Genomic DNA, 227627 nt, shown 5'->3' with positions numbered 1-227627 from the left:
CGGCTGGAACGTGCGGGGCTGGTCAAGGCGACACCCGGCCGGGCCACCATCGTGGCGCCGCTGGATCCCGCTTCGACCGTCAGCGCCCAGCAGGTGGTGGCGGCCATGCACGAGCTCGCCGTCCGCCTCGCGGTGCCCCTCCTTGGCCGGGAGCAGCTGGCCGCCCTGACCGAGGCGAACGGCCGCTTCGCCCACGCCCTGGAGCACGACGACGCAGATCTCGCCCTGGCTGGCGACGACGCCTTTCACGCAGTGTTTGTCCGTGCGTGCGGGAATGACATGGTGCCGGCCGTCCTGGACCAGGCCCTGCCGCTGCTGCGGCGCGTTGAACGCCGGCGCTTCAGCTCGCACGCGGCGCGCCATTCGGTCACGGCCCACGCCGAGATCATCCGGCTGGCCGGCCTGGGCGACGCCGACGGCGCGGCCCTGGCCACGCGCAACAACTGGCTCTCGCTGGGGGCCGGGGAGCAGGGCTGAGCGCAGGTCCTGGCCGCGCCTGGCGGCACCCGCCGCTGGTGCGGCCCGGACAAAGCCGGCCGGACTTCCTGCCGGCAACCGTCAAGGTCGAATAGGCGGGCCAGATCCGCGCCCACCAGGACCAAGCGAAATATTGTGCGGGCACAACCCTAGGGGCCCGGCGGAACCGCAGTAGAGTCGCGGACGACCAGTTCGGTGGCCAGCTCCACGTGCAGGGAATCCAGGGTCTCCCCCTTGGCCAGCCTCAATACCGAGCGCAGCGCCGCCCGCCCCATTTCCTTCAGCGGCTGCGCCACCGAGGTCAGCCGGGGCAGGGTCTGCTCCGCCAGGGCCGTGCCATCAAAGCCCACCAGGCTGATGTCCTCGGGGACCCGCACATTTTGGCGCCGGGCTTCATCCAGGACCCCCAGGGCAATGTCATCACTGCCGGCAAAGATGGCGGTCGGCGGTTCCGGCAGGGCGAGAAGGTTCGCGGCGCCCGAGGCGCCAAAAGCCTGGTTGAACCCCCCGGCCAGGGCGTACCCGGGCCTGGCCGGAATCCCGTGGCCCATCAGGGCCGCCAGATAGCCGTGCAGCCGGGCCACGCTGCACTCGGCGGCCTCCGGCCCGCCCAGATAGGCTATGCGCTCATGCCCCAGCGCAATGAGGTGCTCCGTGGCCGCCTTCCCGCCGGCCCAGTTGGTGGCGCCGACGCTGACAAAGCCGCTGTGGGGCGGGTTGAGCGGATCAATCACCACCACGGGGATGCTGCGGCGCTTGAAGGAATCAAGCTGCTTTCCGGTCACCTCCGACGTGACCAGGACCAGCCCCTTGCGCCCGGATTCCACCATGCGCTGGGCCCACTCTTCATGGTTTGCATTGTGCAGCTTCCGTGGGGTGACGCTGCTCAGCACAATTTCAACCCCCTCGGCGGAGGCGTAGTCGAGGATGCCCGTGAGCACTTCAAGGGAGTACTGGGTGTTGATGCCGTCGAACACCAACTCCACCATGGCCGGCCCCGCGGACCGTGAACGCCGCTGCACGGGCGATTCGTAGCCGAGACGCTCCAGCGCCTCCTGGACGCGGGCGCGGGTGCCGGCGGCGACGTCGTCCCTGCCATTGATCACCTTGGACACCGTGGGCGCCGAAACACCCGCCAGCGCCGCCACGGTGGCCAGCACCGGCTTGGACCGCTGTGATTTCTCGCTCATCACTACCCCTGGATTTCGAAAAGTTTCTTCCCCTGAAGTGTGCATTCTTCCAGTTACTCACGTCAAATTCGCCATTATTTTTCTTGACATGTGATGCGTGACACCGCTACCTTCTACTCAATCGCAGAATTAATTGCGAAATATTTCGAAACCACGATGACGACCTTTTCAATGGAGACAAGATGGAACAAAATTTCGCTTCCCGCCGGTCCTTCCTATCCCTTGCGGTGGTGGCCCCCCTGGCTGCCTGGGGCCTGAGTGCCTGCGGCACCTCGGGGCCCGGAGGGGCGGCCGGCAGCGGCGCCACCATGTGGTCGCTCACCGGCCAGCCGAACGAAGGCATCCGCAAGAACACCATTGACGCCTTCAACAAGGCCAACCCGGACGAAACAATCAAACTGACGTTCTTCCAGAACGATGCCTACAAGACCAAGATCAAGACCGCGATCGGCGCCGGGCAGGCACCCACCATCATCTATGGCTGGGGCGGCGGCACGCTGAAATCGTACGCGGAAGCGGGACAGGTGGAGGACCTCACCAGCTGGTTTGAGGCCAACCCGGACGTAAAGGCGCGGCTTTTCCCATCCGCCTTCGGCGCCGCCACGGTTGACGGCAAGATCTACGCCATCCCCACGCAGACCGTCGCGCCCATCATCTTCTTCTACAACAAGGAACTCTTCGCCAAGGCCAATGTCCAGCCGCCGAAGACCTGGGCCGACCTCATGACCCTGGTCAAGACCTTCAACGGGATGGGGATCGCCCCGATCTCCCTGGGCGGCCAGTCCCGCTGGACGTCCATGATGTGGCTCGAGTTCATGTTCGACCGCGTGGGCGGCCCCGAAGTCTTCAACGACATCTTCGCCGGCAAGGCCAACGCCTGGTCCAACCCCGCCGCACTTGAGGCCCTGACCAAGATCCAGGAGCTGGTCTCCGCCAACGGCTTCATCAAGGGCTTCTCCTCCATCACCGCAGACAGCAACGCCGACCAGGCCCTTCTCTACACCGGCAAGGCCGCCATGATGCTCCATGGCGCCTGGACCTACGGGGGCATGAAGAACGACGGCGGCGGGTTTGTCCAGGCGGGAAAGCTCGGTTGGGTGGACTTCCCCACCGTGGAAGGCGGCAAAGGCGACCCCAAGGACACGGTGGGAAACCCTGCCAACTACCAGTCGATCTCCGCCAAGGCCAGCGCCGCCGAGAAGGAAACGGCCAAGAAGTTCTTCAAGGACGGGTTGTTCACCCCGGCCGAGATTGCCGCCTACATCAGCAACGGCGGCGTCCCGATTGTCACCGGGATCGAGGGCAAGCTGGCGGCCACCGACGACAAGGACTTCCTGACGTACGTCTACACGCAAAGCAAGGACGCCCCCCATTTCCAGCAGTCCTGGGACCAGGCCCTGAGCCCCACTGCCGCCGAGGCGCTGCTGAACAACATCGACCAGCTGTTCGTCAAGTCGATCACGCCGGAACAATTCGCCAGCAACATGAACGCGACACTGGGCAAATGAGCGTCCGGCCCATGGCTGCAGTGGCAACCACCCCGCCGGCGCGCCGCGGCGCCACCAAGGCCGGCCGCACCCCGCAGGCGGGCAAAGGGAAGACCGGGGCCCTGGCCTGGCTGGTCATTCCGGCGCTGGTCTTCTTCGTGGGCTTCGCCGTGCTCCCGCTCATCGGCGTGCTGGTGCTCAGCTTCACCAACTGGGACGGGATCGGCGCCATCTCGCCGGCAGGACTGGCCAACTGGTTCAGCATCTTCTCCGACCCGCTCATGTACAACGCCCTCTGGCTGACGTTCGTCATCATGGTGGTGTCCTGGCTGGTCCAAACCCCCATCAGCCTGCTGCTGGGCACCTTCACGGCGGGAAGCCAGAAATACCGGGCCGTGCTCGCCGTGCTGTACTTTCTGCCGCTCCTGCTCTCCTCCGCGGCGATCGCCATTGCCTACAAGGCGCTCCTGGACCCGAACTTCGGACTGGCTGAAGGCCTGCGCCTGCCGTTCCTGGCCCAGGACTGGCTGGGGCGGCCCGAGCTGGCCCTGGGCGTGGTGATCTTCGTGATTGCCTGGCAGTTCGTCCCGTTCCACACGCTCATTTACCAGGGGGGTGTCCGGCAAATCCCCAAATCCCTCTACGAAGCAGCCGAAATTGATGGCGCCGGGAGGGTCAAGCAGTTCTTTTTCATCACGGTCCCCCAACTGAAATACACCATCATCACCTCCTCCACCCTCATGGTGGTGGGTTCGCTCACGTACTTTGACCTGGTCTTCGTCCTCACCGGCGGCGGGCCCGGCAACTCCACGCGCATCCTGGCCCTGGACATGTACCTGAAGGGCTTCAAGGCCAACCTCATGGGTCCGGCGAGCGCCGTCGCCGTCATCCTGGTGGCGATCGGCCTGGCCCTGGCCTTGCTGTTGCAGCGGATCGGCGGCGAGGACAACTCCGGCAGCCAATTGGAAGGACTGTAACATGGCCAGTGTCTTGTCCAAGGCGGCCACGGCTGCACCGGCCCGCACCAGGCGGACGCCCCGCCGGGCCGGCTTGCGCCTTCGCCGGTTCAACGTCCCCGCGGGAGTGGCCGGCTGGCTGTGGCTGGCCGTCATCATCATCCCCATCTACTACGTCGTCATCACGAGCCTGAAAACCCAGGCAGGCTATTTCGGCCAGAACCCGCTGGCCGTGCCGACCTCGCCCACCCTGGAAAACTACAAGATGGTGCTGGCAGCGGACTTCGCCAGGTACTTTGTCAACAGCGCGCTCATCACCGTCGGCACCGTGGTCCCGTCCCTGGCGTTCTCCTTCATGGCCTCCTTTGCCATCGTCCGGGGGAGCGGCCGGTTCCTCAAAAGCGTCAATGCGCTGTTCCTGATGGGCCTTGCGATCCCGTTGCAGGCGGTGATCATCCCCATCTACCTGATGATCATCAAGATGCACCTTTACGACAGCCTGCTGGCGATCATCCTGCCGTCCATCGCCTTCGCCATCCCGCTCAGTGTGCTGATCATGGCCAACTTCATCCGCGACGTACCCAATGAACTTTTCGAATCCATGCGGCTGGACGGCTGCAGCGAATGGCAGACGCTGTGGCGCCTGGCCCTCCCCCTGACCAAGCCGGCCATCGTCACGGTGGCCATCTACAACGGCCTGGGTGTGTGGAACGGCTTCCTGCTCCCGCTGATCCTGACCCAAAGCCCGGAACTGCGCGTCCTGCCACTGGCGTTGTGGACATTCCAAGGTGAATACAGCGTCAACATCCCCGCCGTGCTGGCCTCCGTGGTGCTCACCACCCTGCCCATCCTGGTGCTCTACATTGTGGGCCGGCGCCAGCTGCTCTCCGGCCTGACCGCCGGCTTCAGCAAATAGCCGCCCCACCAGGCACCCCAACCCGAAGGAACCATTCCCATGGAAAAGCACTCTCCGCCCGCGCTGCGGGTGGGCATGGTGGGCTACGCCTTTATGGGCGCCGCCCACTCCCACGCCTGGCGCACGGCACACCGCTTTTTTGACCTGCCCATGACCCCGGAACTGGCGGCCGTCGCCGGCCGGAACAGGGACGCCGTCGAACACGCCGCGGAACGCATGGGCTGGGCGTCCGTTGAAACGGATTGGCGGGCGCTCATTGCACGCGACGACATCGACCTCATCGACATCTGCACCCCCGGCAACACGCACGCGGAAATCGCCATCGCCGCCCTCGAGGCAGGCAAGCACGTATTGTGCGAAAAGCCGCTGGCCAACAGCGTCGCTGAGGCGGAGGAGATGGCCGCCGTCGCGGACGCGGCGGCCCGGAACGGCGTGTTTGCCATGTGCGGCTATTCATACCGGCGCACGCCGGCGGTGGCCCAGATGAAGCGCATGGTCGACGACGGCCGGATCGGCACCGTCCGCCAGGTGCGCGCCCAGTACCTGCAGGACTGGCTGGCCGATCCCCACGCGCCCCTGACCTGGCGCCTGGAGAAGGACAAGTCCGGCTCCGGCGCCCTCGGCGACATCGGTGCACACAGCATAGATGCGGCCCGGTTCGTCACGGGCCTGAACATCACCGGCGTCTCGGCGCTCTTGGAAACGTTTACCAAAGAGCGGCCCGTGGGCGGCGAATTTGTGGGCCTCGGCGGCCACGGCGACGTCACCGCGGACACGCCCCGCGGCCCGGTCACCGTCGACGACGCCGCACTTTTCACGGCCAGGTTCGACGGCGGCGCGATCGGCGTGTTTGAAGCGACCCGCACCGCCCTGGGAAGGAAAAACGCCATGCGGCTGGAGGTCAACGGCACCCTCGGGTCCGTTGCGTTCGACTTTGAGGACATGAACTTCCTGCAGTTTTACGACGGCACCGATGCCGCAGACGCCCGCGGCTTCCACCGGATCATGGTCACCGAACCCGTCCACCCCTATGCGGGCAACTGGTGGCCCACGGGCCACGGACTCGGCTACGAACACGGCTTCACCCACCAGGTGGCAGACCTCGTGACAGCACTGGGCACGGGGACCACGCCCACGCCGTCGTTCTCCGACGCCCTCCAGGTCCAGCGCGTGCTGGCGGCCGTGGAGGAAAGTGCCGCGAACAACAGCACGTGGACAGCCACCCGACAGCACGCCATCACCGTGGAGGACGCACAATGACCCGGCCCATCACCTTGTTCACCGGCCAGTGGGCCGACCTCCCCTTTGAGGAAGTGGCCAGGCTGGCCGGCCAATGGGGCTACGACGGCCTCGAAATTGCCTGCTGGGGCGACCACCTGGACCCGTGGCGTGCCGTGGAGGACGATTCCTACCTGCGGGACAAACTGGACATCCTGGCCCGCAACAACCTGGCCGTCCATGCCATCTCCAACCATCTCAACGGCCAAGCCGTGTGCGACGATCCCATCGACGAGCGCCACGAGGGCATTGTGTCCGCCCGGGTGTGGGGCGACGGCAGCCCCGAAGGCGTGCGCCGGCGCGCCGCGGAGGAGCTGAAGATGACCGCACGGGCCGCGGCCCGGCTTGGCGCCGGGACCGTCACCGGCTTCACCGGCTCGGCCATCTGGAAATGCGTGGCCATGTTCCCGCCCGCCTCCGAAGCCATGATCGAGCGCGGCTACCAGGACTTCGCGGACCGGTGGAACCCCATCATCGACGTCTTTGACGAGGTGGGCGTGAAGTTTGCCCTGGAGGTCCACCCCTCGGAAATCGCCTACGACTACTGGACCGCCCAGCGCACCCTGGAGGCCATCGGCCACCGGGAAGGCTTCGGCCTGAACTTCGACCCGTCCCATTTCATCTGGCAGGACCTTGACCCTGCCGCGTTCCTGTACGACTTTGCCGACCGGATCTACCACGTCCATGTCAAGGAATCCGTCCGGCAGCTGGACGGGCGCAACGGCCGGCTCGGCTCCCACCTGCCGTGGGGCGATCCGCGCCGCGGCTGGGACTTCGTCACGGCCGGCCACGGGGACGTGCCCTGGGAGCGGATCTTCCGCATGCTCAACCACATCAACTACACCGGCCCCACCAGTATCGAATGGGAGGACGCCGGCATGGACCGGCTGGTGGGCGGCCCGCAGGGCCTGGCCCTGGTCCGCTCCCTGGCCGGGATCATCCCGCCGGCAGCAGCATTCGACGCCGCATTCGCCACCCGCTGACACCAAGCAAAGGACATCCACCCATGACAAGCACCAAAACCTCACTCGTGGTGCGCGGCGGCTGGGACGGCCACCAGCCGGTTGAGGCCACCGAACTTTTCATTCCGCACCTGGAAGCCAACGGGTACACGGTCCGGGTGGCGGAGGGCCCGGCCGTCTATGCCGACTCCGACTACATGAAAACCGTGGACCTCATCGTCCAGTGCAACACCATGAGCACCATTGAAAAGGAAGAATTTGAGGGCCTGCGTGCGGCCGTCGAGGCGGGCACCGGCCTGGCCGGCTGGCATGGCGGCATTGCCGATTCCTACCGCAACAACTCCGACTACCTGCACCTGATCGGCGGCCAGTTCGCCTGCCACCCGGGCAGGCACCCCGACGAGCGGACAGGGGAACAGCCGGACAACTACGTGCCGTACCGCGTGGACATGCTCCCGGCGGCGGCAGGCCATCCCATCACCGAAGGGATCGGCAGCTTTGAGCTCGTCACCGAGCAGTACTGGGTGCTTGCGGACAGCTACATCGACGTCCTCGCCACCACCACCCAAAAGGTGCGCGAGTGGGACCCGTGGCACCGCGAAGTCACCTCCCCCGCCATCTGGACGCGCGAATGGGGGCAGGGGCGCATCTTCGTCGCCACCCCCGGACACCAGGTGGACATCCTGGAAAACCCGAACGTCAAGACCATCATCGAAAGAGGCATGCTGTGGGCCAGCCGCTAAACACCCCCCTGAACATCGGAATCGTCGGCTGCGGCAACATCATTGTCCAGTACCTGGACACGCTCCCCTCGCTGGACGCCCTCCGGCTGGTGGCCGTGGCCGACCTTGACCCCGCACGGGCGCAGGCAGTGGCGGACGGGCTGCCCGGCGTGCGCGCCCTGGGTGTGCAGGAGCTGATTGCCGACCCCGGGGTGGAGCTGGTCCTGAACCTCACCATCCCCGCCGCCCACGCCGAGGTGGCGCTGGCCGCGATTGCCGCGGGCAAGCAAGTGTACGGGGAGAAGCCGCTGGCAGCCACCACGGAGGAGGCCCGGGCAGTACTGGCGGCCGCGGCCGCCGCCGGCGTCACGGTTGGCAGCGCCCCGGACACGGTGTTGGGCACCGGAACGCAAACCGCGCGCCGGGCCATCGACGACGGCCTGATCGGCAGGCCGATTTCCGCCACGGCCACCATGGTCACCCCAGGCCACGAGCGCTGGCACCCGAATCCCGACTTTTACTACGTTCCCGGCGGCGGCCCGCTGCTGGACATGGGCCCGTACTATGTTTCCGCCCTGGTCACGCTGCTGGGCCCGGTGAAATCGGTGATTGGTGCCGCCAGCCACACCCGAAACTCCCGCGTCATCGGCTCCGGCCCACGCGCCGGCGAGAGCGTCCCGGTCTCCACGGACACCCACGTCACAGGTGTCCTGGTCCATGAGTCCGGCGTGCTGTCCACGCTCGTCATGAGCTTTGACGCCGTCGCCACGCAGGCGGCGAACATTGAGGTCCACGGCGAAACGGGCTCGCTGGTGGTCCCCGATCCGAACCAATTTTCCGGCGCCGTCAAAATTCGCACCCTGGGATCCGAGGACTGGAAGGTCCTCCCCATCTCCGCCGGCTATGCGCAGTCCGCCCGCGGCATCGGCCTGCAGGACCTGGCCCTGACGCCCGACGGCGGGCAGCCGCGGGCCAGCGGCACGCTCGCCTTCCACGCCTTGGACATCATGGAGTCTGTGCTGCGCTCCGCCCGCTCGGGACGGGCCGTGGACGTTGGCAGCCGCTGCGGGCGTCCGGACCCCGTCCCGCTCACGCAACCGGCCGCCGCCGTCGGGTAGCGCACCCTGCGCCGCGTAGCCGGGGAGGAATCCCGGTCCCCGGCTACGCGGCGGAGGGGTCGGCCAAAAGTGGGGCGAAGGCAAGTTCGGCCGCGCCCACCATCATGAGGTCGGCCCCGAGGGCCGCCGGGCGGATGGCCACCTGCGCGGCGGGCTCCTCCAGTGCCTGCGCGGCAACGCCCGCCGCCAGTTCGCCCGGCGCCGCTGCATCAAGCGCGGCGAGGAAGCCGTCAAGGACAATGGCCTCCGGATTGAAAACATTGACCACGGTGCGCAGGGCAATCGCCAGAAAGCCGAGCTGCCTGCGCACCTCGGCGGCAACCAGGGGGTCCGTGCTGGCGCCCAGGGCGCCGGCCAGCTCGCCGGGCTCACCGGCGTCGAGCCCCAAGAGGTCCAGCAGCGGCGCGCGGCGCACCTCGGTCTGCAGGCACCCGAGGGCGCCGCAGTGGCACCTGGCCCCGTTGCTGCGCACCAGGGTGTGGCCAAACTCCCCCGCGAATCCGGACGCGCCGGCCAGCAGCCGGCCTTCGCTGATGATGCCGCCGCCAATGCCGCTGGCCCCGCCATTGAGGTAGACCGCGTTCCGGGAGCCGGCCGCGGCACCGAAGACCAGTTCCGCTTCGGCGGCCAGTGAAGCGTCGTTCGAAACGGCAGTGGGGTAGCCGCACGCGTCCGCGAGCAGTTCCGCCACGGGCTCGCCGTGCCAGCCCAGGTGGGGTGCGTGGCGGACCATGCCGTCGGCCGCGGTGACAAGGCCCGGGACGGCGACGCCGATCCCCACCACCCTGTAATCGGAGTCAAGCTCCCCGCGCATGCCCGCAATGACGGCCGCGGCAATGTTGACGGCCTCGGCGGCGGTGGGAATGCGTCCGGTGTTGTAGCGGATCTTCTTGATGACCCGTCCGCCCAGGCCCACCAGGCCGATCGTGACGGCGTCAACCTCCGGGTTCACCGCCAGCGCGGCCACGCCGGGGTTGGGCCGGACCTCGGGGCTGGGCCGGCCCACCTGCGTCCCGCCCGCCGGCGCGGACTCGAACACCAGCCCGTCGGCCACCAGCTGGCCTATCAGCACACCCACGGTGGAGCGGTTCAGCCCCGTCAGCCTGGTCAGCTGCGCGCGGCTGAGCATGCCGTGCTGGTGCACCAGCGTCAGCAGCCGCGACAGGCTGGTGGTCCGTTGATCCCCGGCGGGCGCGGCGATGCCCTCGGGCTCAATTGTCATGCCCCTATTTTGTCGCATGATCCGAGCTCACCCGGCAAAGACCGCCCGGTCCAGGAAACCGTTACGGAATTTCCCGGTCGGGTCCAGCCGTGCAGCGAGCACCTGAAAGTCCCCAAAACGGGGGTAGAGCGGTGCCAGCTCGGCAGCACGGGCATTGAAGGCCTTCCCCCAGTGCGGCCGGGCGGCAAACGGCGCCAGCGTTTCCTCCACCACGGCAACGGCCTTGTCCACGGCGGACTGGTCCTTGATCCATGTGAAGTGCAGGGCCACACTGTCGCGTTGGTAGGAGGCGCTCAGCCAGAGGTCGTCGGCGGCAACGGAGCGGATCTCCGTCACCTGGAGCACGGGGGAAATCTCCCCGGCCCGGGCGCGCAGGGCGTTGATGGCCGCCGGGGCGTCTTCCCGGGCCACCAGCCACTCGGACTGGATCTCGGCGCCGCTGCTGGGCAGGTAGTCCGCGCGAAAATGGGCCAGGCGGTCTTGCCACGTTCCGGCGGCCCCCAGCTGGGCGGTGCAGTTCACGGCCGCCATGCCGGGGACCGGATGGATGTTCGCCGTGGCTGCCTTGCCGCCGAGGAGCTGCGCGGGGAACTCCGTGGTGCGCCCGTCCCCCAGCCGCTGCTTGAACCACAGCTGGCCGACCTTCTCGCCGTGCCAGTCCGTGAACAGGCTCACCGAGTATGCCCGGCCGGTGACGGCGTCGTAGTCGGCAAGCACCTGGTCCCAGGCCACGTCAAGGTATACGTGTTGGGCAACCTCGAACGCCGGCTCGATCCCCACGGTCACTTCCGTGACAATGCCCAGCGCCCCGAGACCCACCACGTACCCGGCAAAGTCCGCCGTTTCCAGGCGGCCCACCGTGCGGACGTCCCCTGCGGCGTCGATGAAGCGAAGGCCGGCGACGGCGGACGCCAGGTTTCCGTTGCCGTCACCGGAGCCGTGGGTTCCCGTGGCGATGGCGCCGGCGACTGAAATGTGGGGCAGCGAGGCGAGGTTGTGGAGTGCAAAGCCGTGCCTGGCCAGTTCACTGGCCAGGATGCCGTACCGTGTCCCGCCGCTGACGGTTGCGGTCATCGCTGCAGCGTCGATGGTGATGTTGGGTGCCAGAGCGTCCAGGCACACCAGCTCCTCCGCATCGGCAAGGGCATTGAAGGAGTGGCGGGTTCCCAATGCACGCACGGACCCGGCCCCGGCCACCAGCGTCCGTAATTCGTCCTCACAACGCGGATGGTGCACCGCGGCGGCCCCGTACCGGTAGTTTCCCGCCCAATTCATTTCGGTGCTCTTCTGTCCCACGGGCATGTCAGTTTCCTTTGAAGTCCCATCATTTGCTGTTGAAGACAACATAACAGCCGCTAGGTATAAAAACCAGGGATCATTGGTCGCACATCTCCACATTTCGCAAACAAAAAATGGTTGACAAGGTCAAAGAATGACATAAGTATGGTTACACAACTTATTATTTCGTGAACCCCACCACACCTGGAGGCAACCATGGCCCTTGAACCGACACGCGACGACAAATTTTCCTTCGGCCTGTGGACCGTGGGCTGGGAGGCCCAGGACCAGTTCGGTTCTGCAACACGGCCCCGGCTGGACACCGTGGAGGCTGTCAACCGGCTCAACGACCTGGGGGCCTACGGCCTGACATTCCACGACAACGACCTGTTCCCGTTTGACGCCACCGCCGCCGAACGCCGGCACGAGATCGACCGCCTCAAGAATGCACTGGATTCCACCGGCATGATCGTGCCGATGGTGACCACCAACCTCTTCAGCCACCCGGTTTTCAAGGACGGCGGCTTCACCTCGAATGACCGCGGCGTGCGCCGCTTTGCCCTGCGCAAGGTGATGGACAACCTGGACCTTGCCGCCGAACTCGGTGCGGGCACCTTCGTCATGTGGGGCGGGCGCGAAGGCAGCGAATACGATGCAGCCAAGGACATCCGCGGCGCCCTGGAACGCTACCGCGAGGCCGTGAACCTGCTCGGCGACTACGTCACCGACAAGGGCTACAACATCCGCTTCGCCATCGAGCCCAAGCCGAACGAACCCCGCGGCGACATCCTCCTGCCCACGCTCGGCCATGCCCTGGCCTTCATTGAGACGCTCGAGCGCCCTGAACTTGTGGGCATCAACCCCGAGACCGGCCACGAGCAGATGGCCGGACTGAACTTCACCCACGGAATTGCCCAGGCCCTATACCAGGGCAAGCTGTTCCACATTGACCTGAACGGCCAGCGCAGCATCAAGTTCGACCAGGACCTGGTGTTCGGCCACGGCGACCTGCAAAACGCCTTTTCCCTCGTGGACCTGTTGGAAAACGGGGGCCCCGGCGGCGGACCTTCCTACACCGGCCCGCGCCACTTCGACTACAAGCCGTCCCGCACCGAAGACATCAACGGCGTCTGGGACTCGGCTGCCGCCAACATGCGCACCTACCTGCTGCTCAAGGAGCGCGCCGCCGCCTTCCGCGCCGACCCCGAGGTCCAGGCCGCCCTGGCCGCATCCCGCGTGGCTGAAATCAATGAACCCACCCTGGAACCGGGCGAAACGTGGGAGGCCCTGCGTGGGGACAGGTCCGCTTGTGAGGACTTTGATGCCGATGCCTACTTTGGCGGCAAGGGCTTCGGCTTCGTCAAGCTCCAGCAGCTGTTCATCGAGCACCTGCTCGGGGCACGGTAGCCATGGCGCTCGTTGCCGGGGTCGACTCCTCGACCCAAAGCTGCAAGGTCCTCATCGTCGACTCCGGCACCGGACGCACCATCCGTACAGGCCGCGCGCCCCATCCGCACGGAACGGAAGTCCATCCGTCCTTCTGGTGGGATGCCTTGCTTTCCGCCATCTCCGACGCCGGCGGGCTGGCTGATGTTTCCGCCATCTCCATCGCGGGGCAGCAGCACGGGATGGTCCTGCTGGATGCCGACGGCGTTGTCATCCGCGACGCACTGCTGTGGAACGACACCCGCTCCGCCGGGTCGGCCGACGCACTCGTGGCCGAACTGGGCGCGGCCGGGCTGGCCGACCGCAGCGGCTCCGTGCCCTTGGCGTCGTTCACCATCACCAAGCTCCGGTGGGTCCGGGACAATGAACCCGCCAACGCCGCGCGGGTGGCCGCCGTGGCCCTCCCCCACGACTGGTTGTCATGGCGGCTGCGTGGATATGGACCTACCGGGGAAAGCCCGCTCGGCCCTGATTTGGAACAGCTGGCCACTGACCGCTCTGATGCCAGCGGCACCGGCTACTGGTCGCCGCGCGGGGAAGCATACGACCTGGACTTGTTTGCAGCCGCCTTCGGCCGGCAGGCCCGCGAAGCCGGCTCGCCCGGTCTTGGCGCCGGGGCCGGCGGCCCGGCCGGCAGGCACGTGATCCTGCCCAGGGTGGCAGCGCCGTCGGACATCATTGGCACTGTCCACGCAGGCCAGGCGGGTGGCCGGAAAGTGGTCGTTGGCGCCGGTGCCGGCGACAATGCAGCCGGTGCACTGGGACTCGGCGCCACGGACGGGGACATGGTCATTTCCCTGGGCACCAGCGGGACCGTGTTTGCCTCAACTCCGGCAGCCGCCAACGATCCTTCGGGGACGGTGGCCGGCTTCGCCGACGCCGGCGGCCGGTTCCTGCCCATCGCCGTGACCCTGAATGCAGCCCGTGTCCTCAGCTCCGTGGCCGGCCTGCTGGGCACCACCCTGGACGGGTTGGCGGAGCTTGCCCTGGCCGCTCAGCCCGGCAGCGGCGGCGTCGTGCTGGTGCCGTATTTTGAGGGCGAGCGCACGCCGAACCTGCCCCTTGCCACGGCGAGCTTCCACGGACTGTCCATTGCCTCGACCACGCGGGAAAACATTGCCCGTGCCGCCATCGAGGGGATGCTGTGCGGGCTGGCGGACGGGCTCGACGCCGTTGCCGGGACCGGCGCGGCGGTGCAACGGCTGCTGCTCATTGGTGGTGCGGCACAAAGCGCGGCGGTGCAAGCGGTGGCGGGGCAGGTTTTCAGCACCCCCGTCACGGTGCCGGAACCCGGCGAATACGTGGCGCGCGGGGCGGCCGTCCAGGCGGCCTGGGCGTTGTCCGGAACGCGTCCCGGGTGGGATCTTGGAACGTTTGCGGCGCCCGTTACGGACCACAGGCCGGAGATTCGCGAGCAGTACGGCCGCGTTGCGGTTCGGTGCCGTTGACGCTGCAGCCTGCCGGGCACTCACGGCCGAAGCGGCCCTTCGGGAGGGGCCCTACGCCCCGTCCTGCTTGAGCATCTGCTCCACCGCTTCACACGCGCCGAGTCCGTGGGCCGGGGTTTCGGGCGCCTGGCAGGCCACGCGCCGCAGCAGGGTGCGGAACAGCTTGCGCTCGTCATCCTCCAGCGCCGCCAGGACCACGTCCTCCACCTGTCCCATGCTGCGCTGCAGTTCGGCAAGCACTTCCGCGCCCCGGGCGGTGGCCACCACGAGGCGGGCGCGGCGGTCGGCGGGGTTGAGCCGGCGCTCCACCAGCCCGGCCTTCACGAAGTCGTCAATCAGGTAGGTCATGACGGTGCGGTCGATCCCCAGGTGTTGGGCCAACGCCAGCTGGTTGGGCAGTTCGCCGCCCACCACGGCTACCAGGACCTGGTAGCCGCGGGCACCGTGCGGGAATCCGCCCATGACGGCGGCGGAGGAATTTTGGTAGTTGCGCACCAGCACGCCCAGCGTCCAGCCAAAGTCCTCCCGGGCACCTGGCGTCACTTCATGAAGGGCGGAACTGTTACTCATACCACCCATCATAAGGCACTACTGCGCTTTACAAAAGATCATATGAGAGTAAGATCGTCTGTATTACAACGTATATGGACGGAGCACAATGACCACCCAGCCACAGACCATCGGCATCCTCGGCGCCGGAAAGGTGGGCACCGGCGTCGCACGCCAGGCCCTGCTGGCCGGCTACCAGGTGTTGATCGCAGGCTCCGGCGACCCCAAGGAAATAGAACTGATCATCTCGGTAATGGCCCCCGGCGCCGTCGCAGTCTCCGCCGCCCAACTCATGGAACAGGCCGATCTCGTGGTGCTCGCCGTGCCGCTGCACAAGTTCCGCACCCTGGACCCGGCAGGGCTGGCGGGCAAGCATGTCATCGACACCATGAACTACTGGCGCGACACGAACGGTGATATGCCGGAGCTGGCGGATGCGCCGTCGAGCTCGGAAATGGTGCTCTCCCACCTCCCCGCAGCCCGCCTGGCCAAGGCCCTGAACCACATCGGCTACCACGAGCTGGAGCTGGATGCCCGCCCGGCCGGTGCACCCGACCGGCGCGCGCTGGCCGTCGCCACGGATGACGACGGCACCCGGGCCCTGGTGCTCGACTTCATCGAGCGGCTGGGCTTTGACGCCGTGGACGCCGGCCCGCTGGCCAACGGCACCGCATTGGAAACCGACACCCCGATCTTCACCGGCTCCTATGACCGGGCCGACCTGGAAGCCCAGTTGGCCGCGCACCTGGCGGGCGCCCCGGAGTTCGCCCCGGTGGGCTGAGGACCCTAGACCTTCGCCACCACGGCACTGACGGGCGTTTGGTTCGCGAACAGGTCCAGGACCGGGCAGCGGTCCGCGACCACGCGGGCCAGCTCCTCGTAGCGTTCCTGCGTTTCAGGGCCGGAGATGTTCACCTTGAGGCGGATGGCGGTGAATCCGGGACGCACGGATTCGTCAATGCCGAACAGTCCGCGGACGTCCAGGTCACCCTCGGCGTCGATCGTGAGTTCGTCAATCGCCAGGCCCAGCTGGTGGGCGTACAGCCTGTACACCACCACCTGGCAGGAAATGAGCGCGCCCAGCGCGTACTCCACGGGGCTGGCGGCTGCATCGTCCCCGGCCAGGCCGGCCGGTTCGTCGACGGTGAACTGGTGATTTCCGGCGCTGATCCGGGTGGCCACCGAACCCACTGCCACGCCCGCCGCCTTGTAGGTCAGCTTGGCATTACCGGCATCCTTCGCGATCCGCCCGGTCCAAAATTCACCGGCTTCGGAAAGCCTGCCGGCGCGGATCGAGTCAAGGTCGGTTGCGATGGTGGTTTCCGGCATGGAGTTCCCTTCGGAATGGCGGCGCGGCGCGCGTCGTGGACAGTGGCGCCCGGCCGTTCCCGCATGGCCGGGCCTTGTTGGGCTCAAGTCTGGCTGCCGCCTCCCGGCCGCCCCAAGGCTTTTGTCATCTCCCGCAACAATGACCGGGCGGGCCGGCGGCAGCGCCCGGTCCCGCACGCCGTTGCGGGCGCCCGTTCCTTATGCGCCGAATTCGCCTGCCGGTTTTGCGCATATGGCCATTCGGCTTCGCTTATGCGCCGAACCCGGACCGGGTTTGGCGCAGCTTGTCCACTGGCGCCAAACCCGCGGCCGGTTGTGCGCATAACAAAAGCGGCCCCAGCTTATGCGCCAAACCCGCCGCGGGTCTGGCGCATAATTGTTGCCGATGCCGGCGCAGGGCCGGGCCGTGCGCACGGTTGCCGGCGCTGCGGCCGCCCAAGAAAAGCAGCGCCGAGGTGGCCGTACGAACCGCCCGCGCCCGTCCCTTATGCGCCGAATTCGCCTGCCGGTTTTGCGCATATGGCCATCCGGCTTCCCTTATGCGCCGAACCCGGACCGGGTTTGGCGCAGCTTGTCCACTGGCGCCAAACCCGCGGCCGGTTGTGCGCATAACAAAAGCGGCCCCGGCTTATTCGCCAAACCCGCCGCGGGTCTTGCGCATAATTGTTGCCGACGCTGGCACATGGCCGGCCCCGGCCGTACGCGGAAATCATCGCACCCCATTCAAAATAGGATTGACCCATGACAGCAACACTCGTGGCCAAGGACCTTTCCGGCGGCCACGCCCACCGCACCCTGTTCAGCAACCTCAGTTTCACCGTCGCCCCGGGGGACGTCGTCGGCGTCGTCGGAGCCAACGGGGCCGGCAAGTCAACGCTCCTGCGGCTGCTGGCCGGCGCGGACAAGCCCCAGGCCGGCACCGTCAGCACGGCACCGCAGGACGCATTCATTGGCTGGCTTCCGCAGGAACACGAGCGCATTGCGGGGGAAACCGTTGCCGGCTACATCGGCCGCCGCACGGGCGCCACCGCAGCCACCGTGGAGATGGAAGGATCGGCCGAGGCTCTGGGCTCGGGCAGCGCCGCCGACGACCGCTACGCCACAGCCCTGGACCACTGGCTGGCCTGCGGCGCCGCCGACCTCGATGAACGCATCCCCGCCACGCTTGCCGAGCTGGGTCTGGACGTGGGACCGGATGCCCTGATGACGGGCCTGTCCGGCGGGCAGGCGGCCCGCGTGGCCCTGGCCGCGCTCCTGCTGAGCCGCTTCGACGTCGTGCTTCTGGACGAACCCACCAACGACCTCGACCTCGCCGGCCTCGCGCGCCTGGAGGAGTTCGTGAAAGGGCTCCGGGGCGGCGTGGTGCTGGTGTCCCACGACCGCGAGTTCCTTTCCCGCTGCGTCACCACGGTGGTGGAGCTGGACCTGGCCCAAAACAAGGTGGCCGTGTACGACGGCGGCTACGACGCGTTCCTTGAGGAGCGCGCCATCGCCCGGCGCCATGCCCGCGAGGCATACGACGAGTTTGCGGACAAGAAGGCGGACCTGGTGTCGCGCGCGCGGACGCAGCGGGAGTGGAGCTCCCAGGGCGTGCGCAACGCCATGAAGAAAAGCCCCGACAATGACAAGATCCGCCGCCGGGCCAGCATGGAATCGTCCGAGAAGCAGGCGCAGAAGGTGCGGCAGATGGAGTCGCGCATTGCCCGGCTGGACGAGGTGGAGGAACCGCGCAAGGAGTGGGCCCTGCAGTTCAGCATCGGAGCGGCGCCGCGATCCAGCTCGGTGGTGGCCACCCTGAACGCCGCGACCGTCCGCCAGGGCCCGTTCACACTGGGCCCGGTGTCGGCGCAGGTCACCGCCGGGGAACGCATCGGCATCACCGGCCCCAACGGCGCCGGGAAGTCCACACTGCTGCGGCTCCTGCTCGGCCGCACCGCCCCGGACGACGGCGGCGCCTCCCTGGGTGCCAGCGTCGCCATCGGTGAAATCGACCAGGCCCGCAGCCAGTTCCCCGAGTCCGAGCCGCTGGGGCCGGCGTTTGAAGCGCTGGTGCCTGAGCTGAACCAGGGCGAGGTGCGCACCCTGCTGGCCAAGTTCGGCCTGAAGGCGGACCAGGTGACCAGCAATGTGGGCGCCCTCTCCCCCGGCGAGCGGACCCGCGCGTCGCTGGCCCTGCTGCAGGCGCGCGGGGTGAACGTGCTGGTGCTGGACGAGCCGACAAACCACCTTGACCTGCCCGCGATCGAGCAGCTGGAGGAAGCCCTGGACAGCTATGACGGCACGCTCCTGCTCGTCTCGCACGACCGCCGGCTGCTGGAAAACGTCCGGCTGGATGCCCGCTGGGACGTCAACAACGGGACCGTCACCCAGCTCTGACCGTGGGCCATTGACATGCGGCGGATTCGGGCGCATTCTAAAAACATAAGTTCTGTTTTTAGATGGAGGAGTCATGGCAACGCATTCAATCCCCGCCCCCTCAACCGGATGGACCTCCCACGCATTGCAGCGTGCCAAGGCCGAGCCGGCCTACGGGGCCTTCCTGATGCTGTGGATCGGCTTCATTGCCATCCCGCTGATCATGGGCCTGGACAAGTTCTTCAACGTCCTGACCAACTGGGAAAGCTACCTGGCCCCGTGGATCGAGAACCTGTCCCCGTTCACCGCCCACGGCACCATGATGGTCATTGGGGTCATCGAGATCATCGCGGCCATCGCCGTCTTCCTGCGGCCCCGGTACGCGGCCTTTGTGGTCAGCATCTGGCTTGCCGGCATCATCGTCAACCTGCTCACCTACTCCGGTTTCTACGACGTCGCGCTGCGCGACTTCGGCCTGCTGGTGGCGGCGCTTGCCCTGGCCGTCCTGGCCCGGACCTATACCAAGCCCGGCATTCGGCACGGCGGCATGAAGTAGGCGCCATGTTGTAAGCCGGCGGCTGCCCCCGCCGCGCCACCCGGCGCCGCGGGGGCTGCCGCTGCTTTCAGGGGCCGCTGCTTTCAGGGGCCGCCGCTTCCAGGGAGGCGCCGGTTCCAGGGGCGCGCCGCCCTATTGCCTGACAGGCCACGGCGCGCAATGATGGGAAGTGGGCAGCAGGTGCCTGCCTACAATTTTCGGCCGGAGGCGTTCCCATGCTCCCCTTGAATGTCATTGATCTGGACACGCTTGTCACTGCCCTGGAAAACCAGTTCATGGACTACGACACATTTTTTTGGCTTGACCCCGCCACGGGCCGGATCGCACTGTGGGGCGAGGAGACCGCCGATGAGGCCGAGGCCGAGGGCTGGGACGTGGATGACCGCGGCGGCATCCGGATCGACACCGTCGATTCCTCCGAAGGCTTCCGGGACATGGAGGACTTCATTGCCCGCGTGAAGGAGCCGCAGTGCCGCGCCCGCCTGCAGCGGGCCATCGCCCACAGCAGCCCGTTCCGGCACTTCAAGGACGCCCTCTACAGCTTCCCGAAGCAGCAGACCGCCTGGTATGAATTCCATGACTGGATCATGAAGCAGCGTGCCATCCGGTGGCTGGCCTCCGTGGGCGTGGTGGACACCGGGGAGGCGGACGCCGCCATCGCCCGCCTTCGCGAAGCGACCTGAACCGGCGCCTCTACAGCAAAACGCGTAAGGGCACACCGGCCGGTGTGCCCTTACGCGTTTTGCCTGCCCCGTCCAGGGCTTGAAGCAGCCTAGGCTTCGACGATGATGACCGTGCAGACCGGCTTGCGTCGCAGCGAGCGGTCCGACCAGCGCAGCAGCGCCTCGGAGATCGCCTTTTCGGCGGCCGGGCCCGTCTTGTCCCCGCGCAGCCCGGCAATGGTCTTCTCGACAATTCCGGTGGCCTTGGCCAGTTCCTTTTCGGTGGGGTTGAAGCCCACCGGGAAGTACTCCGGGTCCTCTTCGATGCTGCCCGTGTCCGGGTTGACGATCAGCAGGACGGTAATGGCGCCGTCCTCGGCCAGCCGGAGGCGGTCCTGCAGGGACTCCTCCGTGGCGGCACCGGGGATCATGTTCTCCACGTAGACGTAGGCGGCCGGCACGCTGCCGCTGACCCGTGCCACGCCGTCCTTGAGGTCGATCGTGGTGCCGTCCTCCACAATCAGGGCGCGATTGGGGTCAACGCCGGTGCGCACGGCCAGCTCGGCGTTGGCCTTCAGGTGGCGGTATTCGCCGTGCACCGGCATGACGTTGCGCGGGCGCACCAGGTTGTAGCAGTACACGAGTTCGCCGGCGCTGGCGTGGCCGGAGACGTGCACCTTGGCGTTGCCCTTGTGGATGACGTTGGCGCCCTGCTTGGTCAGGTCGTTGATCAGGCGGTAGATCGAGGACTCGTTGCCGGGCACCAGCGAGCTGGCCAGCAGGACGGTGTCGCCCTCGGTCAGGTTGATCTGGTGGTCGCCGTTGGCCATGCGGGCCAGCGCGGCCATGGGCTCGCCCTGCGAACCGGTGCAGATGAGCACGGCCTTGGTGGGCGGCATCTTCTCAAGTTCCTTGGCGTCGACGAGCATGCCGCGCGGGATCTTCAGGTAGCCGAGTTCGCGCGCCGTGGTCATGTTGCGGACCATGGAGCGGCCCACGAAGGCGATCTTGCGGTTGTACTTGTGCGCGGAGTCGATGATCTGCTGGATGCGGTGGACGTGGCTGGCGAAGCTGGAGACCACCACGCGGCGCGGGGCCGTGCGCATGACGTTGTCGATGGCCGGGGCCAGGTCCGCCTCGGCGGCCAGGAAGCCCGGGACCTCGGCGTTGGTGGAGTCGGGCATGAACAGGTCCACGCCCTCCTCGCCCAGGCGGGCGAAGCCGGCCAGGTCGGTGATGCGCTTGTCCAGCGGGAACTGGTCCATCTTGAAGTCGCCGGTTTCCAGCACCAGGCCGGCGGGCGTGCGGATCGCGACGGCCAGGCCGTCCGGGATGGAGTGGTTCACGGCCAGGAATTCAATGTCGAAGGGACCGTAGGTGCGGCGGTCGCCTTCCTTGACCTGGACCAGCTTGGCCTTGATCCGGTGCTCTTCCAGCTTGGTCTTCAGGAACGCCAGCGTCAGCTTGGCGGAGATGACGGGGATGTCCCCGCGCTGCTTGAGCAGGTACGGCACGCCGCCAATGTGGTCTTCGTGGCCGTGCGTGAGCACCAGGCCCACCACGTCCTGCCAGCGGCCCTTGAGGTAGGAGAAATCGGGCAGGATGACGTCCACGCCCGGGTGGTTTTCTTCGGGAAAGAGCACGCCGCAGTCAACGATCAGCAGCTTGCCCCCGTATTCGAAGACGGTCATGTTGCGGCCGATCTCCCCCAGTCCGCCAAGGGCGACGATGCGCATGGCACCGTTGGCGAGGGCGGGCGGGGTCTGGCGGGCGGTTCTTCTCATGGGTTCCGTTCTCTGTCATGCGGGTCAACGGCAGACCGCACCGGTCGGTGCCGATGTGCTGCCTCTAAAGGTGCGACGGCGTGCGGCCTGGGCCTGCGCGGAGTCGCGAAAAAGTCTGGGGGACCGTGGTCCAGCCTTGATTTTACCACCGCGGCCGCAGATGGACGGGCCCGCGAGTCGGGCGCCGCCGCTAGGACCCGCTGCGGTAGCGGTTTTCGGGGCGGCCGGCGCCGTAGCGCGGTGTCAGGGTGGCCCGGCCGACGTCGACCAGGTGTTCGAGGTAGCGGCGGACGCCGACGCGGGACATGCCCACCCGCCCGGCCAGTTCGGCGGCGGAGACGTCGGTGCCGGCGGCCTGCAGCGCCAGGTGGACCCGCTGCAGCGTGGCCTCCGAGAGGCCCTTGGGCGGCGGCGCGTACCGCCCGGGCGTGCCGGCGATGAGGGCGTCGACGCTGCGCTGGTCCAGCAATTTGCCCCGGGAGGTCCGCCGCACGGTGTCGAACTGCCGGGCCACCTCGTCCAGGCGCTCAAACAGGGCAGACGCCATGAACGGCTTGACCAGGTAGTGGCGCACGCCCCGGGCCCGCGCCTGCCGCACGCTTTCCACGTCCCGCGCCGCCGTGACGGCAATGATTTCAAGGCTGCCGCGGAACGGCCCCAGCCGGTCCAGCACCGCCAGGCCGGGGAAGTCCGGCAGGTAAAAGTCAAGAAGCACGACGTCGGGCTTCAGTTCCGCAATGAGGCCCACCGCCTGCGCGCCCGAGTGGGCCTCCCCGACCACCGTGAAGCCCGCGTGCGCGGTGACAAATGCCCGGTTGATGAGTGCCACGCCGGGGTCGTCCTCCACGATGACCACCCGCAACTGGGCGCTCACGGGGTTCCTCCCGCGGAGGCCCCGGCCAGCCCGGCCGGTGCAATGTCCCCGCAGCCGGCGGGCAGGGTGACGGTGAACCTGGCGCCGCACGCTTCCCCTTTCGGCCCCGGGGTGCCGGCGGCCGGCAGGCCCCCGCCAATTTCCACGGTGCCGCCGTGCCGCGTGGCAATGCGCTTCACCAGCGTCAGGCCGATGCCGCGGCCGGTGGACACCGGGCCCGGCCGTGCGGCCTTGGACGTGTAGCCCGGGGTGAAGACCCGTTCCCGCAACGCCTGCGGGATGCCCTCACCGGAGTCGGCCACCGAGATGACAAACGTTCCGGCGCCGTTGGCGGCGGTGCGTTCATTGACGGAGATGGAGATCCGCCCGCCAGCCCCCGTGGCTTCGGCGGCATTGTCGAGCAGGTTGCCGATGATCGTGATCAGGTCCGCGCGCAGGATTTCCGCCGACGGCCGCGACGCGAGCACCGGCAGGGTGGAGTCCGGCTCGATGGTGGTGGTGATGCCGCGTTCCTCCGCACGGGCCTGCTTCATCAGGAGCAGGGCCGCGACTTCCAGTTCCTGGATGCCCGTGCGCCCCGTCACCCCGGACAGTGTTCCGCCGCTGCGTTCGTGCGCGATGAAGGAGACGGCCTGTTCCACGCGTCCGAGTTCAAGCAGGCCGGAGATCACGTGCAGCTTGTTGGCAAAACCGTGGGCCTGGGCGCGCAGCCCGTCGGCCACGCCCTGCACGCCGTCGAGGTCGCGAAGGAGGGTGTGCAGTTCCGTGTTGTCCCGCAGGATGAGGATGGAGCCGATGGCGCGGCCGCTGATCCGGGCGATGTCGCGGCGCACCAGCAGCACCCGTTCCCCGGCGAGCACCAGGGACTGTTCCGCATCGCCGGAATCCAGGAGCCGCACCAGGTCCGCGTCGAGTGAGTCCAGGGCATGCGTTCCCACCAGCTCCCGGCCGTTGGGCAGGGACAGCAGGCGCACGGCGGCATCGTTGATGAGCGCGATGCGGCCGCGGTCGTCCACGGCGACAACGCCTTCGCGCACGCCGTGCAGGATGGCCTCCCTTTCTTCGAGCAGGCCGGCAATCTGTTCAGGTTCCAGGCCAAAGATGCGCTTCCGGATCACCAGCGTCACCCACGCGGCCCCAATGACGCCGAGCACCGCGGCAATCCCGATGGTGAGGAACAGCCAGCCGGAATTTGCCAGGTACTGGGCACGCAGGTCCGATTCCAGCACGCCCACCGAAACCGCGCCGATGACGGCGTGTCGGGCGTCGAAGATGGGCACCTTGACACGCCAGGACCGCCCCAGCGTGCCGGTCTGCGTGCCCACATACACATCGCCCGAAAGCACCCCGCCGGGGTCGGTGGAGACGTGTCCGCCAATTTTCCCGGGGTCGGGGTGCGAGTAGCGGATGCCGTCCTTGTTCATCACCACGGCGTAGGCAATCCCGGAGGATTTGCTGACCAGTTCGGCAACGGGCTGGATGGTTGCGCTGGGATCGGCGTCGTCGAACGCATCAATGACCACCGGCATGGTCGACACCGACTGGGCGACGCCGATCATCCGGTCGCGGTAGTTGTCCCTGAGCTGGTGTTCCTGCAAAAAACTGGCGACGGCGCCGGTCCCGACCACGGTGACGAGCACAATCACGACCTGCAGCATCAGGAGCTGGGCCCGCAGGGTCATCCGTCGTCGCATGCCCTTATTTTGCCAGAGGCGCCCGGGCGCGCGTTCAGGCGCGCGCCGGTTCATCGTCCCCGTCCTCCTCCGCGCTTTGGGCATGCCCGACGGCGGCCCCGGACCAGGCTCCCCCGGCCAGCATGATGCCGGTCGCCACAAAGACGTCGGCTGCCCCGGTGGCGGCCGAGAGCGCGCCCAGCAGGGAGGGCAGGACCGTCTGGCCCAGCCGGTTGCTGGCCAGGCGCAGCGACATCGCCAGCCCGCGCGTGCCCGGCGTTGCCAGTTCGGCAATCCAGGACATGGTGATGGGCTGGCAGGTGCCGATGGCGAACCCGTACACGGCCGCGAGCGCCAGCAGCACGGCGATGTGCAGCGGCAGCGCAAACAGGAGCAGCGCAGCAGCGGAGACCCCGATGGTCCACACCATGAGCCGGCGCCGACCCAGCAGCCGGACCATGGGACCCAGGAACAGCCGGGAGAACATGGAGAACATGGACCTGGCCACCAGCATGGCGCTGACCACGACGGCGGCGATCCCGCGCTGGTGCCCCAGGGCCGGCAGGTAGGCCAGGAACAGGTCCACCGAGGCCAGCACCAGGCTGCCCGCCACGAGGGCCCGGACCAGGCCCGGCGTGCGGAGCAGGCCTGCGGCGGCGGGAAGCATGCGCACCCGCTCCCCCGCGGCGGCAGCGTGCCGCACCGAACCGGGGACGAGGAAGGAGATGCCCAGCAGAACGGCGCCCAATGCCCCGCACACCACGAAGATGACGGCCACAGGTGGTGTCTCGGGCGTGCCGCCCGGCAGCGCCAGCAGGAGCGGGCCGATGGTTTGGCCCAGCGCCGAGGCAAAGGTGAAGTGCCCGAACTTGGAGTCGTACTGCCCCCGGCTGGTGGTGTTGGCGACAATGGCCTGTTCGCCGATCACCGAGAGCAGGTGGCCGATGCCCAGGAACATGGTGGCCAGCAGCAGCACGCCCACCGAGCCGCCGCCGAAGATCGCCAGGAGTGCCGCCATGACCAGGGCGGCCGCACCGGCGAGCAGGGAGGCGCGTTCGCCGGTGCGGTCGATGACGTGGCCTGCCGGCAGGGCAAGGATCAGCGCCGGCACGGCAAACGCGGCAACCACCACGCCCAAAAGGGCCTGGGAGCCGCCCACGTCCAACACTGCGTAGGACACGGTCGGACGCATGGCGAAGGTGATGGCCTGGAGGACCACGGCGTGCGCCAGCAAATACATGGCTGCGTGCGGGCGTCCCGTCGCCTTCCCCATCGTCATTCCCCTCACGCCCGGCAGCTCACGAGGCGACCGTCATCAGTTCCTGCGCCTCGGCCGAGGGAACGCTGGCGCCGGCGTAGAGGAGCGCGTCGGCGGCGTCGAACACGAGCCGCACCTCGCCGTCGAGGTTGCCGGCGGGCGAGATCACCTGGACCACGTTGGTGCCCAGCTTCAGGCCGTACTCGTAGCGGGAGCCCACATAGGAACGGGTGAGCACCGTGGTGTCGAGCACGTTCGAGCCGCCGGCGGTGTCCGTGGCCGTCGTGACGGCCAGGCGTTCGGGCCGGATGGCCACCGTCACGGGTTCGCCCGGGTTCAGGGCCAGGGTGCTGGCCACCTTGACAACATGTCCGGTGTTTTCCAGGCGGACGTGGGCGATCCCGCCGCGCGTTTCCTCCAGTGTTCCGGTGAAGAAGTTGCAGCTGCCCACGAAGGCGGCGACGGCGGCGGTGGCCGGTTTTTCGTAAATCTCCGCCGGCGTGCCGATCTGGGTCATGTTGCCCTCAAACATGACCGCGATCCGGTCGCTGAGGGACAGCGCCTCGTCCTGGTCGTGCGTGACGTAGACGGTGGTGATGCCCAGCTCCACCTGCAGGCGCTTGAGCCACGCCCGGGACTGTTCGCGCAGCTTGGCGTCCAGGTTGGACAGCGGCTCGTCCAGCAGCAGGACCGACGGCGAGTAGACGAGTGCGCGGGCCAGCGCCACGCGCTGCTGCTGGCCGCCGGAGAGCTGGTGGGGGTAGCGGTCCTTGAGGTGGGCCAGGCCCACCGTGTCCAGCGCCTCGTGGATGCGGGCCGCCTTTTCCTCCCTGGAGGCCTTGCGGATGGCCAGCGGCATCACCAGGTTGGCCTCCACCGTCATGTGCGGCCAGAGGGCGTAGGACTGGAAGACCATTCCGAGGTTGCGTTCCTCGGTGGGCACGTGGAGCCTGGCGGCCGAGTCGACAAACGGCACGCCGCCGACGGTGATGGCGCCGGAGGTGGGCGACTCGAGCCCGGCAACGCAGTTGAGGGTGGTGGACTTCCCGCAGCCGCTGGGGCCCAGGAGCGTGAAGAACTCACCCTCCCTGATGGTGAAATTGATGTCGTTCAGGACGGTGACGTCGCCAAACCTTTTGTGCAGACCTGAGACGTGTACTTCAGGCATCGGTGTGTCCCTTCATGAACAGGTTCGCCACGGCGACGAACACGGCGGTGATGGCAATTTGGATGGTGGCCAGAGCGGCAACGGAGCCGGTGTTGCCCTGGACCCAGAGGTCGAGCATGGTGGTGCCGATGACGCCGGTGTTGGCGGAGGACAGGAACAGCGCGGCGGAGTATTCCTTCATCATGGTCACGAACACCAGGATCAGCGCCCCCACGAAGGCGGGCCGCAGCAGGGTGCGCAGGATGCGGAAGAACGCGCCGAACCAGTCCGCGCCCGAGGTGCGGGCCGCGTCGTCGAGCTCGCGGCCGATCTGCATGATGGCCGGGGCGATGGACCCGAAGGCCGTGGGCAGCGCACGCAGGCCGAAGGCGATGATGACGGCCATCAGCGTCCCCTGGATCCAGCCCCCGCCGGGCGTGAGGGCAAAGGCCCAGAAGAAGCCGATGCCGACGATGATGCCCGGCATGGCCTGGGGGGCGAGCGCCAGGTATTCAACACTGCGGGCAAACCTGAACGGCGAGCGCCGGGCAACCAGGACCCCCAGCAGTGCCAGGACGCTGACCAGCACCGCGCCCACGGCCGCCACGGTGACGCTGTTGGTGATGGACTGGACGTAGACCGGGAAGGTGAAGACGCGCCGGTAGTTCGACAGCGTCAACGTGTCCAGGGGGTTTTGCAGCGGGGTGAAGATCATGGTGAAGGACCGGAAGACCAGGCCCAGGATGGGCAGCAGGGCGCCAAAGATGATGTAGATGACGATGGCAACGGCGGCAATCCAGCGGACCCAGCCCAGGTCAAGGAGGCGCGGGCGGGTGGCCTTGCCGCGGACGGAAATGAACCGCTGGGCGTTCTTGAGCACCTTCGCCTGGATGGCCACGGTGCCGATGGTCACGGCCAGGATCAGCGTCGAGGCCGCCCCCAGGATGCCATAGTCCGGCTGGATGGACTGCAGCCCGTTGGTGTACAGGAAGGTCGAGAACACCTCGATGCGCACCGGCGTGCCGTAAAGCAGGGGCACGCTGAGCGTTTCCAGCGACATGCTGAAGATGAGGATGGAGCTGTAGACGATGGGCGGGCGCAGCATGGGCACCACCACCTGGAAAAGGATGCGGACCGGGCCGGCCCCGCAGACGCGGGCGGCGCTCTCCAGCGAGGCATCGGACTGCCGCAGCGCGTTGGCGCAGAAAACGTAGGCGATGGGGGCCAGCCCCACGGCCTCGGTGACGGCCATGCCGCCCAGCGAATACAGGTTCCACGGCACAAATCCGAGGAGCTCGCGCAGCTGGACGCTGATGAAGCCGGCCGGGCCGTACAGGGTGATCCAGCCGAACCCGAGGATGAGCGAGGAGATGAAGAAGGGCCACTGCATCGACAGGCCCAGGATCCGCCCGAACGGCAGGCGGGTGCGGACCACCAGCACCGCCATCGGAATGGCGATCACCAGCGTCAGCACCGTGGTTCCGATGGCGAAGATGGCGGTGTTGACGACCACTTGGCCGAAGCCGGCGTCCGTGAACAGCTTGACGTAGTTGCCGGCTGTCAGGATCCCGCCGGCCTCGTACAGCGGGCGGTCGCGGAAGGACTGGCAGAAAATCGGGACGATCGGGGCGACCACAAAGATGGCCAAGAGGATGAAGATGCCGTACTGCACGATCTGCCCCCGGCCGACGCCGAAGACCCGGGGGTACTTCGGCGCCGGCAGGGCGGACCGGCCGGCCGGCGCGTGGACTGCACGTTCCGTGCGGGTGGTGGTCATTGCTAAGCCTGCCTGCTGACTGTCGATAAGGGAACGGATGCTATGCGCCGAGCCGGGCATTCCACTTGGACACAAAGGCCGTGACGTCGGCATCCGGGACCACCTTGTAGGGCACGCGGATGATCCCGTCCTTGCCGGCCAGCTTCTCCACCTCCTGGTAGGTGTGGAGGCCTTCGGTGAGCTTCACGTTTTCCCGGTAGGAGCTCAGTCCGCCCTCGGCGACGGCGTTCTGGCCGGTCTCGGAGAGCACGAAGTCAAGGAACAGCTTTGCCGTGGCCGGGTGCGGCGCCTTGGGGGTGATGCCGATGCCGCGGCCCAGGACCACGGTGCCGTCCTTGGGCAGGACAAACTTGATGAGGCCGCCGCTGGCCTTCTCGGCCGGGTAGCCCACGGCGGAGCTGATGAAGAACCCGGCCAGGTACTCCCCGGACAGGATCTTTTCCTTCTGCGTGCCGGAGGAGGTTTCCGGGCGGGCCAGCGGCAAGACCTTGTCAAGGCCGGGCCACGCAGCGGGGTTTCCCTCGGTGAAGGCGTGGGAGACGGTGAAGCCCCAGGCCCCCTTGACGTCGCGGGTGGTGATTTTGTTCTTGTATTTTCCGGAGTCCGCGCCGGCCATCGCGGCCAGGTCGGCGATGCCCGTCGGGGCTTCCTTCATGAGCGCGGAGTTGTAGGCGATGCCCACGGGGTCCAGGGACATGGCCCAGACGTTGGGCATGAGCTGGGCGAACTCCGGCAGCTGCTTCGTTTCCGGTGAATCGTAGGCCAGGAGGGTGCCCGGCTTGGATGCGTAGTCCGCCCAGGCCTGCACCGCGTTGGAGACCAGCATGTCCGCCGGGGCCTTGCCGGTGGCCGACTCGCTGAGCTGGCGCTGGAACACCTCGTCGCTGTCCAGGTTGGCCGCGGACACCTTGGTCCAGGGGTACCGGGCGCTGAAGTCGCGCAGGATCGGCGCCCAGTTTTCCTGGTCGGTGTTGGAGTAGATGGTGAGCGCGCCGCCCTCGGCCTTTGACGCGTCAATGAGCTTGGAGTAGTCGGCCGGGTAGTAGCTGGGCGTCCCGGAACCGGCCGCCGCCGGCTTGTCCCCTCCGCTGCCGCCGCAGCCCGCCAGCGTTGCCGCCAGGGTGGCCGCACCCAGGGCGCCCAGGCCCATGACGCCGCGCCGGCTCAGTGAAGCGGAAGAAAAAGATGATGTGCCAAACATGGTTCACTCCCTTGTGATGTGGAACACGGATTGTTCTCTTGTTCATGTTCCGGGGAGCTGCCGGGCACATCAATCTTTTGGTCGTATTGGTACAAAGCGGCCGGCGCCTGGCCTAGGCCCGGCGCCGCCCGCTGCGGCGCAGGAGCAGCAGCACCACGAAGAACCCGACCACCAGGGCCCCCAGAAGGGCCAGGGCGGGCGCCGTCGCGGGAGACGAGACGGCCCCGGCCGGCGTGACGGCGGAGACCCCCGAGTAGAGGTCCGCGGTTCCGTTGGCCACCTTGCCGTTGCCGCTGGCCAGCTGGGCCGCGCCGTCGGACAGCGCCTTGCTGCCGGCAAGCAGTCCGGAGCCGGGCTGGCCGGGCGTTCCGGCCACGCCCTGCTCAAGCTGCCCGGTGCCGTCGGAGAGCTTCGCAGAGCCGTCCTGCAGGTGTTTCGTGGCATAAAGCAGGCCGGGGTGTTCGGGGTCGCCGGGGACGCCGTTCATGCCCGTCACCAGCTTTGAGGTGCCGTCGGAGAGCTTTTGCGATCCGGTGGACAGTGCCGCGGTGCCGGCAGCCAGGGCCTTGGCGCCGTTCAGCAGGCCGGGATTGGCCGGATCGCCCGCGGCCCCGAAAATGCCTGCGGCCAGTTTTTGCGTTCCGTCGTGGAGTGCGGTGGAGCCGTCGGCGAGCTGCTGCGTGCCGGCGGCCAGCTTCGTGGCACCGGCGGCAAGCTGCCGGGTGCCGCCCACCAGGCTTGGCCTGGAAGGATCGTTCGGGTTGCCGTTCAGGCCGTCGGCAATCTGCTGGGTGCCGGCGGCCAGCTGCCCGGATCCGGCCGCCAGTTGCTGCGTGCCGAGGACCACGCCGGGGTTGGCGGGGTCCGTGCTGTTCAGCTTCTGGTCCAGCACGCCAAAGCCGGCGGCGAGGGCATGCCCTCCGGCGTTCAGCTGCCGGGTCCCGTCCGACAACTGCTGGCTGCCATCCGCGAGCTGCTGGAGCTGGGCCAGCATCAGGCCGACGGGAACCAGCGGGTTGGCCTTGGCGTAGGCCAGCAGCTGGTGGGTGCCGTCGTTGACCTTGCCGGCGCCGTCGGCCACCTTCGTGGTCCCTGCGGCCAGCTGGTTGGCCCCGTCCGCCAGGTTCTGCGGATCCGTCCCCGAGGACGACGGCGTGAGCGCCGCCGAAAGCTGTGCGGCCCCTGCCGCCAGGCCCTGTGCGCCGGCAGCAACCTGGTGCGCGCCGGCATTGGCTGCCGTTGCGCCGGCACCGAGCTTCGCCGCTCCGGCCGCCGCCGTGGCCAGGCCTGCATCCAATTGGTGGGCTCCGGCGTTGACCTGGCCGGCACCGTCGGCCAGCGCGGACGCGCCGTTGTCCAGGGCCGTGGCGCCGGGGGCCAGCTGCGACTCAATGCCGCCTGCGAGCTGGGCGGCGCCCGCATTCAGGGCTGCCCCGCCATTCGCCACCTGGTTGGCGCCGTCCGACACGGCGAAGACGCCCGGGGCAAGTTTGCCGTGCACGTCCGTGGAGGTCTTGGCCGCGCCCTGGGCCAGCGCCTGCGCACCCGCGTTGGCGGCCTTCATGCCGGGCGCCAGCTTGTCCTTGACGCCGTCGTGAAGCTCGGTTGCCCCCGCGGACAGCTTGGCGGCCCCGGCGGAGGTGAGCTTGGTGCCGTCCTGCAGCTGCGAGGCCCCGTTGGCGATCTTCGTGGTGACCAGCGCAAAGAAGACGATGAGCGCCAGCACCACGAGGATCAGGACAACGTGGGCGAAGTAGTGGTGCTTGACGGATTTTGGCACCAGGGCGCCGGGAGTGCTTGAAGACATGGGCGGTTCCTCACGGATGGACGGTTGTGTGATGTGCATAACACTTAAAGCTACTGACGAGTAACTTACCGTACCGGCAACCGCCCGCGTCAACCTGTCTGTGAAAATCAGCCAAAAAAGAAGCCGTTGGCGGCCGCCCCCAACGCGTCAGCCAACGGCACTTTGGCGGCTGTGTCAGCTGCCCGCGGCACCCATGGGGAAGATCTGGACCACCGACGGGCGCGGGGCGCGCACCTGGCCCGGGGCCGGCGTCGCACCGGCCGGGACGTAGTCGGGGAAGAGGGAGGCCTGCGCCGTGTACGTCCCCTCCTCGCCCGGGTGCTGGACGGCCACGAAGGCCATGGATTCGTCGTCGTGGATGACGGGCCCGCAGGTTTCGGCGTTGCGCGGCATGGAGGCAAATTGCTGCACGTTGCCGCGGTTCCGGCCCTCCAGGCCCACCTTGAACAGGCCGTCGTTGTAGCCGATGGCCGACGGCGCCCCGTCGGTGGAGATCCACAGGTTCCCCTGGGTGTCGAAGGCCAGGTTGTCCGGGCAGGAGATGGGGCTGACCCGGGCGGCCGGGAAGCCGCTGAAATAGGTCCCGGTGTTGGTGGCCGGGTCGCCGCAGAGCATCAGCAGCGTCCAGTTGAACGTGGTGGCGGTGGTGTCGCCGCGGTTCTCGGTGATTTCGACGATGTGGCCGTCACGGTTTCCGGTGCGCGGGTTGGCCTCGTCCGCCGCGGCCTGGCCGGGAAGCCCGCGCTTGCTGTTGTTGGTGCAGGCGACGTACACCTTTCCGGTGCGCAGGTTCGGCTGGACGTCCTCGCAGCGGTCCATCTTGGTGGCGCCGGCAAGGTCGGCGGCCAGGCGGGTGTACGCGAGGACCTCCTCGACCCCCATGCCCGCGACGGCGCTCCTGCCGTTGACCACCAGCGGCAGCCACGTGCCGGAGCCGTCGAAGGCGCTGTCGGCGGGGACCGTGCCGGAGCCGTCGATTTCACCGGCTGAATTGCCGGCGAACTGTGCCACGTAGAGGTCGCCCTCGGCCAGCAGGGTCATGTTGTGGGCCTTGTTGTTCTTCTTGTACTTGTTCTTCGAGACGAACTTGTACAGGTAGTCGAAGCGTTCGTCGTCGCCCGAGTACGCCACCACCTTGCCGTTCCCGGCGACGATGACGTTGGCACCCTCGTGCTTGAAGCGGCCCAGGCTGGTGTGCTTTTGGGGGACCGAGTTGGGGTCTTCCGGATCGATTTCCACGATGTAGCCGAAGCGGTTGGGCTCGTTGCGGAAGTCTTCACCGCGGGCGTCAAAGCGGGGGTCGTCCAGCTCCCAGCCCATGGCCGTGGCCTTGTCGGCCAGGCCATAGCGGCGGTCCTGCGCGGAGGTGCCGCCGGCACGGAAGAAGCCGTTGAAGTTCTCCTCGCCGGAAAGGATGGTGCCCCACGGGGTGGTGCCGCCGGAGCAGTTGCCGAGCGTGCCGCGCACAAACCGGCCGGCGGGGTCGGCCGCGGTCTTGACGAGGCCGGAGCCGGCGAGCGGGCCGGTCAGTTCAAAGGTGGTTTCGGCGGTGATGCGGCGGTTGGGCCGGCCGCCGCGGACGTACGTCCAGGGTTGGCCCCTGTGGGCGCGTTCGAGTTCCACCACACTCATGCCCACGGCGTTGCGGAAGATCGCGCGGCGCTGCGCTTCCTCCGCCGCGGAGGCGGGGGCGGCCGGGAACATGATCTGCGGGTTCACGTATTCGTGGTTGCAGACCAGCAGGCCCTTTTTGCCGTTGGGCCGGCGCAGGATCTCGGTGTAGTCGTTGTTGTAGCCGAACTGGCCGGCCTGTGACTCCGGCACCTGCCCGGCGAAGTCAAAGTCCGGCGCGCCGGAAAACAGCGGGTCGCCCCAGCGGATGACCGGCGCCCAGCTGTAGCCGTCCGGGACGTTGAAGGCGTCCACGGCCGCGTCGACCGGCTTGATCGGCGCAAAGGCGAGCTTGCCGCCCTGGTGGGTGCCGGCGTCGTACGTGCCCTGCCGGCCCCGCGCTGCGGGTGGGCCCTGGAGCACGACGGCGGCACTTAGTGCCCCCGCCAGGCCCAGTCCCAGCGCGGAACGTCGGGAGAACTCGGCCGAGGCGATGTCGCGGAAGTGGCTGTTGGCGGAGGTGTTGCAGACGGCCTTGGCGCAGGCGTTGTCGCATTTCAGGTTGCAGGTGACGGCGCTGCGCTTGCCACGGGTGTGGCCGAGCATGGGCAGGAGCTTCTTCAGGTCATTCATGGCGTGCCTTCTTCCGGATGCGGGTGCGGTGCCTGCAACGGTGCCAAGGCGAAGGTAAGTGCCGGTGCCCCCACGCTGAACGGAACATTAACGGGCCGCGAAGCCTGCATGGGGAACGCCCGGCGCCGGGCTGGAACAATGGGTTAGCACAGCTTACGAATACTGCTTAAGAGAAGTCACTTTTCATAATCGATCACGGACGGCAAAATGGGGTGGCAGTTGTTTACATCACGTGACGGCATGGCCGGGGCCACATTCCACCAGCCCGATGCCGCCGTCCACTAAGGAGACCCACGCATGGCCACACCCGCAAACCCGCAGTCAGTATGGCGGCGCAAACCCATTGCCCAGATGGAAACCGAAAGTGCCAAGAGTGGATTGCTCAAGTCCCTGGGGCTGTGGCAGCTGACGGCGATCGGCGTCGGCGGCATCATCGGCGTCGGCATCTTCTCACTCGCAGGGCTGGTGGCCCACGGCGACCCGAACAACCCCGGCGTGGGGCCGGCCGTGCTGATCTCCTTCCTCATTGCCGGCCTGGCCTCCGCCGCCGCAGCCCTGTCCTACGCGGAATTCGCCGGCATGATCCCGCGGGCCGGGTCTGCCTACACCTACGGTTACGTGGCACTCGGGGAGTTGACCGGCTGGTTCATCGGCTGGGACCTGCTGCTGGAGTACATTGCCATCGTTGCCGTCGTCGCCATTGGCATCTCCGGCTACATCAATGCCTTCCTCGGCGGCTTCGGCATGCACCTGCCGCATCTCATTTCCGCCACTGCGGAGGACGGCGGCATGATCAACCTGCCGGCCATCCTGGTCTGCCTGCTGGTCACCTGGATCCTCAGCCGTGGCACGAAGGCACTGGGGCGCTTCGAGCTGGCGGCCGTGGCCATCAAGATTGTGCTGATCCTGTTCATCGTCGGCCTGGGCATGTTCTACGTCAACGCCCACAACTACAACCCGTTCATGCCCAGCGGCTTCGGGCCCGTGGTCACCGGCGCGGCCACGGTGTTCTTCGCCGTGTTCGGCTACGACGCCATGAGCACGGCTGCAGAGGAGGCCGTGGACGGCAAAAAGCACATGCCCAAGGCCATCATCCTGTCCCTGGTGATTGCCATGCTGCTCTACGTTGCCGCCACCCTGGTGCTGACCGGCATGCAGAACTACAAGGACATCGACCCCACGGCCGGGTTTGCCTCCGCCTTCACCGGCGTGGGGCTGCCCGTGATTGCCAGCATCATCTCCGTGTTTGCCGTGCTGTCCATCCTGACCGTGATGCTGACGTTCCTGCTCGGGGTCAGCCGCGTCTGGTTCTCCATGAGCCGCGACGGCCTGCTGCCCAAGTGGTTCTCCAAGGTGGACAACCGCGGCACGCCCAAGCGCGTGACGTGGATTGCCGGGCTGGGTTCGGCCTTCCTGGCCGGCATCTTCCCCATCCGCCTGGTGGCCGACCTGACCAACATCGGCATCCTGGCCGCATTTGTGGTGGTTTGCATTTCGGTGATCGTGTTCCGCTACACCAAGCCGGACGCGCCCCGCACCTTCCGGCTGCCGTTCATGCCCGTGGTCCCGGCGGTGGGCGTGTTGTTCTCGCTGTTCCTGATCTGGCAGCTGTCCTGGGAAACCAAGCTGCGCTTTGTGGTGTGGCTGGCGGTGGGCCTGGTCATCTACTTCACCTACAGCCGCAAGCACTCGCTGATGAACCCGGGCAGCCCGCGGCACGCCGAACTTGACGCCGTCCCGAGTGGGGAGGCTGCGGCCAAGTAACCGGCGGAACGCGCCAAAGCCAGGACAGCCTGCCTGCCTGCCTGCCTGGTCAGGGCAGCAGGACGGGTCGGGCGCCACGGGCACCAGGTGTTGCAGGCAGCCGGGCAACGCCGCCACGGTCAGTGGACGTGCTTGTGGTGCCCCCCGTAAATGGCGATGATGCTCATGATTACCGTGACGACAATCATGCCAAGGCCTATGTATCCGAGTGTCAATGTGTCCATGACCCATCAAATCCTTAGTCCACGCCGGCCATCCAGCCGGCTGGCGGACGGTTCCCTGGATTGTCCCGCTGATGCCCGCCTACCTCCATCATGCACCCGCCGGGCCAATGTCTCGAGCGCTGGGACGGAACGGGGAGGCCCCGGTGGCATGATGGGATTCATGAACCAGCCCTCCGGCGTGGCCGACGCGAACCCGGCGCCTCCCCCTCCCCCGCACGGCCTGCGCGCGCTGTTCAGCATCAAGGAGGCCCCGAGCCGCTGGTCGGTGGCGGTGCGGGCGGCGATCTGCGCCGGGGCGCCCCTGGTGGCCGGCTGGCTGACCGGGCTGACGGCCTTCGGCCTGATGGCCAGCCTCGGGGCATTCACCTCCCTCTACGGCAGCGGCCGGCCCTACTTGAACCGAGCCCGGTACCTGGCGCTGGTGGCACTGTCCTTCGCGGCTGCCGTGGCATTGGGCCTGACGGTGGAAACCATTCCGTGGCTCGTGATCCCGACCGTGGTGGTGATCGCCATGGTGTCCACCTACATCTGCAGCGCCCTGCGTGTGGGCGGCCCCGGGGCCTACATGTTCACCCTGACATGCGCTGCCGGGACCGCGCTGCCCGCCGCCGGGATGGCCCCGTGGCAGGCCGGCCTGTTGGTCCTCTCCGGGGGCGCCTTCGCCTGGGTGGTGCACATGGTGCCGGCGCTGTTCCTGCCGCGCGGACCTGAAAAACGCGCCGTTGCCGCCGCCGGCCGGGCCGTCGCCGCCTACGCGCGGGCTGCGGGCACGCCACGCCAGCGCGGCGCCCGGCACCGTGCCGCCCTGGCGTTGAGCGCGGCCTGGGCTGCGCTGGTGACCTACCAGCCAACACACATGTGGCAGGGGGCCACCCTGAACCGGCTGCAACGGATCAACCAGCAGCTCCACCGGCTGTTCGCCAAGACCGTGCGGGACACTGCGGGCGGGGAAGCGCCAGGGCCGGAGGTGGCCGACCAGGCGGTGCGCCTGGGCTTCGCCGCCGCCAAGGCCCCCACCGCACACTGGCACGGCGGTTCGATCGCCCTGGGCGCCCCCGGCCCCTGGGAGGCCCTGCGCGACGGCCTGCGGCGCGGATCCGTTTCGCAGCTGGTGGTCCTGCGCGTGGGCGTGGCCGCGCTGGTGGCGGGTGTCGCGGCCGGACTGCTGGACCTTGAACGCGCCTACTGGGCCGTGGCCGCCTCCGTGTTGATCCTGCACGCCGGCATGGACTGGACGCGCACCCTCCAGCGCGGCGCCGAACGGCTCCTGGGCACCTGGGCCGGGCTCCTGCTGGCCGGCCTGGTGCTGCTGGTGCGCCCCCAGGGCCCCTGGCTGGCCCTGGTGGTCATGGCCGTACAGTTCACCATCGAGTCAACCGTGATGCGCAATTACGCGCTGGCAGCCGTGTTCATCACCACCGCCGCCATCACCATCGCCTCCGGCGGGCGGCAGGTCGCTGACATTCCGGGGCTGCTGCTGGCCCGCGGCGTGGACACGACCATCGGCTGCGTCATCGCCTTGCTGGTGTTCGTCGCCCTGACCCCGCGCGCCACGCTGACCCGGATCCCGGCGGCCATGGCCGCCATATTGGCTGCCGCCGGACCGGTGGTCGACTTCCTGGCCGCCGACCAGGCCGCGAGCCGGCCCGCACACCATGCCCGCCGCAAGCTGCAGGCCGCAGTCTTTGCCATGGACGAGAGCTATGCCACGGCCGTGGGCGGATCCGCGGTCCAGCGCCGTGCGGCCGAACGCTGCTGGGCCGCCGTGTCCGCCGCGCAGGGCCTGGCCTATTCCCTCCTGGCAGCCTGCTGGATGCTCGAACAGCACGACGGCGGCGCCGCCGGGGAGCTTGCCGCCGAACTTTCCGCCGAGCTCGGGCCGGGCACCGGCGGCGCCGAAACCATCCGCGGGGCGTTCACCACGCTGGCAACGGCCATCCACACCGGCAAGGCACCCGGCCCGCTGCGCGAGCTGCCGCGGTTCCTGCGTAAGGAAACAACCGCCCTGGCCGAGTCCCTGCCGCTGTCCCCCGCTGAAGGTGCCGCGGCATCCGGCCAAGCCGCGGGCTGACAGGACAGGCACGGCCAGAGCGCCCAGCCGGACCGGCGGCCGGGCCCGCCGGGCCGCCGTCGAGGTTCCGCCTGTCAGTTGCCGAAGGCCGCCGGGGCCACCTCGCCGGGACGGGCCTGCTCCTCATGCCCGGGCCGCTTGGACGGGACGGCGACAATGATGGAGGCAATGGCCACCACCACCATGAACACGTTGAACAGCAGGCCCACCGCGCCGCCGAAGCGCAGTGCCACGTTGTCCTGGCGTCCAATGAACAGCCCCCAGGACTCGATCAGCTTGGGGTCCACGGCCTGGGCGGCCACGTACAGGGCCGCGGAGATGGCCACGCCGATGGCACTGCCCAGCGAGGAGGCCATCTTGTAGATGCCGGACGCCGCCCCCACCTGCGCGTCCGGGACATTGGAAAGCGCGGCGTCCGTGGACGGCGTGGCATAAAACCCCAGCCCGATCCCGAACAGGGTGAACCCGATGATGGTCAGCACAATGTACTGCCCGATCAGCAGGAATGTCATGGAGCACATCAGGATCCCCACGCCGGTGATGATGCTGCCCCACAGCATGGGCTTCTTGGGGCCAAAGCGCTGCAACAGCTTCTCCCCGACCCGGATGGTGGCCAGGATGGCGATCAGGTACCCCAGGGTCAGCAGCCCGGACTGCAGCGAGGACATGCCGGCCGCCACCTGGACCAGGCCCAGGGAAACGATGAGCGTGCCCGCCGCGCCGTTGAGCAGGAAGTTGGACAAGGTGGCGCCGGTGAAGGTGCCGTTCTTGAACAGTTTCAGGTCCACAAACGCCGTGGACCGGCTCATCTCGATCTGCAGGAATGCCAGGGCGAACACCACGAAGACGGCCACCAGGGTGATCCCGACCCAGCTGAGCCAGCCGATGTTGGGGCCCTGGGAGATGTAGATGTTGATGGCCACCAGCATGATGACGAAGCACACCAGCCCACCCCAGTCGAAACGCCGGGCCGGCGCCCCCGGCTGCACGGCGGCCCGGGACTCCGGCGTGCCGCGGACCAGCAGCAGGGCCACGATGGATAGCACAATCGAGATCCAGAAGATGGCGCGCCAGCCGAGGAAGGACGACGCCATGAGCCCGCCGAAGAGCGAGCAGAAGCCGGATCCGCCCCAGGACCCGATGGACCAGAAGGACAGCGCCCGCTGCAGGTCCTTGCCCTGGTAGTAACTCTTGACCAGCGCCATGGTGGAGGGCATGATGCACGCGGCGGACAGGCCCTGGACAATGCGGCCGCCCAGCAGCAGGCCGGAGGTGAGTACCCCGGCATTGGCGGGTGTGAGGGCGATCATGAGCGAGCCGATGATGCTCAGCACGATGCCGGCATTCATGATCTTCACCCGGCCGATGCGGTCGGCCAGCCCACCGGCGACGACGATGAAGATGCCGGAGAACAAGGACGTGATGGACACGGCCAGGTTGCCCACAGTCCGCTCAATGCCCAGCCCGCCCTGGATCCCCGGGATGACGTTAAGCAGCGTCTGGGCGAACAGCCAGAAGTTGATGACGGCCAGGACAATGCCCAACAGCCACTTGTCGGTGGGTTTCCAGTCCGTGTGGACGGCGGCCGACGGCGATGCAGCGGTCATGGCATTCACTCCCCCTTGGCGAGGAAGGCAAGCGCCGCCACGGCCTGGGCCTTGGTGGCCGCCCCGATCGTGGGGTCGATGGCGGGGGCAAAGTACGGTGAGTGGTTTGCCGGGATGTCCTGCGCCACCGTCCCTTTTGCCACGGCCGCACGGTAGGTGTCCGAGGGCACGGACCCCACAGTCCAGTACACATAGGGCACCCCGAAGGCGTCCGGCAGCCGGCTGAAGTCCTCCGACGCCGTCGCCGGGGCCGTGTGGTAGACCGTGCCTTCCTTGAAACTGGCGTTGAAGGCGTCCGTCACCTTGGCGTTCGCGCCGGCGTCGTTGGTGGTCAGCGGGTACTGGTCGTAGTACTCAAACTCGGGTTCCTTCGGCGAACCGGACGCAGCGCATTCGCCGCGCACAATCCGCTCGATCGAGGCGATGATGCGGCCGCGCAGCGCGGTGTCGTAGGTGCGGATGTTCAGCAGCAGCACGGCGCGGTCGGCGATGATGTTGGACTTGGTCCCGGCGTTGGAGGCGCCCACCGTGACCACGGCAAACTGGCCGGGCATGGTCTCGCGCGAAACGATGGTCTGCAGCTTCAGCACGATCGAGGCGGCGAGCACCACGGGGTCCACGGAGTTGTGCGGCATGGAGCCGTGCGCGCCGCGGCCGTGGACGGTGATCTTGACCGAGTCCCCGGCGGAAAGGATGGGCCCGGCCGTGGTGCCGATGGTCCCGGCCTCGGTCGCCATCACGTGCTGGGCCAGCGCGACGTCGGGCCGGGGCACCTTGGCGACCAGTCCGTCGTCGATCATGGCACGGGCGCCGGCGGCGACTTCCTCGGCCGGCTGGAACAGTGCAATGTACGTCCCGGACCAGGCGTCGCGCCGGTCCGCGAGCAGCTTGGCGGCGCCCAGGAGGGCGGTGATGTGCATGTCGTGGCCGCAGGCGTGCATGACGCCCACGGAGGTGCCGTCGCTGTCGGTGGCAATGGCCGTGGAGGCGTAGTCCAGGCCGGTGGCCTCCGTGACGGGCAGGGCGTCGATGTCGGCGCGGGCCAGCACGGACGTGCCCGGTCCGTTCTCCATGACGCCGACGACGCCGGTGCCCCCGATGCGCTGGACCGCGTACCCCCAGCCGGTGAGCTTTTCCTCAATGACCTTGGCCGTGGCAAATTCCTGCAGGCTCAGTTCGGGCTGGCGGTGGAAATCCTTGTACATGTCCCGGAGCCAGGGGAGTTCCTTCTCCAGCGCTGCGAGTACTTCATTGACGTCCGGCATGCTTCCACCTCACTGCTTGGCCGGCACCTTGCGGCACTCCGGCGACGACGTTTCTTGGGCGTTCACCCCATAGTGCGAGCTCAAAACGGCGGAACCTGTCCCCGATTGCTACGTTATTGCGTGCCGTGGACCGTGTCCAGCGTGGGGCGGGACCGGCGCGGCCCGGCCGAATTGGCGGTTCCGGTGGTACAGGGAACCGCCTGCGAAGGGTGTCGCGGCCGCCGCGCCGGCGACGGGCGGCGCTCAGCCCTCCGCTTCCCCGACCGTGACGTTGACCTCGTGCGAGACGGCCGTGCCGTGTTCCACCGTCCGTGACACCGTGCAGTATTTGTCATGCGAGAGCTCAACGAGCCGGTCCACCATGCCTGCGGCCTTTCGCCCTTCCTCGGTGTCGGGAAAGGCCACATTGAAGGACAGGTGCAGCCCGTCGACACGGTTGGCACCGTCCTCGACCACCTTGTGGCCGCTCGCCCCGACCCGGAACGCCGTGGGCTCGGCGCTGCGTGCCGTCACCGTGTCGACGTCGATCGACGAGCAGCCCGCGATGGCGGCCAGCAGCAGTTCGACGGGGCTGAGCAGCCCTTCGCCGTGCCCAAACTCAATTTCCGCGCCCGCGGCGTTGCGCGCCACATAGCGCGCGGTGTTGGTACGGACCAGCTCGACGGATCGGAGGGTGGGGTCGTCTTTTTCACTCATGTGCCCATCATGCCACCAGCGGCGGGGCGGCCGTACCGGCAACGGGCCGGGCATGCGGCAGAATGTTTTCCATGGACGTTAAGGCTTCCGCCCCGACCGGCGGATCGTTGCGGCGCAGCATCTCGCTGGGGCAGCTCATCTTTTTCGGGCTCGTTTTCATCGGGCCCGCCGCTGCGGTGGGGATCTTCGGCACCCTGGATGCGAAGTCCTCGGGAGCGGTGGCCACCGTCTATGTGGTCGCCACCCTCGTCATGGCCTTCACGGCCGCCAGCTACATGCGCATGTCGCGGGAAGTGCCGCGGGCCGGTTCGGTCTTTGCCTACGCGGGGACGGGCATCGGCCCGCGGGCCGGATACGTCTCCGGCTGGATGATCCTGCTCGACTACCTGCTCATCCCCTCCGTGGCCTACATGTTTACCGGGATCGCCCTGAACTCACTGTTTCCGGCCGTGCCCATCTGGGCTTTTGTGGCCGTGGCGGTTGTCGCCACCACGGCGCTCAACCTGGCCGGGGTGACCGTCGCATCCAAGGTGGTCACCGCCGTCGTGCTCCTGGAGGTGGCGGTGCTTCTGGTGGTGCTGGCCTGCGGCACCTGGGTCCTGTCGGTGCACGGGCCCACGCGCCCCTGGCTGAGCCCGTTCACCGGGGTGGGCGGCTTCTCGGTCACCGCCGTGATGGCTGCCGTGTCCGTTGCCGTCCTTTCCTTCCTGGGCTTCGATGCGCTGGCCACCTTCGCCGAGGAGGCCAAGGGCAGTGTCCGGCTGGTGGGCAGGGCCACCATGCTGTGCCTGGTCATCGCCGGCGTCCTGTTCGTCGCACAAAGCTACGTCGGCGCGCTGCTCTCCCCCACCACGCCTGCGCAGCTGGCCGCCCATCCGGGGCTCGAGGGTGCCGCCTACTACACCGCCGTCGGGAACAGCATCGGCCCCTGGCTGCATTGGCTGCTGGCCCTGTCCAAGGCCGCCGGCGCCGCCTTCGCCGCCATGGTGGGCCAGGGGGCCGGCAGCCGCATCATCATGGACATGGCCCGTGAACGCCGTGTTCCGCGCGCGCTGGCGAAAGTATCCGTGCGCACAGGGGTGCCCGTGCGCAGCATCCTGGTCACCGCCGCCGGGAACATTGTGGTGGCCCTGTGGGCGGCCACCCGCGGCGACGGCCTGGACATCCTCAGCTCGGCTGTGAACGTCGGGGCCCTGACGGCGTTCATCCTGCTCCATGTGTCGGTGATCGGCTACTTCCTCGTCAAGAAACTGGCCCCCGGGAACTGGTTCCTCCACGGCGCCGTCCCCGCCGTCGGGGCGGTCCTGCTGGTCCTGGTCCTGGCCTCCGCCACCCCCCTGGCCCTGGAGGTGGGCCTGGGCTGGTTTGTGCTGGGGCTGGTGGTGGCAGCCATCATGTACCGGCGGCGGGCGGCCTCCGGGCGCGCAGCGTCCGGGCAGGCGGAGTCCGGGCAGGCACCACCCGGGGCGGACGTCCCCTCCTGACAGGCTGTGCCGGACGGCCCGGGCGGGCACGGCCGGCCGGAAGCCTTGCGGTCCGCGCCCGCATGGGCAAAGGTGGTTTCCATGGCTACCCTCCCAAGTGGCGGCGGCGCCCAGGCCCTGCTGTCCGCGTGCCGAAACGCCTCGACCGACCCGGATGCACGGGCCCGTGCCAGCACGGACCGGTCCGGTTACGTGCCCGGCAGCGTTCCTGACGGCGTCGTCTACGCGGAAACGGTGGACGACGTCGTCGAGGCACTGCGGCTGGCCACCCGCTTCCGCGTGCCCATTGTGCCGCGCGGGGCAGGCACCGGCCTGGCCGGCGGGTCCTCGGCCACGGCGGGGAGCGTTGTGCTCGATGTCAGCCGGATGAACCGGATCCTCTCGATTGACCCGGAAGAGCAGCAGGCCGTGGTCCAGCCGGGCGTGCTCAATGCCGAGGTGAACGCCGCCACGGCCCGGTTCGGGCTTTTCTATGCCCCCGACCCGGCCAGCACGGCCATCTGCTCCATCGGCGGCAACGTGGCCACGAACGCCGGCGGGATGTGGTGCGCCAAGTACGGGGTGACCCGCGAGTCCGTGCTCTCACTGCAGGTGGTGCTGGCGGACGGGCGGATCCTGAAAACCGGCCGGAACACCATCAAGGGGGTTAGCGGCTACGACCTGAACGCTCTGCTCATCGGCTCGGAGGGGACCCTCGGCGTGGTGGTTGAGGCCACCCTGCGGCTGCTCGCCAAGCCGCTGCACACCGCCACCGTGGCGGCTTACTTCGCGGACGCCCAGGCCGCCGCCCGGGCCGCCTCCGCCATCATCGCGGCCCGGATCCAGCCGGCCATCCTGGAGTTCATCGACGGCGGCACCCTCGCCGCCGTCGATGCGATGATGGGCACTGACCACAGCAGCCGGGGCAACGCCTTTTTGCTCGCCCAGGTCGACGGCCACGGCGCCCTGCTCGAACAGCAGGTGCTGGTCGAGGCGGTCACCCCGTTCGCGACGTCCGTGGAACAGACCGACGACGACGTCCGGGCCGCCGATCTGGTCGCCGCCCGGCGCAACGCCATCCCCGCCCTGCAGCAGCTGGGCCGGGTCTCGATCGGGGACATCGGAGTCCCCCGCAAACGCCTGGCCGAGGCGGTTGCGGGACTGGCCGGCATCGCGGAGCGGACCGGAGTGAAGATCTTCGTGATTGCCCACGCCGCGGACGGCAACCTGCACCCCATGGTGGTGGTGGGCCCCGACGAATCCATCACCGAGGGCCCGGCCAAGGCCGCCCTGGGCGAGATGTTCCACCTGGCCAGGCGGCTCGGCGGCACCCTGACCGGCGAACACGGCATCGGCCTGCTCAAACAGGACTGGCTGGAGGAGGAAGTCGGCAGCCTCTCCCTGGAACTGCAGCACAAGATCAAGGCCGCCTTTGACCCGCTGGGCATCCTGAACCCCGGCAAGGGCATATAGGGGTCCGGGCTTCCAGGCACCCTGGCGGGGTGTCCGCCGTCGTACGCCGTTGAAGGTTTGTCAGCCCCTGCACCTACGATTGATCATGGAAGGCTGCAAGGACTATGGAGCGGTGCCATGGACTATTTTTCGATCAACTCCCTGCGTGAGACGCACGCGGGATGGTCGCTGCTGCGCGCCCAAAACGCCCCCCTGGCGCTCACGTTCTTCATGGCCGCCTTCACCGGCCCCAACCAGCGCAACCTGGGCCGGCAGGATCTGGTCGACGTCCTGGACGACGTCCTGTTCAGCCTGCGGGACCCGCTGGGAGCGGACCGCTTCCCACGTTCCGCCGCCGAGTACCTCGACGACTGGGCGGAACCGGAAAAGGCCTGGCTGCGCAAGTTCTACACGGACAACCGCGACGAGCCCGTCTATGACCTCACGCCCGCCACCGAGGATGTGATCCGGTGGGTTGAAGCGTTGCGGGGACGGGATTTTGTGCCGACACAGTCGCGCCTCTCCAGCATCTTCAACCTGCTCAAGGCCCTGGTCCACGGTTCCGAAACGGACCCCGCCGCGCGGCTGGCGGAACTCCAGCGCCAGCGCGATGACATCGACGCCCAGATGGAGCGGATCCGTTCCGGCGAGATCCCCGTCATGAGCGGTCCCGAGGCGGTGGACCACTTCCACCAGCTCACCACCCAGGCCAAGGACCTCCTGGCCGATTTCCGTGAAGTGGAGGCGAACTTCCGCAAACTGGACCGGAGCCTGCGCGAGCAAATTTCCCTGTGGGAAGGCAGCCAGGGCGATCTTCTGGAGTCCATCTTTTCCTCGCAGCAGGACATCAGCGGTTCCCTGCAGGGCCGCACCTTCCAGGGATTCTGGGACTACCTGATGTCCCCGGGCCTGCGCACCGAACTCCACGAACTCCTGGAACGGGCCACCGGCATCAAGGCCCTCGCCCAACAGGACGGCCTGCACTCGATCGTGTCCATGCAGAACGACTGGCTGCCCGCCGTCGAACAAACCCAGGCCACCGTCCGCCAGCTTTCCGCCCAAATCCGCCGCCTGCTGGATGACAAGGTCTTCCTGGAAAACAAGCGCATCATGGCCTTGATCCGCAACATCGAGTCCAACGCCGTCACGGTCCGGGCCAATCCGCCTTCGGGGCCCTTTGCGGAGCTGTCCGGCCACGACGTCCCCGTCGTGCTCCCCTTCGAGCGTCCCCTCTACGAACCGAGCCGGCAGGTGGCCATCCGGGACGGCGTCGACGTTGCCGAGGACCTGGACGTGGACGCCAACGCGCTCTTCACCCAATTCCATGTGGACCCGCACCGCCTGGAGTCCAACATCGACCAGGTGCTGGCCGGCGCAGAACAGGCCACGCTGGCGGACGTCACTGATGCCTTCCCCCTCAGCCAGGGCCTGGCCGAACTGGTCAGCTACTTCCAACTGGCCACCGAATCCACGTGGGCCACCATCGACTCCGACCGCTCCCAAACCTTGTCCTGGACCCTGCCGGACGGCAGCCTGCGCGAGGCCACCGTCGACCAAATCATCTTTGTGAGGCCATCATGACCACAGTTCCCGCCGACGCCGGCATGGATTCCGCAGACGCACCGGACACCGGCACGACGCCTGACGGCCTGCCCCTGGCCGTCACCCGGCTGTTCAAGGGCGTGGTCTACCGCGACGCCGACGAAAAACTGTGGCAGCGGCTCATGGAACTCTCCGCCCAGGCCCGGGACTACGTGGCCGTGCTGGGCCTGGAACTGGTCCTCGACGACACCGAGGGCTACGCCTTCCTGCGCTCCAGCCCCGACGCCGACCCCGAGCTGCCCCGCCTCATCCCCCGCCGCCAGCTGACCTTCAACGTCAGCCTGCTGCTGGCCCTGCTGCGTGCCCGGCTGGCCGAATTTGACGCGCAAAACAGCGAAACGCGGCTCATCATGACGGCCGAACAGATCGGGGACATGGTCTCCGTCTTCCTGCCCGAATCCAGCAACGAGGCCCGCATCCAGGACCAGCTGGCCGGCAACATCAAAAAAGTCACCGAGCTGGGCTTCCTGCGCAAACTCCGCGGGCAGGATGCCACCTACGAGGTGGCGCGCATCCTCAAGGCCTTTGTGGACGCCCAGTGGCTGGAAGAATTCGACGCCCGCCTTGCCGATTACCGTTCCGCCCTGACCGGGGCCCAGCCTGAAAGGGCCACCGCATGAGCACCCAAGCAGGGCTTTTCAGCCTCGACGACCTGACCGAGGACGACGCCGGAACCCGCCCGGGCTTCCGGCTGCACCGTTTGGAGCTGCTGAACTGGGGCACCTTTAACAAGAGCGTGCGCACCTTCCGGCTCGACGGAGAGAACAGCCTGCTCACCGGCGACATCGGCTCGGGCAAGTCCACCGTTGTGGACGCCATCACCACGCTGTTGCTCCCGGCCAACAAGATTGAATACAACAAGGCCGCCGGGGCGCAAAAGAAGGAACGCAGCCTCATGTCCTATGTGCGCGGCTTCCACAAAAGCGCCCGCAGCGGCATTGGCGACACCTCCCGCCCGGTTGCCCTCCGCGGCCCGGGCAGCTTCTCCGTGGTGCTGGGCGTGTTCCACAACGCGGCACTCGAGAAAACCGTCACGCTGGCCATCACACTGTGGGCCACGCAGGAAGCCGGCCAGCCCACGCGCTTCTATTCCATCGCCGAGGGCGAACAGTCCATCAAGAGCGGCTTCTCCGACTTTGGCACCGACATGGCCAAGCTCAAGCGGCGGCTGCGCAACGACGGCGTGGCGGTCTTCGATGTCTTCGAAAAGTATGCCGCGGCGTTCAAGCGCCACTTCGGCATCGGCTCGGCCCAGGCCATGGACCTGTTCCACCGCACGGTGTCCATGAAGCAGGTGGAAAACATCACCCACTTTGTGCGCACCAACATGCTCGAAGAGGACGATGTTGACACCCGCATCAAGAACCTGCTGCACCACTTTGACGACCTGAAGAAGGCCCACGACGCCGTGCTGCGGGCCAAGGACCAGATCCGAATGCTGGAGCCCGTCCGCGACAACGCCGCCCGGCACCAGGCCCTGACCGCGGACTACAAGCACGCCCACGTGCAGCGGGAGCAGCTTTCGCCCTGGTTCACCACCAAAAAGCTGGAGCTCAGCGAGGCGCACCTGCAGGAGCTGGAACGGGCCGCCGTCAGGGTGGCGGCGGAACAAAACGCGCTGACCGCAGAGGTGGGCGGGCTCACCCGGGAGCTGGCGGATCTTCGCGACGACATCCGCAACAGCGGCGGCGGCCGGATCGCCGCCATCGACGGCGAACTTGCCCGGCTGGCCATCGAGTCCGGTGCCCAGCGCGAACGCTACAAGTCCTACTCCGAGGCGGCGACGGTCCTGGGGCTGTTTGAGCCGGAAGACCAGGTGGTCTTTGATGCGAACGCGGCGGCCCTGCCCGGGGTGGAAAAGCATCTGGGAGAGGCCAACACTCAGCTGCAGGGGCAGCGCACCGCACTGGACCGGCTCCGCTCCGAGGCCTCGGAGCAGGCGGGGGACCACAAATCCGAACTGAAAAGCCTGCTGAACAGGCAAAACCTGCTGCCCGGCTGGCTGGTCGCACTGCGCCAAAAACTGTGCGCCGGCACGGGCATTGCCGAATCCGAGCTGCCGTTTGCCGGCGAACTGCTGCGCGTGCGCGAATCCGAGGCGGCCTGGGAAGGCGCAGCGGAGCGCACCCTGCACGGCTTCGCGCTGTCCCTGCTGGTCACCGACGTACACTACCCGGCCGTGAGTGACTGGGTGGACAGCCACAACCTGCGGGCCCGGCTGGTCTACCTGAAGGTGGGCGCGAACCCCACGCCCCGCCACGCCGCCGCGGACACGCTGGCCGGAAAGATCGGCATCAAGCCCGGCACCTCCTTCCGGGAGTTCCTGCTCGACGAACTGGGCCGCCGCTTTGACCACCAGTGCTGCGAAACCATGGCAGACTTCCGCCGCTACCCAAAGGCCCTGACCATCAACGGCCAGCTCAAGGGCGGCGGCCGCCACGAAAAGGACGACCGCAAGGAGCTCACCGACCGCTCCAGCTACGTCCTGGGCTGGGACAACCACGACAAAATTGCCCGCCTCCGTTCGGCCCTCGAGGAGGCCGAGGGCCGTCTGCGCACCGCCACGGACGGGCTGGGCCGCATCGACTCCCAACTGGGCAACCTGGGACGCCAGCAGCGGCTCATCGGCACCGTGACCGCCGTCGCCAGTTTTGCCAGCCTCGACTGGCACGCCACGGCACGGACCATGGCGGACCTGGCCCAGGAAAAGACCGCGCTGGAATCCTCCAGCGACATCCTGCGCGAGCTCACCGAACGCGAAACCGCCACCAACACGCGCCTGGCCAAGGCCAACGACAAACTCAGCGCCCTGGAGAGGCGCATCGGCTCCCACGAGGCCGAGAGCAAGGCCCTGGCCGAACAGATCGCGGACTGCCGGGACTTGCTGGCGCAGGCACCCCTGACGGACGACGCCGGCCTGCTGGCCGGGTTGGGCACACTGGCCCGGGCGGCACTCGAGTCGGAGGAGTTGACGTACAAGAACACCGCCAAGATTGAAAGCAAGGTCCGGGAGAAACTGCAGGCCGCCCTCGACGCCCTGCAACTGCGGGCGGGCCGCGCGGCAGAGACAACCATCAGGTTCATGACCGACTTCCGCAACAAATACCCCGCCGAGAGCACCGAACTGGACGCGACATTGGAAGCCGCCGGGGAGTTCAACACCATCCTGCAGCAGCTGGTCGACAACGATCTCCCGCGCTTCGCCGCAAAGTTCAAGGAGTCGCTGACCCAAAACACGATCCACGAGATTGTGGCGTTCAACGCGTTCCTGGATTCCCGGCGCCAGGACATCGTCTCGCGCATCGGCGAAATCAACGAGTCCCTGGCCCGGATTGAATACAACCCGGGAAGGCACATCCAGCTGGAACCGCAGGCCACGTCCGACGCCGAGGTGCGCGAGTTCGGCAGCGAACTGCGGGCGTGTTCGGAAGGCACCATCGGCGCTGCGGAACAGTATTCGGAGCAAAAGTTCCTGCAGGTGGAGGCCCTCGTGGAGCGCTTCCGCGGGCGGCCGGGCCTGACGAACCTCGACGAACGCTGGACCGCCAAGGTCACCGACGTGCGCAACTGGTTCACGTTCTCGGCGTCGGAAAAGTGGACGGAGACGGGCGAGGAACACGAGCATTTCACCGATTCCGGGGGCAAGTCCGGCGGGCAGAAGGAAAAGCTGGCGTACACCATCCTGGCCGCCGCCCTGGCGTTCCAGTTCGGCATCGCGGCCGGCCCGGCCAACCAGCGTTCCTTCCGTTTTGTGGTGATCGACGAGGCATTTGGCCGCGGTTCCGACGAGTCCGCCAAGTACGGGCTGGAACTGTTCAAGCGGCTCAAGCTCCAGCTCCTGATTGTCACGCCGCTGCAAAAGATCCATGTCATTGAACCGTTTGTGGCCAATGTGGGCTTCGTGGCCAACGAGTCCGGCGATGACTCCCAGCTGCGCAACATGACCATCCATGAATACCGGGCCGAACGGGACAGGCGTGGCAGCTAAGCCGCCGGCCTGGACGTCACCGGCGGAACTGCATGCGGCAGCGCTGCGGTCCTGGAACAGCGGTGAGCTGCTCCGTGAGGCGGCGGCGCCGTCGGGCCTCCACCCGCGGCGGCGGGCCATCAGGCACCCGAACGCCACGCAGCTGCGCACCCATTACACGGAGGCCGCAGCCTGGGCGTCCGGGTGGGAGCCGGCACCCCGGGGCTGCACGCTGGAGCACGTTTCCGTCGGTGCCAGCACCATCGGGGCAAACGTGCTGCCGGCGGCCGCAGTGTTTGCCAGCGCGGCCGGTGAGATCGAGTTTCTGGGCCGGGGCCGCGAGGCGGCACGCCACGCGGAGCTTGCCCGCCGTTTGGCGGAGCTCGACGCCCGGCTGGCGGCATGGGCGCTGCGCCGGCCCCTGGAACTGCTCAAGCAGGGCGATGACGCGCTCACTGCCGCGCGCGTGGCCCTCTGGCTGGCCGCCAACCCGAGACCGGGGATCTACCTGCGGCAGTTGTCGCTTCCGGGCGTGCACACCAAGTTCGTGGAGACGCACCGCCGGCTCATCGACGAGCTGCTGTCCACACTGGAGCCGGGGCGGGTCCTTGGCGGGAAGAATTACGCCCGGCGGCACGGTTTCCTGGCAGCGCCGGACCGGGTCCGTGTGCGGTTCCTGGATCCCGCCCACGCGCCGGTGTCCGGCATGGCGGACGTCGAGGTCACGGCCGCCTGCTTCGCTGCGCTGGACCTGGACGTGGACCGGATCATCGCCACCGAGAACCTGGTCAACTTCCTGGCCCTGCCGGATGCGCCGCGGACATTGGCTGTCTTTGGCGGCGGCTACGGCTTCGAAGGGCTGGGCGACGCCGCCTGGCTGCGCGGCACCGAGGTGCTCTATTGGGGCGACATCGACACCCACGGCTTCCATATCCTGGACCAGTTGCGCGCCCGCCACCCGCACGTGCGCAGCATCCTGATGGATGAGGAAACGCTGATGGCCCACCGCGCCTTTTGGGGCCGCGAGGACACGCCGACACATGCGGCCCTGACGCGCCTGACCGCTGAAGAGTCTGCACTGTACGCGGCCCTGCAGGCCGGCACGTTCGCGCCGCTGTTGCGCCTGGAACAGGAACTGCTGCGTTGGGACCATGTGCTGGAGCGCCTGCCCTAGGCCGTTGGGCCGGGGTGCCCGGTTCCGGCAGTTACCCGGGGTCCCCGGCCGCCGCGGCAATGGCCTGGCGAAGTGCGGCAAACCTGGCACTTTCCTTCCCGATGCTGGCCACCTCCCGGGGCACATACCCGGCAGCCTCAAAGTCACCGTCCAGTGCCGCACAGGCCTGCCGGAAGCGCCCAATCGCGGCGTAGAACGCCTGCCGCCGGGGTGACCGTTCCGCCGCGGACTGTTCCGTGGACCCGCAAAAATAAGAGATGTACTGCTTGGCCTGCATGGGTACGGGCACGTCCTCGCACAGTTCCCGCAGCTCCCCCGCGGCTTCCTCGAGTTCCTCACGGCGTGCTTCCGGGTCAAGTCCAGTCATGCTTCCATCATGCACCAGCTACGGCCCCACGTTCGCCGATGCCGGCTGCACCGGTTCCCGCGCCGGTTCCTGCGCAGCTTGCTGAGCCGCTTCCCGCGCGGCGGCGGCATTCGCGCGGGCGCGTCCCCGGGCCGCCCCCAGCACCAGGTACACCACCGCTCCGGTCAACACGCCCCAAAACGGTGCCACGACGCCAAAGGGCGCAATGCCCGAAGCGGTGACGATCAGGGTGGCAAAGGCGGCCTCGACCGCGGCCGGTCCCTTGCGCTCCGTCTTGAGCATGTCCAGCATGGACGACTGCAGGGCCCCCAACAGGGCCACCCCTGCCATGGCCGTGATGAGCTCACGGGGAACCGCCGCAAACAGGTCAAGGATGGTGGAACTGAACAAGCCAAAGCCGATGAAGAACACGCCGCCGGCGGCCCCGGCAACATAACGTTTCGCGGGATCCTCGTGGGCCTCGCGGCCACAACAGATTCCAGCCGTAATCGCCGCCAGGTTGATCGCATGGGAACCGAACGGCGCAAAAAGCACACTGGCCACGGAACTTCCGCCGAGCAGCAGCCTGTCATTGGGCTCGTAGCCACTGGTCCGCATCATGACCAGGCCCGGCCCGTTCTGGCCGGCCATGGTCACAATGAGCAGGGGAATGGAAATGCCCATGACGGCCTGGATTGAAAACGTGGGAAGAGTGAACACCGGCTGGGTCAGTGCAAGCGTCAGCTCGGGGCTGTGTGCCTGCCCCACCGCCACGGACAAGAAAACGCCCGCTCCCAGCGCCACCGGCACTGCGTACTTCGGGCACAGGCGGCGGGCCACAAAATAAGCGGCCACGAGTCCGCCGGCAACCACCGGGGAGGCCAGCACGGCACCGGTGGCATTGAGCACGAAGGGCAGCAGCACCCCGGCCAGGACCGCGGCCAGGATCGGCCGGGGAACCGCGGCCAGCAGACGGCCAAACAATCCGGTCAGGCTGAGCACCAGTCCCAGCAGGCCGGCCACAATGTAGGCGCCAACGGCATCGGAAAAGCTGTAGTTTCCCAGCACCGTCAGCAGCAGCGCCGAGCCGGGAACCGACCAGGCCACCACGACGGGCTGCCGGGTGAACAGGCTGAGCACCAGGCCCACGATCCCGCTGCCCACCGAGACTGCCCAGACCCATGAAGCGGTCTGTGGCTGGCTCAGGCCGGCCCTTTGGGCGGCCTGCAGGATGACCAGCATCGGACCGGCATAGGAAACCGCCACCGCGATGAGTCCGGCACAGACGGCACTGAGCGAAAGATCGCCCAGCAGCCCGGGGGCCCTGCCTCGGACGGCGGCTCCCGCCTTTTTGCGTTCCGGCACGATGTGGCCGCCTTTCCGATGGTGGGAAACCGGTCGCAGCTGCGCCCCGGGCGGCGCGTGGCCGGACAGAAGTTGCGGGGCACGGACCGTGTCCGGCCCAACGTTACGGTGCCGGGGAAACACAGACAAATACCAAAAAAGTCATGATTCATACCTGAAACACACTATTGAGGAACCCCTGGCCAAGCCTAGGCATATGTCTAGTGTGAGGTGCCCCACATGATGTCAAGGTGGACTCCATGGTCTTTCCACCCATCGGGTGGACCAGGGCGTCAGCGCCACTACGAAGGATGGAGCACACCATGACTGAAACTTTAGACACCGTCTCGGCCCTGCTGGACGACGCACTCGTCGACAGCCCGGAGACCGGCAAATTCCGCGCCAACCGAAGCATCTTCACCGACGAGGAAATCTTCGAGCTTGAGATGAAGCACATTTGGGAAGGCAACTGGGTGTACCTGGCCCACGAATCCCAGATCCCCAACGTCGGTGACTACCTCACCACCAACATCGGCCGTCAGCCGATTGTCATTTCGCGCAACAAGGAGGGCGTGCTCAACGCCATCATCAATGCCTGCAGCCACCGCGGGGCGATGCTTTGCCGCCGGAAGACCGACAACCGCACCACCTTCACGTGCCCGTTCCATGGCTGGACCTTCAACAACTCCGGCAAGCTGCTCAAGGTCAAGGACTCCCGCGGCGCCGGCTACCCCGAGGGGTTCAACAAGGAAGGCTCGCACGACCTGACCAAGGTGGCGCGCTTCGAATCCTACCGCGGCTTCCTCTTTGGTTCACTGCGCGAGGACGTCAAGCCCCTGGAAGAACACCTGGGCGAATCCACCAAGATCATCGACATGATCGTGGACCAGTCCCCGGAGGGCCTTGAAGTCCTGCGTGGTTCCTCCACCTACACCTACGACGGCAACTGGAAGCTCCAGGCTGAAAACGGCGCCGACGGCTACCACGTCTCCGCCACCCACTGGAACTACGCGGCCACGCAGGCGCGCCGCGCGTCCGGCGAGTCCAGCAACGAGACCAAGACCATGGACGCCGGCGGCTGGGACAAGCAGGAAGGCGGCTACTACTCCTTCGAGAACGGCCACCTGCTGCTGTGGACCCAATGGCTGGATCCTGCCAACCGCCCCCTGGCCGAGAAGCGCGACGAACTGGTTGCAGCCCACGGCGAGGCGAAGGCCGACTGGATGATCGGCATCTCCCGCAACCTCTGCCTCTACCCGAACGTGTACCTGATGGACCAGTTCTCCTCGCAGATCCGCCAGTTCCGCCCGGTCGCCGTGGACAAGACCGAGGTCACCATCTACTGCATCGCCCCCAAGGGCGAGTCCGACGAAGCCCGCGCCAACCGCATTCGCCAGTATGAGGACTTCTTCAATGCCTCCGGCATGGCCACCCCGGACGACCTGGAGGAATTCCGCTCCTGCCAGAAGACCTACATGGCCACCGCCGCCAAGTGGAACGACCTCTCCCGCGGCCAGGCCCACCAGATCACCGGCGCTGACGAGAACGCCAGGAAGATCGGCCTCGAGCCAATCTCCAGCGGGGCGCGCACCGAGGACGAGGGCCTGTACCCGATCCAGCACGGCTACTGGCTCAAGACCATGCGCAACGCCGTTGCCACCGAACAAGCCGCCGCAGCGAACTAGACGTAAGGAAGCACACCATGACCGCCATAGCCACCACCGAGTTCCAGGCCAGCACCGGAACGGTGACACTTCAGGACGTCAAGCAGTTCCTCTACCAGGAGTCCCGTTTCCTGGACGACCGCGACTTCGACCGATGGATCGACTGCTACCACCCCGAGGCCACTTTCTGGATGCCCGCCTGGGCCGACGACGATGCGCTCACCGAGGACCCCCAGCGGGAGATCTCGCTGATCTACTACGCCAACCGCGGCGGCCTGGAAGACCGCGTTTTCCGCATCAAGACCGACCGCTCCTCGGCCACCAGCCTGCCCGAGCCCCGCACCGGGCACAACGTGACCAACGTGGAAATCGTTGCCAGTGACGGCGACAGGGTCGATGTACGTTTCAACTGGTTCACCCTGTACTACCGCTACCAGAATGTCGACACCTACTTTGGCACCTCGTTCTACACCATCGACTATTCCGGCACCCAGCCGGTGATCATGGCCAAGAAGGTTGTGTTGAAGAACGACTTCATCCACCACGTCGTGGACATTTACCACATCTAACCAGTCCCCGTCCCGTGAAGGGGCCCGGACTGGTTGCGGGGGCGGCGACGCCCCCGCAACATTTCCAGGTACCAACGGCCGTACCACCTGCACTATTTTGAAAAGAGCCCCCCTCATGACCTATCAGGTTGCCCTCGCCTTCGAGGACGGCATTACCCGGTTCATTAAAGTTGGACCGCGCGAAACCGTTGCCGACGCCTCCTACAAGGCCCGCATCAATATTCCGCTGGACTGCCGCGACGGCGCCTGCGGCACCTGCAAGTCCTTCTGCGAGTCCGGAAAATTCGACGGCGGGGACTACATCGACGAAGCCCTCACCGAAGACGAGGCCGAAGCCGGCTACTGCCTGCCGTGCCAGATGGTCCCCGAGTCCGACCTCGTGCTGCAGATCCCCACCACGTCCGACGTCGCGAAGACCGCCGCAACCACCTACTCCTCGACGTTGACCGAGATCCGCCGCATCTCCGAAACCACCTACGCCTTCAGCCTTCACGTCGAAAACCGGGGGGACCTGAATTTCCTGCCCGGCCAGTACGTGAACATTGAGGTTCCGGGCTCGGGCGGGCAGACCCGCTCCTACTCCTTCAGCTCCGGCCCGGAAGTGGAGACGGTCTCCTTCCTGATCCGCATCACCGACGGCGGATTGATGTCCACCTACATGCGCGACGTGGCCCAGGTCGGGGACGCCATCAATTTCACCGGCCCGATGGGCAGCTTCTTCCTTCGCGAGCCCAAGCGCACCTCCCTGCTGCTGGCCGGCGGCACCGGCCTGGCCCCGCTGCTGGCCATCCTGGAGAAACTTTCCGGCATGTCGAACCCGCACCCGGTCCACCTCATCTACGGGGTCAACACCGACACCGACCTGGTCGAAATCGACGTCCTCGAGGACTACCGGGCGCGCATCGAAGGCTTCACCTTCGATACCGTCGTCGGCGACCCGGCCAGCAGCGCGGAAAAGAAGGGCTACGTCACCAACCACTTCCAGCCGCACCACCTGGCCGACGGGGACGTGGACATCTACCTCTGTGGCCCGACGCCCATGGTCGAGGGTGTCCGCCGCCATCTGGAGGGGGAGGGCATCAAGCCGCAGAACTTCTACTTCGAGAAGTTCGCCCTGGCGGTTGTCCCCGACGCCGCCCCCGCACCGCAGGCGCCGGCTGCCGCAGCTCCGGCAGCGGAAGCAGCAGAGCCGCCGTCCACCCTGCCCGCCTATGAAATCGGCGAGGAGCACGCAACATTCCAGGCGCAATTCGACGCCCGCATGGCCTTGGAACTGGCCATCGTTGAACTGACCATGGGCAAGCTGACGCCCGAGCAACTGGTCGAGTTCAAGGTCCTGGCCCAATTGGCCGGCAAGACCCTGGACGGCGAGAAGTTCGTGAACGCCGAGGAATTCACCGTCACCAACGAGGCATTCCACCAGTTCCTGTTCAGCTGCGTCGGCAACGAACACCTGTTGCAGGCCTACAACCGCCTCGAGGTCCCCGCCACCATGGCCAAGGTCCTGCGCCAGGAGCACTGGATTGACGGGGCCGTGGACGCCGACCACCTTCAGATCGTTGCCGCGTTTGAAAACAACGACCTGGCCGGCGCCCGCAAGGCGATCATGGCCCACAACGAGCACGCCAAGGCAACCATGGCCGCAGCCTCCAAGGCGGGTGCCAAGTGAGCGCCAACGCGAACGCCGACGGCGCGAACGCCACTGCGGCCGCCGGCCTGCCCACGTCCTTCCACGCGGACCGGTTCTCCGGCAAGGTCGTGATGGTCACCGGTGCCGCCCAAGGCATTGGCTGGGCCGTGGCCCGCCGCATTGCCGCCGAGGGCGGGGAACTGGTGCTGGTTGACCGGTCCCCGCAGGTCCACACGGTGGCCGAGGGCCTGCGCAGCCACGGCGTGCACGCGCTGAGCGTGACCGCCGACCTGGAGGCCTTCGAGGGTGCGATGTCCGCGGTCGTCGCCGCACTCACCGAACACGACCGGATCGATGTGCTCGTCAACAACGTCGGCGGAACCATCTGGGCCAAGCCGTTCGAGCACTACTCCCCTGAGGAAATTCACCGGGAAATCCAGCGCTCGCTTTTCCCGACCCTGTGGATGTGCCGTGCGGTGTTCCCTGAAATGATCAAGGCCGGCGGCGGCACCATCGTCAATGTCTCCTCCGTGGCGACGCGCGGGGTCAACCGCGTCCCCTATGGCGCGGCCAAGGGCGGGGTCAAGGCCATCACCTCGGCCCTCGCAATGGAGGGCGCTGCCCATTCCATCCGTGTGGTGGCGACGGCACCCGGCGGCACCGAGGCACCCGAACGTGTCGTCAAGCGGGGCCCGGCCCCCGAAGGCGAACAGGAAAAGGCCTGGTACCAGCAAATCGTGGACCAGACCGTCGACTCCTCGTTGATGAAACGCTATGGCAACCTTGACGAACAGGCCGGTCCCATCGCGTTCCTGGCCTCCGATGAGGCGTCCTACATCACCGGAAGCGTCCTTCCGGTGGCCGGAGGGGACCTGGGCTAGCAGGTACTTCCCTTCCCCACGCATGGGGCGGCCTGTGGCCGCCCCATGCGGCATTTTCAGCACCCAGCCATTCCACGGCCCGCCGTCCGGAGCCAACTTTCCGGGCTACGGCCTCCACACCGCAGGCACCCGCCTGTGGAGCTTGTTCGTGCCCAGACACCCGCACAATGCCGTGCGCCCGGGCCCATGAGTCAACGGAGCAAATCGTGAAATCACCGGACCAACGTGCCGCCAGGAAACAACAAAGCACCATCCTCTGGGTGGTGGCCATAGCAGCCCTCGCCCTCGTGTTCGACGGATATGACCTCGTGGTCTACGGAACTGTGGTTTCCACGCTGCTGGGCGATCCAACCCAGCTCGGCGAGATCGGTCCGGCCACCGCCGGCGTCCTGGGCAGTTGGGCGCTTCTGGGCGTCATGGTCGGCGCGTTGGCCACGGGCGCCATTGGGGACTACCTCGGGCGCCGCAAGATCATGATCACCGGCATCACCTGGTTCTCCCTGGGCATGGGCCTGACCGCACTCGCCCCCAACGTCATGGCGTTTGGCGCCCTGCGTTTCGCCACCGGGCTGGGGGTCGGCGCACTGGTCGCGACCGCTGGCGCGATCGTGGCCGAGTTCGCCCCCCAGGGCAGGCGCAACTACTACAACGCCATCGTCTACTCCGGCGTCCCGGTGGGCGGGGTGCTGGCGTCGCTGCTGGCCATTGTCCTGTTGGACGCCGTCGGCTGGCGCGGGCTCTTTCTCATCGGCGCCACACCCATTCTCTTCCTGCTGCCCATGGCCCTGGCCAAGCTGCCGGAATCCCCCGAGTGGCTGATGGCCCGCGGCCGCACCGAGGACGCCCGGCGCGTCTCGATCCGCGCAGGTGTCCCGGTCCCCGTCCCGGAGGCCGCCGCCGCCACTGCCAAGGCACCGGTTTCCGCATCCTCCGGTGCCAAGATCGGCTTCCGCGCCCTGGCGACCCGGAAATATGCGCTGCCCACCATCCTGCTGGGCCTGATGAGCTTCGCCGGACTGATGCTGACCTATGGCCTGAACACCTGGCTCCCGCAGATCATGTCCCAGTTCGGCTACGGCAAGTCCTACTCGCTCGCTTTCCTGCTGGTGCTTAATGCCGGTGCCGTCTTCGGCGGGTTGGTTGCCTCCCTGGGCGCCGACCGAATCGGTGCGAAGCGCGTGGTGGCCACGACCTTCTTCCTTGCCGCGGTGGCCATGGCACTGCTGACCATGCAGCTTCCCCTCGGCATCCTGCTCGGGCTGGTTGCGGTGGCAGGCGTGGGCACCATCGGCACACAGGTGCTGATCTACGGTTTCGTCTCCAACTATTACAACAGCGCCGCACGTGGCGCCGGGGTTGCCTGGTGTGCAGGGTTTGGGCGGCTGGGCGGCATCTTCGGCCCACTCATTGGCGGGTTGCTGATGGCGGCGGGCGTCCAAAACCACATCGCCTTCTACGTCTTCGCCGCAGTTGCTATCGTTGGTGCATTGGTGACAGCCTTTGTCCCATTGCACCACTCCGAGACCAAGCTGCCGGCCGCCCCTGCGGCCGTGGCCGCCGCGTCCAGATGACCACAGGCCGGGTGAAATACCGGCGGTGGGGCTGCCCGGACAACGTTGGCCGGGCAGCCCCGGCCACACCTAGTGAAAGGCTGGAAACGGCGCCTCCATGCACCAACAACGATCGCAGGCGTTCCTGGCACGGCTGTTGCACCTGGCCGAGTCCGGCGCCGCCCAGTTGGTGGTGGTCAGGGGTCCGGCCGGCTGCGGCAAAAGCACGCTGGTCCGGCGTTTCCTGGACACCAACAAGCATCTGGCCACCTGGAACTCCGCCGGTGCCCGCTGGGAAAGCGGCATCCCGGGTTCCGCCCTTCAGGAGCTGCTCCCCCCGGCCCCGGAAGCGCCCGACGTCGCGCTGGGTGACAGGCTGCTCGCCTTCCTCCAGGAGGCCGGCAAACACACCGGCATCCTGGTGGTCGAGAACCTGCAGTGGACGGATGGCCAGTCGCTGGCCGCGCTGCTCTTTGCCTGGCGGCGGCTCCGGGCCGAAAAGCTGCTTCTGGTCCTCACCCTCCGCGAGGAGGAAGCCGCCTTCATGCCGCATGGCGCACGCGAGTTGCTCGAAGCCGCACACGGCACCACGCTCGAGCTGGAGCCTCCCACCCCGGCCGGTCTCCAGGAGATTGCCGCTTCGCGCCTTGGGGCCGAACTCTCGGCGGCCGCGGCCGACCAACTGTTGGCCTACACCGCCGGCAACATCGAGACCGCACTGGAGCTGATCCGCGAAAATCCCGGGCACACCTGGAACCAGCTCAACCAACGCTTTCCCGCGCCCCGGGCAGTGGCCGCCGAGGTGGCCGGGCTGCTTGAAACCCTCTCGGTCCCGGCCCGCACCTTCATCGAGGCGGCAGCCGTCCTCGGCCGGCAGCCGCGCCTGGACATGGTCGTCGCGCTGTCCGCCGCCGGGGATCCCCTGCCGCTGATAGAGGAATGCGTGTCAACGAAACTGGTGGAGGTGGCCGGCAGCGGCGGAAACCTCTCCGTGCGTTTCAGCGGGCACATCCACCAGATGGCCGTCTATCATTTGATCCCGCTCTCGCGGCGCCTCGCACTGCATGCCGCCGCTGCTGCCCTGGGCGAGTTTGCGGGCGATCCCCTGGCCCACCGGGCCGATGCCACGCTGCTCTCCGACCCGGGCCTGGCCCACCAGCTCGAAAGCCGCGCCCAGGAGCAGTCTGCCCGCGGGGAATGGTCCTCGGCTGCGGCCTCCCTGCACCGCGCGGCACAACTTGCCACGGATGCCTCCCAACGCGGGCCCCTCCTGCTCAGGGCCGTCGATGCCACGGTGGCCGCCGGTGAGCTGCCCCGCGCCCTCTCCTTTGCCGGGGAACTGGCCGCCATGGCCAGCAGCCCCACCCGGGACCTGCTGTCCGGCTACATCGCCATTCTCCAGGGCAGGTCGCTGACCGCCGACCGCTGGCTCACCAGGGCCTGGGCCGGGGCCGAGCAGACCGGGGACACCGAGCTCATGGCCACCGTTGCCCAGCGCCGCGTCCTGCACTCGCTGGGCCGGCTGGAAGGGGACGCGCTGGTCGAATGGGCCGAGCGGACGGCAGAACTCAGCGCCCCTGAAAGCACGCTGTCCGTGGAGGCCTCAGCCATCCAGGGACTGGGCCTGGGCATGCTGGGCCGAAGGCGTGCCGGCGAGGACATCCTGACGCGCATGCTTTCCGCCCTGCCGTCGGGCGCCCAGCGCCAACGCGCCGAAATGGCCATGGGCTGGCTGCACGTGGCCGGGGACCAAATTGAGACTGCCCGCCACGAACTGGCCAATTCCAGCTCCACGGACTTCAGCGAGGGTTCCCACCGCATCGCCCTGTGGGCCCGTGCCTGGCTGGCCAGGGCCCACTATGCCGCCGGGGACTGGGACCAGGCGCTGGAAACCCTGCGCACCGGTGTCGCCCTCCAGGAAAAGTCGGGCATCGAACTGATGCGTCCGCTGCTCCACCTCACCGCGGTGCAGATCCACTCGATGCGCGGGGAACCGCTCGAAGTCGAGGGCCACCTTGCGAAGGCCTGGGCGCGGACCGGCAGCTACGAGGTCATGCAGGTGCCCTACCGCATGGCCCGGGCTGCGGCCGCCCGCGCCCGGGCGGACTATGACGAGGTCATCCTGGCGCTGGAACCGTTGCTGGCAATGGACCGCTCGCACGGCATCGACGAACCTGGGTTCTGGCCGTGGCACGACGTCTACGCCGACGCGCTGGTGCGCAAGGAGCGCCTGGACGAGGCGGGGGAATTCCTGGCTCCGCTGCTGGCGCAGGCCCGGAAGCGCAGGCACCGCTCCAGCATCGCCCGCCTGCTGGTGGTGCGCGCCCAGCTGTTGGCGGCACGCGGCGACCTGGAAGGGACGCACGATTGTTTTGAGGAAGCGCTCACCTCGTTGCAGGGCCTGACCCTGCCGGTGGTGCGGGCCAACGTTGAATACTCGTACGGGCAGTCGCTGCGCCGTGCGGGAAAGCGCGGAGACGCTGTCGGGCCGCTGACGCGTGCGCTGGCCGGCTACACCCAGTTGGGCGCCACCATCTACATCGAGCGGTGCAACCGCGAGTTGCAGGCCACCGGCATCAGTGTTCCGCGCCGGGACACTGCCGACTGGTCCACCCTGACCGCCCAGGAAAAAGCTGTCGCGGCGCTGGTGTGTGCCGGGGCGAGCAACAGGAAGGCCGCCGAGGAATTGTTTATCGGGACAAAGACCGTCCAGTACCACCTGACGCGGATCTACGCGAAGCTGGGCGTGGCCTCACGCACCGAGCTCGCGGCCCGCTACCGCGACTCCGACAAGTAGGCCAAGGCCGCCACGACGGTGCGCAATGTCAGTGCCGGTGGGTGCCTAGCGGCTGGAAGGACTGTGCACCGGCAAACCAGCTTTCACCCCGGCGCTCCCCGAGCTGTTCACCGAGGCGGTGGAACACACCCGCGTGAAAGATCAGCGGGGCGGCATCGCAGACTGTCAGCGAGCGGACTTCGCCGACCACAATGACGTGGTCGCCGCCGTCGTAGTTGTTCCAGGCCCGGCATTCCAGCGTGGCGGCATTGCCTGCCAGCACCGGGACCCCGCCGCGAAGGTCCCATTCCGGCCGGCCGTGCGTGGGCCGGCCGGCAAAGTGCCGGGCCACCTCCAACTGCCCCTCCGAGAGGATGTTGATGGCGAAGGACGATCCGTCCAGGTGCCGGGCTGTCCGGGAACTGCGCGTCAACGTGATCTGGGCCAGCGGCGGATCCATCGAGACGGCTGCGAAGGCGGTCACCATGGCGCCGTAGGGCTTGCCGTCGGTGCCTTGGGTGGTGACCACTGTGACGCCGGTGGCGAACCGGCCGAAGGCGCTGCGCAATTGGCGGGCATCCATGGTGGCCCGCACGGCTTCCTGGGTCATGGCTGGTCCTCTTTCACGTCGATGCACCCCTGGGGTGCGTGGGCCTGGTTCTTGGGCCTTCCCGGCGGCGTGGGCCGTGGGACTGCCGGGGAATGGGAACGGCGGGGCTCCCGGACATTTCGCCGGGAACCCCGCCGTCGCGACAGGCCGAAGGCTACTTGGCTTCGGGGTCGAGCACGAAGTCGTAGGTGACCTGCTTGCCGTTGCCGGACTCGGCCGGCTGGATGTCAAGCAGGAGTTCCGGCTTCACCGCGGTGGCGATGTCGTCGTCATTGTGCGCGTCGCCCGGGAAGTAAAGCTGTGCGGTCAGCAGTTCGTGGCCGGGGGCCGAGACCTTGAGGTGCAGGTGGGCCGGGCGCCATGCGTGCCAGCCGGCAGCGGCAATGAGCTGTCCGCAGGCACCGTCGGTCGGGATCTGGTACGGGGCCGGCTGCATGGTGTCGATCTGGAATTTGCCCTCCGCGTCGGCAATGAACGTGCCGCGCAGGTTCCACTCCGGGATGTTCGGGGCGAACTGGGAGTAGAAGCCCTCTTCGTCGGCGTGCCACAGCTCAATTTTGGCGTTCTTCAGCGCGGAACCGTCGGTGGAACGGACCTGGCCCTGGAACAGCAGCGGCGTGCCCTTCTCATCGTCGCGCATGGAGATCTTGGCCGGGGAGTCCTGCGACGGGGAGCCGGGGACGTAGTACGGACCCTCGATGGAGCCCTTGTTGCCTTCGCGGTGGCTGGTCGCAACGTCCTCAACGGAGTGTTCGAGCCAGACGTCCAGGAACAGCGGCCATTCGCCGTCGTCGCCGACCTTGATCAGCCAGGCCTTCAGGGCGTTGAACTCGTCATAGCTCACGCGCTCTTCGAGCACGATGTCGTTGGCGGCCTTGATGAGCTTGCTGGCCAGCAGGTTGACGCGCTCGACGTCGGCGGCGATCGCGCCGGTCTTGCCGGACTGGCGGAAGCGGTCGGTGGCCGCGTTCCCTGAAGCTGCGGCGCTTGCCGTGGTCTCGGTGGTCATGGTTACTCCTTCGTAATCTCCTGCTGGAGGGGTTTTGGTGTGCTGGGACTAAATCACATGGTGCCGTGATGGTTGTCACAGCGGCTTTCCATGCATTCAATCTATGCCTCTTATTGAGCCGTGTGAAATACTTTTTTCCGCCTGATTCAGATGTTTTACATATCAGTCGGCGGGGATGGCAAGCCCGTCCGCCCGATTAGCGGATCGAATTCGGGTGCTTGGCGAGCGGGGTGACCTTGATGCGCATGTAGGGGTACATGGGGAAGCCGCTGAGGATCTGGTGCAGCTCGTCATTGGACTCGACGTCGAACAGGGAATGGTTTGCGTATTCCCCCACGATTCGCCAGATGCCTGCCATCTTTCCGCTGCGCTGCAATTGTCCCGAGTACTCCTTCTCACGGACCTGGAAGTCCGCAATTTGCGCCTCGGTCAGGTGGGCCGGGAACGATACGTCCATGCGGGCGAGGAATTTCATGCTGTTCTCCTGGATAGGGCGTGGTTGGAGGTTAGTTTTGGCGGTAGCGCGCGAGCTTGTCTTCGTCGATGCCGGCACCGACACCCGGCACGTTGCGCACGGAGATCCGTCCGCCGCTGATCCGGATGGGTTCGGCGATCAGGTCGTCCGACATGTCCAGGAAGTTGGACAGTTCCCCGGCGCTGCGGGTGGTGGCCTCGTGGGCGGCGCCGAAGGTGACGGTGGCCAGCGATCCGATTTGGGTGTCGATCTGGTTGCCCATGGTGACATCCACACCCAGTCCGGCGCACAGGCCCAGGATTTGCCCGGCCTCGGTGAATCCGCTGCGGGCGGTCTTGATGCAGATCGCGTTCGATCCCCCGGCGAGCAGTTCGCGTGAGACGTCCCCGGCCGTGGGAACCGACTCGTCGCCGACGATCGGGATCGGCGACTTCTCCACGAGCCTGCGGCGGCTCATGGCCTCCTTGGCGTCGCACGGCTCCTCAAGCTTGGTCAGGCCCAGGCCCTCGGTACGGCGCAGCACCTCAAGCGCCTCGTTGGCGGTCCAGCCGCGGTTGGCGTCCAGGTAGATCTCCACGTCGTCGCCCAGCCCGGCGCGCAGCACATGGCAGGCCTCGATGTCCAGGGCCAGCGGACGGCGCCCCACCTTCAGCTTGAAGGTGGTGATGCCGTAATCCTCGCCAAAGCGCAGCGCCTCCTCGAGCAGTTCCTCCGCAGGGCGGAAACCGAGCATGTGCGAGACGCGCATGGAATCGGCATAGCCGCCGAGCAGCTTGTGGACGGGGGTGCCCAGGGCCTTGCCCAGCAGGTCCCACAGCGCAATGTCAATGGCACCCTTGGCAACCTGGTTGTGGATGGTCCGGTCCAGCACCTCGTGCACCTTGCCGCGGTCCAGCGGGTCAAGTCCGATCAGTTGCGGGGAGAAGACCTTGTCGATGATGGACATGATCGAGTCCTGGGTTTCCCCGTAGGTGTAGGGGCGCGGCGGGGCGTCCGCCTCGCCGATGAGGCCGTCGTCGGAGTGGATGCGCACCAGCACGTGTTCGGCATCGGTGACCTCCCCGCTGGCAAATTTCAGCGGGTGGGCATAGGGGATTGAATAGGGGATCGCTTCGATGCGTTGGATCTTCACGACGGGTTTCCTTCCGTGGGGGCGGGGGTCTCAAAAAGGTCCAGGAACTTGTTCAGCAGGGCTGTCTCGCTGCCCGTCTTCCACGCCACGGCCAGGTCGACGGCGGGCGCGTGCCGCAATTGGCGGAAAACGATGCCCTGGAGGGCAAACATGCGCCGGGCAGTGGGGACCAGGGCCACGCCCATGCCGGCGGCGACGAAGGAGAGCAGGGTGGAGGTCTCGCGGGTTTCCTGCACGACCTGGGGGCTGAAGCCGGCCTGGCGGCAGGCTTCGGTGGAGATGGCGTTGACCGCGGACGTCAGCGGATAGGCAATGAACGCCTCCCCGGCCAGGTCCGCGAGGTCCAGCAGCCCGCGGGAGGCCAGTTCATGGTCTTCGGGCAGTGCCACGACCAATTCGTCCTTCTCCAGGAATTTCAGGCTCAACTGGTTTGACCGGATCGGCGGGCGCAGCACGGCCACGTCCACGCGCTGCTCCTCCAGGGCGATTTCCATTTCCGGGGTAAGCATTTCCCCATGGACGCTCAGGCGCAGGCCGGGCATGTACTGGCGCGCCGACTGCACAATCAGGGGCATCAGCCGGTAGGTCGCCGTGCCGGAAACCCCGACCCGCAGGACGCCGCTGGCGCCCTCCCCCACGAGCTTGACGTCCTGTTCGAGCTTGTCGATCTCCGCCAGCAGCAGGCGGGCGCGGGCCAGCAGCAGCTTTCCGGCCTCGGTGAGGTCCACCTTGCGCGTGGTGCGCACCAGCAGCTGGGTGCCCAGCTGCTCCTCCAGCTGCTTGATTTGTTGCGACAGCGGAGGCTGCGCCATGTGCAGGCGCTGTGCGGCGCGGCCGAAGTGCCGTGCCTCGGCCACGGCAATGAAGTAACGCATCTGACGCACTTCCACGTCGTCCACCCTCCGGTCGTGGGCACCGTTGTGCTCCACTGCCAGATTAGGACGCAAAGATTACTTATGAGAAATACATATATCGGCTCGATTCAGAGCTTTGAACTATCAGTGCGTGCCGGCAGAGCCCCGGGGACGGGAGCGGCGGCCGACTCCTCGATGTAGCGCTTGGGGTTGATCATGACGGCGCCGGTCATCATGACGACCAGGCACAGGCCCAGCGTGGCGAACGACCACGTCCAGGACCCCGTGGCGTCGTGGATGGTGCCGAAGAACAGCGGCGCTATGCCTGCCCCCGCGTACCCCACGCCCTGGCTGAAGCCGGAAAGCACGGAGGAGCCGTGCGTGGTCCGCGAGCGCAGGTTCACCATCAGCAGTGCCGTGGCGAAGGTGCCCTGGCCCAGGCCGGCAGAGGTGACCCACAGCCAGGTCCCGGCAGTGGGCGCCAGGTAGAGGCCCAGGTGCCCGATGGTCCAGAACATGGCAAAGAGTGAAATGGCGATGATCGGGTTCTTCATGCGCGGCACCCACAAGGGAACCAGCAGGCTGACGGGCAGGCCCAAAATCGCGAAATAGGCCAGGGCCGAGCCTGCCGCTGCCGGGTCCAGGCCCTCGCCGGCCAGGTAGGGCGGCAGCCAGGTGAAGTAGACGTAGGTTTGTGCCGAATTGCCGGCCAGGAAAATGGCCAGCCCCCACGCCACCCGCGAGCGCCACGGCACCAGCTTCGGTACGGCGGCCTTCACGGCCGCACCGGGGCCGGTGGAGGCAGTGCCGGGTGCCCGGCCGGCGTCGTCCGCGGCGCTGCGGCGAACCTGTCGGTCACGCAGGGCCTGCGCGGCCCACGGGAGCAGCACCAGGAAGCTGACCGAGGCCCACAGGCCGATGGAGACGCGCCAGTTGGTGAGTCCGGCCACCGGGACGGCCAGCTGCGGGCTGGCCGCCGTGCCCACCGCCAGCAACGTCACGTAGCCGGCCGTCACCACGCCCACGCGGTCCGGGAAGTACTTTTTCACCAGCGGCGGCAGCACCACATTGCCGATCCCGTAACCGGCCATGACCACGGCGCTCCAGCCGAGGAACGGCCACACCTGCCCCGTGGCCGCGCGAACCAGCTGCCCCACCACGGCCAGCACGACGGCGGCCACCAGCACCCTTTCGAGGCCAAAGCGGCGGATCAGCACCGGCGTCAGCAGCCCGAACACGGCGAAGATGAGGGGCGGGAGCATGGCCAGCAGGCCGATCGTGCCGGCGTCGAAGCCCAGTGCGGAGCGCAGCTCCCCCAGCAGGGGCGGCACCACCGAGACGGCCGCACGCAGGCTCACGGCCATGACCATGATGCCCAGCAGCGCCCCGATGCGGCCGGTCCACGGCTTCTTCACAAGATAATTGCTCACGTGACAAGAGTAGTCACTGCCGCGACACCACCCGGGCAGGTTTTGTTGACCGGCCCCGGGAGCGGACATACATTGGGAATTGGCCGCCACCCTTGCGGTCCACCCGCCCCCGGCCGCCCCCGGCCACCCACGGCAAGGACGCCCATGGACGCAGCACAGCAGCCCGCACCGCCCACCACCCGGGAGGCCTGCCTGGCCGCCGACGCCGCCGACCCGCTGCGCCGCTTCCGCGACGACTTCCTGCTGCCGGGCGGCGTCATCTACCTGGACGGCAACTCGCTCGGGGCCCGGCCGAAGGCCTCCCTGGACGTGGCCGCCCGCGTGCTCGAGCAGGAGTGGGGCACGGGTCTGATCCGCAGCTGGAACACCGCCGGCTGGTTCGGGCTGCCGGGCCGGCTCGGCGACAAGCTGGCTGCGCTGGTCGGCGCCGGCCCCGGTGAGGTGGTGGTCACGGACACCACTTCACTGAACCTGTTCAAGTCGCTGGCCGCGGCGCTGCGCATCCAACAGGCTGCGGACCCCGCCCGGAAGGTGATCGTGACCGAACGTGACAACTTCCCCACGGACATCTACATGGCCGAGGGAATCGCGGACTTCCTGGACCAGGGACATTCGGTGCGCCTCATCGATGCGGACCTGCCGCTGGAGGACGCGCTGGGAGCCGACGTGGCCGTCGTCGCCCTTTCCCATGTCAACTACCGCACGGGGGCCATGTGGGACATGGCGTCCACCACCTCCCTGGTGCACGACGCCGGCGCCCTGGTGGTCTGGGACCTCGCCCACGCGGCCGGTGCCGTGCCGGTGGACCTGCGTGGCGCCGGGGCGGACTTCGCGGTGGGCTGCACGTACAAGTACCTCAACGGCGGGCCCGGCTCACCCGCGTTCATCTGGGTCAACGCCCGCCACCAGGACCGGTTCTGGCAGCCCCTCTCCGGCTGGTGGGGGCACGCGCGGCCGTTCGCCATGGAGGATGCCTACGAGCCGGTGTCGGGGATCGGCCGGTTCCTGTGCGGGACACAGCCGGTGGTGTCGATGGCGCTGGTGGAATGCGGGCTGGACATCAGCCTCGCGGCGGACATCGGCGCGGTGCGGGAGAAGTCCCTGGCGCTGGCGGAGCTGTTCATCGCCCTGGTGGACGCCCGGCGCGGGGACCATCCGCTGGAGCTGGTCACGCCGCGGGACCCGGGACTCCGCGGCAGCCACGTCAGCTACGCCCATCCCGAGGGCTATGCCGTCATGCAGGCCCTCATTGCCCGCGGCGTCATTGGCGACTACCGCGAACCCCACGTGCTCCGCTTCGGCATCACCCCGCTGTATCTGGGCCGGGCCGACATCTGGGACGCCGTGGAGGCACTGTTCGACATCCTCGACAACCGGCTCTGGGACGCGCCGCAGTTCCGGGAGCGGCTGGCTGTCACGTAGCGGCGGTCCCGCCGAGATCGGGGACAAGCCGCGAGAAAGGCGTCAACCAACACCGTTCTCGCGGCTTGTCCCCTTCCTCGGCGAAAGCGGTAGGGACGGCCCGTTATCCACAATTGCCGATCCCGGCCTTGAAGCCGTGACGGGCCCGCGGAAGACTCTGCCCATGGGAGACGAGAAACTGCTGGAGCGGATCGGGCGCGCGTGGCCGGCGGGCGCGCCGGTGGCAACCACGGCCCAGCTTGCCGCCGCCGGCGTCGGCGACCGGGTGCTCGCCGCCGCGTTGAAACATGGCTGCGTGTACCGCCTGCGCCGGGGCGCCTACGTGCAGGCAGCCCTGTGGCACGAACAAAAGCCCTGGGACCGGGACAAGCTGCGGCTGTATGCGCACATTCTGACCGCACGCGGCAGGCCGCGGTATTCCTACTTCAGCGCGGCCCGCCTGCACGGCCTGTTCATCTGGAATTGCGGGCCCAAGGTGCATGTGACGGCATTCTCCGCCGCCTCGGGAACGGGCACCGCGAGGGACGTCGTCCCGCACCACGACGAGCTGCCGGCCGGAGACACCTGTACCATCCGCCTGCGCAACGGCATGGAGGTGGTGGCCACCACGCTTGAACGCACTGTTGTCGATTGCGCCCGCATGGGCAGGATCGCCGAAGCCGTCGTCATCGGCGACCACGCACTGCGGCGCGGCGCCCGGCTCGAGGCCATGTGGGCCATGCTTGCGGCAGGCACCGGGCGCCGCGGCGTGCGCCGGGCCGCAAAGGTCCTGCGGGCACTCGACCGGCGGAGCGAGTCGCCCGGGGAGAGCCGGACCCGCCTGATCATTGCGGCAATGGACATCCCGCAGCCGGAACTGCAACTGGAACTGCGCGTTGACGGGCACCTGTACCGGCCGGACTTTGCCTGGCGGGAACAAAAAGTCATCGTGGAGTTTGACGGCGATGTCAAGTATTTCGACTTCGGACCCACCCGGGAGGTCCAGCTGGAGGAGCGGAAGCGGGAGAAGAGGCTCATGGAGGCGGGCTGGCGGTTCGTCCGACTGGAGTGGCGGGACCTGTCACGGCCGGCGGACGTCCGGCGGCGGATCCTCGCCGCGCTCGGCTCGATGCAACCCGCCGCCGCAGCCTAAGTGCCGAGATCGGGGACAGGCCGCGAGAAAGGCGTCAGCCAACACCGTTCTCGCGGCTTGTCCCCTTCCTCGGCGAAAGCGCGGCCCGGCCTGCAGGATCGTGCAGAATTCTGCCACCGGCGTTCTAGGATGGAGGCAATATCTGCGAAAGGAGCCGCACGGCATGGATGCAGCACAGCTTGGCGCCGCCCTGCGTGCCCGGCGCCGCGAACTGGCGCTGACCCAGATTGAGACGGCGGACCTCGCCGACATTTCCACGCGCGTGCTCAGCGACCTGGAAAACGGCCGGGAAACCGTGCGGCTGGACATCCTTTCCGCCGTGGCCAACGCCCTGGGCCTGGCCGTGACGCTTGAGGTGCAGGCCCCGTGAAGAACCCCGAGGACGCCAAGAAGATCCACCACGCGGTGGTCTACAAGCAGGGGCGCCCCGCCGCGACCCTGGTCCGCCACGCGCGTGCCGGCGTTGTTTTCTCCTACCTGCCCGCCTACCTGAACTCCGGCGGCCCGGCCATCGCCTCCACCCTGCCACTGCTGGACATGCCGGTGACGCTGGCCCACGGCAGCGTGCCGGCGTTTTTTGCCGGGCTGCTGCCGGAAGGCGAGCGCCTGGCGAAACTGCGGTGGGCCGTGAAGACCACCATCACCGACGAATTCTCGCTCCTGCTGGCGGCCGGCCAGAATCCCGTGGGCGACGTGCGGATCCTGCCCGCTGGCGCCCCCCTCGAGGACGTGCCGCCGCTGCTGGCCGTCACCAAGACGATGGACACCGTGCACTTTTCCAGCTATGCCGCCATCCCCGGCCCCGTGGACCCGTCCGCGCTGCCCGGCCTGCAGGACAAGGCCACAGCCTCCTACGTCCACGACAAGGACACCTCCCGGGCCTACATCCTCAAGTTCAACGACGGCAGCCACGCCCGCCAGGTCGAAACCGAATACCTGATGCTCAACAAGGCGAAGGCGCTGTCCATCCCGGTGGCCGCATCCCGCCTGGTGTACGACGCCGAGCGCCAGGCCGCCCTGCTCGTCTCCCGTTTTGACCGGTCCCCGGCCGGGCCCCTCGCCACCGAGGACGGCGCGCAGCTGCTGGGCCTGCCGCCCTCTCGCAAGTACAGCGTCCCGGCCGAGGCGGTGGCGGCTGCCGTGGCGGCCATGTGTTCGGCCCACGTGCTCGCCGCCCGCAACGTGTTCCTGCAGTTCCTGTTCGGCTGGCTGACCGGCAACGGCAACCTGCACGCCAAGAACATTTCGGTGGTCCGGCACCCGGACGGGGAATGGTTTGTGGCTCCCGCCTATGACCTGCAGTGCACGCTGGCCGCGGAGATTGAACAGGGCTTCGCCGCCGGCGTGCCCGGCGGCATCCTCACCGAGCTGACCGACGGCGACCCCTCCCGCGACCCCGGCATGGCGCTTCCGGTGGGAGGCAGCGCCGGCAGCCGGACCGGGCTGGGACGCAACGACTGGCTGCGCTTTGCCCGCACCCTGCACCTGCCCGAGCGGCTCGCGGCCAAAAGCATTGACAAGGCCCTGGCCGCGTCCGCGCTGACCGCGGCGGAGCTGCCGTTTGGGCCGGACGTCAGCGCCGCCGTCGTCCGCGTCCTGGGCATCCGCCGCGCGGCCATGCGGCCGTAACACAATCCACACGCCCGACCAGTTTTTTTACTGACGGAATGACGGTAAAATAGGGGCATGCCACGAATAGCCGCCCCCACCAACGCGGCGCAGCGCGAGCAGACGCAGCGCAAGATCCTCGACGCCTTTGGCGAGCTGCTGTTCAGCCACGGGCTGCCCGGTCTCACCATGACGGATGTCGCCCGCACCGCCGGCGTCGGCCGCACCGCCGTATACAACTACTATGCCGACCTTGAACAGCTCCTGGTGGCGTACGCGCTGGATGAAACCGGCCGCTTTGTCACGGAGCTGAAGGCCGACCTGGACAGCCTCGGCAACCCGGTGGACAAGCTTGCACTGTATGTCCGTTCCCAGATGGAGGACCTCAGCCGCCGCCACCTGCCGCCGGGGCCCGCCATGCGTTCGGTGCTGTCCGGGGAGTCGTTTGCCAAGCTGGCCGTCCACGTGGGCGAACTGAACCAGCTGCTTGCGGACATCCTGCGCGAGGGCATGGACCAGCACTTCCTGCCCGAAGCGGACGTCGACGGGCTGGTGCAGCTGATCCACGGCTCCCTGACGGCCAGTGCCTCCCGGCGCAATCCCGACACCCCGGACGAGGACCGTGCGGCCGCGGCCATCCGGTTCATCCAGGCCGGGGTCGGCGCCGTGTTTGACGACGACGGGCGCCCCGCCACCATCGCGTAGCAGCCCGGCGGCGTCAGCCTTTCGCGGCGGGCGTTGCCGGCTTGGCGGTGGGCGCCGCAGGCGTGGGGCCCAGCCGCGGGCAGGAGAGCGGCCCCGGGGTCTGGTCCACCTTCCTGGCATCGATCAGGCCGTCATAGCTGCTGGTCACAATGAAGTCGACGGTGGCGTCCTTGCGGCTGTCCTGCACGTACTCGGCACCCTTGACATTGCGCTGGAGGTTGAAGGCGGCGGCCCGCCCGGCAGCGCCGGAGACCACCACCACGGGCGCGTCGTACGGGGTGCTGCCGTTGGCAACCGCCTTGACCTTGTAGCCGCGTTTCTTCAGCTCAGCCGCAACCTGGCCGGCCAGGCCTTCCTCGCTTCCGCCGTTGTACACGTTGACGGTGACGGTTTTGTTCGCCGGGTAGTCAAAGGGCCCGGCCGGGCAGCTGTCGGCCGTGGCCACCGGCCTGGGCGTGCCGAAGTGGAGCACCAGCTCGCCGCGCTGGATCATCCCCGCCACCACCACGCCGGCCACCACCAGGGCGAGCAGCAGCACCAGGGTCACGCCGTGGGTTATGCGCCGCCGGACGGTCCGGGCGGAGTATTCGGCCGTCTCCGGCTCGGGAAAGGCCTCCGCGAGCCCTGCAGCGTCAATGACGTGGTGGCCGTGCCAAAACTGCACGTCCTTGGACCGTTTGCGGGCCAGGCGTTCCTCATACGCTGCATCCTTGGCCTGGCGCTTCGCTTCCCGCGCGGCCCGGCGCGCCTGGCGTGCGGTGAGCTGGACGTCGTCGTCCGGGGCACCGTCAGTCATCGATCACCAGCACCCGGGCGTGCAGGATGGTGCGCTGGTGCAGCGCGGTGCGCACGGCCCGGTGCAGCCCGTCCTCCAGGTAGAGGGTGCCGCGCCACTGCACCACATGCGGGAAAAGGTCGCCAAAAAACGTTGAGTCCTCCGCCAGCAGCGCCTCCAGGTCCAGCTGTGCCTTGGTGGTCACCAGATCCGCCAGCCGCACCTGCCGCGGGGGCACCGACGCCCAGTCCTTGGGCGTTACATGGCCGTGGTCGGGATAGGGGCGTTTGTCGCCAACTGCTTTGAAGATCACCACACCAGACTATGGAGTGGGGCTCCCCATGGGAACTTCACCCGGTCCGAGCCGCGGGTGTGTTGCCAAATGGTTACAGTCAGGTTCGGCCCCCGGGGGCGAAGGCTGCAATCATGGTTCCATGACGAGAGAAACCCCGCCGCTGGCCCTTTTGCTGGACGTGGACGGCCCCATTGCCAGCCCCGTGACCCGCACCGTGTCCGCCGAAATCATCGCGAGCCTGATCGCCCTGGTCCGCGAGGGCATCCCGGTGGTGTTCAACACCGGGCGTTCGGACGCCTTCATCGCCGAGCAGGTCATGGGCCCCATGATCGAGGCCGGCATGCCCGCCCGTTCCGTGGTGCACGCCATTTGTGAAAAGGGCGCCACCTGGTTCAGTTTCACGGCCAACGGCCCCGGCACCGTCCATCTGGACCGAGAGCTGGCCATGCCGGCAGCCTTCGCAGACGATGTCCGCACGCTCGTGGCCACAAAGTATGCCGAGTTCATGTTCTTCGACGAAACCAAGCGGGCCATGGTGTCCGTGGAGCAGCAGGTCACGGTGGACAGCGCCGGCTACCTGGCCCAGCAGGACCGTTTCGACGCCGACGCCCTGGAGCTGCTGGCCCGCCACGACCTCGGCGCCGTCCGCCTGGACCACCGCGCCCCGGCCTCCTCCGGGCGCGTGGACTACCGCGTGGACCCGACCATCATCTCCACCGACATCGAATCGGTCCGGCTCGGCAAGGACCTCGGCGCCAGCCGGGCCGTGGAACTGCTGGCCGGGCAGGGCATCGTCCCCGAGGCGTGGCGGACCATGGGGGACTCGAGGACCGACTACGCCATGGCCGACTGGCTGCACCACCAGGACCACGAGGTCAAGCACGTGGACGTGCGCCCGGCCGACGGCGTTCCCGCCAAGCCCTACCCCATCCTCACCTCGGTGGACCTGGGCCTGGACCGGAACTTCATCCACGACGACGCCGGCGCCGCCTTCCTCAAGGCCTGGCTCGACGCCGTCACGGCCTAGCGGGCGAGCGCTGCCTCCACCGCGGCCACCAGCTCGGGTGAGTCGGGCGCAACCGCGGAGGCAAAGCGGGCCACGAGCGCGCCGTCGTGGTTGAGCAGGAACTTCTCAAAGTTCCACCTGACGGGCTCGGCACCGCCATCCGTGAGGGCGGCAAAAAGCGGGTGGGCATCCGGGCCGTTGACGTCCGCCTTGGCGGCCAGCGGGAAGGTCACACCGAAGTTCTTGCGGCAAAATTCGGCAATCTCGCCGTCGGTGCCCGGTTCCTGTCCGCCAAACTGGTTGCAGGGCACGCCCAGGATGACCAGCCCGCGGTCCTGGTACTTTTCATGAAGCGCTTCGAGGGCGTCGTACTGCGGGGTGAATCCGCACTGCGAGGCGACGTTGACCACCAGGACGGCCGTGCCGCCCAGGGCGGCGAGGCTGCTGGCGGTGCCGTCGTTGAGGGTCAGGGGAATGGTCTGCAAGGTTTCTGTAGTCACGTTTTGATTCTATGGCCCGGCGGTTCAGTTGTTGCGCCCGCGCGCAGCCACGGCCCACGTCCCCGCCGGCGCGCCGTCCCGGACCACCACCAGCTCGTCGGCGAGGTTGACCGCGGCGCACACGTGGTTGGGCACGGCCTGCAGGATGTCCCCGCGGCGGGGCATCGGGACGCCGTCGGGAATGGCGACGGTGGCATGGTGCTCGGAGAGGGCCGTGATCCGGGCGCCGGGCATCCCGAGGATCCGCCCGCCGCCGGTGGCCCAGGCTGGCTGGTCGGCCCCGAGGACCTTGCTGCCGGCGTCGAGGATCACGCTGCGCCCGGTGCTGCTGACCACGGTTGCGACGGCGGTCAGGGCCACGTCGTCCCATCCGCAGCTGCCCAGTTCCACCTGTTGGGCGTCGTTGAAGGCGTACACGCCGGGGCGCAGTTCCGTGAGCACGCCGGCGTCCGCGTCCGCAGCGGTGGGGGTTGACCCGCCACTGACGGTGCCTGCCGGGATGCCGGCGGCCACCAGGGAGGCCGCCGCCGTGGCGAGTGCCGCCGCCTCCTGGCCGGCTGCCGGCCCGCGTTTCCCCGGCCCATAGCCGTGGCCGGGGAAGGTGAAGACGCCCGCCACGGCGAGCCCGTGGTCCAGGGCCGCCTGCGCCACGGTGCCGGCGTCGTCCGGGCGGCAGCCGCTGCGGTGGTGGCCGCTGTCCACTTCCACCACCACCTGCACGCCGCAGCCGGCGACGGCCTGCCCCAGCTCGCGGGCAGCTTCCACGGAGTCGACGCCGATCCGCAGGGCGGCACGGGCGGCCAGCGACTTGATGCGCGCCGCCCGTGCCGGGGTGACCCACAAGGGGTAGGCCAGGAACAGGTCCGTGCAGCCGGCAGCGGCGAACACCTCGGCCTCGCCCAGCGTGGCGACGGTGAGCCCGACGGCGCCCAGCTCCAGCTGGCGCCGGGCAATTTCGGGCACCTTGTGGGTCTTGGCATGCGGCCTGAGGGACAGGCCGGCCGCCGCGGCCCGCCCGGCCATGGCCGCGAGGTTGCGGTCCATGACCTCCGCATCGACGCACAGGAACGGCGTGGAGGGAAATTCGGGGGCGGCAAAGTTCGTCTGGTCCATGGCACCATGATGCCATCCGCGCCGGTGCGGCCGGTTCCAGGGCGGAAGAAATGATCCACCGCGGGTGCGGACGCTGTTTAAGGCGGCGACGTCACGGCCATGGAAAAGCAAAAAAGTGGTCCCGCTCCATGCCTGGGGCACGGTGCGGGACCACTTTTCATTCTGTGCGGAGGATGGGGGATTTGAACCCCCGAGGGCGTTAACCCAACACGCGTTCCAGGCGTGCGCCATAGGCCGCTAGGCGAATCCTCCAGCTGCCGTGGCGAACACGGCAGGTTCAAGAGTACCTGACGAAGTGCCGAAGTCACGAATCGGGGCCTGCCGGTGCGGGCGGAGGGCAAGAAAGAGGGGTAGTGGGGCCCCGTTCAAGCTCCACTACCCCCATTTCCCATGCGGTCCATCGGAAGGCAGACCCTCTTGCTGGGGACTGGCGCCGTGGCGCCTGTCCCTGCACTCCGCCGCGGTGCTCCCTCCGCGGGTGGCGTGCATTCGCAACTTTACAACATTGTCACGCAGCTGTGACATATTGCGGCAAATATTTCGCGAGTTGAAACATGGGCGGTTTGGCGCGGCCGCGGACGAACCCGGAAAGGCCCGCAGCCGCGGCCGGGCGGCCCGCCAGGGTGCCTTGACCGGCGTCGTGTCCCACTACCGCAGGCCGTGCCGGACTGCCAGGGCGGCGGCAACAAAAGCGGCAATGGCAAAGAGGAAGGTCAGGATCCACAGCAGCGCCTGCTGGTCGCCGTGGTGGCGCACCTTCTGGGTGCTTTGCGTCGAGAAGGCCTCGACGCGCAACATGGCGGATATGCCGCAGATAAAGGCGAGCGCCATGAATATCCATTGAAAAATTCCGTAGATCATTTTGACCGTCATCTCCTCATGGCCTCGGGCGGCAGGGGCAGGTCGGCCCGGGACCTTTTTCGCAGCTGTTAAAGAAGGAGCGTCCCTCTCGCGAACGTACCACCCCGCCCTGAAAATTGGTATGGCACGGGCGCCGGTCCCTGCCCCGGCACGGATTCGCCCGTCCCGCGTCCGTCGGGTAAGCTGATTCCCGGCCCCTCATGTGGCGTCACCCTGTGAACTCCCCCAGGACCGGAAGGTAGCAAGGGTAAGCGGGCTCTGGCGGGTGCATGGGGGGTCTTTATTTTTTCCCTGGACTTATCCCCAACCTCGCCCGATTCCGCCGGGGCGACGGGCGGTTTGTCAGGCAGATTGGATAGGGTTTTATCTGTGAGCGCACCAACAGCCCTTTACCGCCGGTACCGTCCCGATTCCTTTGCGGACGTGATCGGCCAGGAGCATGTGACCGCCCCGCTCATGGCCGCCCTGGAAAAGAACCGGGTCAACCACGCCTACCTGTTTTCCGGCCCCCGCGGCTGCGGAAAGACCACGTCCGCCCGCATCCTGGCCCGCTGCCTGAACTGTGCGCAGGGCCCCACCTCCCACCCGTGCGGCGAGTGCGACAGCTGCATCGAACTGGCGCGCGGCGGTGCCGGTTCCCTGGACGTCATCGAGATTGACGCGGCCAGCCACGGCGGTGTCGACGACGCCAGGGACCTGCGCGAACGCGCCACCTTCGCCCCGATCCGCGACCGCTACAAGATCTTCATCATTGACGAGGCCCACATGGTGACCTCGGCCGGCTTCAACGCCCTGCTGAAGATCGTTGAGGAGCCGCCGGAGCACATCAAGTTCATCTTCGCCACCACGGAGCCGGACAAGGTCATCGGCACCATCCGCTCGCGCACACACCACTACCCGTTCCGGCTCGTCCCGCCGGAGCCCCTCATGGCGTATCTGGCACGGTTGTGCGAACAAGAGGGTGTGCCGGTGGCCCCCGGGGTCCTGTCGTTGGTGATCCGCGCGGGCGGCGGTTCGGTGCGCGATTCGCTCTCGGTGCTGGACCAGCTCATGGCCGGTGCCGGGGCGGCGGGCCTGGACTATGAGCTTGCCGTCGACCTGCTCGGCTATACGCATGCTTCCCTGCTGGACGACGTCGTGGAGGCCCTCGCCGCCGCCGACGCCGCCACCGTGTTCAAGTCCGTGGACCGCGTCATCCAGACCGGGCATGACCCCCGCCGCTTTGTGGAGGACCTGCTGGAGCGCTTCCGCGACCTCATCATTGTCCAGGCCATGCCCGAAAGTGCGCACGCCATTTTGCGTGGCACCCCCGACGAGCTGATCGCCCGCATGCAGACGCAGGCCGCGCAGCTCGGCGCCTCCGAACTTTCGCGCGCCGCCGACGTCACCAACAGCGCCTTTAACGAGATGACGGGCGCCACCTCGCCCCGGCTGCACCTGGAACTGCTCGGCGCACGCCTGCTGCTGCCCGGCGCCGACGCCTCCGCCCGCGGCATGGCGGCCCGGCTGGATGCGATGGAACGGCGCCTCAACTATGGCGGGGCCCCGGCCGGCGCGGACTCCGGGCCGGGCCTGCAGCCCGCCGCCACTGCCCCCAGTACGATGCCGACCCCCATGGACGCTCCCCCCGTCGCCCCGGGCGGCGGGCTGGCTGCCGTGCGCGCCCAGCTCGCCAAGGCCAAGGCCGACGCCGGCGCGCAGGTTGCCAGCCGCCATCCGGAAAGGGTGCAGCATGCCCCGGTGCCGGCTGGGGAAGGACCGTCGGGGGTACCGGCCGGTCCTTCCGGCGCGCCCGAGGAACGGCAGGACCGCCCGGATCCGGCACCCCACCGGCAGCCCACCTGGGGCGACCTCGATGTTGCGCCCGCTCCAGAGCCGCAAGCTCCACAGCCCGACGCCGGGCCATGGCACACGACTGCCCCCTCCTCCCGGCAGGCGGACGCAGGGCACCGCGCGACTCCGCGGCAGCAGGCATCGGCGCCAGCGGCCGCCACGCAGGAAACGGCAGTCGGTGAACCGGCAGCACCGCCCGTGCAGCAGGCCTCCGCACCCACAGGTCCGGGCCCGGGTCCGGCCTCCGGCGGCACCGGCATCGAAGTCATTCGGCGCGCGTGGCCGGAAATCCTGGCCAACCTCAGCAACATCCGCAAGGCGTCGTGGGCCATGGTGAACCAAAATGTGGTGCCCCGTGCCTTTGATGGCGAAACCCTGCGGGTGGCCCTGCCCACCACGGCACTGATCCAGACATTCGGCAACAGCGGCCACGCCGAGAACCTCCGCCAGGCCATCCACACCACCCTGGGCATCAGCTGCCGGCTCGATCCCATCACGGGCGACGCCCCGAACCCGGGATCGAGCGCTGAGCCAAACCCAAAAGAACCGGCTGACCCGGGGCCCCCCGGCAGCGCCGGCCGCCCTCCCCTGGGCCAGGCCCCTGCCACCGCGGCAGCCCCTCACGCTGCGGCCGCCACGGCCGCAGCCGGCAACACGCCGCCTTACGGCGCTGCACCGGCCATGCCTGCCCCCGCCGGCCCGTCGGCCGGCGGCACCAGCCCGTCCCCTGCCGCACATCAGCGCCCCACGGCGCCCGTCCCTGCCCGGCAGCCGGACCTGGCGCCTCAGCCGGCCCGTGCCCAGGCCGTTGCACCCTCTGCCGCCTCTCCCGCCGCGGAAGCCGCACCCACGCCGCACCCAGCTCCAGCGGCAGCGCCGGCGCCCGCTGCGCCGGCGCCCGCCCCCTCCGCACCGGAGACCCGGAATGGGCAGCCGGCAGGCGGGGCCCGCCCCGGTGTTCGCGTGTCGGAGTGGGACGGGCCCATCCCCGAGGAGCCGTCGTGGGACGACGAGCCCCCGTTCGACGACTGGTCGGAACCCGTTCCGCCGCAGTTCCGGGAATCGGCGCCACCGCCTGGCGGACCGCATCCGGCCCGGGCGCAACAACCGCCGGCCGCACCGGGGCAAGCCCTCCCCGCCCCGGCACCTTCCTCTGAGCCGGCCAGGGAACAGCAACCGTCCGCCGCGGCCGTCGCCGCCCAGGCAGGCAGCGCAAACAGCGCAACCGGGCCTGCCCCGGCAGCTGCACCGGAACGCTACCGGCCCAAGGTTTCCCCCATTTCCGCATGGACCACGGGCTGGGACATGCCCTCCGACCAACCGTCGGAGGCACCCGCATCAGCGCCGGAAGAACCTGCGGTGCCCCGGCGCAGCCAGCTGCTGGCAGCCCATGCAGGGCAGTCCGCCGGCCGGAACAACCAGCAGGACGCCCCCCAGGACTGGGGCGTCTCCCTGGGCGGCCCGTCGCGAAACACCGTGGCCGATCCCGGCTGGGGCGCCCCTGCCGAGGCGCCCGACTGGGCCACGCCCGCACCGTCCCCCGCCGGTACTGCCGCCCCCGGTGCGAATTCCGCCCAGCCGGGGGCCGGCAGCTGGGACCTTGGCAGCACTGATGCCGCCCCGGCGGGCACCACACAGGCACCACCCGGCGCACCCGCGGCCGCCCCACGACCGGGCACGCCCGCAGCCGCCCCTCGAAACGGCGGTGCACCCGCGGCGCCAACGCGCGACGGCGGGCAGGACGTGTCGGGGGGAACGCCGGCGTCCGAGGCACGGCAGGCCCCGGCAGCCGGCGAAAAGCTGAGCATGTACCAGCGCCTCTCCAACAGCGCCGAGGCCCAGGCCGGACGGAGCCGCGTCCAGGCACGGCCGGCGGACGCCCCGTATGTTGAGGACGTGCCGAGCGAGGACGACGTCACCATCGAGGAATCGGGCGTGGCCGGCCAGGCCGCCGTGGAGCGTATCCTTGGCGGGCAGCTGGTGGAGGAACGCCCCCTCCACGGCAGCAGCTACTGACCGGCCGGCACTTCCACCCACCCGTTTTGGATCCAGGAGAATTGAGTAAAAGTGTACGAGGGAGCAGTCCAGGAGCTCATCGACGAACTGGGGCGCCTGCCCGGAATCGGCCCGAAGTCTGCCCAGCGGCTGGCCTTCCACATCCTGGAGGCGGACACCGAGGACATGCAGCGGCTGGTGCGGTCCATCATTACGGTGAAGGAACGGGTCAAGTTCTGCACGATCTGCGGCAACGTCACCGAGCAGGAAACCTGCAACATCTGCCGGGACGAGCGGCGTGACCCCACCGTCATCTGCGTCGTGGAGGAATCCAAGGACGTGCTGGCCGTGGAACGCACGCGCGCGTTCCGGGGCCGGTACCACGTGCTCGGCGGCTCCATCAACCCGATTGCCGGGATCGGCCCGGACCAGCTGCGCATCCGCGAACTGCTCACCCGGCTCAACGACAGCAAGATCGAGGAGATCATCATCGCCACCGACCCCAACCTGGAGGGCGAGGCGACGGCCACCTACCTCTCGCGCATGCTCAAGACCATTGGCATCACCGTGACCCGGCTGGCCTCGGGCCTGCCCGTCGGCGGCGATTTGGAGTACGCCGACGAGGTCACCCTGGGCCGCGCCTTTGAAGGCCGCCGGAACGCCCTGACGTAGTCGGCCCTATCGGCCTGCAAGCCCGGCCAGCCGCTCCTTCGTCGGCGTCCCGGGCGTGGGCACGTACAGCACAAAGTGCAGCTCCGGCGCGTCGGAGGGCACCAGCCGGTGCTGTTCAAACACCAGACTGCCCACGGCCGGGTGCAGGAACACGCGCTGCCGCGAGGCGAACCCCTGGACTCCGCGCCCGCCCCAAATGCCGGCGAACTCCGGGCTGGCCGCGGAGAGCCTGTCCACGAGTGCCGTGTGCTCCGGCGAACCGATGCGGGAGCCGGCCTCGGCCCGGAACTCGGTCACGAAATGCCGTGATGTCACCTCCCAGTCCGGCAACATCTGTCGCAGCTGCGGGTCGGTAAAAACGAGCCACAGCAGGTTCCGTTCGGAGGGGTCCACCTGGACGATCCGTGAGTACAACAGCGCGTACGCGGCGTTCCAGCCGGCAATTCCCCAATCCGGGGCGACCGCGAACGCCGGAAAATCCAGGGCATCCAACAGGGCCTGCAAATGGGGCGGGATGTCATCAATGGCCCGGGACCCGGACGCGTGCACGGGTGCGTGTCCGCCCAGCGCCAGCACGTAGTCCAGTTCGGCCACGCTCAGCCGCAACACCCGGCCCACTGATGCGAGCACCTGGCGCGAGGCGTTGATGTCGCGCCCCTGTTCAAGCCACGTGTACCAGGTGACGCTGACGGCGGCGAAGGCGGCCACCTCCTCGCGGCGCAGTCCCATCGTCCGGCTCCGCCCAATGGGAGGCAGGCCGAGGTCCGCCCGAAGCAGCCCGGCGCGGCGGCCGCGGAGAAACTGGCCCAGCTCCCGGCGTCGTTCTTCATTCATTGCTCCTAATCTAGCACCGCCACTACTAGTATTGGCGCCGTCTTCTGCGCGGGCGGGAATGCTGGTTGACTGTCACCATGCCTCCTTTACGCTCACGCACAGTCACCCACGGCCGCAACATGGCCGGCGCCCGCGCCCTCATGATGGCCTCCGGCGTCGCCAAGTCGGACATCGGCAAGCCGATCATCGCCGTCGCCAACTCCTTCACCGAGTTTGTCCCCGGACACACGCACCTTGCCCCCGTGGGCCGGATCGTCTCCGACGCCATCCACGCAGCCGGCGCCATCGCCCGCGAATTCAACACGATCGCCGTGGATGACGGCATCGCCATGGGCCACGGCGGCATGCTCTACTCGCTGCCCTCCCGCGACCTGATCGCCGACTCGGTCGAGTACATGGTCAACGCCCACTGCGCCGACGCGCTCGTGTGCATCTCCAACTGTGACAAGATCACCCCCGGCATGCTCATGGCCGCCATGCGCCTGAACATCCCCGTCGTGTTTGTCTCCGGTGGCCCCATGGAGGCCGGCCGCGTCACCCTGACCGACGGCTCCGTCCGCTCCCTGGACCTGGTGAACGCGATCTCCGACGCCGTGGACGAGGCCATCTCCGACGCCGACATCAACCTCATCGAGGAGAATGCCTGCCCCACCTGCGGTTCCTGTTCGGGCATGTTCACGGCCAACTCGATGAACTGCCTGACGGAAGCCATCGGCCTGTCGCTGCCCGGCAACGGCTCCGTGCTGGCCACCCACACCGCCCGGAAGGCGCTGTACGAGCGCGCCGGGGCAACCGCCGTCGAACTGGCCCGCCGCTACTACGAGGACGACGACGACTCCGTCCTGCCGCGCAACATCGCCACCCCGGCGGCGTTCGACAACGCCATGGCGCTGGACATCGCCATGGGCGGCTCCACCAACACGATCCTGCACCTGCTCGCCGCGGCACAGGAAGCCGGGGTGGACTACGACCTGGCCGACATGGACGCCCGCTCCCGCCAGGTGCCCTGCCTGGCCAAGGTGGCCCCGAACGTGGCCGGCAACAAGACCTACTACATGGAGGACGTGCACCGCGCCGGCGGCATCCCCGCGCTGCTGGGCGAGCTGAACCGCGGCGGGCTGCTGCACCAGGACGTCCATTCCGTGCACGCCGGCAGCCTGAGCGCCTGGTTGGACGACTGGGACATCCGCGGCGGCAAGGCCACCGGGGAAGCCCGGGCGCTGTGGAATGCGGCCCCCGGGGGCGTGCGGTCCTCGACGGCATTCTCGCAGTCGAACGAGTGGACCTCGCTGGACACCGACGCGGCCGGCGGCTGCATCCACGACGTGGCCCACGCCTACTCGAAGGACGGCGGGCTCGCGGTGCTGCGCGGCAACGTGGCCATGGACGGCGCGGTGGTCAAGACGGCCGGCGTCGACGAATCGATCTGGACCTTTGAGGGCCCGGCCGTGGTCTGCGAATCACAGGAAGACGCCGTGACGAAGATCCTGGACAAGACCGTCAAGGAGGGCGACGTCGTCGTCATCCGCTATGAGGGCCCCAAGGGCGGACCGGGCATGCAGGAAATGCTCTACCCGACCTCGTTCCTGAAGGGCCGCAGGCTCGGCAAGGCCTGCGCCCTCATTACCGACGGCCGCTTCTCGGGCGGCACGTCGGGCCTGTCGATCGGCCACATCTCCCCCGAGGCGGCCGCCGGTGGCACCATCGCCCTGGTCGAGGACGGAGACCTGATCCGCATCGACATCCCCAACCGCTCCCTGGAGCTGGTAGTGGAGCAGTCCGTGCTGGATGCCCGCCGCGAACGGCTCGAGGCGACCACGGGGTACCGGCCCGCCAACCGCCAGCGCGTCGTGTCCGCCGCGCTGCGCGCCTACGCGTCAATGGCCACGAGCGCGGACAAGGGTGCAGTGCGCCAGGTACCGGAGAACACGGTGCTAATGAAGGCCCCGCAGACCGCGGCCGCCGTCGGCTAGCCACCCCGGCCGGACTTCCGGGCAGGGTGCAAAAATGCGCCCGTCCCCCACGAATGCGCCCCGTCCACAGGGCGCATTTTCGGGAGGCGGGCGCATTTTTCGATGCGTGGCCGCGGTCCGGTGTCCGTCATGTGGACGCCCCAATTCCAGATCAGCAGCGCGCTGGGTCTAAACTGGGTGCAACTGCCCAACGCGCCACCTTTGCCGCACAGGCCGCGCGCGTGGCGCTGTTCGGGGGCGAACGGCAGCGAATGAATTCCCGTAAATAGATGAGTGTGCACCCATGAGCTTGATCGTCCAAAAGTACGGTGGATCGTCCGTGTCCGATGCCGCGGGCATCCTCCGTGTTGCCCGCCGCGTGGTGGCGACCCAGAACGACGGCCACGAGGTGGTGGTGGTGGTGTCCGCCATGGGCGACACCACCGACGAACTGCTGGACCTCGCCGGGGAAGTGGCCGAACACCCGCCGGCGCGCGAACTGGACATGCTCATGACCGCCGGCGAGCGTATTTCCATGGCGCTGCTGGCCATGGGCATCAGCGCCCAGGGCGGGGTGGCCCAGTCCTTCACGGGCAGTCAGGCCGGCATGATCACCGACGGGATCCACGGCAAGGCCCGGATCATCGACGTGGACCCGCACCGCGTGCGCACCGCCCTGGACAAGGGCAAGGTGGCCATTGTCGCCGGCTTCCAGGGCATGAGCCGCACCACCCACGAGATCACCACGATGGGCCGCGGCGGCTCCGACACCACCGCCGTTGCCCTGGCCGCAGCCCTGAATGCGGACGTCTGCGAAATTTACACCGACGTGGACGGCGTGTACACGGCCGATCCGCGGGTTGTCTCCACGGCACAGAAGATCAGCAAGATCTCCAGTGAGGAAATGCTGGAAATGGCGGCCTCCGGCGCCAAGATCCTGCACCTGCGCTGCGTGGAATACGCCCGCCGCTTTGGCCTGCCCATCCATGTGCGGTCGTCCTTTAGCGACCATGAAGGAACCTGGGTGCTGCCCAGCCCCGACGACAAAATCAAGTTCACAGAAGGAGTTGCCTTGGAGCAGCCCATCATCTCCGGCGTGGCGCACGACCGGTCCGAAGCCAAGGTCACCGTGGTAGGCGTGCCGGACATTCCCGGCAAGGCAGCCATGATCTTCGGCATCATTGCCGGCGCGCGCACCAACATCGACATGATCGTGCAGAACATCTCCACGCAGGGCTCGGGCAAGACGGACATCTCCTTCACCCTGCCCATGGTGGAGGGCGAGGAAGCGCTGGCGGCCCTGCGCGGCCGGCAGTCCGACGTCGGCTTTGAGGACCTGATCTACGACGACAAGATCGGCAAGCTCTCCCTGATCGGCGCCGGCATGCGCTCCAACCCGGGCGTGTCCTACAGCTTCTTCAAGGCGCTGTCCGACGCCGGGGTGAACATCGACTTGATCTCCACCTCCGAGATCCGCATCTCCGTGGTGACGCGCGCGGACCTGCTGGACACGGCCGTGCGCGCCGTCCACCAGGCCTTCGGGCTCGACGGCGAGGACGAGGCCACCGTCTACGGCGGCACCGGCCGCTAGGCTGACGCCCGGGACGGGCAGCACACCGGGGGGGCCGGCCGCATGGTGGCGGCCGGCACCCCTGGTGCATTTCATCCCGCCCCGTCAGGCGGTTTCTTCGTCCTTTTCAACGGCGTAGTGCTGCCCGTCGGATCCGGTCCGCTGTTCAAAGTGGGCAAGCTGTTGTTCGCTTGCTTCCTCAAAGGCATCATGGCGGTGCACCACGGGGGCGTCCGAGTCACCTTGGTCGGCGGGGCCAAAGACCTTCTGGAACTTTTCCGTGGCGTGCATGAATTTGATGACGAACTTCTCGTCGCGAGCCATCATCAACACCCCCTCTCCGGCTGGACGCGTGTGATAGCTATCCCATAATCCTAAACGACCCGGACCCAAAAAGATAATAAAAATATGCCCTAATTGAGGGCCGAAAATGCCGCGGCCCCGGCTATCGCAGGGAACGGTCGCCCGGGTCCTTGGGCACCAGGTAGCTTGTCCCGTCGGCGCGCGTGACGGTGGTCCACTGCGCCGTTGCTTCCTGCTGGCGGGCCAGCAGTTCCTTGTTTTCAGCTGTCATTTCATGGTCCAGGGGGCTGCTGTGGGCCGGGCCGAAGATGAGGCGCAGGCGGCCGGTGAAGCGCATGAACCGTTGGACCCGGGAGTTGTCTGCCATGGTGGGGTAATCCTTCACTGTGGAGGCGGCGATGGCATCCATAGTACCCTTTTACTTAGTGCACTAAGTAATTTCCGCCCACCCATTCAAGGAGACTTCCGTGTCCGCCCAGGAAAACGACCTGCTGCTTGAACGCCAACTCTGCTTTGGCCTCAGCGTCGCCTCACGCAGCGTCATTGCAGCCTACAAGCCGGTGCTCGCCAAACTGTCGCTGACCCACCCGCAGTACCTGGTCATGCTGGCGCTCTGGGAGCAGGCCCCGCGCCAGGTCAAGGACATCGGCGCCGCCCTGCTGCTGGAGCCGGCCACGCTGTCGCCCCTCCTGAAGCGGCTCGAGGCTCTGGGCTATGTGAGCCGGCACCGCTCGGCCGAGGACCACCGCGCCCTGGCCGTGGACCTGACCCCGGCCGGTGCCGCCCTGCGCGGGAAGGCATTGTCCGTGCCCGGGACCATGATGGCGCGCCTGGGCCTGGACCGGGAGTCCGCCATGGCCCTGCACCACAGCATGATGGCACTGATCGAGGCCGCCACCCGCGTCGACGCCATGGCGGATAATTAGACCATGACCCCACCCGCGCCGGAGCTCCTTGACCGGGACACGTGGCAGGCTAGGGAGGCCGCCCACCACGAGCGTGTGGACCGCTACGCCGTTCCCTATCTGGCGCGCCGTTCCGCCGGCCGGAAGCACCCCGTGGAGGATTTCCTCTTCACCTACTACACGCAAAAGCCCGGCCAGCTGCGCCGCTGGCACCCCGGCGCCGGCGTGGTTCTCCGCGGCCAGGGGGCCGCCGAGCGCCTGGACTGGAGGTTCTACCGCCCCCACCCGGGTGCCGGCGTCGGGCTTGACGCCGGGCAGTTTCTGGCACAGCGCAGGAAGGCCGTGGACTTTGCCCGGGTCATCCTGGGCCGCACGGCCGCCCGGCCCGCGCAGTTCGGCTGCTTCGGGCTGCATGAATGGGCCATGGTGTACAGGCAGGAAGCGAACCAGGTCCGGCACGAGTACCTGGACCTGCGGCTCGGGCCGGCCGGCACGGACGCCGTGGTGGAGGAAAGCAGGATCCGCTGCACGCACTTCGACGCCTACCGTTTTTACACGCCGCAGGCCGCAGGGCTCAACGAGCTGCGGCCCACGCGGGAGAACCAGCGGGACCTGGAACAGCCCGGCTGCCTGCACGCCAACATGGACCTTTACAAGTGGGCGTACAAGCTCTCACCCGCGCTGCCCAGCGAACTGGTCATGGACTGCTTTGAGCTGTCGTGGCGGATCCGGGCCATGGACATGCAGGCCTCCCCGTACGACCTCGCCGAGTGGGGCTATCCGCCCATTCCCATCGAGACGGCGGCCGGCAAGGCGGACTACGTGGCTCGGCAACGCGCGTTCAGCGCCGAGGCGGAAGTGCTGCGGGCCCGGCTCAGCGAGGCCCTGGACCGCCTCGACGCAGCCCCCTGACAAACGCTCGGTTGCAATCGGGGCGCTTTCCCGCAACGCCCGGTTGCAACCGGGGCACTATTTAGCAACGCTTTCGCCGCTCGCGCGGGAGGGTTTGCAATAAGCGCCCCGATCGCGCGGAAGGGTCAGGAAAAACACCCCCGATCGCGCGGGAGGGTTGTTCAGGCGAGGGCGGCGGCGAGCCGGGGTGCCAAACGCGCGGCCATGATGGCATAGCCGGCCGTGTCCGGGTGCAGGGTGTCGGGCAGGCGCTCGAAGGCCTCCTGCGCCGTGAGCACGGAGGCGCCGTCGATGCAATGCAGGCGTGAATCGCCCCGGCGGCGCAGCTGGGCGACGACATTGGCGGTGGCCGCCCGGTAGTCGGCGAGCGTCCAGCCGACGGCGTTGGGCTTGTCCTCGCGCGGCAGGGACAATACGGGGCTGATGACCACCATCGGCACGTGCGGGTGTGCCCGGCGGACCGTGGCGATGAAGCCGTGCACGGCGCCGGCGTACGTCCGTTCGGAGAACGTGGCCGCGTTGTAGCTGTTGATGCCAACGCACAAGGAGATGATGTCGGCAGGTGTTTGGGCGATGGTGTCCGCCGCGGCGGGGTCCAGCTGGCACTCCCCGGCCAACCCCAGGTTGGTCAGCTGCCACCCGTTGCGTGCGGCCACGAGGGCCGGCCAGGTCTGGGTGGGTCCGTCGGCCTGCTGGCAGTGCGTGATGGAGCTGCCGTAGGTGATCCACCGCGGCCCCTCCTCGAGGGCGGGGGTGACGGTCCCGCCGTCGAACGTCGCCTGCTGCAGCGTGAAATCGCCAAAGTGCGGGAGCCACAGAACAACGGTTGAATGTGGCGGCACATCCGCCAGGTCGACCTCGTGGAGGTGCGGTCCCGCCGCCGGGAGACGATGCATGCGCCGGCCGTTGACCACGACGTCGTAAGGAGCACAGCCTTCAGCCCCGTGGCCGGCAACCGTGAGCGTGCCGCCATTCGTGCGCCAGCCGGCACGGACGCCGGCGGGCATGGCGGCCCGGTTGGCCAGGCCGTCGGTGGACGGCGGCAGGTAGCCGGAGGGGTCCAGGCGGAGGAAATGCCGGGCACCGTCGTCGTCCGTGTCCATCCGGAACAAGCCGGTCCACTGCGCTGGAACTGAAACCATGGGAGCAGTCCTATCGATGGTGGGGACGGGGCCGCCCCGCCGTGCGGCGGCGCGGCCCCGTCCCCGGCCTGCCTTACGGGGTGACGTGGAAGGCCCCGTACGAGACCTGACTGCCGTCCTTGTCGAGCAGGACCAGGGTGTCCTGGCCGTTCTTGGTGCCGTCCGGCACCGTGAACGTGATGGTCCCGTGGGCGTCGGCCAGGAACCAGCCAAAGCGCTGCCCGTGCTGGTTCAGGTAGAGGTAGCTCCACTGGTGGGCGGCGGCGCCGTGCACCGTGACGGTGTCGCCGACGCTGTATTTGCCGCCCTGCAGGCCCAGGTCGACCGGCGGCCGGCCATTGAGGTTGGCCCGGTCGACGGCGGGGCTGGACGCCGGCTTGGGCGGGAGCACCGGCAGGACCAACGCCGCTGCGGCGAGCCCGACGGCGGCCGTCCTGGCCCCGTTGTGCCCGGTGGCGGCAACGGAAGTGGCTGCCACCTGCCCCGCCGCCAGTTCCGCCGCGGTCACGGTCCGGGTGGACGTGAAGGTTGCGGATTCCCCGGGTGCCAGGCTGGCCACCGGGGAGGCGGTGCCGGCCGCGGCCACGTCCGTGAGCGGCACGTTGCCGGCGTTGGTGACGGTGGCGGTGGTGGTGACCGTGTCGCCGGGGTTGGCGAATCCGTTGCCGTCGACGTCGTTCCAGGCCATGGACGCCGTGCCGGTGAGTCGCGGGTTGCGCACCATCAGGTCAACTTCGTCGCCCGTGATGGTGTAGTCCTGTGTTGCCGCGCCGGTTCCCGTGACCTGCCAGGTGGTGGCCGGGACAAAGAAGCCCTGTGCCGCCTCGCCCGCAGTGACCACGTGCTTGGGCGTGGTGCAGTTGTAGCTGCCCCAGACGGGCAGGGACAGGTAGCGGCAGTTGCCGGGTCCCGGCGGCAGGAAGGGCGCAAAGTTGCCGGACTGCGGCACCACGGCCTCGGTGATGTTGCCCGTGCTGGCCACGGCGAAGGAATAGGGCACGGCGTCCCCGGCAACGTAGGGGTCGGCCGCCAGGTCGCGTCCGGCGTCGTTGCGGGCGCCGGTGATCGCCGCGCCCACAATGGTCTCGGTGGCGCCGCCCGTGATGGTCACGGGAACCGAGGCGCTGAGCACGTGGCCCAGCACGGTGGCCTGGGCGGTGATGCTGGTGCTGCCTGCCTTGGCGTAGGACGGGATGGTCACGGGAACCGTGACAACCGCCTGGCCGCCGGCCTGGATGGTGGGGACCTGTACGGAGCCGAACTGCCAGCCGGGCAGGGGCGCGAACGTCGCCGTGGCTCCGTCGATGGCCTTGGCCGAGGTGTTGGTGACGGTGAGGGAGGCCGCCACCGTGGCGCCGTTGTTCCCGGTGACCGGTGCGGCCGCCAGGCCGGCGTCGCAGAAGGCATCCACCCAGCCGGCATTGAACTTGCCGAAGGTGATGGTGTTGGAGTCCCCCTCATACAGGATCCCAAAGCTGCCGTCGGAGAGGGCCGTGATGGTGGAGTAGCTCATGGCGCCGGCCTTGAACTGCTTGCCGGCGCTCCACGTCGTGCCGTCGTCGCAGGAGTAGCGGACGGTGCCGTTGGTGCGGCTGGTGCTGCTGTTGGAGTTGGAGAACAGCAGCACCTTGGCCTTCCGGGTGCCCTCGGCGGCGTCCGGGAACATCCGGGTCAGGCCGGCGTTGTTGGTGGGGTCCACCAGGGCCGAGTCATAGTGGACGGCGCCGTAGCTGGCGCCGCCGTCGGTGGAAATGGCGATCTTGCGGCCGCCGCCGCGGGAGCTGTCGCGCGAGTTGAGCATGACGCGCCCGTCGGAGAGTTCCACCACCTTGTTCTCGTCCATGCCGGTGCCGACGAAGGCCCCGCGCTGCCAGGTCTTGCCGTGGTCGTCCGAATAGACGCTGTAGGCCTGGATTTGGGTGCTGCCGTCGGCCTGCCTGACCTTTCCGGCATACTGCTGGATCAGGCGGCCCTTGAATTGGCCGTACTTGAGCTGGATGCCTTCCCCGGAGGAGGCGAACATGCCGGCCACACCGCCCACGTTGTCCACGCCGTTGACCGTGGCGCCTGCCGGCTTGGCCACCGAGGTGACCAGCGGGCCGGCGAACCCGGAATACGCGGATCCGGCCGGGTAGCCGGCCGGGACGGGCAGCGAGGGCATGTTGGCCGGGTCCGTGGACCAGCTCAGGCCGCCGTCGGTGGAAACGGAGACCTCGGTGCTGATGACCTGGCGGTCGGCGTCGTCGTTTCCGAAGGTGCTGCCGGCAAAGCCCTGGTCCTTGGAGTAGACGTGGAAGTTGAAGACCGTGCCGGTCTCCTTGTCCACCACGTAGCTGGGGTCGCTGAAGCCGTAGCGGAGCACCCCCGGGGCGGCGACCTGGCCGCGGGCTATGTAGCTCGGCGCACCCCAGGTCTTGCCGCCGTCGGTGCTGCGCCGCTGCACAATCGAGTTGGGCGACGGCGAGTCCCCGCCGTCGGGGCGGCCGTCGTAGGCCGCCAGCAGCACGCCCTTGCCCAGGTCGGCGAGGGCAACGATGCGGTAGTACTTGCCCAGCACGGGGTCAATGGCGTTGTCGCCGTTGCTGGCAAGCACCTGCTCCGCGTAATTCGGGGTCGGCACGGGGACGGGAGCCGCGGGAACGGCGGCCATGGCGGGCGACACCATGGTGGCGAGCAGGCCTGCACCCAGGACGCCGGCGGCGGTGGTCCGTGGCCAGCCCTTCCATCGGCGCAATTTATCGGTGGACTTCATGTGATCCTTTCAAGCGGCCCCCATCGGCCGCACAGAGATGGATGTGGCACATCCCGCACGGTTGCCCGGCCCTCCAACCTGGGAGGTGGGATGTGGTACCAAGGTACTATGTGATGCATCACATTGACAGCGTCCCGCCCAAACCGCCCAAATGTTTCTCCTCCCGCCCGTCCCCCTCCCGGCAGCGACGGGCGAATGCGAGGCACGCCACACCCATTCCTGGAGTTTGGAATCACTCGGTAGAATGAAAGGGCAAGCTCGCGGAGCGTTTCATCTTTCAGGCCCCTGGCCTGGCCAAGGACGGCGTAAGACGGCAATCCGTGGCCACCCCCCTTTAAAACAGGAGTCCAGCGGATGCCCCGGATCGTTGTCGATGTCATGCTCAAGCCCGAAATCCTTGACCCGCAGGGAAAGGCCATTGTTGGCGCACTTCCCCGCCTGGGTTTCACCGCATTTTCCGGCGTCCGGCAGGGCAAACGCTTTGAACTGACAGTTGACGGCGAGGTGACGGACGAGATCCTCGCGCAGGCCCGGGAGGCGGCGGAAACCATGCTTTCCAACCCGGTGATCGAAGACGTGGTCAACGTCGAGGTTGTGGCGGACCGGGCATGACCGAGACCCCCCTGATCGGCTCATACCAGGGCGCCCCCGCCGATTCCCGCCTGGCCGGCGCCCGGATCGGCGTCGTCACCTTCCCCGGCACCCTCGATGACCGCGACGCCATCCGCGCCGTGCGCGTCTCCGGCGCCACCGCCGTCGAACTGTGGCACGGCGACACCAACCTGGACGGCGTGGACGCCGTCATCATCCCCGGCGGCTTCTCCTACGGCGACTACCTGCGCGCCGGCGCCATCTCGCGCTTCGCGCCGCTCATGACCGAGATCGTCAAGGCAGCAAACTCCGATGCCAGGCTGCCCGTGCTGGGCATCTGCAACGGCTTCCAGATCCTCACCGAGGCACACCTGCTCCCCGGTTCCATGATCAAGAACGACCACCTGAAGTTCCTGTGCCGCGACCAGGTCCTGCGCGTGGAAAACAACACCAGCGCCTGGACCAACGCGTACCAGCCCGGTGCGGAGATCACCGTTCCGCTGAAAAACCAGGACGGCCAGTACATCGCGGACGAGAAGACCCTTGACGCCCTGGAGGCAGAGGGCCGCGTCGCCTTCCGCTATGTGGGCGCCAACCCCAACGGCTCCCGCCGCAACATCGCCGGCATCGCCAACGCCGCCGGCAACGTGGTGGGGCTCATGCCGCACCCCGAACACGCCGTGGAGGCCGGCTACGGCCCCGGCCACACCGGCACGGACGGCCGGGGCTTCTTCACCTCTGTCCTGAACACGCTTCTGGGAGGCAAATAAATGTCCGAGATCTCAAGCGCCCCGGTCGCCGGGGAAACGAAGAAGTTCAACATCGACACGGTGGAAAACGCCGCCGCGACCCCCGACGTCGAGCTGCCCTGGGCCGAGCTGGGCCTGAAGCAAAACGAGTACGACGACGTCGTGAAGGTTTTGGGGCGCCGCCCCACCGGCGCGGAGCTCGCCATGTACTCGGTCATGTGGAGCGAGCACTGCTCCTACAAGTCCTCCAAGAACCACCTGCGCCAGTTTGGCGACAAGGTCACGGAGGAAATGAAGAAGGACATGATGGTGGGCATCGGCGAAAACGCCGGCGTGACCAACCTGGGGGACGGCTGGGCCGTCACGTTCAAGATCGAAAGCCACAACTCGCCGTCGTTCGTGGAGCCCTACCAGGGTGCCGCAACGGGCATCGGCGGCATTGTCCGCGACATCATCTCCATGGGTGCGCGCCCGGTGGCCGTCATGGACCCGCTGCGCTTTGGCGCCATCGACCACCCGGACACGGCCCGCGTCATGCACGGGGCGGTGGCCGGCATTGGCGGCTACGGCAACTCGCTGGGGCTGCCGAACATCGGCGGCGAGATGGTCTTTGACCCGATCTACCAGGGCAACCCGCTGGTCAACGCGCTGGCCGTGGGCGTCATGCGCCACGAGGACATCCGCCTGGCCAACGCGTCCGGCCTGGGCAACAAGGTGGTCCTGTTCGGTGCCCGCACGGGCGGCGACGGCATTGGCGGCGCCTCGGTGCTGGCCAGCGAGTCGTTCGATTCCACCAAGCCGTCCAAGCGCCCCGCCGTCCAGGTGGGCGACCCCTTCGCCGAAAAGGTGCTCATCGAGTGCTGCCTGGAGCTGTTCAAGGGCTCCCTCGTGGAGGGCATCCAGGACCTGGGCGCCGCGGGCATCTCCTGCGCCACCAGCGAGCTGGCCTCCAACGGCGACGGCGGCATGGAAGTTGAGCTGACGTCCGTGCTGCTGCGCGACCCGACCCTGACCCCGGGCGAGATCCTGATGTCCGAGTCGCAGGAACGCATGATGGCCGTGGTCTCCCCCGCGAACGTCGCCGCGTTTGAGGCCGTCATGGACAAGTGGGCCGTGGAGTACTCCTGGCTCGGCGAGGTCACCGGCACCGGCCGCCTGATCATCAAGTGGGAGGGCGAGGTCATTGTCGACGTCGATCCCCGCACCGTGGCACACGACGGCCCGGTCTACGACCGCCCGTACGCCCGCCCCACGTGGCAGGACGCGCTGCAGGCGGACACCTTCACCGGCTCCGTGCAGGACGCCGGCCGCCCCTCCACGCCGGAGGAGCTGAAGGCCGCCGTGCTGGAACTCATCGCCTCCCCCAACATGTGCTCAAAGGACTGGATCACCAACCAGTACGACCGCTACGTGGGCGGCAACACGGCCATGGCGTTCCCCGACGACGCCGGCGTGGTCCGCGTCGACGAGGAAACCGGCCTCGGCGTGGCCCTGGCCACCGACGCCAACGGCCGCTACACGTACCTTGACCCGTACCACGGCGCGCAGCTGGCACTGGCCGAGGCCTACCGCAACGTGGCCACCTCCGGCGCCATCCCCATGGCCGTCTCCGACTGCCTGAACTTCGGCTCCCCCGAGGACCCGGACGTCATGTGGCAGCTGGCCGAGGCCATCCGCGGGCTCTCCGACGCCTGCATGGAGCTGGGCATCCCGGTCACCGGCGGCAACGTCTCCCTGTACAACCAGACCGGGGCCACCCCGATCCATCCCTCCCCCGTGGTGGCCGTCCTGGGCAAGTTCGACGACGTCGCCCGCCGCACGCCGTCGGGCTGGGCCGAGGACGGGCAGGCCATCTACCTGCTGGGCACCACGGCCGCCGAGCTGGACGGCTCCGAGTGGGCCAACCTGCGCGGCCACCTGGGCGGCGCCGCCCCGAAGGTGGACCTCAAGCGTGAGCGCGAGCTGGGCGAGATCCTGATCAACGCCTCGCGCGACGGCATGGTCGACGCCGCCCACGACCTCTCCGAGGGCGGCCTGGCAGCCGCGCTGGTGGAGTCCTCGCTGCGGAACAACACCGGCGCCCGCGTGGCCCTGGACGAGGTGGCCGCCCGCGACGGCGTGGACATCTTCACGCTGCTGTTCTCCGAGACGCAGGGCCGGGCCATCGTGTCCGTCCCGCGCAGCGAAGAGGTCCGCTTCAACGACATGTGCACGGCCCGCCGCTTCCCGGTGTCCCGGATCGGCGTGGTGGACGCCGCCGGCGGCGCCCTGGACGTGCAGGGGCTGTTCACCGCCCCGCTCGACGAGCTCCGCGAGGCACACGAGGGGACGCTGCCGAAGCACTTCGGCTGACCCCCGCCGCTGTCCAACTGGGTCGCAGTTGTTGCCATCAATCAACTTATTTCGGTTGATGATATGGCAACAACTGCGACCCAGTTGCTTAAGTGAGGGAACGGGCGGCCTGCAGGTATGATTTCGTGACGTTCCGCTGGGTCAGCTTCGTGACCGGGGCGCCCAGCTTGAACAGCAGGCCCGAGGGCCGGCTGAACGCCAGGAGGCGGAAGTACACGCCGCCGTCGGAGGCCTTCATGGCCACAAACGCCTCCTCGCCCAGGGCCGGGTGTCCCGGAAGCGTGCCGTAGCCGAAGCCTGCCAGCTCCACCTCGGTGCCGTCGCTGCGCAGGGCACCGGTCGGTTCCAGTGCCCAGACCACCTGGCACGGGACCGGCATCCGGAGGTCGCCGACGCCGAAGCCGCTCACCACCCGCGCCCCCACCACGGCGCGCGGGGGCGCTGCCACCCGGAGGCCGGCGCGGCGCTGGATCTGCCATGTCAGGATGCCCTCCGCCAGCGCCTTGAAGGCGGCGTCCCCGGAGCCGACGCGGATCTGCCGGTCCACGTGGCCAAAGCCGTCCGGCCACCGCCCCTGCCCTGAGGGCAGTTCCGCGTTCAGGCGGGTCCGTCCAAGTTCGGGGTAATTCAAGCCGCCACGGCTAGTCTTTGGCAACACGGGCACTCCACTCCAGGGCTGATTGTTGTTTTCGCGGCAGTCCGGCCACCACCAGGTCGTAGGAATCCTCGAGCATGTCCAGCACCATCCCCGACTCCACCACGGAACAATCCACGGTGTTCCAGTGCCGTTTGTTGAGGTGGTAGCCGGGGATGATGCCCGGGTTGGCCGCACGCAGCTGTGCGGCCAGGAGGGGATCGCACTTGAGGCTGATGGACAGGACCTCCTGGCCCAGGTCGCCCAGCGCAAACACCTTTCCCACCCGGCGGTCACCGCCGCTGCTGGGCGCCCTGACCTTGAAGACCGATGTTTCCGGGCCAAAGGGGAAGTCTTCGTAGATGCCGGGGAACTTCAGGGCCGCGGCCCGCAAGGCATCGGCTGAGATGCTCACGGGCCCACCGGCGCTGCTTTTTTCACGGCGTAGCTCAGCTGGGCAAACTGCCCGAACATGTCGGCGCCCCGCAGTTCCAGGCGGTCCGGACCCAGGTTGCGTGGCAGCATCGGGGCCCCGCCGGCCAGCAGGGCGGGTGCCAGGGTGACCACCAGCCCGTCGAGGGCGCCGATGTCCAGGAACTGGCCGGCCAGCTCGCCGCCGCCCACCACCCAGACGTCCTGCTCCCCCGCCGCCGCCACAATGTCCGGCAGGGCATCCGCGACGGGGCCGCGGACAAGGCGGACGTCGGCGCCGTCGGGCACGGGCAGCGCGCGCGTGGTGAAAACGTACGTGGGCCTCGTCCCGTAAAGCTGCTGCCATCGCGCGGGATTTTCCAACAGCTTCTCCTCGCGCAGCACCCATTCGTAGGTGGTGGAGCCCTCCACCAGGACACCCATGCCGTCCATGAAGGCGGCAATGTCCGGTGCGCCGGCGTCGTCCACGGCAAACAGCCAGGCAAGCGAGTTGTCCGGGTCGGCCAAAAAGCCGTTGAGCGTGCTGGCGGTGTAGTAGACGGTCCTGGTCATGTTTCCAAGGCTACCCGTCCGGCACGGCGCGGGGCACTACGCGGGGCACGGCCGGCCCGGGCACCGGCCCTAGCTGACGCCCAGGTAGTCCTCGAGCAGCACCACCTTCAGCCCGGCCGCCTTCTGCGCCTTCACAAAGGCCGCCAGGTCCGTCGGAAATTCGGGCCGGAAGTGCATGAGCACAATGTCGCCCGGGCGCAGCACATGGCCCACCTGGTACTGCATTGAGCCTGCGTTGGCCCGCGCCTGCCAGTCGATGATGGCCTTCATGCCGCATTCGGCCGCGGCCCGGCGCACGGCCTTGGTGTACGGTCCGCCCGGCGGCCGGAAGAAGACCGGCCGGCGGCCAAAGTACTTCTCCTCGTAGTCTGCCATGCCGCAGATCTCGGCCTTGACCTGCGCGTACGGGAGCTTGACGAACCCCAGGTTGTGGGTCAGGGTGTGGTCTTCGATCCGGAACCCGGCATCAAGGTAGGCCTGGTAAAACTGCGAGTGCCCGGCAATGAACACGTGCGCCAGGAAAAGAGATGCCTTGAGGTGGTCCCGCTCCAGCAGCGCCAGGTCCGATTTCCGCTTCACCTGGCCGTCGTCAATGGTCAGGAACACCACTTTTTGTTGGGTGGGGATCCTGGTGATGACCGGGACCATGCCGTTTTCAATGGGCGGCAGCTTGTAGTCGGGCACCAGCCCGTCCACGGCGCCGGGCCGCGCCGTCCGGAGCCCCTCCGGCCGGCCGCTTGGCGGGGACGACGCCGGGGCGCCCGTTGCGCCGGAGGTGCCGGCCGGCGTCGTGCGTTGGCCCAGGAAGCGCACCGCCCCGAGGGCCAGGACGGCGAGCACCACCACCACGGCGGCGGCCAAGGCAATCCGGCGGGCGGTGTTCGGTGCGGCGCGGAGGTGGTGGGGCATGTCGGCTTTCGCAGCTTCCTACAGGCCCAGGGCCCGGGCCTCGATCATGGGGCAGGTGTCCATGACCACCTCCAGCCCGGCGTCCTCCGCACGGCGCGCCGCGGCTTCGTCGATGACGCCCAACTGCAGCCAAACGGCCTTGGCGCCCACGGCGATGGCCTGGTCCACCACGGCCCCCACCTTGGTGGAGTTCACGAAACAATCGACGACGTCGATGGCCCCCGGGATGTCCGCGAGCAGCTTGTAGCCCTTGGCCCCGTGGACGTCGTCGCCCTTCAGGCTCACCGGGATGATCTCCTGGCCCAGGTGCTGCTGGAGGAAAAGCGATACGCCCACCGCGGCCCGGAGCGGGTTGTTTGACAGTCCCACCACGGCCCAGCGGGCCGGCGTTGTCAGCAGGCGGTGGATCGTTGCGGGGTCGTTGACATGTGCCATGGAACCAACCCTACGGCCCTGCCGGGCCTACCGCATCCAGGCCCGCCGCCGACGCGGGCGCGAAACGGGCCGCAATGATTTTGGCAGGCGGCCCCCGCCTTGGCAGAATGGTTCCGACCATCCCGAGCGGCCGAGAGATCTGGCTCAGCGACGCCGCAGCAACCCTCCAAGGCCCACCCTCCACCGGGTGGGCGGCGGAACGGTGCTACCGCCAGAAACGATGGAAAGGACTCCACCCGTGGCTTTAAACACCGACCACATCCGCACCACCCATGCCGGCTCCCTGCCCCGCACCCCCGCCCTCCTGGCGGCCAACGCCGAGCGCGGGGCCAGCGGCGACACCGCCGGCTACCGGGACCTCCTCACCGAATCGGTGGTGGACATCGTGGCGCGCCAGCAGGCTGCCGGCATTGACATCCCCAACGACGGCGAATACGGCCACACCATGTCGAACGCGGTCGATTACGGTGCCTGGTGGAATTACTCCTTCGGGCGCCTCGGCGGCCTGGAAGCGACCAACGTGGACCGCTGGGCCGACGCCGAGGTGCACCGGTCCTCGCCCGGCAACGTGGTGCTGACCTCCTTTCCGGACCGCCGCGACCGGCAGAGGTTCAACGAGGCCTACAGCGACCCGGCCTCCGGCATCCTGGCCCACCGCAAGGCCACCACGCAGCCCAAGATCGTGGGGCCGCTGACATACACCGGCCAGGCCCAGGTTGCCTCGGACGTGGCCAACCTGGGACGGGGCCTGGCTGCGGCCGGCCTGTCCGAGGGCTTCATGGCAGCCCTGTCCCCTGGTTCCTGCGCCCGGCTGGCCAACGACTACTACGCCAGCGACGAGGAACTGCTCTATGCCTGTGCCGACGCCATGCGGGAGGAGTACAAGGCCATCATCGACGCCGGGCTGACCGTCCAGCTCGACGACCCGTCACTGGCCGAAAGCTGGGACCAGGTGAACCCGGAACCGGCCCTGGCGGACTACAAGAAGTTCATCCAACTGCGGGTCGAGGCCACCAACCACGCCTTGCGCGGGCTGCCGCAGGAGAAGATCCGGCTGCATGTGTGCTGGGGTTCCTGGCACGGGCCGCACACCACCGACATCCCCTTCGCGGACATCCTGGACGAGGTGCTGGCCATCAACGCCGGCGCCTATTCCTTCGAGGCCGCCAACGTGCGCCACGAGCATGAATGGAAGATCTGGCAGGACAAGAAGCTGCCGGAGGGCAAGTCGATCATCCCCGGCGTCGTCTCCCATGCCACGAACGTGGTGGAGCATCCGGAGCTGGTGGCGGACCGCATTGAGCGCTTCGCCTCCGTGGTGGGCCGGGAGGCGGTCATCGCCTCCACCGACTGCGGGCTGGGCGGACGCGTCCACCCGCAGATCGCGGCGGCGAAGCTGCAGGCCCTCGGGCAGGGTGCGGAAATCGCCTCGCGACGCCTCTGGCGGTAAACGCAGAGCTGGGTCGCAATAGTTACAGCACGTCAACTGGAACCAGTTGATAAAACCGCAACTACTGCGACCCAGTTGCGGGGCTGCGGCAGCGCCAGGGCTCCGGGGGGCTAGGCGACGCTGAACGACTCGTCGGCGCCGGGGCGGTCATTGTCCCCGGTGTCGGTTTCGCGTTCTTCCTCTTCCTCATCGTCAAGGTCGTCGAAGTCCACGTAATCGTCGCTGGTCAGTTCCTCCGTGTACAGGGACCAAAACTCGTTGAGGCCCGCGGCCGGCGGGTCCAGCACCTTCAACTGCGATTCGAAGGACTTGCGGACTTCCGAAAACTCCTCGTCGTCCTCGGGGCCGGGGACGTCGCGGTCAATGGCCCCCCAGGCGGTCACGATTTTCACAAAGGTGTCCAGGCTGGAGGCGATGAGGGACTCGTCATCCTCGCAGACAAAGTGCACGGAGCCCTTCTTCCGGTCGACCACCACAAACTGGAAGTCGCCGTCGTTGCACACCACGGCACGGCCGCCGGCGTCGTTGCTGTAGGGGGGCTTCAGCCATGTGCCGTCCATCGGCATGTCTTCCAACGCCGACGGATGCAGCGGCTCAAGCGCGGCCCAAATCCTGGAATCGTTCATGGTCTCCTCCTGCCCTTAATGCTGACACTAACCACGTGGACCCGTGCCGTCAATGGCATATTTTCATCCGGCCGGGACCACCGCTGAATTCCCTTCAAAGCGCCGGTTTCGCAGCACGGGCAGGAATTCGCGCACTTCCTCGATGCGCTTGTGCGTCACGTCCGCCGTGGCGACGCCTTCGGCCTCGTCGGCCAGGAAGTCCTGCGGTATGCCCATGGGGTCCAGCACGGCCGAGTGCCCGATGCAGTGGTCGCTGGACGTGCCGGCCGCGGCGATCCACACCGTGTTTTCGATGGCACGGGCCTTCAGCAGCGTCTCCCAGTGCTCCACCTTGTGGTCGCCCTTGAACCAGGCCGCGGCCACGCACACCAGGTCCGCACCGGCCACCGCCAGCGCCCGGGCCAGTTCCGGAAAACGGAGGTCGTAGCAGGTCATGATGCCCACCTGGAAGCCGCCGATCTGCACCAGCGTCACCCCTTTGTCGCCGGGCTTGATCCGGCGCGACTCCTGGTAGGAAAACGCGTCGTAGAGGTGCAGCTTGCGGTAGGTGCCCAGGATGGCGCCGTCCTCGTCCACGGCCACCAGCGTGTTGTACGGGCGGGCCTCGCCGCTGGATTCATACCCGCCGGCAACCACGGCAATGCCCACCTCCGCCGCGATGCGCGAGACGCCCTGGACGAAGGTGCTCCACGTCGCGTCCACGGCCGCCGCGAAATCCCCGGCCACGCGGCCCACGGAGAACATGGATTCCTCGGGGAAGACAACCAGGCGCCCGCCGTCGGCCCGCGCTTCGGTGGCCAGGCGGCGCATCACCGCCAGGTTGCCGGCCACCTCGCCGCCCGGGTTGAACTGTCCAACGCTGACCTTCATCGCAACTTCCTTACCGTGGGTTGACTTACCTCCAGCGTAGTCTTCCCGGCCCCCAAAAAAGGGGGGACGACGGCGGAACTTAAGTTCCGCCGTCGTCCCCCCTGGGGCGTCGCCGCCCTACGGCGCGGCCCCGGTGTCAGCCGGCGATGAGGTCGTGGCGCACGATGGTCTGGTCGCGGTCAGGGCCCACGCCGATGGCGGAGATCCGGGTCCCGGACATGGCCTCCAGCGCCAGGATGTAGTTGCGGGCGTTTTCCGGCAGGTCCTCCATGGTGCGGGCGCCGCAGATGTCCTCGGTCCAGCCCGGGAAGTACTCGAAGATCGGCTTGGCGTGGTGGAAGTCGGTCTGCGTCATCGGCATTTCGTCGTGCCGGACCCCGTCGACGTCGTAGGCCACGCACACCGGGATCTGCTCGATGCCGGTGAGCACGTCCAGCTTGGTGAGGAAGTAGTCCGTGAAGCCGTTGACGCGGGAGGCGTGGCGGGCCAGCATGGCGTCGTACCAGCCGCAGCGGCGCGGGCGGCCGGTGTTGACACCGAATTCGCCGCCGGTCTTCTGCAGGTAGATGCCCATCTCGTCAAAGAGCTCCGTGGGAAACGGGCCGGCGCCGACACGCGTGGTGTAGGCCTTGATGATGCCCACGGCGCGGGTGATGCGGGTGGGGCCGATCCCGGAGCCCACGGAGGCGCCGCCGGCGGTCGGGTTGGAGGAGGTCACGAATGGGTAGGTGCCGTGGTCGACGTCCAGGAACGTGGCCTGCCCGCCTTCCATGAGCACCACTTCGCCGCGGTCCAGCGCCTCGTTGAGGACGTAGGTGGAGTCGATGACCATGGGGCGCAGGCGCTCGGCGAAGGCGAGAAAGTACTCCACCGTCTCGTCGATGTCCACGGCGCGGCGGTTGTACACCTTGACCAGCAGCTGGTTCTTTTGCTTCAGCGATCCTTCCACCTTCTGGCGCAGGATGGATTCGTCAAAGACGTCCTGGATGCGGATGCCCAGGCGGGCCACCTTGTCCATGTAGGCCGGGCCGATCCCGCGGCCGGTGGTGCCGATGGCGCGCTTGCCCAGGAAGCGTTCGGTGACCTTGTCCAGCACCTGGTGGTACGGGGCCACCAGGTGGGCGTTGGCGGAGATGCGCAGCTTGGAGGTGTCCGCCCCGCGCGCCTGCAGGCCCTCGATCTCCTCGAACAGGGCCTCCAGGTTCACCACGCAGCCGTTGCCGATGACCGGTGTGGCGTTGGGGCTCAAAATGCCCGCGGGAAGGAGCTTGAGCTCATACTTCTCACCGCCCACCACCACGGTGTGCCCGGCATTGTTGCCGCCATTGGGCTTCACCACATAGTCGACCCGGCCGCCCAAAAGGTCCGTGGCCTTGCCCTTGCCCTCGTCGCCCCACTGGGCTCCGACGATCACGATTGCTGGCATGGGATCCTCCCCCTTGCTCATAAGTTGAGCCGGCCGCTGCATGGCTCGGCGGTTGTTCCGCCGTACACCGTCCGGACACGAAAATGCCCCTTGTCAACGCACCGGCCGTCTCCAACAGGGATTGGCGCCTGGCTGCGCTCAAAGGGGGTCTTGCGTCCCAAGTTTACCGGACGGGCGCGGCGGCCGCACATTAAGGCGCCGGATGCACGACGCCGGCACCCGCCTTCCCCGTTCGGCCCGCCCCTGCGGGGCAACGGTTTCGGGGCCTGGCGTCCTGGCGGAGATCCGGACCGAGGTGGGCGGGCAGGCGTCGGCCGTGTTCCTTTTCGCCGGACCGGCGGGATCCTTCTTCGTCGCCGCGGCGGTCACGGCGGCCCCGGACGGTGCGGGCCCCCGATGAGCAGCGTGGCCAGGTACCGGTGCGGGTGCCGGCTTCGGAACGCCGCGCCCAGGACCTGCCGGAGCGCCTCCGCCTCCGGGCCCGGCGCGGACAGCGCCGCCTGCGCCCGGGTCTGCAGCAGGGCCAGCCGGCCCGCTTCGTGGCGGACGGCGTGATACTCCTCAAGCGATTCCAGGGGCGAGCCGCCACCGAGCACCGCAGCCAGCCGGGAGGCGAGGTCCACGGCGTCGAGCATCCCCGTGTTCAATGCGGAACCGCCGGCGGAAAACACGTGGGCCGCGTCCCCGGCGAGGAACACCCGGCCGGTCCGGTAGCGTTCGGCCAGGCGGCTGTTGGCCACCGTGGACCGCAGCCACTGGCCGCCGCTGATCGGCAGTGCCCCGCCCAGCACACGGCGGATGCTGTCCTTCAGCTCCTGCAGTGGCATTTGCGCCTCCGCCGCCTGGCTGCCCCGGGGCTCGTGCGTGGCGATGACGTACAGGTCCTTGGGCGCGCCGCGGTCCAGCGCCGACACCGGGGCGATCGTGAGGGAACCGGCCGCCGTGTGGTTGGCCTGGAAGAGCGCCAGCCGCCGGCCGCCGGGAAGTTCCACGGCGTTCCTGCGCCGGCGCAGTGCGCCGGGCGGGATCGTGACGCGGCCGATCCGCACCAGTTGGCTGCCCGTGGTTCCCGGGAAGCCGACGCCGAGATGGTGGCGGACGAAGCTGTGCGCGCCGTCGCACCCCACCAGGAATCCGGCGTCAAGGGAGCAGGCCCCGCCGTCGAAGGCGACGTCCACGGCCACCCGCCGGCCGTCGTCGTGAAATCCGGTGACGGCGTGCCCGCGGCGGATGTCCACGCCCGCGGCCCGGGCCCGTTCCTCCAGCAGCGCCTCCAGCCGGCGCTGCGGGATGGGCAGGATCCGCAGGGCGTTGGGCCGCAGCGGGTTCAGCCGCAGCGGCAGCGCCCCGAAGGAGTAGCGGGGCACGGGGATGGCGTGCACGCCCTGCTGGCCGCGCAACAGCCCCCGCTTCGCCAGCAGGGGCACGATCCCGCCGACCAGGCCGTTGCCCTTGGGCATGGCATCGGGCTCAAGGGCACGCTCCAGGACCGTCACGGCCACCCCGGCGGCGGCCAGTTCACAGGCGAGCATCAGTCCGACGGGCCCCGCCCCGGCAATGGCCACCTGGGTCCGGTACGGCTCCATCCGGTCCCTCCTCCCCGACGGGTTTTTGCATCAGCCTGCCGCGAGCGCCTGCGCGTGCCCCGCCGGGTCCCGGCCAAGCTTGAACGCGACGGCATCGCCGTGGAGGCAGCCAAGTGCCTTGCCGCCCACCATCAGCGACACGGCGCCAAACACTGTGCCGACCGTGACGCCGGCATGGGCAACGTCCGCGGCGAGGGCGTCAATGGCGGCGGCCGGTGACGGCACAAGTTGTTCCATCCCTGAATCATGCCCGACGCAGCCCCCGCCGTCGAGGGGGCCGCGGGGCGGGGCAGCCTGGCCGGAACTGGCGGTGCAGCCAAAGTGGCCTGGCGTCCCTGAACGCCACACGAGCTGCACCGCCGACATTCCCGGCCCACGGGAACGGTGCCAGGGTCAGCCGGCCACCTTGAACACGCCGCGGGCGCCGCGCTCGGCGTCGACCATGTAGTGCGAGACGAACGGATAGCTGCCGGCCTGCGGGAAGGTGAGGTCCACGAACCCGCCCTGTGCGGGGGCCAGCGCCAGGGCCTGCGAGCCCGCCGTCGGGTCGGAGCCGTCCAGCAGGTAGCGGCCCTCGCTCCACACCGTGCTGAACTGCCCGCCCACCACGTGGAAGGACGTGGCCCGGTTCGGCCCGGCGTCGAGCACCCAGATGCGCACCTTTTCGCCCACCTTGGCCGTCAGCGGGCGGAAGCCGTACTGGTTGGCGTAGCCGTTGAACACCACTGCGTCCGGCTTGTCCGCCTGGATTTTCGCCAGGTCTGCGACGCCGTCCTGCGGGCCCAGGTACAGCTCGGACTGGATGAGCACGTATTCCTTGTCCACCGGCGGCAGCTTCGGCGGGTCGATGATGACCGCGCCGAACATGCCGTTGGCGATGTGCTCGCTCATGGGCATGGTGCTGCAGTGGTACATCCAGATGCCTGCGCGCGTGGCCGTGAACGTGTATGTCAGCGACTCGCCCGGGTTGACGGTGCGCATGGGCTGGTCGGGGGCCAGGGAGCCGGCGTGGAAGTCGATCGAGTGGCCCATCGTGGCGTCGTTGGTGAGCGTGACGTTGAATTTGTCGCCGACCTTCCCCCGCAGCGTGGGCCCCGGCGCCGTGCCGTTGTACGTCCACAGCGTCTGCTTCACCCCGGCGGCCACCTCCGTCAGCTGGTCGGTGACCTTCAGCGCCACGTTGTGCACGGTGCCGGCAGGCAGCGGCGGGATCACGGCATTGTGTGCCTTGAAGCCGGCCGCAGGCTGCTTCATGAAGTCCAGCAGCGACGCCGCACCGGGAGACGCTGCACCGGGAGCCGTGCCGGATGTCCCGCCGGACGCCCCGTGGTCCATGCCCGGCATGGCCGTGGCCGCCGGAGCCGCGCCCGTGGCGACGATTCTGAACACCATGCCCTGCTGCCGGTGCCCCACAATGCTGCACCAGCCGTCCAGGTTGGCAGCAATCACGCCTGCGTCCACGGTGGCCTTCTCCCCGGGATACAGCCGCCCGGATTCCGCACCGCCCGCCGTGACGAGGTCGTGCACCATGCTGTCCACGTTCGTGACGTGGATGACCAGCCTGTTGCCCGCCGGCACGTCCACCGTGGACGGGTGGAAGCGCATGTCCTTCATGGTCATTTCCACCGTGGTGGTCTGGCCCGTGGCGTGGACGGCGGCCTGCGTGCCCGCCTGGCTGGGCCCGGGCAGGGACGATGGGTCGGCCACGATTCCGGCCACCACCACCAGTACGACGACGGCCAGCCCGGCGGCTGCCATCCCCCACCGGCGGCCGGGGGCCGGGTTCCAGGCGGCGCGCGGGGAAGGGGCGCCGGCACCGGCGGCCGGGGCGGCCGGCCGGGCACCCGGCGTCGAACTTTCCAAAGGTTTCGCCAGCAGCGCCACGCCCAGCAGCGGCAGGAACCAGGCCAGGCCCGCCAGGACCAGGAAGGTGGTGCCCACCCGGACCAGGCTGGGCACGGGCAGCAGGGACGCCACCAGCGCCACGTTGACCAGGACCACGCGGAACACGGCCGCCTTGTCCAGGATGGCGGTGCGCTGCCTGACCCGCGCCGGGCCGCCGCCCAAAACCACCGGGAGCAGGTAGCTCAGGGCCGCCCCGAGCACCTGGGCGGCAAAGCCCGCCGCCAGCACGGGCGCCACGGATTCGATGCCCTGGTGCAGCGCCGTCCAGGACCCCGCGGTTGCCGTCAGCCCGGCCAGCCGGGTGAGCGAGACCGCCAGCCACACGATCGCGGCGATGGCGGACAGCGGGGCGAAGTTGACCGGCGGCTTGCCGCGCACGGCCTTCGCCAGCGGAATGCACACGTAGACCACCCCGCCCAGGTAGGCCAGCAGGCCCACGGTGCACAGGAACATGACGCCGGCGGCGGCCCCGGCGGCCGTCAGGAGCACCCCGGCCAGCAGCGGGAAGGCGCCGTGGCGGGCCACCTGGTCGGCGCCGTCGGCCACGCGGGTGCGCAGCATGGTGGGCAGCAGCGTCATCAGCGTGCCCATGACGGTGAGGCCCACAAAGCCGAGCACGTTCACGGAGAGGTGGACCAGCAGCAGCCGTGTGTGGGCCTCGCCGGCAACGTTCGCGGCCAGCGCGGCACCCACGCCTGCGCCGACGGGCAGCAGCAGGCAGGCGGCAACGTAATACCAGACGGTGGCGCCGAAGCGGGACGGCAGGGCCCGGCGGGCGCGCAGGCCCAGCACCACGGCGTGCGCGGCCACCACGGCGCCGACCAGGATGCTGCCCAGCAGCGTCAGCAGCCAGATGTCCGCCACCATGGACACCACTACGGCCAGCACCGCCACGTTGAGCAGCACCAGCCGCGCGGCCATGCCGCGGGAGTCCGGGGTGGGCCCGCGCAGCAAGGCCTGGGCGAAGTGCCAGCTCCACACGAGGATCGAGTTGGTGACGGCGCCCAGGAACAGCAGGTGCACCATGAGCCAGCCTGAATCCGGGACGTTGCGGTGGATGAGGACCACCACCACCAGCGCCACCAGCCAAAACACGGCAGGGGCGTTGGCGCGCAGGTGCCAGCCGGCCCGGTTCATGCCGCCGGGACCTTGCGTGGCTGCGGGTTTCCCCGGCGGTGTCAGGAAGATGTTCACGCAACAGCTTTCGGAGGGTGGGTGGCCTGCCAGACCGCCATGACGGCGAAAAGCAGGAGGGAGATGACATTGAGCACGCCGCCGGCGACCCACGCGCCGTGGATGCCGGCGGCGTCGCCCAGGCCCAGCCGCAACAGCAGCGATGCCTGCAGCAGCACCGCCGGGACCCAGAACAGCTCGGTGTACGGCAGCGGCTTGCGCAACACGGCCGGCAGGATCACGGACGCGTGGGCCATGATCATGGAAATGGTGAAGCCGAGGAACACCGCGTGGAGCACCGCGTCATAGGCGGCGCCGTCCAGCGTCCGGTCATGGAGCGCCAGCACGACGCCGGCAATCGCCAACCAGCCGTAGCCCGCCAGCAGGCACGCGGCAATGTAGCGCGGCAGGCCCTGGCCGCGGATGGTCTTGCGGGCGGCGTCATAGCCCGCCAGCCAGGCCACGATGGCCAGCAGCGAGAGCCCGAAGAGCGGGTAACCTGCGGCGGGCCACAACAGCGCGGCCACCGTGGAGATGGTCATGGCGAACGCCAGCAGCGTCAGGATGGGTTCGGCCCACGGACTGGTGATGCCGATCCTGGCCAGTTCCAGCCGTTCCCCGGCAATGGTCAGCACCACGAAGCTGATCAAAAACGGCAGCAGGACTGCGACGTCGGGCACGCGCACCCACAGCGCCGCCGCACCGACGGCCGCCACCCCGCCAAGGACCTGGATCAGCACCACGTTGTCGCGCTGGCGCCGCCACAGCGGGACATACACCAGCAGCATGGCGATGGTGCCGGCCAACAGCACCAGCTTGCCCACGGGCAGGGGCAGCGGGGAGATCATGAACAACCCGGACAGGCCCAGCAGCGCCGGGGAGAGGTAACCGGCGGCCCGGCCCAGCGCCACGGAGCGTTCCAGGGCAATCACGGTGCCCACAAAGCCCAGGACCAGCAGCATGCCGTGGATTTCCGGGAACCTGTCCAGCTTCAGCGGCGCGTCGGCGCCCATCAGCTGCAGGCCGGCGTTCAACCCCACCAGCAAGGCCGCCCCGGCGGGCAGCAGGAAGAGCATCCTGAAGCCGGGCCGGCGCAGAAACGCCCGGGTCCGGCGTTCCCGGCCGGCCTTCGACTTTCGGGGTTTCGGCGGCCGGCTTCCCGGCGGCACAGCGGCGGGCACCGCGGCTCCGGTCTCCTGCGGGGCGCCCGGCCGGCGTCCGGCACTCACGTGGCGGCAGCCAACGGCAGGCGCAGGGTGCAGATCCCCGGGGCGGCAAAGGGGACCAGCTCAACCCCGTCCTCCGGGACGCCGCTGCCTTCCAACAGGCCCTTGACCAGCCCCAGGTGCACGGCACAGACCACGGCCGGGTTTTCCCGGGCCGCCGCCACGATGGGGCAGGTGGTCAGGGTGAAGTCGGTGGCGTCGGCATTGCCCTGGATGCCAAAGCCGGCGTCCCGCAGCGATGCCGCAACGTTCAGGCGCGTCCTGCGCCGCCGGGCGGGACCGGGCACTGTGCGGCAGGTGCTGGCCGCGCCCGTTCCTGCAGTTCCGGCAGATCCTGCAGTTCCGGCCCCGGCGCGGCCGGACAGGACATGGGCCCACTGCCTGCCGGCAAGGTCTCCGGCGGCGGCTGGGTCGTCGCTCGTGGAGGCAATGTGGCGGGCCAGCGCTGCGGCCAGGGCGGCGTAGCCGGCAGGCCGCTGCTCGGGCACGGCGGGGGCATAAAGGGAGGCGGGCCGCCCGCGGCCGGAACGGTGCGCCGTCGTCCTGGTGGCAAAGCCGGCGGCCACCAGGGCGTCCAGGTGCTCACGGGCCGTGTTGGGGTGCTGGCCGGTTTCGGCGGCCAGGGCGTCCACGGTGAGCGGGACGGCGGAGGAGCGGAGACGTTCGAGCACCGCTGCGCGCGCCTTGGAAATGGGGGCGACGGGCTCCGTGCCGCCCGGTTTGGGCCCGCGCAGCGGTGGTCCCGAAATATTATTTTCCACGGAATTTATTGTAGTAATATAAGCTCAGAATCGCCATTCCATCCACCGTCAAAAGGAAAAATGCCGTGAACAACCTGGTCCTTGCTTCCTCTTCCGCCGAGGCCGCCGCATTGGAAGAAGTCAACAACCGTCTGGCGGAAGCCGGTGGAACGCTGGGCACGCTGGGCAAAAACCTGCTGTCCGCCGCATCGAACGCGGGCGGTGAACTGGCCGGCGGGGACCAGGCAAAGCTGGTGGAATTCACCGAAACGGAACTGCAGCCGCTGGCCGCAGCCTTTGCACAGGCGCTCTCCGGCGCCACCGGCAAGGACGCCGTGGTGGCCACGCTGGCCGCCGGGCACAGTGCGCGGCTGGCCGAGGCCGCCAAGGCCCTGGAGGAACAGGATGCGCCGGCCCGGATCATCCACGCCGGTGCGCGCCTCCAGGAAGCCGGCGCGGCGTTCCTGGACCAGGCCACCGCGCTGGTGGTTCCGGCCCTGGCCCAAAACCCGGCATTCACCCTGTCCGGCATCCTCCCCGAGCGCGCCTCCGCACCTGCGGCCGCGGCACCGGCCACGGGCGGCTGCGCCTGCGGCGGCCATGACGAGCCCGGCCTGTCCGAGCTGGACACCCGGGTCATCCCGCACGCCATCCGCCACGCCACCATCTTTGGCGCACTTGAGGGCCTGTCCTCCGGCAAGGGCATCCTGCTCATTGCCAACCACAACCCGCTGCCGCTCCTGGCCCAGCTGGAACAGCGCGCCGCCGGCAAGTTCGCCGTCGACTATGTGGAGAACGGCCCGGAGACCTGGAAGCTGAGCATGGTCCGCAACTGACCCTCCAAGCCCCAACTAGGTCGCAGTTGTTACCGAAAAACCCCGGAAAATCGCGGGAAAACGGTAACAACTGCGACCTAGTTGCTGCTAGAGCGCCGCTTCGATCGCGGCCGCGGCGGCCGGGTCCGAATCGTTGAGGAACGTCGAGATGCGGGCGGCCTCGTCGGCCTCGCCAATGGCACCCGCGGCCCGTCCCAGCGCATAAAGCGCACGCAGGAAACCGCGGTTGCCCTCATGCGACCACGGCACGGGCCCGGTCCCACGCCAGCCGTTGCGGCGCAGCGCGTCCAGGCCGCGGTGGTAGCCCGTGCGCGCATAGGCGTAGGACTCGATGGTCCGGCCCTCCACGTAGGCCTCGTCGGCCAGGATGGCCCACAACAGCGACGACGTCGGATGGACGGCCGCGAGGTCAACCGCCTCATCCCCGGCATCCAGGCGCGCCTGGACATCCTCCTCGGCCGGGAGCAGCGTGGGCTCGGGGCCAAGGAGGTTTTTACGGAATGAATCAGACATCTACTTGAACGTCTTGCCGGCGGAACCGAGCTGCTGCGCGGCTTCCACCACACGGGCCGCCAGCCCCTTTTCGGCAGCGGCACCCCAGACACGGGGGTCGTAGGTCTTCTTGTTCCCGACGTCGCCGTCCACCTTGAGCACACCGTCATAGTTGGCAAACATGTGCCCGGCCACCGGGCGCGTGTACGCATACTGGGTGTCCGTGTCGATGTTCATCTTGATGACACCGTAGGAAACGGCATCGGCAATTTCCTGCGCGGAAGAGCCCGAACCGCCATGGAAAACGAGGTCGAACGGGCTGTCCTTGCCCACCTTCGCACCCACCGCGGCCTGGATTTCCTTCAGGATCTCCGGACGCAGCTTCACATTGCCCGGCTTGTAGACCCCATGCACATTGCCAAACGTCAGCGCCGTGATGTACCGGCCATTCTCACCGGAACCCAGCGCCTCCACCGTGGCCAGGCCATCGGCCACCGTGGAATACAGCTTGTCGTTGATGGCGTTCTCCACACCGTCCTCCTCGCCGCCCACGGCCCCGATCTCCACCTCGAGGATGATGTGCGCGGCGTGCGTGCGGGCCAGCAGCTCACGGCCGATCCGCAGGTTTTCCGCCAGCGTCTCCGCCGAACCGTCCCACATGTGCGAGTTGAAGATCGGGTCCCGGCCCGCCTTCACCTCCGCCTCCGACGCCGCCAGCAGAGGCAACACAAAACCGTCCAGCTTGTCCTTCGGGCAGTGGTCGGTGTGCAGTGCCACGTTGACCGGGTACTTCTTCGCCACCTCACGGGCGAACGCGGCAAACCCCAGCGAACCGGCCACCATGTCCTTCACCCCCGCACCGGACCAATACGCGGCACCACCGGTGGAAACCTGGATAATGCCATCGGTGCCGGCATCGGCAAAACCCTGCAGCGTCGCATTCAACGTCTGCGAAGACGTCACGTTGACCGCAGGATAGGCAAACCCCCCAGCCTTCGCACGATCAATCATTTCGGCATACTTGTCCGGTGTTGCAATGGGCATGAAAAGCTCCTTGGGGCTATACGGTACAAGGTGGCAGCGCTGTTGGCCGCCTCCAGCATGGCTACCTCCATCTTAGCGATGGGCGCCATTGTGGCGAAGTAGATGAAGCCCTGTCTCTGCAGCGGACCCTTGACACGCACGACGGCGGGCCCTGGCCGGGTGCCGGACGCTGGCCGGTCGCCGGTTTCCTGTGGAATATCCGCAGGAAGTTGCTCAGGCCACGTGCTGGTTGAAGACGTGGCGGCGGATCCAGGCGTGCATGGCAATCCCGGCCGCCGCAGCCGCGTTGATGGAGCGGGTGGAGCCGAACTGCTCAATGGACAGGGTGGCCTGGGCCGCGGCGTGCACCTCGGCGCTCAGGCCCGGCCCCTCCTGGCCGAACACCAGCACGCAGTTGCGCGGCAGTTCAAACGTTTCCAGTTTCTGGGAGTCGGGGAAGATGTCGATCCCGATGATCGCCAGGCCCTCGTCCGTGGCCCACGCGACAAAGTCGTCCACGGTGGGGTGGTGGCGGACGTGTTGGTAGCGGTCGGTGACCATCGCACCCCGGCGGTTCCACCGGCGTCGTCCGATGATGTGCACTTCCTTGGCCAGGAACGCATTGGCGGTGCGCACCACGGTGCCGATGTTCATGTCGTGCTGCCAGTTTTCAATGGCGATGTGGAAGTCGTGCCGGCGCGTGTCCAGCTCGGCGACGATGGCGTCCATCTTCCAGTAGCGGTACTGGTCCAGGACGTTGCGCCGGTCGCCCGCGGCCAGCAGTTCCGGGTCCCAGTGCCCGCCGTCCGGCCATGCCCCCTCCCAGGGGCCGACGCCCACCTCGTGGTGCAGCTCCGGGTGGTCGGTGGATTCCGGGGCGGGGGCGTTGGCGGGAGTGGTCACCGTCCAATTTTAGCGGTCCGGCCGCGGCGGTGGGTGCCGCACGCCCACCGGCGCGCGCCCATCTGCCAGACTGGGACACGAAGGAACATCCAGCCCCAGGAGGCACTGTGACCAAGGCGACCCACCGCAAGCCCGCCGACATTGAATGCTGGCTCACCGACATGGACGGCGTGCTGGTCCATGAAAACCAGGCCGTGCCCGGCGCCGCCGAACTGATCCAGCGCTGGGTGGACACGTCCCGGCGCTTTTTGGTGCTGACCAACAATTCCATCTTCACCCCGCGGGACCTCGCCGCACGGCTGCGCGCCTCCGGGCTGGAGGTGCCGGAGGAAAACCTGTGGACGTCGGCCCTGGCCACGGCGCAGTTCCTGAAGTCGCAGATGCCCCACGGGCGGGCCTTTGTCATTGGCGAGGCGGGGCTGACGACGGCGCTGCACGAGGCCGGCTTCATCCTCACCGACCAGGACCCGGACTATGTGGTGCTCGGCGAAACACGCACGTATTCCTTCGAGGCCATCACGCGCGCCATCCGGCTCATCGGTGACGGCGCGCGCTTCATAGCCACCAACCCCGACGCCACCGGCCCGTCCGCCGAGGGCCCCCTGCCGGCCACCGGCGCCATTGCCGCACTGATCACGAAGGCCACGAACCGGGAACCGTATGTGGTGGGCAAGCCAAACCCGATGATGTTCCGTTCGGCCATGAACCGCATTGAGGCCCACTCGGAGACCACCGCGATGATCGGGGACCGCATGGACACCGACATCATCGCCGGCATGGAGGCCGGGCTGCACACCGTGCTGGTGTTCACCGGCATCACGCGGCCGGAGGACATTGACGCCTACCCGTTCCGCCCGGACCAGGCGCTGGGTTCCGTGGCGGACCTGCTGGAGCAGATCTAGCGCCCGGGCAGCCGGCCGCCGGAGGCTTCGAGGTAGCAGTTTCCGCACAGGGACTCGTACCAGACGTCGGCGCCGTCGATGGCGACCTGGTCGCCGTCGAACACGATGTCCGCCCCGACCCGGCGGGTGTTGAACAGCGCCTTCCGGCCGCACCGGCAGATGGTCTTCAGCTCTTCCAGGGAATGGGCCATCTCCAACAGCCGTGCCGCGCCCGGGAAGGCGCGGGTGCGGAAGTCGGTGCGCAGCCCGTACGCGATGACCGGCACGCGGTCCAGGACGGCGATGCGGAAGAGGCCGTCCACCTGCGCAGGGGTCAGGAACTGGGCCTCGTCCACGAGCAGGCAGGCCACCGGCGCCACCTGGACATGCTCCAGCAGGGCATCCGGGTCGTCGCCGGCGGCGTGGGCGGCAAAGACCGCGCGGGCGTCGTCGCCGGGCTGGATGAGGAAGTCAACGCTGCGCGTCATCCCCAGCCGGGACACAATTTCGCCGGCGCCCTTGGTGTCGATGCCCGGCTTGGCCAGCAGCACCCGCTGCCCGCGCTCCTCATAGTTGAACGCCACCTGCAGCAGGGCCGTGGACTTGCCGGAGTTCATGGCACCATGACGGAAGTAAAGCTTGGACAAAAGGGACCTTTCAAGAATTAAGGTGTCCGGCACCACGGCCGGCCGCAGGCGTCAGTCGAGGCCGAGCTCGTCCTTGCCGAAGGCGAACAGGTAGGGGACGCCGGCTTCGCTTTCGATGCGTTCCTTGGCGCCCGTGTCCCGGTCCACGATCACGGCGACGGCCTTGATGTTGCCACCGGCCCTGCGCACGCCTTCGACGGCGGTCAGCGCTGAGCCGCCCGTCGTGGAGGTGTCCTCCAGCACCACAACGTCGCGCCCGTCCACCCCGGGGCCTTCCACCTGGCGGCCCATGCCATAGGACTTTTGGGCCTTGCGCACCACGAACGCGTCGATGGCCCGGCCGGCGTCGGCGGCGGCATGCATGAGGGCGGTGCCGACGGGGTCCGCCCCCATGGTCAGGCCGCCGGCCGTCTCAAACTCAATCCCGGCGTCGTCCAGCATGGCCAGCATGACGCGGCCGGCCAGGCGGGAGGCCTCGTGGTGGAGCGTGATGCGGCGCAGGTCGATGTAGTAGTCGGCTTCCTTGCCGGAGGACAGGATCACCTTGCCGCGGACCACGGCCAGTTCCTTGATGAGTTCGAGCAGGCGGGCGCGGTCGGCAGCGGGAGTCTGGGTCATGGCCTCCATTCTAAATGCTTTGCCCGGCGTCCGGTTCTGCACACCTTCCGTTGGGCGCGGCGCTGCGCACCACCCCGGTGGGGTGGTGCGCAGTGCGGTACCGGCTGTGTCAGCCGTCGGCGCCGGCGGGCGTCGTGGTGGTGGCGAAGCCTTCGAGCTTGTTGGCCGCGAGGGCGTACTTGTTGGTGAAGGTGCCGGCAATGCTGACCTTGGAGGTGTCCACGCCGTTGCCCTTCTCCATGGCGAAGATGACCTTCGGGCCGCCGGCAGGCATGATCCCGTCCGGCAGGAACTGGCCCTTGTCGGTGGTCAGCCCGGCGATGTACTGGTCCTTGCTGATGGTGCTGTTCTGCACGTACGACGACGGCAGCTTGTTGGCGATGTCCGCTGCGGAGTGCGTGTTGATCCAGTGCATCGTCGCGACGAGCGCGTCCACCACCTTCTGGGCGGCGTCCTCGTGCGTCTTCACCCAGCTGGCGTTGGCCAGGACACCGGCTGCGGGCCAGTCGCCGCCGAGCGTCTTTGTGGCGCCGGCGGCCGTTGCCAGGTCGACGGCGGTGTAGGCGAGCTTTTTGCTTTCCAGCGCCCCGACGGTGGGCTGGGTGGTCATGACGCAGTCAGCGGACTTGCGCTGGATGGCGGCGATGGCGGTGGCCCCTGCCCCGACGGCGAGGGTGTGGTAGTCCTTCTTCGTGACGCCGGCCTGCGAGGCGACGAACTGGGTCAGCTCGTCGGTGCCGGAGCCAAGGTCGGTGACGCCCATCGTCTTGCCCTTGAAGTCCGCCGGCGAGTGGACCCCGCTGTCCGTGCCGCACATGATGCGTTCGCCCGGTGCACCGGAGAGCTGGACCAGGTTGATGACGTCCTTGCCCTTGGCCTGGAAGTCAACCGTGTGGACGTACCAGGCGCCGGCCATGTCGACCTGCCCGGAGGCCATGGCGTCCTCGGCTCCCACACCGCCGTTTTGCTCCGTGGAGAGCTGCATGTTCACGCCGTACTTCTTGTAGAAGCCCAGTTGTTGGGCCAGTTCGTAGGGCAGGTAGATTTGCTTGTCGATGCCGCCCACCATCATCGTGACGGTCGGCATGGACGCGGCGCCGCCATTGGCCCCGGCGCTGCTGCCGCTACCCGCGGTGCCAGTGCCCCCACAGGCTGCGAGGCTGAGGACGATGGCCCCGGTGGCCGCAGCCGCGTAGATCTTGTGCTTGATCATGATTTTTCCTTTTGTGTTTGTCCCGAAAACCGGGCGTTTGCCTAATTCAGTGAATGGAAGGAAGGTTCCTAGATGGCCTGTGCTTCCGAGCGGCTCGGCGGCCGCCACTTGAGCAGGGAGTGCTCCAGGAGGCTGATGAGGTATTCGGCGCCGAGGGTGACCACCGCGATGATCACCATGCAGGCGAAGACCGTATTCGGGTCGAAGGTCCCCTGCGCCTGGGTGATGATCAGCCCGACGCCGTGCTGGGCCCCGAGCACCTCTGCCACCAGCGCGCCGATGATCGCGAAGCCGAAGGCCGTGTGCAGGCTGGCGATGATCCAGGTCATCGCCGACGGGATGGTCACGTGCATGGCCACCTGAAGCGGTGAGGCCCCCAGGACCCGCACATTGGAGATGAGGTTCTGGTCCACCTCACGGACGCCCTGGAAGGCGTTGAAGAAGACCACGAAGAACACCAGGACTGCCGCGAGCAGCACCTTCGGGCCCATCCCGAGGCCGAAGGCCACGATGAAGATTGAGCCGAGCACGATGCGTGGAATGGAGTTGACGATCCGGATGTAGGGTCCCACCACGTCGGAGAGGTAGCGGTTTGACCCCAGGAGGATGCCGAGGATGACGCCGGCGAGCGTGCCGACCACGAATCCGCCCAGCGCCTCCTGCACCGTGATCCAGAGGTTTTCCCAGATGGTGCCGAAGGCGGTGCCTTCCGTGAAGAGCCGGACCAGGCTGTTCCAGACTTCCGTCGGCTGGCCGAAGAAGAACTTGTCCACGAGCCCGACGGCGGTGAACCACTGCCAGCCGCCGATGACGACGACGGCGAGCAGCGCCCGGCCGACCCAGATCCAGGTCTTGCGCAGCGTCATGGCTCGGTGCGCGTCGGCCTTGAGTTGGGCCTCCTCCTCGTGGACCAGCGGTGCCTTGTGCGTTATCGATGTCATGCCGGCACCCCTGCCGTCTGCTTGTAGGCCCGGGTGACTTCGTCCTTCAGGGAGGACCAGATCTGCCCCTGCAGTTCAAGGAAGCGTTCCTCGTGCCGGATTTGCTGGACGTCCCCGCGCGGCCTGGGCAGGTCGATGTCGAAGACGTTTTTGATGGAGCCGGGACTGCTGGTCATGATGACCACCTTGTCTGCGAGCGCCACGGCCTCGTCGAGGTCGTGGGTGATGAACAGGACCGAAGGCCGCAGGCCCTCCCAGAGCTGGAGCAGCTCGTTCTGCATGATGGCCTTGGTCTGCACATCGAGTGCACCGAACGGCTCATCCATGAGCAGGATCCGCGGGTTGTTGATCAGTGCCGCCGCCATGGCGACGCGCTTGCGCATGCCGCCGGAAAGCTGGTGGGGGTAGCGGTCCTCGAAGCCGGCCAGGCCCACGCGGCGCAGCCAGTCCATGGCGAGCTCGGTGGCCTCGCGCTTGGGCGTGCCGAGGAGGACGGGGCCGATCAGCACGTTGTTGAGCACGGTTTTCCAGGGGAACAGCGCGTCCGCCTGGAACATGTAGCTGACGCCGTTGGTGATGCCTTCGACGGTGCGGCCGCCAACGGTCACGGAGCCGGCACTCGGGTGTTCCAGTCCGGAGACCTGGGCCAGCGTGGTGGACTTGCCGCAGCCCGTCGGTCCCACGATCGCGCAAAACTGGCCCGGTTCGACGGTGAGCGACACGTCGCGGATGGCCGTGAACGTCTCGCCCTTCGGGGTGAGGTAGCGCTTGGTCAGGCCGTGGATTTCGATGCGTCCGCCGTTGTCTCCCCCACCTCCACCGTGGTCCGTGGGCGAGCCGCCCCTTCTGTGTAATTCTGACACCGTTGTCACTGTTTCCCTTCCTGGATTTGGTTCGCATGCGTGAGTCGGATCACATAAGCTAAGACGAGCTTAGAAAGTGACAGCCAGTGCCAAAAGACTTCAGTAAGTTGTGCAACTTAACCGCAAAAATGCACGTTTTGTGCGTTTTCTGCAATGGGCATCCGCACCGGTCCGGGGGCCGGGTCCGGTGAGCCGAATTCCGCCGGCACGCGCCCGCCGGGTGCGGCACCGGTCGATGACCCTGACCACGCAGATCCTGCTCAGCATGCTCTCCCTGCTGCTGCTCGCCGTGGTCCTGGGCGCGTTCCTGTTCACGGTTGTCAGCAACCAGACGCTGGACCGGCAGTACCAGCTCCGTGCGCTGGGCATCGCCACCACCACGGCCGCGATGCCCGAGGTGCGCTCCGCATTGGAGGCCAAGGACCCCCACCACACCATCGCGGCCCTGGCCAGGGAGATTGTGGCCACGGCCAATCCCTCCTACGTGGTGGTCACCGACCGCAACGGGATCCGCTACTCCCACCCGAACCCCGCCCTCATCGGCAAGAAGCTGGAGGAACCGGTGGCCGTCCTGGACGGGAAGACCCACCTTGGCTTTGACCCGGGCAGCCTGGGGCTGTCGGCCAACGCCAAGGCCCCGATCTTCTCCGCGGACGGCGCCGTGATCGGCGAGGTCTCGGTGGGCATCCTGGACACCCGGGAACGGGACGAACAGGCGGCGAACATTTGGCTCATTGCCGGCTTTTCGGCGCTGGTGCTGCTCCTGAGCATCGCCGGGTCACTGCTGCTGTCCCGGCGCATCAAGCGCGTCACGTTCAACCTGGAACCGTCGGAGATCGCCTTCCTGTTGCAGGAGCGGGAGGCGCTGCTTCACGGGATCCGGGAGGCCGTCATCGGACTTGACGACGACGGCCGGGTGACCGTCATCAACGAGGAGGCGCGGCGGCTGCTGAAGGTGGAAGGGACCGCCCTGGGCATGCCGGTGGCGGAACTGGTTCCCGACGGCCGGCTGCGCCAGCTGCTCACCGGCAGGCTCGACGGCGTCGACCAGGTGGCGCTGACGGAGGACGCCCTGCTGGTGGTCAACCGCATGCCCGTTTCCATTGGCGGGCGGAGCATCGGCTCGGTGGTGACGCTGCGGGACCGCACCGAGATCGAGGGGCTGGTGCGGGACCTGCATTCCGTCCAGGGCCTGATGGAGGCGATGCGGGCCCTGGAGCATGAATATGCCAACCGCCTGTACGTGGTGGACGGGCTGCTGGAGCTTGGCGATGTGGCCCAGGCCCGCACGTACGTCTCGCAAATCTCGGAGTCCTCGCGTTCCCTGGGCGAGGGGCTGCGTTCGCGGATTGCCCCGCCGGAACTGGCTGCGCTGCTGCTGGCCAAGATCACGGTCGCGGCCGAACAGGACGTGCAGATCAAGGTCACGGCCGAGTCCCGGCTGGAACGGCCCCTGGTGGACGCAGCCGAACTGCTCACCGTGGTGGGCAACCTCCTGGACAATGCCGTGGACGCCCTGGCCGGGTCTCCCCGGCCCCGCACTGTGACGGTCCAGCTGGACGACGCGGACGGGGTGTTCATCGCCGTCCGGGACAACGGCCCCGGCGTGCCGGCGGACAGGATCGACGCCGTGGTGGTTGACGGGTACTCCACGAAGGACACCCGGCCCGGGATGCGCCGCGGGATCGGCCTGGCCCTGGTGCGCCGGATCGTGCACCGGGCAGGGGGCACCCTCGACGTTTTCCCGGGTCCGGGAGGTAACTTTGAGGTGTGGCTGCCGGCGCAGGCAGACGTGGCGGGCACGTCGGGCACGGCAGGCACGGAAGCGAGGGACACGCAGTGATCAGGACGTTGGTGGTTGACGACGACTTCAGGGTGGCCCGCATCCATGCCGCCCGGGTGGCCCGGGTCGACGGCTTTGAATGCGTCGGCGAGGTGTACAGCGCCGCGTCCGCGCGGGAGGCCATTGCCCGGCTGTCCCCGGACCTGCTGCTGCTGGACGTGCACCTGCCGGACGAGGACGGGCTCTCGCTGCTGCGGTCGCTGCAGGCCGCCGGAACCGAGGTTGACTGCATCATCATCACCGCCGCCCGGGACCTGGCCACGGTGCGCTCGGCCATGAGCAGCGGCGCCGTCTATTACCTGGTCAAGCCCTTCAGCTTTGAGCAGCTGCGCACCCAGCTGGAGGCCTACCACCGCTGGCGGCAGGAACTTGACTCGGCGCCGTCGGCCAGCCAGGCCGTGGTGGACAGCCTGTACAACACCCGCTCCGCTGCCGTGCGTGCCGCGGCCCCCGCGCCCCGCCTGCAACCGACCATGCAGAAGGTGCTCGACGCCGTCAGGACCGCCGGCGGGCCCGTCGGCGCCGCGGAAATCGCCGACACCCTCGGCGTCAGCCGGCCCACGGCCCAGCGCTACCTCGGGGCGTTGGAGCGCAAGGGCCTGGTGGTCCTTGACCTCAGCTACGGGACCACGGGCCGCCCGCTGAACTCCTACACGATCGCCTAGCGCACAGGCCTAGCGGTCCGTCGCGCCGCTTTCCGTCGCGTCCAGGAGCCCCAGCTCGTGCCGTTGCGGCAGCCCCTCCCAGTCACCGGCGGTGCTCACGGCGAAGGCGCCCATCAAGGCCCCACGCCGCAGCCGCGCGGCAACATCACCGCCCTCAAGCAGCCCCGAGAGGTAGCCGGCCGAGAACGCGTCCCCGGCACCCACGGTGTCCACCGCATCCACGGCGACGGCCCCGGCACGGCTGGTCCCGGCCGCCGTGTACGCCTCGGCGCCCCGGGCACCCAGCTTGACGACGACGTCGCGCACGCCGAGCCCGAGCAGCTCCGCGGCCGTGCCGGCAACACCGTCCGTGGCGCGCCGCGGGACCAGCAGGTCCAGTTCGTCGTCCGAGGCGATGACGACGGCGGCATGCCGGGCCACCGGGGCAAGGGCCGCCCGGGCTTCCTCCCGGGACCACAGCTTGCCGCGGTAGTTCACGTCCAGAGACACCACAATGCCGCGCGCGGCGGCTGTTTCGGCGGCGAAGGCAAAGGCGTCCAGGGCCTTGGCCGAGAGCGCCGGCGTAATCCCGGTCAGGTGCAGGATCCGCGCCCCGTCCTCGAGCGGGCCTTCAACGTCCGCCCGGCTGAGGCCGGAGCCGGCCGAGCCGGAGCGGTAGTACCAGGCCCTGTTGACGTCGGCGGTGCGCCGCTCCAGGAACATCACGCCTGTGGGCCGTACGGGGTCGCGGCCCACTGCCAGGTCCACGCCCTCGGCGCGCAGCGCCCGTTCAACGAAGTCGCCGTGCGGGTCGCAGCCCAGGCGGCCGGCCCACCGCACCGGGTGGCCCAGGCGGGCCAGGCCCACGGCCACGTTCGACTCCGCGCCGGCCGCGTGCATGGCCAGGGAGCCGCCCTGGGCCAGCGGGCCTGCCGAGCGCAGGGACACCATGGTCTCGCCGAAGGTCAACACGTCCACGGAAACCATCCCGCGCTCAGCCCTGCCGGCGGGAATGGTCCGCCGCCGTGCGCAGGTAATCGCGGGCACGGGACCGCATCGCTGCCAGGTCCCCTCCGGCCGAGGCCGCGTCGCCCACCAGCGGGCTGCCGGGCCCGACGGCGGCGGCCCCGGCATCCCAGTAGTCGGCGGCGTCTGCCGCGCCCACCCCGCCGACCGCCACCAACGGGACGGCCGGGAACGGATCCAGCAGCGCCTTGAGGTAGCGCGGCCCGCCGATGAATGCCGGGAAGAGCTTGACCAGGGTGGCGCCGCGGTTCATGCCCTCGAGCACCTCGGTCGGTGTCAGGGCGCCCGCCAGGACCGGCAGGCCGCGCCCTGCCGCCACACGGATGGACTCCGCGAGGGCAGGGGTGACAATGAACTGGGCCCCTGCCGCTTCGACCTCCCTGACGTCGGCGGCGGTCAGCACCGTGCCCGCCCCCACCAGCGCACCAGGGGGCGCCGCGGCACGGACGGCCGCAATGGCACCGGGCGCGTCCGGCGTCGTCAGGGCCACCTCAACGTAGCGGAACCCCTCCTCCATCAGTGCCAGGGCGGCGGCCGCCGCGGCCGTGCTGCTGGTGCCGCGCACAATGGCGATGAGCTTGGCGGCCCGCACCCCGGCCAGGAACTCCTCCGGTGCCTGGTTCATGGCAGCCTCACCATTCCGCAAAGGAGCCGTCGGCGTGCCGCCACACGGGGCCGCGCCAGGCATGCCCGCGCTTGTCGGCCTCGCGCACGGCACGCTCGTCAATGTCGATGCCCAGGCCCGGGCCCGGCAGCCGCTCGAAGTGCCCGTCCACAAATTTCAGCGGGCCCTTGTCCAGCACATAGTCCAGCACCTCGGCCCCCTGGTTGTAGTGGATGCCGATGCTTTGCTCCTGGATCAGGTAGTTCGGGGTTGCGAACCCCACCTGCAGGCAGGCGGCGAGCGCCAGCGGACCGAGGGGGCAGTGCGGGGCCAGCTGGACATCGTAGACCTCGGCCAGGGCGGCGATCTTGCGCACCTCTGTGATGCCGCCGGCATGGGAAAGGTCCGGCTGCGCCACGGCAATGCCTGCCTGCAGCGCCGGCAGGAACTCCTGCCTGCAGTACAGCCGCTCCCCCGTGGAGACGGGCGTGGTGGTGGACCGGGTGAATTCACGCAGCAGGTGCGTGTTTTCCGGGACCACCGGTTCCTCGAGGAAAAACGGCCGGTACGGTTCCAGCAGCGGGGCCACACGGCGCGCATTGGCGAGCGTGAACCGGCCGTGGAAGTCGACGGCCACGTCGCGGTGCTCGCCGAGGACCTCGCGGGCGGCCGCCACGCGGCGCACCACGCCGTCGATCTCCGCGACGGACGCCACGGGGGACATTCGCCCGCTGGCGTTCATCTTCACCGCCGTCAGCCCCACGTCCAGCTGGGCCTGGATGGACTCGGCCACCTCCCCCGGCTCGTCGCCGCCCACCCAGCCGTAGGCCCGGATGCGGTCGCGGACGGGCCCTCCGAGGAGTTGGTGGACAGGGGCGTTGAAGTGCTTGCCGGCTATGTCCCAGAGCGCCTGGTCCAGGCCGGACACTGCGCTGGCGAGGATGGGGCCGCCCCGGTAGAACGAGCCCTTGGTCATGACCTGCCAGTGGTCCTCAATGCGCAGCGCGTCGGCGCCGATGAGGACTTCGGAGAGTTGTTCGACGGCGGTGCGCACCGTTTCGCTCCGGCCCTCACAGGTGGCCTCCCCCCACCCCACAATCCCGCCGGCCGTCTCGATGCGCACAAACAGCCAGCGTGGCGGGACCAGGAAGGTTTCAACCTTGACAATACGGGTCATGACGGTGCGCCTATCCCTTGGTTGCGCCGGCAGTCATGCCGGAGACGATGTATTTTTGCGTGAACAGGGCAATGACCATGATGGGAACGGTGACCACGGTTGCCGCTGCCATGAGCCCGCCCCAGTCGATGCTGGCGTAGGAGACGAAGTCAAAAATGGCCACGGGCAGCGTCTTGGTGTCGGCGCCGGAGAGCACCAGGGCGAACATGAAGTTGTTCCAGGAAAAGATGAACGCCAGGATGCCTGCCGTGGCCATCCCGCCCGCGGAAAGCGGCAGCGTGATTTTCCGGAAGGCGCCGATGGGGGTCAGCCCGTCAACCTGCGCGGATTCCTCAAGCTCCAGCGGCATGGAATCGAAGTAGCTCATCATGATGTACACAATCAGCGGCAGCGCCACAAACATGTGGCTGAGGATCAGGACGGTGAAGCCGCCCACCATGTGCATGTTGGAGAACACGTAGTACCACGGCACCAGCAGGGAAATGCCGGGGATGACGCGGGCCATCAACACCACGAGGGCGGAACGGTGCATCGTGAACCGGCTCATGGCATAGGCGGCGGGGACACCCAGCACCAGGGACAGCACGGTGGAGACAAACGCCACCCAGAAGCTGTTGAAGATGTACACGAAGTAGTTGTTGCGGGTGATGACGTTGACGTAGTTCTCCAACGTGGGGGTGAAGATGATCGTCTTGGTGGCGTCGTAAATGTCCACATTGGTTTTCAGCGACGACGCGAAAAGCCAGGCCAGGGGTGCCAGCAGGGCCAGCACCACCACGGTGAGCGCAGCAAAGCGGAACCAGGTGTAGGCGCGCACGGACAGCGGCTTGCGGCGGGCCGGCACCGGGGCGTCCGACCGGGCCGCCCGGGCGGCCCCGGCGGGCAGAAGTGACGGGGTCATTGGCTTGCACCTTTCCTGCGGCGGGTCAGAATCCACATGAACGCGATGATGATGAGGAAGAAGATGATGAGCACGGCCGAGGCAAGGCCGTATTCGTTGTAATCGAAGCTGAGCCCGTACGCGTACACATTCAGCGTCTCCACTTCATGGAAGGACCCCCCGCCCTTGCCCTTCGTGGCGTAGAGGATGTCAAAGGTCTTCAACGCGTCAATGCTGCGCAGCAGGATGGCGACGATGACGGTGGGCATCATCAGCGGCAGGGTGATGTAAAAGAAGCGCTGCCAGGCGTTGGCCCCGTCAACGCGTGCGGCCTCGTCGGGTTCGTCGGACAGCGAGGTCAGCCCGGCCAGCAGGATCAGCACCACCATGGGCGTCCACTGCCAAATGTCCATGAAGATGGTGGTGGGCAGGGCCGTGTACTGCCCCGACAGCCACGGCTGCGGGGGGATGCCCACCCAGCCGAGCATCTGGTTGGCGAAGCCGATGTTGGGGTCAAAGATCAGCCGCCACATCATGCCGACGGCAACGGGCGTGGCCACGAGCGGCAGGAGAATGGCGACGCGGACCCACTTTTCGCCGCGGAACGGGCGCCACAGTAGCAGGGCGATGGCCATGCCCAGGACCATTTCGACGGCGAGCGCGGTGAACGTGAAGTACGCCGTCCGCCCCACGGCGGGCCAGAAGCGGTCGGTGTCCGAGAGCACCGTCAGGTAGTTTTTCAGCCCGATGAAGTCAGACGGCGCGCGCACCGACCCGTGGGAGTCGGTCAGGCTCAGGTAGACGGTCCAGGCGAGCGGGAAAATGATCAGCAGGCCCACAAAGATCATGGCCGGTGAGGCAAACAGCCATTTTCTGTGCTGGTTGGCCCAGTCGGAGAACGATCGTGGCGGGGGTGCCGTCCGGCGTACGGCCGGGGTCTTTACGGAAACAGACATGGTTCACCTAGGGAATCGAAAGGGGGCATTCTTCGCGCCGGAGCTGCACGCGGCCGGCGCGGCCGGGGACCGGGCGGCCGGGGACCGGGCGGCCGGGACGGCCGCTGCCGTCCCTGCCGCCCGGAAGGGGCATTACTTGTCGCTTGCCAGGAACTTTTGGAAGGCGTCGTTGGCTGCCGTGGCGGCCGCGGCGGAATCGCCGCCGGTGATGGCGGTGACAATCGGCCCGCCCACAATCTCCCGCGCCTTGCCCACGGCAATCACGAGGGGCCGGTCGTGGCCCACGCCGTGCTCGGCGCTGAAGGCAATGGCCTGGGCCAGGTCCTTCGGGTACGTCGAGGTGCCGTCGGCGTCCGCCCACACGGAACTGCGCGGGCCCGGGACACCGGCCTTCTGCGCCGCCAGGGTCCGTTCCTTGGACGTGGCCCACTGGATGAACTTCCAGGCGTTTTCCTGGTTGCCCGAGGCCGAGTTGATGGCAAGGCCCCATGACGGGATGTTGTAGGGCTTGGCGCCGGCGGGGCCTGCCGGCAGCGCTGCGAAGCCCACCTTGTCGGCAACCTTGGATTTCGCCGCGTCGGTGGCGTTCTTGTACAGGGAGTCGGCCTCGGTGTAGAAAGCCGCGTTGCCCTGCGTGAAGATGGCCATGGCCTCCGGCCAGCTCATGTCGGTGCTGACGTTGGCGGGGCCGTACTTGTTGATCAGGCCGCCGTAGAAGGCGTAGGCGGCCTTGGCTTCAGGCGTTGCGATGCTCGATTTGCCGGATTCGTCCATGAAATCCCCGCCGAAGCTGTACAGGAAGCTGGAGAACTGTGTGACGGCCGCGGACTTGTTGGTGCGGGCCACGAAGCCGGCAATGCCCTTGTTGGCCCCGGAAATCTTCTTGGCCGCCGCCTCGAGCTCCGCCATGGTCTTGGGAACCGCCACGCCGGCCGCTTCGAGCAGGTCCTTGCGGTAGTAGAGCACCTCGCGCTCGGTGATGATCGGCACGCCCACCACCTTGCCCTCAAAGGTGCTGGCCGTGACCGGTCCCGGCTGGAAGTCCTTCCAGTCCCAGGACGCGTCCGAGGTGACATGCGCGGTCAGGTCGGCCAGGTAGGTGTTTTTGGCAAACTGCTTGCCTTCCTGGAGCGGGCGGTACATCATCACGTCAATTTCGTCGCTGCCCGCGTTGAGCTTGACGTTGTACTGGTCGGAAAGCTGGTCTTCGCCAAGCTGGGTCAGCTCGACCTTGAGCCCCGACGCTTTTTCAAATTCAGGGATGGCAGCCTTGATGCCGTCGGTCCACACGTGGTTGGCGAGCGTGACGCGCACCGTGTTGGACGCCTTTCCCCCGCCGCCGCCACCGCAGGCCGCAACACCGAATGGAACCACTACTGCAACAGCCAGGAGCTGGAGTACTGAGCGTCGCTTCATTACGACTTCCTTTTCTTTTTGGCAGGAACCACAGGGTTCCGAATGACAATGCGGCACCGAAACACATATGCCGTATTGGAGATGCTAATCACATAAAACATACTTATCAATGGTTGAGACCAAATCGGTATGATGCATCCATGACCGCCTCCCGGACAGCTGGACCGCCGCCACCCGCCCCCGACCACGGCGCGGGCACCGCTGGCGGCGTGCCGTCCGCCGGCCTTCCGCGCGAGTACCTGCACTCCGCCCTCGTTGACAAACTCGGGCTGGCCGTTGTGACCAGGGAATTTCCGCCCCACGCCGTGCTGAGCATCGAGGAACTGGAAGTGCGCTATGGCGTTTCGCGCTCCGTCATCCGCGAGGTCATCCGGGTGCTGTCGTCGCTCGGGCTGCTCGCCTCAAGGCGTCGTTTGGGAACGGTCGTCCAGCCGGCCACCGCCTGGAACCTCTACGACCCCCATGTCATCCGATGGCGGCTCGCCTCGGACGACCGCATAGACCAGCTTCGCAGCCTCAGTGAGCTGCGCTCCGCCATCGAACCCCAGGCAGCAAAACTGGCGGCCCAACGCGCCAGCTTCGCCGACGCCAGTGAACTGGTGTACCTGTCCGCGCAGATGTGGGCCAGGGGCCATGATTCCGACATCGCCGAATTCCTCAAGCTCGATGTGCTCTTCCACGCGAAAATGCTCGAATGCTCCGGCAACGAAATGTTTGCCCAGCTCAACTCCCTCGTCACGGAGGTCCTCAAGGGCCGCATAGACCATGGGCTCATGCCGCGCAGCCCCAACCACGAGGCCATGCGGTTTCACGTGGACGTTGCCAACGCCATCCAGCGGCGCGACGGCGATGCGGCGCAGGCCGCCATGACACGGATCGTGGAACAGTCCATGGATGAGATGGGTGTCATCTGGGAAACCGGCCTCCCCAAACCGGCGCCGTAGCACCGGTCCGCGTAACACCCTTGTTACACCGAGGCGCTAGCCTTGGATCCATGCGCGAACTCCAGGCACAGATCATTGCAGAACTGGGCGTCAGGCCCACCATTGACCCGGCGGCGGAAATCACCCGCCGCGTGGAATTCCTCAAGGACTACCTCAAGGCCACGGGCACGAGGGGCTATGTGCTGGGCATCAGCGGCGGCATCGACTCCACCCTCGCCGGCAGGCTGGCCCAGCTCGCCGTGGAAAGCCTGGCCCGGGAAGGCATTGAGGCCGACTTCATCGCCGTCCGCCTGCCCTATGGCATCCAGCACGACGAGGACGACGCACAGGCGGCCCTGGACTTCATCCGTGCCAAGACCGAACGCACCTTCAACATCGCCGCCGCCGTGGACGGCTTCGAGGCGGAGTTTGCCAGGACCGCCACGGAGGACGTCAGCGACTTCAACAAGGGCAACATCAAGGCCCGCTCCCGCATGATCGCCCAGTACGCGCTGGCCGGCCACGACAACCTGCTGGTGGTCGGCACCGACCACGCGGCCGAATCCGTGACGGGATTCTTCACCAAGTTCGGCGACGGCGGGGCGGACATCCTGCCGCTGTTCACGCTGAACAAGCGCCAAAACCGCCAACTGCTCCAGCACCTGGGCGCACCCGAAAAACTCTGGGCCAAGGTGCCCACCGCCGACCTGCTGGACGGCAGGCCGGGGCGCACCGACGAGGACGAGCTCGGCATCAGCTACGAGGAAATTGACGACTACCTGGAGGGCCGGGAGATCGGCGAGGTCCCGGCGTCGGGCATCGAGCGGCGGTACCTGGCGACCCGGCACAAGCGCACCACGCCGGTGTCGCTGCTGGACACGTGGTGGAAGTAGGGCCCGGCCGCACCGCCGTCGCGTATATTTCACAGTGAGGCCTGTTGTTCCCCGGGCCGATCATCCTGGCAACGAAGCCGAAAGGTGGCCCCATGACCGTCACTGAAGAATTCCGTGAGGCACGCAACCGCCTGCTGGAGATGCGCCTGGACAACGCCCGCGCCCAGCGCGAATTCACCTGGCCGGCGTTCACCGAATTCAACTTTGCCCTGGACTGGATCGACCAAATCGCGCAGGACCCGGCCACCGGCAACAACCCGGCACTGGTGATCGTGGAACAGGACGGTTCCGCCACCCGCCGCAGCTTCAAGGACCTGTCCCTGCGTTCGAACCAGGTGGCGAACTGGCTGCGGCACAAGGGCATCCGCCGCGGCGACCACATGGTCATCATGCTCGGCAACCAGGTGGAGCTGTGGGAACTCATGCTCGCCTGCATCAAGCTCGGCGTGGTCATGATCCCCACCACCACCATGATGGGGCCGGCGGACCTCCGCGACCGGGTGGCGCGCGGCGCAGCCCGCTGGATCGGCGTGCGGGCGGACAACCTGGCCAAGTTTGCCGATGTCCCGGGCGACTACACGCTGGTGGGCATCGGCCCCGATCCCGCGGCGGCCGCAGCTGCGGGCCGGCCCGTCCTCGACTACGCCGACGCGGACGGCGCCCCGGAGGACTTCACGCCGGACGCGCCCACCCGGGCGGATGAAACCATGCTGCTGTACTTCACCTCAGGCACCACCTCCAAGGCGAAGCTGGTGGAGCACACGCACACCTCCTACCCCGTGGGCCACCTCTCCACCATGTTCTGGATCGGCCTGGAGCCCGGTGACGTCCACCTCAACGTCGCCTCGCCGGGCTGGGCCAAGCACGCCTGGTCCAACGTGTTCACACCGTGGATCGCCGAGGCCTGTGTGTTCATCTACAACTACACGCGCTTCGACGCCAAGGCCCTCATGGCGCAGATGGATGCCGAGCATGTCACGAGCTTCTGCGCCCCGCCCACCGTGTGGCGCATGCTCATCCAGGCGGACCTCACGCTGCTGAAAAACCCGCCCACCAAGGTGGTTTCGGCCGGCGAGCCGCTCAACGCCGAGGTGATCGACCAGGTGGAGCGTGCCTGGGGACAGCTGATCCGGGACGGCTTCGGCCAGACGGAAACCACCGTCCAGGTCGCTAACACGCCGGGCCAGCCGATCAAGATCGGCTCCATGGGCCGGCCGCTGCCCGGCTACGACGTGGTCCTGTTGGACCTTGTGACCGGGGAGGAAACGGACGACGGCGAACTGTGCCTGCGCCTGGACCCCGCCCCCGTGGGGCTCACCAAGGGCTACTTCGGCGACCCCGCCAAGACGGCCGAGGCCTTCCGTGGCGGCTTCTACCACACGGGCGACGTGGCCAGCCGGGACGAAAACGGGGTCCTGACCTACGTGGGCCGCAGCGACGACGTGTTCAAGTCCTCCGACTACCGGCTCTCCCCCTTTGAGCTGGAAAGCGTGCTGATTGAACACCCGGCCGTGGCGGAGGCGGCCGTGGTGCCCTCCCCAGACGCCCTGCGCCTGAACGTGCCCAAGGCGTACGTGGTGCTGGCGGCGGCCTATGAGCCCAGCGACGAACTGGCCGGGGAGCTCTTTGCCTTCTGCCGCGAGCACCTGCCGGCGTACAAGCGGATCCGCCGCCTGGAATTTGCCGAGCTGCCCAAGACCATTTCCGGGAAAATCCGCCGCGTGGAGCTGCGGGCCAACGAGGAGGCACGCCACGGCGACGGTTCCGGCCAGGCGTCGGGCACCCCCGCCGCGGCCGGCCTGGGCCGCGAGTACGCCGATTCGGAGTTCCCCGCTGCCGACGCAGGCTGACCCGGGGCGCGGCGGCGCCGCCCTTTGCACGGCTTAACTTGATAGCTTGGGATACGTGAAGATAGCTACCTGGAATGTGAACTCGCTGCGCGCCCGTGCCGACCGCGTGGAGGACTGGCTGCGCCGCGCCGGTGCCGACGTCCTGGCGATCCAGGAGACCAAGTGCAAGGACGAAAACTTTCCATGGGAGCTCTTTGAGAGCAACGGCTACGAGGTGGCGCACTTTGGTTTCAGCCAGTGGAACGGCGTGGCGATCGCCTCCAAGGTGGGGCTGACCGACGTCGAACGCACGTTTTCCGGCCAGCCGGCCTTTGGCAAGGGCGGCAAGGACCCCGTCCAGGAAGCCCGCGCCATTGCCGCCACCTGCAACGGGGTGCGGATCTGGAGCCTGTACGTGCCCAACGGCCGGGCCCTCGACGACGAGCACATGCCCTACAAGCTGCAGTGGCTGGCCGAGCTGAAGGACCAGGCGGCAGGCTGGCTGGCGGACGACCCCCAGGCGCAGATCGCGCTGATGGGCGACTGGAACATCGCACCCCGGGACGAGGACGTCTGGGACATGGACTTCTTCATCGAGCAGGGCCTGACCCACGTCAGCCCGCCCGAGCGCGCCGCCTTTGCAGCGTTTGAAAACGCAGGCTTCTCCGACGTCGTGCGCCCCCTGCACCCGGGGCCCGGCACCTACACCTACTGGGACTACACGCAGCTGCGCTTCCCGAAGAAGGAAGGGATGCGCATCGACTTTGTCATGGCCTCCCCGGCCCTGGCTGCGCGGGTGACGGGTGCGGAAATTGACCGTGAGGAGCGCAAGGGCAAGGGCGCCTCGGACCATGCACCGGTGATCGTGGAGCTGGGCTAGGCCATGCGCAACGGGCTGTATCTGGGCGGGCTCCAGCTGCCCTTCGTCTCCAGCCTGCGCGTTTACCTGCCGCGCGAGTCCTACACGGACGAACAGTTCAGCTACCTGCGCGGCCGTCTCGAGGAGGAGCAGAACCCGGTCACGGTTGATGCCCAGGAGCTGGCCGATTCGCTGGGGCGCGTCAGCCGCTCCTCCCCCAACCCGCTGCCGACGCCGGCCGTGGACCGGGTGCGCGTGTTCCAGGCCGGCGAGGGCGCCCCGCTGCTCTACGCCCCGAACCAGGTGGTGGCACGCTCCCTGTCCGCCACCACCGAACTGCTCAGCGGCCCGCTGGCCCCCCTCGCCCGGCTGGTGGTGCCGGACACCGAATGGGACCTCCACCTGGAAAAAATGGCGACGGTTCCGGTGCCCGGCACGACCCTGCAGACCCGCACGTCCACGTGGGGCATCCCGTTCAGCTGGTTCACCCTGGTTTACGCCAATGACCGCATGGAGGTGGTGGAGGCCAACGGCCGCGTGCTGACCGTGCGCATCCAGGTGCCGCTGCCCCTGGCGGTGGAACGGTCCGGGCAGACGCTGAAGATGCTGGCCGAGATGGCCCCCGAGCTGGACCTCTTTGAGGAACTCGACGAGCTGCACGGCTGGCTGGACGCCTTCAGCAACGAGGGCATGGTGGAACTTGACTACGGACCCGTGGCCAACCGCGTGCACCCCGACGACTCCCCGGCGGACGTCCACGCCGGCCTGCAATGCCTGGCCGAGGGCGACCTGACCGGCGCCGCGGCAGCCTACCGCCGGCTGGCCCGACGCTGGATGCCCATCCGCCAACTGGCCCGCGCGAACTAGCCGTGCAGCCCGGCCGCCGCCGCCGATTGAGCCTGCCGAAATCAAGCCTCGCGCGGCGGCGGGGCGGTGCTGCGCCGGACCTTCAGCTCGAACGGCATGGTCACATCCCGCACGGCGCCTGCGGTTCCGCCGAGTTCTGCCAGCAGCATGCCGGCCGCCGCACGGCCGTGCTCCCAGGGCTGCTGGGCGATGGTGGTCAGGCCGGCCGGGGCTGAAAAATCGTGGTCGTCGATCCCGATGAGCGAGAGCTCTTCCGGGATGCGGATCCCGCGGCGCTGCGCCTCAAACATGGCGCCCAGTGCCATTTCGTCGGAGCCGCAGAAAAGGGCCGTGGGCCGCTCGCCGGGCGCTTCAAATATCCGCGCCGCCGCCTGCATGCCGTCGGAAACGGTGAATTCCCCGGCCGCGTTCCACCCCGGGCGGGGCTCCAGCCCGGCGCGTGCCATGGCCGCCTCAAACGCCACCGTGCGAAGGGCGGGGACCCTGAAGGTCTGCTCATCCTGGACGCCGCCGCGCAGGTGCCCGATCCGGCGGTGCCCCAGCCCGATCAGATGGTCCATGGCGGCCGTGGCGGCGGCGACGTCGTCAATGTAGACGCCGCGGCAGCCGTTCACGGGACCACCCACCGAGAGCAGCGGGATGTCGGTGTGGTGGAGCTGGCGCAGTTCCTCCTCGGAGAGGCCCAGGGACAACACCAGCAGCGCGTCGATCTGCTTGCGCACCATGCTTTCGGTGAAGCTGCGTTTCTGGCCGTGGAGGTAGCCGCCCAGGCTGAACAGCAGCAGGTTGTAGCCGTTCTCCCGCAGCACCTGGTCAATCCCCTCAATGGCGTGCCCAAAGTACCAGCGGTCCACAAACGGCACCAACACCCCCACGGTCCGGGTGCGCCCGGTGGCGAGCCCGCTGGCCGAGCGCGACGGCACGTAGCCCAGCTCCGCAGCCACCGAGAACACCTTCGCCCGGGTCGCCTCGCTGACGCGCGGCAGCCCCCTGAGTGCACGTGACACGGTGGCCGTTGAAACGTGTGCCTGCGCGGCAACATCGTCAATGCTGACGCCCATGTTCGCTCTCTCCCCCCTTGGCTGCGCCTACGATTCTGCCGTGGCGCCCCTCAGCGGGGCCGCCGTGCGATGCGGGCCGGCAGTTTCCGGCGGAGCCGGACCATGCCCCAGAGCCCCAGCACCAGCGCCAACAGGCCCAGGGCCCACAGGAGCGCGGGCTGCCCGGTCACCTCCAGCCAGACGGTGATGCCAAGGACCACCAGCGCCCAGAACCCGAGGAAGCCGATGATCAGGTCAAAGTCCTCCGCACTGCGCTGCCGGGACGCGGGGGCGTGCAGCCCCGAACCCTTCGGTTGGCGGCCCCGCACCTACTTCACCGCCCCCGCCGTCAGGCCGGCCACGATCTTGCGCTGGAACACCAGCACCAGGATCACGAGCGGAATGGTCACCACGGTTCCGGCGGCCATGACGGCCGTGTACGGTTCCTGGTGCGGCTGCGAACCGGCAAAGTAGGCGATGGCCACCGTGACGGTCTTGGTGGCGTCGCTGGAGAGCTGGCTGGCGATCAGGAACTCGTTCCAGGCGCCGATGAAGGCCAGGATGGCCGTGGTGAAGACGGCCGGGGCGGCCAGCGGCATGATGACCTTGCGGAACGCCTCCCCCTGGGTGCAGCCGTCGATCCGGGCCGCCTCCTCCAGCTCCCACGGCATTTCGCGGAAGAAGGACGTCAGCGTGTAGACGGTCAGCGGCAGCACGAAGGAGATGTTCGGGATGATCAGCGCCTGGTAGGTGCCCATCCAGCCGATGTTGGTGAACAGCTGGAACAGCGGGGTGACGATGGCGACGCCGGGGAACATCGAGGCGCCGAGCACAAAGCCAAGCACCAGGAACTTGAAGCGGAACTCCAGCCGGGCCAGGGCATAGGCGGCAAACACGCCAAACAGCAGGGCCACGGCGGTGGTGACGCCGGAAACAATCAGCGAGTTCAGCAGGTTCTGCGCAAAGTGGTTGCCCAGGCTGGTGGAGAACACGGTGCTGAAGTTGTCCCAGGTGACGTGCGTGAACCAGGGCGTCGGGTCAAAGGTGTAGCCGACGTCCCGGAACGCCGTGACCAGCATCCAATAGAACGGCAGCAGGCACCAGATGAGGATGACGGCGGCACTGACGTAGGTGCGCGAGCTGGCCCAGCGCTCGCGCCGCCGGGCCACGGACTTTGCAGCCGCCGGATCAAGGGTTGCAACGCTCATTTCACTTCGCCTTCCCCGAGTTGGTGGCCGATTCGACGGCGTTCGCCCCCAGGAAGCGGACAAAGATGAACGCCACAATGAAGATGATCAGGAACGTGATGGTGGACAGCGCGGCGGCCGAGTTGAAGCCGATCCGGATCTGGTTCACCACCAGGATCGAAAGCGTGGTGGTTCCGTTGGCGCCCGCCGTCATGATGGCCGGGAGGTCGTACATGCGCAAGGCGTCCAGGGTGCGGAACAGGATCGCCACCATCAGGGCCGGCTTGACCAGCGGCAGCGTGATCTGGGTGAACCGCTGCCAGGCCGTGGCACCGTCCACCTTGGCCGCCTCGTACACGTCGTCCGGGATCATCTGCAGCCCTGCCAGGATCAGCAGTGCCATGAACGGCGTCGTTTTCCAGACGTCGGCAATGATGATGGCCGTCCGCGCCGGGACTTCGGACCCCGTCCACAGGATCGAGGTGTGGAACAGCGTATTGGCGATGCCGTCGAAGGCAAAGATGAAGAACCACAGCTTGGCCGTCACCGCCGTCGGAATGGCCCACGGCACCAGCACGGCCGCGCGCAGTGCGCTGCGCCCGCGGAACGTGCGGGACATGATGATCGCCATCCAAAAGCCAATCACCGTCTCCAGCGCCACCGTGATGACGGTGAGCAGGAAGGTGGTCCCGGTGGCGGACCAGAACTGCGAGCCGAGCGTGCCGGCCGGGCAGGACGCCTGTCCGTTGGGCGTGTTGCACTGCTCGAAGATCCAGTGGATGTAGTTGTACAGCCCGGCAAAGCCGCCCGCCACGAAGGATCCCGTCACGGGGTCCAGGCCGGCGTCCTTTTGCAGCGACATGACGATGGCGTCGATGACGGGGTAGACAATCACGATGCCCAGCACAATCAGCGAGGGCACAATGAGCAGCAGCGCCACCTTGCCCTGCGTCTTCTGCTTCCGGTCCTGGCCCACTTCCTTGTTCTCAAGCCCCGCGCCTGTGCCCTTCTTGCCGCGGCGGGTCTGCGGCTCCACTTGCATTGACATTCCCTGGTCCTTTCCTCGGGTGTCGGCTGCATGGGTGTTTGGCGGGGACGACGGCGGCCCGGGCACCCAGGTGCGCGGGCCGCCGTCGTCCGTGGTTGCCGTGGCCGGTGGCCCCGGCGGGGCCGGGCCTACTGGGAGCCGGCCGCCCCCAGGGCCGCCTGCATGTCGGTCAGGGCCTGGTCAACTGTCTTGTCACCCTTCAGGGCGGCGTAGGCGTTGACCTGCACGGCCTGGGTCACGGCCGGGTAGAACGGCGAGACCGGACGCGGCACGGCGTTCTTGATGGAGGTCAGCAGGACCGGCAGGTAGGGCAGCTGCTTGACGAGGTCGGCGTCGGCGTAGAGGTCGGCACGGACCGGTGCCAGCGAACCCTGCGTGGCGTAGAACTTCTCGGTTTCCTGGCTTGTCATGAACTTCATGAAGTCCATGGCCGTCGCCTTGTGCTTGCTGTAGACGCTCATGGCGATGTTGTGCCCGCCCAGGGAGGAGGCGCCGGGGCCGTCCTTGCCGGGCAGCGGGGCGATGCCGAACTTGTCCTTCACCACGGAGGAGCCGTCGGTCTTCGCCAGGTTGTACACGTAGGGCCAGTTGCGCAGGAACAGCAGCTTGCCGGCTTCAAACGACTGGCGGCCCTGCTCTTCCTGGTACGTGATGGCCTGCTTGGGGATGTTGCCGTCCTTGAATGCCTGGACCAGGTTGTTCAGCCCGGCCTTGGCTTCGGGGGTGTTGACGGCCGGCTTGCCGTCCTTGCCGACGATGACGCCGCCGGCGGTGTTGATGGCCTCGGCCGCGTTGACCGTCAGGCCCTCATACTGGGCAAACTGGCCTGCGTAGCAGTCCATGTTGTTCTTCTTGGCGATGGGGCACATGCCCATCATCTCGTCCCAGGTCTTGGGCGGGGTGGGGACCAGGTCCTTGCGGTAGTACAGGATGCCGCCGTCGGAGGTTTGCGGGGCCGCGTACAGCGTGTCCTTGTAGGTCGCCGTGGCGACGGTGGCCGGCAGGAAGCCGGTGGTGTCAAAGGCCGTCTTGCCCTTCAGCGGCTGCAGCCAGCCCTTGGCCGCAAACTCCGCCGTCCAGACAACGTCCACGTCGACGACGTCGTAGCTGGCGTTTTTGGCCTGGAAGTTCTGGACGAGGTCGTCGTGCTGCTGGTCCGCCTTGTCCGACTGCTCCTTGAAGGTGACCTTCTCATTCGGGTGCGACGCGTTCCACTTGTCCACGAGGGGCCGGACCACGTTCGAGTTGTCCTTGCCCTGGACGTAGGTGATGGGTCCGCGCGCGTCCAGGTTGGCGGCCGCATCGCCGCTGAGGCCGCCGGAGTTTCCGCCGCCACCGCCGCCGCTTCCCCCGCCGCCGCAGGCGGCCAATGTCATCGCCAGGACCGAGGCTGCCGCCAGGGCTGCAAACTTCCTTGAATGTTTCATTCCACGCTCTTTCCCGTCAGTGAAAACGTTCAATCATGAAGTTCAATCATGAAATTGGCGGGCCCAGGCATGCGCCGGGCCCTGTGGTGATGTGGATCACTCTAAGCAGGGACCGGGCCGGAGTGCAAGCGCTTACGCACGATTGTGACCATTTCCTTATCGAAAGCCCGGACAGCCGTTTCCGTGCCTCGGGGCGGGCAGGCAGCAAACAGGGAGGGTGGCCCGTCCAGAAACTGGACGGGCCACCCTCCCTTTTTACTGTCACGGAACGGTTCCGCGGCACCTCCCGGGCCGCGGCGCAGCGAGCTATTTGTCGTGCTTGAACAGGCCGGCGATCTTGGCGCCGAGCCCCTTGACGCTTTCCGAGGCGTCCTCGGCAAAGTGCTTGACGTTTTCCGAGGCGTCCTCGGCAAAGTGCTTGACGTTTTCCGAGGCGTCCTCCGCAAAGTGCTTGACGTTTTCGGCGGCCCCGCCGGCAAATTCCTTGAGGTTTTCACCGCCCTCGCCGGCAAATTCCTTCGCCTTGGCAGCCGCGTCGCCGGCCAGGTCCTTGGCCTTTTCTGCTGCGTCTGCGGCCAGGTCCTTGGCCGAATCCAGCGGGTTCCCCGAGTCGTTCTCACTCATGTGCTTCTCCCTTTCGCAGTGGTTGCGCGCCCCCAGGCGTGAATTGCACCCGTGGGTGATGGGACCCAAGACTAGCGGACGCGTTCGGCTTTCGTGAAGCGCGCCCTGGTCCCGGACCCGAGGCTGACAAGCACCGGGACCTGCACCCCGAGCAACGCATCCAGGGCATCCACGAGGGACGCGATGTCCGCGGCAACTTCGTGCGGTGCCACACCCTGCCGGGGCAGGACCCGGACCCTGACGGCCGGCTGGCCACGGAAGGCATAACTCGTCACAGAGACGCCCAGCAGGTCCCCGCGCTCCAGCAGCGCCGCCTTGAGTGACTGCTCCGCCACCGCGGTACTGAGCACCACCTTGCCCGCGGCACCGTCGTCGGCGGCAGTCCCCTGGCGCTGAAAGAGGACGTTGGTGCGCCCCTTGCCTTGGTTGGCCACCCACGACACCATGAAGATCACCAGCACCAGCAGGCAGGCGGCCACCACCAGCCAGATCCAGCTGCCGCCGCCGGGTGCCAGGCGCGTCCTGGCGGCAAGGCCGCTAAGGCGGCCCATCTGCGGGCCGGCCCAGTCCTGCCAGAGACGTCCGGCCGCGGGGACGACGGCCAGGGCTGCCAAGGCCGCGCCCAGTGCCAGCAGCACCAGGCCGGCGATGGCCAGCACCACCCTGTTCACTGCGCGGGGGGTGCCGTTCATACGCCAATCACCCCGGATCCGGACAGGTTGACGGTGACGTCCGGCGCCGGTTCCAGCGCCATCTGCTCCAATTCGTCTTCAACGGCGGCCCGGATGTGGGACTCGTCCAGGGGGATGCCCGACGTCGGGCGGACATTGACCTGCACCGCCTTGGTGGACACCACCACAATGACCTGCTCACGGGTCACGCCAGCCGCGAGCCGTGCACGGCGTGCCAAGGCCGAGGCGATGACTTCATCGTCCACCACAATGGCCAGGCGCGGATCGGCAATGGTGTGGCGGGCGCGGCGGCCGGGCAGGAATGCGTGCCCCAGGCAGACCAGCCCCAGCAAGGCCAGCAGGACGCCAATGGCGCCGAGCAGGACCGGCGAAATCCCCTCGGGCAGGCGCGCCAGGCGCCGGGCTGCCGTGAGCGGGTCAATCAGCCAGGGCCGCTGGCCCACCGCCCGCAGCACGGCCTCCAAGAGCCCGTAGACAGCCAGCAGCCCGATGACCATGGCGGCCGCAACAGACAACGGCGCCCTGGAGGAATGGCGCTCCCGCTTGAGGATGCGCCCGATCAGCTCGCTCATTGCACCCGCCCTTCATTGGTGGACTGGATGCCGGAGATCCGGACATCGACCCGGCTCAGCTGCGATCCCGTCAGGTGCTCCACCTGCTCCAGGATGCCCCGCTTGGCCGCCGTGGCACGGTCCGCCACCGTGCCCCCGGTGTTGGCAACGCGCCCTGGCTGCCGGCGCACCGCCGCCAGGGAGGGCACGCTGATGGGTGAGGAGACATTCAAGGCCAGGGATCCGGCGTCGTCCGACCAGGACACACGCACGGCGGCGGGTGCGACGCCAAAAACCGCGGCAGCGGCCGCCCGGGCCACGGACGTCAGTGCCTGGGTGCTGATGCGGGTATGTCCGGACAGCCCGCGCCCGGAGTCCACGGCGATACCCGTCACCGCGACGAACGCCGGCCGGTGAGGGCGTCGAGCACCCCGCGCCAGTCCAGCTTGCCTCCGGCGGCCCGGCCCACAAACGCGCCGATGGCGATGAACACGGCGCCAATGATGAAGCCCCAGAAGCCGAACCTAAAGGCCATGTAGGCCAGGAAGGCGCCAAATGCTGCACACACTACGGTCAGGTTCACGGCTGGCCCTTCTCATGGCCCACAGGGGCTGCGGACGGGTTCGGCGCTGCCGGGCGCACGGGCGCACCGAGGCGCTCGGACAGCTTGGTCCGGGGCTGCTGGCGCTCCGGTTCGGCGGACGGGATGAAGACGTCCGTAATTTCGATGTTCACCTCAATGACGTCGCGGCCCACCAGGCCCTCCACGGCACCGTAGACGGCGGCCCGGACGGCGTCTGCCAGCTGCTGGAGCGGGTAGCCGTAGATGGCCACCAGCACCAGGTCGACCGCCACCTGCGATTCCCCCACCTCGACGCGGACGCCCTGGGTCAGGTCCGTGGCACCCACCACGTCCCGGATGGCGCCAATGGACCGCGAGGCGCCGGAGCCCAGGGCATGGACCCCTGCCACCCCGCGGGCGGCAACGCCCACCACCTTGGCCACCGCGTTGTCAGAGATGACGGTGCGGCCCTGTGCCTGGTCCAGGGGCAGCCCTGGTGAGTGGATTGCCTGCGGCTGGTCTCGCCCGTCCATGAAAGCTCCTTGTCCCGTTATTACTTACGGTAAGCCTATGCACCGACAAGATGAGGGGCAACGCCATGACAGTTAAAGCAAAAACCCCTTATTGCTAAGGGGTTTTATGTGGTGGCTCCGACCGGCGTCGATCCGGTGACCTTTCGATTTTCAGTCGAACGCTCTACCAACTGAGCTACAGAGCCTTGGTGAACTGCACAAGCCTTTGTCACCAGATCCCCCGAAATGAATTTCAGGAAACCTAAGCGACCCTGACGGGACTTGAACCCGCGACCTCCGCCGTGACAGGGCGGCGCGCTAACCAACTGCGCTACAGGGCCATACTATTTTTTTATTCTTTCATTCTTATCGCGCATTCACGCGAAATTCACGAGTAATAGCTTACCAGCCTTTTCCGGCCGGAATTACCACTTTTCCCGCAAAGTACCCCCAACGGGATTCGAACCCGTGCCGCCGCCGTGAAAGGGCGGTGTCCTAGGCCGCTAGACGATGGGGGCATCGTCACTCACGTCCAGCCCACGGTTTCCCGCGCGCCGTCCGCAGTGGACTTGAAAAACTATAGGGCCTATTTGTCCAGAACACAAAACGGGGGCGGCGGCTGTGCGGCAGGACACACCGCGGCGGTTGGACACTAGGCTGGAGGGCATGAACCGCGACCCGCTGGCGTCCATTCCCTCCTTTGGCCCGTTCAGGATGGATGCGGCGGAATTTGATGCCGCCGTGGAGGCGGCCCTGGCCCGAATCCCCGCTGACATCAGGGCGCAAATGGACAATGTGGCGGTCTTTGTCGAGGACGACCATGTGCCGCGTGCGGGCGGGCATCCGGACACCCTGCTGCTGGGCCTGTACGAGGGGACGCCGTTGACCGAGCGTGGCTCCTGGTGGGGCTCCGGTTCCCTGCCCGACCGCATCACCATCTTCCGCCGGCCCATCCTGGGCATCTGCTCCACGCGCGAAGAGGTCATCCATGAAGTCGCCGTGACCGTGGTCCACGAGATTGCGCACCACTTCGGCATCAGCGACGAGAGGCTGCACGAATTGGGCTGGGGATGACCGCCGCGGCGTCCCTGCCCGGCATGTGGACCTGAACCGTGCCCGGGCGGCGCAAGCCGGATAAACACGGCCCGATAAACGCAGCCTGATCAGCAAAAGCCACTATTGCCTTGAAATAACACCGCTGTGGTTACAACTTTGTAGTTTATGTTGCTGGTGTTACTGGTGTTGCCAAAGAGATCAATGGGGCCGTAATGTCAGCTGTGCTGTGTAAATATGTGCGTCTTTATCGGCGCACCGGGCACGGACTCGCGCCCGAGATTTACCTAACCAAACTGCAATGAGGTCTTGAGGATGCGCATTCCCTTCCTGGTACGCGGGACGACCGCCTTCGCATGCGCGGCGTTGGCGACCACCGCCGTGCTCTCCCCTGCCGCCGCGGCACCCGCCCCCGGTGCGTTGACTGCCGGGCCTGTTCCGGCGTCGTTCCTTGGCCACCTGGCCACTGCCCCGGCCGTGCCCAGCACCGGCGACATCGCCAACGCCAAAAAATCCGAGGCCGCAACAAAGGCGGAGTCGGCCAAGATCGACGGCATGCTCAGCGCGGCCAACGAGCGCCTGCAAGGCTCCCTCACGGGCACGGTGAGCGCCAACAACGCCTATACCAACGCACTCGTCACCCTTGACAAGCGCAAGGCGGACGCGCAGACCGCCAAGGCCAAGGCGGACGCAGCCGCTGCCGAGTACAAGTCCGCCAAGTCGCAATTGGGCCAGCTTGCCGGCAATCTCTACAAAAACGGCGGGCTCAACCTGAGCGTGCAGGCCTTCCTCACCAGTTCCAACGCCAGCGACACCATGTACCAGGCCTCCACGCTGCAGGCGCTGTCCGACGAGCGGGCCAACACCTTTGACTCCGCTGCAGCAGCCTCCGCAACGTCCACGGCCCTTCAGGCGCAGGCCGCCGCGGCCCAGCAGGCGGCGGACCAGGCAGCAACGGCGGCCGAGGCCTCCCGGCAGGCAGCACAGTCCGCCACGGATGCCCTGACGGCCGTGGTCAAGGAAAACCAGGCCCAGCGCAGCACCCTCCTCCGACAGCTGGCCACCTTGCACAACACCACCGTGGCCCTGGAAGGAGCCCGCGTGGACGGCCTGGCGCGCCAGGCACGTGAAGCGGCCCTCGCCCAGGAAATCAGGAATTCGGCGGCCGCCCCTGCACCGGTGGTTCCGGCAGCCTCCTCGGTGACACCCTTGAACCCGGCCAGCCAGCCGCAGCAGCCTGCCGCCCCGGCACCGGCACCGATTGCAGCGCCTGCTCCCGCACCGGCGCCTGCCCCCGCACCGGTCCGACCGGCACCAGCTCCGGTCCCCGCACCTGCTCCCGCACCGGCACCAGCGCCTGCTCCGGCCCCGGCTCCGGCCCCCGCGCCTGCACCGGCACCGGCTCCTGCCCCGTCCGGGTCCTACATCCAGGTCATGGTCAACTACGCCATGGCCCAAAGCGGCAAGTCCTACCAGTGGGGCGGCACCGGAAATCCGGGCTTTGACTGCTCCGGGCTGGTCATGACCTCGTTTGCCGCTGCCGGCGTCTCCGTGCCGCGCACCGGAACGGCCCAATTCTGGGGGGCGCCGACCCGCGTGCCGCTGTCCCAGATGCGCTACGGTGACCTGCTCGTCTTCAACGAATCCCCCGCCGGCTCGGGCCAGTTCGAGCACATTGCCATTTACATCGGCAACGACCAGGTGGTGCAGGCCCTGGCCCCTGGCTATCCCGTCGGCGTCTATTCGCTCTCCGACATGGCGCTGGGCGGCATGCAGCTTTACCCGTACGCCGCCCGGTACTGACCACCGGAACTCCACGAACGTACGGCTCTGGCGGCTTCCCCGTGGGGGGAAGCCGCCAGAGCCGTACTCTCGAGCGGGCGGGGCGGGCCCGCGGTCCGGTGCCGGACCGGTCAGGCCTGCAGGAGCGGGCCGAACGCCGAACGGTCGTCCTGGCGGGGGTCTTCACGGTCCCGGACCACCATGATGGGCCCCTTGGCGTGGTGCCGCACGCCGTCTGTGGTGGAACCGAGCATCATGCCGGCGAAACCGCCGCGGCCGCGGGTGCCCATGACCAGCAGCTCCGACGTTTCCGAGGCCTTGACCAGGACATCCACGGCAGATCCCTCCACGAGCTTGACCTCAATGGGGAGCTGCGGAAAATGGTGCCTCAGCCACTTTTCACCGGCGTCGAGCTGTGTCTGGATCTCCGCGAACAGTTCCTCGCGGTCCACGGGGGCCGGCATCCATGACAGGGAGCCGGTGTACGGCTGGATGGCGCAGATGATGCGCAGGGCGGATCCGGACCGTTGGGCCTGCTCCGCGGCGACCAGAACCGCATAGCGGGCCTGGTCGGAGCCGTCGACGCCCACGGTGACAACCTTCTCGATCACGGGGGCCTGCGCTTCCCGGCCCGGGTCCTCGCCCAGGCGCGTGGCGCAGCTCAGCGGAACCGTGACCGTGGGGCACTTGGAGTGTGCCGGCAGGGCCGAACTCACGCTGCCGAGCAGCCGGCCGAGGAAACCGCCGCGGCCGCGCGTGCCAAAGACCAGCAGCTCGGCCGTCTCGCTCAACTCCAGCAGGACCCCGGCAGCGTCGCCGTTTTCCACCCGGGCATCGACTTCCACGTCCAGGTGCGCCACCTTGGCTGCCGCCTCGCGAAGGACGGCCTCCGCGCCCTGGCGGATGACGTCGTCGTCCACGGTGGCGTACCCGCCGTCGAGCCCGGAGGCGGCAAAGATGGGCACGGTGTAGGCGGTGACAAGGTGCAGGGGCGACCTGCGGAGCTTGGCCTCTCGGGCGGCCCACACCACGGCATAGTTGCTCTGGTCGGAACCGTCCACGCCCACAACAATTCCGGTCGGTGCGGGAATGGGGTCGGGCTGGGCAACCGGGGATGCTTGGTCAGGACTGCTCATGCTGCGCCTCCTTATATAGGTGGCCGCCAGGGGGCGTCGAGCACTGCTGCCCGCCTCCCCCTCGAGGCCTATACCTGTGACTATTGTCGTTCCCAGGTAGTGCGTCAAGTGACACGCGCGGGGGCGTGCCCAGGTTGCGGCGCAACCGCCCATGGGCGGCAAAATCCACTCCCAGGGGGCATTGGTGCAGGCACGGCAGGGCCCGAATGGCGGCTGCAGAAGCGCCGGCGGCGGCGACTGCACCAGGGAAGCCGCACCGGCCGGCCAGCCGGCGGCACCGGCACCGGACGGCCCCGGCGCGACGCAGGGCATTTTCTCCATTCGCAGGACTTTGGCTGACCCTATCCATACCCTGCATTGTTCGGTAGGGTTCCAAAGGAAGCCGGATCACACCGCGTGTTTCACCGTGCCAACGAGGATCGTGTGCCCGGCCCCACCCTGACGACACCGCCCGCTCCCGGACTGTTGCCGCCTGAAAAATTTCTCCCACCGTTCGAGGAGGCATTGCCGTGACGGCTGCGCCACAAACCGCGCCCGCAAGCAGACCGGGCGCCGGGGCCGCCAGCCCCGGCGCACCGGGCATCGAAGCCACCAACACCGTTGTGATCGGTTCCGGCTTCTCTGGACTGGCCATGGCGGCGGAGCTCAACCGCCAGGGCATCAAGGCAATCGTGGTTGACTGCCCCGCCCCTCCCGCCAGCCAGGGCTCCCCCGCCACCGGCGGCGTCAGCCTGGACGCCATGGACCGCCGGACCGAAATCATGCGGCTTCTGGAGCACTATGCCCGCCGGCATGAACTGGACATCCGGCCGGCCACCGCCGCCCTCCACATTGAAAGCAAGGCCACCCCGGCGGGCCGGCTGTGGGAGATCCGGACGGCCACGGGCATCCTGACCGCCCACAGCATTGTCTTCACCCGTGGCGCCCTTAACCAGCTGCGGCGCATGCTGCACGGTGTCGGCATCGGCACGGGCCAGGGCCTGGGCAGCGCCATGCAGGCGCTGGGCCTGTACCTGGTGGGCGTGGGAGAGCTGCTCACCCCTTCCACGCAGGAGATACTGCACCAGGCCAAGCATGCCGGCCAGTGCATCTCGGCCCGGGCGGCGTCGAGGCAGGCCGGCACCCTCCCCGGCCTCGCCTGAGGGACCCTTCGGCCAGGCGTCAGTCGGCCTGGTTGAGCCTGCGGCGCGCCACCACGACCATCGCGATGACCACGACCGCCAGGACGCCGATCAGGCCAAAGACGCTCCACGGAATGCCGCCGCTGTCCGCCGCGGGCTGCGCGACGGCCTCGGTGACCTGCTGCGCCGAATGGGCCGGCCCGGCCACGGCGCCCGCGCTGGACCCGGCCCTTGCCGTGAACGTGAACGTCCCCTCCACAGGGTGCGAATCGGAGGAGACCAGCCGCCACTCCACGGTGTATTTCCCCGCCGGGGCCCCGGACTTCAGCGGCTGCGTTGCCACGTTGTCCAGCACGGAAACCGGACCCGAGGCCCAGTTGGTGCCGCCGGCATCCAGCACCTTGACCTCCGCCCCGATGGCTGCCGGCGTGTGGGACATGGCCAGCGTCACGGCCTGCGGCACCGCGGCCACCGTGGACCCCTGCACCGGCGAGGTGGCATCGAGCTGATCGTGTGCCTGCGCCGCGGCCGGTCCTCCCAGCAGGGCCAGAAGCACGACGGCGGCGCCCGCCAGGGCCCGCCAGGCGGCTCCGCGATGGCGGACCACGCGGACCGGTTTTTGCCCTGCGGCAAGTCCCCGCGGTGTCATGTTCGTCTCATCGGCACGCGGCGGGACAGGGGGAATCACGGTTCTGCTTCCTTAGGTCAGGGAAAGGGTGGTCCAGCCCACCTTAGTGCAGGATGGTGGGAGAATCCCTCGAGACTGCGGGAAATTTCCCCCAGTGGCCGGTGCGCCGAACACCTGCGGCGGGGAACGGCGTCGCACCTAATAAACGGGCCATAAATGGCCACATGCCCAGGACCCCGCCTCCCGAAAACCGGCTAGTATCGTCTCGACTGGATATCCCCCTTTTTCATCGCCCGGAGGGCCCCCTATGGCAACCACGACGGCTACCCGCCTGTCCGCGGTAGACAAATACTTCAAGATCACCGAACGCGGCTCGACCTACTCCCGCGAGATCCGCGGCGGCTTCGCCACGTTCTTCGCCATGAGCTACATCGTGGTCCTCAACCCGCTGATCCTCGGCGGCGCGGATTCGACCGGCGGCATCCTGGGCCCGGCCCGCGTGGCCGCCATGACCGCGCTCGTGGCAGGCCTGCTGACCATCATCATGGGCGCCTGGGCCAAGCACCCGTTCGCCCTGGCCACCGGACTGGGTGTCAACGCGTTCGTGGCCGTCACGGTGGCCTCCCACCCGGGCCTGACCTGGCCGGACATGATGGGCCTGGTGGTGCTCTCCGGCATCACGATGTTCATCCTGGTGCTGACGGGCTTCCGCACCGCCGTGTTCAACGCGGTGCCGGCGGGGCTGAAAACCGCCATCGTGGTGGGCATCGGGCTGTTCATTGCCCTGATCGGCCTGGTCAACGCCGGCTTTGTGCGCCGCATCCCCGACGTCGCCGGCACCACCGTCCCGGTGGGCCTTGGCTTTGACGGCAAGCTGCTCGGCTGGCCCACCCTGGTATTCGTCGCGGGCCTCGTGCTGACGATTGCCCTGGTGGTCCGCAAGGTCAAGGGCGCCATCCTCATCGGCATCATCGCCGCCACCGTTCTGGCCAACATCCTGCAGGCAGTGTTCAACATCGGCCCCAGCTTTGACGGCAAGACCGCCAACCCCGAAGGCTGGTCCCTCGTGGTCCCGCACTTCTCCGGGCTGACCCCGCCGGACCTCGGCCTGTTCGGCCGGTTCAACCTGTTCGGCGCCTTTGCGAACCTGGGCGGGCTGGCCGCAACGCTGCTGGCCTTCAGCATCCTGCTGAGCATCTTCTTCGACGCCATGGGCACCATGGTGGGCCTGGCCAACGAGGCCGGCACCGTTGACAAGGACGGCAACATCCCGAACGTGGACCGGGTGCTGCTCGTTGACGCATTCGGCGCCATCGCCGGCGGCGGCACCTCGGTGTCCTCCAACCAGATCTTTGTCGAGTCCGGCGCCGGCATCGGCGAGGGCGCCCGCACCGGCCTGGCGTCCATCGTCACCGGACTGCTGCTGATCGTGGCCATGTTCTTCACGCCCCTGATCTCCCTGGTCCCGTTTGAGGCCGTTGCGCCCGCACTCGTGGTGGTCGGCTTCATGATGGTCTCCCAGGTCGGCAAGATCGACTGGTCCGACTGGGGCATCGGCATCCCGGCGTTCCTGACGTTCACGCTCATGCCGTTCACGTACTCGATCGCCAACGGCCTGGGTGCCGGCTTCATCGCCTTCGTGCTGATCCGCCTGTTCCAGGGCCGCGCGAAGGACATCCACCCGCTCATGTGGGCCGTGGCCGCCGCGTTCGTCATCTTCTTCGGCATCGGCCCGATCGAGCAGCTCTTCGGCATCAAATAACACCCTCCCGGACGGGCACCTGGCGGCAATGTCGCACGGCATTGCCGCCAGGTGCCCGTTCGCGCGTTAAGGGGGCGGCGTCTGCCATGCCAGACGCCGCCTGTGCCCTGCGGCTGGCATTTGCGGCCCCGCTGCTGTTGTCTGGAAGCATGGACTTCACTTCCCTCACCGTTGACACTGCCCCTGCACCGTGGTCCGGAAGGGACGACGGCGACGGACCGGCCCACCGGCGCTGGTGGCAGGCGGTGGCCACTCCGCCGACGGCCGTGCCGGACTCCTCCGCGGCAGCCGCCGGCCCCGCCGCACTGCTGGGCTTCTGCTCCGACGAAGGCGTGCGGCGCAACAAGGGGCGCACCGGTGCCACGGCAGCCCCGGCCGCGATCCGCGCCGCACTCGGCTCGCTGGCCTTCCACGGCTCCCGCGCGGTCACGGACGTGGGCGACGTGGTGGTGGCCGGCGGGGCGCTGGAGGACGGCCAGGCGCGCGCCGGCCGCGCCCTCACGGCCATGCTCGACGCCGGACAGCTCACCTTTGTCCTGGGCGGCGGGCACGAGACCGCATTTGCCAGCTACCTGGGCGTTGCGGGCACCGCGGCCGTGTCGAACGGCGCCCGGCTGGGCGTGCTGAACCTGGACGCCCACTTTGACCTGCGCGAGGCCCCCGTGCCCAGCTCCGGAACACCGTTCCTGCAGATGGCCCGCGCGGAAGCCGCCGCGGGGCGCGAACTCAACTACGCCGTCGTCGGCATCAGTGAGCCGAACAACACCCGCACCCTCTTTGACACGGCGCACCAGCTGGACGTGAAGTACCTGCTGGATGAGGACTGCTCGGCGGAGCGCACGGCGGCGTTTGTCTCCGCCTTCCTGGAGACGGTGGACGTCGTCTACCTGACGATCGACCTGGACGTGCTGCCCGCGGCCGTGGCGCCCGGCGTCAGCGCCCCGGCCGCGTACGGCGTGCCGCTGCCGGTCATCGCGGGCGTGTGCCGGCAGGTGGCGGCGAGCGGCAAGCTGTTCCACTTCGACGTCGCCGAGCTGAACCCAGAGTTCGACATCGACAACCGCACGGCCAAGGTCGCCGCCCGGCTCATCGACACGCTGCTGCGGTAGGTTCCGGCAGCCGGGCCGCGGGTCTCGCCACACTCGGCCACCGCCGGGCTGCCACGCCCGGCGGCGGGACCGTCAGTTCAGCGGGCCGGTGGCCTTCTCCGCCGCCGCGCGGATGGCGCCGGAGCCCACGAGGCGGTCGGCCTCCTCAAGTTCCGGCGAGAGGAAGCGGTCGCTGCCGGGACCCGGGACCGTGGCGCGGAGCAGCTCAAGCACGGCGGCGCCGGCCGGGCCGGGGACCAGTGCGCCGTCGGACAGGGACGTGCGCATGTCAATGGCGCGGGTGGCCGTGACCAGCTCGATGGCGAGGACGCGGCGCAGGTTTTCCACGGAGCGGCGCAGCTTGCGGGCGGCGTGCCAGCCCATGGACACGTGGTCCTCCTGCATGGCGGAGCTGGGGATGGAGTCCACGGAGGCGGGCACGGCCAGCCGCTTGGAGTCGGAGACGAGCCCGGCCTGCGTGTACTGGGCGATCATGAGGCCGGAGTCCACGCCCGGGTCGCCGGCCAGAAAGGCGGGCAGGCCGTGGCTGCGGGCGGGGTCGAGCATCCTGTCGGTGCGGCGTTCGGCGATGGAGGCGACGTCGGCGGACACGATGGCCAAAAAGTCCAGCACGTACGCCACGGGGGCGCCGTGGAAGTTGCCGTTGGAGGAGACGCGGCCGTCGGGCAGCACCACGGGGTTGTCAATGGCGGCGGCCAGCTCGCGGGTGGCCACCATGAGCGCGTGGTCCACGGTGTCGCGCGCGGCGCCGGCCACCTGCGGGGCGCAGCGCAGCGAGTAGGCGTCCTGGACGCGGGAATCCCCCACCCGGTGCGAGGCCACAATGGGCGAGTTGGCGAGCACGCGCAGCATGTTGTCGGCGCTGAGGGCCTGGCCCGGGTGCGGGCGCAGCTCCATGTGCAGTTCGGGCAGGAACACCTGGTCGGTGCCCAGCAGGCCCTCCACGCTCAGCGCCGCTGTGATGTCCGACGTCGTGAGCAATAGACGAAGGTCGGCGATGGCCATGAGCAGCATCCCGAGCATGCCGTCGGTGCCGTTGACCAGCGCCAGGCCCTCCTTCTCGGCGAGCTCAATGGGCGTGATGCCGGCCTCGGCGAGCAGTTCGGGCACGGGGCGGACGGTGCCGTCCGGGCCCGCCGCCTCGCCCTCGCCCATGAGCACGAGTGCGCAGTGCGAGAGGGGCGCAAGGTCGCCGGAGCAGCCGAGCGAGCCGAATTCGCGCACCACGGGGGTGATGCCGGCGTTGAGCACGTCCACCATGGTCTGCACGACGACGGGGCGCACGCCGGTCCGCCCGCTCGCCAGGGTCTTGGCGCGCAGGAACATCAGGGCGCGCACCACCTCGCGCTCCACGGCCGGGCCCATGCCGGCGGAGTGCGAGCGGATGAGCGACTTCTGCAGCTGCGTGCGCATGTCCTCGTGGATGTGCCGGTTCGCCAGGGCGCCGAAGCCCGTGGAGATGCCGTAGGCCGGGAAGTCGGAGTGCGCCAGCTTTTCAATGTGTTCGCGCACGCGTTCGACGCCGGCCAGCGCCTCCGCGCTGAGCACCACCTTGGCATTGTGGCGGGCCACGGCGATGACGTCTTCGGGTTTTACCCCCGAGGAGGAGAGGAGTACTTCTTGGTTCAATACGGCGGTGCTCATGGCGGGTTCCTTTGCTGTGCAGTGGTCTCGCTTTCCACTATTCCGCTTAACGGCAGGGAAATCCGGCCCCCGGCCGCCGCAGTGTCCGGGATTCCAGACAGTCGGCCGGGGCCCCGGCGCGGGCCGGCTGCGGCGCCTGGTTCAGCCTTCGCGGCGGCCGTAGATCCGCACGGACAGTTCGCCGGCAACCTTGGTGACACGCCGGGCCAGGGCCGGCCACTCCCCCGGCGGCACCTTCTCGGCCAGGAACGTCACGGCCACGGCCGCCACGGGCCAGCCCACGTGGTCCGTCACGGCCGCGGCGACGGAGCCGAAGCCCTCGGTGATCTCGCCGTTTTCCGTCGAGTAGCCGCGCTGGCGGACCTGCTCCAGGTGGGCGGAGAGGGTGGAGTACTTGCCGATGGGGTCCGGGACCTCGGTGCGCGAGGTGAACGCGGCGGCGTTGGGGTACAGGGCCCGGACCTGCGACTTGGGCAGCGCCGCCAAAATGGCGCGGCCGCTGGCGGTGAGGTGGCTGGGGAGGCGGACGCCGACGTCGGTCACGAGGGACGGGCGGTGCTTGGCCCGCTCCTCCACGATGTACAGCACGTCGCGCCCGTGCAGCACGGCCAGGTGGGCGCTCTCGCCTATCCGGTCAACGAGCGCGGCCAGCAGCGGCCGGCCCAGCCGGGACAGCGGCTCCTGCCGCGAGTAGGCGCTGCTGAGCTCGAAGGCGGCAATGCCCAGGCCGTAGCGCTGTTCCTCCGGCAGGTGCATGACAAAGCCGGAGGCCTCCATGACCCCCAACAGGTGGTACACGCTGGAGCGCGGCAGGTCCAGGGTGGTGGCGATGGTGGATGCGGCCAGCGGCCCGCGTTTGGCGGAGAGCAGCTTGAGGATGCGCAGCGTGTTGTCCGCCGCGGGAACCTTGGAGGGGGACCGCCTGGTGGGCGGGGCCTGCATTGCATCTGTCATGGTTCCTCGCCGGCGATCTGCGTCCATTGCTTCCTCTACACTGGCCGATCCGGCCGGCGCAGCGGGGCCGCTGTGGAACATTCGAGTCTCTAATACCAGATTACCGGCTTTTTGCGGGCGGTCTCCAATCCGAGACAGCAGCACCTGGTGAGGCGCGTCACGGCGGCTCGCGGCGTGATGTGCTGGAGGCCACTCCTGGACCGCCAGGCCCCCACACCAAAGGTTTTTGCATGCAAAGCGCAGGCTTCTCGCTGACCCGCGGGCTCAACGCCCGCCACATCCGCTTCATGGCACTCGGCTCGGCCATCGGAACGGGCCTCTTTTACGGCTCCGCCTCCGCGATCCAAAAGGCCGGACCGGCCGTGCTGCTGGCCTACATCGTCGCCGGGGCGGCCGTTTTCATGGTGATGCGGGCCCTGGGCGAGATGGCCGTGCGCCATCCGGTCTCCGGCTCCTTTGGCCAGTACGCCGGCCGGTACCTGGGGCCCCTGGCCGGGTTCATCACCGGCTGGACATACGTGTTTGAAATGGCCATTGTCGCCATTGCCGATGTCACCGCGTTCAGCATCTACATGGGATTCTGGTTCCACGGGGTGCCCCGCTGGATCTGGGTGCTGGCCATCATCTTCTTCCTGGCCGCCCTGAACCTGCTCAGCGTGAAGGTGTTCGGCGAACTGGAATTTTGGTTCTCGCTGATCAAGGTGGCGGCGATCATCGCCATGATCGCCGGCGGCGCCGCCATCATCGTCTTTGGCTTCCACGTCGAGGCCGCGCAGTCCGCCCCGGGCCTGGGGAACCTGGTGGCGCACGGCGGTTTCCTGCCGCACGGCTGGGGCGGGCTCATGGCCGCGTTCGCCGTCGTCATGTTTGCCTTCGGCGGGATCGAGACGATCGGGGTGACAGCCGGCGAGGCGGCGGACCCGGCCAGGTCCATCCCGTCGGCCGTGAACACCGTCCCGGTGCGTGTGCTGCTGTTCTACGTGCTGACCATCGGCGTGCTCATGAGCCTGTTCCCATGGGACCGCATCACGGGCGAGACCAGCCCGTTCGTGCAGATCTTCTCCTCCCTGGGCATCCCGGCGGCCGGCAACATCCTGAACGGCGTGGTCATCACCGCCGCCCTCTCCGCCGTCAACAGTGACATCTTTGGCGCCGGCCGCATCCTCTTCGGCCTGTCCCGCCAGGGCCACGCACCGGCCGTCTTCGGGCGGATTTCACGCACGGGCGTGCCGTGGATGACCGTGGTGATGATGACCGGCGTGCTGCTGGTGGGCGTGGTGCTCAACGCCGTCATCCCGCAGGAGGTGTTCGTGGTCATCGCCTCGATCGCCACCTTTGCCACCGTCTGGGTGTGGGTCATGATCCTGGCGTCGCACGTGGCGATGAAGCGCGAAATCGCCCGCGGCTCCCTGGCCCCCTCCGCCTTCCCGGTTCCGCTCTGGCCCCTCGCCTCCGCCCTGACCATCGTGTTCATGGCAGCGATCGTGGTGGTGCTGGGCGCTTTCCCGGACACCCGCGTGGCCCTGTGGGTGGGCGGGGCCTGGCTGGCCGTGCTGGTCCTGGCGTTCCGCCTGTGGGTCCGCGGCGACGGACGACGCCGGACCCTCCTTCCCGACGAAACCGCGCCCGCCGCCGTGGCCGGCCTGGACGCGGGCACTGCCGCGTACCGCTAACGGCAGGGCCTGGTCCGCGTCACCCGGCGGCGTCGGTGAGGACCACGGAGCTGTGGCCGAATTGGCGCACCTGGGCGTCGTCCCAGAGCCGGGCGGGCATGGCGCCGCGCAGCAGGGCCCGGGGCAGGCCGGCACCGCCGCCCAGGGGTGCGTCGCTGCCGGCGATGATGATGTTGCCGGAGCGGCGGCCCTTGAGCATGGGCGGGTCCGCGATGATCGCCGTGTGGGCAAAGGCGGCCGCAATCGTGGCAGCCTCGCGCCGGGCCGTGGCGAGCGCCGGCGAGTCCCCGCAGTTGACCACGTAGACGCCACCGGGGCTGAGCACGTTTTTCGCTGCGGCGGTGAACTCGGCGGTGGTCAGGGCGTGCGGTGTTGTCGCTCCGGCAAACACGTCCCGGATGATGAGGTCCCGGCTGCCGGCCGTCAAGGATTCGGTGACCTGCCGGGCCTCGCCCACCCGGATCTTCAACAGCGGCGCCCGGGGCAGCCCAAACCAGTCGCGGACCAGGGCGGCCAGCTTCCCGTCAATCTCCACCACCACATTGCGGGAGCCCGGGTAGGCGGCCACCAGGAAGCGGGGCATGGAGCAGGCCGCGCCGCCAAGGCTCAGCGTCCGCAGCTTCGCCTCCGGGGGCCAGCGGTCCTGGACCAACGCCATGATCCAGCGCATGTACTCAAATTCCAGGCGCAGCGGGTCCGCCAGGTCCACGTGCGAGCTTTGCACGCCGTTGAGCATCAGCAGCCAGCCGTGGGGGTTGTCGCCGTCAGGGACCAGCTCCGCCGTACCGGTGTCGGTGGCATGCAGGCCCGCAACGGGCCCGGCCAGGGAGGCATCCACGGGGGCCGTTGCAGTGCGCGGGGCGCGCTTGCGGCCCATCAGCCCTCCACCGCGGGCCGGACCATGCGGATCTCGGCGAGGTGGTGCCAGTCGGCACCCAACACGTCGCGGACGCCGTCGGCCAGCACGGGGGCGCGTCCCTCCGCGATCGCCTTGCGGAGGTTGTCCACGCGCCCGGGCAGCGTCTGGCGGCGCCGGGCAAAGAACTCCGGCGGCAGGCGCCGGCCGTACGCCTCCTCGTGGCAGCGCAGGTGCAGGCGCATGGCGGCTTCGGCATCGTCGGTGGTGGCGGGGCGCAGCTCGATGCTCATTCTGCCAGCGTAGTGCAGCGGCTACTTCACCACGGCAATCGCGAAGCCGTCCCAGCCCTTCGAGCCCGCGGTCTGGATGGCGGTGGCCTCCAGGGACGCGTTGGCGCCCATGAAGTCGAGCGCGGCGCGGATGGCGGCGGCGTCCGGGTCATCGCCGGGGTCCAGGATGGTGCCCTCCCAGACGACGTTGTCCATGACGATGACGCTGCCGGGGCGGGTCAGCTTCAGCGCCCATTGCAAATACGCCGTGTCGTTGCCCTTGTCCGCGTCGATGAACACAAAATCGTACGGCTCCCCGCCCGCCAGCGTGGGCAGGGTCTCCAGCGCCGGGCCCACCCGGATGTCCACCATGGCGCCCACCCCGGCGGCGTCGAGGTTTTTGCGGGCCACGGCGGCGTGCCCGGGCAGGAACTCGCAGGTGGTGACGTGGCCGTCGGCGGGCAGCCCGCGGGCCAGCCAGATGGTGCTGAACCCGGCCAGCGTGCCGATCTCCAGCACGCGCCGGGCGCCCTGGATCCGGGCCAGCAGCATGAGCAGCTTCCCGGCCGTGGGCGCCACCTCGATCCGGGGCATGCCGGCGGCGTCGATGCTGGAAATCACCGCCTCCATGCCTTCGCCGCCCCGCACGAGCGTGGTGGACAGGTATTCCTCGACCTCGGCCCAGCCGGGGCCGCGCTGATGCTCAACCATGGTCCCAGCGTAGGCCCCCGGGCGCCGTTCGGACAGGTCCCGGCCGCTGCGGGACGGTCTGCGCCGGCTAGCCCCGCAGCGATCCCAGCGCGTTTTCCAGCCGCGCCACCTTGCCGGTGAGCTCGCCCGTGTGGCCGGGGCGGATGTCCGCCTTCAGCACCAGGGACACGCGGCTGCCGAAGCGGCCCGCCGCCTCGGTGGCGCGCTTGACCACGTCCATGACCTCGTCCCACTCCCCTTCGATCTCGGTGAACATCGAACTGGTGCGGTTGGGCAGGCCGGACTCACGCACCACCTTGACGGCGGCGGCCACGGCCGTGTGGACCGAGGCGTCATCGCCCGTGCCGGCCGGCGTGTCCCCTGGCGTGCCGCTGGGTGCCACTGAAAATGCCACGATCATGGGTTTCTCCTCAACATTGGGTGTTCCCTCCATTATTGCCCCGGCCGGCATCCGGCGCCCGTGTCCCAGGGCCGGGCCCTGCCTCAGGGCCAGCCGAGCAGCCGCAGCCCGGCGGCGGCCAGGGCGCCGACGATCACCACCACGAGGAACGGCGCCTTGAGCCACAGCGCCACGGCCGCCGCCACCAGCGCCCCCGCGCGCGCATCCAGGACGACGGCGGTCCCGCTCGCCGCCGCGTTGACCACGGTCAGCGACGCCAGCAGCCCGATGGTCAGGGTCCCCGCCACGCGCGACATCCGGGGGTTGGCCAGCACCTTGGCCGGCACCAGGTAGCCCAGGAGCTTGGTGGCATAGGCCAGGACAACGGCCACCAGCAGCCACAGCCACAGGTTCACTGCGCACCCCCTGCCCCGCCGGCCGGTTTGCCGGCCGGTGCGCCGGCCGCGAGCCCATCGCTTTCGCCACCACGGTTCGCGGCGTGCCGGTACGGCTCAATGTCCGGTTCCATGCCGTCGCCAACATGCCCTGGGGCATGGCCGGGGGTGCCCCCGCGCCGGAACCAGCCGATCAGCCCGGCCACCAGCGCCGCGACCAGGATCGGCACGCCCGGGGCAACAAACGGCACGGCCAGCAGCGTCACCACGGCGCAGACCGCCGCGATCGCCGCCGGCTGGAACGCGCGGATCCGCGGCCACAGCAGGCCCAGGAACGCCGCCACGGCGGCCCCGTCCAGGCCCCACTGCTTGGGGTCGCCGAGGGCGTCGCCCAGGAAGGCGCCCGCGGCCGTAAAGACATTCCATAGCAGGTATATGCCCAGACCGGCCACCCAGAAGCCGCGCCTTTGCTCCGCCGGATCACTTTGGCCGGTGGCGGTGGCCGTGGATTCGTCGATCGTGACCTGGGCGGCGGCAAAGCGGCGCCACCCGGTGGGGCGCATCAGCGCGTTCAGCTGCATGCCGTACACGCCGTTGCGGATGCCCAGCAGCGCGGAGGCGCTCATGGCCGCAAGGCCCGTGCCGCCGCCGGCCACGACCCCGATGAAGGCAAACTGCGAGCCGCCGCTGAACAGCAGCAGGCTCAGCGCCATGGTCTGCCAAAAGTCCAGCCCCGACGCCACCGACAATGCCCCGAAGGAGATGCCGTACAGCCCCGTGGCGATGGCAATGGACGCGCCGATCTTCGCGGCGGGTGAGTCCCTGAGCCTCATGGCCGGCGGACGCCCGGGGCCCTGTGCCCGGCGGCAGGGCGCCCAACAATTCTTTTTTTCACCGTTCCATGGTTACACGTCAGGACGCCGTCTCCTGCCGCGCCGGCGCCGGGCGGCCCGATTCCCGCGCGCCGTCGCCGCCATCGGACGCCATGCTCAGCTGCTCGGTGCCGTGCAGCGCATCGGCCGCCCGCACCAGCGCCAGGTGGGAGAAGGCCTGGGGGAAGTTCCCGGCCATCCGTCCGTCCTCCACCGAGTACTCCTCGCTCAACAGGCCCACCTCGTTGGCCAGGCCCACGAGCTTGTCCATGAGGGCCACGGCGTCGTCGTTCCGGCCGGAGTGTGCATACTGTTCCACGAGCCAGAACGAGCAGGCCAGGAAGGGGTGCTCCCCCGGGGCCAGTCCGTCCAGCCCAAACTTCGTCTCGTAGCGCAGGATCATCCCGTGGCTGTCCACGAGCTCCTTCTCCAACGCCGCCACGGTGCCGAGCATCTCCGGCGAATCGTAGGCCACAAACCCCACCTGCGGAATGACCAGCAGCGAGGCGTCGGTGGCCGTGCCGCCGTAGGTCTGGGTAAAGCTGTTGAGTTCGGCGTTGAAGCCGTTTTCCATGATTTCGGCCCGCAGCTGCCCGCAGAGTTCCTCCCACCGCTCCACGGGCCCCGTCAGCCCGTGGTCCCGGACGGCGCGGACGCCGCAGTCAAACGCCGCCCACATCATGACCCGTGAATGGGTGAAGTGCTGGAGGTCGCCGCGCATCTCCCAGATGCCATGGTCCTTGTCGGCCAGGTGCCGCTCCACAAACTTCAGCATGGCCAGTTGCAGGGGCCAGGAGAAGTGGTCTTCCTCGCCGCCGGCCCGCCGCAGCTTCTCCAGCGCCACCAGGACTTCACCGACGACGTCGGCCTGGTACTGCCCCACGGCCCCGTTGCCAATGCGGACGGGGCCGGCGCCCTCGTAGCCGGGCAGGTGGTCCAGGACCGCCTCGGGCAAGTCACGTTCCCCTCCCACCCCGTACATGATCTGCAGGTCCTCGGGGTCCCCGGCCACGGCGCGCAGCAGCCAGTCGCGCCACTTCAGGGCCACTTTTTCGTAGCCGTGCGTGAGCATGGCCTCCAGAGTCAGGGCGGCGTCGCGCAACCAGCAAAAACGGTAGTCCCAGTTGCGGGGCCCGCCAAAGTCCTCAGGAAGCGAGGTGGTGGGGGCCGCCACAATCCCGCCGGTGTCCTCGTGTGTCAGTGCCCGCAGCACCAGCATGGAACGTTTCACGAGGTGGGCATACTTGCCGTCCTGGTTGTACTTGGCCGCCCAGTCGTTCCAGTAGTCAAGCGTCGAGGCCAGGGCGGAGTCCAGGTTGATGTCACGCGGGACGGTCCGGTGGGAGGGGTACCAGACCAGTTCCTGCTCCACCCGTTCGCCGGCAACCACCGTGAAATTGCCGCCGTGCTTGTGGTCGACGGCGCGCGGCAGCTCCTGGCCGCGCAGCAGCAGTGCGTCCGGTCCGGCCACGGCAACGATGACGGAGCGGCCCGCGGCATGGTGGACGCGCCGCACCCAGGGCAGCACCTTGCCGTAGCCCGGGCGGATGGTGATCTCCTGGGTGAATTCCACGGTCCCGGTGATGCCGTCGATCCGGCGCACCACGGAGGCGCGGCGGTCCCCGATCGGCATGAATTCGGTGACCACGGCGGTGCCGGTGGCGCTTTCCCACAGCGTTTCCAGCACAAAGGTGTTCTCCACATAGTGGCGCGAGACCACCCTGCCCTTCGTGGGGGCCAGCCGCCAGCGGCCGTTTTTTTCATCCCCCAGCAGGGCCGTGAACACCGCCGGGGAGTCAAAGCGCGGAAAGCACAGCCAGTCCAGGCTGCCGTCCCGTCCCACCAGGGCGCCGGTGTGGAGATCGGAAAGCAATGCGTAGTCTTCAATCCGTGAGGCCATGTGTCCATGCAACCACACGCGGCCCGGTTCAAACAGGGCGCCTGCCCCGGCTCAGGCGGTCTCGACCGCCCGCCCCAGCATGGCCCTCATTTCGGCCGTACGGTTGGTGGTCACCTCGGCCACGCCGGCTGCCAGGCACAGCCGGAGGTCCTCGGCGGAGTCCACGGTCCACACGCGCAGGGTCCGTCCCGCGGCCAGCCAGCGGGCCGCGTTTTCCGGGTTGGCGCGCAGGTAGTCCACGCCGGGCCCGGCCAGCCCGGCCGTGCCGTCGTCCAGCAGGCCCTCGCCCGCCGCCTGGGCACGGCCCAGGATGAAGGCCAGGGTGTGCCCGGCGATGGGGCCGACGTCGAGCTCCTCGCGCAGCTCAGCCACCTCCACTTCCTCCAGCAGCTGGCACAGCTGCGCCGCCGGGACCCGTTCGGCCAGGTACTTCACGGCCTCGGGATGGAAGCTCATGAAGGACACCTCCACGTTGCCGGCCACGGAATCCGTGGCGTTCCAGCCGCGGGCCGCCAGCCGGTCCAGGGCGGCGTCCACCAGGCCGGCGTCAAAGAACGCCCCGTACTTGAACTCTATGGCCAGCCGCACCGCCCGGCCGGCGCCCGCCAGGATGTCCAGCAGCTCGTCCAGCGTCAGCAGCTGCCCGGCGGTGCCACCGTATTCGGGCGGGATGGTGGCGCCCTTCCAGGAGGCAAAGTCCAGTTCGCGCAACTCCGCCAGCGTGCGGTCCGCCACGGGGCCGGTGCCGTTGGAGGTGCGGTCCAGATCGTCGTCGTGGATCAGCACCAAGGCGCCGTCGGCGGTGAGGTGGAGATCGCACTCCACCCCGTCGGCGCCGTCGGCCAGGGCCTGGAGGTAGGCGGCGCGGGTGTGTTCGGCATAGGTGCTGCTGGCTCCGCGGTGGGCAAATATCTTCACGTCCATGGCATCACGCTACGCTTGCAGCATGGCGCAAACACAACAGCCCGGCACGCTCCCGTCGCCGGTTCCGGACCCCGACGCAGTCAAGGCCGCCGCGCTGCGCCGGATGAAGAACATTGCCCTGGGGCTGCTGGTCGCCATGGCCGTGGTCTTTTGCCTGGCCTTCGCCTTCCGGCGCGACTACCCGTGGCTGGCGTATGTGCAGGCGGCCACCGAGGGCGGCATGGTGGGCGCCCTGGCCGACTGGTTTGCCGTCACCGCGCTGTTCAAGTACCCCATGGGCCTGAAGATCCCGCACACGGCCATCATCCCCAACCGCAAGGATGAGATCGGCGCGTCGCTGGGCGAATTCGTGGAGACAAACTTCCTCTCCGAATCCGTCGTGGCGGAGAAGCTGGCCAAGACGCAGATTGCCCAGAAGGCGGGCGCCTGGCTGTCCCGTCCCGCCAGCGCCCAGCGCGTGGCCACCGAGGGGGCGGCCGCGATGCGCGGCGCCATGGCAGTCCTGAAGGACGACGACGTCCGCGACATCATCGAATCCATGGTCCGCAAGCACCTGGTCGACCCGCCGTGGGGCCCGCCCATCGGGAAGGTGGCCGAGCGGGTCTTCGCCGACGGCCACCACCACGCCCTCGTGGACCTGCTCGTGGACCGCTCCACCCTGTGGATCCAGGCCAACCACGACACCATCGCCGGACTGGTCTCCGACCGGTCCCCCAGCTGGGTGCCGCAGTTCGTGGACGGGCTGGTGGGCGACAAGATCTACACCGAGCTGTACAAGTTTGCCCGGGCCGTCCAGCATGACCCCCACCACGACCTGCGCGTCCAGCTGGACAAGTACCTGGCCGAGCTCGCGCAGGAACTCCAGCACGATCCGGCCATAATCGCCCGGGCCGAAAACATCAAGGCGCAGGTGCTGGGCGATCCCGAGGTCCGCGACCTCGCCGGGCGCACGTGGGAGACCATCAAGACGGCCCTGTTTGACGCCGTCGAGGATCCGGCGTCGGAGCTGCGGTTGAAGTTCACCGCGGCCGTGCAGGAGTTCGGCACCCGCCTGGCCACCGACGAGGAACTGGCCGGCAAGGCCAACGCGTGGATTTCCGACGCCGCCTCCTACCTGGTGCGCACCTACAAGCACGAGATCGCCTCCATCATCACGGACACCGTGGAGCGCTGGGACGCGGTGGAAACCAGCGAGAAAATCGAGCTGCAGGTGGGCAAGGACCTGCAGTTCATCCGCATCAACGGCACCGTGGTGGGCTCCCTCGCGGGCCTGGCCATCTCCACCGTCGCGACCCTGGTTTTCCGCTGATCCAACTGGGTCGCAGTAGTTACAGAATTCGGGCCAGTGCAACCGCTTTCCGCCGCATTTACTGCGACCTGGTTGCCGGCACAGGCCGGCTGCGGCACGCGGGTCAGCGCCGGCGCAGGGCCTTCCGCGGCCTGCCGGTGTCGAGCTCGGCCAGCAGCCCTGCCGGGATTTCCAGCGGGGCGGGGCCGAACGCGCGCTCCGTGGACCGGATGACGGCCCGGCCCATCATGTAGTTGCCCGCCCCGCCCACGGCGGCGCCGATGCCAAACGGCAGGGCCTTGCCCACCACGGACGCGCCGCCCCTGACCGCGATCTTCTTCAGGAACTTCTTCTGCATCGAGGCGATGACCCCCTTGACGGCGGAGAGCGGCATGGACTTGCTGACCGTCCTGCCCCACGCCTGCATGGGCGTCTTGCCGTTGCCGAGGGCGTGGCCGGTCAGCCCGGAGAGCAGGGCCGTGCCCTCGTCGCCGAGGATGATCGCCATGACGGTCAGTTGCGCCCGTTCTGGGTCGGCGAGCCGGACCCCGTGGAGTTCGGCCACGGACTGGGCATACAGGGCGGTTGCCTCCAGGAACACCACGGTGGCCGCGGCGGAGATGGACAGCGCCGCCACGGTGCCCACGCCGGGGATGATGGCCGTGGCGCCGATGGCCGCGCCGCCCGCGCCGACCCCGTTGAGAAACTCCCGCCCGAGCCGCTGGCTGAGCTCATGGGCCGTGGCGTCCGGGTGCCTGGCGTGCAGCCGCCGCAGGTTGGCCAGCACGAGCGGCCGCTGGACCTCGACGGCCTTTAACAGCATCCCGTGCACGGCCGGGCGCGGCCTGCCCTTTGCATCAAAGGCGGCCGCCGCGGCCAGCCCGACGGCGGGATTCGGCTTCCCGTCGGAGCTGCCCCTTCCGGCGCTTTCCAGATCCTTGCGTGCCATGGGTTCCCCTGACTGTTGACGTGTTCCCAGCGTAGCCGCCCATGCTTGGCGGACGTCGGGAACGGGCCGGACCGCCGCCCCGGCCGCCCCCTCGGGACTCAGCCTGCGAGCGCGGCGGGGGTTCCGGCGTCGTGCTTCACGGTGGCACCGGACAGGCGCCTGCGCAGGGCCGGGAACAGCAGCACCACGGCGGTGGGCAGGATGTGGCCCAGGCCCGCGATGGCGGCGGAGACGGTTGCGGCGCCGTCGACCTGGAGCATGCCGTGGACCAGCGGCATGGCACAGGTCAGCACGGGCCCGGCGTTGTAGGTGGCGAAGAACCAGCTGAACAGGTGCGATCCGGACGGGGTGAACAGCTTCTCCAGGATGAGCACTGCCAGCAGCACGATGAAGCCAAGCGTGGGCAGGTGGGTGTGGACCACGGAAAGCTGCGTGAAGCCGGTGACGTCCTTCCCCATGGAGAATTCGCGGTAAAACAGGCCGGAGAGCATGCCGGGGGCCAGGCAGGCGAACGATGCGTAAAAGAGCTTCTTCATGGGGGTGTCCTTTGCTGGAGGGCCCCTGGTCGTGCCTTTGCTTCCAGCCTTAGGAACGCGCCCGACGCCGGCCATCCACCTTTTGGTTGAGCCGCCGTGCCGCACACCCTACCCGCGGGGCACGAACGGGCCGGGGACGAGGCCGGCCAGGAACGCGGCGGCATCGCGGAGTTCCACGGGGCCGGTGTTGTGGCCCAGGCCGGGATAGTGCGCCTGGGAAAGCTCCGTGTTGGCGGCCAGCCATTCTGCCGTGAACGCCGTGGCGTCGGGGTTGATGACCAGCTCCGCCGTGTCCCTGGCCCAGTAAAACGGGACCTTCGGCTCGAGCGGTTCCAGCGCGCCGAGCAGTTCGTTGTGCAGCACAAAGCCGGAAAGCCCCACGCCGGCCGCGAACGCGGCAGGCCGCATCAACGTGGTGGCCATGGCCATGCCCTGCGAAAAGCCCAGGAGGGAGACGGAACTGAAGCCGTGGGGCATGCATTGAAGAGCGCAGCCATGCGGGCCTCGCTGGAACCGTAGCCCTGGAGCATGAGCAACCGGATCCGCGAAACAGGGGACAACCCGCGAGAAAGGGGTTGCTTCACACCTTCCTCACCGGTTGGCCCCTTCCTCGGCGGAAACGACCCCGAGAAACCCGAATCTGTGTTTATGTGGTTTCATGTTGACAAACAAAGATGAACGCAGATAAAGTGATCTGAAACAACATCACGTGATGCCCGTCACGTGACAGGGAAGGGAAGAAGGAGCGCCATGTTTGCAGAAGAACGGCACCAGCGCATCGCCGAACTTGTCGACGAGCAGGGCCGCGTCGGCGTCAACGAGCTGGCCGGCCTTTTTTCCATCACCCAGGAAACCGTCCGCCGCGACCTGGCCACCCTCGAGGACGGCCGCATCCTGCGGCGCGTGCACGGCGGCGCCGTGGCCCTGGACCGGCTCAGCCGCTCCGAATCCAGCCTCACCGAGCGCCAAAGCCGGCGGCTGGATGAAAAGCAGCGGATCGCGGACGCCGCCCTGGCCCTGATCCCCCACGCGGAGACCGTGTCCATCCTGCTGGATTCCGGCAGCACCACGGCCGCCCTGGCCGACAAGCTCGCCGGCTGGACCCCCGCCAACAGCGGCGACGAACTCCTGGCCATCACCAACTCGTTGCCCATCGCCACCACGCTGGGCAACAACAGCCACCTGCTGCTGGACATCCTCGGCGGCCGCGTCCGCGGGCTGACCAGCGCCGTGGTCGGGGCGCGTGCCACCGAACAGCTCGGCGCCCTCCGCCCCGACATCGCGTTCCTCGGCGCCAACGGCGTCCACGCCGACTTTGGCCTGAGCACGCCGGACCCCGTCGAGGCCGCCACGAAGACAGCCATGGTCCGGGCCGCGCGCCAAATTGTCATTCTCGCCGACGCGTCCAAGCTCGGCGCCGAAACCCTTGTCCGCTTTGCCACCCTTGAAGAGGTCGACACCCTGATCACCACAGCAGCCCCCGCCCCCGATCTCGCCGCGGCACTGGAAGCCGCCGGCGTCGAGGTGGTCGTGGCATGATTCTCACCCTGACCCCCAACCCCAGCCTGGACCGCACCATCGAACTTTCCGGCCGGCTCGAGCGCGGCGAGGTGCAGCGTGCCGTTGCCGCCTCATCGCACCCGGGCGGCAAGGGCGTGAACATTGTCCGCGCCCTGACCGTCTCCGGTGCCGACTCCCTGGCCCTGCTGCCGGGGGACGCGAGCGATGACGTGGTGCTGGCCCTGCTGCGGGAGGACATCCCGCACGTGTCGCTGCCCATCGGTGCGCCGCTGCGCAGCAACGTGGCCGTCACCGAGCCCGACGGCACCACCACGAAGGTCAATGAGCCGGGCCCGGCGCTCTCCGCCATCCAGCTCGCCTCGCTGCTGGACCTGGCCGTGGAGAAGTCCGACGGCGCCGCCTGGCTGGTGCTGGCCGGTTCCCTCCCGCCGGGGGCGCCCAGCGGTTTTTACGCCCAGGTGATTTCCGCCGTCCGTGCCCGGTACGGCGCAGCGGCGCCCCGCATCGCGGTGGACTCCTCCGGCGCACCGCTGGCGGACAGCGTGGCCGCGGCCCCCGACCTCCTCAAGCCCAACGCCGAGGAGCTGGCCGAACTGACAGGAATTGGCGACGGTCCGTCACTGGAGGAGGATCCCTCCCTGGCGGCCGCCGCCGCGCAAGCCCTCGTGGACCGCGGCACGGCCGCCGTGCTGGCCACACTGGGATCAAAGGGGGCCGTGCTGGTCACGGCCGCCGGCAGCTGGCTGGCCGCAGGGCCGGCAATCGTTGCCCGAAGCACCGTCGGCGCAGGCGATTCCGCCCTCGCCGGATATCTGTTGGGCACGCTGCGCGGGGACTCCCCCGAAGCATGCCTGCAGCAGGCAGTGGCCCATGGGGCGGCCGCTGCTTCCCTCCCCGGAACCCTGGTTCCCGCATTGCACCAAACCCACCCCGACGCCGTCACCGTGACGGCCCTGGACGCACGTCTTGGAGAACTCTCATGACCACATTGATCAACACCGACCTGGTGGTGCTGGACGCCAACCTCGGCGCCGACACCTCTGCCGTGATCCGCAACCTTGCCGGCATGGTGGCCGGCGCCGGCCGGGCCACCGGAGTCGACGGGCTGTACGCCGACGCCCTGGCCCGCGAACAAAAAACCGCCACGGGTGTGCCCGGCGGCATCGCCATCCCGCACTGCCGCTCCGAGTCCGTCCTGGAAGCCACCCTGGCCATGGCCCGGCTGGCCCCGGCCGTGGACTTCGGCGCCAAGGACGGCCCGGCGGACATCGTCTTCTTCATCGCCGCCCCCGCCGGCGCGGACAACGAACACCTCAAGCTGCTGTCCAAGCTGGCCCGCTCCCTCATTAAGAAGGACTTCACCGCGGCCCTGCGGGCGGCCGCCACCCCGGCCGAGATTGTGGCCCTCGTGGACGGCGCCCTGGCCGAGAAGCCGGCCGACGTCCCGGCGGCGGCCCCCGCAGCTGCCGCCGCCACCCCGGCACCGGCCGCCGCGGCACCCAAGCGCCTCGTCGCCGTGACGGCGTGCCCCACGGGCATCGCCCACACCTACATGGCCGCGGACTCGCTGGTCGAGGCGGCCAGGGAGGCCGGCATCGAACTGCAGGTGGAAACGCAGGGCTCCGGGGCCGTGACCCCGCTGGACCCGGCCGTGATCGCCGCGGCGGACGCCGTGATCTTCGCGGTGGACGTGGACGTGCGCGGCAAGGAGCGCTTTGCCGGCAAGCCCGTCATCAACGCCCCGGTCAAGCGCGGCATTGACGAACCCGCCAAGATGATCCAGGAAGCCCTCGCCGCCGCCACGGACCCGCACGCGCACCGTGTGCCGCACTTTGGCGCCGAAGAGGCAGCCGAGCACAATGCGGAAGTGGCCGGCGAACACCTGGGCACCAAGGTCAAGAAGGTCCTGCTGACCGGCGTCAGCTACATGATCCCGTTCGTGGCCGGCGGCGGGCTGCTGATCGCCCTCGGCTTCCTGCTGGGCGGCTACGGGCTGGGCCTGAACGGCCAGGCGGACCACATCCTGGCCAACAACACGCTGCTGAACCTGCCCGACGGCGGCAACCTCCTGTTGTATTTGGGTGCCGTGGCGTTCAAGATCGGCGGGCTCTCCATGGGCTTCCTGGTCCCGGCGCTGGCAGGCTACATCGCGTTCGGCATCGCAGACCGCCCCGGCATCGCACCAGGCTTCACCGCCGGTGCCGTGGCCGTGTTCATGGGCGCCGGCTTCCTTGGCGGCCTGGTGGGCGGCCTGCTGGCCGGCCTCGCCGCCTACTGGATCGGCACCTGGCAGGTGCCACGCTGGCTGCGCGGCCTCATGCCCGTGGTCATCATCCCGCTGCTGGGCTCCATCATCGCCTCCGGAGCCATGCTGTTGTTCCTCGGCGGCCCCATCGCCGCGCTCTCCAACGGCCTGAACCACTGGCTGACAGGCATGTCCGGCGCGTCCGCCGTCGTGCTGGGAATCATCCTGGGCCTCATGATGTGCTTCGACCTTGGCGGCCCGGTCAACAAGGTGGCCTACGCGTTCGCCGTCGCCGGACTGGGTGCCGGCTCGGCCCTGAACCACGCCCCGTGGGAGATCATGGCAGCCGTCATGGCCGCCGGCATGGTCCCGCCGCTGGCCATGGCCCTGGCCACGGTGCTGGACAAGAAGCGCTTCTCCCTGGCCGAGCGTGAAAACGGCAAGGCCGCCTGGCTGCTGGGCGCATCGTTCATCTCCGAAGGAGCCATCCCGTTTGCCGCCGCGGACCCGTTCCGCGTCATCCCGGCCACCATGCTCGGCGGTGCCGTCACCGGTGCCCTCTCCATGGCCTTCCACGTCACCTCGCAGGCGCCGCACGGCGGAATCTTCGTCTTCTTCGCCATCGGCAACGTGGGCATGTTCTTCGGCTCAATCCTGGTCGGCACGGTGGTTGCCGCCCTCGCCGTGGTGGCCCTCAAGCGCTGGGCAGTGCGCAAGCCCGTTGATAGTGTGGCCGCACCGGAGCTTGTGCGCCAGGGCAGCTACTAACCACTCGAAGGAGCAACTCATGCAGAGCTATGTTGGAGTCGGCGTCACCCCCGGCCGCGTGGTGGGGCCCGTGCGCCTCATGCCGCCGGCCCTGGCCGAGCCGCCCGCCGGGGAACGGCTGCCCGCCGCCGACGGGTCGGGCACCACTCCGGAGGAGGCTGCCGCCGCCGCGCTGAAGGGCGCGGCGGCCCAGGTCAAGGCCGAGCTGGCGGACCGCGCCTCGCGGGCCTCCGGCGACGGGAAGGCCGTGCTGGAGGCCACCGCGCAGATGGCCGCCGACCCCATGCTGCTCAAGGCCGCCGTGAAGCTGGTCAACGCCGGCTCCTCGGCGCAGCGGGCCATCTGGGACGCCGGCAACGACGTCGCGGCCATGCTCACCGGCCTGGGCGGCTACATGGCCGAACGCTCCCACGACGTCCTGGACGTGCGCTCCCGCATCGTCGCCGCCCTGCGCGGCGTCCCCGCCCCCGTCATCCCGGACTCCGCGGAACCGTTCATCCTGGTGGCGGAGGACCTGGCCCCCGCGGACACCGCCACCCTGGACCCGGCCAAGGTCATCGCCCTGGTCACGGCCGGCGGCGGGCCCCAGTCCCACACGGCCATCATTGCCCGCAACCTGGGGCTGCCAGCCGTGGTGGCCGCCGCCGGGGTGCAGGAACTGGCCGAGAACACGGTCGTCTACGTTGACGGGGCCAAGGGCCTGGTCAGCTCCGAGCCCGGCGACGCCGAGCACGCCGCGGCCGCCAAATGGCGGGAGCAGGCCTCCCTGCTGGACACGTTCGACGGCGTGGGGCAGCTGGGCGACGGCACGCGCCTTGACCTGTTGGCCAACGTGGGCGGCACCAAGGATGCCCAGGCCGCGGCTGCCGCCGGGGCCCAGGGCGTGGGACTGCTCCGCACCGAGTTTTGCTTCCTGGGCCACGACACCGAGCCCGGCCACGACGAACAGGTGGCCGCGTACAAGGGCGTGTTTGACGCCTTCCCCGGCAGGAAGGTGGTGGTCAGGACGCTGGACGCCGGCGCGGACAAGCCGCTGCCCTTCCTGACCGACTCCTCCGAGCCCAACCCCGCACTGGGCGTGCGCGGCTACCGCACGGACACCACCTCCCCCGGGGTGCTGGCCCGGCAGCTGGCCGCCATCGCCGACGCCGCGGCCGCCTCCGGGGCCAAGGTGTGGGTCATGGCCCCCATGATCGCCACGGCCGCCGAGGCTGCCGCCTTTGCCGCGCTGTGCGCCGATGCCGGGCTTCAGGTGCCGGGCGTCATGGTGGAGGTCCCCTCCGCCGCGCTCACCTCCCGGCACCTGCTGGACCGGGTCGAATTTGCCAGCCTGGGCACCAACGACCTCACCCAGTACACCATGGCCGCCGACCGGCAGCTGGGCCCGCTGGCCGCACTCAACGACCCCTGGCAGCCAGCCGTGCTGGCACTGGTCCAGGCCACCGTTGACGGCGCCGCGGCCCAGGCCTCGGCCGCGGGGACGGCGCCCAAGCCGGTGGGGGTGTGCGGCGAGTCGGCCGCGGACCCGGCCCTCGCCGTCGTCCTGGCCGGCCTGGGCGTCAGCAGCCTGTCCATGACGGCCCGCGCCCTCCCCGCCGTCAGCGCCGTGCTCCGCTCCGTAACCGCGGCGCAGGCCCGGGAACTGGCGGGCCGGGCCGTGGCCGCCTCCTCCGCCGCCGAGGCACGCGAACTGGTCCGCGCCGGGCTGCCCGTCCTGGCGGAACTGGGCCTGTAAACCCGGCTGAACGGGCGCGAGCACCCCTGATCGGGCCTGTCGGGACCACGGTTTCGGCAGGCCCGGCCAGCGCGCACAAAACCCTTGAAAGAACCCGCTTCCGGGGGCTAAAATGCCCCGTCTGCTAGAATTGACGGTCTGCCCGTAGCAACGACGCTAAAAGCCGCAAGCAAATGACCTCCGTAGGGAGCTGGACAAATGCCCATGGACCGAAGCATGATTCAACCGGAAAAAGGTGTTGAGGACACCGCAGAAGGACCGCAGGCCGCACCCAAAAGGCCCCGCCTGCCAAAACTCAAGCGACGCCGGCTCGACGTCGGCCACGTCAATGTCGTGGACACGCCAATGCTCAAAAAAGCACTTGGCGGCACCGTGGTCGGCAACACGATGGAATGGTACGACGTCGGCGTGTTCGGCTACCTGATCGCCACCATGGGACCGGTGTTCCTGCCCGAGGCCGATCCGGCCGTGCAGACACTGTTCCTGCTGGGCACCTTCGCCGCCACGTTCCTGGCCCGCCCGCTGGGCGGCGTCGTGTTTGGCTGGCTGGGTGACAGGATCGGCCGGCAGAAGGTGCTGGCCACAACACTGCTGATCATGGCCGCCTCCACGTTTGCCGTGGGCCTGCTGCCCGGCTACGCCCAGATCGGCATCTGGGCGGCCGTGCTGCTCGTGGTGCTCAAGCTCGTCCAGGGCTTCTCCACCGGCGGCGAGTATGCCGGCGCCACGACCTTCGTCAGCGAGTACGCCCCCGACAGCCGCCGCGGCTTCTTTGCCAGCATCCTTGACCTGGGCAGCTACCTCGGCTTTGCCATTGGAGCCGCACTGGTTTCCGTGCTGCAGCTGACCATCGGCCAGGACGCCATGGAACAGTGGGGCTGGCGCCTGCCGTTCCTGGCCGCCGGGCCGCTGGGCGCCATTGCCATCTACTTCCGGATGAAGATCGAGGAGTCGCCCCAGTTCCAGGCCACCCTCGACGCCAACGAGGAAAATGCCAAGTCCGCCGCAGCCGGCGACGAGGACACCGCCAACGGCCCGGTCCGCCTGGTCAAGGTGTACTGGCGCCAGATTGTGCTGGCCATGGTCCTGGTGGCCGCCGCCAACACCGTGGGCTACGCGCTGACGTCGTACATGCCGACCTACCTGACAGATTCCAAGGGCTACGATCCCGTCCACGGGACGCTGCTGACCATCCCGGTGCTGGTCATCATGGCCCTGTGCATCCCGCTGACCGGCAGGCTCTCCGACAAGGTGGGCCGCCGCCCCGTCCTCTGGGTGGGTGCGCTGAGCACCGTGGTGCTGTCCCTGCCTGCCTTCATGCTGATCGGCGTCGGCGCGATCTGGTCAACGCTCCTGGGCCTGGCCCTGATCGCCTTCCCGGTGACGTTCTACGTGGCCAACCTGGCCTCCTCGCTGCCCGCCCTGTTCCCCACCTCCAGCCGCTATGGCGGAATGGGCATTGCCTACAACTTCGCCGTGGCCATCTTTGGCGGCACCGCACCGTTCATCATCCAGGGCCTGATCACGCTGAGCGGCAATGACATGATGCCGGCCTATTACCTGATGTTCACCTCCGCCATCGGCGCGGTGGCCATCTACTTCCTGCGCGAATCGGCCCAGAAGCCGCTGCCCGGTTCGATGCCAAGCGTGGCAACCATCGAGGAGGCGCAGGAACTGGTGGCCACGCAGGATGAGAACCCGCTGCTGGACATGGACTACCTGCCGTTCGACGACTCCTACGAGCCGGCCACGCCGGGCACGGGCATTCCGATCACGGTGGGCCGCCCGGAATAGGGCGCCTGCCGCCCCCGCAAAAACCCCGCGGGATGCCGCCCCCGGGATGCCGTGGAGGCCGGTTCGGCCTCCACGGACACGGCTACCGGCCGCGGTTCCCGGCGGCCGCCGCCACCCGGTCCGGGACCAGGCGGCTGAGCGCGATGAGCGTGGAGTATCGCCGTGAGGGGATGGACACCGACTTGCCGCGGGCGGAGTCGGCCAGGCCTTCGCGCACCACCGGTTCCGGGTCCAGCCACATCCACTTCGGGATGCGCCCCATGTTGGCACCCATCCGCTGGTGGAATTCCGTGTGTACAAAGCCCGGGCAGACCGCCGTCACGTGGACGCCGCGCGGCCCGTACCGCAGGTTCGCGAAGCGGCTGAAACTGATGACCCACGCCTTGGCCGCACCGTAGGAGCCTCGCGGGATGAACCCTGCCACGCTCGCCACGTTGATGATCCGGCCGCTGCCGCGTTCCAGCATCCCCTCAAGGGCCGCGTGCATCAGCTGCATGGGCGTGCGCACCAGGATCCGCAGCTGGTCCGTCTCCTCCTTCACGCTGCTGTGCTCAAACGCCGTCACCAGGCCAAAGCCGGCGTTGTTCACCAGCACGCCGACGGGCCGGGCGCGGTCCGCCAGCCGGGCACCCACGCGGGCAACGCCGTCGTCCGTCAACAGGTCCGCGGGCAGGACCTCCACGTCCACGCCAAAGTCCTGGCGCAGGCGGGCCGCCTTCGCCTCGAGCCGGGCAACGTCGCGTGCCACCAGGACCAGGCTGTGCCGGGAGCGGGCCAGCTGCTGGGCAAATTCCGCCCCCAGCCCGGATGTGGCTCCCGTGATGAGCGCGGTGGGCGGCACCTACAGCTCGGCGGGGAGGTCGGTGTACTGCGCGTAAAGATCCGGGTTCTTCTCCACGAACCGGGCCACGTACGGGCAGTGCGGAATGATGCGCTTGCCCGAGGCCACCACGTCGTCAAGCGCGTAGCGCACCAGCACCTTCGCCAGGCCGCGGCCGTCGAAGCCGGGCTGGGTTTCGGTGTGGATGAGGTCGATGTGCCCGGGCAGCTCGCGGAACATGATGATGACGGCCAGTTCCGCGCCAACGTGCAGCTCGTAACGGTGCCGCGCATCGTTGCGGACCATGGTCACATCTGCTTCAAATGCGTCGCCGCGCCCGGCAGTTTCATCGCTCATGAACTGAGCTTGGCACAATGCCGGGACGCTGGCAACAGATCCTTAGCCGGCAGCGCCGCCCTGCCACAGGGCGGTGAACGGGGCACCGGAAACCACCCGGTTCCGGATGCCTTCTGTGACAAACGCCTTGGCCGAGCGGGCCGCTTCCAACGGCGTGGCACCCTTGGCCAGCTCCGCCGTGACGGCCGCGGCGAGGGAGCACCCGGCCCCGGAGACAGCCACGTCGCCCACCTTCGGGGCGGAGAGGACCTCCAGCGTTTCACCGTCAAAGAAAACGTCGACGGCGTCCGCGCCTGACAGCCTCACCCCGCCCTTGGCGAGCACGGCGGCGCCGCTGATCCCGTGGATCCTGCGCGCCGCTGCCTTCAGGTCCCCAACGTTGTGGATTTCCATCCCGGAGAGTGATTCCGCCTCGAAGTGGTTGGGCGTGACAAAGGTGGCCAGGGGCAGGATCTGCGCCTTCAGTGCCTGGTCGGTGTCGAGGGCGTGGCCGGGCTCCTGGCCCTTGCAGATCAGCACCGGGTCCAGCACCACGTTCTTGAAGCCCGCCCCCTTCAAGGCGGTTTCCACCGTGGTGATGGTGGCGGGGCTGCCCAGCATGCCGATCTTCACCGTCTCCAGCACCGTGGTTGCCCCGGAACCGGCACCGTACGCTGCGGTGGTGGCTTCCAGCTGGTCCGCGATGACCTGCTGGTCCACCGGCACGAAACGGTGGTTCCAGTTGTCCCGGGGATCAAAGGAGACGATGCAGGTAAGGTTCACAATGCCGAAGACGCCCAGCTCCTGGAACGTCTTCAGGTCGGCCTGGGCGCCGGCGCCGCCGGTCGCCTCGGAGCCGGCAATGGCCAGGGCAAGGGCGGGTGCTGTTGAAGTCATGTCTCCATCCTGCCATCCGGGGCGGAAGAAGGCCCGGCAGCGGCCACTACCTCCATGACTTGCCATGACGGGCCATGTGGGTGCCTCCCCGTAGCATCGGCAGTTAACAGCACAGCGGAACCACTTCACCGCAAGCAAGGAGCACCGGAATGAAACGCAAGGCACCGTACTCGCAGCATGCACAGACCATGCTGCGCACCACCCATGTCCTGTGGGGAGCAATACTGGACGCACTGGCGTTGTTCTTCCTTGTCCTCGGCCTGGGCGGCAGCTCCGCCGGGTGGCTTGTCCCTGCCGTGATTCTGGCCGCCATCGGCGTCCCCGTGCTGCTGACGGGCCTCAACGCCCGGCGCAGGGCAATGGCCTTCAATGAAACTGATTTTACGTACTCGCGCAGAATCGACGAGGAACTCTCAGCGCTGTCCATCCGCCCGCACGAATCGGCCTTCGGCACGGACTCCTCCTGCGTGAGCGTCCACGCCGCCAGCGTCGTTGAACTGGAACGCCATTTCGACCAGGAAACCTCCGGGGCCATCGTCGGCGGCCTGGAGCATGCCATGAAGATGTTCGCCCGCTCCACCAGCGTCGGCGCCGGGCACCTTGCCGGGTCCGGGAACATGATTGCCGGCAACGCCGCCACCATGCGGGGGTTCATCAACGGCGTTTCCAACGCCCACCTCACCATGAGCAGCACCACGCGCTCCAACCTCCTCGGGGACGCCTTGTTTTCGGTGCTGGAATTCACCGGCAGGGACGGCAACTCCGACACCATGCGCCTGGTCTCAATGTCGGGGCCCGCCGCAACGCAGTGGATGGGAGACCTCATCCAATGCGTCAGCCAATCCCTGGGCGGCCCTGCCACCCATACGGGCCACGCGGTGGCGCAGTGGATCCAGCCGCTGGTGGGCAACTACACGCCCCGGGACATCTCCTACACCACCGACCGGCTCAAGGCGATGGAGCGCCACCAGGACATGACCCTGCAGGTGGCGTCGGGGCAGCTGGTGGGCCGCAACGCCATGCTGGCCACCGAGATCCAATTCTCCGGCGGCACCGTCACCCGGTTGTTCCCGCACAAGTTCCCGACGATGTTCGGCGACTGCATCGGCCGGGCCACCAGGACCGCGCTGGAGCTGCCCGGGGCCGCCGATGCGGCCGCCGTCAACGCCGGCGGCACGCCGCACCCCTGACGCGCGGCCGGGCGCGCCTGTGCTTCCTGCCGGGCCGGGAGGGTGCCACGGCGCGTGTTGGGGCGCGCCGGGCATAAAAAATCCCCGCCCCTGCCGTGCAGGAACGGGGATTTTTGTACTTGGTGGGCCCTGCGGGGCTCGAACCCGCGACCCACGGATTAAAAGTCCGATGCTCTACCAACTGAGCTAAAGGCCCGACCTGTTGACAACCTTCCCGCAGAAGGAAAAGTTCTCGGAATTCAGACTACCGCACGGCATGCGCCGGAATGCAATTTCGGCCGGGAATCCGGCGTGGAACGCATCCCGGGCGCCCGTTCGGGCCCCCTCCGCGCCCGGGCCGGCGGCAAGCTCCGCAGCCTCGGCGGCCCGGCACCGGACATTGGTTGGACGGCCGCCCGGGCCGCTTCCTCGACCGCGCCGCGCAGCTGGCGTAGTGTCAGATCATGAACGATGGACCAGGCAACCGAGCACCCCGACCGCACAAGCCACTGCCGTTTGCACCGGCAGACTTTGAGCCGTTCGCCGGCGGGACGGACCCGGCCCGCGTGTCCGAGGCGGCGCACCTTGCCGCCCGCGCGCTGGTCCGCGGCGGCCGGGAGAGCAACGACCCCGCCATCACCAAACGGCTGGTCAAGCTCGCGGACCGCCAGGGCCTGGAGGCCATTGCGGAGATGTGGGCCGCCAGCCCTGCCGGTTCCCTGCCCGGCGCCCTGTGGCGCCTCTATGCCCTGCGCGCCGCCACGCTGCGGGACCCGGAAGGCATCAGCGTCTTCTTCCGGGCCGGCCAGCACCGGGCGCAGGTTGCCAACGCCGTGGCCGGCGTCGCGGAGCCGCCCGGCGCGGAGGAAATCACCACCATGGCCGACGCCATCCTCTCCGGCGCGTTCGACGGCGACTTCGACGTGGCGCTGGAACGCTCCGCCGCGTTTTGCCGGGTGGTGGCGCTGGGACAGGCCGCCGTCGCCGTCGACCGGAAGGCCGCACATCCGGAGCACGCCCTGTCCCTGAACAAGAAGGCGCACCAGCTGGTGCGCACGGCCGAGGACCTCGAAGGCGCGGCCGTGGCGTGGCGGAAGGGCGAACTGGACTAAGGGCGCCCACGGCGTCCGGTTGACAGCAGGGACGCAACGTAGAACACTAAAAGTGGTGTCGAACCGCGGAACCCCCGGGCTCCATTTTATAGCCGCTTCGAGCGGCCCAGTGCCGAGAGGCGCTCCCGGTTCGACACCACTTTTATGCCCCATAAACAAAGGCCCCAAACGTGAAGTTGCGCCTCTTCCCCCGTGAAAGTGCCGGTCTGGACAGCCTTGCACTCATGGCGGAGCAACTCGTCGCGGGCACCCAGACCCTGGCCGAACTGCTCGGCGCGCGCCGCGGCGACTTCCCCGCCCTCGCCGAAACCATGCGCCAGCACGAAGGCACCGCCACCGCCGCGTTTTCGACCCTGCTGACCACCATGCGCACCAGCTTCATCAACCCGCTCCCCCGCGAAGACCTGTACGCCCTGGGCCGGCTGCTGCACGAGGCGTGCGAGATGCTCACGGGCGCGGCCGAACTCGTTGAGCTGTACACGCTCGAGCGCATCCCGCCCCGCGGCGCGGACGTGCTGGAGATCCTGTCCCGCCAGGCCGAGCTGACGGCGTCGGCCATGAAGGCGTTGAACGATCTCGACTCGCTCGAGGACTACTGGCTGGAAATCCTGCGCCTGGCCAAGCGCGCGGACCACACGCACCGCATCCTGGTGGCCGAGCTGCTGGAGAACCACAGTCCCGCCAGTTTCGCCAGGTACCGTTCGGTGGCCGACCAGTTTGCCGCGGCCAGCACCAAGATGAAGGCGGTGGCCACGCAGGTGGGCAGCATCATCGTCAAGGAATCCTGACCTTGGTGCCGTTCCTGCTTGGCGCCGTGCTCGTTGCGGCGGCGGTTTTCGCCTTCCTGAACGGTTTCCGCGATGCCTCCACCGCCGTCGCACTTTCCGTGCGCACCCGGGCGCTGACACCCACCGTGGCCGTGCTCCTCGCCGGGCTGTTCAACTGCGTGGGCGCCGTGCTGAGCGTGTACGCGGTGGCTGTGTTTGCCGGCCACCTGTTCACGGTGCCGGCGGGCCGCACGGGGCTGATCATGCTGCTGGCGGGCTTGTCGGGCGCCTGCCTGTGGGGGTTGTACCAGTGGTGGCGGGGGTATCCGTCGTCGTCCACGCATGCGCTCATCAGCGGGCTGGTGGGGGCCTCGCTGGGCTCCGCGGCGCTGGGGCACCCTCCCCTGCAGGGCATCAACGGCACGCTGCTGACGCTGGTGGTGCTGCCGCTGCTGCTGTCCCCCGTGATCGCCTTTGTGCTGGGCTTCGCGGCCGTCCACCCCACGTCCTGGGCCTTCCGGAACACGACGCCGGGGCGGGCCTTCCGCCGCACCCGCCAGATCCAGTCCGTGGCCGGCGCTGCCGTGGCCTTCGGGCACGGCCTGCAGGACGGCCAGCGCACGACGGCGGTTGTCCTGTTTGCGCTGTTGGCCGCCGGGGTGGGCGCGGAAGGCAATATTCCGCTGTGGGTGCCGGCCTTTACGGCAGTGGCGCTGACGGCCGGAACGCTGGCCGGCGGGTGGCGGATCTCCTACACGCTGGGCCACCGCCTGGTCCGGCTGGACCCGATGCGCGGCTTCGTGGCCGAGATCGTGGCCGCGGTGCTGTTGTTTGTCGGTGCGATCGGCCTGGCGCTGCCGCTGTCCACCACGCATACCGTCACCGCCGCGATTGCCGGCGCCGGGCGGAACCAGCGCTTTTCCGTGGCCAACGGCCGCATCCTGGGCCGGATCGTGTGGATGTGGGTGGCCACGCCCTTTGCCTGCGCCTTCCTGGGCGCGCTGTTCTTCCTGGCCCTCTCGCCGCTCGCCTGAGCGCGCCGCCGCTCGCCTGGGCGCCGCTCGCCTGGGCGCCGCTTGCCTGGGCGCCGCGGGCGCCTGTCCGAAGCGGGCGCCTATCCGAAGCGGCCGGAGACGTAGTCCTCGGTGGACTTCTGCGACGGGTTGTTGAAGATGGTGGCGGTCTCGGCAAACTCGATCAGCTTGCCCGGCTTGCCGGTGCCGGCAATGTTGAAGAACGCCGTCTTGTCGGAAACACGCGCGGCCTGCTGCATGTTGTGCGTGACGATCACCACCGTGTATTCGTCCTTGAGCTCGTTGATGAGGTCCTCAATGGCCAGTGTGGAGATGGGGTCCAGGGCCGAGCAGGGCTCGTCCATCAGGATCACCTCGGGTGAGACGGCAATGGCCCGGGCAATGCACAGGCGCTGCTGCTGGCCGCCGGACAGGCCGGAACCGGGCTTGCCCAGGCGGTCCTTGACCTCGTTCCACAGGTTGGCGCCGCGCAGGGACTTCTCCACGAGTTCGTCGGCATCGGACTTGGGCATGCGCCGGCTGTTCAGCTTCACGCCGGCCAGCACGTTGTCGCGGATGCTCATGGTGGGGAACGGGTTGGGGCGCTGGAACACCATGCCGATCTGGCTGCGGACGGTCACCGGGTCCACGCCGTCGGCATAGAGGTTGTCCCCGTCCAGCAGCACCTTGCCCTCTACCCGGGCGCCGGGGATGACCTCGTGCATGCGGTTCAGGGTGCGCAGGAACGTGGACTTCCCGCAGCCCGAGGGGCCGATGAAGGCGGTGACCGACTTGGCATCGAGGGTGATGTTGACATCCTCGACGGCCAGGAAGTCGCTGTAGTAGACGTTCAGGTCACTGACATCAATACGTTTGGACATGGTGAAGAATTTCCGTTTCTGGGTTGCTAAGGTACTAAGGTTCTACCGGCCGGTTTTCGGCGCAAAGATGCGGGCCACCAGGCGGGCGCCCAGGTTCAGGAGCATGACCAGCAGGATCAGCAGCAGGGCCGCGGCCCAGGCGCGCTGCGCCGACGGGTCCGGGTTGGACGGCGAGGTGGGCGTCATGATCTGCGTGTAGATGAACGTGGGCAGGGACGCCATCCAGCCGGCAAACACGTTCGAGTTGATCTGGGAGGCAAAGCCCGCCGTGACCAGCAGCGGCGCCGTCTCGCCGATGACCCGGGCAATGGCCAGGGTGACGCCGGAGGCAATGCCGGAGATCGCCGTCGGAATGACCACCTTGAGGATGGTGCGCCACTTGCGGACCCCGAGCGCGTAGGCGGCCTCGCGCAGTTCGTTGGGGACGATTTTCAGCATTTCCTCGCTGGAGCGCACCACGACGGGGATCATCAGCACCGAAAGGGCCACGGCGGCCACAAACCCCGTCTTGGTCCCCGGCCCCATGACCAGGCCGAAGAACGCTGCGGCAAACAGGCCCGCCACGATGGAAGGGATGCCGGTCATGACGTCCACCAGGAAGGTGATGACCTTGGAGAACTTGTTGTCTGCACTGTATTCCACCAGGTAGATGGAGGTCAGCAGGCCCACGGGCACGGATATGACGGTGGCCCACAGCGTGATCAGCACCGAGCCCAGCATGGCATGGTAGACGCCGCCGAGCACCGGGGTGTGGTTGGCGACCGAGGCGTTGTCGACAGCACCCGTGACGCCGTTCATGGACGTGCCCAGGAAGCCCGGGGCCAGCAGGCCCGGGACGCCGTTGACCAATACGGTCCAGATCACCGAGACCAGCGGCAGCAGGGCCACCAGGAATGCACCCACCACGACGGAGGTGGCCAGTTTGTCCACGGCCTTGCGGCGGCCTTCGACGATGGCGGAACTGGCCACGTTGCCCGCGGCAAACAGCACGGCGGAGAGCACGCCCCAGCCAAAGGCGTTGAAGCCGATGAGCGCCATCAGCGCCGCCGCCACCACAATGGCCGAGCCGGCCACCACATGGGGCGTGTAAGTGGGCAGGCGTCCGCGGGTGAGGGCGGAACGCTTCCGTTCGGTCATGGGCACGGCCATCAGTTGGCTCCCGAGAATTCTTTGTGGCGGCTGATGATCCAGCGGGCCACCATGTTCACCAGCAGGGTGATGAGGAACAGCACCAGGCCCGCGGCTATCAGTTCGCTGAGGCGCAGCCCAAACGCCTCGGGGAAGTCAAGGGCGATCTCGGCGGCGATGGTCTGGTTGCCGGAGCGGATCAGCGAGGCGATCAACGGTCCGGAGGAAAGGACCAGAGCCACTGCCATGGTCTCGCCCAAAGCCCGTCCCAATCCCAGCATGACGGCGCTGATGATGCCGCCGCGGGCAAAGGGAAGCACGGCCATCCGGATCATTTCCCAGCGGGTGGCACCCAGCGCCAGGGCAGCTTCCTGGTGCAGCATGGGCGCCTGGAGAAAGATCTCGCGGGCAAGGGAGGCAATGATGGGCAGGACCATGACCGCCAGCACGATGCCGGCCGTCAGGATCGTCTTGCCCGTCCCGGACGCCGGGCCGCCAAAAATGGGGATCCAGCCAAGGTTGTCCGCCAGCCACTGGTACGGCACCTTCAGCTGGGCCGCCAGAAACGTGGCACCCCAGGCGCCGTAGATGACTGACGGAATGGCTGCCAGGAGGTCCACCACATAACCCAGGCCCCGTGCCATGCCGCGCGGCGCATAATGCGAGATGAACAGTGCCACTGCAATGCCGATGGGCGTGGCGATGACCAGCGCAATGGCTGCTGCGATCAGCGTGCCGACGACAATCGGGAAAATGTAGGAGGCGAACCCCTTCCCTCCCGTGATATCGCCGGGTGCAGCGCTGAACGTCGGCAGGGCCTGGATGACCAGGAACATGGCGACGGCGAACAGCACCACCACAATCAGCACGCCGGCACCCAGCGCCGCGCCGGAGAACACCTTGTCCCCGGCACGGCCCGGGCCGGCCTGCCTTGTTCCCGCCTTGGGTGCGGGCTTGGTAATAATGGACAACCTGGTACCTTTTATGTTGCTTTGCCGCAGCCTACTTGGCGACGGTGATGGAATCGATCGCGGCCTTTGCCTTCGCGGCGAGGGCGGCGGACAACGGGGCGCTCTTGGCAGCGTCGGCGGCGGCCTTCTGGCCGGCGTCGCTGACCGCGTAGTTGCCGAAGGCCTTGACCAGGTCGACGGTATTGGCATCCGCGTAGCTGCCGCAGAACACGGCGTAGGAGACCAGCACGGCGGGGTAGGCGCCGGCGGTCGTGGTGGTGCGGTCCAGCTTCAGCGAGAGGTCGTTGGCGTTGCGGCCCGGTACGGCCTTCGCCTCATCAACGGCCTTGGCGGCGGCCTCGGCGGTGACGGGCACGTATGCATCGCCCACCTTCAGCTCAACCTTGCCCAGGGTGCCGGTGACGGCGGAGTCGTCGGCGTAGGTGACGGCGCCGGGCGTCTCAGTCACGGTCTTTACGACGCCGGAGGTGCCCTTGGCGTTTTCACCCGGCAGTGCGGAGGGCCAGTCGCCGGACTTCTCATCGGTCCAGACGCCCTTGGCGGCCTGCGCCAGGTAGTCGGTGAAGTTTTCGGTGGTGCCCGAGTTGTCCGAGCGGTGCACGGGCGTGATGGCCAGGTCCGGCAGCGTGGCGGAGGGGTTCGAGGCCTTGATGGCCGGGTCGTTCCAGTTCTTGATCCCGCCGCGGAAGATCTTGGCGACCGTGTCGGCGTCGAGCTTGAGGTTCTTCACACCAGGGACGTTGAAAGCCACGGCGATCGGGGAGATGTACCAGGGGACGTCGATGGCGCCGGCGGGACCGCACTTGGCCTTCGCGCTGGCGAGCTCGGCATCCTTCATGTACGCGTCTGAGCCGGCAAACTGCACGGCACCGGCGATGAGCGCCTTGCGGCCTGCGCCGGAACCTTCCGGCGAATACTGGACATGTGCGCCGGAGTTGGCTGACTCAAAGCCGGCCTTCCAGGCATCCATGGCGGCGGAAATGGAGGTGGCGCCCGTGCCGGTCAGCGTGCCGGTGACGGAGGTGCCGGCCGCGCTGGTGGAGGAGCCGCCGTTGCCGGGGGTCACGGCGTTGTCCGTGCCACAGGCAGTCAGTGCGAGTGCGCCGACGGTGAGAACTGCTGCCACGCGGCCAATGTGAAGTGCCTTCACGCGAATTACCTCTTCGATGGGTTTCAGGGGTTCCTTACCCCTTGAAGCTACGGCGGTGACATGACACAACGGTCCAACACAAGTGAACGGAAGGTTAACGCTGATGGGATTCTTGGTTTTTCGGGTGCGACGCCGGACACATCCCCGGCTGCCCGGGGTACCTTGCGCGGCCCGCCCGGATGTGCCGGGGTGAGATGCAGCCCACGAAAGAATTGGTTGCTAAAAGGCAACCAATTCTTATATAGTTGTCATAAATCAACCGTTATTGATCCCACTCTTGGAGCACCCGTGTCGCAAACAGCCAAAACCAACAGACCGGATCCGGCATTGTCCGACTCCGGCATGACGCACCGTCAGGTGATCCAGTCCCTCACCGGACTCCTGATGGGCATGTTCGTCTCCATCCTCGCCGGCACCGTGGTGTCCACCTCGCTGCCCGTCATCCTCTCGGACCTGCACGGCGACCAGACCGCCTACACCTGGGTGGTGACGGCAACCTTGCTGGCCACCACCATTTCAACCCCGATCTGGGGCAAGCTCGCGGACCTTTCCAACCGCAAGGTCCTGCTGCAGCTGGCCCTGGTGGTCTTCGTGGTCGCCTCCGCAATTGCCGGCTTCTCGCAGGACACCTCGATGCTCATCACCATGCGCGTCTTTCAGGGACTGGGCGCCGGCGGCCTGACCGCCCTGAGCCAGATCGTCATGGCGGACATCATCTCCCCCCGTGAGCGCGGCAAGTACATGGGCCTGTTTGGTGCCGTCATGGCCCTGGGCACCGTGGGCGGCCCGCTGATCGGCGGCTTCATCACCGACGCCATCAACTGGCGCTGGAACTTCTTCGTGGCGCTCCCCTTCGCCGCCATCGCCATCATCCTGATCCAAAAAACGCTCCACCTGCCGGTCCAGGCCAAGCGCAAGGTGTCGATCGACTACGCGGGCATTGTCCTGCTTTCGGCCGGCGTCTCGCTGCTGCTTGTCTGGGTGTCCCTGGCCGGAACCCAGTTTGACTGGGCCAGCACCACCACCGCGCTGATGGTGGGCGGCGCGGCCGCCGCCCTCGTCGCCTTCGTCATCGTGGAGCTGAAGGCTTCCGAACCGATCATCCCGCTGGCCATGTTTAGGAACCGCACCTTCACCCTGTCCGTCGTCGCCTCAATTTCCGTCGGCGTCTCCATGTTCGGCACCTCGGTGTTCCTGGCCCAGTACATGCAGCTGGCCCGTGGCGCCAACGCCACCCAGTCCGGCCTGATGACCATCCCCATGATGGCCGGCCTGCTCATCGTCTCCACCATCGCCGGGGCCCTGATCTCCAAGTTTGGCAAATGGAAGATGGTCATGGTCCTCGGATCCGTCCTGCAGCTGGCGGGCCTGTTCATGCTGGGCACCATCCACTACGACACCAACTTTGTGCTGGTCTCCCTGTACATGTTCGTCCTCGGCGCCGGCCTGGGCATGGTCATGCAGAACCTGGTCCTGATCGTCCAGAACGCCGTCACCCCGGCGGAGATTGGCGTGGCAAGTTCCGGCATTGCCTTCTTCCGCTCCCTCGGCGGCACCATCGGCGTCTCCGTCCTCGGCGCACTCATGGCCACCAAGGTGGTGGATGTGCTCGGCGGCAAGGCGGCCGAGCTGCAGGCGGCCATCGCGGCACTCGGCGCACAGGGCAAGGCGCTGGGCGCAGCCCTGGCCGGCGGGAGCATTCCGGCCGTCCACAGCCTGCCCGACTCCGTCCGGTCCATCATTGAATCCAGTTACGGCGACTCGGTGGCCTTTGTATTCATGATTGCCGCACCCCTGAGCATCCTGACAATCCTCGCCATTGTTTTCCTGCCCAACCTGGAACTCAGCAGCCAGACGCGCGACCAGCGCGAGAAGAGCGACGCCGCGGCCACCGGGATCCTCGATCTGGAAAGCGCTGAGCAGAACCTTGCCGACGTCAGTGAAGCACTCGTGGCCGTGGCCCCCGGCACCGCGACCGGGAACCTGCCGGTGGTTCGGCGCTAAAATGGACTGCATGACCGACCCCTTTGCCGTGCCGCCGGAACTGCCGCCGGTGGCGCAGTCGGACGCCGTCGATCCCGCCCTGCAGGACGCCATCCGGGACGTCGAGCGGCAGTTCGGGATCATGATCATCAAGACCCGCAAGAGCATCATCAGCCGGGCGGCGGCGATCCACCCCGAACTGCAGCCCATGGGCTTCAAGGTGCTCACCATCCTCTCCCAGTCGGGCCCCATCCAACAGATCGCCCTGGCGCACAAGGTGGATGCCGACAAGGCCGCGATGAGCCGGTCCATCAAGCAGCTTGAGGAACTGGGCCTGGTGGCCCGCACCCCGGACCCCAGTGACGGGCGCGCCCACCTGGTGGCCATGACGGACCAGGCCCACACCCGCTTCGATGCGACCCAGGCGCAGGCCCGCAAGGTCCTCTACGACCGGCTCGCCGAATGGGACACGGGGGAAGTCAGGCGCTTCGCTGAACTGCTGGACAGGCTGAACGAAAACCGCGACTGAAGCCCGGCCCGCCCCACCTGCGCCAGCAGCGTCCGGGGCGGGCCGTTCCGCATAGACTGGGTCCCATGCCTGCGCCGGTCCGGTCTCCCAAGACCCTCACATTCCTGAAACGGCGTGCCCGCCTGGGCCTGCGCCGCAGCGCGAATTCCTCCCTCCAGGCGCTGCTGATCACCGTCTGCGCCGTGGGCGCGTACTATTTTTCCTCCCTGGTGCTGGGCCACCACGGCCCCCTGTTTGCCGCCACGAGTGCCATCATCGCCCTCGGATTTTCCCGGGACCCCCGGCTGCGGCGGGTCCTGGAGGTAGGGCTCGGGTGCACCATCGGGATCATCCTTGGCGACGCGCTGCTGCACTGGCTGGGTTCGGGCATCTGGCAGGCGGCCCTGGTGGTCTTCCTGTCCATCCTGCTGGCCAGGTTCCTGGATTCAGGGGCCATCTTCACCACACAGCTCGCCCTGCAATCTCTTCTGGTGGTCCTGCTCCCCCTCCCCGCCGGCGGGCCCTTCACGCGCAGCATTGACGCAGTCGTGGGCGGCTGCTTTGCCTTGGCCGCAACGCTCCTGGTGCCCCGGGACCCCCGCCGCGCGCCCAAGGACGATCTCAAGGTCACGCTGGGGGAACTCTCCCTGGTGTTGCGCGAATGCGCCTCCGCCCTCTCCTACAACGACGCCACCACCGCCTGGCACGCCTTGGTGCGGGCCCGCAGCCAGCAGCCCCGCATCGACGCCATGCGCCAGGGCCTCCACGGCGCCGTGGAAATTGCCAGGCTCTCGCCGCTGTACCGGCGGCATTTGGAGGAGGTGGAGGGGATGGCGCGGCTGATGGAGCGGCTGGACTACGCCATGCGTTCCAGCCGTGTCCTGGCCCGCAGGCTGGCCAGCGCCATCACCAACGCCGCCCTGTCAGAGGCCGGCAGCATGCACCTGGCCGAAGTGCTTAGCGACTCGGCCGCCGCCCTCGACGAGCTGGGCGCGGCACTGGCCCACTCGCCGTCGAACCCCAGGCAGGCCTCCCTGGGCCACGCACGGGACACCCTGGCGGACATCGCCACCCGGCTGCACCCCGGCAAGCTGGAAATCACGCGGATGGAAGGCGAGGCCCTGGTGCTTCTCTTCCGCACGCTGATGGTGGACCTGCTGGAGACGGCGAAAATGGACCCGGCCGACGCCCGCTCACTGCTGCCCAAGCTGTAGTTCTCCACAGCCCTCCCCCTCACGGCACCGGGTGTCAGTGCCCGGCGCTAGGGTTGTTCCATGGCAACAAAGACTACGAAGGCACCCAAATCCACGGGGCAGAACTTCCGCTGCACCGAATGCGGGTGGACGGCCGTCAAGTGGGTGGGCCGCTGCGGCGAATGCCAGGAGTGGGGGACGCTGGAGGAAGTCGGCACCGTCACGGTCCGCACCACGGCGGCCACCACCGTGGTGCGCCCCGCCCAGCTGATCTCGGAAGTGGACGCGTCCAAGGCCGCCCACAACCTGACCGGGGTGCCCGAACTGGACCGCGTGCTGGGCGGCGGCATGGTGCCCGGCGCGGTCATCCTGCTGGCCGGCGAACCCGGCGTGGGCAAGTCCACGCTGCTGCTGGACGTGGCGGCGAAATTTGCCCGCAACGAACACGGCCGGAAACCGCAAAAGGTGCTGTACCTGACCGGCGAGGAATCCGCCGCCCAGGTGAAGCTGCGCGCGGAGCGCATTGGTGCCGTCGCCGACACCCTCTACCTCGGCGCCGAAACCGACCTGGGCACGGCTCTGGGCCAGGTGGAGGCCGTGCAGCCGGTGCTCCTGATCGTGGACTCCGTGCAGACGTTCAGCAGCGCCATGGTGGACGGCAGCGCCGGCGGGGTGTCGCAGGTGCGCGAGGTGGCGGCGTCGCTCATTGCCGCGGCCAAGCGCCTGAACATGACCACGCTGCTGGTGGGCCACGTGACCAAGGACGGCTCCATCGCCGGGCCGCGCCTGCTGGAGCACCTGGTGGACGTGGTCTGCCAGTTCGACGGCGAGCGCCACTCCCGCCTGCGCCTGCTGCGCGCCATCAAGAACAGATACGGGCAAACGGACGAGGTGGGCTGCTTTGACCTGACCGACGACGGCATCGAGGGGCTGGCGGATCCCAGCGGGCTGTTCACCACCCGCACCAGCCATCCCGTTTCGGGCACCTGCATCTCAGTGACGATGGAAGGGCGGCGGCCGCTGCTCGCCGAGGTCCAGTCCCTGTTGACCACCTCCACCGGTTCGCAGCCACGCAGGACGGTCAGCGGGCTGGACTCCGCCCGCGTCGGGATGCTCCTGGCCGTGCTCCAGCAGCGGGCCGGACTGCGCCTGGATGGCGACGACAGCTACGTGGCAACCGTCGGCGGCGCCCGCCTGTCCGAGCCCGCCATGGACCTGGCGGTGGCCATGGCCATCGCCTCGGCCAAGATCAACCGGCCCATGCACCCCAAGCTGGTGGCCTTCGGCGAGGTGGGGCTGGCCGGCGAGGTGCGCCCCGTGCCGGGCATCAACCAGCGCATCCAGGAGGCAGCCCGGTTGGGGTTCACGCACGCCCTGGTGCCGGCCAGTCCCGCCGGGCCCGGCACCATCCCGCCGAATTTCGTGGTCAAGCAGATCGAACACATTGCCGAAGCCACCGAAATCCTGCTTCAGCTGTAGGCGCACAACCCTGGGGATTCCGTTGCGAAACTATTAGAATATAATTTCTAGAAACTGTTACTTTTTTGCTGTTTATTAGGTATCATTGGAACATGGGCACGATGGACCGGCCCGGCAGCTACGGGAATTCCACCCCCGCCGGACCGCCTCTTTTGGATCAAACCCCCAGCCACCGGTTGGAGGACCAGGGGTACGCGCCACCGACCCCTGTCTCCTACGGCGACGTCACGGCCGAGGCGGCCCTGGCCGCGCTGATCGCCTCCGATCCCTACGCCGACGAAGCCGCCCCGGAAACCACCGACGCCGACTGCGCACGTCAGCTGGCCATCCCCGACGATTCACGTGCCTGGCCCAGCGACGCGGACATCACACGGCTCATTGCGTCCATGCCCGACGACGGATGGCCCGGTACCAGTATGGGCGGCACGTGGCGGGGCGGCGACGGATGGCCCGGTACCAGCCTGAACGACAGGTGGCGCGGCCACGACGCAGGCGCGGCCAACTGCCGGCCCGGCTCCGGCACTCCCCAGTCCGCCCACGCCGAGGGCGGTCCCACCGTCCCGCCGTTTCCAGAACCGGCAGGCGCCCCATCGATGCTTACGGGACCACGGGACCTGGGCCGGGTACGGGCCATCCGGGCGGCGGTCCCCGATTTGCCGGGCGCCCCAAGGCCGGACAACCCACGGGATGTCGCCTGGTCGCCGGTTTCCAGCGCCGACGCCCTGGCCGGCCTTGATCCACGCGGCCTTGGCGCGAACGATCTCCTGGACTACATTCACGCTGCCAACCGCCTGGCAGCCTTTGCGCGGGCGATGGAAGACGCAGCACTGGCCGAGTTCTCCAACCGCAGGCCTCCCCTGGCCAGTGAGCGGCCGGCAACGCGCCTGGAAGAGTTGGAGGAGGACTCCTACCGTTCCAAGTATGCCGTTGCGGAGATCATGGCACTGCACTGCGTCGGGGTGGGCACCGCCCATCTCATGCTGGACAATGCCGAGACCCTGGCGGACAACCTGCCCGGGACCATGGGCCTCTACCGCGAGGGCCTGCTCGATTCGACCCGGATCAAGGCCATCCTGGCGGGCGTGGAGAACGTCCCCGCGGAAATTCAATCGCTGATTGAGCCGATGTTCCTGCCTGGCGCGTCACGGACCAACCCAAGGGCATTGACCCGGAAGATCCGCAAGCTGGCACTCAAGCACAATCCCGAGCCCTTGGAGGAGCGGCACACCAGGGCCCGGACGGACCGTCGTGTCTGGTTCACACCGCTCCCGGACGGCATGGCCCAGCTCAGCGCGGTGCTGGATGCCGTTCCGGCAAAATCCCTTTTCGACTCCCTGGATTCCTGGGCCCGCCAGGCGCAGCGTGAGGGGGCCAGGCCGGGCGGGGAGCCCAGCACCGGGACCACTCCCACTGGCCGCCCGTCGCGGTCGCTGGACAACTACCGGGCCGATGCCTTCCTTGACCTCATCCACCAGGCATTCGTGCACCCGGCCGGTTACTGCCTCAAATGCGGCAGCAAGGCCGACCCAGGCGGCAGCGGGAGCGGGAGCGGCAGCGGCAGCGGCAGCGGGAGCGGCAGCGGCAGCGGCAGCGGGAGCGGCAGCGGCAGCGGGAGCGGCAGCGGCAGCGGGAGCGGCAGCACGGACATCCCAGGCACCCGCGGCAGCACGGACATCCCAGGCACCCGCGGCAGCACGGACATCCCAGGCTGCGGCGGGAGCGCATCCCTTCCCGGCGGCAACGCCGGTGAAAATGCCGGAGACAACACCGGCCGCCCGGTGCCCGAGTCCTGGTTCACGCCCAGGATTCCGGCCAAGGTCTCGGTGGTCGTGCCTGCACTGACCCTCCTGGGGGCGTTGGACGAGCCGGGATACCTTGAAGGCTACGGCCCCATCCCGCCATCGGAAGCCCGGGAACTCGCCGCCGGTTCGTATTGGTGGGAACGCCTGCTGACCGACCCGGCCACCCAGGCCAGGCTGAGCGTGGGGCGGCAGCGCTACCACCCGCCGGCTGACATCGCGGCGGAAGTGCGCCGCAGGGACCCCGTTTGCACGGGGATTGGCTGCGACCACCCGGCAGCCACCTGCGAACTCGACCACACGGTGCCCTTTTGGCTGGACCGGTACGCCCCGGACGGCACCCTTCTGCCCAAGGGCGAGACCAGCGTGGAGAACCTGCGCCCCCGGGACCTGCTCTGCCATCAGCTCAAGGACGTGCCGGACACCGGCTGGACTGTCGAGCCGGACGGGCCCGGCAGGACGAAAACCACCACGCCAACGGGCCGCATCTACATCCATGTCCAAGCCGAGGAGCCGTGTCCCTTTTAGCGGGCCGCCAGGTTTCTGCGACGGCGCGTCGCCAGGCCGCGCTTCACACTATTATGGCAATGGAACTTGTGCGGATTCCCGCGCTCGAAATAAAGGATTCGTCAATGCTTCGCAGCCCCGAAGAGGCCCTGAAAGCCACTCTCGCCCGAGTTGCCCCGGGAACCCCGCTGCGCGACGGACTCGAACGGATTCTTCGGGGGCGCACCGGAGCCCTGATCGTCCTGGGTTCGGACAAAACCATTGACAGCCTGTGTTCCGGCGGGTTCGAGATTGGCATCGACTTCGCCCCGACCCGGCTGCGCGAACTGGCGAAAATGGACGGTGCCATCGTGTGTGACAAGGACGTCACCAGGATCCTGAGGGCCGCCGTCCAGCTGGTTCCGGACCCCAGCATCGAAACCCAGGAGTCGGGCACACGCCACCGCACCGCAGAGCGCGTTGCCATCCAAAGCGGTGTTCCGGTGGTTTCAGTCAGCCAGTCGATGCAGATCATCGCCCTGTACGTCGATGGCCTGCGCTACGTTCTCGAAGGCTCGGAAAAGGTGCTGGCCAGGGCCAACCAGGCCCTGGCCACCCTGGAACGCTACCGTGCACGCCTTGACCAGGTGACAAGCTCGTTGTCGGCGCTGGAAATTGAGGCAATGGTCACGGTGCGCGACGTGGCTGTGACGCTGCAGCGGCACGAAATGGTGCGGCGAATTTCCGAGGAAATTGCCCAATACGTGCTTGAACTCGGCGTTGACGGCCGCCTGCTGTCGCTGCAGCTCGACGAGTTGACGGCAACCCGCGGGTCGGGCGCCGACATGGTGATCCGCGACTACACCGACCCTGAGACGACCGATGTCGCCCAGGCGGTTGCCGCCCTGCAGGATATTGACCAGGCCGGCCTGATCAACCTCAACCTGATTGCGGGCGTGGTGGGCTTGTCCACCCTTGATTCACTCGAGTCGATCATCCAACCCCGGGGCTACCGGCTGGTCTCGGAACTCAAGGCCGTGCCAGGTGCTGTCGCCGGCCGCCTGGTGGACCACTTTGGCGGGCTGCAGAACCTGATGGCCGCCACGATTGACGACCTCATGGCGGTCGACGGCATTGGTGAATTGCGGGCCCGCACGGTGCGCGAGGGGCTGTCGCGCATTGCCGAGGCCAGCCTGCTGGATCGTTTCCTGTAGTTCCTCTAGGCGCGGACTCCTATTGGAGGTCGAACCTGACGGGTTCGCTTGACCATTTGCCCAGGGTCGCCACAAACACGTAGGTGCCGGCCACGGGCGTCCCCGTGACCTTGGCGCAGTTGGCAGTGCTCCGGTTCCGTTTCCAGGTGAACTTGGCCGTCTCGGATGCGCCCGGCATCAGGTTCTTGACCAGGTTGGACGCGTCGGCCTGGCAGTCCTTGGAATTGAAGACCATGTCAGCGCCACTCGTGACCTTGAATTCCATCTGGCTGGTTCCCACGTTGATGTCACAAGGCGCAGGGCCGGTGTTCGTAACCCGCAGGGACAGTGTCGGATCAACGCCGGCAGCGTATGACGTCTTGTCCACGGCTCCGCTGACCTTGATGCCCGCTTCATTGCACACGCCCGACGGCGGCGTGGCCGGTGGTGCAGCCGACGGGGCCGGGCTGGCGGCATCTGAAGTTGTACCAGTCGACGTGGTGTCCGAGGGGGCACTCGTGGATGAAACGGCGGCCGCCGGGTTTCCGGCGTCGGACGCACCGGCACCCCGAAAAAGGTTCGCGATCCCGATGCCGCCCACCACCAGCAGGGCGAGCACAATGAACGCCAAAACACCCACCACCTGGCGGCGGCGCCGGTAGACCTTGGCCGACACCTTGGGCCGGCGGGCAGGCTGCGCCGCATTGCCGCCCTGCTTGTTCGTCCCTGATGTAGCCACGCATCAACCCTAGCGAAGGCTGGGCCGCCGCCGTGCCAACCACGCCGCTTTCGCTACAGTTGTACTGCTTACACACGCTGCAAAGGAGAGACGGTGCACCAGGAAATCCGGCAATGGTTCCGTGAAACGGCCCGGGACCTGCCGTGGCGCGGCGACTGCCAGCCGTGGGGGGTCCTGGTCAGTGAAATCATGCTCCAGCAGACGCCCGTGGTCCGCGTGCAGCCAGTCTGGGAAGAGTGGATGGCGCGCTGGCCAAGCCCCGCTGCCTTCGCCGCGGCGTCCCAGGCCGAAGTGCTGCGTGCCTGGGGCCGGCTGGGCTATCCGCGCCGGGCGCTGAGGTTGCATGCCGCTGCGGCACAGATTGTCCAAAGGCACGACGGCGCAGTCCCGGACACCTATGACGAACTTTTGGCACTTCCCGGCATTGGGACGTACACGGCTGCAGCCGTGGCCGCGTTTGCCTTTGGCCGGCGGGAAACAGTGGTGGACACCAACATCCGCCGCGTCCACGCACGGCTGGTCATTGGCCAGGCCCTGCCCGCCCCGTCGCTGACCGCCGCCGAGATGGCACTGGCCGCGGAGCTGCTGCCCGGGGATCCGGTCGAATCGGTCGAGTGGAATGCCGGCGTCATGGAGCTGGGCGCCCTGGTGTGCACGGCGCGCAGCCCCAAGTGCGGGCTCTGCCCCGTCATGGGCCAATGTGCCTGGATCGCCGCCGGCCAGCCGGAGCCCACCTACATTCCCAAGGGCCAGCCCTGGGCCGGGACTGACAGGCAGGTGCGCGGCGCCGTCATGGCGGTGCTTCGGGCATCGGACTCCCCCGTCCACGCCGAACTCCTCTGGGGCCCGGAGGCGGAGGTTGCAGCCGCGGCACCGCGGACGGGGCATCGGGACGAAGTCACGGCGGCCTTGGACAAACTGCACGGCCTGAACACCCATGCACCCCAGCTGCAACGGGCCCTGTCGGGCCTCGTCACCGACGGCCTGGCCCAGCTCTCGGAGGATGGCTACCACCTGCCGCACTGATGGGGTCAGTGCGACGGGGTCAGTGCGACGGCGTGGGACGGGGGTTGGCGTTCCGGGCACCGGCCCCCATCATGTGGACCCGCGCAGGCTCGCGGTCTGCCTCAGCCTGTCAGCTGCGTGGACCTGCCGGTGCTCAAAGCTCGCCGAAGCCGTTTTCCACTTCGCTGCGGACCAGATCCACGGCGTGTTGGGCGTCGGGTCCCGTGGCAGTGACGTTCAGCTTGGTGCCCTTGCCGGCTCCCAAGGCCATGAGCAGGAACACCGATTGGGCGTCGGCACCGTTGATGGCAATGTCCACGTCCATGGCGCCCAGGGCGCCGGCCAGGGCGGCCGCCGGGCGGGCGTGCAGTCCGAGCGGGTTGATCAGGGTCAAGACCGCTGTCACTGCGCCGTCCGGGGCCGCGCCTGGCCCCGGTGCGCTACCGGCCGCGGATCGTGCGCCCACAGCACCCCCGTCCGCAGTGCCCGGGCCTGGTCCCCCGTCCGCAGTCCCCGGGCCTGGTCCCCCGCCCATGGCCTCCCTGCCGCCGGCGGCCGCGACCCCCGCGACTGCACCACCGGGCTCACCGCCTTCCATGCTGGCGGCTGCACCACCGGTGGCACCGGCAGCCGCGCCGTGCAGATTCAGCGCCGTCTCCGCAGCCTTCCGTACCACGGCAAGTGCGCCACCGGACTGGGCGGCCACGGCGGCCGCCACGGCACCTTCCACGAGCGGCGCGTCAGCAAGGACAACATTTCCCGGGTTACCCATGAATTCCAGCGCAGATTCCGCCGTCATGACCGCCGATCCCAAGTCCGTCAGCACCACCACGCCGTCCCCTCCGTCCGCTTCACCCAGTGCGGACATGACCTTGTCCAGCGAGGTCCCAATGCCGCCGTCGTCGGTCCCACCTGCGGGGACCAGCACCACGTCGCGTGCCATTTGGGCTGCCAGCTCCACAACTCCCGCGGCCAGTTGGGAACTGTGCGAAACGATGACCAGCCCAACACTCATGCGCCGGCCTCGGACGCGGCCGGCGACGCAGCAGCCGCGGCATCGGCTGCTGCGCGCAGGATCAGGGCAGACGACGCCGCACCCGGATCCCGGTGCCCGATGGCGCGCTCTCCCAGGTAGCTGGCCCGGCCCTTGTGCGCAATGAGCGGGTCCGTGGCCGCGGCACCCGCCTCGGCTGCTTCCGCAGCGGCTGCCAGCACGGCCGCCGGACCACCGACGTCAGCACCGAATGCGCCGTCGGAACCACTGCCTGCACCACCGTCGGCAGCACCGCCGGGTCCGCCAGCGCCGGCAAAGGGGCCTCCTGCGGCACCACCCATGTCAGCGGCTGCTGCGGCTGCGTCCACGGCGGGGGTCCAGGCGTCGATCATGGTTTTGTCGCCAAGTTCGGCCTTTCCGCGCGCCACCACGCCATCCCGTGCGGCCGTCAGCGCCGCAACCAGCAGTGCCGAATCCAGCACGGCGGCGTCGCCTACAGCGGTGCCGGCCCGCAGGAAGGCGGTGCCGTAAAGCGGACCGGCTGCCCCGCCCACCTTTGACATGAGCGTCAGGGCGGCCAATTTGAACGCCGCACCGGGTGTGGCCGGCAGTTCTTCGTCAAGCTTCGCCAAGATGGCCGTGAAGCCGCGGTCCAGGTTTTCGCCGTGGTCGCCGTCGCCGATGGCCCGGTCGAGCTCGATCAGCGCCACCCGGTTTTCCGCGACCACGGCCGCGCTGCGGCGCAGCCAGTCGATGGCCCAGGCCACATCCAGTGTTCCTGCCGTGCCGTTGTCCGCCATTTACATCCCCCATCGCAGGGCCGGCGTGTGGACGGGCGCGTCCCACAATTCGGTCATTTCGTCGTCCAGCCGCAGCACTGAGATGGAGCAGCCCTGCATTTCCAGGGAAGTGATGTAGTTGCCCACGAGTGACCGCTCCACCACCAGCCCCGCCGCTTCCAGCACCTTCACCGCGTGCCGGTAGACGATGTACAGCTCGCTGGACGGGGTGCCGCCCATGCCGTTGACGAACAAGAGGATCTTCTCGCCTGCCGCCGGCTTGAGGTCGGTGAGGACGGGCTCCAGCAGCCGCTCGGTGATGCCGTCGGCGTTTTCCATGGGGATCCTGTGCCGGCCCGGCTCGCCGTGGATGCCGATCCCAATCTCAATCTCGTCCCCGCCCAGCTCAAAGCTCGGCACGCCTGCGTGCGGGACTGTGCAGGCCGACAGCGCCACGCCCATGGTGCGCACATTGTCCACCACCCGCTGGCCGAGGGCGGCAACGGCGTCGAGCCCGTCGCCACGTTCGGCCGCGGCGCCGGCGATCTTCTCCACGAGGACGGTGCCGCCCACGCCGCGCCGCCCGGCGGTGTACAGCGAGTCTTCCACGGCGACGTCATCGTTCACCAGGACCGTGCGCACCTCAATGCCGTCGGCCTGGGCCATCTCGGCGGCCGTTTCAAAGTTGAGGACGTCGCCGGTGTAGTTTTTCACGATGTGTACGACGCCGGCGCCCGAGTTTGCGGCGGCGGTCGCCGGAATGATGGCGTCCGGGGTGGGCGAGGTGAAAACAGCGCCGGGGACGGCGGCGTCGAGCATCCCAAAGCCGACATAGCCGGCGTGGAGGGGCTCGTGCCCGCTGCCGCCGCCGGACAGCAGCCCCACCTTGCCGGCCTTGGGCACCTTGCGCGAGACAAACAGCGGGTCGGGGTGGACCGTGACGAGGTGGGCGTGCGCCAGGCCAAACCCCTCCACCGATTCATCCACAACGTCCTTGGGATCATTGATGAGCTTTTTCATGACGGCATCCTCCGGGTCGAACGGTGAGCATAACCGGGCGGCGTGCGCAGCTGAAGTGCGGGTGCCCCCTGCCTTGAACACTACCCGGCCGGGTTGCCGCTTGGTAGGGGCAGGCGCGCCGTGCCTAGAGGCTGCGGATCATGCGCGTGTTGCCGAGGGTGTTCGGCTTGACGCGGGCAAGGTCCAGGAACTCGGCGATGCCTTCGTCGGCGGAGCGCAGCAGTTCCATGTAGACGGCAGGGTCCACGGCACTCTGGTCCGCCATCACCTCAAAGTGGTGCCGGATGAAGAAGGGCACCTCGAACGTCAGGCAGAACACGCGGCTGACGCCAACCCTGCGGGCGTGTTCCAGCAGCCGTTCAACGAGGGCATGCCCCACCCCGCGGCCGCGCCATTCCTGGGCGGTGGCCAGGGTCCGGATCTCCGCAAGGTCCTCCCACATGACGTGCAGGGCGCCGCAGCCGACAATCACGCCGTCGATCTCGGCCACGATGAATTCCTGGATGGACTCGTAATAGGTGACCGATTCCTTGGAGATCAGGATTCGCTGTTCGGCCAGCGGCGCCACCAGGTCCTTGATTGCCTGGACGTCGGTGGTCCGGGCCGGGCGGAGCGTAATGGCGGGGGAGGTGGTTTCAGCAGTCACCGCTTCAGTCTATGACGGCCCGGGCACGCCTTGACGCCCCGGCACGCCTTAACGCACGACGCCGGTGGCCCGCCTGGGAAGGCGGGCCACCGGCGTCGTGCGTTGCCGCAGGTCAGGCGGAGGCGGTGATGGCGTCCGGGATGTTCGGCTTGGCGGTGCCAACGAACGTGAACTGCGCGTCGTCGCCCTCGCCTTCAACATCCACGGCGATGATGTCCCCGGCCTTGATCTCGCCGAAGAGGATCTTCTCGGAGAGGTGGTCCTCGATCTCGCGCTGGATGGTGCGGCGCAGCGGCCGGGCACCCATGGCGGGGTCGTAGCCGCGGGTGGCCAGCAGGACCTTGGCGGCGGGCGTCAGCTCGATGCCCATGCCCTTGTCGGCCAGGCGGCCCTCGAGGCGTCCCACCATGAGGTCGACGATCTCGATGATCTCTTCCTGGGTCAGCTGCGGGAACACCACCACGTCGTCAACACGGTTGAGGAACTCGGGGCGGAAGTGCTGCTTGAGCTCTTCCGTGACCCGGGCGCGCATCCGGTTGTAGCCGGTCTGGGTGTCCGAGCCGGACTGGAAGCCGGTGGCCACGGTCTTGGAGATGTCGCGGGTGCCCAGGTTGGTGGTCATGATGATGATGGTGTTCTTGAAGTCCACCACCCGGCCCTGGCTGTCCGTCAGGCGGCCGTCCTCGAGGATCTGCAGCAGCGAGTTGAAGAGGTCCGCGTGGGCCTTCTCCACCTCGTCGAACAGGACCACGGAGAACGGGCGGCGGCGCACCTTTTCGGTCAGCTGCCCGCCTTCTTCGTAGCCGACGTAGCCGGGAGGGGCACCGAACAGCCGCGAGACCGTGTGCTTCTCCGAGTACTCGGACATGTCCAGGGTGATCAGCGCGTCCTCGTCGCCGAAGAGAAACTCGGCCAGCGCCTTGGCCAGCTCGGTCTTGCCGACGCCGGTGGGGCCGGCGAAGATGAACGAGCCGCCCGGGCGCTTCGGGTCCTTCAGGCCGGACCGCGTGCGGCGGATGGCCTTGGAGATGGACTTGATGGCCTCGTCCTGGCCGATCACGCGCTTGTGGATCTCCTCTTCCATCTTCAGCAGTCGCGTGGACTCCGCCTCGGTCAGCTTGAACACGGGGATGCCGGTGGAATTGGCCAGCACCTCGGCGATGAGTTCCTCATCCACCTCGGAGATGTCATCCAGGCCGCCGGACTTCCACAGGCGCTCCTTTTCGGCACGGGCGCTGATGAGCTTTTGCTCGTCGTCGCGCAGGGCCGCGGCACCCTCGAAGTCCTGGGCATCGATGGCGTCTTCCTTGCGCTTCTTCACGGCCGAAATTTCGCCGTCCATGGCCTTGAGCTCCGGCGGGGCCGTCATGCGGCGGATGCGCAGGCGGGCACCGGCCTCGTCAATCAGGTCGATGGCCTTGTCCGGCAGGAAGCGGTCGCTGATGTAACGGTCCGCCAGGGTGGCGGCGGCCGTCAGGGCGTCGTCGGTGATGGAGACGCGGTGGTGTGCCTCGTAGCGGTCACGCAGGCCCTTGAGGATTTCAATGGTCAGCGGCACGGACGGTTCCTGCACCTGGATGGGCTGGAAACGGCGCTCCAGCGCGGCGTCCTTCTCAATGTGCTTGCGGTACTCGTCCAGCGTGGTGGCGCCAATGGTCTGCAGTTCACCGCGGGCCAGCATGGGCTTGAGGATGGAGGCCGCGTCAATGGCGCCTTCCGCTGCCCCGGCACCCACCAGCGTGTGGATCTCGTCGATGAACAGGATGATGTCGCCGCGGGTGCGGATTTCCTTCAGGACCTTCTTCAGGCGTTCCTCAAAGTCACCACGGTAGCGCGAGCCGGCCACCAGCGAACCCAGGTCAAGGGTGTACAGCTGCTTGTCCTTGATGGTTTCCGGCACGTCGCCGCGCACGATGGCCTGGGCCAGGCCCTCGACGACGGCGGTCTTGCCGACGCCGGGCTCACCGATCAGGACCGGGTTGTTCTTGGTGCGGCGGGAGAGGACCTGCATGACGCGTTCCATCTCGTGCTCGCGCCCGATCACCGGGTCAAGCTTGTTTTCCCGTGCAGCCTGGGTGAGGTTGCGGCCAAACTGGTCCAGCACCACCGAGCCTGCCGGGGTGCCTTCCTGCTGCTGGCCGCCGCTGGCGACGGGCTCCTTGCCCTGGTAGCCGGAGAGCAGCTGGATGACCTGCTGGCGCACCCGGCCCAGGTCGGCGCCGAGCTTGACCAGCACCTGCGCGGCGACGCCTTCACCCTCGCGGATCAGGCCGAGGAGGATGTGCTCGGTGCCAATGTAGTTGTGGCCCAGCTGCAGGGCTTCACGCAGCGAGAGTTCCAGCACCTTCTTGGCGCGCGGAGTGAACGGGATGTGCCCGCTGGGGGCCTGCTGTCCCTGCCCGATGATCTCCTGTACCTGCTCCCGGACGGCGTCCAGGGAAATGTTCAAGGATTCCAGGGACTTGGCAGCAACACCTTCACCCTCGTGGATGAGGCCGAGCAGAATGTGCTCCGTGCCGATGTAATTGTGGTTGAGCATGCGGGCCTCTTCTTGGGCCAGCACAACAACACGACGGGCTCGATCAGTGAATCGCTCAAACATTTCGCCACACTCCTTTTACTGCGTACTTTGATGCTACGCAGTGCCGGCCGGTCGTGGGGGCTTGTTCGCCACAGGGGAAATATGGATGCCGCGGACGCCGCTGCCCTTGGCGGTCCTTTTAAAGCACGACGGCGGGGCCGCCCGGTGGGGTGCCCTGCCGTCTTTGCGCCACGCAGGGCCGGCAATTGCCGGCCCTGCGTGCGCTGAATGCGTTCTTTTATGCGCCTTGCGCGGCGTAGTACGCGTTGCGGATCTCTGCCTGGATGCGGCCACGCTCGTGCACTTCGTAGCCGTTGTCCTTGGCCCAGGTGCGGATTTCAGCAACGTCGCTCTTGGACTTGGGCGCCGCCGTGGCCGTCCCGCGCCCCCGGACGGCACGTCCGCCGGCACGGCGTCCGGCACCAATGTACTTTGCCAGCGCCTCACGCAATTCCCCGGCATTTTTCGCGGAAAGGTCTATCTCATAACTAATGCCGTCAAGGCCAAAGGTGACGTTTTCATCCGCAGGGCTCTGGTCAAGGTCGTCGACCAGAGTTACATGAATCTTCTGTGCCATGGGTAATTATCGCCTCACATTTATTTGAAGTTTCCGTCATTTAAATTATGCTGCGTAAACCACCCCACGTCAAAGAATGGCGTCAGGAATTATTCGAGGGAAGCTCGCTGTTGTGCTCGGCTTCACGTTCGGCCTGCGCCAAGGCCTCCCGTTCGGCCCGGTCGGCATTGAATATTGCCTTCATTGCGAAGTAAAAAAGCACGCCAACGCCCAATGAAGGGACGATAACTGCGATATATTCCATAACCTTGCCGCTTCTACTCAGGTTTCATCAGGGGAAAGAGGATGGCCTCTCGGATTCCCACGCCGGTAAAGAGCATGACCAGACGGTCAATGCCCAGGCCCAGTCCACCCATGGGCGGGGCGCCGTATTCGAGGGCGCGCAGGAAGTCTTCATCCAATTGCATGGCCTCGGGATCCCCTGAAGCTGCCGCCAGGGACTGCTCGGTCAGGCGTTCACGCTGGATGACGGGGTCGACGAGTTCGGAAAATGCCGTGCCTGTTTCCTTGCCGTCAATGATCAGGTCCCAGGCCTCAATGAGGTTGGGCTTGTCACGGTGCGGGCGGGCCAGAGGCTGCGCGGACGGCGGATAATCGCAGACGAATGTCGGCTGAATGATTGTCGGTTCAACAATTTCACCAAACAATTCAACCACCAGCTTTTCCGCATCCCACGCCGGATCAACTTTCACGTCGTGCCGGGCGGCAATGGCACGCAATTCCACGGCCGTGGTATCGGGGGTTATTTCCTGCCCCACCGCGTCGCCAAGGCCCTTGTACACGGGAAGCCAGGGCCATTCGCCGTCGAGGTTAATCTGCCCGCGCGGGGTTTCAATGGTGCGTGATCCCACGGCGTCGGCGGCGGCGAGAATGATTCGCTGCATGGTTTTGGCCATGGTGAATTGGTCGCCATAGGCTTCATATGCTTCAAGCATGGTGAATTCGGGGCTGTGCGTTGAATCAACGCCCTCATTGCGGAAAATGCGTCCGACTTCAAAGACTTTATCCAGGCCGCCCACCACTGCCCGCTTGAGGTAAAGCTCAATGGCGATGCGCAGCGTCATGGGCTGGTCAAAGGCATTGAGGTGGGTGTGGAAGGGGCGCGCCGCGGCGCCGCCATGGATGAGCTGGAGGATGGGGGTCTCCAGCTCGATGTATTCCTCCCCGTCGAGGGTGTCGCGGATGGCCTTGACAATGGCCGAGCGGGTGCGCACCTGCTTGCGCGCGGCGTCGCGGACGATGAGGTCCACATAGCGCTGGCGCACACGCATTTCCTCGGAGAGCTCGGCGTGGAGCACGGGCAGCGGGCGCAGGGCCTTGGAGGCCATCTGCCAGGAGTCGGCCATGACGGACAGTTCGCCGCGCCGGGAGCTGACCACTTCACCGTGTACGAAGACGTGGTCACCCAGGTCCACCAGGGACTTCCAGCCGGCCAACGCCTCCTCGCCCACATTGGCCAGCGAGAGCATGGCCTGCAGGCGCACGCCCGAGCCTGACTGGAGGGTGGCAAAGCACAGCTTGCCGGTGTTGCGGATAAAGACCACGCGGCCGGCCACGCCGACGAATTCTCCGGTGCCGGTGTCCGCCTCAAGCTCCGGATACTTCTCGCGGATTTCCTCAAGCGTGCGGGTCCGCCCGACCCCGACCGGGTAGGCCTGGCCGCCCTGCTCCAGCAATTTGGCCCGCTTTTCCATGCGGACGTGCATTTGTTCGGAAACGTCACTGGGCTCGAGGGTCACGGTATTTTCTGCGCTCACAATCCAATAGTTTAGTTGGTGAATCTGAATGAACCCTCCGTGCCGGGTGCAGGGCGGGTGGAAGCCAGGCCCGGCGGCTGCGCCTACGGCCGGCCGTGCGGGGAGCCGGCGGTGGATCCGCGGACCACCAGTTCGCTGGCGAGCATCAGGCTGTGCCCGTCCGCCGTCGCACCCAGGTCCTCTCCGGCCAGCAGGCGCAAAAGCTGGCGTCCGGCGGCGTGCCCAAGTTCGGCGGCCTGGAGCCGGACGGTGGTCAGGGCGGGGCTTGAGGCCGCCGAATACGGCAGGTCGTCAAAGCCGGTCACGGCCAGTTCCCCGGGAACCGACAGCCGCGCCACGCGCGCCTCCTGCAGCACCCCATATGCGTGCGTGTCGGTGCTGCAGACCACGGCGGTGACACCCATCCGCCGCCACTGCGGCCAGGCCGTGTCAAAGGCGTCCGCGGCCGCAGCGACGTCGATCGTGGTTTCCGCCTGTGCCACCACGTCGATCCCGCGCTCCCGGGCGTGCCGGCAGAAGGCCTCCCGGCGCACGCGGAAGGTGTCTGTCCCCGTGGTGCCGTCCAGGTAGGCGACGGTGGTGTGCCCCAGGTCCGCCAGGTGGTCCGCGAGCATGACGGCGCCGCCGGCGACGTCAAGGTTCACGGACGGCATGGCGCTCTCCACGCCCGCGGTGTCCAGGAGTACCATGGGTCCGGCCGCCGGCAACCCGGCCAGGAAATCGGCGCTGGGTGCGTCCACGAGCAGCCCGGCCGGGCGCAGGGACAACAGGTTGCGCACCACCTCAAGGGTGGGTGTGCGGCCGGCCTCGGTCACGGAAAGCAGCAGCTGGAACCCGGCGCCAATCTCTTCGCGGACACCGTCGATCACGCGGGCGAAGAAGGGGTTGGAAACGTCCGGGGCCACCAGGATCACAATGTTGCTGCGCCCCCTGGCCAGGGAGCTGCCGAGGCTGTCCACAACATAGCCCAGCTCGTTGACGGCCCGGTCCACCTTGGCGATGTTCTCCGCCGAGACGCGGCCGGCGGTCTTGCCGCTGGTGACAAGGGAAACGGTGGCCGGGGAAACGCCCGCCCTCGCGGCCACCATGGCGGCCGTGACGCGGGCCGGCCGCGTGCCGTCGTGCCGGGGGTTTGTGGCTGGCTCCATGCATCGATGGTATCCGGCACGGGCGCAATCCCCGTCCATACGGCACGTCAAACGCTTGACGAACCTAACGTTAAGCGCTTGACGTCCATCACGTTTCAGTGCCACACTTATTTTCAGGTTCCCCGCACGCCGGCCCGGAACACCCTAAACAACGCCCAACCCCAGAAGACGCAACACCCCCGGGTGCTGCCGCCCCAAAGACGTGGAGAAACATTGAACGCCAACCTGCCACAACAGCCAGCTGCCACCGCAACCCGGAAAATCATCCTGGACTGCGACCCCGGCCATGACGACGCCGTGGCGCTGCTCCTGGCCCACGGCAACCCCACCATCGAACTGCTGGCCGTGACCACGGTGGTTGGCAACCAGACGCTGGAAAAGGTCACCCGCAATGCCCTGTCCGTGGGGACCATCGCCGGCATCACCGGCGTCCCGTTCGCGGCCGGCTGCGACCGCCCCCTGGTGCGCAGCATCGAGAACGCCCCCGACATCCACGGCGACAGCGGCATGGACGGCCCGGACCAGCCCGAGTCCACGATCGAGCTGGACCCGCGCCACGCCGTCGACCTCATCATTGAGACCATCATGGCCCACGAGCCCGGCACCGTGACCCTGGTGCCGACGGCCGGGCTGACGAACATTGCCATGGCCGCCCGCAAGGAACCGCGCATCGTGGAACGCGTGAGGGAAGTCGTCCTCATGGGCGGCGGCTACCACGTGGGCAACTGGAGCGCCGTGGCCGAGTTCAACATCAAGATCGACCCCGAAGCCGCCCACATCGTGTTCAACGCGGGCTGGAACGTGGTCATGGTGGGCCTGGACCTCACGCACCAGGCGCTGGCCACCCCGGATGTGGTGGCCCGGATCGAGGCCGTGGGCACCAAGCCGGCCAAGTTCGTCATGGAACTGATGGAATTCTTCACCAAGACCTACAAGGACGCCCAGGGCTTTGACTACCCGCCCGTCCACGACCCCTGCGCCGTCGCCTACGTCATCGACCCGACCGTCATGACCACCCGCAAGGTGCCCGTGGACATTGAGCTGACAGGCGCCCTGACCCTCGGCATGACCGTGGCCGACTTCCGCGCCCCTGCCCCCGCCGACTGCAAGACCTCCGTCGCCGTTGAGCTGGACCACAAGAAGTTCTGGGACCTGGTCACCGACGCCCTGGTGCGCATTGGCGAGGTGGCCGCATGAGCGCCGAAACCCTCAAGTCCGGGATGCGCAACGGCTCGGCCAATGTCACCGCGCTGATGGTGGCGATGCTGACCGCCTGCGTGGCGTTCCAGCTCAATGCCTCCATGCTCAGCCCCGCCCTGGTCACCATGGGCGAGGAACTGCACACCAACCAGGCGGCCATAGGCCTGTCGCAGACCTGGTTTTTCACCGCCGCCGCCGTGTTCTCCCTGTTCCTGCCGCGCCTGAGCGACATCATCGGCCGCAAGAAGGTGCTCATCGCCATGATGGCGCTGATGGGGATCGGCTCCGTGGTCTCGGCCCTGGCCCCGGACGTCACCTGGCTGTTCGTGGGCCGCATCATCCAGGGCGTGTCCGGCCCCACGGTGCCGCTGTGCCTGATCATGCTGCGCTCGGCCGTGAAGGACCCGAAGAAGTACGGCGTCCTGATGGGCCTGATCACCGCGGTCAACGGAGGCATTGCCGGCATCGACTCGTTTGTGGGCGGCTACTTTGCCGAGCACTTCGGCTTCCGCAGCATCTTCTGGCTCATGGTGGCCATCGCGGCCGTCGCCACGGTGCTGCTGGCCGTCCTTGCCGGGGAAAGCAAGCCCGGCGCGGGCACCCGCATGGACTGGAAGGGCGTGTTCTTCATCGTGGTGGCCGTCGGCGCCCTGCTGACCGCCCTCAACGAGGCCACCAAGCTGGTGGGCGGCATCACCGCCGGCCCGCTCGTCACCGCACTGGTGCTGGCCGTCGTCGCGGTTGCCGCGTTCATGGCCTTCTGGGCCGTGGAAAAGCGGTCCCGGCAGCCCATGGTGGAGATTGTGCACCTGCGCCGTCGCTCCACCTGGGCGCCGCTGCTGACCACCACCCTGACCATGACCGGCATCTTCGCCGTCATTAATGGCATTGTGCCCGCCTTCGTCCAGGCGGCCGATCCCGGCTTCCACATTGGCGCCACCGAGATGAGCCTGCTGATCCTGACCCCCTACGCCCTGCTCGGCTGGATCTTCGGACCCATCACCGGCCGGCTGGCACCCGTGCTCGGGTACACCAAGATGCTGCGGATCGGCCTGGTGGGCAGCGTTGTGGCCCTGGCCGTCATCGGCTTCCTGGGCCTGCACAGCCTGCCGCTGATGATCGCCGGCACGGTCTTGCTGGGCATCATGTACGCCGGTACGGTGAACATCATGCTCAACGGTCTCGGCGTGGTCCTCTCCCCCGAAGGCAACCCCGGCTTCCTGCCGGGCATGAACGCCGGCGCCTTCAACCTGGGCGCGGGCCTCAGCTTCCTGGTGCTGCCGGCCATCCTGGTCGCCACGGGGTCCATGGGTGTCGTCGGGTCCTACACCACGGTGGTCGTGGTGGCCCTGGCCGTCACGGTGGCCGCCCTGGCCGCGTCGCTGCTGGTGCCCAAGCCGGTTGACGCGGAGGTTGACGCGTGAGTGTCCCCGCCCCGGGAGCCCGCATTGTGGTGGCCGGCTCGCTTAACGCCGACCTCACCATCTACTGCGAACGCCTGCCCCTGCCCGGCGAGACCCTGCACGGCAGCGGCTTTGCCGTGAACCCTGGCGGCAAGAGCGCCAACCAGGCCGTGGCTGCAGGCCGGCTGGGCGGGGCCGTCACGCTGATTGGCGCCGTGGGCCGCGACCCCAACGGCGACATGCTGGTGGCCTCCACGGCCGGGGCCGGCGTCGACGTCAGCCACGTGCGGCGGGTGGACGGGCCCACCGGCGTCGCGGTCATCTCGGTGGAGGACAGCGGGGAAAACAGCATCATCATCTCCGCCGGCGCCAACGGCACCCTGTCCCCGGACGCCATGGCCCCGGCCCTGTTCGACGGCGCCGGCGTTGTCTGCCTGTGCCTGGAGGTGCCGCTGGAGACGGTCCGGGCCGCCGCGCAGGCCGGGCACGACGCCGGCGCCACCGTCCTGTTGAACCTCTCGCCCTACGCCCCGGTCGGGGACGCGCTGGCGCACCTCACCGACGTGCTGCTGGTCAACGCACACGAGGCCTCGGCGTTCCTGGGCGGGCCGGCCATGCCGGCGGCCGACGCGCCCGAGTCCGACTGGCTCGACGCCGCCGCGCACTTTGCCGGCCGCGGCCTGGCGCAGGTCCTCGTGACGCTGGGCTCCGACGGATCGGTGGTGCTGGATTCAACCAACCGGGCCCACCCCGTGGTGCGCATTGCGCCGACCGTGGTCGACGCCGTGGACACCACGGGGGCCGGCGATGCATTCACCGGCGCCGTGGCAGCCCGCCTGGCCGCCGGCGATTCCCTGGCCGACGCCGCCCGCTACGCCTCCGTGGCAGCCGCGCTGGCCGCCACGAGGAAGGGCACGCAGACGGCCTATCCCAACGCCGAAGAGGTGGCGGCGGCACTGGCCGCCTGAGCCGGGGGCCCTCAGCGCATCCGGCATGCGCCCAACCCGCCGCGGGTTGGGCGCATAAACGCTCATGCGCACAACTGGCGGCGGGTCCGGCGCATAAACCCACGGCACCCTACCCGAGCGTGACGTTGTCTATCAGGCGGACCGATCCGACCCGGGCGGCGATGAGCGCCAGGGCCCGTCCGGTGAAGGGAGTGTCCTGGCAGTTTTCGGCCCGGACGGCCAGCGTGTCCGGATCCACCACCTCGAGGTAGTCCAGTTCCACGCCGGGCGTCATGTGCACCAGCTCCTCGGCCGAGGGAATGTCCAGCGGCTCGTGCGCGTCGGCACGCCGGCGCAGCAGCCGCAGTGCGCGAGAGAGCACCAGGGCGGCGTCGCGCTCCCCGTCGGACAGGAAGCGGTTCCGGCTCGAAAGCGCCAGTCCGTCGCCGTCGCGCACAATGGGCACGGGCACAATGTCCACGGGGAAGTTCAGGTCCGCCACCATCCGCTGCACGAGGGCCAGCTGCTGGGCGTCCTTCTGCCCAAAGTAGGCCCGGTAGGACTGCCGCCCGGCGGCATCGGCCGGGGCCAGGCCGGTGTCGGGCCGGCCGGCGTGGAGGAGCTTGGCCACGACCGTCAGGGCACCGTCAAAGTGCCCGGGGCGGGACGCTCCCTCGTACAGTTCCCCCAGCTTTCCGGCGGTGATGCGCACCGCGGGCTCCCCGCCCGGATACATCTCCGCAGCGGAGGGGGCGAACATGACGTCCACCCCGGCGGCGTCGAGCACGGCGAGGTCGGCGTCCGTGGTGCGCGGGTACCGCTCCAGGTCCGCCGGGTCACCGAACTGCAGCGGGTTGACGAAAACGCTGGCCACCACGACGTCGTTCTCCGCTACCGCGGTCCTGGCCAGTTCCGCGTGGCCCGCGTGGAGCGCGCCCATGGTGGGCACCAGGCCCAGCGTCCCGCCGCCGCGCCCGGCCGGGTCGGGGGCGGCGGACAGCAGCTTCGCGCTGAGTGCCTTCAGTTCGGCAATGGTGGTAACCAGGGTGGTGCTCATGTCGGTCGCTTTCTTCAGTGGTGCGGCAGTTTGGAGGGCCGGGGCGGGCTGCCCGGACCGGGGACGGCGGGGAAGGGTCAGCTGCCCGGGCCGGTGGAGGGTCCGGCGTCGTCCGCGGTGAGGGCGGCCTGGACGCCCAGGAACAATTCCGCGGAGAGCAGGCCGCGGCGGGCGGCCCGGGCCGCCGTCGCGGCGGAAAGGGCCACGTAGGCGTCCAGGATGTCCGCGGAACCAGTGTCGAGGGCGTGCTCGCGGAGGGCCTGTGTGTGGGAGGCGACGGTGCCGGAATCGCCGCGGGCCACGGGCCCCGTCAGCGCTGACTCCCCCGAGGCCAGCGCATTCTCCAGCGCCGCCCGCAGCAGCGGCCCGAGGACCTGGTTGGGCGACTCCACGCCAATGTCCCCGAGGATCTGCGCCGCCTGGGACACGATGGTGACCAGGTGGTTCGAGGAGTGGGCCAGGGCCGCGTGGTAGAGGACGCGGTCCGCCTCGGCAATGACCACCGGCTCCGCGCCCATCTCCACCACGAGCGCCTGGGCAACGGGCAGCATGGCCGGCTCCGCGGTGATGCCAAAGCAGCAGTCGGCCAGCCGGGTGAGGTCCAGGCTCATGCCCGTGAATGTCATGGCCGGGTGTATCGCCAGGGCGATGGCCCCGGCAGCCTTGGCCGGCGCGAGCACGCCCGTGCCGAACCGCCCGGAGGTGTGCGCCACCAGCTGCCCGCCCTGCCACGCGCCGGTCGCGGCCAGGCCGGAGACAAGCCCGGGCAGGGAATCGTCCGGCACAGCCAGCAGTACGAGTTCGGAGCGTTCCACGATGTCCGCAATCTCCAGCACCGGCACCCCGGGCAGCAGCAGTTCCGCCCGTTCCAATGAAGCCTCCGAGACCGCTGAAACGCCGACGACGGCGTGCCCCGCCGCGCGCAGGGCCGCGCCCAGCACGGCCCCCACCTTTCCGGCGCCGATGATGCCAATGCCAAGACGGCCGGGCTTAATGGCCATGGAGGTTCTCCTGTGCGTGGGGTGGGGCGGACGACGGGGCGGGGGTCTCGACCGACTCCGACTCGACCGGCGGGGGCGGCCCTGCCGGCGGGGGCGGCCCTGCCGGCGGGGGCGGCGGGGCGAGCCAGTGCTCGGCGCTGTGGATGCGGCGGGCAGTTGCGGCCCGCGCGGCCTGTTCGTCGAAAAGGCGGCGGCCGGCGTCGAGCGCCACGTGGTGCACCAGGGGCTTGATGGGGCCAACGGTGGAATGGAGCTCAAAGTCGACCAGTCCCAGGGCTGCCATGAGCGGGCCCTGGCGCAGGCTCAGCGACTGCGTGCGCTCGTGCGGGACCACCTCCAGGCGCCGGAAGATGACCCCGTGGCGGCACAGCAGCGCCGTGGACGTGGCCCGGTAGGCATTGTAGCGCCAGGCGAACGGGTCGATCCACCGTGCGGAGGGCGGGGAGTGGACAAAGCCGTGCCGGTTTCCCGGTCCGCGCAGCCCGGCGGCAAAGACCTCAAAGGGGTTGTCCACGCCGGGGTCCGGGAACACGAGGGACAGCACGGCCATGACCTCGTCAATGGTGCCGGCGGGCAGCAGCACCGTGCGGTTGCCGTGGTCGGAGCGGTCGTCCCCGTAGCCGGCCACGTTGACGTGGACCCGGTACCAGCCGAAGGGCCGCCAGACGGGGCCCTGGCTGATGCCCACCGCCTGCACGCGGCCCGGCGGGATGGTCTGCGCCCGGGTCTCGAGCATGCCGTAGTGGAGGCGGACGCCATCGGGCGAGAGGGCCACGCGGAAGTTGTAGTCGCCGGTGATGGCTTTCCAGTAGGAGGCGCCGAAGCCAAGGAAGATGGGGATGGAGCCGATGAACACGCCGGGTTCCCCGCTCCACGCTGCCAGGGCAATGGCGGCGCCCAGCACCGCCAGCGTCACAATGCTCAGGCTGCTGAACACCGTGGCGCCGATGATGCGCCCGGGGCCCAGGGCCAGCACGTGCTGTTCCGGCGCCTCCGCGACCTGGCCGGGCTCCCCCGGATCCACGGCCACGCCGGCGGCGCGGGCCAGGATGGCCGCCCGCAGCCGCTTGGCCTCGTCAAGCTTGAGGAAGGAGAGGCGGAAGGCCGACCTCCCGCCGTCGGCCACGTCGAACTTCAGCTCGGCCAGGCCAAAGGCGCGGGCCACCAGCGGCTGGACGACGTCGATGGACTGGACCCGGTCGATGCGGGCCCTGCGCTGCTGGCGGAAGATGACGCCGGAGTTGATGTGGACGTGGTCGTCGGTCACCTGGTAGCGGGTGAAGCGCCAGGAAAGGAAGAAGCCGGCCCCAAACACGACGACGGCGGCTCCCACCACCACGGCGATCACCGCGGGCGGGGCGCCGGCGGACGGCCCGCCCGCGCCGGGCCTGCCGGTGAACAGCGAGTCCAGGGCGTTGCGGCCAAAGATGAACAGCACTGCGGCCACGGCCACCCAGCCGCGCACCAGGGGCGAGACGGGATGGACGCGGTGCCAGGTGTCGGGGCTGTCCGTGTGGAAGGTGGTCCCGGGGTACGGATCGCTCACAGCCCGGCCAGTTTCGCCTCGCCGCGGGCCGAAAGCTGCTCGCGGAGCCGTGCGGCCTCGGTGGCAGGCACGCCAAAAAGCACGGCATTGGTTCCGGGGGAGGCGGTGTGCAGGTGGACGCTGCTCAGGCCCAACGCCCGCTCCAGCGGCCCCATCGTGACGTCGACATACTGCATCCGCCCGTAGGGGACCACCATGACCCGGTGGAACAGGATGCCGTGGCGGAGCAGGAGGTCCTCGTTGCGTTCGGCGTAGCCGATGGCGCGCACCTGGCGCGGCACGAGCGCCAACACCCACAGGACCACCGCCAGCACGGCGGCCGGCAGCGCCCAGGCCAGCCAGGCAGGGTAGCCGTCCCACGCCCCGGCCAGCCTCAGGACCAGCGGAAGCGCGGAAATGACAAACAGGACCAGCCCGCCCAGGCCCCGCTCGATCAGGCGGAGCGTGGCAAGCCTGCCGGACACGCCCCGGAACGCCAGCCCCTCGGGATCGATGGCGCTGGCGTGGACGGGCACGACCGGCACGGGCGGAACGGGGCCGGTCGGAACGGGGGGAGGCGGGGTGGCCGGGCTAGGCAAATTCTTCCTCCCCGCGGCCGTCCCGTTTTTCGCGCGGTGTGCCGGCGGTTTCGGTGTCGTCGGGCGGAAGCTTGCAGAAGCGTTCCACCACGAGGCCCACCACAATCATAACAATCCCCCCGCCGCCCAGGGCGATCATGTTCCAGATGGGGCCGAGCTCACCGCGCAGCGGAATGGTGGGGAGCTGGTCCACCAGGATGCCCAGGTGCCAGCCAAGCAGCACGGCCCCGGCATAGGCGCAGGCCTGCGCCAGCACCAGGGTGCGTGCAGCGATCAGGGGGTCCAGGACCCGGTCGCGGTGCCCGTCGCGCCAGTGCCGGACCTTGAAGCCCAAAATCAGGCAGACCAGCACGATCAGCCCCATCGTGGCCAGCGAGCTCAGGGGCAGCACCGGCAGGGGCAGGCTGGCACGCGAGGTCAGTTCCGTGGTGGTCCACCCGGCCACGCCCAGGACCGCCGTCGCCACCACCAGCCATGCAGGCCGGATGGTCCGCATTGTGCTCCTCATGATTGCCTCACCCGTTCCTTGCGTTTACGTGTGCTACCTCAACCGTACAGTTTATTCGACACGGCGGGACAGGGAGTGGGAACGCAGGTTTTTAGGCCGGCCGTCCCTCGTCCACGGGGTCCAGGCCGGCGTGCCCAATCCCTGGCATGTCGGCGGCCGCGGCGGCCAGTTCCGCCACGGAACGGCCCGCCAGGGTGGCCCCGGGGTCCATGAGCGACCACGGGTACAGCACAAACGCCCGCCCTGCGGCCCGCGGGTGCGGCAGGGTCAGTTCCGGGTCCGCGCTTTCCACGTCGTCGTAGGTGATGATGTCCACGTCCAGCGTCCGCGCACCCCAGCGCACCTTCCGTTCGCGGTGGTGGGCAAGCTCCACGGCCTGGCAGTGCGCCAGCAGTTCCAGGGGTTCAAGGGTGGTGTCGACGGCAATCACCATGTTCAAAAAATCCGGCTGGCCCCCGGGCCCGCCGACGGGCTTGGTGGAGACCACCGGCGAGACGTCGACAAGGCGCACCTCGGGGCGGTCAACGAGCTCGCCGACGGCGGCCGAGAGTGTGCCCTGCCGCTCGCCCAGGTTGCTCCCGAGGGCCAGGATGGCCCTGGTCAGGGGGCGCTGGAGCGTCATGCCCTGCTCCGAAACACGTTGATTTCCACGTCGCCAAAGGGCACCTGGATGGGCGCCTTGGGCTTGTGGACGGTGACCTCCACGGCCTCGACAATGGCAAACCCTGCCAGGATCGCCTCGGCGGTGCGCACGGCCAGGGTCTCGATCAAATCGAAGGACTCCCCGCGGATCATCGCGGCAATGGTTTCCGCCACGGCACCGTAGTCGGCCGTCTCGGCGAGGTTGTCAGTGGCTGCGGCCGCGGAAACATCCGTGTGCAGGACGGCGTCCACCACGAAGGGCTGGCCGTCGCGCTTCTCGTGCCCGAACACGCCGTGGTAGCCAATCGCGGTGATGCCCGTCAGGGTGATGGTGTCCGGGCGGCTCACAGGGAGGCCCGCGCCGGCTCGGGCCGTGCCTGCCCTGCCGCAGCCTGCCCTGCTGCAGCCTGCCCTTCCGGGGATTCCCCTTCCGCCGCCTGGGCGGCGAGGCGGGCCTCGCGGTTCCGCTTGCCGGTGAGCATGCGGGCGGCGACCTTGGCAGCGTCAAGGCTGGCGCCGACGTCGTGCACGCGGACCCCCCAGATGCCCTGGGCTGCGGCAAGCGCCGTGGTGGCGGACGTCGCGTCGTCGCGCTCCTTGGGGGCGGCGGCCTTGCCGGCCGTGGTCAGCAGGGAGCCGAGGAAGCGCTTGCGGGACGTGCCCACCAGGACCCGGTTGCCCATGGCCACAACCCGGTCCAGGTTGGCCAGCAGTTCCCAGTTTTGGTCGGCGTTCTTGGAGAAGCCGACGCCCGGGTCCACAATGATTTTTTCGGGCTTGACGCCGGCCGCGTAAAAGCGTTCGCGCACCTCGGCGAGCTCACGCACCACGTCCCCGACGACGTCGTCGTACCGGGTCAGCGAATCCATGTGCCGTGAGTCGCCGCGGCTGTGCATGAGCACATACGGCACCTGGCGTTCGGCGATCAGCGCAATCATGTCCGGGTGGACGTTGGTGCCGGAGACGTCGTTGATCAGGCCGGCGCCGGCGTCAATCGCGGCGGCGGCCGTGGAGGCGTGGCGGGTGTCGACGCTGACCAGGGCACCGGCCTTGGCCAGGGCCTCGACCACGGGCAGGATGCGGCGCTGTTCCTCGGCCTCGTCCACGTCCTCCGCGCCGGGCCGGGTCGACTCGCCGCCGACGTCGATGATGTCCGCGCCGGCATAGAACATGCGCAGGCCGTGGGAAATGGCCGTGTCAAGGGAGTTGTATTCACCGCCGTCGCTGAAGGAGTCGGGCGTGCAGTTCAGGATGCCCATCACCACGGTGCGGTCGGTGGGCAGGCGGTCGAACGTCGCCACGGAGGTGCGTGCGCGAAGCACGGGCAGCGGCGAGGTGGCCGGGCCCGTGCCGGGGGCGGCTGCGAGGGAATCCATAGGTGTTACCTTCCGAGAATCAGGCTCATGGCCTCGGCCCGGGTGGCGGGCTCGTGGAGCAGGCCGCGGACCGCGCTGGTGACGGTCTTGGCCCCTGGCTTGCGCACGCCCCGCATGGACATGCACATGTGTTCACATTCAATGACGACGATGGCGCCGCGCGGCTTGAGGTGTTCCACCAGCGAATCGGCGATCTGGCTGGTGAGGCGTTCCTGCACCTGGGGGCGCCGGGCGTAAATGTCCACGAGCCGTGCCAGCTTGCTCAGCCCGGTCACCCGGCCGTCCGACGACGGGATGTACCCGACGTGCGCGCTGCCGTGGAACGGCACCAGGTGGTGCTCGCAGGTGGAGTAGAAGGGGATGTCCTTCACCAGCACCATCTCCTCATGGGAGATGTCGAAGGTGGTGCCCAGGACTTCCGCCGGGTCCTGGTGCAGGCCTGCAAACACTTCCGCGTAGGCCTTGGCAACACGCAGGGGCGTGTCTTCGAGCCCGCTGCGGTCAGGGTCCTCCCCCACGGCCAGCAGGATCTCACGGACCGCCGCGGCAATGCGCGGCAGGTCCATGTGCCCGCCTTGTCCGTCCCCGGGGGTCCCTGGTTCGGCCCCCGGGGTGCCGGGTGCCGCGAAGTTGGGTTCGTCGTCGAAAATGGTCACGGGTGAGATCTTATCCGCAATCAGTGGCGGCCGGGGAGCTGTTCGCCGTCGCCCTTGCCCAGGTCGATGCCCGGCATGCGGCCCGGCGCGTCGACGTCGCCCTGCAAATGGGCGCCGGCGAGCTGCTCCTGCGGGGACAGCGAATCCGGGGCCGGCTCGCCGGCGGCCAGGGCGTCGCGGCGCTCCTTCTCGGTGACCACGGGGGGCACGTCGGAGACCGGGCGGGAGTCCTTGGACAGCCACACCTCGCGCACCGGCGGGCGGCGGAGGTCGGCAAAGATCGTGGCGATTTCGGCCTGGTTCAGGGTCTCGCGCTCCAGCAGTTCCAGGGCCAGCCGGTCCAGGACGTCGCGGTTGGCGATCAGGACCTCGTAGGCGTCGTCATGGGCCCGGTCGATGAGCTTGCGGATTTCGTCGTCAACGATGGAGGCCACGGACTCGGAGTAGTCGCGGTCGTGCCCGGCGCTGGCGCCCAGGAACGGCTCGCCCTGCCCTGCGCCCAGCTTTACCGCGCCAATGCGCTCGCTCATGCCGTACTGCGTGACCATGGCACGGGCGGTGCCGGTGGCCTTTTCGATGTCGTTGGAGGCACCGGTGGAGGGGTCGTGGAACACGATTTCCTCCGCGACGCGCCCGCCCATGGCGTAGGCCATCTGGTCGAGCAGTTCGTTGCGGGTCACCGAGTACTTGTCATCCTCAGGCACCACCATGGTGTAGCCCAGGGCGCGGCCGCGGGGCAGGATGGTGATCTTCGTGACGGGGGCCGTGTTGTGCATGGCCGCCGCCACCAGGGCGTGTCCGCCTTCGTGGTAGGCGGTGATCTTGCGCTCAAGTTCCTTCATGACGCGGGTGCGCTTCTGCGGCCCGGCCATGACGCGGTCAATGGACTCGTCCAGGGCGCGGTCGTCAATGAGCTGGGCGTTGGAGCGGGCCGTAAGCAGCGCGGCCTCGTTGAGCACGTTGGCCAGGTCGGCGCCGGTGTAACCTGGCGTCTTTTTGGCCACGGCGTTCAGGTCGACGCCGGGCGCCATGGGCTTGCCCTTGGAGTGGACCTTCAGGATCTGTTCGCGGCCCAGGCGGTCCGGGGCCTCCACGGGGATCTGCCGGTCGAAGCGGCCGGGACGCAGCAGGGCCGGGTCAAGGACGTCCGGGCGGTTGGTGGCGGCAATCAGGATGACGTTGGTCTTGACGTCAAAGCCGTCCATTTCCACAAGCAGCTGGTTGAGCGTCTGCTCGCGTTCGTCGTTGCCGCCGCCGATGCCGGCGCCGCGGTGGCGGCCGACGGCGTCGATCTCGTCAACAAAGATGATGGCCGGGGAGTTGGCCTTGGCCTGCTCGAAGAGGTCGCGGACACGGGAGGCGCCCACGCCGACGAACATTTCCACGAAGTCCGAACCGGAGATTGAATAAAACGGCACGCCGGCCTCGCCGGCCACGGCGCGGGCCAGCAGGGTCTTGCCGGTCCCGGGAGGGCCGTACAGCAGCACGCCCTTGGGGATCTTGGCACCCACGGCGGCAAACTTGCCTGGGTCCTGCAGGAATTCCTTGATTTCGTGGAGTTCCTCCACGGCCTCGTCGGCGCCGGCCACGTCGGTGAACGTGACCTGCGGGTGGTCCTTGGTGATGAGCTTGGCCTTGGACTTGCCAAATTGCATGACCTTGGAGCCGCCGCCCTGCATGCGCGAGAACAGGAACCAGAAGATCAGGCCGATGAGCACAAACGGGATCAGCAGGGACAGCATGCTGGACCAGAAGTTGTTCGACGCCGGCTGGTCGTCAAAGGACGTCAGGCCGGCGTTGTCAATCGCGGCCACCAGCGTGGGGGCACGGTAGCTGCCGTACCAGAACTGCACGTCCTTGCCGGCCTTGGTGCCGTTGGGGGTCGTGTAGTCGCTCTTGAGGACCAGGTCCACGCGGCCTTCGGACCCAAAGACCTTCGCGGAGGCCACCTGGTCGTTCTTGAGCAGCGTCAGGCCCTCGGAGGTGTCGATCTTGGTCTGGCCGCCGCCGGACAACGTGGCCAGGGCGGCGCCAATGAGCACAACCACCACAATGATCCAGATGAAGGGACCCTTGAAGAGTTTTTTGACTTTCATGTGTTCTGAGGCTGCGCCCCGTCCCTCCTGCTCAAGCAATTGGCAAAAACTTTTGTGCACGGCCACCTGCCCGCGCTACCAAGCATTGCACCGTTCCTATGTCAACACGCACGGGAAGGCTTAATAGTTCCCTCTGGGCATAACAAATTCCCCCGGCGGCGGCAAGGTGGCCCCGCCGGTCGTCATGCGCCGGTAAAGGCTACTCGTAAATGTGCGGGGCGAGGGTGCCGATGAAGTCCAGGTTGCGGTACTTCTCGGCAAAGTCCAGGCCGTAGCCCACCACAAACTCGCTGGGGATCTCATAGCCGACGTACTTCACGTCGATCTCAACCTTTGCGGCGTCGGGCTTGCGCAGCAGCGTGCAGATTTCCACCGAGGCCGGGCCGCGGGAGATCAGGTTGGCCTTGAGCCAGGACAGGGTCAGGCCGGAGTCGATGATGTCCTCCACGATCAGCACGTGCTTGCCCATGAGGTCCGTTTCCAGGTCCTTGAGGATGCGCACCACGCCGGAGGACTGCGTGCCGGAGCCGTAGGAGGACACCGCCATCCAGTCCATGGTCACGTGGCTGTGCAACGCACGGGAGAGGTCGGCCATGACCATGACGGCGCCCTTGAGCACGCCGACCAGCAGCACGTCGCGGCCCTCGTAGTCCGCGTCGATCAGTGCGGCCAGTTCGGCAACGCGGCTTTGGATTTGTTCCTTGGTGTAAAGAACATGCTTGAGATCGGCTTGGACGTCTTGTGAATCCACCAACGGCTCCTGTTTGTGAAGGAATGTGTAACTGGTTTGGTGCAGCGGCAATGCTTGTGCACTGCCTCAACGAATTACCTGCTGCGTCTAAAGACTAGCTTCCCATAGCCGTGCCCCTCGTGGGGAACGGCGGCGCTGCGGGAAAGGCGCCAGGCGCTGACCTTCCCGGCCATTTGCACAGGCCCGGCAGATCCCCGGCGCGCCAGCAGGGCCTCTGCCGCACCCAGGCGTTCCTGGCTGGGCTGATATCCCCCCAGTGCGACGACGGCCCTCGCCAACACCCTCATCCTCAGGGCCGGGGCCAGTTCCCGGAGCGCGTCTTCGGCCAGGCTGACCTCCTCGGGCCAGTCCGCGCCGGCGGGCGCCAGCTGCGCGATCCGGGCGAACTCGTCCCCGGCGAGCGCGTCCAGGAAGTCGGCGTCGTGGCCCAGGATGCCGGCGGTGCGGGCCAGCGACTCGGTGACGCCCGGTCCCAGCTCGGCGGCCAGGAACGGCAGCACGGTGTGCCGCACGCGCACCCGCAGGTAGGCGGGGTCGCTGTTGGCCGGATCGTGCCAGGGCTCCAGCCCCAGCGCGTTGCATATGGCCAAGGTCTCATCGCGGCGCAGTTTCAGGAACGGCCGGGCGTACAGCCCGCGGCGTTCGCGCATGCCGGCCAGGGAGCGTGTGCCGGAGCCGCGGGCCAGGCCCAGCAGCACGGATTCGGCCTGGTCGTCAAGGGTGTGCCCCAGCAGGACGGTTTCGGCCCCGAGCTCCCGGGCCGCCGCGTCCAGGGCGGTGAAGCGGGCGGCGCGGGCCGCAGCCTCGGGGCCGCCGCCGTCGTGCTCCACGTCCACGGTGCGCACCTGGACGGGGTCAAGGCCCAGGCCGCGCAGGGTTTCCGCCGTCCGCCCGGCCACGCCCGCGCTGCCCGGCTGCATCTGGTGGTCCACCACCACGGCGCCGACGCGGACCTCCCCGCGGGTGGCGAAGAACGCGGCGACGGCGGCCAGGGCCAGCGAGTCCGGGCCGCCGCTGCAGCCCACCAGCACCAGGGGCGGGTTGTCCACGGGATGGTGCTTGCCGGTGGTGGACAGGCCCAGCAGCCCGCCGACCAGGGTGCGGGCCTTGCCCACGGTGGGGTCCAGGCGCCGGCGAGGGCGGATGTTTGCCTCCGCCACCTACAGGCCCATCCGCTCGACCCAGAGGCGGGCATTGTGGATTTCAGTCTCGGTGGGCAGGTTTTCCGCCTGCGCCCAAACGGTGTTGAAGCCTTCCATGCCGGCCACCGCCACCACGTCGCGGACAAACTTGGCGCCGTCGCTGTATTGGCGCATCTTGGCATCCAGGCCCATCAGGTTCCGGATGAACTTCTCCAGCATGCCCCGGTCGCGGCCGCGGTTGTTGAAGCGCTGGCGGATGGTGCGCACGGTGGGCACAATGGTCTGGTCCACGCCGTCCATGACCACGTTGGCGTGGCCTTCCAGGAGGCTCATGACGGCCGTGACGTGGGAGAGTGCGGCCTTTTCCGCCGGGTCCTGCAGGAGGTCCAGGACGGCGCCGCGGCTGGGCCCGTCCGGTGCGGCCCTTTTGCCGCCCAGGGACCTGCTGCCCAGGGACTTGACGGCCTGCAGCATCTTCTCGCCGAGCTTGTCGCTGTCCCCTACCAGGAGACCGCCGAGCTTTTCAATTTCCGCGAGCATGTGGTGGCGCAGCCAGGGTGCGGCCGCAAACTGCACGCGGTGGGTTTGTTCGTGCAGGCACACCCAGAGGCGGAAGTCGTCCGGATCCACCTTGAGGTCGCGCTCCACGGTGATGATGTTGGGTGCCACGAGCAGCAGGCGGCCGCCGCTGGCGGCCGCCGTGGCCCCCTGCCCGGCATTTCCGGGCGCCGTCCCGGAAGCGCCCAGGGCGGCGAAGGGATCGTACTGTCCCAGGACCTTGCTGGAGAGGAAGGCCAGCACGGCGCCGAGCTGGGCGCCGGTCACGGTGGCCCCCGCCGCCGCGGTGTTCTTGCCTGCCGCCGCCTGCTTGGCCGCGAGCAGGGACATGATCGGGTCCATCATGACGGCGAAGCTCTGCGTGTTGGCCTTTGCCCAGGACGCCCGGTCCACCACCAGCACCTCGGAGTCCCGGAGGTCGCGGGCGGCTTCGAGCTTGCTGATCTCGTGCACGTGCGGCACGGACCTTTCCGCCATGAGCCGCAGGTTTTCCACGGCCGCGCCAATTTCGCGGCTGCCCAGCGCCGGGCCCGCCGGTGCCAGGTTTGCCGCCGTCCTGGCGGCCAGCTCCCAGTTGACGAGGGACGACGGCTTGCTTCCGGAGGGGGTCCCCCGGCCCGCGGGGGTCGGGCTGCCCTCGGGGGCGGAAGGGGCGGACTGTGCGCTGCTGTGCGGGCTCATGTCCACCATGAGATCACACTTCCCTGTGGCGGGGCGGTCAGCTGGCGGCGAGGGCGGCGGCCGCGGCGTCGATGGCGGGGATGGCGGAGGCCGGGCCGCCGTCGAGCTGGTTGCCCATGAGGGAGAAGGCCAGCAGGCGCCCCTGTGCGTTGACCACATAGCCGGACAGCGTTGAGACCTGGTTCAGGGTGCCCGTCTTGGCATGGAGCACGCCCGCGGCGGCCACCGTGTCGGCTGCGCTGAAGCGGCCGCCCAGGGTGCCCGTCAGGCCGGCGACGGGCAGGCCTTCCAGCGCCTGCCCCGCATCCGAGCCGGCATGGGCCAGGAGGTGGGAGACCACCTGCACCAGCTGGTGGGCGCTGATCAGGTCGGCCCCGGCCAGGCCGCAGTTGTCCACCGTGACGACGCCGGGCAGCGGCAGGCCCAGCCGGGCGAGGACGCTGCGGACGGCGGCGACGGATCCGGTGTTGTCCGCCGCCCGGCCTTCCTTCACGGCCACCAGCCGGCCCATGACCTCGGCCATGTAGTTGTCCGATTCGGTCAGCAGGTACTGCACCTGCCGGGCCACCGTGGCTGAGCTGACGGAGGCAAGCACGGCCGGGGATGTGGTGGCGGCGGGCGTCCTGGTGATGGCTCCGGCCACCTCGACGCCGGCATCCTTCAGGGCGGCGGAAAAGGCGACGGCCACGGCCAGGGCGGAGTCCTGCGGCCGCGGCCCGTCCGCCCCCGCTGACGTCCGGCCGGCATAAAGGGCCATCGGGTAGACCGGGGCGATCTCACCGGCGTTCACGTCGCCGGGGTCCCAGGCCGGGTTCAGCGCGGGGCCGGTGAAAAGGTGGTCGTCGATGCGCAGTGTCACGGGGCCCTTGACCCCGCCGGCGGCCAGTGCGGCGGCAGTCTTGGCGGCCAGGGTTGCCAGGCCGGCGTGGCCCATGACGGCGGTGGGATCGCTCCTGCCCTCGGACAGCATGGAGTCCCCGCCGGCCCGGAGGATGATCACATTTGGCTCGTCGCCGGCCACCACGGAGGTTTGCAGCCGCGTGCCGGCTCCCAGCACGGTCAACGCGGCCGTGGCCGTGAGCAGTTTCAGGTTGGAGGCCGGGGTGCGGGCACTGTCGCCGTCCTTTGAGTACAGCACCGTGCCGCTCGCGGCATCCGTGACATACGCGCTGAACTGGCCGGCGTTGCCCAGGGCCAATGCCGCATCCATGGCCTTCCCCAGCTTCGCCGGGTCCGGCAGGGGCGCAGTGGCAGGGAGCGGGGCCACGCCGGGAAGCGTGGACAGCGAGGTGGGGGCCAGCTGTGCGGCCGGCGCGGGCGCGGCGGCCGTCTTCCCCGGCAGCAGGGCGGGGGCCAGGTTCACGCCGGCAGGCACGGTGACTGCGGCCAGGGCCAGGATGAGCAATGCGCTCGTCAGGGCTTTGGACGTGCGTCCCATGTCTCAGGTGTTCCTTCGCGGCAGCGGGCCCGGCAATGGCTCAACGGTGCCGCCGGGCAGGTGAAGTCCCGGCCGGATGACGCGGGCGGGGATCGGCAGGGTTTCAGTGAAGCAAAATCCGCCTATATCCTCATACAGAGGCAAGTTTACGCGATCGGCCGCGCCACCACGGCACTGCCGACCACATGATGAGGAGCACCCCATGAAGCACGACGTCACCATTGAGATCCCCCGCGGATCACGCGTGAAGTACGAGGTTGACCACGAAACCGGCCGCGTCCGCCTGGACCGCGTGCTGTTCACCTCCATGCAGTACCCCACCCACTACGGCTTCTTCGACAACACGCTCGGCGAGGACGGCGACCCGCTGGACGCCCTGGTCTGGTACCCCGACGTGGACCTGTTCCCCGGCATCGTGCTGGACGCGCGCCCCATCGCCATCTTCAACATGGAGGACGAGTCCGGCGGGGACGCCAAGCTCGTGTGCGTGCCGGCCGACAAGCGCTTCGACCACATCCAGGAAGCCAGCGACCTGGACCCGTTCCTGATCAAGGAGATCGAGCACTTCTTCACCACCTATAAGGACCTGGAGCCCGGCAAGTGGGTCAAGGCCGACGGCTGGGCCGACCGCGCCGCCGCCGAGGCGGAGCTGGAAGCCTCCATCAAGCGCTTCGGGTCCGAAGGGCACTAAAACGTTCGACGGCGGCGCCCCGCTAGGCGAGCAGGCTGCGCAGGACGGCGGCTGCGCCGTCGTCGTACACGGAGTCGGTGACCTCGTTGGCTGCGGCCAGCACGTCCGCCGCGGCCTGGCCCATGGCCACGCCGCGGCCGGCCCAGCGGAGCATGTCAATGTCGTTGGAACCGTCACCCACCGCCACGGTCAGGCCCGGGTCGATGCCCATCCCGGCCCGCAGCTTTTCCAGCGCGGTGGCCTTGGTGACGCCGTAGGCGGCGATGTCCAGCCAGGCGCTCCAGCCCACGGCGTAGGCGACGCCGTGCAGCCCGGCGGCGGCGATGGCTGCGGAAAAATCCTCGGTGCTGGCTTCCGCGCTGTTGACCACCACGCGCACGGCCCGGGCGTCCAGCAGGTGGTTGAAATCCACGCCGCGGGCCTCGATGCCGAAGCTGGCGTCCTGGAAGCGGGAGGTGGAGAGGAAGTTGCCCTCGCCGTCCTCCAGGGCAAAGCGGGCCCCCGGAATCTTCTCACGCAGCGTGGTCAGGGCGGCGCGCGGGCTGAAGGTGACCCGTTCGACCACCTCGTAGCCGCGGTCCAGGGCGGGGTCCAGGCGGACGGTCACGCCTCCGTTGGAGCACACGCCGTAGCCGCGGACCATCCCGATCTGTTCCACCACGGGGAGCATGGCACCCAGGGAGCGGCCGGTGGCGATCACCACTTCGTGGCCGGCGTCCACCACGGCCGTGGCGGCGTCCCGGACGGCGGCGGTCATGGTGCCGTCGTGGTCCACGAGGGTCCCGTCAACGTCAAGGGCCACGAGATGGCGGCGGGTGCTTGCTGCAGGGGCCGAAGCTGCGGATTCCTGGTCATCGATGCCAGGGACGGCTGTCATTGCTGTCATTGTCATGCTTCCAGTGAAGCAGACCGCCCTGCCTGGAACCTAGGAGCGGGCCCACATGTGCCGTGAACGCCGGGTGAACTTTACAGGACGGGGAACACTTCCATCCCGCCCAGGTATGGCCGCAGCGCCGCCGGAACCGTGACGGAGCCGTCCGCGTTTTGGTGGTGCTCCAGGATGGCCACAATCCAGCGCGTCGTCGCCAGGGTGCCGTTGAGCGTGGCCACCGGCCGGGTGCCGCCCTTGGTGCCGTCGTCGTGCATGACACGCTCGCGGATGTTCAGCCGGCGGGCCTGGTAGGTGGTGCAGTTGGAGGTCGAGGTCAGTTCGCGGTAGTTGTTCTGCGTGGGCACCCAGGCCTCGCAGTCGAACTTGCGGGCCGCGGAGCCGCCGAGGTCGCCGGCGGCCGTGTCAATGACACGGTAGGGCAGCTCGACCTTGGCCAGCATTTCCTCTTCCCAGGCCAGCAGGCGCAGGTGTTCCTCCGCGGCCTTTTCCGGGGTGGTGTAGACGAACATTTCCACCTTGTTGAACTGGTGGACCCGGATGATCCCGCGGGTGTCCTTGCCGTGCGAGCCGGCCTCGCGGCGGTAGCAGGAGGACCAGCCCGCATAGCGGATGGGTTCATTGACGTCGATGATCTCGTTGCCGTGGTAGCCGGCCAGGGCCACCTCGGAGGTGCCCACCAGGTAGAGGTCGTCGTCGGCCAGGCGGTAGATCTCGGCGTCGTGCTGGACGTCAAAGCCGGTGCCGGCCATGGTTTCGGGCAGCACCAGGGTGGGGGTGATCATGGGCGTGAAGCCGGCGGCGATGGCCTGGTCCATGGCCATCTGCAGCAGCGCCATTTCCAGCCGGGCCCCCACGCCCTTCAGGAAGTAGAACCGCGAGCCGGAGACCTTGGCGCCGCGTTCCATGTCGATGGCGCCAATCAGCTCACCGATCTCCAGGTGGTCGCGGGGCTCGAAGTCGGGGAATTCTCGGGGCGTGCCCACCTTCCTGACCGTGACGAAGTCGTCCTCGCCGCCTTCCGGGACGCCGTCGGAGACGAGGTTGGGCAGTGCCCGCACCAGCCGGTCCGCCTCGGCGGCAGCCTCGTCGGAGGCGGCTGCGGCGGCCTTGACGCGCACGGCCAGTCCCTTGACGTCGGCCAGCAGTGCCTGCTTCTCCTCGCCCTTGGCCTGGGCCACCTTCTTGCCGTACAGGTTTTGCTCCGCCCGGAGGGCCTCATAGGCGCTGATCGCGGACTTGCGGGCGGCATCGGCGGCAATGATGTCATCCACCACGGACGGTTCGTCTCCGCGGGCACTTTGGCTGGCGCGGTATTTGGCAGGATTTTCGCAGAGGTCTCTTACATCGATCACGCCCTAAGCCTATCCAATCAAGACAAACCAAACGGCTAAGGTTAGAGAATCATGCCAACTGGAGTCCTCATCATCGTCATCGTGGCCGCCGTCCTGCTCGCCGCCGGCTTCAGCTGGCTGGGGGTCCGCAAGCTGGCACAAAACCACACGCGCAGCGCCGTGGCCGAGCCCCCGCACAAAATCCATGCCGCAGCGCAGAGGGTGGCCTTCATCTACAACCCGACCAAGGGCGGGGCCGCCGCCGCCAAGACGCTGCTGCTGCGCTCCACCACCTTGGCCGGCTGGCCGGAGCCGCTGTTCCTGGAGACCACCGCCGCGGACCCGGGCCACGCCATGGCGCGGCAGGCGCTGGCGGCCAAGTCCGACGTCGTCATTGTGGGCGGCGGGGACGGCACCGTGCGCGCCGTGGGCCAGGAACTGCGGCACACCGAAGTCCCCCTGGCCGTGATCCCGCTGGGCACCGGAAACCTGCTGGCCCGCAACCTTGACCTGGATGTCAACGACGTGGCCGCGAACGTCCAGGTTGCCCTGTTCGGGCACCAGCGGCACATCGACGCCGGCCTGATGGAGATTGAGGACCATGTCACCGGCTCCGTCTCCCAGCATTCCTTCATGGTCATCGCCGGGCTGGGCCTGGACGCCGAGGTCATGAATGACACGAATTCAAAGCTGAAGGAGTCGGTGGGCTGGCTGGCCTACAGCGAGGCCGGGCTGCGCCACATGGCCGGACGGCGCAAAAAGGTCAGCATCGCCCTGGACGACCAGCCGGCGCAGCAGCGCAAGGTCCGCTCCGTGCTCTTTGCCAACTGCGGGCTGCTGCCCGGCGGCATCGACTTTGTGCCGGCTGCACTCATTGACGACGGCGTGCTGGACGTGGTGGTCATCAGCCCGCGCAGCGCGATCGGCTGGGTGGCGATGGTCGGCAAGATCGTGTTCCAGCACAAGAACCGGCTGCCGGTCATTGACTTTTACCGGTCCAGGAAGCTGGTGATCCGCACCGTGATGCCGGTGGAGACGCAGGTGGACGGCGACCCGTGCGGAACGGCCACGGTGGTCAGGGTCGGCGTCGAGCACAAGGCGGTGCTGGTGCGCGTGGCCGCCCCCGACAACCCCGCCTAGCTTCCGGAGGGCGTGGCTTCCGGAGGGCGTTGAACTGCCTGCGCGGCGGCTAGTCCTCGATGAGGCGGTCCGCCTCTTCCTGGCGCAGCGACTGCTCCCGGACCAGGCGTGCTTCTTCTTCGGGGCGGTGCGACTGTTCCATGATCAGGCGCTGCTCCTCGTCAAAGCGCAACTCGTTGGCGTTGTCGCCCTCGTCGCCCACTGACGTGTCGCGGCCTTCATCCCTGCCAGGGTTGACGATGGTGCCGTCCTGGCTGCTGTCCTTGATCCCGTGGGTGTCCATGGCTCCCGGCCCCTTTCTGTTGCCTCGCCTGCTCCGCATGCTTGGCGGATACCCACAGCATAGGCTTGCGGGACGCCGGCGGGAAGAAGCCGCACCGGATCAGCCCAGCAGCGCCTCCACCCAGGCTGCCGCGTCGGCAAAGGCGGTGTCGGCGTTGTACGGCCGGATGAACGGCGGCTGCCGGTCCGCCCGCGGGTACGACCCCAAAAACCGCAGCTCAGGGCTGACCCGGTGCAGGCCGCGCAGGGCGTCGGCCACGCGGGCGTCGCGGATGTGGCCGTCCACGTCCACACTGAAAATGTAGTGGCCCAGGAACTGGCCGGTGGGGCGCGACTCAATCCTGCTGAGGTTCACGCCGCGGCTGGCGAACTGCTCCAGGATTTCCATCAGCGCACCCGGCCGGTCCTCGGGGAGCGGGATGGCCACCGTGGTCTTGTCCGCGCCGGTGGGTTCGGGCAGTTCCCCGGGCGGGCCCACCAGGACAAAGCGGGTGACGGCGCCGATGTTGTCCTCAATGCCGGCCGCCAGGATGGCCAGGCCGGTCTGTTCGGCCACGAGCGGCGCGCAGACGGCCGCCTGGAAGGCGGCGCCGCTGCCGAGGAGTTCATGGGCGGCCGCGGCCGTCGAGTTGGCCGGGACGTGGACGGCGTCGGGCAGGTGGTCCTGGAACCAGTTCCGGGTCTGTGCCCAGGCATGCGGGTGGGTCCCCACGTGCGTGATGTCCTGCAGGGAGACCCCCGACGGGGCCACGAGGACAAAGCTGACGGGCACCACCACCTCGTGCAGGATCCGCAGCTCCACGCCGTTGGAAATGGCATCCAGCGTGGCCGGCACGCCGCCTTCGATCGAGTTTTCAATGGGCAGCATGGCCGCTCGGGCCACGCCCGTGCGGACCTTGGCAAGGGCGTCGGCGGCGTTGGTGGCCGGGACCCTTTCGGCTTCCGCGGCGCCTGGCACCTGCAGGAGCGCAGACTCGGTAAACGTGCCGCCGGGCCCCAGGAAGGTGTAGGGCAGGGGTGAGCTGCCGGTCATGGTGTTCATCGAAGTCGACGTCTTTCTGCTGTGCCGGTCGGCGGGTGGTTAGAGGACGCGGGGTGTTTCGCCGTTTTCGCTGGTCATGGGCTTGCCGGCCTCAAACCAGGCACCCATGCCGCCCACCACGTTGAACGCGCTGTAGCCGTTCTCCGTCAGCCAGGTGGTGGCACGGAAGGAACGCCCGCCGGTGCGGCAGATGACGTTGACGTCCACATCGGGGTCCAGGCTGTCCAGGCGCTCCGGAAGCTGTTCCAGGGGGATGTGGACGGCACCGTCAATGTGCCCGGCCTCCCACTCGTAGTCTTCGCGGACATCCAAGATCACGGCGTCCCCCGGAAGCTCCTCCACAGTGACGTTCATGATGTCTGACATGGCTTTACTCCTGAATATTGGCGGGTGCACTGCGATTAAGCTTAACGCTCTGTGCCGTCCAACGCCCGGCGCCGTCCGCGGCGCTTAAATCCTTGAGGCCGCGGAGGACCAGGTGTCCCCGGTGGTGGAGGCGCCGTCAAACGTGGCCACCACGTATATCAGGAACGCGTAGATCCCCAGATAGATCAGCAGGGCCAGGTAGTTGGTGACCAGGCCCGTGATGGAGAAGGGGCGGCCCTGCGGGCTTTCCCGGGACAGTGCGATGTGGCCCAGGACGATCCCGACAATTTGGGGAATGATGAGCCAGCCCGCAATGAACAGGGACGCCAGGCCGATGATCATGCTGGACAGGCTCAGCCCGCGGGGGCCGCTGCCGGCATCCACGTAGCCGGGCGCGCCCTGGTAATGGGCAGGCGGACCGTACTGGGGCTGGGAGAACTGCACCTGGGCCGGTGCGCCGTAGGGGTTCTGGCCGTAGCCCTGCTGGCCGTAGGGTTGCCGGCCGGGCTGCGCAACGTAGTCGGGCGGCCCGTAGGCCGGAGGCGTTCCGGAATACGGCTGCGGCTGTTCCGGCTGGTTGGACAAGGCTGGCTCCTGCTGTGTTCCGGGCCTCCGGGAGGGAGGCAGGTAAACTCATCGATTCCTGCCCTCCATCGTAGTGCAGGCACGTGCGCGGCCCCTGTGGGGCATGCCGGCCGCGCCGCCGGGGCCGCCCTGCGCACCCGCCGCGGCAGCCGCTGGAGATGCTCCGGCGTCCATAGTGTGACGAATGGATGCGCCGGGACTGCCTCCTCTGGCATGCTGGGACCATGGCTAGCCGCGCGGGCACACTTGCCCTCCCCCAGGACCTTGTTGACCTCACGTCGTTGTTGGACGCCTACTATGACATTTCCCCCGACCTGGGCGATCCAGGGCAGCGCGTGGCGTTCGGCACCTCCGGGCACCGCGGCTCGTCGCTGAAGGCTTCCTTCAACGAGGGCCACATCGCCGCCATCACCCAGGCCATTGTGGAATACCGTGCGGGGCAGGGCATCACCGGCCCGCTGTTCATGGGCAAGGACACCCACGCGCTCAGCGAGCCGGCACAAAACACGGCGCTGGAGGTGCTCGCGGGCAACGGCGTGCAGGTGCTCATCGACGCCCGCCACGCCTTCACCCCCACCCCGGCCGTCTCGCATGCGATCCTGAGCTACAACGCGGGCCGGACCGACGCCGTCGCGGACGGCATCGTGGTGACCCCGTCCCACAACCCGCCCGGCGACGGCGGCTTCAAATACAACCCCCCGCACGGCGGGCCGGCGGACTCCGACGCGACGGGCTGGATCGCCAACCGCGCCAACGAGCTGCTGGAGGCCGGGCTGCGCGGCGTCCGGCGCGTGCCGCTGGCCGATGCCTTGAACGTGTCCACGACGGGCAAGTTCGACTTCCTCTCCGGCTACGTCGATGACCTTCCCTCCGTCCTGGACCTGGACGCCATCCGCACCGCCGGCGTGCGCATCGGCGCCGATCCCATGGGCGGGGCGTCGGTGGACTACTGGGGCGAGATCGGCGAGCGCCACCACCTGGACCTGACCGTGGTCAACCCGACCGTGGACCCGCAGTGGGCGTTCATGACGCTGGACTGGGATGAGAAGATCCGCATGGACTGCTCCTCGCCGTCGGCCATGGCGTCCCTCATCAACAAGCTCGAGTCCGGCGCGCCGTACGACGTCGCCACCGGGAACGACGCCGACGCCGACCGGCACGGCATCGTGACCCCGGATGCGGGCCTGATGAACCCCAACCACTACCTGGCCGTGGCCATCCAGTACCTGTACACGCACCGCCCCCAGTGGCCCGCCACCGCGGGCGTGGGCAAGACCCTGGTGTCCTCCTCCATTATTGACCGGGTGGCCGCCGACCTGGGCCGCCGGCTCGTGGAGGTGCCCGTGGGCTTCAAGTGGTTTGTGCCCGGCCTGCTCTCCGGCGAGGGCGTGTTTGGCGGGGAGGAATCCGCCGGCGCCTCCTTCGTGAAGAAGGACGGCTCGGTCTGGACCACGGACAAGGACGGCATCCTGCTGGCCCTGCTCGCCTCGGAAATCACCGCCGTCACGGGCAAGTCCCCCTCGGCGCACTATGGTGAGCTGACCGCCCGCTTCGGGGCGCCGTCGTACGCGCGCATCGACGCGGCCGCCACCCGGGAGCAAAAGGCAGCGCTGGGCAGGCTGTCCGCCACCGACGTCACGGCCACCACCCTGGCCGGCGAGGACATCACGGCCAAGCTGACCGAGGCCCCCGGCAACGGGGCGGCCATCGGCGGGCTGAAGGTGACCACGGACAGCGCCTGGTTTGCCGCCCGCCCCTCCGGCACCGAGGACGTGTACAAGATCTATGCCGAGTCCTTCAAGGGCCCGGAGCACCTGGCGCAGGTCCAGGCCGAGGCAAAGGCGCTCGTGGACGGCGTCATCGCCTGACAGGGGCACCCTCGCCGGGTAATTTCGCCGGGGCACCCTCGCCCGGCACTGCCCCTAATCCGCCGGGCCGAGCGTCTCCTTGATTTTGGCGGCGGCAAAACCGAATGCCTGGCGCAGCGTCGTCTTCGGCGGCAGTGAGACCTCGTCCGGGTTGGTAAGGATGTCCAGCAGCACCGGGCCGGGGTGGGCCAGGGCCGCGCTGATGGCGGCGTCCAGTTCCTCCGCCGCCTCGACCCGGACCGCGTGCAGGCCGCAGGAACCGGCCACCGCGGCCAGGTCGGGGTTGTGCAGAACGGTCCCGAACTCGGGCAGCCCCACCTCCTCCTGCTCCAGCTTCACCATGCCCAGCCGGCCGTTGTTGAACACCACGAGCTTCACGGGGAGGTCGTAGGCCACTGCCGTGAGCAGGTCCCCGAGCAGCATGGTCAGCCCGCCGTCCCCGCAAAAGGCCACGACCTGCCGGGACTTGTCCAGCGCGGCTGCGCCCAGCGCCTGGGGCATGGCGTTGGCCATGGAGCCGAGGTTGTAGGAGCCCAGCAGCCGCCGGTCCCCGTCCATGGCGACGAAGCGGGAGAGCCAGACCGTGGACATGCCGGTGTCGGAGGTGAAAATGGCGTCCTGGTCCGCATGGGCGTTGACGGCGGCGGCCACAGCTTCGGGCCGGATCCGCTCCTGCGGGTTGTCCACCGCGGCGCGGAGCCTTCCCGTCAGCGTCGCTTCGTAGCCCGGCGCCGCAAGCCGCGCCTGTTCCGCCGTCCAATCGACGTACTTCCTGCGGGCGCCGGCCAGGTGGCCCCCGTCCCGGCCGTCGCGCAGCAAGGGAAGCAGGAGGTCCAGCGCCAGGGCGGCGTCGCCCACCACCCCGTGGTCCACGTTGATGCGTGCTCCGATGTTCTCCCCGCGCACGTCAAGCTGGACCACCACCTTGCCTTCGGGCAGCCACTCCCGGTATGGGAAGTCCGTGCCCACCATCAGCAGCACGTCGCAGGAGTCCAGGGCATGCAGGGCGGCCGGGTTGCCGATCAGCCCGCTCTGGCCCACCTGGAAGTCATTGTCCTTCTCCAGGCCCTCCTTGGCCTTGAGGGTCAGCACCATGGGTGCCTGGAGGGCCCTGGCGGCGGCCAGCACCTGGGTCCGCGCCTCCCTGGCGCCCATGCCCACCAGCATGGTGACCGCCCCGGCGCCGTTGAGTGCCTGCGCGGCGACGGCGACGGCATCCGGCTCCGGGGACTGCCGCCGCCGGACATCCACAAAGTGCGGCCGCACGTCGGAGTCCGCCGGCTGGGAGCCGATGTCCCCGGGGATGCTCAGCACCGCGACGCCGGACAGGGTGCGGGCGGCGTTGACCGCCTGTTCGAGCAGGTAGGGCAGCTGCCCGGGACTGGTCACCGTCTTGCAAAACACTGCGACGTCGGCAAAGAGCTGATCGTTGTTGACTTCCTGGAAGAAGCCGCTGCCGATTTCCGCGCTGGGCACCTGGCCGCAGATGGCCAGCACGGGCGTGCGCGACTTCTTTGCGTCGTACAGGCCGTTCAGGAGGTGGATGGATCCGGGCCCCACCGTGCCCATGCAGACGCCGAGCACGCCGGAGAGCTGGGACTGGGCACCGGCGGCAAAGGCGGCCGCCTCCTCGTGCCGGACCCCTATCCATTCCAGCCGCTCTTCCGTCCGGATGGCGTCCGTAAGCGGGTTCAGCGCATCCCCCACCACGCCCCAGACCTGCCGGACGCCCAGGTCCGCGAGCGCAGTGACGATCATGCCGGCAAGAGTGCCCATTGTCTTCTCCCTGGTTGGACGTGGCCGCACGGCGGTGGAGCGGCCGGTGGATTTCTAGCTGCGTGGGAACGAGTCGGCGCTGGCAGCGGCCCAGTCCTGCGCCCAGTCCTGCGGCGGCTCGTGCAGGAGCTCGCCCGGCTCCAGCCAGTTGTACAGTTCCGCATATGACTGGGTGTTCATGTGGCCTATCCGGCGCCGGAGCATGGCCGGCGACAGCTCCGAGAAGTTGTGCACGCCCATCGAGGCGGCCATGCGCAGCGCCTCGCTGACGGTGGCGTGCTGGTAGCGCTGGACCCGGTGGCTTTTATCCTCGACGTCCAGGGCTGATGCCCGGCGCGGGTCCTGGGTGGCGACACCGACCGGGCACTGGTTGGTGTGGCACCGCTGGGACTGGATGCAGCCGGTCGCCATCATCATGGCCCGGGCGGCGTTCGTGTAGTCCGCACCCTGGATGACGCGCTTGATGATGTCGGTGCCCGTGGCGACCTTGCCGGAGGCACCGATGCGGATGCGGTCCCGCAGCCCGGTGCCCACCAGCGCATTGTGGACCAGCATGAGCCCCTCGGTCAGGGGCGTGCCCACGTGGTCTTCATATTCCAGGGGTGCAGCCCCCGTGCCGCCTTCGGAGCCGTCCACGATGATGAAGTCCGGTGTGATACCTTCTGCGGCCATGGCCTTGCAGATGCCCAGGAACTCACTGCGGGCCCCGACGCACAGCTTGAATCCCACCGGCTTTCCCTGGCCC

209 protein-coding genes, 5 tRNA genes, 1 other RNA gene and 1 riboswitch (2 of these 216 only partly in view) are annotated in these 227627 nt (G+C 68.3%); of the genes, 83 read left to right on the top strand and 132 right to left on the bottom strand.

The window, feature by feature from the left end; all coding sequences use genetic code 11:
* A protein-coding gene (locus MMF96_RS01640) for a GntR family transcriptional regulator (protein WP_256882317.1) crosses the window boundary here: on the top strand, positions 1-477 show its 3' portion. The gene continues 177 nt to the left of window position 1, outside the view; only the last 477 of its 654 coding nucleotides appear in the window; its start codon lies off the left edge, out of view; the stop codon is at positions 475-477.
* 149 nt (positions 478-626) lie between these two features.
* Here MMF96_RS01640 and MMF96_RS01635 read toward each other — a convergent pair whose 3' ends face one another.
* Positions 627-1667: a LacI family DNA-binding transcriptional regulator gene (locus MMF96_RS01635; protein WP_176615219.1), complete on the bottom strand. Its 1041-nt coding sequence runs from the start codon at positions 1665-1667 to the stop codon at positions 627-629.
* 182 nt (positions 1668-1849) lie between these two features.
* Between MMF96_RS01635 and MMF96_RS01630 the strand changes: the two genes are divergently transcribed.
* The 7 genes from MMF96_RS01630 to MMF96_RS01600 are packed head-to-tail and all read left to right on the top strand — an operon-like array spanning position 1850 to position 9106.
* Positions 1850-3175 carry an extracellular solute-binding protein gene (locus tag MMF96_RS01630; RefSeq protein WP_256882316.1) on the top strand — a complete coding sequence of 442 codons (1326 nt, stop codon included), beginning with the start codon at positions 1850-1852 and terminating at the stop codon, positions 3173-3175.
* Between the two features lie 11 nt (positions 3176-3186).
* Positions 3187-4131: a carbohydrate ABC transporter permease gene (locus MMF96_RS01625; RefSeq protein ID WP_256882400.1), complete on the top strand. Its 945-nt coding sequence runs from the start codon at positions 3187-3189 to the stop codon at positions 4129-4131.
* 1 nt (position 4132) lies between these two features.
* On the top strand, positions 4133-5026 hold the full coding sequence (locus tag MMF96_RS01620) for a carbohydrate ABC transporter permease (RefSeq protein ID WP_256882315.1): 894 nt from the start codon (positions 4133-4135) through the stop codon (positions 5024-5026).
* A 39-nt stretch (positions 5027-5065) separates the two neighbouring features.
* A complete protein-coding gene (locus tag MMF96_RS01615; RefSeq protein WP_256882314.1) occupies positions 5066-6286 on the top strand; it encodes a Gfo/Idh/MocA family protein in 1221 nt (406 codons plus the stop codon).
* A complete protein-coding gene (locus MMF96_RS01610) occupies positions 6283-7287 on the top strand; it encodes a sugar phosphate isomerase/epimerase (RefSeq protein WP_256882313.1) in 1005 nt (334 codons plus the stop codon). Before MMF96_RS01615 ends, MMF96_RS01610 begins: the two co-directional genes overlap by 4 nt.
* Before the next feature lie 23 nt (positions 7288-7310).
* The gene (locus MMF96_RS01605) at positions 7311-8009 is read left to right on the top strand and encodes a ThuA domain-containing protein (protein WP_256882312.1); all 699 of its coding nucleotides are present in this window, start codon (positions 7311-7313) and stop codon (positions 8007-8009) included.
* Positions 7994-9106 (top strand): Gfo/Idh/MocA family protein, encoded by a 1113-nt coding sequence (locus MMF96_RS01600; RefSeq protein WP_256882311.1) that lies wholly within the window; start codon positions 7994-7996, stop codon positions 9104-9106. The genes MMF96_RS01605 and MMF96_RS01600 overlap by 16 nt, the downstream gene beginning before the upstream one ends.
* A gap of 43 nt (positions 9107-9149) precedes the next feature.
* Here the strand turns inward: MMF96_RS01600 and MMF96_RS01595 are convergent, their stop codons facing one another.
* The gene (locus MMF96_RS01595) at positions 9150-10328 is read right to left on the bottom strand and encodes an ROK family transcriptional regulator (RefSeq protein ID WP_256882310.1); all 1179 of its coding nucleotides are present in this window, start codon (positions 10326-10328) and stop codon (positions 9150-9152) included.
* A 27-nt stretch (positions 10329-10355) separates the two neighbouring features.
* Positions 10356-11630, bottom strand: a complete 1275-nt coding sequence (locus tag MMF96_RS01590) for a D-arabinono-1,4-lactone oxidase (protein ID WP_256882309.1) — start codon at positions 11628-11630, stop codon at positions 10356-10358.
* A gap of 192 nt (positions 11631-11822) precedes the next feature.
* Between MMF96_RS01590 and xylA the strand changes: the two genes are divergently transcribed.
* Together xylA and MMF96_RS01580 are read left to right on the top strand one after the other, a co-directional pair.
* The gene (gene xylA / locus MMF96_RS01585) at positions 11823-13013 is read left to right on the top strand and encodes a xylose isomerase (RefSeq protein ID WP_256882308.1); all 1191 of its coding nucleotides are present in this window, start codon (positions 11823-11825) and stop codon (positions 13011-13013) included.
* A 2-nt stretch (positions 13014-13015) separates the two neighbouring features.
* On the top strand, positions 13016-14500 hold the full coding sequence (locus MMF96_RS01580) for an FGGY family carbohydrate kinase (protein ID WP_256882307.1): 1485 nt from the start codon (positions 13016-13018) through the stop codon (positions 14498-14500).
* A 51-nt stretch (positions 14501-14551) separates the two neighbouring features.
* Here the strand turns inward: MMF96_RS01580 and MMF96_RS01575 are convergent, their stop codons facing one another.
* Positions 14552-15070, bottom strand: a complete 519-nt coding sequence (locus MMF96_RS01575; RefSeq protein WP_256882306.1) for a MarR family winged helix-turn-helix transcriptional regulator — start codon at positions 15068-15070, stop codon at positions 14552-14554.
* Between the two features lie 88 nt (positions 15071-15158).
* Between MMF96_RS01575 and MMF96_RS01570 the strand changes: the two genes are divergently transcribed.
* Positions 15159-15830: an NADPH-dependent F420 reductase gene (locus tag MMF96_RS01570; RefSeq protein ID WP_256882305.1), complete on the top strand. Its 672-nt coding sequence runs from the start codon at positions 15159-15161 to the stop codon at positions 15828-15830.
* Between the two features lie 5 nt (positions 15831-15835).
* Here the strand turns inward: MMF96_RS01570 and MMF96_RS01565 are convergent, their stop codons facing one another.
* Positions 15836-16378, bottom strand: coding sequence for an OsmC family protein (locus tag MMF96_RS01565; protein WP_176615232.1), 543 nt, complete (start codon positions 16376-16378; stop codon positions 15836-15838).
* 741 nt (positions 16379-17119) lie between these two features.
* Here MMF96_RS01565 and MMF96_RS01560 point away from each other — a divergent pair.
* The 3 genes from MMF96_RS01560 (at position 17120) to MMF96_RS01550 (ending at position 19972) form a co-directional block, all read left to right on the top strand.
* Positions 17120-18754, top strand: coding sequence for an ABC-F family ATP-binding cassette domain-containing protein (locus MMF96_RS01560; RefSeq protein ID WP_256882304.1), 1635 nt, complete (start codon positions 17120-17122; stop codon positions 18752-18754).
* 73 nt (positions 18755-18827) lie between these two features.
* Positions 18828-19289: a hypothetical protein gene (locus MMF96_RS01555; RefSeq protein WP_176615234.1), complete on the top strand. Its 462-nt coding sequence runs from the start codon at positions 18828-18830 to the stop codon at positions 19287-19289.
* A 215-nt stretch (positions 19290-19504) separates the two neighbouring features.
* Positions 19505-19972 (top strand): UPF0158 family protein, encoded by a 468-nt coding sequence (locus MMF96_RS01550; RefSeq protein ID WP_176615235.1) that lies wholly within the window; start codon positions 19505-19507, stop codon positions 19970-19972.
* Between the two features lie 89 nt (positions 19973-20061).
* Here the strand turns inward: MMF96_RS01550 and MMF96_RS01545 are convergent, their stop codons facing one another.
* The 9 genes from MMF96_RS01545 to MMF96_RS01505 form a co-directional block, all read right to left on the bottom strand.
* Complete coding sequence (locus tag MMF96_RS01545; protein WP_256127649.1) at positions 20062-21735, bottom strand: ribonuclease J; 1674 nt, start codon at positions 21733-21735, stop codon at positions 20062-20064.
* Positions 21736-21925: 190 nt separating this feature from the next.
* Positions 21926-22609, bottom strand: coding sequence for a response regulator (locus MMF96_RS01540; RefSeq protein ID WP_256882303.1), 684 nt, complete (start codon positions 22607-22609; stop codon positions 21926-21928).
* Entirely contained in the window at positions 22606-24303 is a 1698-nt protein-coding gene (locus tag MMF96_RS01535) for a sensor histidine kinase (RefSeq protein WP_256882302.1), read from the bottom strand. The genes MMF96_RS01540 and MMF96_RS01535 overlap by 4 nt, the downstream gene beginning before the upstream one ends.
* Positions 24304-24337: 34 nt before the next feature.
* Positions 24338-25561 (bottom strand): MFS transporter, encoded by a 1224-nt coding sequence (locus tag MMF96_RS01530; protein ID WP_256882399.1) that lies wholly within the window; start codon positions 25559-25561, stop codon positions 24338-24340.
* A gap of 19 nt (positions 25562-25580) precedes the next feature.
* Positions 25581-26708 carry an ABC transporter ATP-binding protein gene (locus MMF96_RS01525; RefSeq protein WP_176615238.1) on the bottom strand — a complete coding sequence of 376 codons (1128 nt, stop codon included), beginning with the start codon at positions 26706-26708 and terminating at the stop codon, positions 25581-25583.
* Positions 26701-28464 (bottom strand): iron ABC transporter permease, encoded by a 1764-nt coding sequence (locus tag MMF96_RS01520; protein WP_176615239.1) that lies wholly within the window; start codon positions 28462-28464, stop codon positions 26701-26703. The genes MMF96_RS01525 and MMF96_RS01520 overlap by 8 nt, the downstream gene beginning before the upstream one ends.
* Before the next feature lie 40 nt (positions 28465-28504).
* Positions 28505-29665, bottom strand: coding sequence for an ABC transporter substrate-binding protein (locus MMF96_RS01515; protein ID WP_256882301.1), 1161 nt, complete (start codon positions 29663-29665; stop codon positions 28505-28507).
* Positions 29666-29777: 112 nt separating this feature from the next.
* Entirely contained in the window at positions 29778-31472 is a 1695-nt protein-coding gene (locus tag MMF96_RS01510; RefSeq protein WP_176615240.1) for a hypothetical protein, read from the bottom strand.
* Positions 31473-31646: 174 nt separating this feature from the next.
* The gene (locus MMF96_RS01505; RefSeq protein ID WP_256882300.1) at positions 31647-33716 is read right to left on the bottom strand and encodes a PhoX family phosphatase; all 2070 of its coding nucleotides are present in this window, start codon (positions 33714-33716) and stop codon (positions 31647-31649) included.
* 297 nt (positions 33717-34013) lie between these two features.
* Between MMF96_RS01505 and MMF96_RS01500 the strand changes: the two genes are divergently transcribed.
* Both MMF96_RS01500 and MMF96_RS01495 read left to right on the top strand, forming a co-directional pair.
* Positions 34014-35480, top strand: a complete 1467-nt coding sequence (locus MMF96_RS01500) for an amino acid permease (protein ID WP_256882299.1) — start codon at positions 34014-34016, stop codon at positions 35478-35480.
* A gap of 384 nt (positions 35481-35864) precedes the next feature.
* Positions 35865-37775: an FUSC family protein gene (locus MMF96_RS01495; RefSeq protein ID WP_256882298.1), complete on the top strand. Its 1911-nt coding sequence runs from the start codon at positions 35865-35867 to the stop codon at positions 37773-37775.
* A gap of 74 nt (positions 37776-37849) precedes the next feature.
* Here MMF96_RS01495 and MMF96_RS01490 read toward each other — a convergent pair whose 3' ends face one another.
* The 3 genes from MMF96_RS01490 to MMF96_RS01480 all read right to left on the bottom strand — a co-directional run bounded on the left by MMF96_RS01490 (position 37850) and on the right by MMF96_RS01480 (position 41343).
* Positions 37850-39382 (bottom strand): MFS transporter, encoded by a 1533-nt coding sequence (locus tag MMF96_RS01490; RefSeq protein ID WP_256882297.1) that lies wholly within the window; start codon positions 39380-39382, stop codon positions 37850-37852.
* A 5-nt stretch (positions 39383-39387) separates the two neighbouring features.
* Complete coding sequence (locus MMF96_RS01485) at positions 39388-40647, bottom strand: amidohydrolase (RefSeq protein ID WP_256882296.1); 1260 nt, start codon at positions 40645-40647, stop codon at positions 39388-39390.
* A 243-nt stretch (positions 40648-40890) separates the two neighbouring features.
* The gene (locus MMF96_RS01480; protein ID WP_256882295.1) at positions 40891-41343 is read right to left on the bottom strand and encodes an OsmC family protein; all 453 of its coding nucleotides are present in this window, start codon (positions 41341-41343) and stop codon (positions 40891-40893) included.
* A 71-nt stretch (positions 41344-41414) separates the two neighbouring features.
* Here MMF96_RS01480 and MMF96_RS01475 point away from each other — a divergent pair, with 71 nt between their 5' ends.
* The 6 genes from MMF96_RS01475 to MMF96_RS01450 all read left to right on the top strand — a co-directional run bounded on the left by MMF96_RS01475 (position 41415) and on the right by MMF96_RS01450 (position 51001).
* Positions 41415-42827, top strand: a complete 1413-nt coding sequence (locus tag MMF96_RS01475; RefSeq protein ID WP_256882294.1) for an APC family permease — start codon at positions 41415-41417, stop codon at positions 42825-42827.
* 81 nt (positions 42828-42908) lie between these two features.
* Positions 42909-44279, top strand: a complete 1371-nt coding sequence (locus MMF96_RS01470) for an FAD-binding oxidoreductase (RefSeq protein WP_256882293.1) — start codon at positions 42909-42911, stop codon at positions 44277-44279.
* Positions 44280-44396: 117 nt separating this feature from the next.
* Positions 44397-45839, top strand: coding sequence for a DUF3375 domain-containing protein (locus MMF96_RS01465; protein ID WP_176615249.1), 1443 nt, complete (start codon positions 44397-44399; stop codon positions 45837-45839).
* Positions 45836-46480: a DUF4194 domain-containing protein gene (locus MMF96_RS01460; protein WP_256127651.1), complete on the top strand. Its 645-nt coding sequence runs from the start codon at positions 45836-45838 to the stop codon at positions 46478-46480. Before MMF96_RS01465 ends, MMF96_RS01460 begins: the two co-directional genes overlap by 4 nt.
* Positions 46477-49848, top strand: coding sequence for an ATP-binding protein (locus MMF96_RS01455; protein WP_256882292.1), 3372 nt, complete (start codon positions 46477-46479; stop codon positions 49846-49848). Before MMF96_RS01460 ends, MMF96_RS01455 begins: the two co-directional genes overlap by 4 nt.
* Positions 49838-51001: a Wadjet anti-phage system protein JetD domain-containing protein gene (locus MMF96_RS01450; protein ID WP_256882291.1), complete on the top strand. Its 1164-nt coding sequence runs from the start codon at positions 49838-49840 to the stop codon at positions 50999-51001. The genes MMF96_RS01455 and MMF96_RS01450 overlap by 11 nt, the downstream gene beginning before the upstream one ends.
* A 31-nt stretch (positions 51002-51032) precedes the next feature.
* On the opposite strand, the gene MMF96_RS01445 is transcribed toward MMF96_RS01450, so the two are convergent.
* On the bottom strand, positions 51033-51368 hold the full coding sequence (locus tag MMF96_RS01445) for a hypothetical protein (RefSeq protein ID WP_176615252.1): 336 nt from the start codon (positions 51366-51368) through the stop codon (positions 51033-51035).
* A gap of 18 nt (positions 51369-51386) precedes the next feature.
* Positions 51387-52712 carry a benzoate/H(+) symporter BenE family transporter gene (locus MMF96_RS01440; RefSeq protein WP_176615253.1) on the bottom strand — a complete coding sequence of 442 codons (1326 nt, stop codon included), beginning with the start codon at positions 52710-52712 and terminating at the stop codon, positions 51387-51389.
* Positions 52713-53014: 302 nt separating this feature from the next.
* On the opposite strand from MMF96_RS01440, the gene benA reads away from it, so the two are divergent.
* The 6 genes from benA (at position 53015) to MMF96_RS01410 (ending at position 61782) form a co-directional block, all read left to right on the top strand.
* Positions 53015-54376 (top strand): benzoate 1,2-dioxygenase large subunit, encoded by a 1362-nt coding sequence (gene benA, locus MMF96_RS01435; protein WP_176615254.1) that lies wholly within the window; start codon positions 53015-53017, stop codon positions 54374-54376.
* 17 nt (positions 54377-54393) lie between these two features.
* Positions 54394-54924 (top strand): benzoate 1,2-dioxygenase small subunit, encoded by a 531-nt coding sequence (gene benB / locus MMF96_RS01430; protein ID WP_176615255.1) that lies wholly within the window; start codon positions 54394-54396, stop codon positions 54922-54924.
* A gap of 115 nt (positions 54925-55039) precedes the next feature.
* Positions 55040-56593, top strand: a complete 1554-nt coding sequence (benC, locus tag MMF96_RS01425) for a benzoate 1,2-dioxygenase electron transfer component BenC (RefSeq protein WP_256882290.1) — start codon at positions 55040-55042, stop codon at positions 56591-56593.
* The gene (locus MMF96_RS01420) at positions 56590-57435 is read left to right on the top strand and encodes a 1,6-dihydroxycyclohexa-2,4-diene-1-carboxylate dehydrogenase (protein WP_309145211.1); all 846 of its coding nucleotides are present in this window, start codon (positions 56590-56592) and stop codon (positions 57433-57435) included. Before benC ends, MMF96_RS01420 begins: the two co-directional genes overlap by 4 nt.
* A 206-nt stretch (positions 57436-57641) precedes the next feature.
* Positions 57642-59006: an aromatic acid/H+ symport family MFS transporter gene (locus MMF96_RS01415; protein ID WP_256882289.1), complete on the top strand. Its 1365-nt coding sequence runs from the start codon at positions 57642-57644 to the stop codon at positions 59004-59006.
* Between the two features lie 97 nt (positions 59007-59103).
* Complete coding sequence (locus MMF96_RS01410; protein ID WP_256882288.1) at positions 59104-61782, top strand: LuxR family transcriptional regulator; 2679 nt, start codon at positions 59104-59106, stop codon at positions 61780-61782.
* 28 nt (positions 61783-61810) lie between these two features.
* On the opposite strand, the gene MMF96_RS01405 is transcribed toward MMF96_RS01410, so the two are convergent.
* The 6 genes from MMF96_RS01405 to MMF96_RS01380 form a co-directional block, all read right to left on the bottom strand.
* On the bottom strand, positions 61811-62371 hold the full coding sequence (locus MMF96_RS01405; protein ID WP_256882287.1) for a flavin reductase family protein: 561 nt from the start codon (positions 62369-62371) through the stop codon (positions 61811-61813).
* Between the two features lie 154 nt (positions 62372-62525).
* Entirely contained in the window at positions 62526-63380 is an 855-nt protein-coding gene (gene catA, locus MMF96_RS01400) for a catechol 1,2-dioxygenase (protein WP_256882286.1), read from the bottom strand.
* 196 nt (positions 63381-63576) lie between these two features.
* On the bottom strand, positions 63577-63855 hold the full coding sequence (gene catC / locus MMF96_RS01395) for a muconolactone Delta-isomerase (protein ID WP_176615261.1): 279 nt from the start codon (positions 63853-63855) through the stop codon (positions 63577-63579).
* Positions 63856-63886: 31 nt separating this feature from the next.
* Positions 63887-64987 (bottom strand): enolase C-terminal domain-like protein, encoded by a 1101-nt coding sequence (locus tag MMF96_RS01390; protein WP_256882285.1) that lies wholly within the window; start codon positions 64985-64987, stop codon positions 63887-63889.
* Positions 64984-65916 carry a LysR substrate-binding domain-containing protein gene (locus MMF96_RS01385; protein ID WP_256882284.1) on the bottom strand — a complete coding sequence of 311 codons (933 nt, stop codon included), beginning with the start codon at positions 65914-65916 and terminating at the stop codon, positions 64984-64986. The genes MMF96_RS01390 and MMF96_RS01385 overlap by 4 nt, the downstream gene beginning before the upstream one ends.
* Positions 65917-65969: 53 nt before the next feature.
* Entirely contained in the window at positions 65970-67271 is a 1302-nt protein-coding gene (locus MMF96_RS01380; protein WP_256882283.1) for a CynX/NimT family MFS transporter, read from the bottom strand.
* 144 nt (positions 67272-67415) lie between these two features.
* On the opposite strand from MMF96_RS01380, the gene kynU reads away from it, so the two are divergent.
* The 5 genes from kynU to MMF96_RS01355 all read left to right on the top strand — a co-directional run bounded on the left by kynU (position 67416) and on the right by MMF96_RS01355 (position 72138).
* Positions 67416-68693, top strand: a complete 1278-nt coding sequence (kynU, locus tag MMF96_RS01375; RefSeq protein WP_176615264.1) for a kynureninase — start codon at positions 67416-67418, stop codon at positions 68691-68693.
* 163 nt (positions 68694-68856) lie between these two features.
* Positions 68857-69825, top strand: a complete 969-nt coding sequence (locus MMF96_RS01370) for a hypothetical protein (RefSeq protein ID WP_256882282.1) — start codon at positions 68857-68859, stop codon at positions 69823-69825.
* 163 nt (positions 69826-69988) lie between these two features.
* Positions 69989-70195, top strand: coding sequence for a helix-turn-helix domain-containing protein (locus MMF96_RS01365; RefSeq protein ID WP_176615266.1), 207 nt, complete (start codon positions 69989-69991; stop codon positions 70193-70195).
* Positions 70192-71454, top strand: coding sequence for a HipA domain-containing protein (locus tag MMF96_RS01360; protein WP_256882281.1), 1263 nt, complete (start codon positions 70192-70194; stop codon positions 71452-71454). The genes MMF96_RS01365 and MMF96_RS01360 overlap by 4 nt, the downstream gene beginning before the upstream one ends.
* A gap of 57 nt (positions 71455-71511) precedes the next feature.
* Positions 71512-72138 (top strand): TetR/AcrR family transcriptional regulator, encoded by a 627-nt coding sequence (locus tag MMF96_RS01355; RefSeq protein ID WP_176615268.1) that lies wholly within the window; start codon positions 71512-71514, stop codon positions 72136-72138.
* 13 nt (positions 72139-72151) lie between these two features.
* Here MMF96_RS01355 and MMF96_RS01350 read toward each other — a convergent pair whose 3' ends face one another.
* The gene (locus MMF96_RS01350) at positions 72152-72934 is read right to left on the bottom strand and encodes a LytR C-terminal domain-containing protein (protein WP_256882280.1); all 783 of its coding nucleotides are present in this window, start codon (positions 72932-72934) and stop codon (positions 72152-72154) included.
* A complete protein-coding gene (locus tag MMF96_RS01345) occupies positions 72927-73226 on the bottom strand; it encodes a type II toxin-antitoxin system VapB family antitoxin (RefSeq protein WP_176615270.1) in 300 nt (99 codons plus the stop codon). Before MMF96_RS01345 ends, MMF96_RS01350 begins: the two co-directional genes overlap by 8 nt.
* A 121-nt stretch (positions 73227-73347) precedes the next feature.
* Here MMF96_RS01345 and MMF96_RS01340 point away from each other — a divergent pair, with 121 nt between their 5' ends.
* On the top strand, positions 73348-74235 hold the full coding sequence (locus MMF96_RS01340) for a hypothetical protein (RefSeq protein WP_176615271.1): 888 nt from the start codon (positions 73348-73350) through the stop codon (positions 74233-74235).
* Here MMF96_RS01340 and MMF96_RS01335 read toward each other — a convergent pair.
* From MMF96_RS01335 to MMF96_RS01320, 4 genes are all read right to left on the bottom strand, one after another.
* Entirely contained in the window at positions 74232-74714 is a 483-nt protein-coding gene (locus MMF96_RS01335) for a glutathione peroxidase (protein WP_256882279.1), read from the bottom strand. The two genes, MMF96_RS01340 and MMF96_RS01335, sit on opposite strands and share 4 nt — an antisense overlap.
* A 24-nt stretch (positions 74715-74738) precedes the next feature.
* Positions 74739-75827 (bottom strand): alanine racemase, encoded by a 1089-nt coding sequence (locus MMF96_RS01330; RefSeq protein ID WP_176615273.1) that lies wholly within the window; start codon positions 75825-75827, stop codon positions 74739-74741.
* A 167-nt stretch (positions 75828-75994) separates the two neighbouring features.
* Positions 75995-76079: transfer RNA gene (locus MMF96_RS01325), tRNA-Ser, on the bottom strand.
* Between the two features lie 396 nt (positions 76080-76475).
* Complete coding sequence (locus tag MMF96_RS01320) at positions 76476-76688, bottom strand: hypothetical protein (protein WP_256882278.1); 213 nt, start codon at positions 76686-76688, stop codon at positions 76476-76478.
* Positions 76689-76877: 189 nt separating this feature from the next.
* Here MMF96_RS01320 and ffs point away from each other — a divergent pair.
* The 3 genes from ffs to recR all read left to right on the top strand — a co-directional run bounded on the left by ffs (position 76878) and on the right by recR (position 81188).
* An RNA gene (gene ffs / locus MMF96_RS01315) (signal recognition particle sRNA small type) lies at positions 76878-76973 on the top strand.
* An 84-nt stretch (positions 76974-77057) separates the two neighbouring features.
* The gene (locus MMF96_RS01310; RefSeq protein WP_256882277.1) at positions 77058-80537 is read left to right on the top strand and encodes a DNA polymerase III subunit gamma and tau; all 3480 of its coding nucleotides are present in this window, start codon (positions 77058-77060) and stop codon (positions 80535-80537) included.
* A 51-nt stretch (positions 80538-80588) separates the two neighbouring features.
* Positions 80589-81188, top strand: a complete 600-nt coding sequence (recR, locus tag MMF96_RS01305; protein ID WP_176615276.1) for a recombination mediator RecR — start codon at positions 80589-80591, stop codon at positions 81186-81188.
* A 6-nt stretch (positions 81189-81194) separates the two neighbouring features.
* Here recR and MMF96_RS01300 read toward each other — a convergent pair whose 3' ends face one another.
* Positions 81195-82022 (bottom strand): helix-turn-helix transcriptional regulator, encoded by an 828-nt coding sequence (locus MMF96_RS01300; protein ID WP_256882276.1) that lies wholly within the window; start codon positions 82020-82022, stop codon positions 81195-81197.
* 77 nt (positions 82023-82099) lie between these two features.
* Here MMF96_RS01300 and ilvD point away from each other — a divergent pair, with 77 nt between their 5' ends.
* Positions 82100-83995: a dihydroxy-acid dehydratase gene (gene ilvD / locus MMF96_RS01295; protein WP_176615278.1), complete on the top strand. Its 1896-nt coding sequence runs from the start codon at positions 82100-82102 to the stop codon at positions 83993-83995.
* 283 nt (positions 83996-84278) lie between these two features.
* Positions 84279-85565, top strand: a complete 1287-nt coding sequence (locus MMF96_RS01290; RefSeq protein WP_176615279.1) for an aspartate kinase — start codon at positions 84279-84281, stop codon at positions 85563-85565.
* 84 nt (positions 85566-85649) lie between these two features.
* Here MMF96_RS01290 and MMF96_RS01285 read toward each other — a convergent pair whose 3' ends face one another.
* Entirely contained in the window at positions 85650-85871 is a 222-nt protein-coding gene (locus tag MMF96_RS01285) for a hypothetical protein (protein ID WP_306295615.1), read from the bottom strand.
* A gap of 118 nt (positions 85872-85989) precedes the next feature.
* Complete coding sequence (locus MMF96_RS01280) at positions 85990-86214, bottom strand: hypothetical protein (protein WP_176615375.1); 225 nt, start codon at positions 86212-86214, stop codon at positions 85990-85992.
* A 100-nt stretch (positions 86215-86314) separates the two neighbouring features.
* Here MMF96_RS01280 and MMF96_RS01275 point away from each other — a divergent pair, with 100 nt between their 5' ends.
* Complete coding sequence (locus MMF96_RS01275) at positions 86315-86773, top strand: MarR family transcriptional regulator (RefSeq protein ID WP_256882275.1); 459 nt, start codon at positions 86315-86317, stop codon at positions 86771-86773.
* A gap of 3 nt (positions 86774-86776) precedes the next feature.
* Complete coding sequence (locus MMF96_RS01270; protein WP_256882274.1) at positions 86777-87664, top strand: 3-methyladenine DNA glycosylase; 888 nt, start codon at positions 86777-86779, stop codon at positions 87662-87664.
* 161 nt (positions 87665-87825) lie between these two features.
* Here MMF96_RS01270 and MMF96_RS01265 read toward each other — a convergent pair whose 3' ends face one another.
* Positions 87826-88806, bottom strand: a complete 981-nt coding sequence (locus MMF96_RS01265) for a GDSL-type esterase/lipase family protein (protein WP_256882273.1) — start codon at positions 88804-88806, stop codon at positions 87826-87828.
* 73 nt (positions 88807-88879) lie between these two features.
* Positions 88880-91558, bottom strand: coding sequence for an exo-alpha-sialidase (locus MMF96_RS01260; protein ID WP_256882272.1), 2679 nt, complete (start codon positions 91556-91558; stop codon positions 88880-88882).
* A 354-nt stretch (positions 91559-91912) separates the two neighbouring features.
* Between MMF96_RS01260 and purS the strand changes: the two genes are divergently transcribed.
* Genes purS through purL form a run of 3 tightly spaced genes read left to right on the top strand, consistent with a single transcriptional unit; the run spans position 91913 to position 95250 of the window.
* Positions 91913-92170, top strand: a complete 258-nt coding sequence (gene purS, locus MMF96_RS01255; RefSeq protein WP_176615283.1) for a phosphoribosylformylglycinamidine synthase subunit PurS — start codon at positions 91913-91915, stop codon at positions 92168-92170.
* The gene (purQ, locus tag MMF96_RS01250) at positions 92167-92919 is read left to right on the top strand and encodes a phosphoribosylformylglycinamidine synthase subunit PurQ (protein WP_256882271.1); all 753 of its coding nucleotides are present in this window, start codon (positions 92167-92169) and stop codon (positions 92917-92919) included. Before purS ends, purQ begins: the two co-directional genes overlap by 4 nt.
* Positions 92920-95250 (top strand): phosphoribosylformylglycinamidine synthase subunit PurL, encoded by a 2331-nt coding sequence (gene purL, locus MMF96_RS01245; protein WP_176615285.1) that lies wholly within the window; start codon positions 92920-92922, stop codon positions 95248-95250.
* Positions 95251-95338: 88 nt separating this feature from the next.
* Here purL and MMF96_RS01240 read toward each other — a convergent pair whose 3' ends face one another.
* The 5 genes from MMF96_RS01240 to MMF96_RS01220 all read right to left on the bottom strand — a co-directional run bounded on the left by MMF96_RS01240 (position 95339) and on the right by MMF96_RS01220 (position 98212).
* On the bottom strand, positions 95339-95908 hold the full coding sequence (locus MMF96_RS01240; protein WP_256882270.1) for a DUF1990 domain-containing protein: 570 nt from the start codon (positions 95906-95908) through the stop codon (positions 95339-95341).
* Positions 95892-96299 carry an MmcQ/YjbR family DNA-binding protein gene (locus MMF96_RS01235; RefSeq protein ID WP_309145210.1) on the bottom strand — a complete coding sequence of 136 codons (408 nt, stop codon included), beginning with the start codon at positions 96297-96299 and terminating at the stop codon, positions 95892-95894. The genes MMF96_RS01240 and MMF96_RS01235 overlap by 17 nt, the downstream gene beginning before the upstream one ends.
* Positions 96296-96868, bottom strand: a complete 573-nt coding sequence (locus tag MMF96_RS01230) for a dihydrofolate reductase family protein (RefSeq protein WP_176615286.1) — start codon at positions 96866-96868, stop codon at positions 96296-96298. The genes MMF96_RS01235 and MMF96_RS01230 overlap by 4 nt, the downstream gene beginning before the upstream one ends.
* A 69-nt stretch (positions 96869-96937) precedes the next feature.
* On the bottom strand, positions 96938-97777 hold the full coding sequence (locus tag MMF96_RS01225; RefSeq protein WP_256882269.1) for a polysaccharide deacetylase family protein: 840 nt from the start codon (positions 97775-97777) through the stop codon (positions 96938-96940).
* 18 nt (positions 97778-97795) lie between these two features.
* A complete protein-coding gene (locus MMF96_RS01220; RefSeq protein ID WP_256882268.1) occupies positions 97796-98212 on the bottom strand; it encodes a CoA-binding protein in 417 nt (138 codons plus the stop codon).
* A gap of 114 nt (positions 98213-98326) precedes the next feature.
* A riboswitch (SAM riboswitch) is annotated at positions 98327-98439 on the top strand.
* A gap of 11 nt (positions 98440-98450) precedes the next feature.
* On the opposite strand from MMF96_RS01220, the gene MMF96_RS01215 reads away from it, so the two are divergent.
* Positions 98451-99662: a cobalamin-independent methionine synthase II family protein gene (locus tag MMF96_RS01215; RefSeq protein WP_256882267.1), complete on the top strand. Its 1212-nt coding sequence runs from the start codon at positions 98451-98453 to the stop codon at positions 99660-99662.
* A gap of 110 nt (positions 99663-99772) precedes the next feature.
* Here the strand turns inward: MMF96_RS01215 and MMF96_RS01210 are convergent, their stop codons facing one another.
* The 8 genes from MMF96_RS01210 to MMF96_RS01175 all read right to left on the bottom strand — a co-directional run bounded on the left by MMF96_RS01210 (position 99773) and on the right by MMF96_RS01175 (position 109235).
* Positions 99773-100288, bottom strand: coding sequence for an SUKH-4 family immunity protein (locus tag MMF96_RS01210; RefSeq protein ID WP_176615289.1), 516 nt, complete (start codon positions 100286-100288; stop codon positions 99773-99775).
* A gap of 63 nt (positions 100289-100351) precedes the next feature.
* Positions 100352-101158 carry a carbon-nitrogen hydrolase family protein gene (locus tag MMF96_RS01205; RefSeq protein ID WP_176615290.1) on the bottom strand — a complete coding sequence of 269 codons (807 nt, stop codon included), beginning with the start codon at positions 101156-101158 and terminating at the stop codon, positions 100352-100354.
* Positions 101159-101294: 136 nt separating this feature from the next.
* Positions 101295-102584, bottom strand: a complete 1290-nt coding sequence (locus MMF96_RS01200) for an adenylosuccinate synthase (protein WP_176615291.1) — start codon at positions 102582-102584, stop codon at positions 101295-101297.
* 365 nt (positions 102585-102949) lie between these two features.
* The gene (locus tag MMF96_RS01195; protein WP_256882266.1) at positions 102950-104170 is read right to left on the bottom strand and encodes an FAD-dependent monooxygenase; all 1221 of its coding nucleotides are present in this window, start codon (positions 104168-104170) and stop codon (positions 102950-102952) included.
* A gap of 30 nt (positions 104171-104200) precedes the next feature.
* A complete protein-coding gene (locus tag MMF96_RS01190) occupies positions 104201-104407 on the bottom strand; it encodes a hypothetical protein (protein WP_256882265.1) in 207 nt (68 codons plus the stop codon).
* A gap of 156 nt (positions 104408-104563) precedes the next feature.
* Complete coding sequence (locus tag MMF96_RS01185; protein ID WP_256882264.1) at positions 104564-107269, bottom strand: multicopper oxidase domain-containing protein; 2706 nt, start codon at positions 107267-107269, stop codon at positions 104564-104566.
* Positions 107266-108477 carry a hypothetical protein gene (locus MMF96_RS01180; protein WP_256882263.1) on the bottom strand — a complete coding sequence of 404 codons (1212 nt, stop codon included), beginning with the start codon at positions 108475-108477 and terminating at the stop codon, positions 107266-107268. The genes MMF96_RS01185 and MMF96_RS01180 overlap by 4 nt, the downstream gene beginning before the upstream one ends.
* Positions 108474-109235: a metalloregulator ArsR/SmtB family transcription factor gene (locus MMF96_RS01175; RefSeq protein ID WP_256882262.1), complete on the bottom strand. Its 762-nt coding sequence runs from the start codon at positions 109233-109235 to the stop codon at positions 108474-108476. Before MMF96_RS01175 ends, MMF96_RS01180 begins: the two co-directional genes overlap by 4 nt.
* A gap of 65 nt (positions 109236-109300) precedes the next feature.
* Here MMF96_RS01175 and MMF96_RS01170 point away from each other — a divergent pair, with 65 nt between their 5' ends.
* Positions 109301-110050 (top strand): DUF2249 domain-containing protein, encoded by a 750-nt coding sequence (locus tag MMF96_RS01170; RefSeq protein ID WP_256882261.1) that lies wholly within the window; start codon positions 109301-109303, stop codon positions 110048-110050.
* Between the two features lie 87 nt (positions 110051-110137).
* Here the strand turns inward: MMF96_RS01170 and MMF96_RS01165 are convergent, their stop codons facing one another.
* The 3 genes from MMF96_RS01165 to MMF96_RS01155 all read right to left on the bottom strand — a co-directional run bounded on the left by MMF96_RS01165 (position 110138) and on the right by MMF96_RS01155 (position 112468).
* Complete coding sequence (locus tag MMF96_RS01165) at positions 110138-110563, bottom strand: DUF3151 domain-containing protein (protein ID WP_176615295.1); 426 nt, start codon at positions 110561-110563, stop codon at positions 110138-110140.
* Positions 110564-111586 carry a class II fructose-bisphosphate aldolase gene (fbaA, locus tag MMF96_RS01160; protein ID WP_176615296.1) on the bottom strand — a complete coding sequence of 341 codons (1023 nt, stop codon included), beginning with the start codon at positions 111584-111586 and terminating at the stop codon, positions 110564-110566.
* 213 nt (positions 111587-111799) lie between these two features.
* Positions 111800-112468 carry a TrmH family RNA methyltransferase gene (locus tag MMF96_RS01155; RefSeq protein WP_176615297.1) on the bottom strand — a complete coding sequence of 223 codons (669 nt, stop codon included), beginning with the start codon at positions 112466-112468 and terminating at the stop codon, positions 111800-111802.
* 161 nt (positions 112469-112629) lie between these two features.
* Between MMF96_RS01155 and MMF96_RS01150 the strand changes: the two genes are divergently transcribed.
* Positions 112630-113370: an HAD-IIA family hydrolase gene (locus MMF96_RS01150; protein ID WP_176615383.1), complete on the top strand. Its 741-nt coding sequence runs from the start codon at positions 112630-112632 to the stop codon at positions 113368-113370.
* Here MMF96_RS01150 and MMF96_RS01145 read toward each other — a convergent pair.
* From MMF96_RS01145 to MMF96_RS01125, 5 genes are all read right to left on the bottom strand, one after another.
* Positions 113367-113996 carry a thymidine kinase gene (locus MMF96_RS01145; RefSeq protein ID WP_176615298.1) on the bottom strand — a complete coding sequence of 210 codons (630 nt, stop codon included), beginning with the start codon at positions 113994-113996 and terminating at the stop codon, positions 113367-113369. The genes MMF96_RS01150 and MMF96_RS01145 overlap by 4 nt on opposite strands.
* A 51-nt stretch (positions 113997-114047) precedes the next feature.
* Positions 114048-114614, bottom strand: coding sequence for an orotate phosphoribosyltransferase (gene pyrE / locus MMF96_RS01140; protein ID WP_371130782.1), 567 nt, complete (start codon positions 114612-114614; stop codon positions 114048-114050).
* A gap of 109 nt (positions 114615-114723) precedes the next feature.
* A complete protein-coding gene (locus MMF96_RS01135; protein WP_176615300.1) occupies positions 114724-115827 on the bottom strand; it encodes an ABC transporter substrate-binding protein in 1104 nt (367 codons plus the stop codon).
* Positions 115828-115895: 68 nt separating this feature from the next.
* The gene (locus tag MMF96_RS01130; RefSeq protein ID WP_176615301.1) at positions 115896-116768 is read right to left on the bottom strand and encodes an ABC transporter permease; all 873 of its coding nucleotides are present in this window, start codon (positions 116766-116768) and stop codon (positions 115896-115898) included.
* Positions 116765-117631, bottom strand: a complete 867-nt coding sequence (locus tag MMF96_RS01125) for an ABC transporter ATP-binding protein (RefSeq protein WP_218062875.1) — start codon at positions 117629-117631, stop codon at positions 116765-116767. Before MMF96_RS01125 ends, MMF96_RS01130 begins: the two co-directional genes overlap by 4 nt.
* Before the next feature lie 235 nt (positions 117632-117866).
* On the opposite strand from MMF96_RS01125, the gene MMF96_RS01120 reads away from it, so the two are divergent.
* On the top strand, positions 117867-119474 hold the full coding sequence (locus tag MMF96_RS01120; protein WP_176615302.1) for a sensor histidine kinase: 1608 nt from the start codon (positions 117867-117869) through the stop codon (positions 119472-119474).
* On the top strand, positions 119471-120139 hold the full coding sequence (locus tag MMF96_RS01115) for a response regulator (RefSeq protein WP_176615303.1): 669 nt from the start codon (positions 119471-119473) through the stop codon (positions 120137-120139). Before MMF96_RS01120 ends, MMF96_RS01115 begins: the two co-directional genes overlap by 4 nt.
* Before the next feature lie 9 nt (positions 120140-120148).
* Here the strand turns inward: MMF96_RS01115 and MMF96_RS01110 are convergent, their stop codons facing one another.
* From MMF96_RS01110 to MMF96_RS01085, 6 genes are all read right to left on the bottom strand, one after another.
* Entirely contained in the window at positions 120149-121105 is a 957-nt protein-coding gene (locus MMF96_RS01110) for a sugar kinase (RefSeq protein ID WP_176615304.1), read from the bottom strand.
* A gap of 7 nt (positions 121106-121112) precedes the next feature.
* The gene (locus MMF96_RS01105) at positions 121113-121769 is read right to left on the bottom strand and encodes a bifunctional 4-hydroxy-2-oxoglutarate aldolase/2-dehydro-3-deoxy-phosphogluconate aldolase (protein WP_176615305.1); all 657 of its coding nucleotides are present in this window, start codon (positions 121767-121769) and stop codon (positions 121113-121115) included.
* Between the two features lie 7 nt (positions 121770-121776).
* Positions 121777-122925, bottom strand: coding sequence for a galactonate dehydratase (dgoD, locus tag MMF96_RS01100; protein ID WP_256882260.1), 1149 nt, complete (start codon positions 122923-122925; stop codon positions 121777-121779).
* Positions 122926-122935: 10 nt separating this feature from the next.
* On the bottom strand, positions 122936-123826 hold the full coding sequence (locus MMF96_RS01095; RefSeq protein WP_176615307.1) for a carbohydrate ABC transporter permease: 891 nt from the start codon (positions 123824-123826) through the stop codon (positions 122936-122938).
* Entirely contained in the window at positions 123823-124761 is a 939-nt protein-coding gene (locus MMF96_RS01090; protein ID WP_256127654.1) for a carbohydrate ABC transporter permease, read from the bottom strand. The genes MMF96_RS01095 and MMF96_RS01090 overlap by 4 nt, the downstream gene beginning before the upstream one ends.
* Positions 124762-124893: 132 nt before the next feature.
* The gene (locus MMF96_RS01085; RefSeq protein ID WP_176615308.1) at positions 124894-126177 is read right to left on the bottom strand and encodes an ABC transporter substrate-binding protein; all 1284 of its coding nucleotides are present in this window, start codon (positions 126175-126177) and stop codon (positions 124894-124896) included.
* A gap of 140 nt (positions 126178-126317) precedes the next feature.
* Between MMF96_RS01085 and MMF96_RS01080 the strand changes: the two genes are divergently transcribed.
* The 5 genes from MMF96_RS01080 (at position 126318) to MMF96_RS01060 (ending at position 131548) form a co-directional block, all read left to right on the top strand.
* Entirely contained in the window at positions 126318-127121 is an 804-nt protein-coding gene (locus tag MMF96_RS01080; RefSeq protein ID WP_176615309.1) for a FadR/GntR family transcriptional regulator, read from the top strand.
* Between the two features lie 50 nt (positions 127122-127171).
* Positions 127172-127993 carry an ammonia-dependent NAD(+) synthetase gene (gene nadE / locus MMF96_RS01075; protein ID WP_256882259.1) on the top strand — a complete coding sequence of 274 codons (822 nt, stop codon included), beginning with the start codon at positions 127172-127174 and terminating at the stop codon, positions 127991-127993.
* Positions 127994-128085: 92 nt separating this feature from the next.
* Positions 128086-129843 carry an AMP-binding protein gene (locus tag MMF96_RS01070; protein WP_176615311.1) on the top strand — a complete coding sequence of 586 codons (1758 nt, stop codon included), beginning with the start codon at positions 128086-128088 and terminating at the stop codon, positions 129841-129843.
* Positions 129844-129898: 55 nt separating this feature from the next.
* A complete protein-coding gene (locus tag MMF96_RS01065; RefSeq protein WP_256882258.1) occupies positions 129899-130702 on the top strand; it encodes an exodeoxyribonuclease III in 804 nt (267 codons plus the stop codon).
* 3 nt (positions 130703-130705) lie between these two features.
* A complete protein-coding gene (locus MMF96_RS01060) occupies positions 130706-131548 on the top strand; it encodes a hypothetical protein (protein ID WP_176615313.1) in 843 nt (280 codons plus the stop codon).
* Between the two features lie 41 nt (positions 131549-131589).
* On the opposite strand, the gene MMF96_RS01055 is transcribed toward MMF96_RS01060, so the two are convergent.
* The 14 genes from MMF96_RS01055 to MMF96_RS00990 all read right to left on the bottom strand — a co-directional run bounded on the left by MMF96_RS01055 (position 131590) and on the right by MMF96_RS00990 (position 139709).
* The gene (locus MMF96_RS01055; RefSeq protein ID WP_176615314.1) at positions 131590-132609 is read right to left on the bottom strand and encodes a LacI family DNA-binding transcriptional regulator; all 1020 of its coding nucleotides are present in this window, start codon (positions 132607-132609) and stop codon (positions 131590-131592) included.
* Between the two features lie 50 nt (positions 132610-132659).
* The gene (locus MMF96_RS01050) at positions 132660-132917 is read right to left on the bottom strand and encodes a hypothetical protein (RefSeq protein WP_256882257.1); all 258 of its coding nucleotides are present in this window, start codon (positions 132915-132917) and stop codon (positions 132660-132662) included.
* A complete protein-coding gene (locus MMF96_RS01045) occupies positions 132918-133796 on the bottom strand; it encodes a carbohydrate ABC transporter permease (RefSeq protein WP_256882256.1) in 879 nt (292 codons plus the stop codon).
* Between the two features lies 1 nt (position 133797).
* Positions 133798-134817 carry a carbohydrate ABC transporter permease gene (locus tag MMF96_RS01040; protein WP_371130794.1) on the bottom strand — a complete coding sequence of 340 codons (1020 nt, stop codon included), beginning with the start codon at positions 134815-134817 and terminating at the stop codon, positions 133798-133800.
* 134 nt (positions 134818-134951) lie between these two features.
* The gene (locus MMF96_RS01035; protein WP_176615317.1) at positions 134952-136250 is read right to left on the bottom strand and encodes an ABC transporter substrate-binding protein; all 1299 of its coding nucleotides are present in this window, start codon (positions 136248-136250) and stop codon (positions 134952-134954) included.
* Between the two features lie 306 nt (positions 136251-136556).
* Positions 136557-136874 (bottom strand): hypothetical protein, encoded by a 318-nt coding sequence (locus MMF96_RS01030; protein WP_176615318.1) that lies wholly within the window; start codon positions 136872-136874, stop codon positions 136557-136559.
* A 71-nt stretch (positions 136875-136945) separates the two neighbouring features.
* Positions 136946-137566 (bottom strand): hypothetical protein, encoded by a 621-nt coding sequence (locus MMF96_RS01025; RefSeq protein ID WP_176615319.1) that lies wholly within the window; start codon positions 137564-137566, stop codon positions 136946-136948.
* Positions 137563-138138, bottom strand: coding sequence for a DUF6286 domain-containing protein (locus tag MMF96_RS01020; protein ID WP_176615320.1), 576 nt, complete (start codon positions 138136-138138; stop codon positions 137563-137565). The genes MMF96_RS01025 and MMF96_RS01020 overlap by 4 nt, the downstream gene beginning before the upstream one ends.
* Entirely contained in the window at positions 138135-138512 is a 378-nt protein-coding gene (locus MMF96_RS01015) for a hypothetical protein (protein WP_256882255.1), read from the bottom strand. Before MMF96_RS01015 ends, MMF96_RS01020 begins: the two co-directional genes overlap by 4 nt.
* Positions 138509-138700 carry a hypothetical protein gene (locus tag MMF96_RS01010; protein WP_176615322.1) on the bottom strand — a complete coding sequence of 64 codons (192 nt, stop codon included), beginning with the start codon at positions 138698-138700 and terminating at the stop codon, positions 138509-138511. The genes MMF96_RS01015 and MMF96_RS01010 overlap by 4 nt, the downstream gene beginning before the upstream one ends.
* Entirely contained in the window at positions 138697-139212 is a 516-nt protein-coding gene (locus MMF96_RS01005) for an Asp23/Gls24 family envelope stress response protein (protein ID WP_176615323.1), read from the bottom strand. Before MMF96_RS01005 ends, MMF96_RS01010 begins: the two co-directional genes overlap by 4 nt.
* Positions 139213-139321: 109 nt before the next feature.
* Positions 139322-139397, bottom strand: a tRNA-Phe gene (locus tag MMF96_RS01000).
* Between the two features lie 61 nt (positions 139398-139458).
* Positions 139459-139532, bottom strand: a tRNA-Asp gene (locus MMF96_RS00995).
* Positions 139533-139636: 104 nt separating this feature from the next.
* A tRNA-Glu gene (locus tag MMF96_RS00990) sits at positions 139637-139709 on the bottom strand.
* Between the two features lie 148 nt (positions 139710-139857).
* Between MMF96_RS00990 and MMF96_RS00985 the strand changes: the two genes are divergently transcribed.
* A complete protein-coding gene (locus MMF96_RS00985; protein WP_256882254.1) occupies positions 139858-140265 on the top strand; it encodes a metallopeptidase family protein in 408 nt (135 codons plus the stop codon).
* Between the two features lie 294 nt (positions 140266-140559).
* Positions 140560-142047 (top strand): NlpC/P60 family protein, encoded by a 1488-nt coding sequence (locus tag MMF96_RS00980; protein ID WP_256882253.1) that lies wholly within the window; start codon positions 140560-140562, stop codon positions 142045-142047.
* Positions 142048-142157: 110 nt separating this feature from the next.
* Here the strand turns inward: MMF96_RS00980 and MMF96_RS00975 are convergent, their stop codons facing one another.
* Positions 142158-143162 carry a universal stress protein gene (locus MMF96_RS00975; RefSeq protein ID WP_176615325.1) on the bottom strand — a complete coding sequence of 335 codons (1005 nt, stop codon included), beginning with the start codon at positions 143160-143162 and terminating at the stop codon, positions 142158-142160.
* A 509-nt stretch (positions 143163-143671) separates the two neighbouring features.
* Between MMF96_RS00975 and MMF96_RS00970 the strand changes: the two genes are divergently transcribed.
* Positions 143672-144304 carry an FAD-binding protein gene (locus MMF96_RS00970; protein ID WP_218062877.1) on the top strand — a complete coding sequence of 211 codons (633 nt, stop codon included), beginning with the start codon at positions 143672-143674 and terminating at the stop codon, positions 144302-144304.
* A gap of 19 nt (positions 144305-144323) precedes the next feature.
* Here MMF96_RS00970 and MMF96_RS00965 read toward each other — a convergent pair whose 3' ends face one another.
* The gene (locus tag MMF96_RS00965) at positions 144324-144971 is read right to left on the bottom strand and encodes a copper resistance CopC family protein (protein ID WP_256882252.1); all 648 of its coding nucleotides are present in this window, start codon (positions 144969-144971) and stop codon (positions 144324-144326) included.
* Positions 144972-145218: 247 nt separating this feature from the next.
* Here MMF96_RS00965 and MMF96_RS00960 point away from each other — a divergent pair, with 247 nt between their 5' ends.
* Together MMF96_RS00960 and hutG are read left to right on the top strand one after the other, a co-directional pair.
* Complete coding sequence (locus MMF96_RS00960) at positions 145219-146673, top strand: NCS2 family permease (protein WP_176615326.1); 1455 nt, start codon at positions 145219-145221, stop codon at positions 146671-146673.
* A gap of 149 nt (positions 146674-146822) precedes the next feature.
* Complete coding sequence (gene hutG, locus MMF96_RS00955; RefSeq protein WP_256882251.1) at positions 146823-147782, top strand: formimidoylglutamase; 960 nt, start codon at positions 146823-146825, stop codon at positions 147780-147782.
* A 72-nt stretch (positions 147783-147854) separates the two neighbouring features.
* Here hutG and hutH read toward each other — a convergent pair whose 3' ends face one another.
* Both hutH and MMF96_RS00945 read right to left on the bottom strand, forming a co-directional pair.
* Complete coding sequence (gene hutH, locus MMF96_RS00950; protein ID WP_256882250.1) at positions 147855-149426, bottom strand: histidine ammonia-lyase; 1572 nt, start codon at positions 149424-149426, stop codon at positions 147855-147857.
* 141 nt (positions 149427-149567) lie between these two features.
* Positions 149568-150380: an IclR family transcriptional regulator gene (locus MMF96_RS00945; RefSeq protein WP_256127656.1), complete on the bottom strand. Its 813-nt coding sequence runs from the start codon at positions 150378-150380 to the stop codon at positions 149568-149570.
* A gap of 230 nt (positions 150381-150610) precedes the next feature.
* Here MMF96_RS00945 and MMF96_RS00940 point away from each other — a divergent pair, with 230 nt between their 5' ends.
* A complete protein-coding gene (locus MMF96_RS00940) occupies positions 150611-152053 on the top strand; it encodes an amino acid permease (protein WP_256882249.1) in 1443 nt (480 codons plus the stop codon).
* Positions 152054-152072: 19 nt separating this feature from the next.
* On the opposite strand, the gene MMF96_RS00935 is transcribed toward MMF96_RS00940, so the two are convergent.
* The 8 genes from MMF96_RS00935 to MMF96_RS00900 all read right to left on the bottom strand — a co-directional run bounded on the left by MMF96_RS00935 (position 152073) and on the right by MMF96_RS00900 (position 158362).
* Complete coding sequence (locus tag MMF96_RS00935; protein ID WP_176615330.1) at positions 152073-152930, bottom strand: spermidine synthase; 858 nt, start codon at positions 152928-152930, stop codon at positions 152073-152075.
* Entirely contained in the window at positions 152930-153202 is a 273-nt protein-coding gene (locus tag MMF96_RS00930; protein WP_256882248.1) for a hypothetical protein, read from the bottom strand. The genes MMF96_RS00935 and MMF96_RS00930 overlap by 1 nt, the downstream gene beginning before the upstream one ends.
* Positions 153203-153223: 21 nt before the next feature.
* Positions 153224-153892: an O-methyltransferase gene (locus MMF96_RS00925; protein WP_176615332.1), complete on the bottom strand. Its 669-nt coding sequence runs from the start codon at positions 153890-153892 to the stop codon at positions 153224-153226.
* Positions 153893-153959: 67 nt separating this feature from the next.
* Positions 153960-154292 (bottom strand): thiamine-binding protein, encoded by a 333-nt coding sequence (locus MMF96_RS00920; protein WP_176615333.1) that lies wholly within the window; start codon positions 154290-154292, stop codon positions 153960-153962.
* Positions 154293-154375: 83 nt separating this feature from the next.
* Entirely contained in the window at positions 154376-154687 is a 312-nt protein-coding gene (locus MMF96_RS00915; RefSeq protein ID WP_256882247.1) for an AzlD domain-containing protein, read from the bottom strand.
* The gene (locus tag MMF96_RS00910) at positions 154684-155499 is read right to left on the bottom strand and encodes an AzlC family ABC transporter permease (RefSeq protein ID WP_256882246.1); all 816 of its coding nucleotides are present in this window, start codon (positions 155497-155499) and stop codon (positions 154684-154686) included. The genes MMF96_RS00915 and MMF96_RS00910 overlap by 4 nt, the downstream gene beginning before the upstream one ends.
* A gap of 79 nt (positions 155500-155578) precedes the next feature.
* Positions 155579-157456 carry a glycoside hydrolase family 15 protein gene (locus MMF96_RS00905; protein WP_256882245.1) on the bottom strand — a complete coding sequence of 626 codons (1878 nt, stop codon included), beginning with the start codon at positions 157454-157456 and terminating at the stop codon, positions 155579-155581.
* Positions 157457-157489: 33 nt separating this feature from the next.
* Positions 157490-158362 carry a glycerophosphodiester phosphodiesterase family protein gene (locus tag MMF96_RS00900; protein WP_256882244.1) on the bottom strand — a complete coding sequence of 291 codons (873 nt, stop codon included), beginning with the start codon at positions 158360-158362 and terminating at the stop codon, positions 157490-157492.
* Between the two features lie 22 nt (positions 158363-158384).
* On the opposite strand from MMF96_RS00900, the gene MMF96_RS00895 reads away from it, so the two are divergent.
* Positions 158385-159671, top strand: coding sequence for a DUF445 domain-containing protein (locus MMF96_RS00895; protein WP_256882243.1), 1287 nt, complete (start codon positions 158385-158387; stop codon positions 159669-159671).
* 103 nt (positions 159672-159774) lie between these two features.
* Here the strand turns inward: MMF96_RS00895 and MMF96_RS00890 are convergent, their stop codons facing one another.
* The 3 genes from MMF96_RS00890 to MMF96_RS00880 form a co-directional block, all read right to left on the bottom strand.
* On the bottom strand, positions 159775-160599 hold the full coding sequence (locus tag MMF96_RS00890) for a hypothetical protein (protein ID WP_256882242.1): 825 nt from the start codon (positions 160597-160599) through the stop codon (positions 159775-159777).
* A gap of 98 nt (positions 160600-160697) precedes the next feature.
* Positions 160698-161135, bottom strand: a complete 438-nt coding sequence (locus MMF96_RS00885) for a DUF2871 domain-containing protein (protein ID WP_256882241.1) — start codon at positions 161133-161135, stop codon at positions 160698-160700.
* Between the two features lie 108 nt (positions 161136-161243).
* Positions 161244-161612 carry an alpha/beta hydrolase gene (locus MMF96_RS00880; protein WP_306295613.1) on the bottom strand — a complete coding sequence of 123 codons (369 nt, stop codon included), beginning with the start codon at positions 161610-161612 and terminating at the stop codon, positions 161244-161246.
* 273 nt (positions 161613-161885) lie between these two features.
* On the opposite strand from MMF96_RS00880, the gene MMF96_RS00875 reads away from it, so the two are divergent.
* The 5 genes from MMF96_RS00875 (at position 161886) to MMF96_RS00855 (ending at position 169198) form a co-directional block, all read left to right on the top strand.
* A complete protein-coding gene (locus MMF96_RS00875; protein ID WP_176615340.1) occupies positions 161886-162674 on the top strand; it encodes a DeoR/GlpR family DNA-binding transcription regulator in 789 nt (262 codons plus the stop codon).
* Complete coding sequence (locus MMF96_RS00870; RefSeq protein WP_256882240.1) at positions 162671-163639, top strand: 1-phosphofructokinase family hexose kinase; 969 nt, start codon at positions 162671-162673, stop codon at positions 163637-163639. The genes MMF96_RS00875 and MMF96_RS00870 overlap by 4 nt, the downstream gene beginning before the upstream one ends.
* Entirely contained in the window at positions 163636-165669 is a 2034-nt protein-coding gene (locus tag MMF96_RS00865; RefSeq protein WP_176615342.1) for a fructose-specific PTS transporter subunit EIIC, read from the top strand. Before MMF96_RS00870 ends, MMF96_RS00865 begins: the two co-directional genes overlap by 4 nt.
* 19 nt (positions 165670-165688) lie before the next feature.
* Complete coding sequence (locus tag MMF96_RS00860; RefSeq protein ID WP_256882239.1) at positions 165689-167404, top strand: putative PEP-binding protein; 1716 nt, start codon at positions 165689-165691, stop codon at positions 167402-167404.
* 198 nt (positions 167405-167602) lie between these two features.
* Entirely contained in the window at positions 167603-169198 is a 1596-nt protein-coding gene (locus tag MMF96_RS00855; RefSeq protein WP_176615344.1) for an MFS transporter, read from the top strand.
* A gap of 82 nt (positions 169199-169280) precedes the next feature.
* Here MMF96_RS00855 and MMF96_RS00850 read toward each other — a convergent pair whose 3' ends face one another.
* Genes MMF96_RS00850 through MMF96_RS00840 form a run of 3 tightly spaced genes read right to left on the bottom strand, consistent with a single transcriptional unit; the run spans position 169281 to position 171251 of the window.
* A complete protein-coding gene (locus tag MMF96_RS00850) occupies positions 169281-170039 on the bottom strand; it encodes an SDR family oxidoreductase (RefSeq protein ID WP_176615345.1) in 759 nt (252 codons plus the stop codon).
* On the bottom strand, positions 170040-170375 hold the full coding sequence (locus MMF96_RS00845) for a GNAT family N-acetyltransferase (RefSeq protein ID WP_176615346.1): 336 nt from the start codon (positions 170373-170375) through the stop codon (positions 170040-170042).
* Between the two features lie 42 nt (positions 170376-170417).
* Complete coding sequence (locus tag MMF96_RS00840; protein ID WP_176615347.1) at positions 170418-171251, bottom strand: hydroxymethylpyrimidine/phosphomethylpyrimidine kinase; 834 nt, start codon at positions 171249-171251, stop codon at positions 170418-170420.
* A gap of 149 nt (positions 171252-171400) precedes the next feature.
* Here MMF96_RS00840 and MMF96_RS00835 point away from each other — a divergent pair, with 149 nt between their 5' ends.
* Positions 171401-172441: a hypothetical protein gene (locus MMF96_RS00835; RefSeq protein ID WP_256882238.1), complete on the top strand. Its 1041-nt coding sequence runs from the start codon at positions 171401-171403 to the stop codon at positions 172439-172441.
* Between the two features lie 120 nt (positions 172442-172561).
* On the opposite strand, the gene MMF96_RS00830 is transcribed toward MMF96_RS00835, so the two are convergent.
* Positions 172562-172637, bottom strand: a tRNA-Lys gene (locus tag MMF96_RS00830).
* A gap of 247 nt (positions 172638-172884) precedes the next feature.
* Between MMF96_RS00830 and MMF96_RS00825 the strand changes: the two genes are divergently transcribed.
* The 3 genes from MMF96_RS00825 to MMF96_RS00815 all read left to right on the top strand — a co-directional run bounded on the left by MMF96_RS00825 (position 172885) and on the right by MMF96_RS00815 (position 175333).
* Complete coding sequence (locus tag MMF96_RS00825; RefSeq protein WP_176615349.1) at positions 172885-173532, top strand: hypothetical protein; 648 nt, start codon at positions 172885-172887, stop codon at positions 173530-173532.
* Between the two features lie 224 nt (positions 173533-173756).
* Entirely contained in the window at positions 173757-174320 is a 564-nt protein-coding gene (locus tag MMF96_RS00820) for a DUF47 domain-containing protein (protein WP_218062878.1), read from the top strand.
* 5 nt (positions 174321-174325) lie between these two features.
* A complete protein-coding gene (locus MMF96_RS00815; protein WP_309145213.1) occupies positions 174326-175333 on the top strand; it encodes an inorganic phosphate transporter in 1008 nt (335 codons plus the stop codon).
* 80 nt (positions 175334-175413) lie between these two features.
* Here MMF96_RS00815 and pstB read toward each other — a convergent pair whose 3' ends face one another.
* From pstB to pstS, 4 genes are read right to left on the bottom strand one after another with little or no spacing between them, the layout of a single operon-like run.
* Entirely contained in the window at positions 175414-176193 is a 780-nt protein-coding gene (gene pstB / locus MMF96_RS00810; protein ID WP_176615352.1) for a phosphate ABC transporter ATP-binding protein PstB, read from the bottom strand.
* Positions 176194-176235: 42 nt separating this feature from the next.
* Positions 176236-177330 (bottom strand): phosphate ABC transporter permease PstA, encoded by a 1095-nt coding sequence (gene pstA / locus MMF96_RS00805; protein WP_375141390.1) that lies wholly within the window; start codon positions 177328-177330, stop codon positions 176236-176238.
* 11 nt (positions 177331-177341) lie between these two features.
* Positions 177342-178286 carry a phosphate ABC transporter permease subunit PstC gene (gene pstC, locus MMF96_RS00800; RefSeq protein WP_256882397.1) on the bottom strand — a complete coding sequence of 315 codons (945 nt, stop codon included), beginning with the start codon at positions 178284-178286 and terminating at the stop codon, positions 177342-177344.
* A gap of 37 nt (positions 178287-178323) precedes the next feature.
* Positions 178324-179442 (bottom strand): phosphate ABC transporter substrate-binding protein PstS, encoded by a 1119-nt coding sequence (pstS, locus tag MMF96_RS00795; protein ID WP_256882235.1) that lies wholly within the window; start codon positions 179440-179442, stop codon positions 178324-178326.
* Between the two features lie 342 nt (positions 179443-179784).
* Here pstS and MMF96_RS00790 point away from each other — a divergent pair, with 342 nt between their 5' ends.
* The 6 genes from MMF96_RS00790 (at position 179785) to disA (ending at position 188104) form a co-directional block, all read left to right on the top strand.
* Complete coding sequence (locus tag MMF96_RS00790) at positions 179785-181446, top strand: MDR family MFS transporter (protein WP_176615355.1); 1662 nt, start codon at positions 179785-179787, stop codon at positions 181444-181446.
* A 10-nt stretch (positions 181447-181456) separates the two neighbouring features.
* Entirely contained in the window at positions 181457-181954 is a 498-nt protein-coding gene (locus MMF96_RS00785; protein WP_176615356.1) for a MarR family winged helix-turn-helix transcriptional regulator, read from the top strand.
* A 65-nt stretch (positions 181955-182019) separates the two neighbouring features.
* Positions 182020-183147 (top strand): aromatic acid exporter family protein, encoded by a 1128-nt coding sequence (locus tag MMF96_RS00780; protein ID WP_256882234.1) that lies wholly within the window; start codon positions 182020-182022, stop codon positions 183145-183147.
* Between the two features lie 60 nt (positions 183148-183207).
* Positions 183208-184605 (top strand): DNA repair protein RadA, encoded by a 1398-nt coding sequence (radA, locus tag MMF96_RS00775; protein WP_176615358.1) that lies wholly within the window; start codon positions 183208-183210, stop codon positions 184603-184605.
* A 92-nt stretch (positions 184606-184697) separates the two neighbouring features.
* Complete coding sequence (locus tag MMF96_RS00770; RefSeq protein ID WP_256882233.1) at positions 184698-186932, top strand: DUF222 domain-containing protein; 2235 nt, start codon at positions 184698-184700, stop codon at positions 186930-186932.
* A gap of 104 nt (positions 186933-187036) precedes the next feature.
* The gene (disA, locus tag MMF96_RS00765; protein WP_176615360.1) at positions 187037-188104 is read left to right on the top strand and encodes a DNA integrity scanning diadenylate cyclase DisA; all 1068 of its coding nucleotides are present in this window, start codon (positions 187037-187039) and stop codon (positions 188102-188104) included.
* 19 nt (positions 188105-188123) lie between these two features.
* Here the strand turns inward: disA and MMF96_RS00760 are convergent, their stop codons facing one another.
* Positions 188124-188822, bottom strand: coding sequence for a hypothetical protein (locus MMF96_RS00760; RefSeq protein WP_256882232.1), 699 nt, complete (start codon positions 188820-188822; stop codon positions 188124-188126).
* A 93-nt stretch (positions 188823-188915) separates the two neighbouring features.
* Here MMF96_RS00760 and MMF96_RS00755 point away from each other — a divergent pair, with 93 nt between their 5' ends.
* Positions 188916-189848 (top strand): A/G-specific adenine glycosylase, encoded by a 933-nt coding sequence (locus tag MMF96_RS00755; protein WP_176615362.1) that lies wholly within the window; start codon positions 188916-188918, stop codon positions 189846-189848.
* Between the two features lie 133 nt (positions 189849-189981).
* Here the strand turns inward: MMF96_RS00755 and dhaM are convergent, their stop codons facing one another.
* From dhaM to MMF96_RS00710, 9 genes are all read right to left on the bottom strand, one after another.
* Positions 189982-190842 carry a dihydroxyacetone kinase phosphoryl donor subunit DhaM gene (gene dhaM, locus MMF96_RS00750; RefSeq protein ID WP_256882231.1) on the bottom strand — a complete coding sequence of 287 codons (861 nt, stop codon included), beginning with the start codon at positions 190840-190842 and terminating at the stop codon, positions 189982-189984.
* The gene (gene dhaL, locus MMF96_RS00745; protein ID WP_176615364.1) at positions 190839-191621 is read right to left on the bottom strand and encodes a dihydroxyacetone kinase subunit DhaL; all 783 of its coding nucleotides are present in this window, start codon (positions 191619-191621) and stop codon (positions 190839-190841) included. The genes dhaM and dhaL overlap by 4 nt, the downstream gene beginning before the upstream one ends.
* Positions 191622-192620 carry a dihydroxyacetone kinase subunit DhaK gene (gene dhaK / locus MMF96_RS00740; protein WP_256882230.1) on the bottom strand — a complete coding sequence of 333 codons (999 nt, stop codon included), beginning with the start codon at positions 192618-192620 and terminating at the stop codon, positions 191622-191624.
* Between the two features lie 124 nt (positions 192621-192744).
* Positions 192745-193266 carry an amino-acid N-acetyltransferase gene (locus tag MMF96_RS00735; RefSeq protein ID WP_256882229.1) on the bottom strand — a complete coding sequence of 174 codons (522 nt, stop codon included), beginning with the start codon at positions 193264-193266 and terminating at the stop codon, positions 192745-192747.
* A gap of 112 nt (positions 193267-193378) precedes the next feature.
* Complete coding sequence (locus MMF96_RS00730) at positions 193379-195868, bottom strand: ATP-dependent Clp protease ATP-binding subunit (protein WP_256882228.1); 2490 nt, start codon at positions 195866-195868, stop codon at positions 193379-193381.
* Between the two features lie 217 nt (positions 195869-196085).
* On the bottom strand, positions 196086-196424 hold the full coding sequence (locus MMF96_RS00725) for an Lsr2 family protein (protein WP_176616327.1): 339 nt from the start codon (positions 196422-196424) through the stop codon (positions 196086-196088).
* 82 nt (positions 196425-196506) lie between these two features.
* The gene (locus tag MMF96_RS00720; protein WP_176616326.1) at positions 196507-196668 is read right to left on the bottom strand and encodes a hypothetical protein; all 162 of its coding nucleotides are present in this window, start codon (positions 196666-196668) and stop codon (positions 196507-196509) included.
* Between the two features lie 13 nt (positions 196669-196681).
* Positions 196682-198130 carry a lysine--tRNA ligase gene (gene lysS / locus MMF96_RS00715; RefSeq protein ID WP_176616346.1) on the bottom strand — a complete coding sequence of 483 codons (1449 nt, stop codon included), beginning with the start codon at positions 198128-198130 and terminating at the stop codon, positions 196682-196684.
* Between the two features lie 134 nt (positions 198131-198264).
* The gene (locus tag MMF96_RS00710) at positions 198265-199329 is read right to left on the bottom strand and encodes a LacI family DNA-binding transcriptional regulator (RefSeq protein ID WP_256127792.1); all 1065 of its coding nucleotides are present in this window, start codon (positions 199327-199329) and stop codon (positions 198265-198267) included.
* Between the two features lie 213 nt (positions 199330-199542).
* On the opposite strand from MMF96_RS00710, the gene MMF96_RS00705 reads away from it, so the two are divergent.
* The 3 genes from MMF96_RS00705 to MMF96_RS00695 are packed head-to-tail and all read left to right on the top strand — an operon-like array spanning position 199543 to position 202900.
* The gene (locus MMF96_RS00705) at positions 199543-200526 is read left to right on the top strand and encodes a nucleoside hydrolase (RefSeq protein WP_256127791.1); all 984 of its coding nucleotides are present in this window, start codon (positions 199543-199545) and stop codon (positions 200524-200526) included.
* The gene (locus MMF96_RS00700; protein WP_176616325.1) at positions 200523-201953 is read left to right on the top strand and encodes an MFS transporter; all 1431 of its coding nucleotides are present in this window, start codon (positions 200523-200525) and stop codon (positions 201951-201953) included. Before MMF96_RS00705 ends, MMF96_RS00700 begins: the two co-directional genes overlap by 4 nt.
* Complete coding sequence (locus MMF96_RS00695; RefSeq protein ID WP_176616324.1) at positions 201950-202900, top strand: ribokinase; 951 nt, start codon at positions 201950-201952, stop codon at positions 202898-202900. Before MMF96_RS00700 ends, MMF96_RS00695 begins: the two co-directional genes overlap by 4 nt.
* Positions 202901-203009: 109 nt before the next feature.
* Here MMF96_RS00695 and panC read toward each other — a convergent pair whose 3' ends face one another.
* The 14 genes from panC to dacB all read right to left on the bottom strand — a co-directional run bounded on the left by panC (position 203010) and on the right by dacB (position 216909).
* Entirely contained in the window at positions 203010-203936 is a 927-nt protein-coding gene (gene panC / locus MMF96_RS00690) for a pantoate--beta-alanine ligase (RefSeq protein ID WP_256882227.1), read from the bottom strand.
* Between the two features lie 77 nt (positions 203937-204013).
* Complete coding sequence (locus MMF96_RS00685; protein WP_256882226.1) at positions 204014-204937, bottom strand: Rossmann-like and DUF2520 domain-containing protein; 924 nt, start codon at positions 204935-204937, stop codon at positions 204014-204016.
* Positions 204927-206483, bottom strand: a complete 1557-nt coding sequence (locus MMF96_RS00680) for a PH domain-containing protein (RefSeq protein WP_256882225.1) — start codon at positions 206481-206483, stop codon at positions 204927-204929. Before MMF96_RS00680 ends, MMF96_RS00685 begins: the two co-directional genes overlap by 11 nt.
* Positions 206480-207007 (bottom strand): PH domain-containing protein, encoded by a 528-nt coding sequence (locus MMF96_RS00675; protein WP_256882224.1) that lies wholly within the window; start codon positions 207005-207007, stop codon positions 206480-206482. Before MMF96_RS00675 ends, MMF96_RS00680 begins: the two co-directional genes overlap by 4 nt.
* Before the next feature lie 46 nt (positions 207008-207053).
* Positions 207054-207569: a DUF3180 domain-containing protein gene (locus MMF96_RS00670; protein ID WP_256127790.1), complete on the bottom strand. Its 516-nt coding sequence runs from the start codon at positions 207567-207569 to the stop codon at positions 207054-207056.
* Positions 207570-207660: 91 nt separating this feature from the next.
* Positions 207661-208191 carry a 2-amino-4-hydroxy-6-hydroxymethyldihydropteridine diphosphokinase gene (gene folK / locus MMF96_RS00665; protein WP_176616319.1) on the bottom strand — a complete coding sequence of 177 codons (531 nt, stop codon included), beginning with the start codon at positions 208189-208191 and terminating at the stop codon, positions 207661-207663.
* A complete protein-coding gene (folB, locus tag MMF96_RS00660; protein WP_176616318.1) occupies positions 208188-208559 on the bottom strand; it encodes a dihydroneopterin aldolase in 372 nt (123 codons plus the stop codon). The genes folK and folB overlap by 4 nt, the downstream gene beginning before the upstream one ends.
* Complete coding sequence (gene folP, locus MMF96_RS00655) at positions 208556-209587, bottom strand: dihydropteroate synthase (RefSeq protein ID WP_256882223.1); 1032 nt, start codon at positions 209585-209587, stop codon at positions 208556-208558. The genes folB and folP overlap by 4 nt, the downstream gene beginning before the upstream one ends.
* A 5-nt stretch (positions 209588-209592) precedes the next feature.
* Positions 209593-210153 (bottom strand): GTP cyclohydrolase I FolE, encoded by a 561-nt coding sequence (gene folE, locus MMF96_RS00650; RefSeq protein WP_176616342.1) that lies wholly within the window; start codon positions 210151-210153, stop codon positions 209593-209595.
* A gap of 110 nt (positions 210154-210263) precedes the next feature.
* Complete coding sequence (gene ftsH / locus MMF96_RS00645; RefSeq protein WP_176616316.1) at positions 210264-212339, bottom strand: ATP-dependent zinc metalloprotease FtsH; 2076 nt, start codon at positions 212337-212339, stop codon at positions 210264-210266.
* A 199-nt stretch (positions 212340-212538) separates the two neighbouring features.
* Positions 212539-213090: a hypoxanthine phosphoribosyltransferase gene (gene hpt, locus MMF96_RS00640; protein ID WP_113716478.1), complete on the bottom strand. Its 552-nt coding sequence runs from the start codon at positions 213088-213090 to the stop codon at positions 212539-212541.
* A 74-nt stretch (positions 213091-213164) separates the two neighbouring features.
* Positions 213165-214250 (bottom strand): tRNA lysidine(34) synthetase TilS, encoded by a 1086-nt coding sequence (tilS, locus tag MMF96_RS00635; protein WP_375141389.1) that lies wholly within the window; start codon positions 214248-214250, stop codon positions 213165-213167.
* Positions 214251-215471 (bottom strand): zinc-dependent metalloprotease, encoded by a 1221-nt coding sequence (locus MMF96_RS00630; protein WP_256882222.1) that lies wholly within the window; start codon positions 215469-215471, stop codon positions 214251-214253.
* 37 nt (positions 215472-215508) lie between these two features.
* Positions 215509-216909 (bottom strand): D-alanyl-D-alanine carboxypeptidase/D-alanyl-D-alanine-endopeptidase, encoded by a 1401-nt coding sequence (gene dacB, locus MMF96_RS00625; RefSeq protein WP_256882221.1) that lies wholly within the window; start codon positions 216907-216909, stop codon positions 215509-215511.
* A 202-nt stretch (positions 216910-217111) separates the two neighbouring features.
* Between dacB and MMF96_RS00620 the strand changes: the two genes are divergently transcribed.
* Positions 217112-217600 carry an inorganic diphosphatase gene (locus MMF96_RS00620; protein ID WP_176616313.1) on the top strand — a complete coding sequence of 163 codons (489 nt, stop codon included), beginning with the start codon at positions 217112-217114 and terminating at the stop codon, positions 217598-217600.
* Positions 217601-217622: 22 nt separating this feature from the next.
* Here the strand turns inward: MMF96_RS00620 and MMF96_RS00615 are convergent, their stop codons facing one another.
* Both MMF96_RS00615 and serS read right to left on the bottom strand, forming a co-directional pair.
* A complete protein-coding gene (locus tag MMF96_RS00615; RefSeq protein WP_176616312.1) occupies positions 217623-218492 on the bottom strand; it encodes an HAD family hydrolase in 870 nt (289 codons plus the stop codon).
* 74 nt (positions 218493-218566) lie between these two features.
* Positions 218567-219844, bottom strand: a complete 1278-nt coding sequence (serS, locus tag MMF96_RS00610) for a serine--tRNA ligase (protein WP_176616311.1) — start codon at positions 219842-219844, stop codon at positions 218567-218569.
* A 51-nt stretch (positions 219845-219895) separates the two neighbouring features.
* Here serS and MMF96_RS00605 point away from each other — a divergent pair, with 51 nt between their 5' ends.
* Positions 219896-220963 (top strand): diacylglycerol kinase family protein, encoded by a 1068-nt coding sequence (locus MMF96_RS00605; protein ID WP_176616310.1) that lies wholly within the window; start codon positions 219896-219898, stop codon positions 220961-220963.
* Positions 220964-221012: 49 nt separating this feature from the next.
* Here the strand turns inward: MMF96_RS00605 and MMF96_RS00600 are convergent, their stop codons facing one another.
* From MMF96_RS00600 to MMF96_RS00585, 4 genes are all read right to left on the bottom strand, one after another.
* Entirely contained in the window at positions 221013-221246 is a 234-nt protein-coding gene (locus MMF96_RS00600) for a hypothetical protein (protein WP_176616309.1), read from the bottom strand.
* Positions 221247-221345: 99 nt separating this feature from the next.
* The gene (gene pheA, locus MMF96_RS00595; RefSeq protein WP_176616340.1) at positions 221346-222278 is read right to left on the bottom strand and encodes a prephenate dehydratase; all 933 of its coding nucleotides are present in this window, start codon (positions 222276-222278) and stop codon (positions 221346-221348) included.
* A 48-nt stretch (positions 222279-222326) separates the two neighbouring features.
* Positions 222327-222653, bottom strand: a complete 327-nt coding sequence (locus MMF96_RS00590) for a rhodanese-like domain-containing protein (RefSeq protein ID WP_256882220.1) — start codon at positions 222651-222653, stop codon at positions 222327-222329.
* A gap of 84 nt (positions 222654-222737) precedes the next feature.
* On the bottom strand, positions 222738-223238 hold the full coding sequence (locus MMF96_RS00585; protein WP_176616307.1) for a DUF4190 domain-containing protein: 501 nt from the start codon (positions 223236-223238) through the stop codon (positions 222738-222740).
* Positions 223239-223462: 224 nt separating this feature from the next.
* Between MMF96_RS00585 and pgm the strand changes: the two genes are divergently transcribed.
* Positions 223463-225106, top strand: coding sequence for a phosphoglucomutase (alpha-D-glucose-1,6-bisphosphate-dependent) (pgm, locus tag MMF96_RS00580; protein WP_176616306.1), 1644 nt, complete (start codon positions 223463-223465; stop codon positions 225104-225106).
* A gap of 54 nt (positions 225107-225160) precedes the next feature.
* Here the strand turns inward: pgm and MMF96_RS00575 are convergent, their stop codons facing one another.
* Positions 225161-226882, bottom strand: a complete 1722-nt coding sequence (locus tag MMF96_RS00575) for a thiamine pyrophosphate-dependent enzyme (RefSeq protein ID WP_176616305.1) — start codon at positions 226880-226882, stop codon at positions 225161-225163.
* A gap of 54 nt (positions 226883-226936) precedes the next feature.
* Positions 226937-227627: the 3' end of an FMN-binding glutamate synthase family protein gene (locus MMF96_RS00570; protein ID WP_176616304.1), read on the bottom strand. 896 nt of this gene lie beyond the right edge of the window; the window shows 691 of its 1587 coding nt (coding positions 897-1587); its start codon lies beyond the right edge, outside the window; it ends in the stop codon at positions 226937-226939.

Origin of the sequence: Arthrobacter sp. STN4 (assembly GCF_024539665.1) — a bacterium.
Lineage (GTDB): Bacteria > Actinomycetota > Actinomycetes > Actinomycetales > Micrococcaceae > Specibacter.
This window is presented reverse-complemented; position numbering and strand designations above follow the sequence as displayed.

Excerpts from the sequence above, each read along its gene's own strand:
- MMF96_RS00670 (WP_256127790.1), bottom strand. The coding sequence starts at position 207,569 with ATGAGGAGCACAATGCGGACCATCCGGCCTGCATGGCTGGTGGTGGCG.
- MMF96_RS00575 (WP_176616305.1), bottom strand. The coding sequence starts at position 226,882 with ATGGGCACTCTTGCCGGCATGATCGTCACTGCGCTCGCGGACCTGGGC.
- hutH (WP_256882250.1), bottom strand. The coding sequence starts at position 149,426 with ATGAGCACCGCCGTATTGAACCAAGAAGTACTCCTCTCCTCCTCGGGG.
- purS (WP_176615283.1), top strand. The coding sequence starts at position 91,913 with ATGCCCCGGATCGTTGTCGATGTCATGCTCAAGCCCGAAATCCTTGAC.
- MMF96_RS01290 (WP_176615279.1), top strand. The coding sequence starts at position 84,279 with ATGAGCTTGATCGTCCAAAAGTACGGTGGATCGTCCGTGTCCGATGCC.
- MMF96_RS00780 (WP_256882234.1), top strand. The coding sequence starts at position 182,020 with ATGCCTGCGCCGGTCCGGTCTCCCAAGACCCTCACATTCCTGAAACGG.
- benC (WP_256882290.1), top strand. The coding sequence starts at position 55,040 with ATGACCTATCAGGTTGCCCTCGCCTTCGAGGACGGCATTACCCGGTTC.
- MMF96_RS00945 (WP_256127656.1), bottom strand. The coding sequence starts at position 150,380 with ATGACAGATGCAATGCAGGCCCCGCCCACCAGGCGGTCCCCCTCCAAG.
- MMF96_RS00590 (WP_256882220.1), bottom strand. The coding sequence starts at position 222,653 with ATGTCAGACATCATGAACGTCACTGTGGAGGAGCTTCCGGGGGACGCC.
- dacB (WP_256882221.1), bottom strand. The coding sequence starts at position 216,909 with ATGGGACGCACGTCCAAAGCCCTGACGAGCGCATTGCTCATCCTGGCC.
- dgoD (WP_256882260.1), bottom strand. The coding sequence starts at position 122,925 with ATGACCCGTATTGTCAAGGTTGAAACCTTCCTGGTCCCGCCACGCTGG.
- MMF96_RS01365 (WP_176615266.1), top strand. The coding sequence starts at position 69,989 with ATGGATGCAGCACAGCTTGGCGCCGCCCTGCGTGCCCGGCGCCGCGAA.
- xylA (WP_256882308.1), top strand. The coding sequence starts at position 11,823 with ATGGCCCTTGAACCGACACGCGACGACAAATTTTCCTTCGGCCTGTGG.
- MMF96_RS01580 (WP_256882307.1), top strand. The coding sequence starts at position 13,016 with ATGGCGCTCGTTGCCGGGGTCGACTCCTCGACCCAAAGCTGCAAGGTC.
- MMF96_RS01025 (WP_176615319.1), bottom strand. The coding sequence starts at position 137,566 with ATGAACGGCACCCCCCGCGCAGTGAACAGGGTGGTGCTGGCCATCGCC.
- catC (WP_176615261.1), bottom strand. The coding sequence starts at position 63,855 with ATGAAATTCCTCGCCCGCATGGACGTATCGTTCCCGGCCCACCTGACC.
- MMF96_RS01300 (WP_256882276.1), bottom strand. The coding sequence starts at position 82,022 with ATGAATGAAGAACGACGCCGGGAGCTGGGCCAGTTTCTCCGCGGCCGC.
- MMF96_RS01370 (WP_256882282.1), top strand. The coding sequence starts at position 68,857 with ATGGGAGACGAGAAACTGCTGGAGCGGATCGGGCGCGCGTGGCCGGCG.
- nadE (WP_256882259.1), top strand. The coding sequence starts at position 127,172 with ATGCGCGAACTCCAGGCACAGATCATTGCAGAACTGGGCGTCAGGCCC.
- MMF96_RS01620 (WP_256882315.1), top strand. The coding sequence starts at position 4,133 with ATGGCCAGTGTCTTGTCCAAGGCGGCCACGGCTGCACCGGCCCGCACC.
- MMF96_RS01460 (WP_256127651.1), top strand. The coding sequence starts at position 45,836 with ATGACCACAGTTCCCGCCGACGCCGGCATGGATTCCGCAGACGCACCG.
- folP (WP_256882223.1), bottom strand. The coding sequence starts at position 209,587 with ATGGATTCCCTCGCAGCCGCCCCCGGCACGGGCCCGGCCACCTCGCCG.
- MMF96_RS00960 (WP_176615326.1), top strand. The coding sequence starts at position 145,219 with ATGGCAACCACGACGGCTACCCGCCTGTCCGCGGTAGACAAATACTTC.
- MMF96_RS01120 (WP_176615302.1), top strand. The coding sequence starts at position 117,867 with ATGACCCTGACCACGCAGATCCTGCTCAGCATGCTCTCCCTGCTGCTG.
- MMF96_RS00615 (WP_176616312.1), bottom strand. The coding sequence starts at position 218,492 with ATGACAATGACAGCAATGACAGCCGTCCCTGGCATCGATGACCAGGAA.
- folK (WP_176616319.1), bottom strand. The coding sequence starts at position 208,191 with ATGACGCTCCAGCGCCCCCTGACCAGGGCCATCCTGGCCCTCGGGAGC.
- MMF96_RS01480 (WP_256882295.1), bottom strand. The coding sequence starts at position 41,343 with ATGAGTGAAAAAGACGACCCCACCCTCCGATCCGTCGAGCTGGTCCGT.
- MMF96_RS01610 (WP_256882313.1), top strand. The coding sequence starts at position 6,283 with ATGACCCGGCCCATCACCTTGTTCACCGGCCAGTGGGCCGACCTCCCC.
- MMF96_RS00875 (WP_176615340.1), top strand. The coding sequence starts at position 161,886 with ATGTTTGCAGAAGAACGGCACCAGCGCATCGCCGAACTTGTCGACGAG.
- MMF96_RS00720 (WP_176616326.1), bottom strand. The coding sequence starts at position 196,668 with ATGGAATATATCGCAGTTATCGTCCCTTCATTGGGCGTTGGCGTGCTT.
- dhaK (WP_256882230.1), bottom strand. The coding sequence starts at position 192,620 with ATGAAAAAGCTCATCAATGATCCCAAGGACGTTGTGGATGAATCGGTG.
- MMF96_RS01040 (WP_371130794.1), bottom strand. The coding sequence starts at position 134,817 with ATGCAAGTGGAGCCGCAGACCCGCCGCGGCAAGAAGGGCACAGGCGCG.
- disA (WP_176615360.1), top strand. The coding sequence starts at position 187,037 with ATGCTTCGCAGCCCCGAAGAGGCCCTGAAAGCCACTCTCGCCCGAGTT.
- MMF96_RS01510 (WP_176615240.1), bottom strand. The coding sequence starts at position 31,472 with ATGTCTTCAAGCACTCCCGGCGCCCTGGTGCCAAAATCCGTCAAGCAC.
- MMF96_RS01225 (WP_256882269.1), bottom strand. The coding sequence starts at position 97,777 with ATGCCCCACCACCTCCGCGCCGCACCGAACACCGCCCGCCGGATTGCC.
- MMF96_RS01470 (WP_256882293.1), top strand. The coding sequence starts at position 42,909 with ATGGCTACCCTCCCAAGTGGCGGCGGCGCCCAGGCCCTGCTGTCCGCG.
- MMF96_RS01280 (WP_176615375.1), bottom strand. The coding sequence starts at position 86,214 with ATGGCAGACAACTCCCGGGTCCAACGGTTCATGCGCTTCACCGGCCGC.
- dhaM (WP_256882231.1), bottom strand. The coding sequence starts at position 190,842 with ATGAGTGTTGGGCTGGTCATCGTTTCGCACAGTTCCCAACTGGCCGCG.
- MMF96_RS01445 (WP_176615252.1), bottom strand. The coding sequence starts at position 51,368 with ATGACTGGACTTGACCCGGAAGCACGCCGTGAGGAACTCGAGGAAGCC.
- MMF96_RS01130 (WP_176615301.1), bottom strand. The coding sequence starts at position 116,768 with ATGACATCGATAACGCACAAGGCACCGCTGGTCCACGAGGAGGAGGCC.
- MMF96_RS01150 (WP_176615383.1), top strand. The coding sequence starts at position 112,630 with ATGGACGGCGTGCTGGTCCATGAAAACCAGGCCGTGCCCGGCGCCGCC.
- radA (WP_176615358.1), top strand. The coding sequence starts at position 183,208 with ATGGCAACAAAGACTACGAAGGCACCCAAATCCACGGGGCAGAACTTC.
- MMF96_RS01625 (WP_256882400.1), top strand. The coding sequence starts at position 3,187 with ATGGCTGCAGTGGCAACCACCCCGCCGGCGCGCCGCGGCGCCACCAAG.
- MMF96_RS00980 (WP_256882253.1), top strand. The coding sequence starts at position 140,560 with ATGCGCATTCCCTTCCTGGTACGCGGGACGACCGCCTTCGCATGCGCG.
- MMF96_RS00985 (WP_256882254.1), top strand. The coding sequence starts at position 139,858 with ATGAACCGCGACCCGCTGGCGTCCATTCCCTCCTTTGGCCCGTTCAGG.
- folE (WP_176616342.1), bottom strand. The coding sequence starts at position 210,153 with ATGGACCTGCCGCGCATTGCCGCGGCGGTCCGTGAGATCCTGCTGGCC.
- MMF96_RS01500 (WP_256882299.1), top strand. The coding sequence starts at position 34,014 with ATGGCCACACCCGCAAACCCGCAGTCAGTATGGCGGCGCAAACCCATT.
- MMF96_RS00820 (WP_218062878.1), top strand. The coding sequence starts at position 173,757 with ATGGCGGAGCAACTCGTCGCGGGCACCCAGACCCTGGCCGAACTGCTC.
- MMF96_RS01270 (WP_256882274.1), top strand. The coding sequence starts at position 86,777 with ATGACCCCACCCGCGCCGGAGCTCCTTGACCGGGACACGTGGCAGGCT.
- MMF96_RS01095 (WP_176615307.1), bottom strand. The coding sequence starts at position 123,826 with ATGACCCCGTCACTTCTGCCCGCCGGGGCCGCCCGGGCGGCCCGGTCG.
- MMF96_RS00975 (WP_176615325.1), bottom strand. The coding sequence starts at position 143,162 with ATGAGCAGTCCTGACCAAGCATCCCCGGTTGCCCAGCCCGACCCCATT.
- MMF96_RS01080 (WP_176615309.1), top strand. The coding sequence starts at position 126,318 with ATGACCGCCTCCCGGACAGCTGGACCGCCGCCACCCGCCCCCGACCAC.
- MMF96_RS01455 (WP_256882292.1), top strand. The coding sequence starts at position 46,477 with ATGAGCACCCAAGCAGGGCTTTTCAGCCTCGACGACCTGACCGAGGAC.
- MMF96_RS01165 (WP_176615295.1), bottom strand. The coding sequence starts at position 110,563 with ATGTCTGATTCATTCCGTAAAAACCTCCTTGGCCCCGAGCCCACGCTG.
- MMF96_RS01195 (WP_256882266.1), bottom strand. The coding sequence starts at position 104,170 with ATGGAGCCGTACCGGACCCAGGTGGCCATTGCCGGGGCGGGGCCCGTC.
- MMF96_RS01355 (WP_176615268.1), top strand. The coding sequence starts at position 71,512 with ATGCCACGAATAGCCGCCCCCACCAACGCGGCGCAGCGCGAGCAGACG.
- purL (WP_176615285.1), top strand. The coding sequence starts at position 92,920 with ATGTCCGAGATCTCAAGCGCCCCGGTCGCCGGGGAAACGAAGAAGTTC.
- MMF96_RS01020 (WP_176615320.1), bottom strand. The coding sequence starts at position 138,138 with ATGAGCGAGCTGATCGGGCGCATCCTCAAGCGGGAGCGCCATTCCTCC.
- purQ (WP_256882271.1), top strand. The coding sequence starts at position 92,167 with ATGACCGAGACCCCCCTGATCGGCTCATACCAGGGCGCCCCCGCCGAT.
- MMF96_RS01565 (WP_176615232.1), bottom strand. The coding sequence starts at position 16,378 with ATGCCGGAAACCACCATCGCAACCGACCTTGACTCGATCCGCGCCGGC.
- MMF96_RS01520 (WP_176615239.1), bottom strand. The coding sequence starts at position 28,464 with ATGACCACCACCCGCACGGAACGTGCAGTCCACGCGCCGGCCGGCCGG.
- MMF96_RS01135 (WP_176615300.1), bottom strand. The coding sequence starts at position 115,827 with ATGATCAAGCACAAGATCTACGCGGCTGCGGCCACCGGGGCCATCGTC.
- MMF96_RS00880 (WP_306295613.1), bottom strand. The coding sequence starts at position 161,612 with ATGCCCCACGGCTTCAGTTCCGTCTCCCTCCTGGGCTTTTCGCAGGGC.
- benB (WP_176615255.1), top strand. The coding sequence starts at position 54,394 with ATGACCGCCATAGCCACCACCGAGTTCCAGGCCAGCACCGGAACGGTG.
- MMF96_RS01220 (WP_256882268.1), bottom strand. The coding sequence starts at position 98,212 with ATGGCACATGTCAACGACCCCGCAACGATCCACCGCCTGCTGACAACG.
- MMF96_RS01190 (WP_256882265.1), bottom strand. The coding sequence starts at position 104,407 with ATGGAACAACTTGTGCCGTCACCGGCCGCCGCCATTGACGCCCTCGCC.
- MMF96_RS01515 (WP_256882301.1), bottom strand. The coding sequence starts at position 29,665 with ATGTTTGGCACATCATCTTTTTCTTCCGCTTCACTGAGCCGGCGCGGC.
- MMF96_RS01205 (WP_176615290.1), bottom strand. The coding sequence starts at position 101,158 with ATGAAGGTCAGCGTTGGACAGTTCAACCCGGGCGGCGAGGTGGCCGGC.
- MMF96_RS01320 (WP_256882278.1), bottom strand. The coding sequence starts at position 76,688 with ATGATCTACGGAATTTTTCAATGGATATTCATGGCGCTCGCCTTTATC.
- MMF96_RS01210 (WP_176615289.1), bottom strand. The coding sequence starts at position 100,288 with ATGAACGATTCCAGGATTTGGGCCGCGCTTGAGCCGCTGCATCCGTCG.
- MMF96_RS01110 (WP_176615304.1), bottom strand. The coding sequence starts at position 121,105 with ATGGTTTCCGTGGACGTGTTGACCTTCGGCGAGACCATGGTGTCCCTG.
- MMF96_RS01265 (WP_256882273.1), bottom strand. The coding sequence starts at position 88,806 with ATGGTTTCAGTTCCAGCGCAGTGGACCGGCTTGTTCCGGATGGACACG.
- MMF96_RS01525 (WP_176615238.1), bottom strand. The coding sequence starts at position 26,708 with ATGCCTGAAGTACACGTCTCAGGTCTGCACAAAAGGTTTGGCGACGTC.
- MMF96_RS00840 (WP_176615347.1), bottom strand. The coding sequence starts at position 171,251 with ATGACTTCAACAGCACCCGCCCTTGCCCTGGCCATTGCCGGCTCCGAG.
- MMF96_RS01200 (WP_176615291.1), bottom strand. The coding sequence starts at position 102,584 with ATGCCAGCAATCGTGATCGTCGGAGCCCAGTGGGGCGACGAGGGCAAG.
- MMF96_RS01505 (WP_256882300.1), bottom strand. The coding sequence starts at position 33,716 with ATGAATGACCTGAAGAAGCTCCTGCCCATGCTCGGCCACACCCGTGGC.
- hutG (WP_256882251.1), top strand. The coding sequence starts at position 146,823 with ATGGACTTCACTTCCCTCACCGTTGACACTGCCCCTGCACCGTGGTCC.
- MMF96_RS01570 (WP_256882305.1), top strand. The coding sequence starts at position 15,159 with ATGACCACCCAGCCACAGACCATCGGCATCCTCGGCGCCGGAAAGGTG.
- MMF96_RS01635 (WP_176615219.1), bottom strand. The coding sequence starts at position 1,667 with ATGAGCGAGAAATCACAGCGGTCCAAGCCGGTGCTGGCCACCGTGGCG.
- MMF96_RS01485 (WP_256882296.1), bottom strand. The coding sequence starts at position 40,647 with ATGCCGGACGTCAATGAAGTACTCGCAGCGCTGGAGAAGGAACTCCCC.
- MMF96_RS00605 (WP_176616310.1), top strand. The coding sequence starts at position 219,896 with ATGCCAACTGGAGTCCTCATCATCGTCATCGTGGCCGCCGTCCTGCTC.
- MMF96_RS01350 (WP_256882280.1), bottom strand. The coding sequence starts at position 72,934 with ATGACTGACGGTGCCCCGGACGACGACGTCCAGCTCACCGCACGCCAG.
- MMF96_RS00700 (WP_176616325.1), top strand. The coding sequence starts at position 200,523 with ATGAGCGCCGAAACCCTCAAGTCCGGGATGCGCAACGGCTCGGCCAAT.
- MMF96_RS01490 (WP_256882297.1), bottom strand. The coding sequence starts at position 39,382 with ATGACCGCTGCATCGCCGTCGGCCGCCGTCCACACGGACTGGAAACCC.
- MMF96_RS01045 (WP_256882256.1), bottom strand. The coding sequence starts at position 133,796 with ATGAGCGTTGCAACCCTTGATCCGGCGGCTGCAAAGTCCGTGGCCCGG.
- pheA (WP_176616340.1), bottom strand. The coding sequence starts at position 222,278 with ATGACCGGCAGCTCACCCCTGCCCTACACCTTCCTGGGGCCCGGCGGC.
- MMF96_RS00900 (WP_256882244.1), bottom strand. The coding sequence starts at position 158,362 with ATGGACGTGAAGATATTTGCCCACCGCGGAGCCAGCAGCACCTATGCC.
- MMF96_RS01575 (WP_256882306.1), bottom strand. The coding sequence starts at position 15,070 with ATGAGTAACAGTTCCGCCCTTCATGAAGTGACGCCAGGTGCCCGGGAG.
- MMF96_RS01005 (WP_176615323.1), bottom strand. The coding sequence starts at position 139,212 with ATGGACGGGCGAGACCAGCCGCAGGCAATCCACTCACCAGGGCTGCCC.
- MMF96_RS00630 (WP_256882222.1), bottom strand. The coding sequence starts at position 215,471 with ATGAGCCCGCACAGCAGCGCACAGTCCGCCCCTTCCGCCCCCGAGGGC.
- pyrE (WP_371130782.1), bottom strand. The coding sequence starts at position 114,614 with ATGACCCAGACTCCCGCTGCCGACCGCGCCCGCCTGCTCGAACTCATC.
- MMF96_RS00940 (WP_256882249.1), top strand. The coding sequence starts at position 150,611 with ATGCAAAGCGCAGGCTTCTCGCTGACCCGCGGGCTCAACGCCCGCCAC.
- MMF96_RS01590 (WP_256882309.1), bottom strand. The coding sequence starts at position 11,630 with ATGCCCGTGGGACAGAAGAGCACCGAAATGAATTGGGCGGGAAACTAC.
- kynU (WP_176615264.1), top strand. The coding sequence starts at position 67,416 with ATGGACGCAGCACAGCAGCCCGCACCGCCCACCACCCGGGAGGCCTGC.
- MMF96_RS00930 (WP_256882248.1), bottom strand. The coding sequence starts at position 153,202 with ATGAGCATCGAGCTGCGCCCCGCCACCACCGACGATGCCGAAGCCGCC.
- dhaL (WP_176615364.1), bottom strand. The coding sequence starts at position 191,621 with ATGGCGGACAACGGCACGGCAGGAACACTGGATGTGGCCTGGGCCATC.
- MMF96_RS01535 (WP_256882302.1), bottom strand. The coding sequence starts at position 24,303 with ATGCGACGACGGATGACCCTGCGGGCCCAGCTCCTGATGCTGCAGGTC.
- pstA (WP_375141390.1), bottom strand. The coding sequence starts at position 177,330 with ATGACCGAACGGAAGCGTTCCGCCCTCACCCGCGGACGCCTGCCCACT.
- lysS (WP_176616346.1), bottom strand. The coding sequence starts at position 198,130 with ATGCACGTCCGCATGGAAAAGCGGGCCAAATTGCTGGAGCAGGGCGGC.
- MMF96_RS01555 (WP_176615234.1), top strand. The coding sequence starts at position 18,828 with ATGGCAACGCATTCAATCCCCGCCCCCTCAACCGGATGGACCTCCCAC.
- MMF96_RS01090 (WP_256127654.1), bottom strand. The coding sequence starts at position 124,761 with ATGTCTGTTTCCGTAAAGACCCCGGCCGTACGCCGGACGGCACCCCCG.
- MMF96_RS00860 (WP_256882239.1), top strand. The coding sequence starts at position 165,689 with ATGCAGAGCTATGTTGGAGTCGGCGTCACCCCCGGCCGCGTGGTGGGG.
- MMF96_RS01495 (WP_256882298.1), top strand. The coding sequence starts at position 35,865 with ATGAACCAGCCCTCCGGCGTGGCCGACGCGAACCCGGCGCCTCCCCCT.
- MMF96_RS01085 (WP_176615308.1), bottom strand. The coding sequence starts at position 126,177 with ATGAAGCGACGCTCAGTACTCCAGCTCCTGGCTGTTGCAGTAGTGGTT.
- MMF96_RS00730 (WP_256882228.1), bottom strand. The coding sequence starts at position 195,868 with ATGTTTGAGCGATTCACTGATCGAGCCCGTCGTGTTGTTGTGCTGGCC.
- MMF96_RS00620 (WP_176616313.1), top strand. The coding sequence starts at position 217,112 with ATGAAGCACGACGTCACCATTGAGATCCCCCGCGGATCACGCGTGAAG.
- MMF96_RS01410 (WP_256882288.1), top strand. The coding sequence starts at position 59,104 with ATGCACCAACAACGATCGCAGGCGTTCCTGGCACGGCTGTTGCACCTG.
- MMF96_RS01560 (WP_256882304.1), top strand. The coding sequence starts at position 17,120 with ATGACAGCAACACTCGTGGCCAAGGACCTTTCCGGCGGCCACGCCCAC.
- MMF96_RS00785 (WP_176615356.1), top strand. The coding sequence starts at position 181,457 with ATGACCGACCCCTTTGCCGTGCCGCCGGAACTGCCGCCGGTGGCGCAG.
- MMF96_RS01605 (WP_256882312.1), top strand. The coding sequence starts at position 7,311 with ATGACAAGCACCAAAACCTCACTCGTGGTGCGCGGCGGCTGGGACGGC.
- MMF96_RS01405 (WP_256882287.1), bottom strand. The coding sequence starts at position 62,371 with ATGACCCAGGAAGCCGTGCGGGCCACCATGGATGCCCGCCAATTGCGC.
- MMF96_RS00710 (WP_256127792.1), bottom strand. The coding sequence starts at position 199,329 with ATGGAGCCAGCCACAAACCCCCGGCACGACGGCACGCGGCCGGCCCGC.
- MMF96_RS00845 (WP_176615346.1), bottom strand. The coding sequence starts at position 170,375 with ATGAGCGATGAAACTGCCGGGCGCGGCGACGCATTTGAAGCAGATGTG.
- MMF96_RS01285 (WP_306295615.1), bottom strand. The coding sequence starts at position 85,871 with ATGATGGCTCGCGACGAGAAGTTCGTCATCAAATTCATGCACGCCACG.
- MMF96_RS00890 (WP_256882242.1), bottom strand. The coding sequence starts at position 160,599 with ATGGCACGCAAGGATCTGGAAAGCGCCGGAAGGGGCAGCTCCGACGGG.
- MMF96_RS01630 (WP_256882316.1), top strand. The coding sequence starts at position 1,850 with ATGGAACAAAATTTCGCTTCCCGCCGGTCCTTCCTATCCCTTGCGGTG.
- MMF96_RS01030 (WP_176615318.1), bottom strand. The coding sequence starts at position 136,874 with ATGAGTGAGAACGACTCGGGGAACCCGCTGGATTCGGCCAAGGACCTG.
- ftsH (WP_176616316.1), bottom strand. The coding sequence starts at position 212,339 with ATGAAAGTCAAAAAACTCTTCAAGGGTCCCTTCATCTGGATCATTGTG.
- MMF96_RS01530 (WP_256882399.1), bottom strand. The coding sequence starts at position 25,561 with ATGACGATGGGGAAGGCGACGGGACGCCCGCACGCAGCCATGTATTTG.
- MMF96_RS00925 (WP_176615332.1), bottom strand. The coding sequence starts at position 153,892 with ATGGTTGAGCATCAGCGCGGCCCCGGCTGGGCCGAGGTCGAGGAATAC.
- MMF96_RS01615 (WP_256882314.1), top strand. The coding sequence starts at position 5,066 with ATGGAAAAGCACTCTCCGCCCGCGCTGCGGGTGGGCATGGTGGGCTAC.
- panC (WP_256882227.1), bottom strand. The coding sequence starts at position 203,936 with ATGAGCACCACCCTGGTTACCACCATTGCCGAACTGAAGGCACTCAGC.
- MMF96_RS00885 (WP_256882241.1), bottom strand. The coding sequence starts at position 161,135 with ATGAAGAAGCTCTTTTACGCATCGTTCGCCTGCCTGGCCCCCGGCATG.
- MMF96_RS00920 (WP_176615333.1), bottom strand. The coding sequence starts at position 154,292 with ATGATCGTGGCATTTTCAGTGGCACCCAGCGGCACGCCAGGGGACACG.
- MMF96_RS01055 (WP_176615314.1), bottom strand. The coding sequence starts at position 132,609 with ATGGGCGTCAGCATTGACGATGTTGCCGCGCAGGCACACGTTTCAACG.
- MMF96_RS01060 (WP_176615313.1), top strand. The coding sequence starts at position 130,706 with ATGCGCAACGGGCTGTATCTGGGCGGGCTCCAGCTGCCCTTCGTCTCC.
- MMF96_RS00910 (WP_256882246.1), bottom strand. The coding sequence starts at position 155,499 with ATGAGGCTCAGGGACTCACCCGCCGCGAAGATCGGCGCGTCCATTGCC.
- catA (WP_256882286.1), bottom strand. The coding sequence starts at position 63,380 with ATGACCACCGAGACCACGGCAAGCGCCGCAGCTTCAGGGAACGCGGCC.
- MMF96_RS01105 (WP_176615305.1), bottom strand. The coding sequence starts at position 121,769 with ATGAACCAGGCACCGGAGGAGTTCCTGGCCGGGGTGCGGGCCGCCAAG.
- MMF96_RS01230 (WP_176615286.1), bottom strand. The coding sequence starts at position 96,868 with ATGACCAGGACCGTCTACTACACCGCCAGCACGCTCAACGGCTTTTTG.
- MMF96_RS01260 (WP_256882272.1), bottom strand. The coding sequence starts at position 91,558 with ATGAAGTCCACCGATAAATTGCGCCGATGGAAGGGCTGGCCACGGACC.
- MMF96_RS00935 (WP_176615330.1), bottom strand. The coding sequence starts at position 152,930 with ATGGGCCGCAAGCGCGCCCCGCGCACTGCAACGGCCCCCGTGGATGCC.
- MMF96_RS01340 (WP_176615271.1), top strand. The coding sequence starts at position 73,348 with ATGACGAGAGAAACCCCGCCGCTGGCCCTTTTGCTGGACGTGGACGGC.
- MMF96_RS00790 (WP_176615355.1), top strand. The coding sequence starts at position 179,785 with ATGACGCACCGTCAGGTGATCCAGTCCCTCACCGGACTCCTGATGGGC.
- ilvD (WP_176615278.1), top strand. The coding sequence starts at position 82,100 with ATGCCTCCTTTACGCTCACGCACAGTCACCCACGGCCGCAACATGGCC.
- pstB (WP_176615352.1), bottom strand. The coding sequence starts at position 176,193 with ATGTCCAAACGTATTGATGTCAGTGACCTGAACGTCTACTACAGCGAC.
- MMF96_RS00855 (WP_176615344.1), top strand. The coding sequence starts at position 167,603 with ATGCCCATGGACCGAAGCATGATTCAACCGGAAAAAGGTGTTGAGGAC.
- MMF96_RS01035 (WP_176615317.1), bottom strand. The coding sequence starts at position 136,250 with ATGAAACATTCAAGGAAGTTTGCAGCCCTGGCGGCAGCCTCGGTCCTG.
- MMF96_RS01545 (WP_256127649.1), bottom strand. The coding sequence starts at position 21,735 with ATGAGAAGAACCGCCCGCCAGACCCCGCCCGCCCTCGCCAACGGTGCC.
- MMF96_RS01475 (WP_256882294.1), top strand. The coding sequence starts at position 41,415 with ATGGACGTTAAGGCTTCCGCCCCGACCGGCGGATCGTTGCGGCGCAGC.
- MMF96_RS01550 (WP_176615235.1), top strand. The coding sequence starts at position 19,505 with ATGCTCCCCTTGAATGTCATTGATCTGGACACGCTTGTCACTGCCCTG.
- MMF96_RS00835 (WP_256882238.1), top strand. The coding sequence starts at position 171,401 with ATGAAACGCAAGGCACCGTACTCGCAGCATGCACAGACCATGCTGCGC.
- MMF96_RS00825 (WP_176615349.1), top strand. The coding sequence starts at position 172,885 with ATGAACGATGGACCAGGCAACCGAGCACCCCGACCGCACAAGCCACTG.
- MMF96_RS00870 (WP_256882240.1), top strand. The coding sequence starts at position 162,671 with ATGATTCTCACCCTGACCCCCAACCCCAGCCTGGACCGCACCATCGAA.
- MMF96_RS00600 (WP_176616309.1), bottom strand. The coding sequence starts at position 221,246 with ATGGACACCCACGGGATCAAGGACAGCAGCCAGGACGGCACCATCGTC.
- MMF96_RS01070 (WP_176615311.1), top strand. The coding sequence starts at position 128,086 with ATGACCGTCACTGAAGAATTCCGTGAGGCACGCAACCGCCTGCTGGAG.
- MMF96_RS01465 (WP_176615249.1), top strand. The coding sequence starts at position 44,397 with ATGGACTATTTTTCGATCAACTCCCTGCGTGAGACGCACGCGGGATGG.
- MMF96_RS01595 (WP_256882310.1), bottom strand. The coding sequence starts at position 10,328 with ATGACAATTGAGCCCGAGGGCATCGCCGCGCCCGCCGGGGATCAACGG.
- MMF96_RS00865 (WP_176615342.1), top strand. The coding sequence starts at position 163,636 with ATGACCACATTGATCAACACCGACCTGGTGGTGCTGGACGCCAACCTC.
- MMF96_RS00725 (WP_176616327.1), bottom strand. The coding sequence starts at position 196,424 with ATGGCACAGAAGATTCATGTAACTCTGGTCGACGACCTTGACCAGAGC.
- MMF96_RS00685 (WP_256882226.1), bottom strand. The coding sequence starts at position 204,937 with ATGGCCATTAAGCCCGGCCGTCTTGGCATTGGCATCATCGGCGCCGGA.
- MMF96_RS00770 (WP_256882233.1), top strand. The coding sequence starts at position 184,698 with ATGGGCACGATGGACCGGCCCGGCAGCTACGGGAATTCCACCCCCGCC.
- MMF96_RS01330 (WP_176615273.1), bottom strand. The coding sequence starts at position 75,827 with ATGGACCAGACGAACTTTGCCGCCCCCGAATTTCCCTCCACGCCGTTC.
- MMF96_RS00895 (WP_256882243.1), top strand. The coding sequence starts at position 158,385 with ATGGCGCAAACACAACAGCCCGGCACGCTCCCGTCGCCGGTTCCGGAC.
- fbaA (WP_176615296.1), bottom strand. The coding sequence starts at position 111,586 with ATGCCCATTGCAACACCGGACAAGTATGCCGAAATGATTGATCGTGCG.
- pgm (WP_176616306.1), top strand. The coding sequence starts at position 223,463 with ATGGCTAGCCGCGCGGGCACACTTGCCCTCCCCCAGGACCTTGTTGAC.
- benA (WP_176615254.1), top strand. The coding sequence starts at position 53,015 with ATGACTGAAACTTTAGACACCGTCTCGGCCCTGCTGGACGACGCACTC.